Source organism: Lentzea sp. NPDC020367, assembly GCF_044387305.1.
Taxonomy (GTDB): Bacteria; Actinomycetota; Actinomycetes; order Mycobacteriales; family Pseudonocardiaceae; genus Lentzea.
This window is the reverse complement of sequence record NZ_JBIRVV010000001.1, coordinates 1,231,282-1,431,113: the sequence shown is the minus strand read 5'-3', so window position 1 is coordinate 1,431,113 and position 199,832 is coordinate 1,231,282. Positions and strand designations below refer to the sequence as shown.

At 68.5% G+C, this 199,832-nt stretch carries 210 protein-coding genes, 1 tRNA gene and 1 pseudogene (1 of these 212 running past the window's edge); 106 read left to right on the top strand and 106 right to left on the bottom strand.

Annotated features, from left to right (window positions below):
- On the top strand, nt 1–365 hold a 365-nt coding region (locus ACH413_RS06690), incomplete at its 5' end, for a tetratricopeptide repeat protein (RefSeq protein WP_396424898.1).
- Nucleotides 366–647: 282 nt separating this feature from the next.
- The gene (locus ACH413_RS06685) at nt 648–1,070 is read left to right on the top strand and encodes an integrase core domain-containing protein (protein ID WP_360037029.1); all 423 of its coding nucleotides are present in this window, start codon (nt 648–650) and stop codon (nt 1,068–1,070) included.
- A 22-nt stretch (nt 1,071–1,092) separates the two neighbouring features.
- Here the strand turns inward: ACH413_RS06685 and ACH413_RS06680 are convergent, their stop codons facing one another.
- Both ACH413_RS06680 and ACH413_RS06675 read right to left on the bottom strand, forming a co-directional pair.
- The gene (locus ACH413_RS06680) at nt 1,093–4,776 is read right to left on the bottom strand and encodes a hypothetical protein (RefSeq protein WP_360037027.1); all 3,684 of its coding nucleotides are present in this window, start codon (nt 4,774–4,776) and stop codon (nt 1,093–1,095) included.
- A gap of 74 nt (nt 4,777–4,850) precedes the next feature.
- On the bottom strand, nt 4,851–5,177 hold the full coding sequence (locus ACH413_RS06675) for a hypothetical protein (protein WP_360037025.1): 327 nt from the start codon (nt 5,175–5,177) through the stop codon (nt 4,851–4,853).
- A gap of 450 nt (nt 5,178–5,627) precedes the next feature.
- On the opposite strand from ACH413_RS06675, the gene ACH413_RS06670 reads away from it, so the two are divergent.
- The 3 genes from ACH413_RS06670 to ACH413_RS06660 all read left to right on the top strand — a co-directional run bounded on the left by ACH413_RS06670 (nt 5,628) and on the right by ACH413_RS06660 (nt 7,492).
- Nucleotides 5,628–5,816 carry a hypothetical protein gene (locus tag ACH413_RS06670; RefSeq protein ID WP_360037022.1) on the top strand — a complete coding sequence of 63 codons (189 nt, stop codon included), beginning with the start codon at nt 5,628–5,630 and terminating at the stop codon, nt 5,814–5,816.
- A gap of 87 nt (nt 5,817–5,903) precedes the next feature.
- Nucleotides 5,904–6,080, top strand: coding sequence for a hypothetical protein (locus ACH413_RS06665; protein WP_360037019.1), 177 nt, complete (start codon nt 5,904–5,906; stop codon nt 6,078–6,080).
- 1,148 nt (nt 6,081–7,228) lie between these two features.
- Nucleotides 7,229–7,492: an integrase core domain-containing protein gene (locus ACH413_RS06660; RefSeq protein ID WP_360037278.1), complete on the top strand. Its 264-nt coding sequence runs from the start codon at nt 7,229–7,231 to the stop codon at nt 7,490–7,492.
- Between the two features lie 252 nt (nt 7,493–7,744).
- On the opposite strand, the gene ACH413_RS06655 is transcribed toward ACH413_RS06660, so the two are convergent.
- From ACH413_RS06655 to ACH413_RS06645, 3 genes are all read right to left on the bottom strand, one after another.
- The gene (locus tag ACH413_RS06655) at nt 7,745–9,388 is read right to left on the bottom strand and encodes a hypothetical protein (protein WP_360037016.1); all 1,644 of its coding nucleotides are present in this window, start codon (nt 9,386–9,388) and stop codon (nt 7,745–7,747) included.
- The gene (locus ACH413_RS06650; RefSeq protein WP_360037013.1) at nt 9,388–11,181 is read right to left on the bottom strand and encodes a toll/interleukin-1 receptor domain-containing protein; all 1,794 of its coding nucleotides are present in this window, start codon (nt 11,179–11,181) and stop codon (nt 9,388–9,390) included. Before ACH413_RS06650 ends, ACH413_RS06655 begins: the two co-directional genes overlap by 1 nt.
- Before the next feature lie 307 nt (nt 11,182–11,488).
- Nucleotides 11,489–11,989: an integrase core domain-containing protein gene (locus ACH413_RS06645; RefSeq protein ID WP_360037010.1), complete on the bottom strand. Its 501-nt coding sequence runs from the start codon at nt 11,987–11,989 to the stop codon at nt 11,489–11,491.
- Between the two features lie 192 nt (nt 11,990–12,181).
- Between ACH413_RS06645 and ACH413_RS06640 the strand changes: the two genes are divergently transcribed.
- Together ACH413_RS06640 and ACH413_RS06635 are read left to right on the top strand one after the other, a co-directional pair.
- A complete protein-coding gene (locus ACH413_RS06640) occupies nt 12,182–12,415 on the top strand; it encodes a hypothetical protein (protein ID WP_360037007.1) in 234 nt (77 codons plus the stop codon).
- Between the two features lie 33 nt (nt 12,416–12,448).
- Nucleotides 12,449–12,745 carry a hypothetical protein gene (locus tag ACH413_RS06635; RefSeq protein WP_360037004.1) on the top strand — a complete coding sequence of 99 codons (297 nt, stop codon included), beginning with the start codon at nt 12,449–12,451 and terminating at the stop codon, nt 12,743–12,745.
- Here the strand turns inward: ACH413_RS06635 and ACH413_RS06630 are convergent.
- From ACH413_RS06630 to ACH413_RS06615, 4 genes are all read right to left on the bottom strand, one after another.
- Complete coding sequence (locus ACH413_RS06630; RefSeq protein ID WP_360037002.1) at nt 12,661–12,942, bottom strand: hypothetical protein; 282 nt, start codon at nt 12,940–12,942, stop codon at nt 12,661–12,663. The genes ACH413_RS06635 and ACH413_RS06630 overlap by 85 nt on opposite strands.
- Entirely contained in the window at nt 12,939–13,673 is a 735-nt protein-coding gene (locus ACH413_RS06625) for a hypothetical protein (RefSeq protein WP_360036999.1), read from the bottom strand. The genes ACH413_RS06630 and ACH413_RS06625 overlap by 4 nt, the downstream gene beginning before the upstream one ends.
- Nucleotides 13,674–13,776: 103 nt before the next feature.
- Entirely contained in the window at nt 13,777–14,322 is a 546-nt protein-coding gene (locus ACH413_RS06620) for a DUF6801 domain-containing protein (protein WP_360036996.1), read from the bottom strand.
- A gap of 56 nt (nt 14,323–14,378) precedes the next feature.
- Nucleotides 14,379–14,639 carry a hypothetical protein gene (locus ACH413_RS06615; protein ID WP_360036993.1) on the bottom strand — a complete coding sequence of 87 codons (261 nt, stop codon included), beginning with the start codon at nt 14,637–14,639 and terminating at the stop codon, nt 14,379–14,381.
- A 523-nt stretch (nt 14,640–15,162) separates the two neighbouring features.
- Between ACH413_RS06615 and ACH413_RS06610 the strand changes: the two genes are divergently transcribed.
- Together ACH413_RS06610 and ACH413_RS06605 are read left to right on the top strand one after the other, a co-directional pair.
- On the top strand, nt 15,163–15,543 hold the full coding sequence (locus ACH413_RS06610; RefSeq protein ID WP_360036990.1) for a transposase: 381 nt from the start codon (nt 15,163–15,165) through the stop codon (nt 15,541–15,543).
- Nucleotides 15,543–16,322, top strand: a complete 780-nt coding sequence (locus tag ACH413_RS06605) for a transposase (protein ID WP_396424895.1) — start codon at nt 15,543–15,545, stop codon at nt 16,320–16,322. Before ACH413_RS06610 ends, ACH413_RS06605 begins: the two co-directional genes overlap by 1 nt.
- An 811-nt stretch (nt 16,323–17,133) precedes the next feature.
- On the opposite strand, the gene ACH413_RS06600 is transcribed toward ACH413_RS06605, so the two are convergent.
- The 8 genes from ACH413_RS06600 to ACH413_RS06565 all read right to left on the bottom strand — a co-directional run bounded on the left by ACH413_RS06600 (nt 17,134) and on the right by ACH413_RS06565 (nt 32,753).
- Complete coding sequence (locus tag ACH413_RS06600) at nt 17,134–18,417, bottom strand: Wadjet anti-phage system protein JetD domain-containing protein (protein WP_360036984.1); 1,284 nt, start codon at nt 18,415–18,417, stop codon at nt 17,134–17,136.
- Nucleotides 18,414–22,547 carry a TIGR02680 family protein gene (locus ACH413_RS06595; RefSeq protein WP_360036982.1) on the bottom strand — a complete coding sequence of 1,378 codons (4,134 nt, stop codon included), beginning with the start codon at nt 22,545–22,547 and terminating at the stop codon, nt 18,414–18,416. Before ACH413_RS06595 ends, ACH413_RS06600 begins: the two co-directional genes overlap by 4 nt.
- A complete protein-coding gene (locus ACH413_RS06590; protein ID WP_360036979.1) occupies nt 22,534–23,745 on the bottom strand; it encodes a TIGR02678 family protein in 1,212 nt (403 codons plus the stop codon). The genes ACH413_RS06595 and ACH413_RS06590 overlap by 14 nt, the downstream gene beginning before the upstream one ends.
- Nucleotides 23,742–25,367, bottom strand: a complete 1,626-nt coding sequence (locus ACH413_RS06585; protein ID WP_360036976.1) for a TIGR02677 family protein — start codon at nt 25,365–25,367, stop codon at nt 23,742–23,744. The genes ACH413_RS06590 and ACH413_RS06585 overlap by 4 nt, the downstream gene beginning before the upstream one ends.
- Before the next feature lie 665 nt (nt 25,368–26,032).
- The gene (locus ACH413_RS06580) at nt 26,033–27,367 is read right to left on the bottom strand and encodes a hypothetical protein (protein WP_360036973.1); all 1,335 of its coding nucleotides are present in this window, start codon (nt 27,365–27,367) and stop codon (nt 26,033–26,035) included.
- A 262-nt stretch (nt 27,368–27,629) separates the two neighbouring features.
- Entirely contained in the window at nt 27,630–30,809 is a 3,180-nt protein-coding gene (locus tag ACH413_RS06575) for a DEAD/DEAH box helicase family protein (RefSeq protein ID WP_360036971.1), read from the bottom strand.
- 301 nt (nt 30,810–31,110) lie between these two features.
- Entirely contained in the window at nt 31,111–31,866 is a 756-nt protein-coding gene (locus ACH413_RS06570; RefSeq protein ID WP_360036968.1) for an NAD(P)-binding domain-containing protein, read from the bottom strand.
- 143 nt (nt 31,867–32,009) lie between these two features.
- On the bottom strand, nt 32,010–32,753 hold the full coding sequence (locus ACH413_RS06565) for a DUF5677 domain-containing protein (protein ID WP_360036965.1): 744 nt from the start codon (nt 32,751–32,753) through the stop codon (nt 32,010–32,012).
- Nucleotides 32,754–32,810: 57 nt separating this feature from the next.
- Here ACH413_RS06565 and ACH413_RS06560 point away from each other — a divergent pair, with 57 nt between their 5' ends.
- Together ACH413_RS06560 and ACH413_RS06555 are read left to right on the top strand one after the other, a co-directional pair.
- The gene (locus tag ACH413_RS06560; RefSeq protein ID WP_360036962.1) at nt 32,811–33,146 is read left to right on the top strand and encodes a hypothetical protein; all 336 of its coding nucleotides are present in this window, start codon (nt 32,811–32,813) and stop codon (nt 33,144–33,146) included.
- Nucleotides 33,143–33,610, top strand: coding sequence for a methyltransferase domain-containing protein (locus tag ACH413_RS06555; RefSeq protein ID WP_360036959.1), 468 nt, complete (start codon nt 33,143–33,145; stop codon nt 33,608–33,610). The genes ACH413_RS06560 and ACH413_RS06555 overlap by 4 nt, the downstream gene beginning before the upstream one ends.
- Before the next feature lie 21 nt (nt 33,611–33,631).
- Here ACH413_RS06555 and ACH413_RS06550 read toward each other — a convergent pair whose 3' ends face one another.
- From ACH413_RS06550 to ACH413_RS06540, 3 genes are all read right to left on the bottom strand, one after another.
- On the bottom strand, nt 33,632–33,817 hold the full coding sequence (locus ACH413_RS06550; protein ID WP_360036956.1) for a hypothetical protein: 186 nt from the start codon (nt 33,815–33,817) through the stop codon (nt 33,632–33,634).
- A 122-nt stretch (nt 33,818–33,939) separates the two neighbouring features.
- Entirely contained in the window at nt 33,940–34,263 is a 324-nt protein-coding gene (locus ACH413_RS06545; RefSeq protein ID WP_360036953.1) for a hypothetical protein, read from the bottom strand.
- A gap of 76 nt (nt 34,264–34,339) precedes the next feature.
- Complete coding sequence (locus tag ACH413_RS06540) at nt 34,340–35,239, bottom strand: site-specific integrase (protein ID WP_360036950.1); 900 nt, start codon at nt 35,237–35,239, stop codon at nt 34,340–34,342.
- Nucleotides 35,240–35,369: 130 nt separating this feature from the next.
- On the opposite strand from ACH413_RS06540, the gene ACH413_RS06535 reads away from it, so the two are divergent.
- Together ACH413_RS06535 and ACH413_RS06530 are read left to right on the top strand one after the other, a co-directional pair.
- Nucleotides 35,370–35,999 carry a nucleoside deaminase gene (locus ACH413_RS06535; protein WP_360036948.1) on the top strand — a complete coding sequence of 210 codons (630 nt, stop codon included), beginning with the start codon at nt 35,370–35,372 and terminating at the stop codon, nt 35,997–35,999.
- 228 nt (nt 36,000–36,227) lie between these two features.
- Nucleotides 36,228–37,037 (top strand): AAA family ATPase, encoded by an 810-nt coding sequence (locus tag ACH413_RS06530; protein ID WP_360036945.1) that lies wholly within the window; start codon nt 36,228–36,230, stop codon nt 37,035–37,037.
- Nucleotides 37,038–37,318: 281 nt separating this feature from the next.
- On the opposite strand, the gene ACH413_RS06525 is transcribed toward ACH413_RS06530, so the two are convergent.
- Genes ACH413_RS06525 through ACH413_RS06515 form a run of 3 tightly spaced genes read right to left on the bottom strand, consistent with a single transcriptional unit; the run spans nt 37,319 to nt 39,242 of the window.
- Complete coding sequence (locus ACH413_RS06525) at nt 37,319–38,161, bottom strand: DUF5753 domain-containing protein (protein ID WP_360036942.1); 843 nt, start codon at nt 38,159–38,161, stop codon at nt 37,319–37,321.
- A gap of 36 nt (nt 38,162–38,197) precedes the next feature.
- Nucleotides 38,198–39,091 carry a helix-turn-helix transcriptional regulator gene (locus ACH413_RS06520; RefSeq protein WP_360036940.1) on the bottom strand — a complete coding sequence of 298 codons (894 nt, stop codon included), beginning with the start codon at nt 39,089–39,091 and terminating at the stop codon, nt 38,198–38,200.
- Nucleotides 39,057–39,242 carry a hypothetical protein gene (locus ACH413_RS06515; RefSeq protein WP_360036937.1) on the bottom strand — a complete coding sequence of 62 codons (186 nt, stop codon included), beginning with the start codon at nt 39,240–39,242 and terminating at the stop codon, nt 39,057–39,059. Before ACH413_RS06515 ends, ACH413_RS06520 begins: the two co-directional genes overlap by 35 nt.
- 331 nt (nt 39,243–39,573) lie before the next feature.
- Here ACH413_RS06515 and ACH413_RS06510 point away from each other — a divergent pair, with 331 nt between their 5' ends.
- Nucleotides 39,574–41,124, top strand: coding sequence for a transcriptional regulator (locus tag ACH413_RS06510; RefSeq protein ID WP_360036934.1), 1,551 nt, complete (start codon nt 39,574–39,576; stop codon nt 41,122–41,124).
- On the opposite strand, the gene ACH413_RS06505 is transcribed toward ACH413_RS06510, so the two are convergent.
- The 3 genes from ACH413_RS06505 to ACH413_RS06495 form a co-directional block, all read right to left on the bottom strand.
- On the bottom strand, nt 41,113–41,463 hold the full coding sequence (locus ACH413_RS06505) for a signal peptidase I (protein ID WP_360036931.1): 351 nt from the start codon (nt 41,461–41,463) through the stop codon (nt 41,113–41,115). The genes ACH413_RS06510 and ACH413_RS06505 overlap by 12 nt on opposite strands.
- The gene (locus tag ACH413_RS06500) at nt 41,460–43,031 is read right to left on the bottom strand and encodes a transcriptional regulator (RefSeq protein WP_396424916.1); all 1,572 of its coding nucleotides are present in this window, start codon (nt 43,029–43,031) and stop codon (nt 41,460–41,462) included. Before ACH413_RS06500 ends, ACH413_RS06505 begins: the two co-directional genes overlap by 4 nt.
- Before the next feature lie 126 nt (nt 43,032–43,157).
- Complete coding sequence (locus ACH413_RS06495) at nt 43,158–43,541, bottom strand: transcriptional regulator (protein WP_090062704.1); 384 nt, start codon at nt 43,539–43,541, stop codon at nt 43,158–43,160.
- Nucleotides 43,542–43,890: 349 nt separating this feature from the next.
- On the opposite strand from ACH413_RS06495, the gene ACH413_RS06490 reads away from it, so the two are divergent.
- The 4 genes from ACH413_RS06490 (at nt 43,891) to ACH413_RS06475 (ending at nt 47,181) form a co-directional block, all read left to right on the top strand.
- Nucleotides 43,891–44,229 carry a WhiB family transcriptional regulator gene (locus ACH413_RS06490; RefSeq protein ID WP_360036925.1) on the top strand — a complete coding sequence of 113 codons (339 nt, stop codon included), beginning with the start codon at nt 43,891–43,893 and terminating at the stop codon, nt 44,227–44,229.
- A 131-nt stretch (nt 44,230–44,360) separates the two neighbouring features.
- Nucleotides 44,361–44,558: a hypothetical protein gene (locus ACH413_RS06485; protein WP_360036922.1), complete on the top strand. Its 198-nt coding sequence runs from the start codon at nt 44,361–44,363 to the stop codon at nt 44,556–44,558.
- A complete protein-coding gene (locus ACH413_RS06480) occupies nt 44,555–45,133 on the top strand; it encodes a hypothetical protein (RefSeq protein ID WP_360036920.1) in 579 nt (192 codons plus the stop codon). The genes ACH413_RS06485 and ACH413_RS06480 overlap by 4 nt, the downstream gene beginning before the upstream one ends.
- Nucleotides 45,130–47,181, top strand: a complete 2,052-nt coding sequence (locus ACH413_RS06475; RefSeq protein ID WP_360036917.1) for an FtsK/SpoIIIE domain-containing protein — start codon at nt 45,130–45,132, stop codon at nt 47,179–47,181. The genes ACH413_RS06480 and ACH413_RS06475 overlap by 4 nt, the downstream gene beginning before the upstream one ends.
- 337 nt (nt 47,182–47,518) lie before the next feature.
- Here the strand turns inward: ACH413_RS06475 and ACH413_RS06470 are convergent.
- A tRNA-Leu gene (locus ACH413_RS06470) sits at nt 47,519–47,601 on the bottom strand.
- 157 nt (nt 47,602–47,758) lie between these two features.
- Here ACH413_RS06470 and ACH413_RS06465 point away from each other — a divergent pair.
- Entirely contained in the window at nt 47,759–48,679 is a 921-nt protein-coding gene (locus tag ACH413_RS06465) for a squalene cyclase (RefSeq protein ID WP_360037275.1), read from the top strand.
- Here the strand turns inward: ACH413_RS06465 and ACH413_RS06460 are convergent.
- The 6 genes from ACH413_RS06460 to ACH413_RS06435 form a co-directional block, all read right to left on the bottom strand.
- Nucleotides 48,676–49,281, bottom strand: coding sequence for a response regulator transcription factor (locus ACH413_RS06460; RefSeq protein ID WP_360036914.1), 606 nt, complete (start codon nt 49,279–49,281; stop codon nt 48,676–48,678). The two genes, ACH413_RS06465 and ACH413_RS06460, sit on opposite strands and share 4 nt — an antisense overlap.
- Nucleotides 49,278–50,444, bottom strand: a complete 1,167-nt coding sequence (locus tag ACH413_RS06455; RefSeq protein ID WP_360036911.1) for a histidine kinase — start codon at nt 50,442–50,444, stop codon at nt 49,278–49,280. The genes ACH413_RS06460 and ACH413_RS06455 overlap by 4 nt, the downstream gene beginning before the upstream one ends.
- Nucleotides 50,417–51,124, bottom strand: a complete 708-nt coding sequence (locus ACH413_RS06450) for an ABC transporter permease (RefSeq protein WP_360036905.1) — start codon at nt 51,122–51,124, stop codon at nt 50,417–50,419. Before ACH413_RS06450 ends, ACH413_RS06455 begins: the two co-directional genes overlap by 28 nt.
- On the bottom strand, nt 51,121–52,005 hold the full coding sequence (locus ACH413_RS06445; protein WP_360036902.1) for an ABC transporter ATP-binding protein: 885 nt from the start codon (nt 52,003–52,005) through the stop codon (nt 51,121–51,123). The genes ACH413_RS06450 and ACH413_RS06445 overlap by 4 nt, the downstream gene beginning before the upstream one ends.
- 68 nt (nt 52,006–52,073) lie before the next feature.
- The gene (locus ACH413_RS06440) at nt 52,074–52,949 is read right to left on the bottom strand and encodes a LysR family transcriptional regulator (protein WP_360036899.1); all 876 of its coding nucleotides are present in this window, start codon (nt 52,947–52,949) and stop codon (nt 52,074–52,076) included.
- Between the two features lie 18 nt (nt 52,950–52,967).
- Nucleotides 52,968–53,372: a hypothetical protein gene (locus ACH413_RS06435; protein ID WP_360036896.1), complete on the bottom strand. Its 405-nt coding sequence runs from the start codon at nt 53,370–53,372 to the stop codon at nt 52,968–52,970.
- Between the two features lie 80 nt (nt 53,373–53,452).
- On the opposite strand from ACH413_RS06435, the gene ACH413_RS06430 reads away from it, so the two are divergent.
- From ACH413_RS06430 to ACH413_RS06390, 9 genes are all read left to right on the top strand, one after another.
- A complete protein-coding gene (locus ACH413_RS06430) occupies nt 53,453–54,019 on the top strand; it encodes a TetR family transcriptional regulator C-terminal domain-containing protein (protein ID WP_360036893.1) in 567 nt (188 codons plus the stop codon).
- Complete coding sequence (locus ACH413_RS06425; protein WP_360036890.1) at nt 54,016–54,684, top strand: GAP family protein; 669 nt, start codon at nt 54,016–54,018, stop codon at nt 54,682–54,684. Before ACH413_RS06430 ends, ACH413_RS06425 begins: the two co-directional genes overlap by 4 nt.
- Nucleotides 54,685–54,742: 58 nt before the next feature.
- Nucleotides 54,743–55,900: a helix-turn-helix domain-containing protein gene (locus ACH413_RS06420; protein WP_360036887.1), complete on the top strand. Its 1,158-nt coding sequence runs from the start codon at nt 54,743–54,745 to the stop codon at nt 55,898–55,900.
- A gap of 143 nt (nt 55,901–56,043) precedes the next feature.
- Nucleotides 56,044–56,637 (top strand): DUF6801 domain-containing protein, encoded by a 594-nt coding sequence (locus ACH413_RS06415; RefSeq protein ID WP_360036884.1) that lies wholly within the window; start codon nt 56,044–56,046, stop codon nt 56,635–56,637.
- 26 nt (nt 56,638–56,663) lie between these two features.
- Nucleotides 56,664–57,554 carry a glutaminase gene (locus tag ACH413_RS06410; protein ID WP_360036881.1) on the top strand — a complete coding sequence of 297 codons (891 nt, stop codon included), beginning with the start codon at nt 56,664–56,666 and terminating at the stop codon, nt 57,552–57,554.
- Nucleotides 57,555–57,573: 19 nt separating this feature from the next.
- Nucleotides 57,574–58,899, top strand: a complete 1,326-nt coding sequence (locus ACH413_RS06405; RefSeq protein WP_360036879.1) for a M20/M25/M40 family metallo-hydrolase — start codon at nt 57,574–57,576, stop codon at nt 58,897–58,899.
- 11 nt (nt 58,900–58,910) lie between these two features.
- Nucleotides 58,911–59,699 (top strand): SDR family oxidoreductase, encoded by a 789-nt coding sequence (locus tag ACH413_RS06400; protein WP_360036876.1) that lies wholly within the window; start codon nt 58,911–58,913, stop codon nt 59,697–59,699.
- A gap of 63 nt (nt 59,700–59,762) precedes the next feature.
- Nucleotides 59,763–60,596 (top strand): alpha/beta hydrolase, encoded by an 834-nt coding sequence (locus tag ACH413_RS06395; protein WP_360036873.1) that lies wholly within the window; start codon nt 59,763–59,765, stop codon nt 60,594–60,596.
- 14 nt (nt 60,597–60,610) lie between these two features.
- The gene (locus tag ACH413_RS06390; protein ID WP_360036870.1) at nt 60,611–61,708 is read left to right on the top strand and encodes a hypothetical protein; all 1,098 of its coding nucleotides are present in this window, start codon (nt 60,611–60,613) and stop codon (nt 61,706–61,708) included.
- Here ACH413_RS06390 and ACH413_RS06385 read toward each other — a convergent pair.
- From ACH413_RS06385 to ACH413_RS06375, 3 genes are all read right to left on the bottom strand, one after another.
- Nucleotides 61,689–62,132, bottom strand: a complete 444-nt coding sequence (locus ACH413_RS06385; RefSeq protein ID WP_360036868.1) for a hypothetical protein — start codon at nt 62,130–62,132, stop codon at nt 61,689–61,691. The genes ACH413_RS06390 and ACH413_RS06385 overlap by 20 nt on opposite strands.
- Nucleotides 62,133–62,320: 188 nt before the next feature.
- A complete protein-coding gene (locus ACH413_RS06380; RefSeq protein ID WP_360036865.1) occupies nt 62,321–65,962 on the bottom strand; it encodes a helix-turn-helix domain-containing protein in 3,642 nt (1,213 codons plus the stop codon).
- 46 nt (nt 65,963–66,008) lie between these two features.
- Complete coding sequence (locus ACH413_RS06375; RefSeq protein WP_360036862.1) at nt 66,009–66,731, bottom strand: helix-turn-helix domain-containing protein; 723 nt, start codon at nt 66,729–66,731, stop codon at nt 66,009–66,011.
- Nucleotides 66,732–66,800: 69 nt separating this feature from the next.
- Between ACH413_RS06375 and ACH413_RS06370 the strand changes: the two genes are divergently transcribed.
- A complete protein-coding gene (locus tag ACH413_RS06370; RefSeq protein WP_360036859.1) occupies nt 66,801–67,733 on the top strand; it encodes an aldo/keto reductase in 933 nt (310 codons plus the stop codon).
- Here ACH413_RS06370 and ACH413_RS06365 read toward each other — a convergent pair.
- The 3 genes from ACH413_RS06365 to ACH413_RS06355 all read right to left on the bottom strand — a co-directional run bounded on the left by ACH413_RS06365 (nt 67,726) and on the right by ACH413_RS06355 (nt 69,760).
- Nucleotides 67,726–67,938, bottom strand: a complete 213-nt coding sequence (locus ACH413_RS06365) for a DUF5703 family protein (protein ID WP_360036856.1) — start codon at nt 67,936–67,938, stop codon at nt 67,726–67,728. The two genes, ACH413_RS06370 and ACH413_RS06365, sit on opposite strands and share 8 nt — an antisense overlap.
- Complete coding sequence (locus tag ACH413_RS06360) at nt 67,935–68,591, bottom strand: hypothetical protein (RefSeq protein WP_360036853.1); 657 nt, start codon at nt 68,589–68,591, stop codon at nt 67,935–67,937. The genes ACH413_RS06365 and ACH413_RS06360 overlap by 4 nt, the downstream gene beginning before the upstream one ends.
- Before the next feature lie 203 nt (nt 68,592–68,794).
- Nucleotides 68,795–69,760, bottom strand: coding sequence for an aldo/keto reductase (locus ACH413_RS06355; protein ID WP_360036850.1), 966 nt, complete (start codon nt 69,758–69,760; stop codon nt 68,795–68,797).
- Between the two features lie 72 nt (nt 69,761–69,832).
- Here ACH413_RS06355 and ACH413_RS06350 point away from each other — a divergent pair, with 72 nt between their 5' ends.
- The 3 genes from ACH413_RS06350 to ACH413_RS06340 are packed head-to-tail and all read left to right on the top strand — an operon-like array spanning nt 69,833 to nt 72,409.
- Nucleotides 69,833–70,882 (top strand): LLM class F420-dependent oxidoreductase, encoded by a 1,050-nt coding sequence (locus ACH413_RS06350; RefSeq protein ID WP_360036847.1) that lies wholly within the window; start codon nt 69,833–69,835, stop codon nt 70,880–70,882.
- A complete protein-coding gene (locus ACH413_RS06345) occupies nt 70,879–71,706 on the top strand; it encodes an undecaprenyl-diphosphate phosphatase (RefSeq protein WP_360036844.1) in 828 nt (275 codons plus the stop codon). Before ACH413_RS06350 ends, ACH413_RS06345 begins: the two co-directional genes overlap by 4 nt.
- A 10-nt stretch (nt 71,707–71,716) precedes the next feature.
- Nucleotides 71,717–72,409, top strand: a complete 693-nt coding sequence (locus tag ACH413_RS06340) for a histidine phosphatase family protein (RefSeq protein WP_360036841.1) — start codon at nt 71,717–71,719, stop codon at nt 72,407–72,409.
- On the opposite strand, the gene ACH413_RS06335 is transcribed toward ACH413_RS06340, so the two are convergent.
- Both ACH413_RS06335 and ACH413_RS06330 read right to left on the bottom strand, forming a co-directional pair.
- The gene (locus ACH413_RS06335) at nt 72,381–73,559 is read right to left on the bottom strand and encodes a sigma-70 family RNA polymerase sigma factor (protein ID WP_360036838.1); all 1,179 of its coding nucleotides are present in this window, start codon (nt 73,557–73,559) and stop codon (nt 72,381–72,383) included. The two genes, ACH413_RS06340 and ACH413_RS06335, sit on opposite strands and share 29 nt — an antisense overlap.
- Entirely contained in the window at nt 73,556–73,984 is a 429-nt protein-coding gene (locus tag ACH413_RS06330) for a YciI family protein (RefSeq protein ID WP_396424889.1), read from the bottom strand. The genes ACH413_RS06335 and ACH413_RS06330 overlap by 4 nt, the downstream gene beginning before the upstream one ends.
- A 63-nt stretch (nt 73,985–74,047) precedes the next feature.
- Here ACH413_RS06330 and ACH413_RS06325 point away from each other — a divergent pair, with 63 nt between their 5' ends.
- Nucleotides 74,048–74,497 (top strand): nuclear transport factor 2 family protein, encoded by a 450-nt coding sequence (locus ACH413_RS06325; protein WP_360036832.1) that lies wholly within the window; start codon nt 74,048–74,050, stop codon nt 74,495–74,497.
- A gap of 71 nt (nt 74,498–74,568) precedes the next feature.
- Here the strand turns inward: ACH413_RS06325 and ACH413_RS06320 are convergent, their stop codons facing one another.
- The 4 genes from ACH413_RS06320 to ACH413_RS06305 all read right to left on the bottom strand — a co-directional run bounded on the left by ACH413_RS06320 (nt 74,569) and on the right by ACH413_RS06305 (nt 79,064).
- Complete coding sequence (locus ACH413_RS06320; protein WP_360036830.1) at nt 74,569–76,086, bottom strand: M4 family metallopeptidase; 1,518 nt, start codon at nt 76,084–76,086, stop codon at nt 74,569–74,571.
- A gap of 365 nt (nt 76,087–76,451) precedes the next feature.
- Entirely contained in the window at nt 76,452–77,570 is a 1,119-nt protein-coding gene (locus tag ACH413_RS06315) for a site-specific integrase (protein WP_360036826.1), read from the bottom strand.
- On the bottom strand, nt 77,567–78,613 hold the full coding sequence (locus ACH413_RS06310; RefSeq protein ID WP_360036823.1) for a beta-eliminating lyase-related protein: 1,047 nt from the start codon (nt 78,611–78,613) through the stop codon (nt 77,567–77,569). The genes ACH413_RS06315 and ACH413_RS06310 overlap by 4 nt, the downstream gene beginning before the upstream one ends.
- A gap of 79 nt (nt 78,614–78,692) precedes the next feature.
- Nucleotides 78,693–79,064 carry a DUF4180 domain-containing protein gene (locus ACH413_RS06305; protein ID WP_360036820.1) on the bottom strand — a complete coding sequence of 124 codons (372 nt, stop codon included), beginning with the start codon at nt 79,062–79,064 and terminating at the stop codon, nt 78,693–78,695.
- Between the two features lie 220 nt (nt 79,065–79,284).
- On the opposite strand from ACH413_RS06305, the gene ACH413_RS06300 reads away from it, so the two are divergent.
- Both ACH413_RS06300 and add read left to right on the top strand, forming a co-directional pair.
- A complete protein-coding gene (locus tag ACH413_RS06300) occupies nt 79,285–80,010 on the top strand; it encodes an alpha/beta hydrolase (protein WP_360036817.1) in 726 nt (241 codons plus the stop codon).
- 53 nt (nt 80,011–80,063) lie between these two features.
- Nucleotides 80,064–81,092 (top strand): adenosine deaminase, encoded by a 1,029-nt coding sequence (gene add / locus ACH413_RS06295; RefSeq protein WP_360036814.1) that lies wholly within the window; start codon nt 80,064–80,066, stop codon nt 81,090–81,092.
- On the opposite strand, the gene ACH413_RS06290 is transcribed toward add, so the two are convergent.
- From ACH413_RS06290 to ACH413_RS06280, 3 genes are all read right to left on the bottom strand, one after another.
- Nucleotides 81,008–81,346: a hypothetical protein gene (locus tag ACH413_RS06290; RefSeq protein WP_360036811.1), complete on the bottom strand. Its 339-nt coding sequence runs from the start codon at nt 81,344–81,346 to the stop codon at nt 81,008–81,010. The genes add and ACH413_RS06290 overlap by 85 nt on opposite strands.
- Nucleotides 81,346–81,900 (bottom strand): DUF4240 domain-containing protein, encoded by a 555-nt coding sequence (locus ACH413_RS06285; protein ID WP_319980478.1) that lies wholly within the window; start codon nt 81,898–81,900, stop codon nt 81,346–81,348. The genes ACH413_RS06290 and ACH413_RS06285 overlap by 1 nt, the downstream gene beginning before the upstream one ends.
- Before the next feature lie 106 nt (nt 81,901–82,006).
- On the bottom strand, nt 82,007–82,582 hold the full coding sequence (locus ACH413_RS06280; RefSeq protein ID WP_360036808.1) for a DUF4240 domain-containing protein: 576 nt from the start codon (nt 82,580–82,582) through the stop codon (nt 82,007–82,009).
- Nucleotides 82,583–82,658: 76 nt separating this feature from the next.
- Between ACH413_RS06280 and hrpA the strand changes: the two genes are divergently transcribed.
- Nucleotides 82,659–86,525: an ATP-dependent RNA helicase HrpA gene (gene hrpA / locus ACH413_RS06275; RefSeq protein ID WP_360036805.1), complete on the top strand. Its 3,867-nt coding sequence runs from the start codon at nt 82,659–82,661 to the stop codon at nt 86,523–86,525.
- Nucleotides 86,526–86,543: 18 nt separating this feature from the next.
- On the top strand, nt 86,544–87,083 hold the full coding sequence (locus tag ACH413_RS06270; protein ID WP_360036802.1) for a hypothetical protein: 540 nt from the start codon (nt 86,544–86,546) through the stop codon (nt 87,081–87,083).
- 474 nt (nt 87,084–87,557) lie between these two features.
- Here the strand turns inward: ACH413_RS06270 and ACH413_RS06265 are convergent, their stop codons facing one another.
- The 3 genes from ACH413_RS06265 to ACH413_RS06255 are packed head-to-tail and all read right to left on the bottom strand — an operon-like array spanning nt 87,558 to nt 90,337.
- Entirely contained in the window at nt 87,558–88,322 is a 765-nt protein-coding gene (locus tag ACH413_RS06265) for an ATP-binding cassette domain-containing protein (RefSeq protein WP_360036799.1), read from the bottom strand.
- On the bottom strand, nt 88,319–89,320 hold the full coding sequence (locus ACH413_RS06260) for an ABC transporter permease (RefSeq protein ID WP_360036796.1): 1,002 nt from the start codon (nt 89,318–89,320) through the stop codon (nt 88,319–88,321). Before ACH413_RS06260 ends, ACH413_RS06265 begins: the two co-directional genes overlap by 4 nt.
- A 3-nt stretch (nt 89,321–89,323) precedes the next feature.
- The gene (locus ACH413_RS06255) at nt 89,324–90,337 is read right to left on the bottom strand and encodes a sugar ABC transporter substrate-binding protein (RefSeq protein WP_360036793.1); all 1,014 of its coding nucleotides are present in this window, start codon (nt 90,335–90,337) and stop codon (nt 89,324–89,326) included.
- Between the two features lie 136 nt (nt 90,338–90,473).
- Here ACH413_RS06255 and ACH413_RS06250 point away from each other — a divergent pair, with 136 nt between their 5' ends.
- The gene (locus ACH413_RS06250) at nt 90,474–91,505 is read left to right on the top strand and encodes a LacI family DNA-binding transcriptional regulator (RefSeq protein ID WP_360036790.1); all 1,032 of its coding nucleotides are present in this window, start codon (nt 90,474–90,476) and stop codon (nt 91,503–91,505) included.
- Here ACH413_RS06250 and ACH413_RS06245 read toward each other — a convergent pair.
- Genes ACH413_RS06245 through ACH413_RS06235 form a run of 3 tightly spaced genes read right to left on the bottom strand, consistent with a single transcriptional unit; the run spans nt 91,498 to nt 93,617 of the window.
- On the bottom strand, nt 91,498–92,265 hold the full coding sequence (locus tag ACH413_RS06245; protein ID WP_360036787.1) for an alpha/beta fold hydrolase: 768 nt from the start codon (nt 92,263–92,265) through the stop codon (nt 91,498–91,500). The genes ACH413_RS06250 and ACH413_RS06245 overlap by 8 nt on opposite strands.
- Before the next feature lie 9 nt (nt 92,266–92,274).
- Nucleotides 92,275–92,691, bottom strand: a complete 417-nt coding sequence (locus tag ACH413_RS06240) for a hypothetical protein (protein ID WP_360036784.1) — start codon at nt 92,689–92,691, stop codon at nt 92,275–92,277.
- 38 nt (nt 92,692–92,729) lie between these two features.
- Complete coding sequence (locus ACH413_RS06235; protein ID WP_360036781.1) at nt 92,730–93,617, bottom strand: SDR family oxidoreductase; 888 nt, start codon at nt 93,615–93,617, stop codon at nt 92,730–92,732.
- Between the two features lie 75 nt (nt 93,618–93,692).
- On the opposite strand from ACH413_RS06235, the gene ACH413_RS06230 reads away from it, so the two are divergent.
- Nucleotides 93,693–94,265: a helix-turn-helix domain-containing protein gene (locus ACH413_RS06230; RefSeq protein WP_360036778.1), complete on the top strand. Its 573-nt coding sequence runs from the start codon at nt 93,693–93,695 to the stop codon at nt 94,263–94,265.
- On the opposite strand, the gene ACH413_RS06225 is transcribed toward ACH413_RS06230, so the two are convergent.
- From ACH413_RS06225 to ACH413_RS06215, 3 genes are read right to left on the bottom strand one after another with little or no spacing between them, the layout of a single operon-like run.
- Nucleotides 94,228–95,196: a protein phosphatase 2C domain-containing protein gene (locus ACH413_RS06225; protein WP_360036775.1), complete on the bottom strand. Its 969-nt coding sequence runs from the start codon at nt 95,194–95,196 to the stop codon at nt 94,228–94,230. The two genes, ACH413_RS06230 and ACH413_RS06225, sit on opposite strands and share 38 nt — an antisense overlap.
- Nucleotides 95,196–97,328 (bottom strand): tetratricopeptide repeat protein, encoded by a 2,133-nt coding sequence (locus ACH413_RS06220; protein WP_360036773.1) that lies wholly within the window; start codon nt 97,326–97,328, stop codon nt 95,196–95,198. Before ACH413_RS06220 ends, ACH413_RS06225 begins: the two co-directional genes overlap by 1 nt.
- A gap of 9 nt (nt 97,329–97,337) precedes the next feature.
- Entirely contained in the window at nt 97,338–98,006 is a 669-nt protein-coding gene (locus tag ACH413_RS06215; protein ID WP_360036770.1) for a glutamate ABC transporter substrate-binding protein, read from the bottom strand.
- Between ACH413_RS06215 and ACH413_RS06210 the strand changes: the two genes are divergently transcribed.
- Complete coding sequence (locus ACH413_RS06210; RefSeq protein ID WP_360036767.1) at nt 97,984–98,307, top strand: hypothetical protein; 324 nt, start codon at nt 97,984–97,986, stop codon at nt 98,305–98,307. The genes ACH413_RS06215 and ACH413_RS06210 overlap by 23 nt on opposite strands.
- Here ACH413_RS06210 and ACH413_RS06205 read toward each other — a convergent pair.
- Together ACH413_RS06205 and ACH413_RS06200 are read right to left on the bottom strand one after the other, a co-directional pair.
- Nucleotides 98,291–99,532 (bottom strand): hypothetical protein, encoded by a 1,242-nt coding sequence (locus ACH413_RS06205; protein WP_360036764.1) that lies wholly within the window; start codon nt 99,530–99,532, stop codon nt 98,291–98,293. The genes ACH413_RS06210 and ACH413_RS06205 overlap by 17 nt on opposite strands.
- Before the next feature lie 106 nt (nt 99,533–99,638).
- On the bottom strand, nt 99,639–100,394 hold the full coding sequence (locus tag ACH413_RS06200; RefSeq protein ID WP_360036761.1) for a TetR/AcrR family transcriptional regulator C-terminal domain-containing protein: 756 nt from the start codon (nt 100,392–100,394) through the stop codon (nt 99,639–99,641).
- Nucleotides 100,395–100,435: 41 nt separating this feature from the next.
- Between ACH413_RS06200 and ACH413_RS06195 the strand changes: the two genes are divergently transcribed.
- Genes ACH413_RS06195 through ACH413_RS06175 form a run of 5 tightly spaced genes read left to right on the top strand, consistent with a single transcriptional unit; the run spans nt 100,436 to nt 105,409 of the window.
- Nucleotides 100,436–102,757, top strand: coding sequence for a DEAD/DEAH box helicase (locus ACH413_RS06195; RefSeq protein ID WP_360036758.1), 2,322 nt, complete (start codon nt 100,436–100,438; stop codon nt 102,755–102,757).
- On the top strand, nt 102,754–103,512 hold the full coding sequence (locus ACH413_RS06190; protein WP_360036755.1) for a hypothetical protein: 759 nt from the start codon (nt 102,754–102,756) through the stop codon (nt 103,510–103,512). Before ACH413_RS06195 ends, ACH413_RS06190 begins: the two co-directional genes overlap by 4 nt.
- Nucleotides 103,509–104,048 carry a sugar O-acetyltransferase gene (locus ACH413_RS06185; RefSeq protein WP_360036752.1) on the top strand — a complete coding sequence of 180 codons (540 nt, stop codon included), beginning with the start codon at nt 103,509–103,511 and terminating at the stop codon, nt 104,046–104,048. Before ACH413_RS06190 ends, ACH413_RS06185 begins: the two co-directional genes overlap by 4 nt.
- Nucleotides 104,038–104,652, top strand: coding sequence for a DUF2238 domain-containing protein (locus ACH413_RS06180; RefSeq protein ID WP_360036749.1), 615 nt, complete (start codon nt 104,038–104,040; stop codon nt 104,650–104,652). Before ACH413_RS06185 ends, ACH413_RS06180 begins: the two co-directional genes overlap by 11 nt.
- Nucleotides 104,653–104,695: 43 nt before the next feature.
- Entirely contained in the window at nt 104,696–105,409 is a 714-nt protein-coding gene (locus tag ACH413_RS06175) for a DUF3626 domain-containing protein (RefSeq protein ID WP_396424915.1), read from the top strand.
- On the opposite strand, the gene ACH413_RS06170 is transcribed toward ACH413_RS06175, so the two are convergent.
- Nucleotides 105,397–106,365 (bottom strand): WYL domain-containing protein, encoded by a 969-nt coding sequence (locus ACH413_RS06170; protein ID WP_360036746.1) that lies wholly within the window; start codon nt 106,363–106,365, stop codon nt 105,397–105,399. The two genes, ACH413_RS06175 and ACH413_RS06170, sit on opposite strands and share 13 nt — an antisense overlap.
- A gap of 48 nt (nt 106,366–106,413) precedes the next feature.
- On the opposite strand from ACH413_RS06170, the gene ACH413_RS06165 reads away from it, so the two are divergent.
- Together ACH413_RS06165 and ACH413_RS06160 are read left to right on the top strand one after the other, a co-directional pair.
- Nucleotides 106,414–106,890, top strand: a complete 477-nt coding sequence (locus ACH413_RS06165; protein ID WP_360036743.1) for a hypothetical protein — start codon at nt 106,414–106,416, stop codon at nt 106,888–106,890.
- 65 nt (nt 106,891–106,955) lie between these two features.
- The gene (locus tag ACH413_RS06160; RefSeq protein WP_360036740.1) at nt 106,956–107,459 is read left to right on the top strand and encodes a DUF2087 domain-containing protein; all 504 of its coding nucleotides are present in this window, start codon (nt 106,956–106,958) and stop codon (nt 107,457–107,459) included.
- Here the strand turns inward: ACH413_RS06160 and ACH413_RS06155 are convergent.
- Both ACH413_RS06155 and ACH413_RS06150 read right to left on the bottom strand, forming a co-directional pair.
- Nucleotides 107,441–108,172, bottom strand: a complete 732-nt coding sequence (locus tag ACH413_RS06155) for an SDR family oxidoreductase (protein WP_360036737.1) — start codon at nt 108,170–108,172, stop codon at nt 107,441–107,443. The genes ACH413_RS06160 and ACH413_RS06155 overlap by 19 nt on opposite strands.
- Nucleotides 108,173–108,666: 494 nt before the next feature.
- Nucleotides 108,667–108,957, bottom strand: a complete 291-nt coding sequence (locus tag ACH413_RS06150; RefSeq protein ID WP_360036735.1) for a hypothetical protein — start codon at nt 108,955–108,957, stop codon at nt 108,667–108,669.
- 84 nt (nt 108,958–109,041) lie between these two features.
- Between ACH413_RS06150 and ACH413_RS06145 the strand changes: the two genes are divergently transcribed.
- The 7 genes from ACH413_RS06145 (at nt 109,042) to ACH413_RS06115 (ending at nt 115,126) form a co-directional block, all read left to right on the top strand.
- Nucleotides 109,042–109,620, top strand: a complete 579-nt coding sequence (locus ACH413_RS06145; RefSeq protein ID WP_360036732.1) for a sigma-70 family RNA polymerase sigma factor — start codon at nt 109,042–109,044, stop codon at nt 109,618–109,620.
- A complete protein-coding gene (locus tag ACH413_RS06140; RefSeq protein ID WP_360036729.1) occupies nt 109,617–110,873 on the top strand; it encodes a hypothetical protein in 1,257 nt (418 codons plus the stop codon). Before ACH413_RS06145 ends, ACH413_RS06140 begins: the two co-directional genes overlap by 4 nt.
- Nucleotides 110,874–110,958: 85 nt before the next feature.
- A complete protein-coding gene (locus tag ACH413_RS06135) occupies nt 110,959–112,569 on the top strand; it encodes an MFS transporter (RefSeq protein WP_360037267.1) in 1,611 nt (536 codons plus the stop codon).
- Nucleotides 112,551–113,060 carry a GNAT family N-acetyltransferase gene (locus ACH413_RS06130; protein ID WP_360036726.1) on the top strand — a complete coding sequence of 170 codons (510 nt, stop codon included), beginning with the start codon at nt 112,551–112,553 and terminating at the stop codon, nt 113,058–113,060. Before ACH413_RS06135 ends, ACH413_RS06130 begins: the two co-directional genes overlap by 19 nt.
- The gene (locus ACH413_RS06125) at nt 113,038–113,814 is read left to right on the top strand and encodes an arylamine N-acetyltransferase (protein WP_360036723.1); all 777 of its coding nucleotides are present in this window, start codon (nt 113,038–113,040) and stop codon (nt 113,812–113,814) included. Before ACH413_RS06130 ends, ACH413_RS06125 begins: the two co-directional genes overlap by 23 nt.
- Before the next feature lie 37 nt (nt 113,815–113,851).
- Nucleotides 113,852–114,361: a general stress protein gene (locus tag ACH413_RS06120; RefSeq protein ID WP_093602956.1), complete on the top strand. Its 510-nt coding sequence runs from the start codon at nt 113,852–113,854 to the stop codon at nt 114,359–114,361.
- Nucleotides 114,362–114,448: 87 nt separating this feature from the next.
- Nucleotides 114,449–115,126: a hypothetical protein gene (locus tag ACH413_RS06115; RefSeq protein ID WP_360036720.1), complete on the top strand. Its 678-nt coding sequence runs from the start codon at nt 114,449–114,451 to the stop codon at nt 115,124–115,126.
- Here ACH413_RS06115 and ACH413_RS06110 read toward each other — a convergent pair.
- Entirely contained in the window at nt 115,119–115,688 is a 570-nt protein-coding gene (locus tag ACH413_RS06110) for a TetR/AcrR family transcriptional regulator (RefSeq protein ID WP_360036717.1), read from the bottom strand. The two genes, ACH413_RS06115 and ACH413_RS06110, sit on opposite strands and share 8 nt — an antisense overlap.
- An 84-nt stretch (nt 115,689–115,772) precedes the next feature.
- Between ACH413_RS06110 and ACH413_RS06105 the strand changes: the two genes are divergently transcribed.
- From ACH413_RS06105 to ACH413_RS06075, 7 genes are all read left to right on the top strand, one after another.
- A complete protein-coding gene (locus ACH413_RS06105; RefSeq protein ID WP_360036714.1) occupies nt 115,773–116,672 on the top strand; it encodes an alpha/beta hydrolase in 900 nt (299 codons plus the stop codon).
- Nucleotides 116,673–116,751: 79 nt separating this feature from the next.
- The gene (locus ACH413_RS06100; RefSeq protein ID WP_360036712.1) at nt 116,752–117,402 is read left to right on the top strand and encodes an SGNH/GDSL hydrolase family protein; all 651 of its coding nucleotides are present in this window, start codon (nt 116,752–116,754) and stop codon (nt 117,400–117,402) included.
- Between the two features lie 65 nt (nt 117,403–117,467).
- Nucleotides 117,468–118,223, top strand: coding sequence for a TetR/AcrR family transcriptional regulator C-terminal domain-containing protein (locus ACH413_RS06095; protein ID WP_360036709.1), 756 nt, complete (start codon nt 117,468–117,470; stop codon nt 118,221–118,223).
- Nucleotides 118,220–119,056, top strand: coding sequence for an NAD(P)H-binding protein (locus ACH413_RS06090; protein WP_360036707.1), 837 nt, complete (start codon nt 118,220–118,222; stop codon nt 119,054–119,056). Before ACH413_RS06095 ends, ACH413_RS06090 begins: the two co-directional genes overlap by 4 nt.
- 63 nt (nt 119,057–119,119) lie before the next feature.
- Nucleotides 119,120–119,350 (top strand): hypothetical protein, encoded by a 231-nt coding sequence (locus ACH413_RS06085; RefSeq protein ID WP_360036704.1) that lies wholly within the window; start codon nt 119,120–119,122, stop codon nt 119,348–119,350.
- Nucleotides 119,351–119,357: 7 nt separating this feature from the next.
- Entirely contained in the window at nt 119,358–120,602 is a 1,245-nt protein-coding gene (locus tag ACH413_RS06080; protein WP_360036702.1) for an RNA polymerase sigma factor, read from the top strand.
- Nucleotides 120,603–120,641: 39 nt separating this feature from the next.
- Nucleotides 120,642–121,382, top strand: coding sequence for a hypothetical protein (locus tag ACH413_RS06075; RefSeq protein ID WP_360036699.1), 741 nt, complete (start codon nt 120,642–120,644; stop codon nt 121,380–121,382).
- Here the strand turns inward: ACH413_RS06075 and ACH413_RS06070 are convergent.
- On the bottom strand, nt 121,368–121,958 hold the full coding sequence (locus ACH413_RS06070) for a LysE family translocator (protein ID WP_360036696.1): 591 nt from the start codon (nt 121,956–121,958) through the stop codon (nt 121,368–121,370). The two genes, ACH413_RS06075 and ACH413_RS06070, sit on opposite strands and share 15 nt — an antisense overlap.
- A 123-nt stretch (nt 121,959–122,081) precedes the next feature.
- Between ACH413_RS06070 and ACH413_RS06065 the strand changes: the two genes are divergently transcribed.
- The gene (locus tag ACH413_RS06065) at nt 122,082–122,504 is read left to right on the top strand and encodes a VOC family protein (protein ID WP_360036693.1); all 423 of its coding nucleotides are present in this window, start codon (nt 122,082–122,084) and stop codon (nt 122,502–122,504) included.
- On the opposite strand, the gene ACH413_RS06060 is transcribed toward ACH413_RS06065, so the two are convergent.
- On the bottom strand, nt 122,497–123,267 hold the full coding sequence (locus ACH413_RS06060; protein ID WP_360036690.1) for an AraC family transcriptional regulator: 771 nt from the start codon (nt 123,265–123,267) through the stop codon (nt 122,497–122,499). The two genes, ACH413_RS06065 and ACH413_RS06060, sit on opposite strands and share 8 nt — an antisense overlap.
- Before the next feature lie 66 nt (nt 123,268–123,333).
- Here ACH413_RS06060 and ACH413_RS06055 point away from each other — a divergent pair, with 66 nt between their 5' ends.
- The 3 genes from ACH413_RS06055 (at nt 123,334) to ACH413_RS06045 (ending at nt 127,837) form a co-directional block, all read left to right on the top strand.
- On the top strand, nt 123,334–123,888 hold the full coding sequence (locus ACH413_RS06055) for a TIGR03086 family metal-binding protein (RefSeq protein ID WP_360036687.1): 555 nt from the start codon (nt 123,334–123,336) through the stop codon (nt 123,886–123,888).
- An 8-nt stretch (nt 123,889–123,896) separates the two neighbouring features.
- Complete coding sequence (locus tag ACH413_RS06050) at nt 123,897–124,589, top strand: aspartate/glutamate racemase family protein (RefSeq protein ID WP_360036684.1); 693 nt, start codon at nt 123,897–123,899, stop codon at nt 124,587–124,589.
- A 188-nt stretch (nt 124,590–124,777) separates the two neighbouring features.
- Nucleotides 124,778–127,837 (top strand): S8 family serine peptidase, encoded by a 3,060-nt coding sequence (locus tag ACH413_RS06045; protein ID WP_360036681.1) that lies wholly within the window; start codon nt 124,778–124,780, stop codon nt 127,835–127,837.
- Nucleotides 127,838–127,873: 36 nt separating this feature from the next.
- On the opposite strand, the gene ACH413_RS06040 is transcribed toward ACH413_RS06045, so the two are convergent.
- Genes ACH413_RS06040 through ACH413_RS06020 form a run of 5 tightly spaced genes read right to left on the bottom strand, consistent with a single transcriptional unit; the run spans nt 127,874 to nt 131,148 of the window.
- Nucleotides 127,874–128,284 (bottom strand): YciI family protein, encoded by a 411-nt coding sequence (locus tag ACH413_RS06040; RefSeq protein ID WP_245822381.1) that lies wholly within the window; start codon nt 128,282–128,284, stop codon nt 127,874–127,876.
- 5 nt (nt 128,285–128,289) lie between these two features.
- The gene (locus ACH413_RS06035; RefSeq protein ID WP_360036678.1) at nt 128,290–128,688 is read right to left on the bottom strand and encodes a VOC family protein; all 399 of its coding nucleotides are present in this window, start codon (nt 128,686–128,688) and stop codon (nt 128,290–128,292) included.
- Nucleotides 128,689–128,734: 46 nt separating this feature from the next.
- Complete coding sequence (locus ACH413_RS06030) at nt 128,735–129,301, bottom strand: TIGR03086 family metal-binding protein (RefSeq protein WP_360036675.1); 567 nt, start codon at nt 129,299–129,301, stop codon at nt 128,735–128,737.
- Nucleotides 129,302–129,305: 4 nt separating this feature from the next.
- Nucleotides 129,306–129,977: an RraA family protein gene (locus ACH413_RS06025; protein WP_360036672.1), complete on the bottom strand. Its 672-nt coding sequence runs from the start codon at nt 129,975–129,977 to the stop codon at nt 129,306–129,308.
- Between the two features lie 10 nt (nt 129,978–129,987).
- Entirely contained in the window at nt 129,988–131,148 is a 1,161-nt protein-coding gene (locus ACH413_RS06020; RefSeq protein ID WP_360036669.1) for an MFS transporter, read from the bottom strand.
- A gap of 75 nt (nt 131,149–131,223) precedes the next feature.
- On the opposite strand from ACH413_RS06020, the gene ACH413_RS06015 reads away from it, so the two are divergent.
- The 3 genes from ACH413_RS06015 to ACH413_RS06005 are packed head-to-tail and all read left to right on the top strand — an operon-like array spanning nt 131,224 to nt 134,465.
- The gene (locus tag ACH413_RS06015) at nt 131,224–131,961 is read left to right on the top strand and encodes a DeoR/GlpR family DNA-binding transcription regulator (protein ID WP_360036666.1); all 738 of its coding nucleotides are present in this window, start codon (nt 131,224–131,226) and stop codon (nt 131,959–131,961) included.
- A complete protein-coding gene (locus ACH413_RS06010; RefSeq protein ID WP_360036663.1) occupies nt 131,958–132,503 on the top strand; it encodes an HAD-IA family hydrolase in 546 nt (181 codons plus the stop codon). The genes ACH413_RS06015 and ACH413_RS06010 overlap by 4 nt, the downstream gene beginning before the upstream one ends.
- Nucleotides 132,504–132,557: 54 nt before the next feature.
- On the top strand, nt 132,558–134,465 hold the full coding sequence (locus ACH413_RS06005) for a PIG-L family deacetylase (RefSeq protein WP_360036660.1): 1,908 nt from the start codon (nt 132,558–132,560) through the stop codon (nt 134,463–134,465).
- Here ACH413_RS06005 and ACH413_RS06000 read toward each other — a convergent pair.
- From ACH413_RS06000 to ACH413_RS05990, 3 genes are read right to left on the bottom strand one after another with little or no spacing between them, the layout of a single operon-like run.
- Nucleotides 134,462–134,998 carry a vitamin K epoxide reductase family protein gene (locus ACH413_RS06000; protein WP_360036657.1) on the bottom strand — a complete coding sequence of 179 codons (537 nt, stop codon included), beginning with the start codon at nt 134,996–134,998 and terminating at the stop codon, nt 134,462–134,464. The two genes, ACH413_RS06005 and ACH413_RS06000, sit on opposite strands and share 4 nt — an antisense overlap.
- Entirely contained in the window at nt 134,995–135,591 is a 597-nt protein-coding gene (locus ACH413_RS05995; protein WP_360036654.1) for a thioredoxin domain-containing protein, read from the bottom strand. Before ACH413_RS05995 ends, ACH413_RS06000 begins: the two co-directional genes overlap by 4 nt.
- A 54-nt stretch (nt 135,592–135,645) precedes the next feature.
- Nucleotides 135,646–136,023 (bottom strand): hypothetical protein, encoded by a 378-nt coding sequence (locus tag ACH413_RS05990; protein ID WP_360036651.1) that lies wholly within the window; start codon nt 136,021–136,023, stop codon nt 135,646–135,648.
- Between the two features lie 39 nt (nt 136,024–136,062).
- On the opposite strand from ACH413_RS05990, the gene ACH413_RS05985 reads away from it, so the two are divergent.
- Nucleotides 136,063–136,614, top strand: a complete 552-nt coding sequence (locus tag ACH413_RS05985) for a hypothetical protein (protein ID WP_360036648.1) — start codon at nt 136,063–136,065, stop codon at nt 136,612–136,614.
- Here the strand turns inward: ACH413_RS05985 and ACH413_RS05980 are convergent.
- From ACH413_RS05980 to ACH413_RS05970, 3 genes are read right to left on the bottom strand one after another with little or no spacing between them, the layout of a single operon-like run.
- Nucleotides 136,611–138,095, bottom strand: coding sequence for a carboxylesterase family protein (locus ACH413_RS05980; protein WP_360036646.1), 1,485 nt, complete (start codon nt 138,093–138,095; stop codon nt 136,611–136,613). The two genes, ACH413_RS05985 and ACH413_RS05980, sit on opposite strands and share 4 nt — an antisense overlap.
- A gap of 2 nt (nt 138,096–138,097) precedes the next feature.
- Nucleotides 138,098–138,664 carry a TetR/AcrR family transcriptional regulator gene (locus ACH413_RS05975; protein WP_360036643.1) on the bottom strand — a complete coding sequence of 189 codons (567 nt, stop codon included), beginning with the start codon at nt 138,662–138,664 and terminating at the stop codon, nt 138,098–138,100.
- 38 nt (nt 138,665–138,702) lie between these two features.
- A complete protein-coding gene (locus tag ACH413_RS05970) occupies nt 138,703–139,254 on the bottom strand; it encodes a TetR family transcriptional regulator (protein ID WP_360036640.1) in 552 nt (183 codons plus the stop codon).
- A 91-nt stretch (nt 139,255–139,345) separates the two neighbouring features.
- Between ACH413_RS05970 and ACH413_RS05965 the strand changes: the two genes are divergently transcribed.
- A complete protein-coding gene (locus ACH413_RS05965) occupies nt 139,346–140,194 on the top strand; it encodes an SDR family oxidoreductase (RefSeq protein ID WP_360036637.1) in 849 nt (282 codons plus the stop codon).
- Between the two features lie 12 nt (nt 140,195–140,206).
- A complete protein-coding gene (locus ACH413_RS05960) occupies nt 140,207–140,944 on the top strand; it encodes an SDR family oxidoreductase (protein ID WP_360036634.1) in 738 nt (245 codons plus the stop codon).
- A 7-nt stretch (nt 140,945–140,951) separates the two neighbouring features.
- Here ACH413_RS05960 and ACH413_RS05955 read toward each other — a convergent pair whose 3' ends face one another.
- Nucleotides 140,952–141,992 carry an NAD(P)-dependent alcohol dehydrogenase gene (locus ACH413_RS05955; RefSeq protein ID WP_360036631.1) on the bottom strand — a complete coding sequence of 347 codons (1,041 nt, stop codon included), beginning with the start codon at nt 141,990–141,992 and terminating at the stop codon, nt 140,952–140,954.
- 91 nt (nt 141,993–142,083) lie between these two features.
- On the opposite strand from ACH413_RS05955, the gene ACH413_RS05950 reads away from it, so the two are divergent.
- Together ACH413_RS05950 and ACH413_RS05945 are read left to right on the top strand one after the other, a co-directional pair.
- On the top strand, nt 142,084–142,671 hold the full coding sequence (locus tag ACH413_RS05950; protein ID WP_360036629.1) for a TetR family transcriptional regulator: 588 nt from the start codon (nt 142,084–142,086) through the stop codon (nt 142,669–142,671).
- A gap of 56 nt (nt 142,672–142,727) precedes the next feature.
- Nucleotides 142,728–143,603 (top strand): pentapeptide repeat-containing protein, encoded by an 876-nt coding sequence (locus ACH413_RS05945; RefSeq protein ID WP_360036627.1) that lies wholly within the window; start codon nt 142,728–142,730, stop codon nt 143,601–143,603.
- Here ACH413_RS05945 and ACH413_RS05940 read toward each other — a convergent pair.
- The gene (locus ACH413_RS05940) at nt 143,578–144,243 is read right to left on the bottom strand and encodes an HAD family hydrolase (RefSeq protein ID WP_360036624.1); all 666 of its coding nucleotides are present in this window, start codon (nt 144,241–144,243) and stop codon (nt 143,578–143,580) included. The two genes, ACH413_RS05945 and ACH413_RS05940, sit on opposite strands and share 26 nt — an antisense overlap.
- A 112-nt stretch (nt 144,244–144,355) precedes the next feature.
- Between ACH413_RS05940 and ACH413_RS05935 the strand changes: the two genes are divergently transcribed.
- Both ACH413_RS05935 and ACH413_RS05930 read left to right on the top strand, forming a co-directional pair.
- Nucleotides 144,356–145,219, top strand: coding sequence for a helix-turn-helix transcriptional regulator (locus ACH413_RS05935; protein WP_360036622.1), 864 nt, complete (start codon nt 144,356–144,358; stop codon nt 145,217–145,219).
- Nucleotides 145,197–145,367: a DUF397 domain-containing protein gene (locus tag ACH413_RS05930; protein WP_360036619.1), complete on the top strand. Its 171-nt coding sequence runs from the start codon at nt 145,197–145,199 to the stop codon at nt 145,365–145,367. Before ACH413_RS05935 ends, ACH413_RS05930 begins: the two co-directional genes overlap by 23 nt.
- A gap of 199 nt (nt 145,368–145,566) precedes the next feature.
- On the opposite strand, the gene ACH413_RS05925 is transcribed toward ACH413_RS05930, so the two are convergent.
- The 4 genes from ACH413_RS05925 to ACH413_RS05910 form a co-directional block, all read right to left on the bottom strand.
- Complete coding sequence (locus ACH413_RS05925; protein ID WP_360036616.1) at nt 145,567–145,863, bottom strand: hypothetical protein; 297 nt, start codon at nt 145,861–145,863, stop codon at nt 145,567–145,569.
- Between the two features lie 430 nt (nt 145,864–146,293).
- Complete coding sequence (locus ACH413_RS05920; RefSeq protein ID WP_360036614.1) at nt 146,294–147,340, bottom strand: M4 family metallopeptidase; 1,047 nt, start codon at nt 147,338–147,340, stop codon at nt 146,294–146,296.
- A gap of 60 nt (nt 147,341–147,400) precedes the next feature.
- The gene (locus tag ACH413_RS05915; protein WP_360036611.1) at nt 147,401–147,808 is read right to left on the bottom strand and encodes a hypothetical protein; all 408 of its coding nucleotides are present in this window, start codon (nt 147,806–147,808) and stop codon (nt 147,401–147,403) included.
- Nucleotides 147,805–148,359 carry a sigma-70 family RNA polymerase sigma factor gene (locus ACH413_RS05910; RefSeq protein ID WP_360036608.1) on the bottom strand — a complete coding sequence of 185 codons (555 nt, stop codon included), beginning with the start codon at nt 148,357–148,359 and terminating at the stop codon, nt 147,805–147,807. Before ACH413_RS05910 ends, ACH413_RS05915 begins: the two co-directional genes overlap by 4 nt.
- A gap of 134 nt (nt 148,360–148,493) precedes the next feature.
- Between ACH413_RS05910 and ACH413_RS05905 the strand changes: the two genes are divergently transcribed.
- Entirely contained in the window at nt 148,494–148,670 is a 177-nt protein-coding gene (locus tag ACH413_RS05905; protein ID WP_177320742.1) for a hypothetical protein, read from the top strand.
- 3 nt (nt 148,671–148,673) lie between these two features.
- Here the strand turns inward: ACH413_RS05905 and ACH413_RS05900 are convergent, their stop codons facing one another.
- A complete protein-coding gene (locus ACH413_RS05900; protein WP_360036605.1) occupies nt 148,674–149,165 on the bottom strand; it encodes an FBP domain-containing protein in 492 nt (163 codons plus the stop codon).
- 66 nt (nt 149,166–149,231) lie between these two features.
- Between ACH413_RS05900 and ACH413_RS05895 the strand changes: the two genes are divergently transcribed.
- Genes ACH413_RS05895 through ACH413_RS05885 form a run of 3 tightly spaced genes read left to right on the top strand, consistent with a single transcriptional unit; the run spans nt 149,232 to nt 151,513 of the window.
- A complete protein-coding gene (locus tag ACH413_RS05895; RefSeq protein WP_360036602.1) occupies nt 149,232–149,801 on the top strand; it encodes a WHG domain-containing protein in 570 nt (189 codons plus the stop codon).
- A gap of 42 nt (nt 149,802–149,843) precedes the next feature.
- Nucleotides 149,844–150,773 (top strand): hypothetical protein, encoded by a 930-nt coding sequence (locus tag ACH413_RS05890; protein WP_360036600.1) that lies wholly within the window; start codon nt 149,844–149,846, stop codon nt 150,771–150,773.
- 5 nt (nt 150,774–150,778) lie between these two features.
- Nucleotides 150,779–151,513, top strand: a complete 735-nt coding sequence (locus tag ACH413_RS05885; protein ID WP_360036597.1) for a M15 family metallopeptidase — start codon at nt 150,779–150,781, stop codon at nt 151,511–151,513.
- On the opposite strand, the gene ACH413_RS05880 is transcribed toward ACH413_RS05885, so the two are convergent.
- Both ACH413_RS05880 and ACH413_RS05875 read right to left on the bottom strand, forming a co-directional pair.
- The gene (locus ACH413_RS05880) at nt 151,491–152,681 is read right to left on the bottom strand and encodes an epoxide hydrolase (RefSeq protein ID WP_360036594.1); all 1,191 of its coding nucleotides are present in this window, start codon (nt 152,679–152,681) and stop codon (nt 151,491–151,493) included. The genes ACH413_RS05885 and ACH413_RS05880 overlap by 23 nt on opposite strands.
- A gap of 37 nt (nt 152,682–152,718) precedes the next feature.
- Entirely contained in the window at nt 152,719–153,912 is a 1,194-nt protein-coding gene (locus ACH413_RS05875; protein ID WP_360036591.1) for an FAD-dependent monooxygenase, read from the bottom strand.
- A 58-nt stretch (nt 153,913–153,970) separates the two neighbouring features.
- Here ACH413_RS05875 and ACH413_RS05870 point away from each other — a divergent pair, with 58 nt between their 5' ends.
- Complete coding sequence (locus ACH413_RS05870) at nt 153,971–154,462, top strand: MarR family transcriptional regulator (RefSeq protein WP_360036588.1); 492 nt, start codon at nt 153,971–153,973, stop codon at nt 154,460–154,462.
- Between the two features lie 3 nt (nt 154,463–154,465).
- On the opposite strand, the gene ACH413_RS05865 is transcribed toward ACH413_RS05870, so the two are convergent.
- Complete coding sequence (locus ACH413_RS05865; protein WP_360036585.1) at nt 154,466–154,903, bottom strand: Lrp/AsnC family transcriptional regulator; 438 nt, start codon at nt 154,901–154,903, stop codon at nt 154,466–154,468.
- 103 nt (nt 154,904–155,006) lie between these two features.
- Here ACH413_RS05865 and ACH413_RS05860 point away from each other — a divergent pair, with 103 nt between their 5' ends.
- Entirely contained in the window at nt 155,007–156,257 is a 1,251-nt protein-coding gene (locus ACH413_RS05860) for an ArgE/DapE family deacylase (RefSeq protein WP_360036582.1), read from the top strand.
- A gap of 124 nt (nt 156,258–156,381) precedes the next feature.
- Entirely contained in the window at nt 156,382–157,557 is a 1,176-nt protein-coding gene (locus ACH413_RS05855; protein WP_360036579.1) for a hypothetical protein, read from the top strand.
- Here the strand turns inward: ACH413_RS05855 and def are convergent.
- A complete protein-coding gene (def, locus tag ACH413_RS05850) occupies nt 157,497–158,081 on the bottom strand; it encodes a peptide deformylase (protein ID WP_360036576.1) in 585 nt (194 codons plus the stop codon). The genes ACH413_RS05855 and def overlap by 61 nt on opposite strands.
- 47 nt (nt 158,082–158,128) lie before the next feature.
- On the opposite strand from def, the gene ACH413_RS05845 reads away from it, so the two are divergent.
- The 5 genes from ACH413_RS05845 (at nt 158,129) to ACH413_RS05825 (ending at nt 161,479) form a co-directional block, all read left to right on the top strand.
- A complete protein-coding gene (locus tag ACH413_RS05845) occupies nt 158,129–158,533 on the top strand; it encodes a winged helix-turn-helix domain-containing protein (RefSeq protein WP_360036573.1) in 405 nt (134 codons plus the stop codon).
- A 7-nt stretch (nt 158,534–158,540) separates the two neighbouring features.
- Entirely contained in the window at nt 158,541–159,329 is a 789-nt protein-coding gene (locus tag ACH413_RS05840; protein ID WP_360036570.1) for a pentapeptide repeat-containing protein, read from the top strand.
- Between the two features lie 42 nt (nt 159,330–159,371).
- Nucleotides 159,372–159,782 (top strand): hypothetical protein, encoded by a 411-nt coding sequence (locus tag ACH413_RS05835; protein ID WP_360036567.1) that lies wholly within the window; start codon nt 159,372–159,374, stop codon nt 159,780–159,782.
- A 66-nt stretch (nt 159,783–159,848) separates the two neighbouring features.
- Nucleotides 159,849–160,925 (top strand): agmatine deiminase family protein, encoded by a 1,077-nt coding sequence (locus tag ACH413_RS05830; protein ID WP_360036564.1) that lies wholly within the window; start codon nt 159,849–159,851, stop codon nt 160,923–160,925.
- An 8-nt stretch (nt 160,926–160,933) separates the two neighbouring features.
- Nucleotides 160,934–161,479: a TetR/AcrR family transcriptional regulator gene (locus ACH413_RS05825; protein ID WP_360036561.1), complete on the top strand. Its 546-nt coding sequence runs from the start codon at nt 160,934–160,936 to the stop codon at nt 161,477–161,479.
- Here ACH413_RS05825 and ACH413_RS05820 read toward each other — a convergent pair.
- Both ACH413_RS05820 and ACH413_RS05815 read right to left on the bottom strand, forming a co-directional pair.
- Nucleotides 161,476–162,240, bottom strand: a complete 765-nt coding sequence (locus tag ACH413_RS05820) for an alpha/beta hydrolase (protein ID WP_319980564.1) — start codon at nt 162,238–162,240, stop codon at nt 161,476–161,478. The two genes, ACH413_RS05825 and ACH413_RS05820, sit on opposite strands and share 4 nt — an antisense overlap.
- 43 nt (nt 162,241–162,283) lie before the next feature.
- Nucleotides 162,284–162,433, bottom strand: a complete 150-nt coding sequence (locus ACH413_RS05815) for a hypothetical protein (RefSeq protein ID WP_360036558.1) — start codon at nt 162,431–162,433, stop codon at nt 162,284–162,286.
- A gap of 174 nt (nt 162,434–162,607) precedes the next feature.
- On the opposite strand from ACH413_RS05815, the gene ACH413_RS05810 reads away from it, so the two are divergent.
- Nucleotides 162,608–163,501 carry a sulfite exporter TauE/SafE family protein gene (locus tag ACH413_RS05810; protein WP_360036555.1) on the top strand — a complete coding sequence of 298 codons (894 nt, stop codon included), beginning with the start codon at nt 162,608–162,610 and terminating at the stop codon, nt 163,499–163,501.
- Here the strand turns inward: ACH413_RS05810 and ACH413_RS05805 are convergent.
- Nucleotides 163,498–164,028, bottom strand: a complete 531-nt coding sequence (locus tag ACH413_RS05805; protein ID WP_360036552.1) for a helix-turn-helix domain-containing protein — start codon at nt 164,026–164,028, stop codon at nt 163,498–163,500. The genes ACH413_RS05810 and ACH413_RS05805 overlap by 4 nt on opposite strands.
- Before the next feature lie 86 nt (nt 164,029–164,114).
- On the opposite strand from ACH413_RS05805, the gene ACH413_RS05800 reads away from it, so the two are divergent.
- Entirely contained in the window at nt 164,115–165,317 is a 1,203-nt protein-coding gene (locus ACH413_RS05800; protein WP_360036549.1) for an FAD-dependent monooxygenase, read from the top strand.
- 9 nt (nt 165,318–165,326) lie between these two features.
- On the opposite strand, the gene ACH413_RS05795 is transcribed toward ACH413_RS05800, so the two are convergent.
- Both ACH413_RS05795 and ACH413_RS05790 read right to left on the bottom strand, forming a co-directional pair.
- The gene (locus tag ACH413_RS05795; protein ID WP_396424914.1) at nt 165,327–165,590 is read right to left on the bottom strand and encodes a proprotein convertase P-domain-containing protein; all 264 of its coding nucleotides are present in this window, start codon (nt 165,588–165,590) and stop codon (nt 165,327–165,329) included.
- 141 nt (nt 165,591–165,731) lie between these two features.
- Nucleotides 165,732–166,958: pseudogene (locus ACH413_RS05790) on the bottom strand (M14 family metallopeptidase); the annotation flags it as partial.
- 131 nt (nt 166,959–167,089) lie between these two features.
- On the opposite strand from ACH413_RS05790, the gene ACH413_RS05785 reads away from it, so the two are divergent.
- Nucleotides 167,090–167,689 (top strand): DinB family protein, encoded by a 600-nt coding sequence (locus ACH413_RS05785; protein WP_360036543.1) that lies wholly within the window; start codon nt 167,090–167,092, stop codon nt 167,687–167,689.
- Nucleotides 167,690–167,694: 5 nt separating this feature from the next.
- Nucleotides 167,695–168,273: a DinB family protein gene (locus ACH413_RS05780; RefSeq protein WP_360036540.1), complete on the top strand. Its 579-nt coding sequence runs from the start codon at nt 167,695–167,697 to the stop codon at nt 168,271–168,273.
- Nucleotides 168,274–168,277: 4 nt separating this feature from the next.
- On the opposite strand, the gene ACH413_RS05775 is transcribed toward ACH413_RS05780, so the two are convergent.
- Complete coding sequence (locus ACH413_RS05775; RefSeq protein ID WP_360036537.1) at nt 168,278–168,400, bottom strand: hypothetical protein; 123 nt, start codon at nt 168,398–168,400, stop codon at nt 168,278–168,280.
- On the opposite strand from ACH413_RS05775, the gene ACH413_RS05770 reads away from it, so the two are divergent.
- Together ACH413_RS05770 and ACH413_RS05765 are read left to right on the top strand one after the other, a co-directional pair.
- The gene (locus ACH413_RS05770) at nt 168,399–168,974 is read left to right on the top strand and encodes a pyridoxamine 5'-phosphate oxidase family protein (RefSeq protein ID WP_360036534.1); all 576 of its coding nucleotides are present in this window, start codon (nt 168,399–168,401) and stop codon (nt 168,972–168,974) included. The genes ACH413_RS05775 and ACH413_RS05770 overlap by 2 nt on opposite strands.
- A gap of 63 nt (nt 168,975–169,037) precedes the next feature.
- Nucleotides 169,038–169,538, top strand: coding sequence for a pyridoxamine 5'-phosphate oxidase family protein (locus ACH413_RS05765; protein ID WP_360037264.1), 501 nt, complete (start codon nt 169,038–169,040; stop codon nt 169,536–169,538).
- Here the strand turns inward: ACH413_RS05765 and ACH413_RS05760 are convergent.
- Entirely contained in the window at nt 169,515–170,801 is a 1,287-nt protein-coding gene (locus tag ACH413_RS05760; RefSeq protein WP_360036531.1) for a M20/M25/M40 family metallo-hydrolase, read from the bottom strand. The genes ACH413_RS05765 and ACH413_RS05760 overlap by 24 nt on opposite strands.
- A 71-nt stretch (nt 170,802–170,872) precedes the next feature.
- Between ACH413_RS05760 and ACH413_RS05755 the strand changes: the two genes are divergently transcribed.
- A complete protein-coding gene (locus ACH413_RS05755) occupies nt 170,873–172,291 on the top strand; it encodes a hypothetical protein (protein WP_360036528.1) in 1,419 nt (472 codons plus the stop codon).
- Nucleotide 172,292: 1 nt separating this feature from the next.
- Here ACH413_RS05755 and ACH413_RS05750 read toward each other — a convergent pair whose 3' ends face one another.
- Nucleotides 172,293–173,120 carry a M55 family metallopeptidase gene (locus ACH413_RS05750; protein ID WP_360036525.1) on the bottom strand — a complete coding sequence of 276 codons (828 nt, stop codon included), beginning with the start codon at nt 173,118–173,120 and terminating at the stop codon, nt 172,293–172,295.
- A gap of 125 nt (nt 173,121–173,245) precedes the next feature.
- On the opposite strand from ACH413_RS05750, the gene ACH413_RS05745 reads away from it, so the two are divergent.
- From ACH413_RS05745 to ACH413_RS05730, 4 genes are read left to right on the top strand one after another with little or no spacing between them, the layout of a single operon-like run.
- Nucleotides 173,246–174,922 (top strand): ABC transporter substrate-binding protein, encoded by a 1,677-nt coding sequence (locus ACH413_RS05745; protein WP_360036522.1) that lies wholly within the window; start codon nt 173,246–173,248, stop codon nt 174,920–174,922.
- Nucleotides 174,923–174,967: 45 nt separating this feature from the next.
- The gene (locus tag ACH413_RS05740) at nt 174,968–175,873 is read left to right on the top strand and encodes an ABC transporter permease (protein WP_396424913.1); all 906 of its coding nucleotides are present in this window, start codon (nt 174,968–174,970) and stop codon (nt 175,871–175,873) included.
- Nucleotides 175,870–176,703, top strand: coding sequence for an ABC transporter permease (locus ACH413_RS05735; protein WP_360036516.1), 834 nt, complete (start codon nt 175,870–175,872; stop codon nt 176,701–176,703). Before ACH413_RS05740 ends, ACH413_RS05735 begins: the two co-directional genes overlap by 4 nt.
- The gene (locus ACH413_RS05730) at nt 176,700–178,232 is read left to right on the top strand and encodes an ABC transporter ATP-binding protein (RefSeq protein ID WP_360036514.1); all 1,533 of its coding nucleotides are present in this window, start codon (nt 176,700–176,702) and stop codon (nt 178,230–178,232) included. The genes ACH413_RS05735 and ACH413_RS05730 overlap by 4 nt, the downstream gene beginning before the upstream one ends.
- A gap of 684 nt (nt 178,233–178,916) precedes the next feature.
- Here ACH413_RS05730 and ACH413_RS05725 read toward each other — a convergent pair.
- Nucleotides 178,917–181,640 (bottom strand): BTAD domain-containing putative transcriptional regulator, encoded by a 2,724-nt coding sequence (locus tag ACH413_RS05725; protein WP_360036511.1) that lies wholly within the window; start codon nt 181,638–181,640, stop codon nt 178,917–178,919.
- Between the two features lie 157 nt (nt 181,641–181,797).
- Between ACH413_RS05725 and ACH413_RS05720 the strand changes: the two genes are divergently transcribed.
- Complete coding sequence (locus ACH413_RS05720) at nt 181,798–183,921, top strand: choice-of-anchor P family protein (protein WP_360036508.1); 2,124 nt, start codon at nt 181,798–181,800, stop codon at nt 183,919–183,921.
- A gap of 42 nt (nt 183,922–183,963) precedes the next feature.
- Here ACH413_RS05720 and ACH413_RS05715 read toward each other — a convergent pair whose 3' ends face one another.
- The gene (locus ACH413_RS05715; RefSeq protein ID WP_360036505.1) at nt 183,964–184,353 is read right to left on the bottom strand and encodes a cupin domain-containing protein; all 390 of its coding nucleotides are present in this window, start codon (nt 184,351–184,353) and stop codon (nt 183,964–183,966) included.
- 53 nt (nt 184,354–184,406) lie between these two features.
- Between ACH413_RS05715 and ACH413_RS05710 the strand changes: the two genes are divergently transcribed.
- The gene (locus ACH413_RS05710) at nt 184,407–185,378 is read left to right on the top strand and encodes a helix-turn-helix domain-containing protein (protein WP_360036502.1); all 972 of its coding nucleotides are present in this window, start codon (nt 184,407–184,409) and stop codon (nt 185,376–185,378) included.
- Here ACH413_RS05710 and ACH413_RS05705 read toward each other — a convergent pair.
- From ACH413_RS05705 to ACH413_RS05685, 5 genes are all read right to left on the bottom strand, one after another.
- Nucleotides 185,356–186,393 carry a GrpB family protein gene (locus ACH413_RS05705; RefSeq protein ID WP_360036499.1) on the bottom strand — a complete coding sequence of 346 codons (1,038 nt, stop codon included), beginning with the start codon at nt 186,391–186,393 and terminating at the stop codon, nt 185,356–185,358. The genes ACH413_RS05710 and ACH413_RS05705 overlap by 23 nt on opposite strands.
- A gap of 33 nt (nt 186,394–186,426) precedes the next feature.
- Entirely contained in the window at nt 186,427–187,302 is an 876-nt protein-coding gene (gene ligD, locus ACH413_RS05700; RefSeq protein WP_360036496.1) for a non-homologous end-joining DNA ligase, read from the bottom strand.
- On the bottom strand, nt 187,289–188,734 hold the full coding sequence (gene ligD / locus ACH413_RS05695) for a non-homologous end-joining DNA ligase (protein WP_360036494.1): 1,446 nt from the start codon (nt 188,732–188,734) through the stop codon (nt 187,289–187,291). Before ligD (ACH413_RS05695) ends, ligD (ACH413_RS05700) begins: the two co-directional genes overlap by 14 nt.
- Nucleotides 188,735–189,556 (bottom strand): Ku protein, encoded by an 822-nt coding sequence (locus ACH413_RS05690; protein ID WP_360036491.1) that lies wholly within the window; start codon nt 189,554–189,556, stop codon nt 188,735–188,737.
- 129 nt (nt 189,557–189,685) lie between these two features.
- On the bottom strand, nt 189,686–190,663 hold the full coding sequence (locus tag ACH413_RS05685) for a tyrosine-type recombinase/integrase (protein ID WP_360037261.1): 978 nt from the start codon (nt 190,661–190,663) through the stop codon (nt 189,686–189,688).
- A gap of 619 nt (nt 190,664–191,282) precedes the next feature.
- Here ACH413_RS05685 and ACH413_RS05680 point away from each other — a divergent pair.
- Genes ACH413_RS05680 through ACH413_RS05670 form a run of 3 tightly spaced genes read left to right on the top strand, consistent with a single transcriptional unit; the run spans nt 191,283 to nt 193,454 of the window.
- Complete coding sequence (locus ACH413_RS05680; protein WP_360036488.1) at nt 191,283–191,780, top strand: DinB family protein; 498 nt, start codon at nt 191,283–191,285, stop codon at nt 191,778–191,780.
- Nucleotides 191,777–192,619, top strand: coding sequence for an LLM class flavin-dependent oxidoreductase (locus ACH413_RS05675; protein ID WP_360036485.1), 843 nt, complete (start codon nt 191,777–191,779; stop codon nt 192,617–192,619). The genes ACH413_RS05680 and ACH413_RS05675 overlap by 4 nt, the downstream gene beginning before the upstream one ends.
- Nucleotides 192,620–192,656: 37 nt before the next feature.
- Nucleotides 192,657–193,454, top strand: a complete 798-nt coding sequence (locus ACH413_RS05670; RefSeq protein WP_360036482.1) for an LLM class flavin-dependent oxidoreductase — start codon at nt 192,657–192,659, stop codon at nt 193,452–193,454.
- On the opposite strand, the gene ACH413_RS05665 is transcribed toward ACH413_RS05670, so the two are convergent.
- On the bottom strand, nt 193,443–194,003 hold the full coding sequence (locus ACH413_RS05665) for a TetR/AcrR family transcriptional regulator (RefSeq protein WP_360036479.1): 561 nt from the start codon (nt 194,001–194,003) through the stop codon (nt 193,443–193,445). The two genes, ACH413_RS05670 and ACH413_RS05665, sit on opposite strands and share 12 nt — an antisense overlap.
- A 9-nt stretch (nt 194,004–194,012) precedes the next feature.
- Nucleotides 194,013–194,879, bottom strand: a complete 867-nt coding sequence (locus ACH413_RS05660; RefSeq protein ID WP_360036477.1) for an SDR family NAD(P)-dependent oxidoreductase — start codon at nt 194,877–194,879, stop codon at nt 194,013–194,015.
- A gap of 77 nt (nt 194,880–194,956) precedes the next feature.
- On the opposite strand from ACH413_RS05660, the gene ACH413_RS05655 reads away from it, so the two are divergent.
- Nucleotides 194,957–195,526 (top strand): cadmium resistance transporter, encoded by a 570-nt coding sequence (locus tag ACH413_RS05655; RefSeq protein WP_396424876.1) that lies wholly within the window; start codon nt 194,957–194,959, stop codon nt 195,524–195,526.
- Nucleotides 195,527–195,555: 29 nt separating this feature from the next.
- Nucleotides 195,556–198,465 carry a hypothetical protein gene (locus ACH413_RS05650; protein ID WP_360036474.1) on the top strand — a complete coding sequence of 970 codons (2,910 nt, stop codon included), beginning with the start codon at nt 195,556–195,558 and terminating at the stop codon, nt 198,463–198,465.
- Here ACH413_RS05650 and ACH413_RS05645 read toward each other — a convergent pair.
- Together ACH413_RS05645 and ACH413_RS05640 are read right to left on the bottom strand one after the other, a co-directional pair.
- Nucleotides 198,413–198,679, bottom strand: a complete 267-nt coding sequence (locus tag ACH413_RS05645) for a hypothetical protein (protein ID WP_360036471.1) — start codon at nt 198,677–198,679, stop codon at nt 198,413–198,415. The genes ACH413_RS05650 and ACH413_RS05645 overlap by 53 nt on opposite strands.
- Before the next feature lie 2 nt (nt 198,680–198,681).
- Nucleotides 198,682–199,626, bottom strand: a complete 945-nt coding sequence (locus tag ACH413_RS05640; RefSeq protein WP_360036469.1) for a YafY family protein — start codon at nt 199,624–199,626, stop codon at nt 198,682–198,684.
- A gap of 52 nt (nt 199,627–199,678) precedes the next feature.
- Here ACH413_RS05640 and ACH413_RS05635 point away from each other — a divergent pair, with 52 nt between their 5' ends.
- A protein-coding gene (locus ACH413_RS05635) for an epoxide hydrolase (protein ID WP_360036467.1) crosses the window boundary here: on the top strand, nt 199,679–199,832 show its start. It continues 932 nt past the right edge of the window; only the first 154 of its 1,086 coding nucleotides appear in the window; it begins with the start codon at nt 199,679–199,681; its stop codon lies off the right edge, out of view.

The window sequence follows — 199,832 nt, the reverse complement described above, 5'->3', positions numbered from 1 at the left end:
AGGTGTTCGCTGACCGGCTGCGGGTGCTGGGTCCGGACCACCCCGACACCCTGAACACCCGAGCCAACCTCGCCTACCGGCGTGGGGAAGCTGGTTATCCGGCCGCTGCGGTCGCCGCGTTCGAGGAGGTGTTCGCTGACCGGCTGCGGGTGCTGGGTCCGGACCACCCCGACACCCTGAACACCCGAGCCAACCTCGCCTACCGGCGTGGGGAAGCTGGTTGTCCGGCCGCTGCGGTCGCCGCGTTCGAGGAGGTGTTCGCTGACCGGCTGCGGGTGCTGGGTCCGGACCACGCCGACACCCTGACCGCCCGAGCCAATCTCGCCTACTGGCAGATGCAGTTGTCGAATGGCACGTCCGCCTGATGTGCGGCTTCCTGAGGCATCGGTTGTCGGCGCGGTCGGAGCTGATTCCATGTCGATTGTCAAAGGGGTGCAATGGATCGCAAACTGGTCGATCCACAGGTGCTTGCTTTCACGTCCTTTAAGAATCGTTGGTGGACAGCAAGTTCCGAGTGCCCAGACACGTGATGTTGGAGCAGGAATACCCGTTCAAGCGCGAATAGCGTCTTACACGCGAGCGGGGTCAGTACCTGCTTCATTGGTAGCACCTGTCGGCTGGACGTGGCATGCTTGTCGAGCACGTCAGTGGTCCTAGTGGATCGCCAATCCCGTGTCGCCGGCGGCGGAGGGCTGGATGACCTGGCCGGCGAGTTTCGTTTCCTGGTTCGTGACAGGGCCGGCCAGTTCACGGCGTCGTTCGATTCCGTTCTCGCGGACGCCGGCATCGACGTCGTGAAGATCCCACCGCGATGTCCACGGGCCAACTGCTACGCGGAACGGTTCGTCGGCACCGTCAGGCGAGAGCTCACCGACCGGCTGCTCATCATCAACGAGCGGTACCTGATGTCAGTGCTGAACCGCTTTGTGACTCACTACAACCACCGACGGCCCACACAGAGCGCGGGAGCACGACCCGATTACCCGCTCACAGAGCCAGGCTGTAGGGCCGTTCGTCGTCGGCGAGTACTCGGCGGCTTGATCAACGAGTACGAACACGCAGCGGCCTGAGTCGCAGGTCCGACCGCCAGGCCTAGTTTTGGCCCCCCACAAGCCATCGCCGCGGCCGTGACCGCGCTCGCGGCTCGTACGGAGCGTGCACGAACTCCTCCAGCTCTAGCCTGCTGTCGCTCATCTCGTCCAACTGCCGCGCCAGTGCGCGCATCGCGTCGCCGGGGTCGCCCGCCACCCACTGCACGAAGAGGAGGTACACGTGCACGACGAACCGAAAGTGGTCCGAAACGCCGTCGCGCTGCTTGACGCCTGAGGCCGCCTGCCAGAAGGCAGCCAGGCCCGCATGTGTCAGCTCGCGATCACCGAGCCTGATCGCCGCCTGCATCGCGCGCACCGCCGCCGCCGCGGTGTTCGGACGCAGATCCTCGTCGACGAGGTCGCACAGCGCGATGCACCGCACGGCGAGCTCCCACAGGTCGTCGATCGCACCGGCGGCCTCGGCGATCTGCACGTGCGTGCCGACCACCACCCTGGCGAGGGAGCTCCAGTCTTGCTGCGTGCGCAGTTGCCTGGTGGCGTCCTTGAACTGCCGCGCCGCAGCGCGGCTTTCTCCGCGCAGGTGGAGCAGCGAGCCGAGTTGGCAACGCAGCAACGCTTCCTCTCTGGGGAGGCCGAGGTTCTTCGCCTGATCCAACAGGGTGGTGAGCACTTCTTCGGTGAGTTCGGACTCCCCGTTGAGATGGCGGTGGTACAGCTGCTGCGTGAACGCGATTAGTTCGCCCTCGTCGTTGATCCGCACCCGGTGTGCTGTCAGCGCTTCGCCGGCGGTAGCGGCCGCGGTGGCGAAGTCGCCTGCCGCTCCGCGCATGATCGATGTCAGCAGCTTGAAGTCCGCCTGCCGGTCTTCATCGTCCAGCAGCACCGCGATGGCGTGGCCTTCCGCGGCGTAGCGGTGTGCCTCCGAGGTCGAGACGAGTGCTTCGGGCTGCAGGCAGAGGAATCGGCAGATGTCTGTGAGTCGGGGCAGGTCGTCGTGCTCCCGCGCCAGGTGCTCCGCCGCCCGTGCCAGTTCGACCGCTTCGCTTTGATGACCAAGGCGGTAGAGGATCTGCGCCATCCGGAATCGCAGGTCGGCCGATTTAGGGAACTCGTCGCGGAGCGACAGGCTGGTCGAGTACCGCGCGAGTGCGTCGTGTGCCTTGCCCGCCGCCCAGTGCGCGTCCCCGGCCCGCTGGTGCAGGAGTGCTTGCCTGGTTCGCACCTCCGGGGTGGCCGGCGTCCAGCGGTTGAGCACATCCTCCACGTGCTCGGCGATGCGTGCGGCGCGTTCCTCCAGGCTCGCGGAGAGCGAACCCGAGCCTAGGAGGGCCAGTTCGTCGAGAGCGAGGTCGACCGAGGCGAGGGACGGCTCGGCGGCGGAATCGGCAGCCGCGCGCAGGTTCGCGACTTCTCGCAGTATCAGTTCCCGCACGACGGTGTCCGGGTTCGTCATCCCGACCAGCCGGCGCGCTGTGGCGAGAGTCCTTGACACGCCGCTGGCCTCGTCGTCGCGGGAGGTGAGCCGTCCGTTGGCGGTGCCGACGTAGAGGTAGGACCGGGTGATCACATCCGGAAGACCGGTCCGGGTGATCGCCGCGGCCACTGTGGTCGCGCCTGCGCCGAGGTCGGCCATGACCGCTCTGGCGAAGTCCGCGGCGAGATCGCTGCGCACGCTCCAGAGGGTGCCGACGTAACCGCGGGCGCCCACGCGGACGAAGTCTCGGCCCACGCCCGTCCAGGACTGGCAGGAGTTGTTGAAGACGACGGGGCGTTGCGGGAGCGACACGAGCTCGACGATGCATGAGCTGGGTACGGGCACGTCGAGCACGATGCCGCCGTCGTAGCCGTGGGTGTTGAAGAAGACGAGTTCCAGGGGCAGCTGGTGGGTCAACCGCGCCAACGACGAGAGGTTGGCCTCCTCGCCGTTCAGGACGAGCGGGTAGACGGCGCTGGCTTCCATCGCCCGCACGACGTCCTTGGTCTCCGTCGTGCGGAAGTAACCGGTGTCGAGGATCAGGCCGAACATGACGTCCGCGCGTTCGAAGGCCGCGCTGAAGATCTCGTTGAGCACGATCAGGACGGGGTCCTCGGCCACGTGGCCGATCGGCTTGCGCGACCAGTCCGCGTGGTCCGTCCGCACGAACGAGTATGGCAGTCCCGTGGTGAACGCGGTGAGCCTGCGGTCGCCCACCGCCGCGACGACCTCTGCGGGCACCTGCGCGGTGACGACCTCCTCGATCTCGGCGAAGCCCTGCCGGCCCGCGCCCAGAATCCTTCGCAGCACCTCCGCCAGGCCCCGGTCGCCCTCGTCGTGCGCGCGTGCCGCGGCGATGATCCGGTGCTGCTGGGCGGCGATGGCCGCCCGCACGGCTGCGAGCGAGGGTTCGGGCGTCACCACGAGCTGTGCGTCACGGTGGTGCGCGTAGAGCACCGCCAGAAGCGTGGCGGCGTCCCCGGTGTCCTCGACCAGGACGGCCTCGTCGCTCTCGGGTATGGGGTCTTCGGCCGGTGTCCGCGGGTCCGCCACCGGCAGGATCGGCGCACCCGCGCGCAACGCCCGGTACAGCCCGTGCAGGTACTCCCGTGAGCTGCCATCGATGGCGACCTCCACCACGCCGGTCGGCGGTCCGTCGTCGCCGCGCAGCAGGCGCCACGTCAGGCCTGCGAGTTCGGTCAGGTCGCGGTAGTGGTGGTGGCCGGGTATGTCCGACGGTTCCGCGAGCAGGTGCAGCTTCCCGTGCTGCCCTTCGAACATCGTGTTGTCACTCGGCGGTCCGGGATCGCTGCCCGCACGTTCGTGGTGCCGGGTCCAGATCGCCGAGGCCTTAGACGCCAGCACGGGATCGACTCTGCGCAGCTCGCTCGGCTCGGGTTCGAACAGGAAGACAGCCCTCGTGAACCCGGCCGCGGCAAGCAAGTCCGACACCATCTGGTTGTGCTTGAGCCACGACCTGTAGGGCGCCAGACGTTCGGTGCCGTCCAGGCGGGCGTCGATCTCGGCCCCCAACGCCGCCCGTTCGGCCGGGCCTGCGGCAAGGGCCTCCGCCCGGCCCAGTTGCCCTCCGACCTTGGCTCTCAACCTGACGTCTGCGGCCTGCACCTCCTCGTGGAGCCGGAGGTACTCGGCTTCGCTGACAGGCGGCGGCTCGATCGGGATCACCGGCACAAAACCGTTGCCCTGCAAGCACGACACCACCACGGCGGCCTCGCGAAGCTGGTCGGGCCGGCACACGACGAAGGTCTCGGCGAAGTCGAAGTCGGGTGCGCAGGCCACCGTGAGCTCGATGGTCGACGACCCAGCCGGCAGCACGGCCCGCAGCCGCACCTGCCCACGGACGTCCCGGCTCCGTTCGAAGTCGATCGGCCGGTCACCCCGCACCCGGACGACGGTGCGCGCCGGAGTGGAGAGATCTACGACGACACTGCGGCCGTCCTCGTGCACGGCGGCGGCGCCGTCCACCACCAGGTGCCACTCGATCGCGGTCGAGACCTCGACCACCTGCTTCAACGACGCGATGGCCGTGGTGGTCAAGCCACCGGCATAGGCCTTCCTGGACTGGACGATCTCCACACTCCGCCGCCCGACCCCCAAGTCGTGCTCTACGCGGGTGGTCGCGATGGCCCACGCCGCACCGCGCTCCGCGACCGGACCGCGCAGCACCTCGATCCGCGGCACCTCGGGCCCGAACGCCTCGGCGAGACGGACCTCCAGCTTGCCCTGCACCGAGACGTCCGCAACACGTAGTCGTCCCGCGTGGAATCGGAACCGGACACCACGCTCGGCGCCGACCCACATCGTCAGAGCCCATACACGTAAGCGGGCCACCCGGACCGGGGAGGCGGTGCGGCTCCGCGAAGTTCAGGCCTCGCCACCTCATGCCCCTTGCGTGCGATCGTGGTGATCAAGACTGGCGTCGACACGCCGACGTACAGGGCACCCCAGTACGTCGTCGCGGGCAGAGCCAGGGCCAGCACACCGCCGAGCCCGGCGAACAGCAAGGACACCGCGACGTAGAACCACGACCAGCGAAAATTCTTGGGGTTCTGGCGGATCGAGTAGAGGCGGATCACTTCGGGAGCCAACGCACCCGCCATGCCCAGCGCGAAAGCAACGATCGGATTCACCTGGACGATATCGCGCGCCGGAGGGTGCCGTTACGGTTACCTGGGGCAGTAGGCCAGGCCTTGTGCGTGCCCGACAAATATGTCCGTGCAGGTCAGCAGATGCCGTTGGGTAGCGGTCATCATCCGACATGATCGCGGTCGTGTTGCTCCGCTTCGCCTACCTCGCCGTCTCCCATACCTTCGCCGCGCTGTGGCTCCCTGCGCATGACCGAGCGTGAGAAGTACTTCGAGATTCGCGCGCTAGACCACCAAGTTGTGGTCCTGCAGTGACAGCTCGGCGGTCAGCGCCAGCGATTGCGGCCGAGTTGATCGACAAGCTCCTCTGCGCCATGGGGTGCCGGGCTTGAGCTCGACGACGAAGAGCCGCCGACCGGGCCGGACCGGCTGTTGCACACCGACAGCCCAGAGACCAGGTTCAGCACGTTCGATGCAAGACCATTGAGCGGCTACGTGGAAGTGCTCGAACAGGTGTTGCGACACCTGGCGGCGATCACTCAGACCCCGCCTCACATGCTGCTCGCGTCGCTGACCAACCTGGCGGCCGATGCGCTCGACGCCGCTGAGGACGTACTACAGCGCCGAGTCGGTGAACGGCGCACCTCCTACGGGAAGTCCTGGGAACAGGTATTGCGGCTGTGATGCCTGCTTGCCGGAGACTTAGCCGGATGGCACGACACCGGCGCACAAGTCCGCTGGCGCAACACCCAGTCCCGTTCGCTCGCCGCCGTGGTCGACGCCTGGGGTAAGGCCGTCACGATGCTGGGCGTCCCGCCGCAAGCGACGTGGGACCGGCTGCCTGGTGTCACCGACACCGACGTGCAGCGCTGGGCCACGATGCCCGCTCCCGTCGACGGACAGGAGTTGCTCGCGGACATGCTCGGCCGAACCGCGTTCGACAGCTAACCAGCGTCGGTCCGCCCGGTAGTCAGGCCGCCTCTTGTGCCGCGTCTCGGTGCTCTGCGAGCGACCGCACCCGAGGCGGTTCCTTCGTTGAGTGCTCGGATGATCTCGGGCCGCTCACTGGGTTCGGACTTCCGCAACGCGATGGCGAGTTGGGCCACGCGGCAAACCGCCGTGACCGCGGCAATCGCCAACCCGATGAGCCCCGCGTCCGACCACACAGCTACCTCCTCGCGCCCTTCGCCACACAACGATGGATGTGTTGGGAGATAGGCAAAACCGGTCGTCATAAAGCCACCCATCAACAGTAAAGGCTATTTGCTGATGATGAAGGCAGTAGCGATCATCCGTTCCCCAACGGCTCCCAACCATTCCCATCGGTCCAATTTCGATGTTCCGTGTCCAACTTGGATACCGCCGAGGGGTGCAATCAAGATCACAGTGCCTGAGATGGTGAACGATGGCTGTCACCGCTGAGGGGACTCGGCTCACCGCCGAGCACCGCCGCGCCGAGGGACGCAACAGCGCCCGCCTGGTTCGTGACGTGCTCGGTCTGTGGCGGTTGCTCGACCCGGTCCGGCTCGGGCCGACGTTGCCGAACTGGGCTGGCCGGGTGCTCGACCTGATTGCCGTCACCATTCGAAGTCCGAGCGCCTGGCGCTGGACTACCTCACCACGTTCCGCCGCGCCGAGACCGGCACGCAGCTCGATCTACCTCCGCTGCAAAACCTCGAGGCGGGGTGGCGCCAGGCCGCCGAAGTCTCGTTGTTCGTGACCGGACCGAGCACCATCAAGCGACTGAGCGCCGCTGGACTTGACCCTCAACGGGCAGCGGGCCGCGCTGCTGCGGTGATGCGACACGCTGCAGGTGCGGCCGGGAGGCGATCGACGCGGCAATCCTCGCCGACCGGATCGCGCTTGACTACCAGCACATCACCAACGACAAGGCGTGCGCGTTCTGTGCCCTTCTCGCCAGCCGCGGCCCGGTCTACAGGACACCGTTGTCAGGCTCGCGCACCTTGCGTGTCGGCACCACCACCAATCCTGACGGGCAGTGGACCACGCAGCAAGCCCGCAATCTCCTTCTGAGCCTTGAGGATCGGGCCAGCGTCTTTCGATTCCTGGTCCGTGACCGGGCAGGTCAGTTCACGGTGTCGTTCGATTCTGTTCTCGCTGACGCGGGGATCGATGTCGTGAAGATCCCGCCACGGTGTCCGCGGGCGAACTGCTACGCCGAACGTTTCGTCGGCTCTCTCAGACGAGAGCTCACAGACCGGCTGCTCATCATCAACGAGCATCACCTCACGTCAGTGCTGAACCGCTACGTGTCCCACTACAACCACCGACAACCACACCCGAGTGCGACACCACACCCCTCCGCGACCCGATCACCCGATCGCAGGGCCACGCTGTAGGTCCGTACGTCGTCGGCGAGTACTAGGTGGGCTGATCAACGAGTACGAACCTGCAGTTGCTTGATGCGTAGGTCAGCCCTATCGGAGCGTGTTTTGGCACCCCACACCCCATTTCAGAGCCCGGCTGCAGGTCCGTACATCGGCGGCAGGTACTCGGCGGCTTGATCAATGAGTACGAACCTGCAGCGGCCTGATACGCAGGTCAGGCCCACCGGACCGCGTTTTGGCACCCCGCAGCCCAGCTTGACAACCTCAGTTCGGCACGGCGATGTCCACCGGTCCGTCCAATATCTTCACGCGGGTGCCGTTAACCTCGGAGAACAGCTCGTTGGATTGAGGGTTGGGAGGGCCCAGGACAGCGCGGAAGCCGGGGGCGATCTGGCGGGCATAGCCAGGCTCTCGCTGGGTCCACCCGGCGTTGCCGAGCTGCCAATGGCTTTCGGGGATGGTCACCGACGTCCGCGGGCCACCGCTCGCTGCGCAGAGCCACGACGAGTAGATCATGTTCAGGGTCCCGTCCTTGTCGTACCAGACAGCGTCGATACCGGATCCGTCGTCGTTCGGATCGCCCGCCACGGGCGTCTCGCTCTGGGTGCCCGAGGCGAGGTCGATCAGGACGACGAACGCCCGCTCCTCACAGCCTCCCGCATGAACTGCGGTGATGTAGGCCAGGGACCGCCCGTCCAGGGAGAAAGCCGCCCCGTGAACGACGACGTTGCCCGGGGTGGCGCCGAGCGGGACCACCTGGCCGCCCGGACGCACGAGGTACAGGTTTTCCGGACCACCGTAGGCGGACACGCCGTCGGGAGCGGCGACGAGGCTGGTCCCGTCCTTGCCGGCCACGATCCACAGCGGCTGGATCCTGATGCTCTGCCCGACCCCGACCTTGCGGTCGGGCAGGACGGTGGTCCCTGAAACCGGCTGGGCGTTCTTGTCTGCGAGGTCGAGCGTGGTCACGACGTTGCCGGCCAGCCACCTGATCAAGCTGCCGCCAGGGCTCACCGCGTTTCGGCAGCTTCCGCACGGCACCGACCTCGAAGCCCCGGACCGGAGGTCGATGGTGGTGATGCCCGTCGAGGTCACGGCGAACACGAAGTGCCCGTCGCCGGTGTACCCGAAGCCGAGGCTGCCAGGGGCCATGTGATCGGCGGTCGTCTCCGCGACCACCTTGGTCCCGCGGACGATCCCCAGGCGGCCGTTGGTCAGGAACGCGTAGCTCGGTTCCGGCTCCGCCGCTGCGGCGTTGATGCTGCGTGTGGCCGCGTCGGGCGAGTTCGGGACGACGAGCCGGTCGAGGACGACTTCCAGCTCGTCGGCGTTGTCGGCGAACGAGGTGTTGGACGCGAACTTCGCCAGCGCTTCCTTCCGGTCCGGTGGGACCTGGAAACCGACGACCCTGATGTCCAGGTCCAGCCCCGCTTCGGCCAGACGGTCCTCAACGGACTTCCGCGCGCTGTCCAGGTCGTTCGTGCAGGCGTCGACGCCCGTCGAGGAGATGACGATGATCCGGTTGCGGACGCTGCCACGGCGGGTCAAGAGCCCGCGGAAGTCGTCGATCGCCGCTAGGACGCCGTCGACCATGGTGGCCTTGCCGGACGGGGACAGCGCGCCCACGGCCTGGGCGACCCGGTCCGGGCCGTCGGCGATCTCGGCGGTGGCGTCGGGGCTGCCGCACTCGCCGCCGAAGCGGCGCACGCTGAGCGCGTCGGAGTCGCCGCTGTTGCCGGCGACCGACCGCACCGCGCCTCCGAGCTGGGAGAGCCCGGTGCCGGGCGCCGAGGTGTCGACCAGCACCACGGTGCGGTGGGCGGGTCCCGAAAGGACGAAGTACACCGCTGTGCACGCCACGACGACGAGCATTACGACCAGCGGAACGAGCACCGCACGCCGCTTCATCACTGTCCTCCAGGCCCGCTGGCCCGCATCCGGGCCAGGAGTTCGTTCAGGGTGTCGACCTCGCTGTTGTAGAGATCGGCGTCGCGGCGGAACGCCGTCAGCTCGGCCCCCAGCGGCTTGCCCGCCCGCGCGAGGTCGAGCAGTGCTTTCACCGCGGGCACCGCTTTGCGCTGCCGGTCTCGCAACTCGGCCGCCCGGCGGTGGACCTCGACTGCGTCCGGCGTCTTCGCGCGGCTCTCGAGGTTGGCGAACTCGGTGTCCGCCGCGGGAGGCTTGATCGCGGACAGCGTGCGGTCGGCGACGTCGAGCCTGCCGTCGACGACGGCCTGGGCCGCGGTGTCGATCTGTTTGACCACCGGGTTGAGCGTGTCCACGACGTCGCGCGCCGACCGCAGGACCGGCTCGACGTTGGCGATCCAGTCGAGGGCCGCCTGCAGCTGCGCGGGGTCCTGGGCGAGCACGGGTGGTGGTGCGGACGCGCCGGCCGCCAGCCGGTCGAAGACCGACTTGTCCTTGTCAGCGAGGCGATAGCCGACGAAACGGAACTCGACGTCGAGGCCGGCGGAGGCCAGCCGCTGGCGGAGCTCCCGCTCGACGAAGTCGACGTCGTCGTCGCAGGCGTCGATCCCGTTGCGCGTGACGACCACGATCCGGTTGACCTGCTTGGCGTTCTGCGAGAACGGCGAGCTGAAGTCCTCGGCGGCCCCGATCAGGCCCCGCACCAGCGTCGCCGCCCCGCTGACCGCGGCACCGTCGATCGCGGCACTGATGTCGGTGCCGTTACCCGTCCCGAACCCGACCACCCGGGACGTGTTGCCGGCGGACCCGCACTGGCCACCGAAGGTCCGCAACGCGACGGCGTCGTCGTCACCGGCGTTCCCGATCACCTTCCGCAGCGAGTCGCGGCTCTCCGCCACGGCGGCCGGGTCGGCCCCGGTCGCGGACAGGTCGACCAGGAACATGGTCTTGTACGTCGGCGCGAGCTGCGGCAGGACCCAGGTCACCACGGCGGTGACCGCACCGGCGGCCAGCACGGCCACCAGCACCGTGATGACCAGGTTGCGCACCGCACGCGGCATCGGGACGCTCAGGAAGGTTCCCGTCCTGACCTTCTTGATGTCCCGGCCTGCCTGGAACGTCGTGCCGTGGCCCGTGTGGGAGCTCATGCCCGCTGCTCCCGGCGGTCCGTCCATTCCCCCGGCTGCCGGGTGTGCGGGCGCGACCTCCTGCACGACGGTCGCGTCGCGGATGTCTCTGCCCGCCTGGATGGTCGTCCCCGAGCCGCGGTGGGACACCATCGTCGGAACCACGGGATCCGGCTTGGCCGCGAGTGCGGGTTCAGCCTCGCGGAGCCGCTGGATCAGGACGTCGACGTCCTGACGGGTGTGCTTGCGACGCACCCGCATGCCCTGACAGTTCGCCAGTGCGCACAGGCCGACGGGCAGCTCTCCCGCGACCGGAGGTGGGGTGTCGTCGACCAGGACCGGCACGACCCGGACGCCGGCGTCGAACGCCGCGGCGATCTCGCGGTGGATCCAGTCGGCGGGATCGTCGATCCTCCGCAGCCCGGCCGGGTCCGTCAGGGTCAGCCATTCGCAGTCGATGACGACCAGCAGCACCTGGCAGCCCCGCACCCGCGAGAGCAGCTCCCGGTCCCAGGCCGCGCCGAGCGGGATCGAGTAGCAGTCCAGGAAGACCTGCTCCCGACCGAACGCCGCGGTGAGATCCCGGTCGAGCAACTCGCCCATGACGCGGCTGTCGTTGCTGCGGTAGTTGATGAACACTCCACCCACCGCGACTCCTGTTCACATTCCTCCGCACCGATGTGAATGCGGGTGGACAGGATGACTCACCGGGACTGCGAACAAGCGACGCATCGCCTCTATCAACAAAAACTGTCCACTATTTGACCAGTGGCGCGTTATTCCGGGGCATCAGGAAATGCTGCGAAACGCACTCGAAATCATTACGTGAGCGCCGTCAACGCCGAGACGGTCTGCTCGACGATCTCGTCATGAGCTGGTTCGAGATGCTGGGGCCGGCCACTCGGGGCGCCGCGCCTGTGGGTGCCAAACACGGCACAGCAGCCTGACCTGCGCATCACGCTGCTGCAGGTTCGTACTCGTTGATCAAGCCGCCAAGTACTCGCCGACGACGTACCGATTTACAGCCTGGGTCTCCGGTCGGGTGATCGGGTCGTGGCGCAGTGTGGTGTAGCGCTCGGTGTGGTCGCCGGTGGTTGTAGTGGGAGACGTAGCGGTTCAGCGCTGACTTCAGGTGCCGCTCGTTGATGATGAGCAGCCGGTCGGTGAGCTCGCGTCTGACAGTGCCGACAAACCGTTCCGCGTAGCAGTTGGCCTGCGGACATCGCGGTGGGATCTTCACAACGTCGATGCCGGCGTCAGCGAGAACGGAATCGAACGATGCCGTGAACTGGCCTGCCCTGTCACGAGCCAGGAAACGAAACTTGCTGACCCGGTCACCCAACTCCATGAGGAGGTTGCGAGGCTGCTGCGTGGTCCACGGACCGTCCGGGTTGGTGGTAGTGCCGAGGATATGGACGTAGCGGGTGCCGACCTCCATCACAAAGAACACGTACACCCGCTTCAACCTCCACGTCTTTGGCCGCCGAGGACCGCCCGAGCAGAACCAGCCAACCGACAAGCCGAACGAAGACGAAGTACAACAGCCGAAGCGCCACGTTCGGGATCATGCCGTCAAGGCGACAGCACACGATCACCGCAGCTCAACTGGCGAGTGCAGAGTTCTGGCACCCCACAGGCCCGGTGCGGCGTGAGCACGGTCCAGGACAAGCTCACCGAGGACGAGTTGGTGTTGCTGACCACCTACAACGTGCTCGGCGTCGACGCCATGGCCGGTGTGGTGGCCGAGCACCACCACGCCGGCGCGAGCGTGGTGGCGGAGACGATTCTTCACGCCGCACTCGAGCTCGGCGAGATCGGCCGCCGCGGCAACAGTTCCGTCGTGGCCATCACCCTGGCTCGCGATCTCGCACAGCAGGCGTGAACGTGCCACCTGGCGGCGTGCGAGCGGTCGCCGATGCGGGCGGCGCACCTGCACTTCATGGTCGCATCACCCAGGTTTCGGACGCTGGTGACGCACATCTTCGTGCGCGGCGACTCCCACGTGGAGTCGGACACCGTGTTCGGGGTGCGGGACTCCCTGGTGAAGGACTTCGAACGGCAGGGCGCGCCCAGCCCGACGGGCGGGACGGGGAGTGGACGCGGGTGCGGTTCGACATCGTGCTGGCGTCAGCTCAGGAGCAGCAGTAGCCGGGTGTGGTTGACGGTGGCTGGTTGGTGGGGCGGCGCCGGCTCATACGTGGGTGATTCGTAGTAGTAGTTCTCGGTCAGCGCGCGCAGGCGTGGGTCGTACGCGGGGTGGAAGCGGTAGGCCATGCCGTCGTGGAACTCGAGCGGGCCGTGGTAGTCCTGCACCTGGCCGAGCGGGAGGCCGGTCCACGCGTCCAGGTAGGCCTCTGCGCCTGGCGGCAGCGGTCCGTCACCGGAGTAGTAGTTCTCCACCGCGCTCACTCCTCGCTCGGTCTGCGGAGCCAGAACGTGCGCTGGATCCAGTCACTGCTGTCCGGGGTGCCCGCCTCCGGGCCGAAGATGCCGTTGCGGACCTCCTCGGTGACGAGCTCCCAGCCCGCGGCGCCCAGCCGATTCAGCTCGCGGTGGGCGGTGTCGGCGGCCTGCTCGGCGATGGTGGGGCCGGTTCTGGCGAGCACGAGCCGGTCGCCGAACCGGGTCCTCGTCCCGGGGTCGGCGGCCGGTTCGTCGCCGCGCAGGTGCTCGAGTTCGGTGCGGGTGCCGTTCGGTTCCACCAGCGCGGTCGCGACGGTCCACATCTCGGCGGCCACGTCCTCGAAGGTGACGACGCGGGTCGTGACCTCGCGGCTGCGCACCTCACCGCGCCATCGGAAGTCTGTGGGCGGTGTCGTGTCCATCGGCGGGCGTGAACAGCAGTTCTCGTGGTTGGCCGACTGTTTGGCGGGGATGAGGGGATGCGGTGACGTTCGGTACGGGTGCCTGCGGCAGCTCGTGCAGCAGAGTTCGTGCAACTCGGTGATCACGACCATCTTGAAAACGTCGAACTCGCGGTAGGTCAGGTTCTTGCCGTGGCACGGCTCGGCGTCGAGGTTGGTGGGCCGCCGCCCTTCGGTGGTGCCTTTCAGCCGCCACTGCGCCGGGTCGGCCGGGGTCTCGTAGACCGTGCGCTTCTCGCGCACCTGGACCAGGCGCGCGTACTGCCATCTGACCACGGCACCTCGGTCGGTTGCGGCTTCTCCTCTCATCGACGGGCGGCGCGTTCGTGTTTCGCGGCAACGGCCCCGCGTGGAGGGCGGGGCCCGTTGCCGGGGGTGCTCACTCCGTCGCGGTCACCTCGAACTGGTGGAGCTGCGTGTTCTGGCCGGGCTTGACCACGCACGGGGCCTTGAGGGTGCCGAGGAACGTCTCCGAGCCGTCGGATAGGCGCGGGGTCAGGGTCAGCTCGGCGTCGCCGAGGCCGGTCCTGGCGGTGCCCGCGTTGGCGAAGGTCATCGGGGCGAGCGTGCCGGTGGCGGTGACGTCGAAGATGCCGGTGCCCACCGGGCTCTTCGGGATGGTCAGCGTCGAGGTCAGGTTCTGGGCGGTGCCCGCGTTGTCGACGGGGATGGTGGTGGTCAGGCTTCCTTCGACGGTGGTGGCGCCGAGCCAGTTCAGCACGTCGGAGGCCTGCTGGGAGACCGTGGTGACGACCTTGGTGGAGGCTTCGGCGGTGGGCTGGCCGACCACGGCCGCGTCGGGGAGGCCCTCCGCGGTGACCTTCGACGGCATGTCCTGCGCGCCGATAAGCATGAACGTGCAGGAGTAGGTGAGGGTCAGCTCGGCGTTCGCCGCCTGGCTGGTGCCCGCCGTCGCCAGGCCCAACGCCGCCGCACGAGCCGTGCGGCGTTGCGAAGATCTACTGCTTATCGAGCGATCGGTCAGTGCGACGGGCGCAGCGGGTTGCCGGTGCGAGACCGGCTGCGGCGGCTACCAGGGCGTTCGCCGGGCAGCGCTGGTCGGCCGCCGATCGGTGGGCGTGGTCCGTCGCGCTGAGACCAGGGAGCGGGTTCGACGGCGCTGTCGAGGTAGGGCGAGGCCGCGGGGGCGGGCCGGACGAACTCCCTTTGGTGTGCCGGGGTGTCCAGGCCGCGTCGGCTCGTCCAGCGGGTGTCGGCGCTGATGACCAGCGCGCCGATCATTTGACCGGAGACTCAGGTTGTAAATCCGTACGTCGCCAGCGAGTGCTCGGCGGCTTGATCAACGAGTACGAGCCTGCAGCCGCTTGATCCGCAGATCAGACCGTTGAGCCACGTTTTGGCACCCCACACGCCGTGCAGTACTCCGACGGGACCGTCTCGGCGGAGTCCCTCCACGAGTATTGGCATGCCGCTTGACCTGTGCGGACGTAATTTTCGGCACGCACAGGTTGCGCTGCTGGCGACCGGTCGAGACCCCGACGCCAGCTGATCGTCATGAATACTCAAGCAACACGCTCCGCGGCTACTTAAGACTGGGCGGCAGGACCGGGTCCGGCCAGACTCTGGTCCAGGTGCTCGGCGAGTCGCTCGCTCACAGCGGCTGCCCGCCGGTGTCATTGGCGTGGCTCTCTCATGGCATGCGTCTCGCCGGGCACCGCGCGAGGAGTGGCTGAAAAGGGGTCTGTCCTGCTCGAAGTAGCGGTGCCCTCCTTGCCGATATCCGTGTCGAGGCAAGGAGAACCGGATGCCCGTGATCATCGGAATGGATCCGCATAAACGGTCGGCCACGATCGAGGTGATCAACGAACTCGGCAACATGATCACGGCCGGAGAATTCGGGACAGACCAGATCGGATATGCCGAGATGCTGGCAACCGGGCGCCGGTTCAGTGACCGGGTGTGGGCGGTCGAGGGCTGCAACGGCGTCGGCCGTCATATCGCCTACCGGCTGATCCACGACGGCGAGAGCGTCCTGGACGTGCCGGCGAAGTTGTCGGCGCAGGTGCGGGTGTTCGCGACCGGCAACGGCCGCAAGACCGACCCGATCGACGCGCACTCAGTAGCTCTGGTCGCGCTGCGGACCCCGAATCTGGTGCGTCTCCAGGCCGACCGGAACTGGTCGTGATGGGCATGCTGGTCGACCGTCGTGACGAGCTCGGTCGCGCGCGAATGCAGACCGTCAACCGTCTCCACCGCCTGCTGCTGGAGCTGTTTTCCGGTGGAGCAAAGAAGTTCCTGTCCGCGATGCAAGCACGCGCGCTGGTCGCGACGATCAAGCCACGGGACGTAGTGGGCAAGACTCGACGCCGACTGGCGGTCGAGCTGATCGCAGAACTCGAGACCATCGACAAGAAGATCAAAGCCGCGGACAGAGATCTCCGCGAGCTGGTGATCGCCCGCGGCTCCACTCTGCTCGACCTGCACGGCATCGGCCCGTCTGGTGCCGCACGGCTGCTGGCCGATGTCGGCGACATCCACCGGTTCGCCGGCCGGGACCGATTCGCGTCCTGGAACGGCACCGCGCCGTTGGACGCATCCTCGGGCGATCAACAACGGCATCGCTTGTCCCGCGCCGGTAACCGCAGAATCAACCGGACGCTGCACATCATGGGAGTGGTTCAGCTCCGCAATCCCACCGCTGGTCGTGTCTATTTCGATGGGAAGAAGGCGGCTGGCAAGACCTCGATGGAAGCGATGCGCGCTCTCAAACGACGGTTATCGAACGTCGTCTACGCCCGCATGCTCGTCGACCAGAAACGACGTGAGGCGGCAGGCCCGGGAGGGCACTCGGGGACGACTCTGCAATCCAGCGTGACCGGCCTGACCCCGGACACCGGCCCTTCGGACAAGCCACAACCCGAACCTGCCACCCGCAAGCCTAGCCTCGCCAGGGCCACCCCTTGACATAAAGGGGAGCCATGAGAGTGCGTTGCGGCGTGGTCGCTTCACGTGGAATTTTGTTGCCACGCAACTCGACGCACGCGACGACTTCGACGACGAGCTGCCAGAGCTCGCCGCCCGGCTCCGGTAGCTGCGGGCCGAGCTCGCCGTGCCGGGGGACGGGCAACAAACTGCGGAAGTCGTGGGCCGAAAGGACGCCCTGGTCACAAGTGTCCGGCAACATACCCGCTCGCCCGCTTCAGCCTGCCACCACGCCTCGCGGAACTGCGGGAGGCCGGATAGCGCCCCAGCGCGGCCGGACCCGCTCCTGCGGCGCCTCGGGCGGACGCGGACGGACTCGAACGGCTCCGAGCCGACCGCGATGACCGTCTTTGCCTCGCGTTCGAGATCGTCGAGAGTGCTCGCCCCCCGCAGACCACGTCCTCGATGAAGCACAGGTCGTTCAGGTACCGCAACAAGGACTGACTCGGGCGCCCGCCCAGCTGTTCTCACAGCGCCGTGATCATCTGCTCCTGGTCCTGCATCGAGCGAAACTACCCCAAAGTGGTGCATCACTCTGGGCACATGAACGAACCGGAGCGGCTTCCACGTCTGACCTCGGTACTGCGCTGCGACAAGGCGCGTTGCCGTCGAAATCACGGCGCTGGTGATTGCCCTGGCGGCCTTAGTTGCTGCGGTGGGTGAACGTGTGGCCTTGGTAGGGCTTCGGCCAGGTTCTTTGGTCAGCGCGATGTTGGCCCGTTCGAGGGCCCAATCGACGTAGTCGCCGAGATGATTGTGCCGCCGTAAGCGACGACGAGGCTGTGTTGTCCGATCAGCTGTTTGGATCCTTTGTTCCTCTGACGAGTTCGCACAACCTCAGAAGCACCTGTGGCGTGACTTCGCTGATTAGACCTTCCTGTTCGCAGCGTTGGCCGGTTGTGGCGATCCGTGCCGCCAGCGCTCGAAGCAGAGGTGGCCCATTGGCGGCGAGCTGTACGGCCTGGTGCTGCCACCTCTGCAGTTCGTCGGGATCTTCCTCGAGCTTCGCGCCACGCTGCCACATCTCCGGTTCCATACCGACCGGGATGATCGTGCGGTCCAGGCCGCGTTCGACGGAGGCGATGATCTCGATGCCAGGGGGATCGAGATCGCACCAGGCAGCAAATCGCATGACGTTCAGCCGTTGCAGGAAGGGCACGAGGCCGGTGCTCGGATTTCCCTCCGTCCAGACGACGAGCCAGTCACGCACGACTTCGGGACGTTTGGCGAGGTCCTGAAAGTTCGTGATGTTCTCGACGAGAAGGACACCTTCGGCCTCGCAGGCCAGGTCTCCGTGGGCGAGCACACCTCGCGCGGGAACGTCGATCCACGGCCGCGCGGCTGAGGCGTTCGCGACGATGTCTTCCTCGTGGGTCCAGCGCAACTTGCCGGCGACCCGGATCGGCGCATCCGGCCAGCTCAGCGCGTCTTTGTAGTCCTTGTCTATCAAGAGCGCGAATGCTTCCAGCTGCCGGACCGTCCACTTCTTCGAGCCTCCCAAGGCGTTGGCGGCCACTTGGCGTTCCCACGGCGGCTCCTTGGGATTCCACAGAGGCCACCAGTACGCACTCGCGCGGATGGCTGCCACGTAGGTCCGCCACGAGCGCGTTTCGGTGGCGGACTCCGCTGGGACCTGCCTGGTGGCCGAGGACTTCAGCTGTTCGAGCAGGCGTCGTTCGCGGTCGAGGTGAGACACCGGTGTCATCACAGCCACGAGGTCCGCTCGCTCGCCTCGCACCCTGGCCGTGTTGACGATCCGCCGGTAGCGCGCCCTGCCGCGGTCGGTGATGATCGGGCCGTCCAGTCCGATGGTCAGCTGTCGTAGACCGATCCGGAAACGTGTCCGTCGCAACGCCGCGTCCGCACGCGCCAGGTGGACTTTGCCCTCGTCCACGACGTTGCCGTCGCCGAAGAGGTCCTTGATCTCGTCGGCGATGTCATTGCGGCAGCCGGGAACCGGCATCCAGCCGCTGATCTTGCCGCGGTTGCCAAACCACTTTCGCAAGGTGGTGCAGAAGGCATCTCCACCGGTGGTTTCGGCCCATCGCCTGAGCCCCGGGTCTAGATGGATCGTCATTTCTGCCCCCACTCCAGTGTCGGTGTTACCACGGGCGACGCCACAGCGGGATCTTCCCGCTCGTGCTGCTGAATGCCGTCCCAGAAGATCGGGGTCGTCAGCACTCCTTCAATCGCCGGATCCCGGTACAGCTGGTAGGTGGCTACGCCCGGAACAGTTTTGTGGAAACCCCACTCGTCGTGACTGGCCATCACGAAGTCGAGGTCCAACTCGGTGAGCAGACCCATGCAGCTGGCCCTCATCTCCGTGTCAACACCGGCGAAGGCCTCGTCCAAGTACACCGGCCGCGGTGCTTTGGGGTCAGCGCCGGTGTAGTGCGCTGCGGCAGCAGCGAAGAGCGGAAGTTGCAGCATGACCGCCTTCTCACCACCGGATCCCTTGCGGTGTAGCTCGTCGGTGAGCTTCGTGTACCGCTGCCTGCCCTCCGTCTTCACCTGCAACTCGAACCGACACCAGCTTCGGTAATCCAGGGCCTTGGCGAGCTCCTTCCGCCAGTCCGCCCGCTGGTCCGAGCGCACGTCCTCGATCCGGGCGGACAGGAAGCGCACCAGCGCCTCGCGGCCCTTGTCGTCCAAGAACGTGGTTGCTCCAGCATCCAGCAGCTTCAGTGCTTCTTCCATGTCCGGCCCGCCTTCGTCGACCGGTTTCCACTCCAGCTGCAGAGTGACCTTGGAGGCGGTGGCGTGCTCCTCCAGCTGTTTGTTGATCCGGTCCTTAAGGCGCTTCGCATCCCTGCGACGCAGCCGGAGGTGCTCACCTACCGAGCCGAGCAGCACCTCGCTGAACAGCTTCCGCTCTTCTTCATGGATGTAGGTCTTCCTTGTGCTGATCTCGTTAGCGAGCAGGTCCAGTAGTTGCGGAACCTCGTGGTCGCTTTCCCTGAACGTGATCTGGACGAGGAAGATCTCTCCGTCGTAGCTTCCCCACGGTTTCCACATCGGGTCGGCGAGCTCGAGCTGCAGGTGCCGGAACTGGTTATCGACCTCGTTCCGGACGTTGTTCCGTTCGGCGTCAGTAATGTTGAGATCCCTGAAACGGCGTTCAACCTTGCGTGTCAGGGCAACAGTTTGTCCGATGTCCGTGGGCGACGTGTTCGAGGAGAGCTCGGCGTCCGCGGTGAGGCGCAGCACCCCTCCGTCGCAAGCGCGCCGGAAGGCGGTCGCCACGATGCCCAACTCTTTCTCAGTTCGGGTGACCTCATCCGCCAGAGACTCAAGCCGCCCTTCGGCTTTTCCTCGCTCGCTGAACACCTGGTCTCGACGTTTGGCGAGCGAGGTCAAGCTCTCCATGATCACACGCAGGTCCCCGCTGGTGCGCTCGAGTTCTGCGAGGACGTCCTGAGCAGACGCTCCGAGGAACGACGAGCGTGTCTCATGCTCGGTCTCAAGCTCCAGCAGGCGATCTGCCGCCGCGCGCGCGGCCTCGGCCGGAGGTACTGCTTCCTCCCTGAGTTCTTTCACCCGGCGGGTCGCGGTGTCGACTTCTATGCGGCATCTCCGGTGTCCGTCAGCGCGGTTCGCGAGCTGTGCCAGGGCTACACCGAATTCGTTGAGGCTGTCGTTCAGTGCGTCAAGTCCGGCCGCTCGGATGGGAACCGTGTGCTCGGTCCCGTACCTCTCGAGGGTGGATCTCTCCTCGTTGAACGCCTCCGCTGCAGCGTCGAGCTCGGCTCGCTTCTTCTGAACATCCACCTCGCGTTTGCGAAGTTGCGCCGCTGCGGCCTCCAGGTGCGTGAGCGCCGTGCGCAAAGGCTCGTCGGTTGGCTGGGCCTTCTGTTCTTGCTGTAACCTGTGGCGCCGTTCTGTCACGTCCCGCTGAGCTTCAACGACTGCTGCGAGCGCGCTGTCCAGCGACGTGGTCTCGTCGTCGATCTCAGCGAGCCGGCGATGCCTAGCTTGCGTCCTGGCTCGTTCACCGATATAGCTTGCGCGGTGTTCACCGGTCTGGCCGTGCAACGGACCGAGCTGCCATGCTCCGGTGGACGTGAGCCAGGGTTGCGCTGTCAGCGTCGCGTTGTCCTGCAAGTAGCCGATGCTGTTCAGCACCGCCGAGATGGCGGTGCCGGATACCCCGAAGCCCTCGGAAACGGTTACGGCGTTAGCAAGGGACAGCGACCTGTCGCGAGTGTCCGGAAGGACGACGGTTTCCCAGGTGTCGGCGTCAAGCAGTTCCCCGTCCGGCGTCACCCAGGCGTCCAGGAGCCCAGCACCGAGCAGGGCCGCCTCCAGCCCGTCCCGTTCGCCGTCGGTCAGGTGGTCGGCGAAGTCGACCAGCTTCCAGAGCGGAGCGCCGCCTGCGTCTCGATCTTCGTCTGCTCGCCGCGGGACGAGAGGACGTGGACGTTCCGGGAACTTCTGTGCTGCAACGCGTTCATGTTCTCGTAGCGCGGCTTCCCTCGCCAGCGTGAGCTGTTCACCTTGTAGTTCGATCCGGGTGCGTTGTTCGGTCAGCCTGGCTTCTGCGCGTGCGACGTGGGTGTTCACTAGCTGGGCCAGAGGGGAGCGGGACTCGTCTCCCAGGTTCTCGACCGCATCGAGCATTATGTCGACGGCGTCGTCATCGACGATGCACTCTTCGCAGTGCTCGGCCCACGCCAGGACCGCATCGCATACGAGCTGGACCTGTTCGCTGACCGAAGTCTCTTGTTCCTTGACCTGTTGGCGCGCCTCGTCCCGCACGCGGGCGCAAGCATCGTGCTGATCCTGCACGCGGTCGTGCGCCCGCACCAGCTCTTCGTACGCGTTGATGAGTTGTCGCGCCTTGACAACTTCGTTTCTGCGAAGCGCGGCTGCGGCCTCAAGGGCGCGCTGTGGTCCATCTACATCGGATTCCCAGCGAGGCCACCACTCGGCCCGTTCGACGGACAACCCGCATTGATCGGCCTGTAAGCCCGTCCGCTGCATGAGGTCGGCCAGGTTGGCGAGACTTCGCTTCTCGGCCTTGGTCTTCTCCTCGAACTGATCTGCTGCATCTGTGGCGCGTTTCGCGGCTTGCCCTGCCTGACGTTCAGCGTCTTTAGCCGTGGACTTCTGGTCCAGGATCGTTGTCCACAGCTGTTCGAGGTCACGGATCTCGCCCACCTCTGGACTGTCGTGGAGCACCCTCCAACGTTCGTCAAGCTTGAGTTTTTGCGTGCGCTTCTTTTCTGCTTTGTCCTCGATCTGCTGAAGCTCCGTATCGGCGGCCTCTACTGCCGACGTGGCATCGCGCCGGTTGCCGAGCGCTGCGTTGTGCTCCTTGTTCGCCGCAACGACTTTGTCCGCCAGAAACCGCGACGTCGTCGTTGCGTATGCGCGGTACGCATCGAGGAAGTGGCTGACAGCAGAGTAGGCGGTTTCCAGCTGAAGCAGTTCCTCCTGGTCGTTCGATAAGTCGTCGAAACCTTGCGCCATCTTGTCGACGATGTCCTCGTCAACCGGAGGGAGGCCTTCGGACAGGATGGTCGCCAGCTTCTCGACATCCAGGTTCTCGCTTAGCTTGGGCCTGCGCAGCACCAGGAGGAGTTCCACCAAGCTCCGCAACCGCTCCGCACTCAGGCCGAACAGTCTATCCGCGACTTGCCGTCGGTACTGACCCGCCTGGGTGAACACGGAATCAGGTCCAAGAACCTGCGTGAGTGTGGCTTCTGTGTGCTGGTGGCGCTGGGAGTCGTAGAGCCGGAAATCGGCACCGACGCGTTGATCCGTGACGAAGTACCACGACTCAGGCGCACCCTTCTGGGACTCCCAAGCCTTCATTCCCGCGCCGATCGTCACGAACTCTACGGACCCGTCCTTGGCCAGTCGGCCGTACTCGCACCACACATAGCCGATCTGGCTGGTTCGGCCGCCGTGCAACAGGTTCTCGCGCATTGGGCGAGCCTTGCTGCCGAAGGGATCGAGTCGTTGCGTGGTCAGGTTCGCGTCGAAGAGGAAGGGGCTGGTCACCTCCAGCACCTTGGTCTTGCCGCTTCCGTTGCGGCCGTGCAGGATCAGTCGGCCGTCATGGAACCGGAACTCCTGCTCGGAGTACTGCCACATACCGAGCAGGCCTGTGCGCATCGGCTGGAATCGCGTTCTGCTCGGTTGCGGCAATCCGGTGAACGGGTCGCCGTCGCGGCTTCCGGACTCGCTCGCTTCATCGATGGTCATCGCCAGGCTCCGTGATGTCGTCCAGGTCGGGCAGCGCCAGGTCGAATGGCAGCGGGTCAGGTTGCGGAGCCTCGGGTGGGAGCACGTTGCGGTAGCGGCCGAGCGCCGGCAGTAGCCGGAGTTGTCCGGGACCAGCCTCCTCGACGAGCCGCAGTTTTGTCAGCAGCCTGGTCGACTTGGACAGCACGTCCGCTCGGCCGGCAATCGACTTGACGCCGCGAGCACGAAGTTCTTCCGCGACCATCTCTGCGGCAGCGTTGAGCCCGTCGTCTCCTACGATGGCACCCGACCCGGCTCCAGGTAAGCCTGCCAGCGCCGATGCGAAGAGCAGAGCGGCATACGGTTCAGCGGGATCAGCAGGGAACTTGATGTCGGAGAGCTCATCGTCGACGAGAGCGATCCCTTCGGCGCGAACCTCTAGGCGAGCGTCTAGCACTTCGGTCACCTGACGGACGAACATCGGCCGCTGGGCCCTGAAGTACTCCGTCTCGTCCTCGGACAGGTCGGCGAAGTACACCACCGGTTCGTCGACGAGCCGTCTCATCAACGTGTGCCGTCGCCGACGGCTGGCACCTTCCGCAGTCTCCGGATGGAGCTGGCGGGTGAGCTCCCGCGGGATCCCGGCACGCGATGGCGGCGTAGGTGAGCACGGCAGCAGCGCGGCGGTTCGCCGGTCCACGTCGTAAATGGCGTTGCCGTTGCCGTGCACGTAGTCCTTCTCCTGGGCTCGTGTGGTGGCGTCGTCTTGAACCGTGATCAGCGCACCGTGCTCGACGAGCAAGCGGATCGCATTGACGAGGTGCTGTTTCTCTGTAGGCGAAGCCGGGTCGAAGGTCCGCACGTCTGCGGAGGCCGAAAGCGTCACCACCCGGTGGCTGAGGTCGGTGATTACCGTCTGCTCGCCGATGTCCTCTAGAGAGGCGAGCAGCAGGCAGTAGAGGACGCAACAGCGTGCTTCCGGAGCATCTGACTCATAGCCGTTCGGCGGCTGAGGCACCTTGGCTAGCCGGACGACGTCCCGATCGAGCACGACGTGCCACCCGAGGTAATGATCGAACCACTCGCGGAGCACCTCGTAGTGTTCGTGCACCAGATCGACGACTCGGCCGTGCCTGCGGCCGGCTTTCAGCACCGGGAAACGCAGCAGCGCTCTCGCAGCTTCGCTGACTTCAGCTCGTCTGGCCTCCTCGAAGATCACCGTGCGACTCCGACGACCTCGAGCGATAGGGTGAAGTCCTGGAGCCGGATGCGCCCATGGCACGATTCGACCACCGCCCATGCATCGGGTTCAGGCGGGTCCGCGAGCACCACCTTCAGCTGCCCGTCACTCGACACCGCTCGTCGTGAACCGTCCTGCCGCCGGCGTGCAGCCAGTGCGATGTCTAGACAACGGATCAGTACCGCGAACTCCGCTTCGGACAGCGGACCTAGGCCGGACAACGCACTGGGACAGCGTTGCGCTAGCGTGGCTGCTGCCTGACCGGCGGCGGCCCCCTCGGCCTGACGCTTGGCTTGCAGGAACTTCTTCGCCGCGGAGGGGTCAGTGACGCGAGCGGGGCGACCGGTCCGAGATCGGGGGCCGTGTTTGCGTAGCCGAGCGGAAATCTCCACGGCGTCGCCTTCCCACCAGCTCGTGGCCGGCCGGAGGTCTTGATCGTCCTCTAACGGGTGGGGATGGCCGAAGTGCCGGGCAGAATACGTTCCGAAGGCTGCCCGCCAGAGCGCTACCACGTCGGCGCGTGAATCAGCGGCTTCGAACCACCTGGCTAGGATGCGCAGGTCCGTTTGCCGGTCGAACCGGCGGAAGCGCTGGTCGTTCATCCTGCGGATCAGGGCCACGATCCGGTTGACCGCCTCGACGGCACGTTCCTGCAGGGTGCTGACCATCGGAGGGCGGTCGTGCTCGGAGAAGAACCAGCTGCGCAAGCCCGACCAGCGGGCTCGTAACACCTGGATGTTCTCCTCGATCATGTCTTCGAGCGCAACGCCGAGCACCGGCGCGGCGTCCACACGCGCGATCACGGGGAGCGCGTCGGCGATTCCGGCATCCTCAGCGTCGCTGATCGCGTGAGCGATGTCGGCGGCGAGCGCGGAAAGCCCGACTGAAAACGTCCGAAGGTACTCGACCACGACTGCCTTGTACGCGAGGAAGGCATCTGTCTCGACGTCCCGGCCGGGTTCCAGCGACCGGCTCAGCCCTTGCACGAACAACTTGGCGTTCTCGGTCAATTGCGTGAAGCCGTTGAAGACGCGTGCCAGAGCACCAGCGGCCAACGCCGGTCGCTTTTCCTCATCGTCCGATTTCAGGGAAGTCGCAAGCTGTTCCAGCGCGTGCAGCACTTCAGGCAGCATCGCTGCCTGAAGGGCGCCGGCGTTCCCGATCTCCTCGTCCAGCCGCGTCAACTCGCGGTGTACGCGGGTCCCGTCGGAAGTCATTTGGTAGAGGAAGTCCTGCTTGAGGAACTCCTGCACGCTGCCCTTGCGCTGAGTGTTCGGGATGCGCTCGACGTTGCGCCAGTTGTAGAGCCTCGTCAGCAGGGGCTCGACCGGCGGGAACTCGGTCGGTGCGCCGACGGCTTCTGACAGGAGTTCAGTCGCTCGTCGGGCGATCTCGGTGGTCGGCAAGTGCAGTCCAAGCCGTGATTCCTCAGCCACGAGTACGTCGAGCAGCATCCGGTAGTAGGGAGAGAGACGTGCGCTGCTGAGATAGGTGACGATGGACATGCGTCCACGTAGGGCGCCGGACGCGGCTGCCAGCGCGACCAGTCGTTCGTCCCAGTCCTTCCACTCGGGGAAGGGGATGTTGTCGTCCAGCGCCAAGTTCCCTCTTCTGCTGGTTCCTGCTTGTGCTGCATCGTCAGCGGGGACGAGAACCGTTACAACACAGGCAATGAAGCGGCATCGATTCCATCTCAAGGGGAAAATCCCCTGCGTTTGATCGACTCGATTCACCGTAGCGCGCCCGCCAAGAGTGAGGGCAATCAATCCCGAGGGGTCTCGTGACTGGGTGGCTTCAGGTTCGAGACCTACGCCGTGCGGCGCATCTGGAGTGCGATCCCTCGACGATCCGTTCCCAGAACTGGAGTGTCTGTTTGTACGCAGCCGGGCACGCGAGGTCGAACGAGCATTCGAACGCCTCAGCGCAAGCTTCAGTGCACGCCCACCGACCGTGAGCTGGTCGTAAAGTTCAAGATCGGCCCGGTCGAACTCCGTGAGCAGTAAGGCCAGCCGCAGGTCACCAGCGTCGTCGGCGACGAGCTGATCGTCCAGAACAGAGCGGCTCGTCGCTGGTGGCCGGGATCTGGCGCGCCATGGCGGGCTCCTTGGCGCTGCTGGATGTTGCCGTCGAGCTCAGCACATTCAGCGCTGGTCAGGCGCGAGGCTTACACTCGGTGAGTGGGAACGCCGGTCGGCGTCAAAGGACCGGGGATGTTGCCTGACCAGTCATAATGGCAGGGGATGCTGTTGCGCCGGCCTCTGTGGAGTCAAGACGACCTTAGCAATGATTGGAACTTCGCCAGCGGGTCGAGGATCTTCTCCTGGAGGATATGTCGGGAGAGAAGAGCTTCGTCACACACCGTCGCGAGCATCGGATCATTGAGCACGATGGCCGCGATGAGTGCCCGCCGGATGATGGGCCGCATCGTGGTTGCCGACTTGGCCAGCTTGTCCTGGTTCGGCTCATCTCCGTGCGCGATCTTGCTGCGAACTTTGTAGGCGTCCTCGACGTGGTGAAGGATGGCGAGACGATCTTCGTCGTCCTTGCCGATCAGCACTGCGGCACGTTGTGCCGCTTTGCGCGTGAGGTCGCCATGCGACTCACTTTCGCCGGACAAGAGGTTCTCCAGCGCTGTCACGTAGTTGAGCACGACCTGCGGTTCGTCATCAGGGAACGTGACGTCGGAGTCGTACCCGACCTTGTCGCCGGTGGACAGGTAACGGATCGCGCATCGCTGAATCCGCTTGCGGAACTTTGGATCCAGCTTCGGCTGGTGCAGGCGTGAGGTGATTTCTGTCAAGAAGCGGATGAGCTGCTCACTGCGCTTGTCGTCGATCCGGAGGGGGCCGAGCAATGGAACTTCATACTCTGCATCTGGTCCGATGTAGTTTGACGGGACTGAAGAATGTCGCTTGTCGACCCGCCGGCCCGGCTCGACGACGTGCTCGGCGACCACTTCGACAGGATCGTTCGACCAGAGGTTGAACGCCAGTAGCGGTTCCCAGGCCAAGTCTCTCGAAGGGCCGCGCGAGAACCACAGGACCCAGTGGCCGCGTAGGAGCGGAGGTTCTGTGTCGGGGACCGCGACCACGACATGCTCGCCGAACTCCAGCAACGGATCCCATGTCGGTGTCGGTGCGAAGTCTGCGGCCAGCGAAACCGGCCGGAGCCGCTTCCAGGTGTCGGCATCAGGCCTGGAGAGTTGCCAATTATCGAGATCGACTGGCCTCGGCAGGTCCCAGTCGAGGTTCAGAACGAAGTAGCGCCACACTTGCTCAGGTGGTCCGGCCAGGTAAGCCGCGAGCTGTTCCGCCAGGGCCTGGGCGTCGATCTCCTGACTTGACCGGAGAAGAGCTGCAACACCGAGCTGGTACAGCGCGCTTCCATCGAACATGCGTCCCGCGTGTTGATCCTCGTCGAGGTAGTCGTTGGCACGGGCCGCAGCGTTGGCGGCCTCGCGAACGGCGATGCTCGCGGGAAGTTCCGCCAGATGGTTGGCGGTAGCCCTGTCGGCAAGTTCAGGGTGGTCAACCGCGGATCGCTTCGCGTCGGCGATGAAACCGACCAGGGCTGAAATCAGGCTCTGGTGCTCGGGAGTCACGGTTACACGTTAGTGCCAGGAGGACGCGGGACCGCTCCGAGTGCAGAGCTGGTCATCTCGATCCGCGTCGGAGCGCCGGAGCGTCTGAACGTGGTGCCTCACAAGGATCGGTAACACGCGCGCACGATCGCCATCAACCTGGACGGGCGAACGAGGGAAGCGCACGAAGAGCTGATCTTCGTATGCGGTCAGTCACTCCTCGAGCATGTCTAGGTCGAACACCGTCGTCGACTCAGATGGGGCGGTGACTCCAACTGCTGCGTCATCGGCTGCAGTACACCTCGAAAGTCCCCTTCGTTACCGCGTGTACATACGATTCGGCGCCGGCGAGGACTCGCAGGTGCTCATTTGTTGCCGCGGCACCGGAGAGGCCTGGTTGTGCAAGCACGTTGTGGAAGCGGGGGCGTAGTTGCGGCGCGATCGACATGAGCTGGTAGAGATCCGTGAGCGCGCCGACCATAAAGGGTGAAGCGTCGGTGCGCTGGTAGTAGCGTTGTGCGCGCTTGTCGAGGTGGCGGAGCAGTGGCATCGCGCCGTGTTGGCGCCACTTCGCGCCGCGGACAGCTTGACCACACAGTTCATAGAGGTCATCGAGTCGTGCCCCGGCCTTTTTCTTGCTGGAGTACTTGCAGTGGACGAGCGTGATGTGCAGCTCCTGCTCGTCGACTCGAAGGCCGACGAGGTCGGCAGCTTCGCCAGCACCGTCGTCGTCGATGAGCAGGTTAAACTGCTGCGTGTTGAGCAGGTGCCGGACCATGTATGCCTGAATGGAGTCCGGTCGTCGCTCTGGTCCTTGGGATTCGACAGACATGTCGACACCCGCCCAGTCGAGAGCCGTCAAGCGTTCACGAGGGAACGGGCGCAGGTCGTAGCGGGGCTCGAGGAGCTTGTCCTGGGAAGTGATCATGCGGTCGTTCTCGAGCAGCAGCATGGGCTTGTTCTCGTTGATCCACTGCTGCAGCTTGGTCGAGGTCCTGGTGGTCTCGATCTGAGCGTCATTCCCAAGTGGACTGTAAATGAGGCCGCTGTCGGTGAAGTCTGCGTGATAGGGGACTTCCCAGGCCGGGGTGACGAGAGACAGAACGAACGGCCCCGAGGTGCTGAAGTCGTCAACCCGGATGTCGACGTCGGTCAGGTGGTACCTGCTGTCATCAACTCGGATCATCAGTTCGGGACCTGTGCCGAGGTAGAAGCGCCAGTCCCACTCCGCTGCAAGCAGGACGAGTTCAGGGCGCTCGGTGAGGTCTTGGGGGACGATGAAGCCGCCAAGGACCTTGGCGAGGTCGATGCTTGAGTCGAGCAGCTTCGTGCCCTGTGCGTCACACCAGTGCCGCCAGGCGCTCAGGCTCGGAGCCGTTCTGGTGGACCAGAAGCGTCCGGACAGGGCAGCGCTGATGGTGATGCGGTCGCCATCGCTGAATCCGGATGTGCTGATGTGCGTCTGGGTTTTCCCTTGCTGATCCAAGGCGTCCAGGGCGTGAAGCACGTCGCTCCCGACGTGCATGGAGAACCGATTGAAATGGTCCCTGGCATCGAGGAGCCCGATGTTCGTGGGGATCAGCCGATCGAGATGGGCCAGCACGCGGAACGTGGTCGAGCCCTTGATTGGTTTGGCGCCGGCGCCGAGTACGGCCTCGGCTAGATCCGCGTAGTCGCCGTTCTTCATGGAGCTGTGCACGTAGAGGATGCGGTGTTCTCGGTCGAAGTACATGACGATGAGCTCGTGCATGACCTGCTCGAGAGTCTTCACATCGCCCCAAGCCACCTCGTCCCGGTGCTCGACGACGAACCAGGCGATCGACGACTCCGCGCCGAGCGCGATGCTGCTGTCGAGCACGTTGTCTGGCCCGTAGAAGACCAGCGCGGCTTCCGGAGCCCAGTTCTGGGTTGGCGCGGTGTGGGCGATGGCGCTCATCTTGGGCTCGAGCAGGGCCGTTGCCACGTCCTCGGGTCCGCCGCTGAATGAGTTGTCGAACGTCGAGACGGCTTCGGCCGCTTGAGTGACTCGTTCTGTCATGTCACGCAGAAGCAGGTTCCAGTCGGCGTCTTCCCGTAGCAGGTCGCGCAGCGGGGACGCCACAATGGACGGATCACGGGCAACGAACACCGATGCGGTACCGAGATCCGTAGCGTCCGCTCGCGCGCGGGTGAACCGCCCGATGAACTGGATCATCGGGCTCAGGCTTTTCTTAACGTCGTGGAGCGCAGCGACTTTGAGCGCTGGCAAGTCGAAACCTTCGCCCAGCATGTCGACGCAGACAACAATCCGGCAGTCACGTGTCTTCAACTGCTCGTGGATCGCTCGACGGTCGGCCGCGGCTACCTTCTCATGGAGCACTGCCGGATGAAGGTCGCCGGCCTTCGCTTCGTACAACTTCAAGAGCGACTCTGCGCGAGCGACGCTTTTTGCTCGGGCCATGAGGATGTGGTTGTAGCCAGCAGCGAGGTCCTCGCGCAGCCGTGTGACCGCCAAGTCGGCCAGGACCTCGTCGGTGCCCTCGATTGCGACGACCGCTTGGTAGTCGATCGTGGTGAAGTACTCGTCGCGCTGTGCCTCGCGGAGCGGAAACCGGTAGATCGTGCGGCCAGGAACGCTCTTACCGTCTTCGCGAAACGGGGTTGCGGTGAAGAGCAGAACCCTGCGATCGGAGAACGCTTCAACGACTCGCTTCCAGCTCGGAGCTGGAGCGTGGTGGGCTTCGTCCACCATCAGGTGGGAGCACCCCTGCAAGATCACCTTGAGCGCTTCGTCAGAACACGCGTTGAGCGCATGCGGTGTCGCGACGATGACGTTGGATGTCGAAAGCAGGTGAGCTGCATCCTCGACATCTTTGATTCCGTGCTTGAAGCGCGCAACACAAGGCCGGAGTGCGTGCCGAGCGGCAATCTCCTTCTCCTGAAGGATGCCCAAGCTTTCGAACTTGCCTGCGACCTGATCCCGCAGAGCCAACGTCGGTACCAAGACGAGCAGCCGCTCTGGACGTTCCGCAAGCATCACAGCCAGCATCGTCTCGGTCTTGCCGGTTCCTGTGGGCATGACGACAACGCCGGGCTCCGTCACTCCGGTCGACCAGTATCCGATCACCGAGTGCAGAGCGCCTAGCTGAGGACGACGCAAACTGCCTGGTACACCGGGTTTCCGGAACTCGATGGCCCCTTCGAAGGAACTGGACACCGCTTCCGGAGGATGAAGTTCCCGGCTACCGCACCATGTCAGGAGCGGGCTCGCCGGATCGGTGACGTCGAGATGAGCTGTCAGCGGTCCGTCAGTCGGCGCGCTACCACCCACGACCGCTGGCCAGACACCGAACTGGTTGGACACAACCGAACCGGTATCCGTCTGATGTACCTCAAGCGTGGACTCAGGGACGAGCAGTTGTCGTACTTGATTGCGCGCGACCTTGATAGTTCGGCCCCATACTTCGTCGGTGGCAACCAGCATGCGCGCTCCGATCCCTCGCTAATGCGGTAGGTATCGGCCCTGCGGTCCAGTCGTTACGGACATTTGCGAACAACAGTCGATCGTGTGATGCAACCTGAATGATGACGGCCGCACGTCACCTGAGTAGGCGACTGACAACGTAGAAGGAGTCGCGTCCCACGCCGTGCAAGGTTGCGGAGGACAGGCTGCGTTGCCATTTCGAGGCCTACGAAACCGAGGCCGTGATGATGCCGGAAGATGCCGCGGTTGTGGGTAGTGCCCAGGGCCCTCAGGTATGGCAGGTCGGGTCGGTAACCGGTAGCTAAGATGATCGTGTCGACATGTTCTCGCTGTTCGTCGGGCCAGATGACCTTCGAGCTCTCCAGAGCGGTGAACATCTGTCGGCGGTCAGGCGTCGCTGTTTCAGGGCGTCGCGGTAGACGCCGGTGTCCAGCACCGGAGTGGTGAAGCCGTCGGGCAGCCAAGGGCCGATCGGGATGTAGTCGAGGCCGGTGCGATCGAGCCAGAAGTGCAGGTCGCGGCCGAACGGGCGTTGGTCGGAGAACTTCACGGGCTTTCGGGTAGCGAGGGTGACGTGGGTGTGTTCAGCGAGCTCCGTTGCGATCTGGACCGCGGAGTTGCCCGCGCCGACCATGATGACGCGCTGGTCGTGGAACCGCTCGGGGGAGCGGTACTGCGCGGCGTGCAGGACGGTGTTGGGGAACTCGTCGAGACCGGGCAGGGCTGGTCGGTATGGGTTGCCGAATCCGCCGGTGGCGGCGATGACGATCGGCGCGGTGAAGGTGGAGCCGTGAGCGGTGGTCACGCGGTACCCGTTGTTGAGGACGACTCCTGTTACGCGTCGGTGGGTGCGGGTGTCTGCGTTGAGGCGCCCGGCGTAGGTGGGGTCGGCGACATCGTCGCCGTGCCGCCGGTTCGAGAGGCTCGGGGCAACGGCCTGCTCGTGGCCACGGCGATGGACTCCAACGTGCTCGCCGCGGCCGACGCAGTGACCTGGTCCACCGGGTTCCAGCCTGCGCTCGGTCACCTCGGCCCGTTGCAACTGCGCGACGAGCACGGACGTGTTGCGGTGGAGGGGACGACTGCGGTGCGTAGCCGCGCCTGCATCTTCTCGGGTACGGCGGCTGGACCGGAGCCGCATCCGCGACCCCGATCGGCGTCGGGCCCACCGCGAAGGCCAGCGTCGGGAAGATCGCTGCGTCACTCGGCTGATGCTTCGTCTTTCGGGTTGGCGGACTGCTTCCATGTGGGACGTGGGACTGTGCCGCCAAGGTGCTCCTGGGCGGCTTCGATTGCGCGGGTGAGGTCCTGATTCCGCAGGAACGTGTTGATCGTGCGTGCTGCTTGGATCAGGCAGATCGCGGTCTGGAACAGGTAGGTGTCGGACTCGTTGACTGGGTAGGCCGTGAGGTCCCAGTCGGCGCGTACGAAGGCCTCGGCGCCCTTCGCTGTCGGGTGCACATAGGTTGAAAGAAGTCGATAGGCGACGTAGATCTGGCCTGCGCCCTCGTAGTCGCGACACAGTTCAGCAAAGTTCTCGATCTTCCGACGAAGTCGGTGTTTGGTGGCCTCGGCCTCCGGTCGGGTGAGGCCCTCTGGCAGTGGCCACGACGCGAGTACGGCATCGTCGAACAGTTTGCGACGACGGTCGTCGTCGAGTGCGGTGAGTGTTTCCAGTGCGTCGTAGCCCGCGTCGGCGACCCACTGCATCACCAGGGTGTGCTCCAAGATCGAGCGGACGTTCGGGGCGCTCTCGTGTCCGAGCTCGGCGTCGTGGGCGATCAGGACGAGCTTGCCGCTCCGGTTGATCCAGGCCCACCAGCCGAACACCGCCTGGAACGCAGACTCGTGCTCTGCGGTCACCGCGATCCCGCCCATCTGCGCGAGCCCGTCGAACGCTTCCAGCAGCACGTTTGTGGCCCGCACGGCGTCCTCACTGTTCATGTTCTCAGTGTCGGCTGAGACTTGACGTCTCTAAAGTGCTCAACGTGCATTGACTCAATGGACGTTGAGTGGTTTTCCTCGGTGGTGGAGCGGACGCGGCTGCACGCGGTGCTTGGTGAACCCGCGCGGTTGGCGATCGTCGACCGGCTGCTGCTCGGCGACGCCTCGCCCAGCGAGGTTGGCCGCGAACTCGGCCTGCCCAGCGACCTGCTGGCCCACCACCTGAAGCTGCTCGAACGCATCCGCTCCGACCAGCGCCGCAACTGTCTGCGCCTGCGCGCCGAGCTCCGTGAAGGCGAGCGCGTGCTCGACCTCGGCTCCGGCGGTGGCATCGACGTCCTGCTCTCCGCACGCCGCGTCGACCCCACCGGCAAGCCTACGACCTCGACATGACCGACAAGAGGCTCGCGCTGGTGCTCTCCAACACGGCCAAGGCCGGCGCCACCAACGTCGAGTTCCTCAAGGGCAACATCGAAGCCATCCCGTTGCCCGGCAAGACCATCGACGTCTTCATCTCCAACTGCGTCATCAACCTCTCTGTCGACAAGACCGCCGTCTTCGCCGAGACCTTCCGCGTCCTGCGTCCCGGCGGCCGCCTCGGCATCTCCGATGTCGTCGCCGACGACCACCTCACCCCGGCCGAACAAGCCGAACACGGCTCCTACGTCAGCTGCATCGCCGGAGCCCTCACCTTTGCCGAGTACCGCCATGGCCTCGAAGCCGCTGGCTTCGCCAACATTGAGATCACGTGGACCTTCCTGGCTGCAGGCTTGTTCGGTGGTGAGCTCGAACGAGCCAAACAAGCGATAGCCGACTACTCCGAGACATTCGGCAAGATCGCCGGCCGCATCTGGTAGGACACCGTCGGTGCGGGTGAGCTACTCGCGCAATCGCAGGACGTGAAACGGGACCAGTTGGTCGACCAGGTGCACCTTGTGAGGTCGGCCATCGGCGTAGCCGATCTCGTAGTTGACGACGCCGAACCAGTCGCCGTCGATGCTCGGGAATCGGCCGTGAAGCCTGCCGTGGACCTCGCCGGTCATGTCTAGGCCGGTCTCGATCACGTGTCGCGGTGCACCTGGGACGCGGGCGAACAACCGATCCAGCTGGACTCCGACGCTGGTTAGTACGGCCCTCCTGCCGTGAACGGTGTCGCCCTCCCATGCGGTGTATGGACTGTGGAGCGTCATGTCCACCTGCTCGTGGTCAACGCTCGGTTCGCGCGGCGGAGAACGAGTTCGAAGTAGCGCTCCTCGGACAGTTCGGCGCTGTCGGGAGGAGGCGCCGTGGCCGCCAGCCGCCAGACGCCGTCGGCGCCGCTGGACGCACAGGCGTTGCAGCTGATGTGAGCCTCACCGTTTCGCACGACCGCTTGGAACTGGGAGTGGCCGAGCGTGTGCCGCCCGAGCTTGCACCTCGCCGGCAACAGGGCCACCGGTCGTCCGGTCGAGTCGTACCTGAAGGTGAGCGTGCCGTCCATTTGGGACGGTTCGAGGAGCTGCCGATCCATGACGCGAGAACCTATCACCGCGTTCGTACATATGTTCGATTGGATGCGTGTGGCGTTCTAAGTCCGTCCTATCGGGTCATGACCTGGCGAAGAGAGTTGCGGAGGGGCTGGTGACTGCCAGGGGGTGTTCTTCGTTCGTGAGCGCGGCGAGTGCGGTGGCGACTTCGTCGATGGTGGCTCGGACGTAGGTGGTCGTTGTGCCGGCGTCGCCCTTGCCGAAGTGTCCGGCGAACGCCCTCGCGACGGCGTAGCCGAAGTGGCGTTCGACCCACGTCAGCGTGGTGTACCGGATCCAGTGAATGCTCACTTGCTGCGTTGCGACCCACGGCAGGTGCTTGCCTAGCCGCTGCCACAGGTAGTCGTATCGGCGTCTCGTGATCGGGTCGCCGTTGCGGTAGCGGAGAAGCTGCTCGTTGCCGACGGCGCCACGTTGTTCGCCGAGAACGAGGAGATGCGTCATCAGGGTTGGCGAGACCGGCTGCCAGCGCACGGTGCCGCCCTTCTCCAGGAGCCTGACGAGACATTGCTCCGGGTCGAGGTCGCAGCGCCGGAGCGTGAGTGCGCCGCCTCGGCGCGCGGCGGTCTCGGTGTGGAAGCGGAGCAGGACGAGGTCGAGCTCTGGATCGTTGCCGGTCGTGCCGGCGACTTCATTGATCTCGCGGAGTCGGTTGTCGGGAAGCGCATGGCGGGTGTTGGCGAGTCGGCGCGGTTTGGAGACGCGTCGCGCCGGGTTGTCGCTTTCGGACATGAGACGGTCCGCGATCGCGTGCTGGTAGAGGCAGCGGGCCGCAGCGATGAGGTGCTCGGCTGCGCTCCGCCCGCCACGGGAGTTCCTGCGGACGAGATCGAGGAGCTCGCTGCCTTGGTGGGAATCTCGCCTGGCGTTGTAGTTGGCAGGCTTCAACACAACGGTGCTTTGGCATGGTCCGAAGGAGACGGCCTCAGGCAGGGTTTCGAGCTGATTCTCGATGAACATTTCTAGCCTGGTCCGTGGCGCTGAGAAGTCGGCGGCGGTCAACGGCCTGGCCTGCGCTGATATTGCGGAGCTGCGAGACCGGCGACGACGTCGATCTGGGCGGATGTCGGGCGTGTCATGATGTTGCGCTGTGACTGCGGAGTCGATCGCCGCGTGGCATGACGCTGGTCTGGGTATCACTCGGAGCCTGGAGCTTGCTCATCAGTCCTTGCTTGGCGGCGGCCTGCCCGTCGGCGCCGTGGTTTTGGACTCTGATGGTGACGTGGTCGCAGAAGGCCGTAATCGGGCGTATGACCCGCCAGGTGGCGATGACCGGTTGCAGGGCAGCCCGATCGCTCATGCGGAGATGAACGCATTGGCCCGCATCGCCACCAACGCGGATCTGGCTACGGCCACACTGTGGAGCTCCCATCGCCTGTGCGCGATGTGTGCGGCAGCGTGCGAATTCACCGGCGTCGGGCGGGTTCGGTTCGTCGCTCCTGACCCCTCGGACGAACGGCCCGACCTCGATCCGATCGGCGTGGACGGTCCGTGGGTGATCGTCGCCAACCTGCTCTTCCTGGCCGGCATCCGCGCATATTCCGGTGGGAGTGCCCCGATGCTCCTGCGAGCCCGCGATCGTGAGCCGGAGACGACCAGTCTGCTCGACATGGTCGCGCTGCAACAGTTGCGGACCGCGACCTTGCCGGCGGCACTGGGACCCGTCTGGTCGCACGTCGTCAACGCCGCGCAGGTGCGGCAGCACCGCATCGGCGGTTGATATCTGTGTGCAATGCAGACTCAGCGGGATCGAGGACGCCGATGTTTTGCTGCTGCGCCGTATGTCCAGCGTGAGCGCTGCGTTCGGTCGCAGCGCTAAATGACCATCGAACCGGCCTTCGCGGATCAATCGGCGAGGCCGGGCAACTGAGTAGCCGGTGTGGTTGTCCTGCTTGGCGCAGACGCATCCTTCGCCGCAGTTCGAGTTGCCAGTCCGGCGTGTCGCCGAATGACCACCTTGTTCCTGCGCGAGTCTCTGTCCTGGGATCAAACTGACCAAAGGAAGTTTCTGCTCATGCTCGCCCGCCATGCGTACATCCCCGCTGAGTCGCTTACTCGTGGCTCGCGGAGACAGTGGCCGCTTGACGTGCCGTGTGTTGCCCAGCTGGCGGACGAAGGGATGACGTTCGAGCGGCCGGTGACCTTCCTGGTCGGCGAAAACGGCTCAGGCAAGTCCACCCTGGTCGAGGCCTTCGCTGAGGCGTGGGGGCTGGATGCGCAGGGCGGTCGCGCTGGGCGGAAGTACGTCAACGACAGGCCGAAGTCAGAGCTCGGCGAGATGGTCCAGTTCGAGACCACCGCGCTCGGTGCCCGGCATCGCATCGGCCCGCGGACGAAGCGCAAGGGCTACTTCCTGCGCGCGGAGACCGCGTTCGGGTTCATGAACGCGGTCCGCGGCATGAACGGATATTGGGACGACGACACGAGCGAGATGAGCCACGGCGAAGGCTTCCTCACCGTGTTCGCCGCGATGTTCCGCGAACCTGGCTTCTACCTGATGGACGAGCCCGAGGCCGCACTGTCGTTTCAGTCCTGCCTGCGCCTGATGCACCTCATGTACGAGCTGGGCAAGTCGGGAGCGCAGATCATCTGCGCGACCCACTCGCCGATTCTCGCGTCGACACCGGATGCCGACATCATTGAAGTGGGGGAACAGGGCTTTCAGCGATCGAGGTGGGAGGACCTGGCGCTGGTCGACCACTGGCGTCGGTACATGGCGACGCCGGAGGCCTATCTGCGCTACGTCACCGAGGAATAGCGGTGCCTGAGGACACGTTGGGGCCCCGACGCTCAGGTTTGCGGATGGATGCGAGAAGCTCCCGCGAGCGGCGGTATTTCGGACTCGTACTCGCTGACGAGCGTCCCGGCCTGCTGGACCGCTCGTCAGCCGTGGCGAGGAGCGGTCTCACAACCAAGCAGCGGATCGATGGAGCCTCCTGACTGGTAGCTCCGACACCGATGCGCACACCAGCTTGGCGCACTCCCAGGAGGGAAGACTGTCGACGCCAGTGTTACCAAGTGGGAACGGTGCATTGCTGTCTAAAGGTGTGCGGCTGCTTCAGCGATGAACTCCAGTGACTCGCCTTCGTTGAGCGCCAGCGTTCGCAACGTGGAGAACCGTTCCGACACCTGCTCGACCTCGCCGCGAGATTCGAGGTATTCGGAGCGCAAGAAGGTCTCGGTGTAGACCACGTCGTTGTGCTGTCTGTGCGGGAAGCTCACCCATGCGAAGGACAAGTTCATGGCGGGGCAGGTTGCGGCCGAGTGCGGTACCACCTGGATGCTTACCTCGGGACGCACGCTCACCTCCATGAGATGAAGCAGCTGCGCTTTCAGCACACGCCTGCCGCCGACGAGCTGTCGTAGTGCAGCTTCTGGCAACACCGCCTCGACTGCGAGACAGTCGGCCCCGCTGGCCCGGGTTGTCCACGCCTCCCTCATGCGTGCGAGTTGCGCGGCTTTGGTCGGATCGGACTGCTGGCTCATTGCCGTCGCGTAGTCGGTCAGTTGGAGGACGGCTGGCACGGCGTGTGCGGCGAAGGTCCTCAGTCGAGTCGCGTCAGCGAGTAGAGAGGGAAAGTCCTCTGCTGGGTCGAGGTCCGCCGCTTGCGGCTGGCGGAATGTTCGAAGGTCTGCGGCCCGTTGTGTCTGCGACATCACGGCTTGAGACTCAGCTGCGGGTACTTTGTAGACGAAGCCCAGCGCCATGACGTCGAAGACTGCGGACGGCTGTATCGCGTTCTCCATCATGGACAGCTTGGCGCTGCTGAAGCCGACACGCCTGCCAGCTTCGAACAGACTCAGGTCGCGTTCGTCTCGCCATCTGGCGAGCTTGCGGCCGACAGCGCGTTCAAGCGCAGTGGCCCGGAAGTCTTTCGGCATTGGGCTCGCTCTCATCTCGATGGCCTTTCCGCCGCTCTACAGCGGTGGAAAGGGCTCGTCGCCGCGGGTCAGGTCCTCGGTGTCGTCGAGCTCCTGAAGACGCACGCACCGGCTGGACATCCACTTCAACGACTGGTCGTCATCGAGGCTGATCTCGTCCAGCGCGCGGACAACGGCCTGATATCCCTTGACCGCGTGCTCCTCCTCGACGAAGAGGCTGGAGTTCTCGGTTGTGAGCCAGATCAGTGGTGGATACTTCGGGAACGTGAGCTGTGTGAACGGCCCGGCGATGCCGGCATGGGCGCCGGCCTTTGCGGGCACGATCAAGATCCTGATCTTCGTCCAGCTGGCCATGCGCATCAGGTGGTGGAGCTGGGTGATGTGCTCTTCGCGTCCGCCGATCTGATGCTCGAGCGCGAACTCGTGAAGATAGAAGGTGCAGTCGAATGCGGCGTGGAGTAGCTCCTGCATCTCGTGCAGTGCTTGCAACCTTTCGCCCAGTTCGGTTGCGGGAACAGTGGCCGAAGCGGCCAACAGCCGGCATGCGTAGCCGTCTGTCTGGAGAAGCGCCGGTATGGCGAGCGGGTTCCAGCTGACCAAACTCTCGGCCGCGGCAAGGTGAGTCAAGGCGGTGCGTGATCGGACTGGTGCACACCTGCCGTGCGGCTGCCACCAGCCGCTCGCATCCGTCACAGGGAAGAGGCTGAGAAGGTGCTCGCGCTCGGTCTCAGACACACGGCAAACGCCCAGGACCACCGCGATCTCGACGACGGTGACACCGCCTTTGCCGTTCACCATGTCGGAGACTTTGGCCTCCTGCCAGCCCAGCACATCGGCGAGCTGCCGGAAAGTCATCCCTGCCCGCGCGATTGCAGTGCGCACCCCTTCACCGAACTCACGGCCGCGAACCGTGGAGTATCTCTTGGGCATGTCGTAGTTCCTCGCTCTGATCGGTCGGCGCTGCGTCAACTGCCTTCTCGGTGAGCTGGTGCTGGCGTCGCCGTGACAGCAGTTCGGAACGCTGCTCGTTGGTGAGCAACAACCACATGTCGCCAATCGCTTCAGCTGTGAAGTCGTTCATCCCGATCCGCCTAGCGGCCGTGATGTCGTCGGCGGGCTACTGCTCGCTTCCACCAGTCGAAGTGGTCGCCGATGATCCAGGTCCACGTTGCGGCTGCTACGAGGCCGAGAACTGTCGTGATCACGCTCATCGCACCCTTCCCGGAGGTTGTGGTCGGAGGTGTCCGGTGACGTGCTTGAGGCGGACGCGGAGTCCTTACGTCACCGGACGGTCTGACGAACGCGGAGAAGACATGTCAGACTGAAATCAACATTTCATCAGCGCTTGATCAGCGGAACGTCCCGTGAGTGACTTGGGGCGACCTGCTGCGACCTAACGGCCAGGAGGGACGATGCGGGCGTTCCGCACGGTGCTTGAGCAGCGGATATGGGATCGTCGGCTGACGCTGGAAGAGTTCGTCCACGAAGCTGAGTCGTATGCGCGTGAGCACCGCGAACCTGGAACTCTGGGGCTTCGGCACCTTCAGAGGCTTGTGGCAGGACGCCGGTCTTCAGGTGAGGCACTTGGGCAGGTGAAGGCGAGTACCGCCCGCTTGCTCGAGTGCATGTTCGGCACGTCGGTCGAGGAGCTGTTGGCTCCGCCGCCAGAGCGTGGTCCAGCGGGAAGCGCGTCTGAAGTGCCGATTCATCTGGGCCTGGCCGGTGCGTTCGAGTGGCTCGACGCCGCGGCTGGGTGGGTCTCGGGGGCAGCTGCGGCCAAAGTCGGCGCAGAGCTGAAACTCACTGACACAGGGATGTTGCAGGCGCAGCGGGCGCGGCGAAGCAGAGTCGGCCGACGTCAGGTCGCCGAGACGGTAGGGGAGTACTACCGAACCTCGGACACTTTCACGACCCGCAGTTCTGGCCTCGATGTGCGGACCAGTGTTCTCACGCGGGCCGAATGGAACGACCTCCGGCTTCCGCTTGACGTCGCGAACGAGCGACTAATCCTCGTGCCGAATGACCGGGCGGCATCCACAGTGGACGCGGAAGGCGCTGAGGCGGCGGTTCGGAGGCTTGTGATGGCCGCGGCTCTCGATGTTCGGTTCGCGAACCTGCCGCTGTACCGGTTGGTGCAGGTTGATGTCGGCACACGGAGCATTCGCGGAGCCGTCGACGTGGGGAGTTTCGTCGAGTACGCGTTGACGATGGATCTCCTCGAGGCAGAGCTGGCCGATTCCGTGTCGAGTGGTTCTCAGAAGCGGCATCCGTTGAGAGACAGGTACTTGCCGGACTTGGATGCGGTGCTCGACGTTGCTGGACGAGTGTGCGCCGGCGGGGTCCTGTCGGTCGTGGCGATCGCTCGGCCGACGGATCCGTTCCGCGGTGCCGCGGACTACGCGTTGATCGTGCAGACGCGGTCGGAGCGGGTCGTGAACGCCGCCGGGAAGCTGGCGGTCATTCCGAAGGGCTTTCACCAGCCGCTCACCGAACCCAGGGCTGATGTCCACATCGGCGCCACGCTCCGGCGGGAGCTCGAGGAAGAGTTGTTCGGGCGCGGCGACGTGGACGCGACCGCAGGCGCGGCGCGGGTGATGTCGCCAATGCATCCTGGTCGCTGGTCGGTGCCTATGAAGTGGCTGGAGGACGAGCCGGGCCGAATGCGGATGGAGTGCACCGGATTCGGTTTGAACCTGGTGAGCGGTAACTACGAGTTCGCGACGCTTGTAGTGATCGAGGACGAAGAGTTCTGGCCTCGGTTCGGCGGGCAGCTCGAAGCTAACTGGGAGGCGTCTGGGCTGACGTTGTACTCAAGCTTGGACAGCGAGCTCATCACCTGCCTTGTGCAGCAGGATGCTTGGAGCAACGAGGGATTGTTCGCGTTACTCCAAGGACTCCGGCGGTTGCGCGAGATCGGTGGCCCGCGGGTAAGACTGCCTGACTTCGAGCTGTCAGGTCTGTGACGGCCAGCGAACGGTCATGACAACGGAGTCCGCGAGAGCCTCCCAGGAGTGGTCGACTCCAGGTCCCCACATGATGTAGTCGCCCTGACGACTCATGGTCTTGCTGCCGTCAGTGGTGTCCACGCGGAAGTTGCCCTCCACCAACAGGACCAGGGTGGTGCGCCGGTCGTCTGCGGTCCACTCAGGACGTTTGTCGCCAGCAGGGTGTGTGCCCCACTTCACTTCGACTTCCTTTTGCGAGCGGACTCCGATCGATGGGTCGATGAAGTGTCCGACCAGCCAGCCGCGGGTCTCCGTGCTGTCGTCCGCGGCGTTGCCGGCCTGCCAGTTGGCGGTCACCTGATCTCCCATTCGATCTCGGGCAGGTCTACGCGGGTGCCGCCGATTTCGCGGAGGCGCCGTAGGCCCTGCAGAAGGGCGAAGAGCCCTTCGTTGCTCCAAGCTACATCGTTGACGAGTTCGTCCAGGAGCTCTGCGTCGCGGCTGGAGTACTGGTGCAAACGGGACGCTTCCCAGTTGGCTTGGACGTCTCCGCCGTGGTTCGTCCAGAACTCTTCGTCCTCGATGACGATGAGGCTGGCGAACTCGAAGTTGCCGCTCACGAGGTTCAGGCCGAAGCCTGTGCACTCCATGCGCAGACGGCCAGGTTCGGCCAGTAGCCAGCGCATTGGCTCGGAGAGTCGGCTTGGGTGCATGGGGTCTGCGTGGCGCTGTTCGCCGACGGTGTTGTCCACGTCGTCACGGCCGAACAGTTCCTCTTCCATCTCGCGGCGGAGAGTCGCGCCAACTTGTGTGTCGGCGCGGAAGTCCGTTAGCGGCTGGTGGAAGCCCTTGGGGATCACCGCCAGGCGGCGGGCTGCGTTGATCACGTGACCTGAGCGTTCCTGGACGAGCAGGAGGTAGTCCGGTTCGCTGCGGAATGCGTCTGCGGGACGGGCGATAGCTGTGAGCGCGAGGGCTCCGCCTGCGCACATTCGGTCGCCGACTTTCAGCGCGGCCGTCAGGTTCGGCATGTAGGTGTCGCGGAGGGGGAGCGCGCCGGGGTTCGTCGGCTGGTTGGTGGTGAGTGCGTCGACCAACTCGCCTTCGAGCAGGTCCATCGTCACCACGTACCCCACGAAGTCCGTCACGCCCACGGTGCCCGCGAGCTGGTGCTTTCGCATGTCCACGTCGAGCAGCCGGAACAGCGGCATGTTCACCATGCGGTGTCCCAAGGCCAGCGTTTCGGCCAGCCGTTGCGCCGCGCGGTCTGCGCTCGCCTCGTCCATCGTGATGTTGTCCGCCGGGGTTACGCCGGCGAGCTTGAGCTTGTCGTGCTTGGGAAACAGCGGGCAGTCGAGGTCCAGCCAGTCCGGGTGAGTCAGGACCGTGGTTGAGGCGGACGTGTTCGCACCGAACGTGGCTGTGTATCGGCCGTGGCCGGTCGTCGAGCTCCCGTAGTAGGCGGCGAGTGCGTGCGCCGTGTCGCGTTGGTTCACGCGGCCGCGGCGCACGCCACGGTCCTGGAGGGCGTGGAGGTCCAGGGCTGCGAGGCGCGCGGCTACCTCGCGGCGTGCTGTGCCGGGGTCCCAGCCTGCTCGCTCGTCGAGCCAGTTGAGGGCGGCGACGATCGTGGCGTCTTCACTCAGGCGGAGTTCGGCGTCTTCGGAGGCGCCGTCTGGGAGGTTCAGCGGACCGCCGCTGACCAGTTCGAGGTAGCGGTCGACGACGTCGGTGGATGCGTTGGCCAGGGCGGTGTTCAGCTCGCGTTGGAGGCCCGAGCGCGGTTTGGTGTCCGGCTTCTGGTGCCACGAGGCCACTGTGCGCACACCGATGCCGAGGTGTTCCGCGAAGGCTTCGTGAGTCATGCGGAGCGCGGCTTGGAGACAGCGCGCTGATTGGCCGGTCCACTCAGTGTTCTCGCTCATGCTCGCGCTACCCCCGGCGCGCTGAAGCTGCATTGAACTTGCATTGGACATGCATGGGCTTGAGCGGCGATTCACGCTGGAATTGGTGCATGGAAATCAAAGCGCTCAACCAGCAGAAACGCCGCGCTACCGGTTCTCGCGGACTTGCTTCGCTACCGACGCGAGATCCGACTTCAGGTCGTCGAGGCGTTCGGTTATGTCGATCAGGCGCTGTTCGACACTGTCCAAACGCGACCAAAGCGAGTCGCCGGGGTCGGTGATCGGCTCGTCTCGTTCCGGTGGGCGGCGGCCGTGGAGCACCGCGTCGAGGTGCATCGGGTGCCAGCCCATGGCTGTGGACAAGGACTCCAGCGTCCGCGGCCCCCGCCGGCGCTCCACTGTGTTGTGTTGGATCTCGCGGACGATCGCCTGGGAGACGTTCGAGCGTTCTGCTAGCTCGCGTTGACGCCAGCCGAGCTCGTTCACGCGCTCGTTGATGGCTCTGGCGACTGCCGCCCAATCCTCCGACACGTAATTCCTCCACGTTCTGCCTCGGCGCTGATATTAGCCGCCTTGCGCTGTTTGGAGACGTGACACGGCGCATTTCGCACTGTGCGCGATCAAGCGCGCCTTCGTGTGCGCTGAAATCAATCAATTAGAGCTGAAATCGTCAGCTCGCTCTTTGAAGGGCCTATTCCTATGCGTACTTCTGTGTCTTCTGCTCACTCGATCCGCGAGACCGCTTGGGTGCTCGGTATCAGCCAGTCCGCTGTGTTCCGGGCCATCCGGCTCGGAGTGCTCACGGCAGAGCGCCAGTACGGCCGTCTCGTCGTCCCTGGTAGCTCGCTGCGGCGAGTGCTTTCGGAGCCGGGGGTGCTTCGTGACTGATCTGCGGCTGGTCGGGATCGCCTGGTCGCTGGACCACTTGCGATGGGTGCCGACCGATGAGTTGACCAACGTCGTTCAGAGCGACGGGCTGTGCATGTGGGCGTTCACGGGGGAGCCACCGTGGGCGGACGAAGAACTCACCGATCGGGAGCTGGCTGAGCGGCAGTGCTCGGGGTGTCCCGTGCGGGACGAGTGCTTGGAGTTGGAGTTGCGCACAGCCGGCGCTGAGACGGTCGGTGTGTGGGGTGCGCTGCCGGAGGACGAGCGGCGCGAGGTGCATCGGCACTGGCGTCAGCGCGGTGAACGGGCCGAGAGGGGGCCGCGTTCATGAACACCATCAGCGTGACGCCCACTCAGGTGCTGGCCGTAGTCGGCGTGCTCTTGGTTCTGGCGTTGGTCTGGCGGACTGGTTGTCGTCGGGCGAATGCGGCAGCGAACGCGGCGCGGACGAGTGTGCGGCTGATGTCTCTGGGTGGGCGGGTTGTCGTGAACGCCGTGCTGATCGTGATCGTTCAGTGGGTGATCATCACGAACCGCGGCGAGGGTTGCTTGCTGTTCGTGGCGCTCGGGGTGCCGGCGTTGCTGGCGTCTTACACGTTGACCAAGGCGCTCACGGTGACCGCCTATGTGCCTCGTCGTCGTGGTGGTGATCGGAAGTGAGTGAACCGATCGAGCGGGTTGCCGTGCAGGTGGACCGGTTGTGCTGGACCGGCATTCTGCTGGGGCTGGCGTTCACCATGACCAACGTGCAGCAGTTCGCCGCGGCCGGAGCACCGGTGTGGTCGTTGACGTGGTTTGCCGCCTGGTTGCTGGACCCGATGGTGTCGCTGGTCCTGCTGGCGATCCTGCGAGCGGAACAGGTGACCGCTCGCAGGGGTGTGCGGCTCGGTGGATGGGTGCGGGCGGCGAAGTGGTTCACGCTCGGTGCCACCTATGTCATGAACACCTGGAGTGCGTTCGTGGCCGGGTCTGCGGCGCTCGTGGTTCTGCACTCCGTGCCGCCGCTGGTCGTGTTCGTCGCTGCCGAAGCGGTGACGGAGTTGCGGGACAAACTGGGTGCGGTGGAGGACGGGGCACGGGTTCCTCGGACTTCGTTCGCGGAGTACCTCGCGGTCGCCCGCAAGACCAAGAAGGCAGGGGAGAAGGTCTCACCCGCATGGGTTCGCGAGGCCACCGGGTGTTCGCGCGGGCTGTCGTCCAAGCTGGCCGCGGCGTTGAACGAGGACCGGCGATGAGCGGCGAGTTGGTCCATTCCGAGCAGGTGCTCGAGGGCGAGGTGGTGGACGAGCGCGCGGCGCTGGTGCGGCGCCTGGAGAGCACCTGGCGTGGTTCACGTGCGGTGCCGCCGGCGTTGAGGTCGCGGCAGGCTCTGAGGGACGCGGTTAAGGGTGTATCCGCTTGGGCTGTCCGAGTGCCGTTCCGGTGTGCGAGGGCCGTGGGCCGGGGCCTGGTGATCTCGGCGCGAGGCTGGCGGAACTGGGTCCGGGTTCGTGACTACCGCGAGGCCGCAGAGCAGTCGGAGAAACTGGCGGACAAGTTCGTCGAGATCCGGGCGCTGACATTGTTCCGGTGGAAGGTGACCGCCACCGTGCTGCTGGTCAGTGGTGTGGTTCTCGCGATCGCGAGACTGGTTTACGGCGATCTGGTGCTGTGGATCTTGGGAGGCGTCGGCGCGGTCGTACTGGCGGTCGCCGGCAGGGCGAAGGACGGTGCATCGGGCCGCAAGACCGTTCTCGCGGGGCCGTGGATCCTCATGTGGACGATGGACGCCCAGGTGCTGATCGACGTGTTCCGGAACGCCAAGCTGATCGGAAAAGACGAGACCCTGCGGCTGGTCGAACGGCCGTCCCGGCAAGGTGACGGGTGGGCGGTGACGGTGGACCTGCCTGCCACGCGCAAGGCTGCCGATGTCGTGAAGAACCGGGAGGAGCTGGCGTCCGCACTGGCGGTGGACGAGATCCAGCTCAGTGTGGAACGGGTGCGCGGAGAGGGTGGCCACGCCGGTCGCGTGGCGATCTGGGTGGCCGACAAAGACCCATACGCCTCAGCACCTGTTCGGACACCGTTGCTCGAGGTGCGGCGTTGGGACGCGTGGAAGCCGGTGCCTTTCGGGACAGACGCGCGTGGACGTCGGATCGACCTGCCGCTGGTGTGGACGTCGTTGCTCATCGGCGCGATTCCGCGGCAAGGCAAGACGATGGCTGAACGGCTAGCCGTTGCCGGACTAGTCCTCGATCCGCACGCACGGCTCTACGTCGCGGACTTCAAGAACGGGAAGGACTGGCGGGCAGCGGAGCAGGTCGCGCATCGATTCATGGCAGGTGACGACGGTGAACACGTGTTGATGTTCATGGACTGGCTGGAGGAGCTGGTTGACGACGTGCAGCAGCGCTATCGCCGGATGCAGCACCTGGACGACGTGACATGTCCCGAATCGAAGGTGACGCCCGCGATGTCCAGGGACCAGTCGCTGGACATGCCGCTCACCGCGTTGATCGTCGACGAAGTCCACATCGCACTGGAGGACCGCACGTCCGTGCTGGTGCAGGGCAAGCGGCTCACGGCGGGCGAGAGGATCGGTGAACTGCTGACGTGGCTCGCGAAGAAGGCACCGGCTGCGGGTCTGGTGATGGTGCTCGCTACCCAGAGACCGGACAGCACCACGATCCCGTCGAAGCTGCGAGCAGTCCTCGGATCACGGTTCGCGTTGCGGGTCATGGACTGGCGCGACAGCAACATCGTGCTGGGTGATCAGATGAACACCCGCGGGTATGACAGCAGCAGACTCCTCCCATCGCACAAGGGTGTGGGAATCCTGCGCCCTGACGGCGAAACGCAGCTCGGCGCCGACGTCCTGGCGCTGACGGTACGAACGTTCTACATGCCGAACGACGACTGGAGGGTGATCTGCGAACGAGGCCGTGCGCTGCGTGAAGCGGAAGGAAAGTTGACGGGCCACGCCGCTGGGCAGGATGCGCTGCCGGTCCGTGATCGCGAGGCGGTCGTGATCACGAGCGGGAAGTCGGACCACAATGGAGACAGGCTGCCGGAGCCGTTGGCTTCGGTCGCGCATTACCTGGGCGAAGACCTGAGTGAACGCGAGTTCATACCCACTGCGGAGTTGGTGAAGGCATTGGATGTCGAGCCCACGACATTCGGGAAAGAGATGGGTGATCTCGGATGTCCTCCCGCGCGCCAGTACGTCCACGACGGAGAAAACACACGGCGCGTTCGCGGCTACTTGACGGCGGACATCCGAGCTGCGATTGCGGAGTCGGTATGAGGGACACGGCGCCCTGGTGACCTGTCCCAGCTGTCCCGCAAGGATCGCTCGCGGACAGGTCGGCGGGACGGGTTCAAGTAGGCACTTGAGCTGCGCTGATTGCTCGGTCCGGAGCATGGGACGGGTGCCCGGGTTGGGTCTGCTCTGGTGCGATTTCAGGCACTGAGTCGGCGGTGCGGGTCGCGGCGAACCCGTCCCGGGACGGGTGGTGTGAACTGCAGAAACAAGCTTGTTCGACGGTGTTCTCGTAGTGGCCGAGAAAGTGAGCCCGGCGAAGTTGACATAAGGCAGAAGGGTGGTTGACCAGTTGGTCAACCACCCTTCTGCCTTACCTTTGTGTCCGAGGGGGGACTTGAACCCCCACCCCCTTTCGGGGACTAGCACCTCAAGCTAGCGCGTCTGCCATTCCGCCACCCGGACGTATTTAGTTCTGCCTCGGCTCGCGCCGTGGTGTGTGCCTAGATTACATGATCGTCGGTGTGCGCCAAAATCGGGGCCTGGTGGTGCTGTTTGTGCTGGTTGGGGCTGTGGTGGCGGGGGGTGTCGGTGGGCGGGGTTAAGGTCGGGCGTGGCTGAGTTGACTGGGTGGTTGCTTGAGTCCGATCCGGCGTTGCGGTGGCAGGTTGAGCGGGATCTGGTTGGGGCGCCTGAGGCGGTGTGGCGGGAGACTCGGGGGCTTGTCGCGGCTGAGGGGTTTGGGGCTCGGCTGTTGGCTGCGCAGGGGGACGATGGGATGTGGGCCGGTGGGGCCTTCTTTCCCGCTGGGTTTGACGGGGCAGCTGAGGTTGGGCAGCCGTGGACGGCTACCACCTGGTCGTTGACCTCGTTGCGGGAGTGGGGGGTCGACGATTCCGCGCTTGAGGGGACCGTTGGGCTTCTTGAGGCCGGGTGTCGGTGGGAGTACCAGGATCTGCCCTACTGGAGTGGGGAGGTTGACTGCTGCATCAACTCCTGGACGTTGGCCAACGGGGTGTGGCTTGGGGCTGATGTCGAGGGGATTGCTGAGTGGTTTGTGGAGCATCAGCTTGAGGACGGTGGGTGGAACTGCGAGTGGGTTGAGGGGTCCACGCGGTCTTCGTTTCACTCGACGCTCAACTCGTTGAAGGGGTTGTTGGCTCACGAGTTGGCCACCGGGGGGACGGTGGAGAGTCGGCGTGCGCGGGCTGTGGGGGAGGAGTACCTGCTTGTTCGGGACCTCTACAAGCGGTTGTCCACTCAGGAGGTTGTGGGGGCTTGGGTTAGTGAGTTCCGGTCGCCGTTTCGGTGGGGGTACAGCGTGTTGAACGCGATGGACTACTTCCGGGAGGCGGGGCGGAAGGATCCTCGGATGGCTGAGGCCGTTGAGATGATCAGGGCTGCTCGGCAGGCGGATGGGACCTGGTTGCAGGCTGGTCGGCATCCTGGGCGGGTGTGGTTCGAGGTTGATGTGCCTGCTGGGGAGCCGTCCAAGTGGCTCACGTTTTATGCCCTGCGGGTGTTGGAGTGGTGGGATCGTTAGATCCAGCCCTTTGCCCTGGCGAAGCGGGCCGCTTCGTGGCGGTTCGCGGCTGCGGTTTTGCCCACGGCTGAGGAGAGGTAGTTGCGGACTGTGCCTGGGGAGAGGGAGGCTCGGCGGGCTATTTCCTCGATCGGGGCGCCCTCTAGGGCCAGTTCCAGGACGTCTGCTTCTCGTGGTGTTAGTGGGCTGTCGCCGGCGCTGATCGCTTCGGCTGCTAGGGCTGGGTCCACGTAGCGGCCTCCTGTGTGGACGGTTCTGACCACTGTGGCCAGGACGTCTGACGAGACGGTTTTCGGGAGGAAACCCCTTACGCCTGCGGCCAGGGCTCGTTTGAGGTGGCCTGGGCGGCCGTGGCTGGTGACGATCATCGTGGAGCAGGTGGGGAGTTCCACGGCGAGGGACTGGGCTACCGCCACGCCGTCCAGGTCCGGCATCTGCAGGTCGATCACGGCCACGTCCGGGCGGACCACCCTGGCTGTGGCCAAGGCTTCTTTGCCGGTGGCGGCTTGGGCCACCACCTCCAGGTCGTCTTCCAGGGACAGCAGGGCCGCCATGGCGCCCCGGATGAGGTGTTCGTCGTCGGCCAGCAGGATGCGGATCACGGGAGCTCCACGGTCAGGACGAAGCGATGGGGAGCTTCTGGGGCCGCTGTCACGGAGCCGCCCAGGATCGCCACGCGTTCGCGCAGGCCGGTCAGGCCGCTGCCGAAGCGGAACGGTGCGGAGGAGGCGCCGTCGTTGGTCATGGTGAGTTTCCTGCCTCGCAGTGTGATCGTGCACGTGCTGGCCTCGCTGTGGCGCAGGACGTTCGTCACGCCCTCCCGGACGGCCCAGCCCAGGGCGCCCGCCGGCTCGCCGTCGAACGTCACGTCGCCGATCACCCTGCAGTCGATGCCGGCGGAGGCGAGCAGCGAGCGGGCGCCGGCGAGTTCCGCGGAGAGGTCTGCCGTGCGGTAGCCGCTGACGACGGCACGGAGTTCGTCCAGGGAGTCCTGGGCGATCTGGCGGACTTCCAGCATCTCGTCGATGGCGTCGGCGGAACGGTCGCGGCGGGCCAGCTGGGCCGCCAGATCTGCTTTGAGGGCTACGGCGGAGAGGTTGCGGCCCACCACGTCGTGGAGGTCTCGGGCGAAGCGCAGGCGTTCTTCTGCCACGGCGAGGTTCGCGCGCACGTCGCGGCTGCGGTCCAGTTCCCACACGATCCGCAGCATCCACAGGGTCGAACGGAACGCGCCCACCAGGAACTGCAGCATCAGGCTGATGAACAGGGCGTGGCCCGGCGGTGCGGTGAGGAGCATCCAGAGGCCGCCCGCGAGGGCGAGCAGGACGAGGGTGCGCGGGCGCAGCACGGCCGACAGGGTGGTGATCGCCAGGACCAGGAAGATCACCGAGATGCCGTCGCCAGGGCTGTCGGGCTTGCCGGGCAACGGGTCGGGGTAGAAGACCTGCCCGAAGGCCAGCACGACGGCGGTGGCGACGAGGTAGACCGTCAGCAGGCGGCGGGGGAACGGGGTGCGGTCGAGGTGGTACTCGATGCCCAGGTGGACCAGGCGGATGCTCGCGACCACGTAGGCCAGCACCGTCGTGATCAGGACGATCAGCCCGACGGTGCCGACCTCGTTGGCGAAACCGGTGATCAGCAACGGCGGCAGGAACACGTAGCTCAGGTAGAACGTGTAGCGCACGAACAGGTCGAACCGCGCCGCGCTGCCACGGGACCGCCACCAGCCGAGCAAGTTCACCTCCGGGGATCCCACCTGAACCACCGCTGCACAGCGTAGGTGCCCACGACGATCCACACCGCCAGGACGATCAACGGCTTGAGCACGGGGCCGTCCGCCCAGCCTGCGCGGAGCACCTCGAGCACCGGCGTCAGCGGCAGGTACTTGAGCACTGCGGCCAGTCCCTCGGGCAGCGCCGAGAGCGGGAACATCAGGCCGGAGCCGAACAGGCACGCCATCAGGACCGGCAACGACGTCACCTGCGCCATCTCGACGGTTCGGGTGAACGCCGAGGACACCGCGGCGAGCACCGTGAAGACCGCGACGCCACCGAGCACGCCGAGCAGCAGGAACCACGGCCGCGACGGGAGTTCGACGCCGGTGATCACTCCGACGACGACGCAGTACAGCACCATCTGACCCACTGCCACCACTACGGACGGCAGTGACGCGCCGAGCAGGATCTCCGGGTCGGTGAGCTCGCCGACGCGCAGGCGCTTGAGCACGAGCTCCTCGCGCCGGGCGACGAACGTGGTGACGAGGTTGTAGTACACCGCCATCAGCAGCGCGAACCCGATCAGCCCGACGACCAGCGGCACGCCCTCCGCGTCCACCGAGATCAGCACCGGCACCAGCAACAACGGCAGCAGCAGCGAGTTGAACAGCGCGGTCCGGTTGCGCCAGAACAACTTCAGCTCGGCCTGCCCGATGGCCACGGCCCTCATGCCGCCTCCTCCGCGATCGCCAGGAACGCCTCTTCGAGAGACGCCGACCGGGCGTCCAAACCGGACAGTTCCACGTTGTTCTGATGAGCCCACGCAAGGAGCTCGTGCAGCGTCGACTGCAGTTCGTTCGTCCGCACGGTCACGCGGCCCGACGACTCCACCTCGGCCACGACCGGCAGCGGGACACCAGCAGGCGGCACGAACGAGATCCGTGACGGGTACGCGTCCACGACCTCGGACACGGTTCCCTGCGCCACGATCCGGCCGCGGTGCATGATCGCCAACCGGTCGGCCAACGCCTGCGCCTCCTCCAGATAATGCGTGGTCAGCAGCACGGTCACGCCCTCGCGCAACAGAGAACGAATCAGCTCCCACGTGTTGCGCCGGCTCTCCGGGTCGAGTCCGGTGGTCGGCTCGTCGAGGAACAGCACCTCGGGCTTGCCCAGCAACGCGAGCGCCAGGTCCAGCCGCCGCCGCTCCCCGCCGGACAGCTGCTTCACCCGCACCGACGCCCGATGCGCCAGGTCGACGAGCGACAACGCCTCGTCCACCGGCCGCGGCGACGTCAGGGTCCCCGCCCACATCTTCGCGGCCTCGCTCACCGTCAGGTCCGGCGGGAAACCGCCTTCCTGCAACATCACGCCCATCCGCGGCCGCACGGCGGCGCGCTCGCTGAACGGGTCGTGGCCGAGCACACGTACGGACCCCTCAGCCGGACGTGAGAGCCCTTCCACGACCTCCACCGTCGAGGTTTTCCCTGCACCGTTCGTGCCGAGCAGCGCGAACATCTCGCCCCGCTCCACGTCAAAGGACACGCCCCGCACAGCTTCGAACCCTCCGCTGTACCGGCGAGTCAGCCCCCGCACCTCGATCGCTGTCATGACCCAACGATCTCGGGGAAACAGGGTCACCGGCAGTGCGGTCCCACATCAGTTCCCCATGACAGATGTCATGCGCGGAGCACGAGCGCGTCCAGCACCACGGACGCCGGTTCGGACAGGTTCAGCCACGCGACGACGATGCGCTGCCGTTCCTTCGAACGCACCCGGATGACCTGAACGCCTTGCGGGACCAAGGTGGCCAACGGCTCGGGCAACGTCGTGATGCCCGCACCGGACGCCACGAGTTGGAGTTTCGCCAGCCAGTCCCGCGCGATGTGCGCGACGGTCACCCGTTCGTCCAGCCCCGGCCAGACGCCGAAACCGGGCGGTCCCGCGATCCACGCCCAGCCGCGCAGGTCGGCCACGTCGATGAAGTCCTTGTGCGCCAACGGGTGCGTCGACGGCACGGCCAGCAGCAGCTCGCGTTCGTCCAGCACCTTCGTCCGCAACGCCGGCGTCTCGTCGTCCAGCGGAGGGAACGGCGGCTCGCACGCGAGCACCGCGATGTCGACCGTGCGCGCCCGCAAAGCACGAACGAGCGAAGCTGTCGTGCCGTCGCGCGTGGTCACCGTCAACGCCGGATGGCTGCGCCGCAACGACGCCAGCGCCGACGGGACCAGCGTGCCGCCCGCACTGGTGAACCAGCCGAGCCGAACGGTGCCCGCGGTCGCCGGCAGCCCGGACAGCTCACGGCTGGCCGCGTCGAGCTGCGCGAGCACCAGCCCCGCGTGCCGCAGCAGCACGTGCCCGGTGTCGGTCAGCTGCACGCCGTCACGTTGCCGGTCGAGCAACGGCGCGCGCACGACCCGTTCCAGCGCGGCGATCTGCCGGGACACCGCCGACTGCGTGTAGCCCAGCGCGGCGGCCGCGGCGCTCAGCGAGCCCCGCTCGGCCACCTCCTGGAACACCCGCAACGCCACCAGCGGAACCGCAGTCAGGTCCATGGACCAGATGTATACGGGCTACGGGTGGTATCGCCCCTGAATCTCGGTGATCTCCCCGTCGCCGTTGAACGTCAGCCGCGGTGCGTAGGGCGGGTCGGCCTTCGCCAGGAACTCCGAGCGCGTGCACTCGATCGCGCCCATCCCGGTCCATGTCAGCGTGAGGCCTTGCGGCTCACCGCACCCGAACGGCAGGAAGATGACCACGTCGTCGGCGAGCCGCGACACCCGCGTCTCACCGGGCAGTTCGTGAACCATGGTGTTGTTCTCCTCGGCACGCCGGATCTCGCCGTCGACCCACTGCACCGTGCCGTCGGGGTTGATCGCGGTGATCACCGCGACGTCCGTGGTGTCGGGCAACGCCCACCAGATCGCGCCCGCCCCGACCGGAACCGCGGCCAACGCCGCCCAGATCCAACGCTTCACGACGTGTTCGACGCCTCGTGCCGTCCCGAGGTTGCGCAAGGGAGTTGCCGTGATCAGATTAAGGTCGTAATCTAACGGTCGTGCCAAAACACGCGGATCCCGTCGAACGGCGCCGGCAGGTGGTCAATGCCCTCTACCGGGTGGTCGACGCCGAGGGGCTGGACGCGGCGAGCCTGCCCAGGATCGCCAGGGAGCTGAACGCCACCACGGGACTGCTGCAGAAGTACTTCCGCAGCAAGGACGAGCTGCTGCTGTTCGCGCAGGACCAGCTCGTGGAGGAGCTCACCGCACGTGTGCAGGCGGTCCTGGAGCAGGAGGGGAGTCTCCAGGACCGCCTGCACGGCGCCTTGTGCGCCATCGGGCTCGTGGAGGACGCGGCACGCGCACGGGTGTGGCTGGCGTTCGCGGCTCGTGCGGCGGCGAATCCCGTGTTGCTGCAACGGCACGTGGAAGGCGCGCAGCAGATCAGGGATCTGTGCCGGCAAGTGCTGGAAGGCGCGGGCCTGGACGGCGGGGAGGCCGTCGGGCTCGCGGCACTGGTCGACGGGGTGACGGCGCAACGTGCGCTGGAGCCCGAGGTGATGACGGAGGAGACGGCGCGGCGGGTGATCGCGCGCCACCTCGAACGACTGTGGGGGAGCACGTGACACTGGGATTGGTGGCGGCGCTGGCAGGCCTGGCGCTGCTCGACTCGACGAGCATCGGGACGTTGTTCATCCCGATCTGGCTGATGCTCACGCCGGGGCGGCTGAAACTGAGCAGGTTCGCCGTCTACCTCGGCACGATCACCGTCTTCTACTTCGCCGTCGGCATCGTGATCGTGCTCGGCGCCACGCAACTTGCCGGCCACCTCGACAACCAGGTGGCCTACTGGATCCAGCTGGTGATCGGCGTGGCCCTGTTCGCGATCAGCTTCCGCTTCGACAGCAAGAAGAAGACCAACACGGGGAAGTGGCAGAACCGCATCAACGCCAACGGGTCCGCGACGGCGCTCGCCGGTGTCGCGGTGCTGGCGGGTGTGGTCGAGCTCGCGACGATGCTGCCGTACCTGGGCGCGATCGGGATGATGAGCGCCGCCGAGCTGAACGCGGGCCAGATCGGGCTGCTGCTCGCCGGATACTGCCTGGTCATGATCGTGCCGGCGCTGCTGCTGCTCGGCGGGCGGCTCGCGTTGCGGGCGAGGATCGAGCCGTTCCTCACGAGGATCAGCACCTGGTTCGCGGAGAAGGGGGCGAGCGCGACGGGCTGGATTCTCGGCATCGCCGGGTTCCTGGTCGCACGCGATGCCGTCGCCCGGCTGTTCCTCCTGTGAACCATTTGGTCCAGTTGGCTGAACGACCCGGTTTCGTTTTCCTCCTACACTCGCCAGGATGACTGGGCTGGACGATCCGAGAAGATCGGTCCCGCGCGAACTGGCGCCGTTGCTCCGAATGGAAGTGGCGCCCGTTTCGGTGAGCATTTTCGAGGCGATCGAGAAATCTATTCCGGAATACAGCACGTTCCGGGACAACGTGGTGGACGGAATCCGGCAGGCGTTGGTGAAGTTCGTCGACCGCATCGCCGCGCCGGATTCCGAGCCCGATCCGCACGACGACATCCACCGCAAGCTCGGCGCGTGGGAGTTCAAGTCCGGCCGCAGCCTCGACAGCCTCCAGGCCGCCTACCGGATCGGCGCGCGGGTGGCGTGGCGGCACGTCTGCGGGTTCGCCGAGCGGCGCGAGCTGTCGCTGCGCCTCATGTCGGTGCTGGGTGAGGCGATGATCGCCCACGTCGACGAACTGGTCAGCCTGTCGGTCGAGGGATACGCCGCCGCCCAGGCGAGCGCGGCGGGCACGCTGGAACGCAAGCGGCGCAAGCTGATGGAGCTGCTCGTCGGCGATCCCGCGAACAACTGGCAGGCCGTGCTCGACGCGGCGAGGGCGGCGTCCTGGCCGATGCCCGACCGGCTCGTGGCCGTCGCGCTGGAGCCGTCCGCCGCGCCCGCGGACGACCTGCCGGCCGACGTGCTGGTCAACTTCGAGGACGCCACCCCGTACCTGTTGGTGCCGAACCCGGCCGCGGTGCCGCGCTGGTTGCGCGGAGCCCTGCCGGGGTGGCGCGCGGCGGTCGGCCTGCCGGTGCCGCCGCAGGACGCGCCCAGGTCACTGGCCTGCGCACGCCGCGTGCTCGCCCTCTCCCACGAAAAGGTGCTGCCCGACAAACCCGTGCTGGACTGCGCCGACCACCTCGTCGAACTGACCGTGCTCGCGGACGAGTTCCTGGCCAGGCAGCTCGCCGAACGGGCGCTGGCGCCGCTGGCCCCGCTCACCGACCTGCAACGCACCAAGCTCGCCGAGACGCTGCTGGTGTGGCTGTCGGCACGGGGTGGGGCGCCCGAGGTCGCCGCCCGGCTGAAGGTCCACCCGCAGACCGTGCGGTACCGCGTGAACCAATTGGACGAACTGTTCGGAGACCGAATGCACGACGCCGAGGAACGGTTCACCCTCGAACTGGCCCTGCGCGCGCACTATTTGTTGCTGCGCGACTGACAAACGGCCGGAAGTCATTTCGTACGCGGGTGACAAAAGACGGTTTTTGCTTGCTTTGCCGAATCAAAGCTGGCTACTTTACTGGCGAGTAAAGCAACACCGCCTTCTTGCAGTTCAATGACGTACTCAGGAGGTCCCTGCAGATGAAGACCGGACTTTTCGCGCGCGCCGCCGCCGTCGTTCTGGTTGCCGGAGCGCTGAGCGTGACGACGGCCGGCACCAGTTCCGCCGCGACCGCCTCGCTGAACATCACCTACGTGTGCGAGTTCTCGATCACCGGCACGCACGACATGCCGACCGTGGTCACCTCGCCGGACGCGCCGGACTCCGCCACCGTCGGGGTGCCGACCGCGGCGGCCTCGACCACGGTGACCACCACCGTGTCGGACGACATCCGCAACACGCTGTGGTGGATCGGCGGCCGCTCCGTCGACGGCACGCTGAGCACCAGCATCACGGTGACCAACGGGAGCAGCGTCCAGAACCTGACGGCGACGTCGACCATCCCGAACACCGCGGTTCCCGGTTCGGGCACGTTCCAGGTCGTCGCCACCGGCACGCTGCCGGCGCTCACGCTCGCCAACGCGGGCACGGCGTCGATCTCGCTGGGCAACGCGACGCTCGCGCTGACGCCCCGCTACGCCAACGGCGACCCGACGTGGATCGGTACCGTCAACTCGCCTTGCACGGTCAAGGCCGGTCAGGCCACCAAGTTCCACGAGTTCCCGGTGGCGTAAGGCTCATCCCGTGATGGGATGACGGCATGGAGCTCCAGCAACTGGTGGACCGCATCACCTCAGAGGTCACGCCAGGTGGCGCCTCAGCCGACTACATCCCCGCACTGGCCAGGATCGACCCGCACGCCTTCGGCCTCGCCGTCGCCACCCTGGACGGCGAGGTCTTCGGCGCGGGGGACTACGACAGGCCGTTCTCGATCCAGAGCATCTCCAAGGCGTTCATGCTCGCTCTGGCCCTCGCCGAGAACGACGACGTGTGGACCCGCGTCGGCCGTGAGCCGTCCGGGTCACCGTTCAACTCGCTGGTCCAGCTGGAGACCGAGCAGGGCATCCCGCGCAACCCGTTCATCAACGCGGGCGCCGTCGTCGTCACCGACCACCTCGGCCTCGGCGCCGCCGACCGGCTGCTCGCGTTCCTGCGCCAGGAGAGCGGCAACCCGCGGATCGATGTCGACCCCGAGGTCGCCAAGTCGGAGATGGACCACAGCGACCGCAACCGTGCGCTCGCGCACTTCATGGCCTCCTACGGCAACATGCGCAACCCCGTCGACGTCGTGCTGCACGAGTACGTGCGGCAGTGCTCGATCGCGATGAGCTGCGCTGATCTTGCCCGCGCCACCCTCTTCCTCGCCCGCCACGGCGTCCGCAACGACGGCACCCGGCTGCTCGGCGTCAGCGGCGCGAAACGCGTCAACGCCGTGATGCTCACGTGCGGCACCTACGACGCCGCCGGCCAGTTCGCCTACCGCGTCGGCCTGCCCGGCAAGAGCGGTGTCGGCGGCGGGATCATCGCCGTCGTCCCCGGGAAGTGCGCGATCTGCGTCTGGAGCCCAGGATTGGACGCGCGGGGCAACTCTCTCGCGGGCGTGGACGCCTTGGACCGATTCACCACGTCCACGGGCTGGTCAGTGTTCTGACTGATGGTAGGAAGACGGGGTGAGCACAACGGGGAACGCACTGGCACTGGCGGAAGACGAGGTCGTGACCCTCGTCAGTGAGCTGATCAGGATCGACACGACGAACACGGGTGATCCCGCGACGGTCGTGGGGGAGCGCAAAGCCGCCGAGTGGGTGGCGGAGAAGCTCTCCGAGGTCGGCTACGAGACGACCTATGTGGAGTCCGGGGCCAAGGGCCGCGGCAACGTCGTCGCGCGCCTGCAAGGGGCCGACCCCAGCCGTGGCGCCCTGCTCGTGCACGGTCACCTCGACGTCGTGCCCGCCGACGCCTCCGAGTGGTCGGTGCACCCGTTCTCCGGGGCCGTGCAGGACGGGTACGTGTGGGGCCGCGGCGCCGTCGACATGAAGGACATGGTCGGCATGACGCTGGCCTTGGCCCGGCACTTCAAGCGCAACAACGTCGTGCCGCCGCGCGACATCGTGTTCGCGTTCCTCGCCGACGAGGAGGCGGGCGGCCTCTACGGCGCGAAGTGGCTGGTGGAGAACCGGCCGGAGCTGTTCGAGGGCGTCACCGAGGCGATCAGCGAGGTCGGCGGCTTCTCGATCACGCTCAAGGACGACGTCCGCGCGTACCTCGTTGAGACGGCCGAGAAGGGCATCCGCTGGCTCAAGCTGCGGGTGAAGGGCACCGCCGGCCACGGCAGCATGATCCACCGCGACAACGCGGTCGCGAAGCTCGCCGCCGCCGTCACCAAGCTCGACCAGCACCAGTGGCCGCTGATCATCCGCCCGTCCGTGCGCGAGTTCCTCGACGGCGTCACCGAGATCACCGGCCTCGAGTTCCCCGACGACGACATCGAGGGCTCGATCGGCAAGCTCGGCGCGCTGTCGCGGATGATCGGCGCGACGCTGCGCGACACCGCGAACCCGACCATGCTCTCCGCCGGGTACAAGGCGAACGTCATCCCGTCGACCGCCGAGGCCACTGTGGACTGCCGGATCCTGCCGGGCCGCGAGGAGGCGTTCGACCGCGAGCTCGCCGAGCTCCTCGGACCCGACGTGGAACGGGAGTGGGTCGGCCTGCCGCCGGTCGAGACGACGTTCGACGGCGCACTGGTGGACGCGATGACGGCGTCGCTGCTCGCCGAGGACCCTGGCGCCCGCGTGCTGCCGTATATGCTCTCCGGCGGCACGGACGCCAAGTCGTTCCAGACCCTCGGCATCCGCAACTTCGGCTTCTCGCCGCTGAAGCTGCCCGCCGACCTCGACTTCTCCGGGCTCTTCCACGGCGTGGACGAGCGCGTGCCGGTGGACGCCCTGAAGTTCGGCGTCCGGGTTCTCGACCGATTCCTGCGCAACAGCTGAGGAGTGGTGTCGTGTCCACTGTGGATTTGACCGGTCAGGTCGCGCTGGTCACCGGCGGAGCGCGGGGCATCGGCTCCGCCGTCGTGCACCGGCTCGCGAAGCTCGGCGCGCAGGTGGCGGTGCTCGATCTCGACGCCGCCGGCGCGCACCGGGTCGCGTCCGCGGTGGGCGGCATCGCCATCGCCGGTGACGTCGCCGATCCCGAGACCATGCCCGCGGTCGTGGAGCAGGTCGAGAAGGAGTTCGGACGCCTCGACGTCGTGCTCCTCAACGCCGGGATCGGTGGCGGGCAGACCGGAGTGGACGACGCCCTGGACGTCGCCCGCTACCGCAAGCTGGTCGGCGTCAACGTCGACCACGTCGTCTACGGGCTCTGCGCCGCCGTCCCCGCGCTGCGGCGGCAGGGCGGCGGGAAGATCGTGATCACGGCGTCGCTCGCCGGGCTGACGGCCATGCCCGCCGATCCGCTGTACACGCTGACCAAGCACGCGGTCGTCGGGTACGCACGGGCGGCGGGCAAGGCACTGGCCGGGGACAACATCACGGTCTCCGCGCTGTGTCCCGGGTTCGTCGACACGTTGCTGCTGGGCGCGGCGAAGGAGGAGTTCAACTCCGTCGCCTTCCCGCTGCTGACGCCGTCCGACGTCGCCGAGGCGCTGCAGACCGTGCTGGCACAGGGCGAACCGGGGGAGGCCTGGATCATCCAGCCCGGCGGGAGGGCGACGGCGTACGACTTCCGCGGCGTGCCGGGCGTCGGTGGCGGGAAGATGCCGCCCGAAGTGGTGCTCGGCCGCATTTAGGGCGTGTCCTGGAACCGGGTTGTCTCGTTAGGACGAACAGACGACACGGCGAAAGGACAGCGCATGGTGCGGCTGGAGGACGGGACCGAGCTCAACGTGATGCGCGCGGGGGATCCCGAGGCACCCGTGACGGTCGTGCTCGCGCACGGCTACGCGCTCGACCACCGCAGCTGGCACAAGGTTGTCGAGCAGCTGAGTCAGGACTTCCAGGTCATCGCCTACGACCACCGCGGTCACGGCAAGTCGGGCGGCGCGTCCAAGGAGACCGCCACGATCGACCAGCTCGGGGAGGACCTGGGCGAACTGATCGAACGCGCGGTGCCGCAGGGGCAGATCGTCATCGCCGGGCACTCGATGGGCGGCATGGCGGCGCTCGCGATGGCCGAACGCCGGCCGCGGCTGTTCCGGCAGAGGGTGCTGGGCAACGTGTTCGTGTCCACGGCGGCGAGCGGCATGTCCGAGACGACGCTCGCGTGGCCCAAGGCGGTCGGCAAGCTCGTGCGGGAGCTGGAACGGGCGTTCGGCCCGATCGTGCGCGCGGTGCGGGAGAAGATCGAGCCGACCAAGACCGCCGGGCTGCGGTGGTGGCTGTTCGGCGACCAGCCGGCCGCCGAGGACGTGGAACTGACCGCGGACATGGTGTGGGGGCACTGGCCGGAGACCATCGCGTTGTTCCGGCCCGCCGTCGACCGCTACGACCGCGAGGCCGGGCTCACCGTGGCCAAGGAGAAGGCCGTGGTCGCCGTCGTGGGCGACGAGGACCGGCTTGTGCCCGAGTCCGACGCCGTGAAGTTCGGCGGAACGTCGGTCGTGCTGGCCGACGCCGGACATATGCTTCCGCTCGAACGACCGGCGGAGCTCGCGAACCTGATCCGCGAGGTGGCCGCGAAGGCATAGCTGGGGGCTGGTGCGTGCAGTACCTCGAACCGCGCACGGACGTGCCCGCGAAGGACGACTGGTCCACCGGCCTGATCCTGCAGGACCTGCGCTGGGGCGCGACGACGCTGGGCGGCATCGCCGTCGTGACGGGCGCCTTCGGCGTGGCCTGCCTGTTCCTTGCCACCACACCCGGCAACGTCGGCGCGATGGTCGTGCTGTTCCTGGTCACGTTCCTGTTCGGGCTCGGCCCGCTGATGTACCGGTCGGAGACCAGGGCCCTGCGGCGCGGCCTGCTCGAGCAGCCGTGGCGACGAGTCCCGGCCACGGTCGTGGAGAAGCAGGACGACGACCTGCATGACCGTCTGCTGCTCGGCGACGGCACGGTGCTGAAGGGCTGGTTCCAGGACCTGCCGGACATGGTGCTGGAACGGCAGGAGGTCTTCGTCTGCGGTCCTGACGCGTCCGGCAAGGCCGTTGTCAGGGCGGCCGGGTTCGCGAAGCTGGAGAACGCCAAGGTCGGTAAGGCTGAGGACCATCCGGCACGGGAGCGCGTCGAACGTCCGCTGGGCAGGCCGCTCGACGACGCGGCCACCATGAAGGCCTACAAGGGCATGTGGTGGGGCGTTCGGTCGTGGTTGTGGGCGGCCGTGCCCGCGGGACTCGGGGGAGTGCTGGTCCTGCTCAGCCTGTTCCCGCTCGCCCCGGCCGGGCTGGCCGTGGGCGGGCTCATGACGGCGCTAGGGCTGCTGGGCGTCCCGACGGCGATCGAGATCAGCCGCTGGTACCGCGACGCCGTGAAGGCCGTCGAGAACTCGGCGCAGTGGACGCCGGTGGCGATCACGCTGTTCCCGTGGAAGTCCAACCAGAACGTCGCCGGGCTGGCGCAGATGCCCGGCGGGCTCGCGCTCGTTCAGTTCGTGATCCCGGACCTGAACGTGGTGGCGAACATCGCCGACACCGGCGTCATGTGGATCGCCGGGACGCACGGTGATGTGATCGCGGTGGGCGTGCCGAGGGTGCCGGTGCTGACGTTCGCCGCGGTCCAGCCGGATCGGGACACCCCGAAGGAGGACCCGATCCCCTGGATCCAGCGGTTCCACCAACCGGACTTCAGCGGCCTGCCGCGCTAGACCTGCGCCTTCCCGGCGGCCGGCCGAAGAGCCGGACGTGCTCGTCGACCAGCCAGTCCTTCAGCGGCGCCCACTCCGGGTGGTGGTTGAGCACCAGGAGGCGGTGCATCCACCAGTTCGGGTCGTCGTGGCGGGGGAACGCGGCGAGCCACCCGGCCCGCTGCTCCGCCGTGAGACCCCAGAGGTGGGCCAGCTGGCCCTCGGCGTCCGTGTCGAGCTGGGCGGTGACCCGGCCGTCCTCGGTGTGCCATTCCGCGCGGAGTTCGCGCAGGACGGCTATGGCGCGTTCGTCACCTTCCTCGGCGGTGACGACCACTGTGTGCAGGCCCTGCGCCGCGGCTTCGGCGAGCAGGGCACGGGCGGACGTTTCGTCGTGCGGCAGTGCGCTGTGAGCGACCCCGACTTCGTGCGGCACGAGCTCCATGACCCAGAATCTGATCACATCTACAACCAGTTCGGTGGATTTTATTGCTTCAGTGTTGACTGAAGACTCACCTTCCCGCCGTTGGTCGCCGTAGTTGCTCAAACGTTGTTGTAAGGCTCGGACGCATCGACACCACACAACGTTTTCGCACTACAAATACGGTCGAGAGGAAAGGTGAGTGGTGGTGTTCAGCAGAGAGGCCTCGGCTCCACGCCGGGGAAGTAGTGCTCCCAGTGCCGACTGGACAGGTGCGCCGTCGTAGTGGTGCACACGCGGGTCGCGGTCGCCTCGACGTCGAGGTCCCAGACGCGGACGGTGCGGTCCGCGCCTCCCGTCGCGAGCGTCCGGTTGTCCGGCGCGAAGGCCACGCCCCACACCCGTTCGGTGTGACCGTGCAGCACTGCCCGGACCTGGGGGTTCCGGGGATCGCTCACGTCCCACACGCGGACGACGTCATCGGTCGTGCCGGCCGCGACGAGGGTGCCGTCAGGGGAGACGGCCAGGCGCTGCAACGGGCCGCCGTCGTTGGGCAGGGACGCGAGCTTGCGCGGCTGTGCGGGATCGCTGATGTCGTACAGCGCGCCGCTCGCGCCCTGGTTCGCGAACACCATGACGTCGCCGTGGATCACGACGGTGAACACCTCGTCGCGGCCCGCCTGCCCGCCGCGGCGGATGGGGTCGGGGTTGTCGTCGGTCTTGAGCGCCGGGTACGCCCGCGGCTTCGCGGGATCGCTGACGTCCCAGAGCTGGAGCTCCCGGCTGCCGCTCGCGATCACCAGCGTGCGGTCGTCCTCGGAGAGCTCGACCTGCCAGACGGTGTCGGTCTTGGGAACGCTGAATCCGCCCATCTTGACCGGCGCTGCCGGGTCGGAGACGTTCCAGAGCCCGATCACGCCGTCGTCCTCGGCGGCGACGAGCATCTTGCCGTCGTGGCTGAACGTGGCGCCGACGATCGGGACGTTCGAGGTGATCGCCTTGGTCAGCAGGCGCGGCTTGGCCGGGTCGCCGACGTCCCACAGGGCCGCGGTGGTCGTGGACGACGAGAACAGGACGTTGCCGGTGGGACTGATGTCGAGCGTCATCGTCTCGTCGTCGGGGGCGAACACGGGCAGCGTGGAGATCTCCTCGGCGTGCCGGTCGTCCGGCCGCCACAGCTTGATGGCGCCGTCCTCGGCGACGGTCGCGAAGTACCGTCCCTGCTTGTCGTAGTCGAGCTTCCACACGGTGTGCTTGTGCCGCGGGTAGGTCAGGTTGGCCAGGTCGAGCACCCTGACCTCGGCGTCCGTGGTGGCGGTGACCATCCTGCGCGAGTCGGAGCTGAAGGTCACCGACCCCAGGGCGTCCGTGTGCCCGCCCAGGACCGAGGCGATCCGGACGTCGCGGGGGTCGGTGACGTTCCACAGCCGCATCGTCTTGTCGCCGCCGCCGCTGGCGAGGAACCTGCCGTCGGGGGAGAACGCGACCGCGTGGACCGAGAAGGAGTGGCCGCTCGCGATGCTGAGCAACGCGGGAGCGCGCTGGTCGGTGACGTCCCACAGGCGCACGTCGCCGTTGTCGGTACCGGTGGCGATCGTCCGGCCGTCGGGGGAGAAGGAGACGCCGTCGACCGCGTACTCGCCGGGGGTGGCGTCGATGACGGACAGCGGGGTGCCGGTCGACAGCTCCCAGAGCTTGACCGTGCCGTCCCACGACGCCGAGGCGATGGTGGTCCCATCACGGTTCAGTGAGATCCCGTGCACGTTCCCGTTGTGGGCCTGGATGGTGCGCACGAGCGTGGCGGGGCCGGAGATGTCCCAGATCCTGATGGTCTTGTCCTGGCCGCCGCTGACGAGCGAGCGGCCGTCCGGGGTGAACTGGACTGCCTGCACCTGGCCCTCGTGTCCGGAGACACGGGCCTTCTCGACGGGTCTGCGCGGGTCGGTGACGTCGAACAGGCGGATCAGGCCGTCCCAGCCCGCGGCGGCGATCGTCCTGCTGTCCGGGCTGAACGCCATGCCGTGGGTGGCGTTGCCGCCGGCGTGCACGCGCCCGAGCTCGCTGGGGTGGAAGGGGTCGGTGAAGTCCCAGACGATCATCGTCCGGTCGTCGGCCGCGGTGGCGAGGAGCTTGCCGTCCGGGCTGAACACGGCGAACGACGCCGTCTCCTGGTGCCCTCGCACGACGGTGACCTGGGGTGCGGCGAAGGTGCTGAGCAGGGCGTCGCGGGCCGCGGGCAGCCCGGTGAGGCGGTAGGCGGCCAGGCGCAACTGGCTCGCGAGGCTGGGGTCGCGGTCCTGCAGGCTGTTCGCCTCGGCGATGGCCTTCTGGGCGAGCGCGATGGTGCGTTGTTCCGTGGTCTGGCGCTGGGCTCGTACGGCGAACACGGACGCGGTGGTGGCTACGAGCAGCAGCACGGCGAGCAGTGCGACGACTCGGCGGAGGTTGGTGGTGCGGCGCTTCTCGGTGGCGAGGCCGTGTTCGACCGCGGCTTTGCTGGCGTCGAGGAACGCCTGCTCGTCGGCGTTGAGAGCGCCGGGTTCGCGCTGCACCCACTCCGTGGCCTGGGTGAGCGGCGCGCCCCGGTAGAGGGAGCCGGGGTCGCGGCCGTGAGCCTCCCAGTCGGCGGCCGCGGCGGTGAGCCGGCGGTGCACGCGCAGGTCGTCGCGTGCTTCGGCGATCCAGTCGCGCAGGCGGGGCCAGCTGCGGATGACGGCTTCGTGGCTGATCTCGGCGCTGTCGTCGTGGACGGTGAGGATGCGCGCTTTCGCGAGGTGCTCGACGACGTCGTCCGCGCCGAGCTCGGACCGTTTGACGTGGCGTTTGGTGTCCTCGGTGCCTTCGCCGGGGGTGATCAGGCGCAGGAACACCTGGCGCGCCTGGGCTTGCTGCCGTTCGTCGAGTCCGGTGTAGGCGTTCTCGGCGGTGTTGGCGATCGCGCGGGCGATGCCGCCGCTCTCGTGGTAGCTGGTGAGCGTGAGGGTGTTGCCGCGCTTGCGTTGCCACGTCTCGAGCAGCGCGTGGCTGACGTGGGGCAGGACTCCCGGTTCGCCGGTGGCGTCGGCGATGAGGCGGGCGACGAGTCCGGTCTCGAGCGCGCAGCCGACCTCGACGGCGGGCTGGGTGATGGCCTTGCGCAGCTCGTCGGTGCTCATCGGACCCACCAGGACCTGGGCCTCCTCGACGGCGTCGAGGAGGGCGGGGTGCCGGGCGCAGTGGCCGTAGAAGTCGGCGCGCAGGCCGATGACGGTCTGGCCGTCGCGTGCGGTGAGCGCCGCGATGAACTCGTCGCGGTGGGGGAGCGCGAAGATCTCCTCGAACTGGTCGACGACCAGCAGGCCCGCTGTCTCCGGGATCGTCTCCGAGGTGCTCGGCGTGATCAGCTCGCCGGGTTTGCTGGCCAGCAGACCGGCCCTGAGCAGCGACGACTTGCCGGAGCCTGACGCGCCGATGACCAGCACGGTGGCGTGCTGGTCGAGTTTGGTGAGCAGCTTGCCGACGAGCCGCTCCCGCCCGAAGAAGCGGTCGGCGTCGTGCTCGGTGAACGCCTTGAGGCCGACGTAGGGGGAGTCGGCCGCGGGGGAGGGCTGCTCGGTCTCGCCGATCTCGCGCCAGCGCCGTTCCCAGGTCTCCTCGTCACCACCGCAGGCCCGGACGAACGCGAGCGCCACGGCGAGGCTCGGCAGCCGCTGGCCGCGGGCGGCGTCGGCGAGGGTGCTGGCGGAGTAGTGGCTGAGCTTGCCGAGTTCGCGGTAGCCGGGGGAGCCGGCCTTCTCGCGGAGCCTGCGCAGGTCGAAGGCGAACTGTTCGACGGGCCCGGCGAACGGGTCGAGCGGTTTCTCCGGGCGGGGCATGACGGTGATTGTTTCATCTGCGTACTTCTTGTTTTACTCTATTGCTTCAGTGTTGACTGAAGTAGATCATCAACCGGTGTTCGCCTTCGCCCGCCAGGTACAGCGTCTCGAACACCAGGAGGTGAGGGCCCCAGCGTTCGGTGCCGGTGGTGGGCGGTAGGGACGACGCGGCGTCGTAGCGGTCGGTGAAGGCGGCGCCGGAGGTGATGGAGAGCTCGAACGCGAGTGCGGCCGCTTGGTGGTCGCCCAGGTCTGCGGCGGCGCGCAGGGCGGCTGCCCGGTCGTTCGCTACCTGGTCCCAGTCGGGGTAGTGGGCCTTGGCTTCGGTGCTGAAGGCGAAGCGGACGAGGTTCTGCTCGTCGCCCAGGCCGGAGATCTCACCGAACCGTGCGGTGCTCGCGAGGACGTCGCCGGCGGGGGAGAGGACGGCGGCCGCGGTGGGTCCGAGGGCATCCAGGGTGGCTTTCACGGTGGGGCGCAGCTGCGGTGGCGGGGGAGGGCAGCAGGTCGTGTCCGCCTTGATCAGGCGGTACAGGTGGACGCGCTCGTCGGCGGTCATGGCCAGTGCGTCGGCGAGGGCGGCCAGGACCTGGCCGGAGGGGGAGCGGTCGGTGCCGCGTTCGAGGCGGGTGAGGTACTCGACGCTGATGCGGGCGCGGTCGGCGAGTTCGCCGCGGCGCAGTCCCGGGGTGCGGCGGCGGTCGGTGTTCGGGGGTGTGGTGGCTTCGCGGCGGGCGCGCAGGAAGCGGCCCAGTGCGTTGTCGGCCATGACGGCTGAGCTTAGAGGGGCCCTGAGCCGGTCTCCCTGCGTTCGTCGTCCGCGGTGATGCTGTGGATCATGCGATATCGACTGTTCGGCCGGACCGGTCTGCGCGTCTCGGAGTTGTTGCTGGGCACGATGACGTTGCGGCCCGAGGACGTGGCGCGGCGGGTGATCGACGTCTACGCCGACGCCGGCGGCAACTTCCTCGACACCGCTTCGGCGTACGGGGAGAGCGAGGAGGTCCTGGGCGCGGTGCTGGGGCGGCGCGACCGGTTCGTGGTGGCGACGAAGTACACGTTGTCGCGTGACGCGGGGGATCCGAACGCGGGCGGCAACCACCGCAAGAACCTGGTGCTGTCGCTGGAGCAGTCGTTGCGGCGGTTGCGGACGGACTACGTGGACGTGCTGTGGGTGCATCTGTGGGATCGGCACACGCCGGTCGAGGAGACGATGCGGGCGCTGGACGACGTGGTGCGGGCGGGGAAGGTGCTCTACGTCGGGGTGTCGGACGCGCCGGCGTGGTTCGTGGCGCGGGCGAACACGCTGGCGGAGTGGCGGGACTGGACGGCGTTCTCGGGGTTGCAGGTGCCGTACAACCTGCTGAAGCGCGATGTGGAGCGTGAGTTGCTGCCCATGGCCTCGGAGCTGGGGCTGAGCGTGGCGGCGTGGGCGCCGTTGGCGGCGGGGAAGCTGTCCGGGGGCACGCGGCGCTCCGCCGTGTTGACCGGGCCGGAGGAGCGGGCGGCGCAGGCGGTGCGGTCCGTGGCGGAGGAGTTGGGTGCGACGCCTGCTCAGGTGGCGCTGGCGTGGGTGCGTGCGTCCGGGGCGCTGCCGCTGGTGGGCGCGCGGACTCCGGAGCAGGTGCTGGACTGCCTGGGCGAGGTGGTGCTGCCGCCGGAAGCGGTCGCGCGCCTGGAGGCGTCGGCCCCGTTCGAGCGGGGCTTTCCGGCGGACTTCATCGCGGAGTGCGAGGCGGGTGCGTTCGGCTCCGCCGTTGTCGTCAGGTGATGAGGTCTGGCAGCAACGCGGGCTGGCGCTTGCGGCGCAGCCACATCTTGCGGGAGCCGTCGCTGTAGAGCAGCGTGCGGGACAGTTCCCAGCCGGCGAACTCGGCCTGGATGGCCAGCTGCGTGGTCGCGGTTCGGCGGGAGATGCCGGGCGGCAGACGCAGCGGCCGGTATTCCCAGTCTCCGTCGATCACCCCTTCGTTCATGGTGCGATCACCTGTATCCCTCCGTTGTCGCCGGACGTCACGGTGACGCGTCCGGATTCCTGGTCGACGCTGACGGTGTTGGGTTGACGCACGGTGGGGAACCGGTACTTCTCGGCTGGTTCTCCCGCGGCGACGTTGAGCCCGACGACCTCGTTGCGGTCGGTGAGCGTGATCCACGCGATGTCGCGCTTGCCGTCGTAGGCGATGCCGTACGGGGTGCCGGGCATGGGGTAGCGCTGGCGCATGATCAGCGGGTTGATCGAGAACGCGATGAACTCCCCGCCGCGGGTGTCGACCACGAGCAGCCGGCCGAAGCGGTCGGGGACGCCGTTGGTGGCGCCGTCGCCCGCTCGCAGGCCCGCGCCCCTGGTCTCGGCGCCCTTGTCGTCCTTGGTCATCTCGAAGACGGCGCTGCGCAGCCGGTCGAGTTCGACGTCACGGCCGTTGACCTGGAACTTCAGCGTGGTGCCGGTCTCGGTGAACGTGCCACCGGGCGTGATCTCGCCGGGTGGGGTGGCGTTCTGGGCGGGGGAGTGGGCCGGCTTGGCGGCTTCAAGGGTCTCCGCGACCTGCAGGGGATCCTGTGACCCTTCGCTCTGGCCGCACGCTGCCAGCGTCGCGGTGGTCAGGAGCAGAGCAGCGAGCCGGCGCAAGATCGGGTTCCCTTCGCGGAAGTCGTCCTCTCCAGCATCCCTGACGGGCGGTCATAGGTCACGCAAGGGGTGGGGTGAAACCCCGTTCGGCCGCTTCGCCTGGTAGTTATCTCTATTACTTCAGTGTAGACCGAAATTAAACACTCCGAGTTGTCCAGCTCCAGATTCACTCGGAACCACAAACACGCAACGAAAGAGGGGCGTCAGGGCATGGGGCGTTCGGGGTAGCCGAGTTCGATGGCGCTGACGTCGTCCAGAGCGGCCCTGATCGCGGGCGGCAGGGTGAGCTCCTCGGCTTCGAGCGAGGCGATGAGCTGGTTCGTGTCACGGGCGCCGACCACCGGGGCGATCACGCCGGGCCGGTCGCGGACCCAGGCCAGGGCGACGCACAGCGCGGAGGTGCCGAGGCCTTCCGCGGCGGTGGAGACGGCCTGCACGATCCGGGCGGCGCGTTCGTTGCGGTGCTGCTCGACGTAGCCGGCGAAGTGCGCGGACGCGCCGCGGGAGTCGGGTGGGGTGCCGTTGCGGTACTTGCCGGTGAGCACGCCACGTCCGAGGGGTGCCCAGGGCAGGAGGCCGAGTCCGTGGTGGCGGGCGGCGGGGGCGACTTCGCGTTCGATGCCGCGTTCGAGCAGGGAGTACTCGACCTGGGTGGAGATCAGCGGGTACGTGGTGGGGGTGAGGGCGGCGGTGGCGAGTTGCCAGCCGCTGTAGTTGGAGATGCCGGCGTAGCGGACTTTGCCGGAGGTGATGGCGTGGTCGAGGGCGGAGAGTGATTCCTCGATGGGGACGCCGGCGTCCCAGGCGTGGAGTTGCCAGAGGTCGATGTGGTCGACGCCGATGCGGCGCAGGGAGCCGTCGAGGGCGGACAGGAGTGCGCCGCGGGAGGCGCCTCCGCCGAAGGGGCCTTCGGTGCGGCGGGCGACGGCTTTGGTGGCGAGGACGAGTTCGTCGCGGGGGACGACTTCGTCGAGGAGGGTGCCGAGGAGGCGTTCTGCTTCGCCTTCCGAGTAGACGTCGGCGGTGTCGATGAGGGTGCCGCCGGCGTCGGCGAAGGCCATGAGCTGGGTGGCGGCCTCGTCCGCGTCGGTGTCGCGTCCCCACGTCATCGTGCCCAGTGCCGTCCTGGACACGCGGAGGCCGCTGCGGCCGAGGTATCGCTGTTCCACGTGCGCGATGCTAAGGGGTGATCATCGGCTGAGCCTGGCAATCGGTGTTACTGACCGGTAGGGTCTCGCCGTGTGAAGCTCGGACTGAACCTCGGATACTGGGGCGCCGGCAACGACGCCGCGAACCTTGAGCTGGCCAAAGAGGCCGACCGACTCGGTTTTTCGGTGGTGTGGGCCGCGGAGGCCTACGGCTCCGACGCGCCGACGGTGCTCGCGTGGGTGGCCGCGCAGACCGAACGCATCGACGTCGGTAGCGCGATCTTCCAGATTCCGGCGCGGACGCCGGCGATGGCCGCGATGACCGGGGCCACTTTGGACACGTTGTCCGGTGGGCGGTTCCGGATGGGTCTTGGTGTGTCGGGTCCGCAGGTGTCGGAGGGTTGGCACGGTGTGCGGTTCGACAAGCCGTTGGCGCGCACGCGTGAGTACGTGGAGATCGTGAAGAAGGCGCTGTCTCGCGAGAAGCTGCGCTACGAGGGTGAGCACTACACGCTGCCGCTTCCTGATGGTCCTGGTAAGGCGTTGCAGCTCACCGTCCACCCGGTACGGGAGCAGATCCCCATCTACCTCGCCGCTGTGGGCCCGAAGAACCTGGAACTGACGGGGGAGATCGCGGACGGCTGGTTGGCGATCTTCTTCTCGCCGGAGTACTCGGCGGAGTCGCTGGCCAGCGTGAAGGCGGGCCGGGAGAAGGCCGGTCTGACGATGGAGGGCTTCGACGTCGTTCCGACCGTCCCCCTGATCGTCGGTGAGGACTGGAAGGCGTGTGCTGACCCGGTTCGCGCGTACACGGCGCTGTACGTGGGCGGCATGGGTTCGCGCAAGCAGAACTTCTACAACAACTTGATGGTGCGCATGGGTTTCCCGGCTCAGGCCGAGGAGATCCAGGAGAAGTACCTGGCTCGTGACTACGCGGGTGCGATGGCGGCGATTCCGCTGGAGTTCCTGGACGCGACGTCGTTGCTGGGCCCGAAGGAGCGCATAGCAGACAAGATGAAGGCGCTCGCTGCCGCGGGGGTCACCACGCTGTCCGTTTCGCCGATGCTGCAAGATCTGGAGCAGGGGATCGCGGGTCTTCGGACCGCGGCCGAGGCTTTGGATCTGGCAGGAGTGGGTAGTTGAGCTGGTTGCAGGCTCTGGTCCTCGGACTGGTCCAAGGACTGACGGAATTCCTGCCGATTTCCAGCAGTGCGCACCTGCGCATCACGTCGACGCTGTTCTTCGGCAACGACGCGGGCGCTTCGTTCACCGCGGTGATCCAGTTGGGTACCGAGGTGGCGGTGCTGATCTACTTCGCCAAGGACATCGGGCGCTTCATCAGCGCCTGGTTCCGCGGCCTCTTCAGCGCGGAGGCGCGCAAGGAGAAGGACTACCGGCTCGCCTGGTACGTGATCATCGGTTCCGTGCCGATCTCTGTTCTCGGTTACCTGCTCAAGGACGAGATCCGGACGTCGGCGCGGAACCTGTGGATCACGGCGACGATGCTGGTGGTGTTCGGTCTGCTGCTGGGTCTGGCGGACCACATGGCCAAGCAGCAGCGGGACGAGCTGCGGATGAAGGACGCGATCGGGATGGGTCTGGCGCAGGCGCTGGCGCTCATCCCGGGCGTTTCTCGTTCGGGCGGCACGTTGACGGCCGGGTTGTTCCTGGGGCTGACTCGGGAGGCGGCGGCGCGGTACTCGTTCCTGCTGGCGATTCCGGCGGTGTTCGGGGCGGGGTTGTTCTCCATTCCGGACGTTCTGGAGCGTTCGGGTGAGGGTGCGCAGGCGTCGGTGCCGCAGATGATCGTGGCGACGCTGATCGCGTTCGTGGTGGGGTACGCGACGATCGCGTGGTTGTTGAAGTACGTGTCGAAGCATTCGTACTCGGCTTTCGTCTGGTACCGGTTGATGCTGGGGCTCGTGCTGATGGGGCTGCTGTCGATGGGGTTGCTGCAGCCGATCTAAGGTGGGTGCCGTGGCCACGGTGATCCTGCTTCGACATGCTCGTTCGACCGCCAACGGTTCCGGTGTGCTCGCCGGGCGTTCCCTGGGCGTGGGTTTGGACGAGCGCGGGCAGGCTCAGGCCGCGGCGTTGGTCGGCCGGTTGAAGGACGTTCCGGTGAGCGCGGTGGTGTCGTCTCCTCTGCAGCGGTGTGAGGAGACGCTGGCCCCGTTGCTGGCGGACCGTGCTCTGGAGGCAGTCGCGGAGCCGGATCTGTCCGAAGTGGATTACGGGGCGTGGACCGGTAAGGCGTTGAAGGATCTGCTGAACGAGCCGTTGTGGGCGGTGGTGCAGCAGCATCCGTCTGCCGCGGTGTTCCCCGAGGGTGAGGGGCTCGCGCACGTTCAGGCTCGCGCTGTCGCGGCTGTGCGTGCGCATGATGCGCGGATCACCGAGGAGCACGGTCCTGGCGCTGTGTGGGTGTTGTGCTCGCACGGTGATGTGATCAAGTCGATTCTCGCGGACGCGTTGGGTGTGCACCTGGACGGGTTCCAGCGGATCGTGGTGGATCCGTGTTCGATCTCGGTGGTGCAGTACACGACGACGCGGCCGTTCGTGTTGCGGACCAACGACAACGGTGGCGATCTGAAGGGTGTGGTGCCCGTGGCGCCGCCGCAGGAGGAGCCGTCGTCGGACGCTACCGTGGGCGGCGCGACCGGGACCTGAGGTAGCGCTGTTCTGGTGCGCTCAGGGTGAGTTTGGCGGCCTTCTCGTACTCCTGCCGGGCCTCGTCGTGTTCTCCCCGCAGGTCGAGGAGATGTGCTCGGACGGCGTGGACGCGGTAGTGGTCGAGGTCCAGTGTGGACAGTTCGTCGAGTGCCTGCTGGGGGCCGTGGACCATGGCGACGGCGACGACGCGGTTGAGTGAGACCATCGGGCCGGGTGCGGTGACGGTGAGCAGGTCGTACAACCCGAGGATCTCGTGCCAGTCGGTGTCGTCGGCGGTCTTGGCGTCGGCGTGGACGGCGGCGATGGCCGCCTGCAGCTGATAGGGGCCGATCTGCGCGGTCCTGAGCGCCGTGCTGATCAGGTCGGCGCCTTCCGCGATGGCTGCGGTGTCCCACTGGGAGCGGTCCTGTTCCGCGAGTGGGATCAGCGTGCCGTGGGCGTTGGTGCGGGCGGGGCGGCGTGCGTCGGTGAGCAGCATCAGCGCGAGCAGGCCGGTGAGCTCGCCGTCGTCGGGCCTTCTGCGGTGCAGTTGCCTGGTCAGCCGGATGGCTTCGGCGGTGAGGTCGACGCGGACGAGGCTGTCGCCGGAGCTGGCCGTGGAGCCTTCGGTGAAGATCAGGTACAGCACGTGCAGGACGGCCGTGAGGTCCTGCGGCGGCCGGAACTTCGCTCCCGACTGCTTGATCTTCTGCTTGGCGCGGCTGATGCGTTGCGCGACCGTCGCCTCCGGCACGAGGAACGCGCGCGCGATCTCCGCCGTCGTGAGACCACCGACCGCCCGCAGTGTCAGGGCGATCTGCGATGCCGTGGTGAGTGACTCGTGGCAGCACAGCGCGAGGATCGTGAGCGTGTCGTCCTGGGCGGGCACCGGATCGGGCGGTGCGGGCGTGAGGGCGACGACCTTGTCCTCGCGCTGACGGCGTGCGGTGTCGGAGCGGTACTGCTCGATCCACCGCCTGGAGGCGGCGGTGATGAGCCAGCCCTTGGGGTTGTCGGGGATGCCGTCGGCCGGCCACTGCTGGGCGGCGCCGAGCAGGGCTTCCTGCACGGCGTCCTCGCAGACGTCGAACTGGCCGTGGCGGCGGACGAGGACGCCGAGGACCTGCGGCGCGAGTTCCCGCAGCAGGCCCTCCACCTCACGGTTCACATGCCGTCCAGCATCGAGACGTCCCAGACGGGCCGGACCTCGATGCCGTCGTTGTGGGCGTCGGGCAGGGTGGCGGCGTGGGCGATGACCTGGTCGATGTCGTCCGCTTCGACGAGGTAGAAGCCGGCGAGGTACTCCTTGGCCTCGGCGAAGGGTCCGTCGGTGACGACGACCTCGCCGTTTCGGATGCTGACGCCCTTGCCGGTCTCCGGTCCGGGGAGGCCTTCGCTGACGATGAGCTCGCCGGAGGCGCGGAGTTTGTCGGACAGGTCGTAGTGGTCCTGGCCGAACTTCATCTGCTGCTCTTCGGTGAGCTTGTCCCACGCGGCCCGGGACTTGGGGTTGCTGTAGATCAGGATCAGGTACTTCACGTGCGCGGCCTCCCGGCTCGTGGCTGGCTGGCGGAAAAATCTTCTCACCGCCATGTCGAGACCGTGGGCTGTGTCTCGACACCGGTGTGTCAGCCACTTTCGACGGAGGAGTTCGGGATGACTCACACGCTGGTGCAGGACGAGGTCGCGATTCTCGCGGTGTTCACCGAGCAGGAGGAGGGGATGCGGCTGCGGGATCCCGCGCGGATCGTGGCGCGGTATGCGCAGGACGCGGTGACGTGCACGTTGGCGCCGCCGTTGCGCAACACGGGGTTGGACGCTCGTGATCCGGAGGCGTTGGCGGGGTGGATGGCCGGGTTCAGCGGGCCGATCACGATCGAGCACCGGGATCTTCAGGTCGCGGTGGCCGGTGACGTGGCGTTCGTGCACGGGCTGGCGCGGATGGCGGCGGTGCCGGTCGGGTATCCGGAGGGGTTCTCGATGTGGATGCGCACGACCGTGGGGTTGCGACGCCGCGATGGGCGGTGGCTGGTGACGCACGAGCACCAGTCGGTGCCGTTCCACATGGACGGGTCGTTCCTGGCTGCGACCGATCTGCAGCCCTGAGACGGGCCTTGCCGAGGCCCGGACCGTGCAGGGGTCGGTCCGGACCTCGGCGCTTCTTGCGGGGTGGTCTGCTACTTGACGTTGACCGCTGCCCAGGCCCGGTTGACCGCCGCGTACTCGGGCGACGAGGCGCCGTAGAGGTCGGCGGTGGCCGCGAGCGTGCCCGTGCGGGCGGCGGCGTACTTGGTGCTGGAGGTGAACTTGGTGGTCAGTGCGCGGTACCAGATCTTCTCGGCCTTGTCGCGGCCGATGCCGGTGACGGACTGGCCGTCGGTGGTGGGGGAGTCGTAGGCGACGCCGTTGATGGTCTTCTGGCCGCTGCCCTCGGACAGCAGGTAGAAGAAGTGGTTGGCGATGCCCGAGGAGTAGTGCACGTCGACGTTGCCGGCGGTGGAGGACCAGTAGTCGAGGCTCTTGCCGTCCTTGGAGGGCTTGTCCATGTAGCGCAACGGCTTGCCGTCGCCCCGGATGTTGATCTTCTCGCCGATCAGGTAGTCGCCGACGTCGGTGGTGTTGGCGGCGTAGAACTCCGTGGTGGAGCCGAAGATGTCGCTGGTGGCCTCGTTGAGGCCGCCGGACTCACCGGAGTACACCAGGCCCGCGGTCGAGGCGGTGACGCCGTGCGACATCTCGTGGGCCGCGACGTCGATCGAGGTCAGCGGGTTGCGGTTCTGGGCGCCGTCGCCGTAGGTCATGCAGAAGCACGAGTCCGACCAGAACGCGTTGCTGTAGTTGTTGCCGTAGTGGACCTTGCTCAGCGCGCCCTGGCCGTTGTTCTTGATGCCGCTGCGCCCGTGGACGTTCTTGTAGTAGTCCCAGGTCTTCGCGGCGCCGAACGCGGCGTCGACGCCCGCGGTGGCCTTGTCGGTGTAGGTGCCGTTGCCCCACTTGTTGTCGGCGTCGGTGAACAGGGTGCCGGTGCCCGTGCCGTTGTTGAGGTTGTTGACGGCCTGGTTGCCTCGCGCCGGGTCCTTGAGCTGGAACGTGGAGCCGGACTGGGCGGTGTTGAGGGCGACCGTGCCGTTGTAGGTGGACTGGCCGGTGCCCTCGGCGTGGTGCACGCCGTCGTAGGTCAGCAGCGTCTGGCCGGTCTTGGCGTCGGTGAAGGTGTGCAGTTCGCTGGGCGTCTGGTCTTCCTTGACGCTGTGCGTGACCGTCTCCCACGCGAGCACGGGGGCGTGGTCCAGGGCGAACACGACCAGCGTGCCGGCGGCGTTCGTGGTGGGCGCGGAGGTGTCGAGGCCTGCGAGGGCGGCCTCCGACGCCTTGGTCACGCCCGTGACCTGGCCGGACTTCTGGGCGACGACGAGGTCGCCGCCGATGACCTTCAGACCGTTGAGAGTGCGGTCGAAGCGGAGGTGGTGCGTGCCGTCGGCATCGCGCACGACGTCACGGGGGACGAGCTGCTCGCCGCCGGACAGGCCGAGGGCGGAGGAGATCGTCCCCGCCTGCTCGGCCGCGGCGTGCAGAGCTTCCTGTTGCGTGAGGCTCCTCGGCTGCGGTGCAGCGTTGGCTCCCAGCGTGCCCGTGGCGGCCAGGGCCGCTCCGGCCACCAGGGCGGTGGTGATGCCCAGGGTTTTGCGCTTCATGAACGCTCCTTGTTCCGGTGCAGGGAGTGATCGCTCCGGCGTTACAGGGGTGCCGGGTCGATCACCGTGGAACATCCCGACCATCGTCGATGACCGGGCGTGGTGATCGTATTGCTCTCAGTGCATGCGACCAGCCACTCCCAAAGTGCGAGATTGCTTCACGATTTGAGCTGAGGTGCTGGTCAGGACACCGGGATTTGTCCGAATGGCGGGACAAAAGAGCAGCTCAAACGGCGTGGAAACACGACGGAAACTTCCGGGCACGCCGGTGCCGATGGAGTAGCGCGCTGCTCTGTTCGGTGCAGCCCTACCGGAGGGGATCTTGTTTACAGTTAACTACGCACAGTGAGAGCTGGGTCACAGAATCAGAGGCCCAGGCGGGTCACGGCGTTGTCCTCGAGGGGGTTCGCGGTCCGGATGTAGCGGTGCACCGTGCGCGGATTCGTCCACCGGCCCTGCCGCATGATCTCGCGGTCGCTCGCCCCGCCCAGCGCCGCCTGCGTCGCGAACCCCGCCCGCAGCGAATGCCCGCCGAACAACGCCGGATCCAGCCCCGCCCGCACCGCGTACCGCTTCACCAGCTCCGCCACCGCACGCCCCGACATCGCCTTCGCGCCGATGCCGCCGTGCCGGTTGATGATCGGGAACACCGCGCCCTGCAGACGGGTGGCCTGGTAGCCATGACAGCGGTGCAGCCCGGTCTCGGAGATCTCGCGGCCGTCCAGGACGTCGGCCCAGTCCGCGAACGCGCACACCGGGCACGTCGGCCGGCGGCTGCCGCGCGGCAGCACCACCGACTGCTGGTGCTTGCCCGTCTGGTCGGTCTTCGTCGTCCCCAGCCGGATCAGCAGCAACGGCTCGTGCGTGCGCGGATCCACGTCCACCGTGACGTCCTCGAACTCGATCTGCGCCAGCTCACTGCGCCGCAACGCCCCCGCGAACCCGACCAACAGCAGCAACGCGTCCCTCGCGCGCGCCGGGCCGTCCTGCGGACGTTCGCCTAGCAGCGCTTCGAGCGTGTCGAGCAGCACCGGCCGCTTGCGCCGCGGCTGGGTCTTGCGGGTGCGCCGGATACCGCGCAACGTCAGCCGCACGACATCACTGCGCGTCGGACTGGGCAGTCCGTTCGCCGCGTGCACGGCCGCGATCGCCGCCGACTTGCGTTCCAGCGTCGACGCGCCGAACGCCGGTGACCCGTCCGGTTTCACCGTGTCCGCCGCGACCGCCAGGTACACCGCCACGTCCAGCGGGTCCGCGGGCAACGCCTGACGGCCCTCCGCCTGACACCAGCCGGCCCAGGCGATCCAGTCCGACCGGTAGGCGCGCACCGTGTTCGGGGATTGAGCGCTGCGCAGATAGCCGCTGAGCGAGGCCGCCTGCTCGTCGTCGAACCGTTCGCGCACCCTCACGAGCGCGTCGGCGTCGATCAGCACCGAGTGCGAGACCCTGACCAGCGCGTGCTGGACGGGTTCGGGCAGGCTCACACCCGCGATGGTAGTCCTCTGATCAACTCCGCGACCTCGCGCGGCGTGAAGTCCAGCCCGCTGATCCCCACGCTCACCTCGAAGCTGCACCGGCGTGGATCCGGATTGGACCGCGCGTACAGGAACAGCTTGATCCCCGTCTCCTCTGCCAGGTTCTGCGCCGCCCGCTGCGCGTCGTGGCGCGACATCGGCAGGTGGACGTGGAACAGGGGAGTGGCGGGCACGTCCGGGGTGGTGTGCGCGAACCCGTCGGCGTTGATCGCCTCGGCCAGCGCCCGCGCGTGGTCGCGGAACTCCGCCATCCTCGGCAGGTTGGTGTCCATGCCCATCAACGCGATCGCCGCCAGCGGCCACGCGTCCGCGATCGCCCCGCCCATCCGGCGCCGCCACACCGCCGCCTGCCCGACCGTCTCGGTGTCCCCGGCCAGGACGGCACCCCGCACGCCTTCGAGTCCTTTGTAGAGCGACACGTACACCGTGTCGAACAACGCGCAGATCTCCGCGAACGTGGCGTCGTAGCCGGTCTGCGCCTCCCACAGCCGAGCCCCGTCGCAGTGCGCGGCCGCACCGCTCTGCCTCGCCCACTTGGTCTGCGCCGCCAGATCCCCGAACGCGGGCAGTACACCGCCGATGTCGCGTTGCGGCAGCTCGAACACCACGGCCGCGAGCGGTTCGTGCACCGCCGCCAGATCATCGAGACCGAACAGCTCGTTGCGGTCACCCACCGGGTGGAACCGCAGGCCGTGCAGCGCGTTGTAGCCCTGGTTCTCCCACACGTGCAGGTGGGTCTGCGGATGACCCGCGAACGCCTGCCGGCCCGTACGTTCCGCGTGCACCCGCAACGCCACCTGCTGCGCCATCGTCCCCGACGGGAAGAACAACGCCTGGGGCTTGCCCAGCAGCGCCGCGACCCGGTGCTCCAGTTCCCGCACCGGATCCTCCGGCCGCGTGTCCGCCGTGACGTGCCCGGCCAGGCGACGCACCAGCTCGAACGGCGACTTGCGCGGACCGCTGTGCTGCGACAGCGAACGACGGATCTCCATGACCGGACGATACCTATTGCAACTTACTGGCAACAGGCCCGTTTGCCGTGATCAGACCGCGGTGATCACGGCGCTGTGATCAGGCAGCCGCGCTCAGGCGTGCGTCCAGCTCGGCCTCGTCCGCCACGAACCACAGCTGACGGCCCCGGTTCGACTCGTAGACGAAGTCCCGCAACGCCGTGCTCGCCGCCACCTGCTCGGCGATGTCCCCGACCACCACGACCTTGAACCCGTACTGCTGGAACTTCTGCACCACCGCACCCGCCACCCGTGTGCGCAACACGAGGAAATCGTCGGACAACCGCGCCACCGGCAACACCAGCCACTGCACGTCCTGCCCCCACAACGTGCCGATCAAGTCCACAGCGGACTGCTCGTCGGTGATCGTGGGACCGTCCGGCGCGCACATCAGCACCGTCGCGCCGTGGCGCGTCTGCACAACATCAGGCATGGCACCGGAACCTAGTCGCGGCCCTCATCCGATGTCGCGCCGAATTCCCGCGCGGCCGCTGATCACCCCTTGCTAAGGTCACCGCACGCGATCGACCCCGAGGAGGTGAGTCCCATCAACGCGGTCACCCCAGATGGGCGTTCCCTCCCAGCCTCGGCCTGACGCCGTCCGCGCGTCGCCACGGGAGCGCTCCAGCAGCCGTCCCGAAAGGCGAACAGCCATGCGCTTCACCACCGAATCGACCTCCTCCGACGGAACCACTGAACGCGACTTCGTCCTCGACGGCGTCCCCGGCGTGCTCTGGACCCCTCCCGGCACGCCGGCCGGACTCGTGCTCGGCGCCCACGGCGGCGGCCAGCACAAGCGAGCCCCCGGCGCCATCGCCCGCGCACACCTGTGCGCCGCCGCAGGACTCGCCGTCGTCACACTCGACTCGCCCGGCCACGGCGAGAGGCCCCGCACCGCCGAGGACGACCGGTTCATCACCGAGATCCGCTCCCGCATCACCGCGGGACGCGACGCCGGCGCGCTCCTCGCCGAGTACAACGCCCTGCTGGCCGCCCGCGCGATCCCGGAATGGCGATCCGTCCTCGACACCCTGCCCGACACCGGCGTTCTTCCCGGCACCGGCGCCACCACCGGGTTCTGGGGCACGTCGATGGGCAGCGCCATCGGCATCCCGCTCGTCGCCGCCGAACCCCGCATCCGCGCAGCCGTGTTCGGACTGGTCGGCGCGACCGAAGCCCTGACACGCACGGCCGCGGCGATCACCGTGCCCGTGCGGTTCCTGCTGCAGTGGGACGACCAGCTCATCGCCCGCGACGCCGGACTCGCGATGTTCGACGCCTTCGCCACCCGCCAGAAGTCGTTGCACGCCAACCCCGGAGGCCACGGCGAGGTCCCCGAGCACGAACTGGCCGCCGCGGTGACGTTCCTCGCCGGCTGACGCACCCGAAAATCCCGGGCGCTCCCAGGCGGGCCTGGGTAGCGTCGCGCCACATGCGTGATCTCGCGACATTGCCCAAGGCCCACCTGCACGTGCACCTGGAAAGCACCGTGCGCCCGGACACCCTCGCCGAACTCGCCGAGCACCACGGCGTCGACGTGCCCGCCGTGCAGGCCGGATCGTTCGACGGCTTCGCGCAGTTCGCCGCCCACAACGGGGCGGTACGGGACTGCCTGCGGCGAGCCGGGGACTTCCACCGGATCGCGTACGAGTTCTGCGCCGAGGAAGCAGCGCAGGGGACCCGGTACGCCGAGGTCACGTTCACCGCGGCAGCGCACGGAGAACGACTCGGTGATCCGGACATGCCGCTCGAAGCGGTGTTGTCCGGGCTCGCCGCAGGACAGGCCGCCCACGGCATCGAGTGCCGTGTGATCGTGGACCACCCCAGAAAACGGTCGGTAGCGCGGTTTCAGGACTCGCTTCGTCTCGCGGTCACGCACCCGCGGGTCGTCGCGATCGGGATGGCCGGAGCGGAGGACCACCCGCTCACCCCGTTCGCCGCCGTGTTCCGCGCCGCGCGAGAAGCAGGGATCGGGCTCGTGCACCACGCCGGGGAGTGCTGCGGGGCACCGAGCGTCGCCGAAGCCGTCACCGTCGGGCTCGCCGACCGGATCGGCCACGGGTTCCGCGCACTCGACGATCCGGAAGTCGTCGCGCTGCTACGGGACCGCGCCATCCCACTCGAAGCCTGCCCGTCGTCCAACGTCGCACTGGGACTGGTCGACTCGCTCTCCTCTCATCCGCTGCCACACCTCATCGACGCCGGCCTGACCGTCACGCTCAGCACCGACATCCCCGCCTCCGCCGGCACCACGCTCACCGACGAGTACCGGCTGCTGCGCGACCACCTCGGCTTCGACGACGACCTGCTCGCGCGCATCGCCACCAACGCCGTCGACGCCTCCTTCGCCCCCGAAGGGACGAAGACCGCGTTGCGTCAGGACATCGCCACCTGGCGGGCAGGCTCGAAACACACCAGCCCGTGCCTCGACGCCAGCAACGCCACCAGGTCCAGCACCTGACGCTGCCCCGGCCACACCACGTGCACGATCACCGCGTCCACCCCCACCGTCAGCGCCTCGTCCCACGACACCGCCGAAGCGGGATCCGGCGAGGTCTGCCGTAACTCCCGCACGAACGCCGCCACCGCGGGCTCGAACGCGCCCAGCGGCGAGGACCGCAACTCCGCATAGCGGGCCGCGGCCTCCGGGAAGGACGCCGGACCAGGAGCCCGCCACACCGCCACATCGACCTGGACATCGACCGGCTCGTCCATCACGCCACCTTCCCGAACAACGCGCCCAACCGCGGAATCCGCGCGGAGATCTCCGCCGGATCAGCGAAATCCCACTGCTCACCAGCCGGATCCGGCGACACCAGCAGCCCACGCGAGGCCACCACCGCCTCCAGATCACCGTCGAACGCCTCGGCCGCCACGTAGTCGAGACCCTCCCAGTCCGGCCAGTCCTCATCCGCCCACGCGTGCACGCCGCCCCGCGACGCCAGCAACCGCACGTGCGGCAGATCGGCCAGCGCGTCCGGTGACGAGGCCACCGCCTCGAACACCGCCCGTCCCTGACCCACCAGCCACGCCTGGAAGTAGAAGAACCCGTCGTCCGAACACAGCCCGCCGCAGATCACGTCCGCCGCGTGCCAATGCGCCCACGTGTCGACCCGGCGACGCACCTCGTCCAGGCGCACCGCGAACTCCACCACCTCGCCGGCAGGCAGCGCGGCCAGCGCGGCCGTGAGCCGCTCCAGCCGATCGTCCTGGTCAGACGCCCCCGCAGCGGAGGACTCCACCAGGCCCCAGAACGCGTTGAGGTCCATGCCCGAAACGCTAGCGAGGGGGTCTGACAATTTTTGAAGCCCCGACATCCGCCCAGCTCAGAAGCCATGAGCAGCGGCGGCGGGGCGCCGCCGAGGTTCGCACGCGTTATCGCGGCACCTTCCCGAACAACGCCCACAACCGCGGAATCCGCCGCGCGATGTCGGCCGGATCCTCCATCTCCACATCCTCACCGCCCGGCGACACGTCGAACGCCCGCGCCTGCCCCCGCGCGGCCAGCAGCTCGTCCAGGTCTCCGGCGTGCACCGCCTCGTACGCCGCGTCCGGCACCCGGTACAGCGCCTCCCACTCGGGCCAGTCCTCATCGGACCACTCGTCCACCGGTCCCAACGCCGCCAGCCGCCGCACCGCGGGCATGTCCGCCAGCGCGTCCGGAGACGCCGCCACCGACGAGAAGACCTCGCGGCCCTGGCCGATCAGCCACGCCTGGAAGTAGAAGAACGAGTCCATCCCGCACAGCCCGGAAGAGATCAGGGTGGCCGCCTGCCAGTGCGCCCACGTGTCCACCCGGCCGCGCTGCTCGTCCAGGCGCACCGCGAAGTCGGCGATCTCACCCGCCGGCAGCAACGCGAGCCGCCCGGACAGCCACTCCCGCCGTTGTTCCAGGTCAGCGGTGGCGGCGACGGCGTGATCGACGAGCTTCCAGAAGCCCTCGGAGTCCATGCGGCGAGGCTAGCGGCGGGGTCTGACGGTTATTGACGCGAGCGAACCCGATGCTCCTGACTATCCTTGACGCCAAATGGACACCCCGCACGCTGAACTGCACAAACGCCTGCCCGAGCTCATGCCGCGTGATCAACGCCGGCTCGCCAGGCGCCTCGACGGCGCACGCAAGGTCAAAGACCCGCTGGCGCGCCGCAAGATCACCGAGGAGATCGCCGCCCAGATCGACGAGGCCGCGCTCAAGGTCGCGCTGCGCCGGGAGTCCGTTCCCAAGATCACCTATCCCGCCGAACTGCCGGTCAGCCAGCACAAGGACGAGATCAAAGAGCTGATCGCGAACCATCAGGTCGTGATCGTCGCCGGCGAGACCGGATCCGGTAAGACCACCCAGCTGCCCAAGATCTGCCTGGAGCTGGGCCGCGGGATCACCGGCCAGATCGGCCACACCCAGCCCCGCCGCATCGCCGCCCGCACCGTCGCCGAACGCGTCGCCGAGGAGCTCGGCACCAAGCTCGGCGACACCATCGGCTACAAGGTCCGCTTCACCGACCAGTCCGGTGACGAGACCCTGGTCAAGCTCATGACCGACGGCATCCTGCTCGCCGAGATCCAGACCGACAGGTCGCTGAGCCGCTACGACACGATCATCATCGACGAGGCCCACGAACGCAGCCTCAACGTCGACTTCCTGCTCGGCTACCTCAAACAGCTCCTGCCGCGGCGCCCCGACCTCAAGGTCGTCATCACCTCCGCGACCATCGACCCGCAGCGCTTCAGCGCGCACTTCGAGAACGCCCCGGTCATCGAGGTCTCCGGCCGCACCTACCCCGTCGAGACCCGCTACCGGCCGCTGGAGGAGGACGACGACCAGACCCAGGGCATCATCAACGCCGTCCGCGAACTGCAGGCCGAAGGCCCCGGCGACGTCCTGGTGTTCCTGTCCGGCGAACGCGAGATCCGCGACACCGCCGAAGCCCTCAAAGCCGAGGACCTCCGCAACACCGAGATCCTCCCGCTCTACGCGCGCCTGAGCGTGGGCGAGCAGCACCTCGTGTTCCAACGCCACACCGGCCGCCGCGTCGTGCTCGCCACCAACGTCGCCGAGACCAGCCTCACCGTGCCCGGCATCAAGTACGTCGTCGACCCCGGCAACGCCCGCATCTCCCGCTACAGCCACCGCCTCAAGGTCCAGCGCCTGCCGATCGAACCCATCAGCCAAGCCAGCGCGAACCAGCGCAAGGGCCGCTGCGGCCGCGTCAGCGAAGGCATCTGCATCCGCCTGTACTCCGAGGAGGACTTCGAGGCCCGCCCCGAGTTCACCGACGCGGAGATCCTGCGCACCAACCTCGCCAGCGTCATCCTGCAGATGACCAACATCGGCCTCGGCGACGTCGCCGCGTTCCCGTTCATCGACCCGCCCGACTCCCGCAACATCAACGACGGCATCGGACTGCTGCAAGAGCTCGGCGCCATCAACGCCGCCGAGAAGAAGCTCACCCCCACCGGCCGCAAGCTCGCCGCCCTGCCCGTCGACCCGCGCCTGGGCCGCATGGTGCTGGAGGCCGACACCACCGGCTGCCTCAAAGAGGTCATGATCATCGCCGCGGCACTGTCCATCCAGGACCCGCGCGAACGTCCCGCCGACCAGCAGGAAGCCGCCACCCAGCAGCACGCGAGGTTCGTCGACAAGGAATCCGACTTCACCACGTTCCTCAACCTGTGGGAGTACCTCAAGCAGCAGCAGAAGGAACTGAGCGGCAACCAGTTCCGCAAGCGCTGCAAGGCCGAGTTCCTCAACTACCTGCGCGTGCGCGAGTGGCAGGACATCTACCTGCAGCTGCGCCAGGTCGCCAAGCAGATCGGCATGCACGTCAACGACCAGCCCGGCGACCCGCGCAACATCCACATCGCGCTGCTGTCCGGACTGCTCAGCCACATCGGCGTCAAGGACATCCTCAAAAAGCAGGCACCCGGCGAGAAACGGCGTCCGCTCACGGAGTTCCTCGGCGCCCGCAACGCCAAGTTCGCGATCTTCCCCGGCTCCGCGCTGGCCAAGAAACCACCGCAGTGGGTGATGGCCGCCGAACTCGTCGAGACCAGCCGCCTGTGGGGCCGCATCGTCGCGAAGATCGAACCCGAATGGGCCGAACGCCTCGGCGAACACGTGATCAAACGCCAGTACTCCGAACCGCACTGGGAGACCAAACGCGGCAGCGTCGTCGCGATGGAGAAGGTCACGCTGTACGGGGTGCCGATCGTCGTCGGCCGCAAGGTCAGCTACGGCCGCATCGACCCCGAACTGTCCCGTGAGCTGTTCATCCGCCACGCGCTGGTGCAGGGGGAGTGGACCACGCACCACCGGTTCTTCCACACCAACCGCGCCATGCTCGAAGAGGTCGGCGAGCTGGAGAACCGCGCGCGTCGCCGCGACATCGTCGTGGACGAGGAGACGCTCTACGAGTTCTACGACAAGCGCGTCGCCCCCGAGGTCGTGTCCGCGCGGCACTTCGACTCGTGGTGGAAGAAGCAGAAGGACAAGAACCAGCTGACCTTCACCAAGGACATGCTGGTCAACGACCGCGCCGACGTCACCCCCGACGCCTACCCCGACCAGTGGCGCCAGGGCGAGCTCACGCTGCCGCTGAGCTACCACTTCGAGCCGGGCACCAAGAACGACGGCGTCACCGTCCAGCTCCCGCTGCCGGCGCTCACGACGCTGGACGACGACGCGTTCTCCTGGCAGATCCCCGGCCTGCGCCACGACCTCGTCGTCGCGCTCATCCGGTCGCTGCCCAAGCAGATCCGCCGCAACTTCGTGCCCGTCCCCGACGTCGCCACCGCCGTCCTCGCCCGCATCAAGCCCGAGGAGACGTCACTGCTCTACGGCGTGGAACGGGAACTGCGGGCGCTCACGGGCGTGACGGTGCACCGCGAGGACTGGCAGTTCGACTCGGTCCCCGACCACCTCAAGCTCACCTTCCAGGTCGTCGACGAGCACAACCGCACCCTCGCCGAAGGCAAGGACATCGCGGCACTGAAGGAGAAACTGCGCGACGAGGTCCGCGAGTCGCTCAGCCAGGCCGCCGGCCACCTCGAACGCACCGGCCTGACGACCTGGGACTTCGACGCCCTGCCCCAGACCATCGAGCAACGGCAGTCCGGCATCACCGTCACCGCCTACCCGTCGCTGCTCGACCAGGGCGAGACCGTCGCGATCAAGGTCCTCGACACGCCGGGCCGCCAGGCCTACGCCCACCGCCGCGGCGTGCGCAGACTCCTGCTGCTCGGCGTCAACTCGCCGGTCAAGCACCTGCAGCGCCACCTCGACAACGCCGCCAAGCTCGCCCTGACCCGCAACCCGCACGGCAGCGTCGCCGCGTTGCTGTCGGACTGCATCATGGCGGCGGTCGACCGGTTGATGGGCGACCCGGCCTGGAACGCCAAGTCCTTTGCGGCGCAACAGAAGAAGGTCCAGGCCGCGCTCAACGACACCACCTGGGTCGTCGTGCAGGAGGTCCGCAAGGTCCTCGAAGCCGCCCACCAGGCCGAACTCGCGCTCAGCGGCCTCAAGGGCGCCCCCGATTCGGCCGCCGACATCCGCGCACACCTCAACTCGTTGGTGTACAAGGGATTCGTCACCCACACCGGCTACGACCGGCTGCCCGACCTCGTCCGTTATCTGAAGGGCATCGCGCGGCGCATCGAGAAGCTGCCCGAGAACCCGCGCCGCGACCTCGACTGGACCGACAAGATCCACCAGGTCCACGCCGAGTACCGGGAACTGCGCGCGCAGACCCCGGCCGACGAACCCGCGCCCGAACTCGACGAGATCCGCTGGATGATCGAGGAACTGCGCCTGTCCTACTTCGCCCAGACCATCCCGACCCGCTACAGCGTCAGCGACAAGCGCATCTACAAAGCGCTCGACGCCGTGCCCTTGTAGATCTCGCTACCGTGGAACATGCAGTTTCCCGGGGATTCCACCTGGCAGGTGTCCAGCGGCGGCGGCGAGATCTTCGCCCTGTACGTGCGTGACGCACTCGGCATCAGCACACCCACCGCCGACGCGATCCCACGCCTGACCCCACCGGTACCGCGCGACCACGACGCGTACGTGCCGGAGACCTTCGGGTCGGCGTGGGACCGGTGGTGGACCCAGTCGCTCACCACCCTCGGCCCAGGGCACCCGCCGGTCGGGGTGCCCGAGCAGATGCGCGCCGACTACACCCGGTGGGGGCCTGACTGGTCCTCGCCCGAGCAGCGCGCGCTGCGCCACCACGCCAGGACCGTCTCCTACACGCTGCCCAGGGAGATCGTCGACCAGCTCACCGTCGAACTCGGCCGCCAGCCCGTCTTCAACCTCCGCATGATCGAGATCCCCGTCGAGGGCCAGTTCTGGCGGCGCGTCGACAAGCACACGGTGCTCGTGTCCGACGAGCTCAAGATCTCCCGCAACGTCCTCGCGCCGCTGGAGTCAGTCCTGCGTGAGCTCGCCCGCTAGCGCCTCACCCGTGCGGTACAGCTCGACCAGCAACGGCTTGAGCAACACCCGGCCGCTGATCGCCGCCAACGCGACCTCCACCCGGCCGGTCCCAGGTCACCGTTTGGTGACCCACAGAAGCGAACGCGACGCTGTCGGCATGTCCATCCACCCCCGCCAGTGTCGCCCACGACTTCGCCGCCGCGTTCAACTCCCGCGACGCGGCCGCCGTCGACGCCGTCTACGAACCTGGCGGCCTGTTCGTCCCCGAACCCGGCCACACCGTCACCGGCGCCGCCCGGCGCGCGGCCAACCAGCGGTTCCTCGACCTCGGCCTGCCCATCGGCGTCGAGCCGCGGCACGTCTACGAACACGACGGCATCGCGCTGCTCATCGTCGACTGGACCATCGGCGACGTGCACGGCACCGCCACCGACGTCGCTCGCCGGGGCGAGGACGGCCGGTGGCGGTACGTGATCGACAACCCCTTCGGAATCAGCCAGGCGGTTCCATGGCGCCGGTCATGATCGCCACCGCGTCCGACATCGAGATGGACTTCGGATCCACGACCGCCTTGCGCCGGCCCAGGCGCTGGATGTGGATGCGGTCGGCCACCTCGAACACGTGCGGCATGTTGTGGCTGATCAGGATCACCGGCAGACCGCGGTCGCGGACCTGCAGGATCAGGTCCAGCACAGCGCGGGACTCCCGCACGCCCAGCGCCGCGGTCGGCTCGTCCATGATCACGACACGGCTGCCGAACGCCGCCGCACGTGCCACCGCCACGGCCTGGCGCTGACCACCGGACAACGTCTCGACCGCCTGGCCCGGGTTCTGGATCGTCATGATCCCCAGCGCGTCGAGCTGGCGGCGGGCCTCGTCGCGCATGCCCGTGCGGTCGAGCATCCGGAACACCGAGCCGAGCACGCCCTTGCGGCGCAGTTCCCGGCCCAGGAACAGGTTCGCGGCGATGTCGAGCGACGGCGAGACGGCCAGGGACTGGTGCACCGTCTCGATGCCGGCGTTGCGCGCGTCCAGCGGCGTGGAGAACGACACGGGGGAGCCGTCGAGCAACACCTCGCCCTCGTCCGGCACCACCGCGCCGGACAGGGCCTTGATCAGCGATGACTTGCCCGCGCCGTTGTCGCCGATCACCGCGAGGATCTCGCCCGGCAGCAGCTCCAGGTCAGAACCCGCCAGCGCCGTCACCCTGCCGTAGCGCTTGACCAGGCCCGTTGCCTGCAGGATCGGGGTGGTCATGCCTTCACCTTCCTGATCCACTGGTCCAGCGACACCGCCACGATGATCAGCACACCAACCGCCATCGTCTGCCACAACACGTCCACCCCGGCCAGCGCCAGGCCGTTGCGGAACACGCCGACGATCAACGCGCCGATCAGCGACCCCACCACCGCGCCGCGGCCACCGAACAGCGACGTCCCGCCGATCACCACCGCCGTGATCGAGTCCAGGTTGTCGGTCTGCCCCGCCTGCGGTGAGGCCGAGGCGATCCGGCCGATCAACGTCCACGCCGCCACCGCGTAGATCAGCCCCGCCGTCGCGTACACGGACAGCAGCACCCGCGCCGTGCGGATGCCCGACAGACGTGAGGCCTCCAGGTCGTCACCGGTCGAGTAGACGTGCCGGCCCCACGCGGTGTTCTTCAGAACAAAAGCCATGGCCGCCACCAGCAGCACCAGCATGATCGAGCCGTAGGTGATGCGCGTGCCGCCGACGGTGAACGTCTGCCCGGTGAACAGCAGCAACGACGGCATGTCCGTGCCACGGATCGTGGCACTGCCCGAATACCAGAGGTTCAACGCGAAGAACACGTTCAACGTGCCCAGCGTGACGATGAACGGCGGCAGCTTCAGCCGCGTCACCAGCAACCCGTTGAGCAATCCGCACACCGTGCCCACCAGGAAACCCAGCAGCAGCGCCGGCAACCCGGGCAGGCCGGTCTCCGAGGCGACCTTCGCCATCACGATCGAGGTCAGCACCATGATCGCCCCGCACGACAGGTCGATCCCGGCGGTCAGGATCACGATCGTCTGCCCCACCGCGAGCGTGCCCACCACCGCGACCTGCTGCAGGATCAGCGAGATGTTGCCCGGCGTCAGGAACCGATCCGAGAGCAACGCGAACACGATCACCGACGCCAGCAGCACCACCGCCGGTCCGATCGTGGCCTGCGCGTGCAACAGGTGCTGCACGCGCGTCAGCACGGAACGATCCCGTTCCTCCACCACCGCGGTCACGGCTCAGCCCCAGCAGTTCTGCAGGCCGAACGCCGAGTCCTTCGACTCCACGCCGTCCGCGGGCTGATCGGTGATCAACGTGACGCCGGTGTCGGTGTTCTGCGGCTTCGAGCCGTCCTTCGCGAACTTCGACACCGCCTCCACCCCGAGCTGCGCCATCTTCAACGGGTACTGCTGCGACGTCGCCCCGATCACCCCGGCCTTGACGTTGTTCACGCCGGGACAGCCGCCGTCGACCGACACGATCACGACGTCCTTGTCCTTGCCCGCCGCCTTCAACGCCTCATAGGCACCGGCCGCCGCGGGCTCGTTGATCGTGTACACCAGGTTGACGCCCGGATCCTTCTGCAGCAGGTTCTCCATCGCCGTGCGGCCACCGGACGGATCGCCGTTGGTCACGTCGTGGCCCACGATCCGCGGATCGGACTCGTCACCGATGCGGGCCTTGTCCTTCACGTCGACGCCGAAGCCCTCCAGGAACCCCTGGTCGCGCTGCACGTCCACCGACACCTGGTTCGGGTTGAGGTCCAGCAGCGCGATCTTGGCCTGCTTGCCCTCCTTCGCGAACTTCGACTTCGCCCACTGCCCGATCAGCAACCCGGCCTTGTAGTTGTCGGTCGCGAACGTCGCGTCCGCGGCACTGGCCGGCTCCAGCGGTGTGTCCAGCGCGATCACCAGCAGACCCGCCGCCCGCGCCTTGTCCACCGACGGCACGATCGCCTTCGAGTCGCTCGGCGTGATCAGAATGCCCTTCGCACCCGACGCGATCAGGTTCTCGATCGCGTCGACCTGCGTCTGGTTGTCACCGTCCTGCTTGCCCGCGAACGACTGCACCGTCGCGCCCGCCGACGAGGCCGCCTGCTGCGCGCCCTCCTTCATCTTCACGAAGAACGGGTTCGTGTCCGTCTTCGTCACCAGGCCCACCAGCGTCGCGCTGCTGGAGGACCCACCACCACCTCCGCACGCGGTGAGCAAGGTGAGCAATGCCGCCGCGGTGACCCCGACAGTTCTACGCATGGCAACTCCTACGTCAACGTTGACGTAACCGCCCGTCCGAAGTCTCTGGGTTCGTGAACGGGAGAGCGGCTACGCGAGCTGTGCAAACGGGTATACCGTTGCGTCATCGTTGACGCAAGAGTCGTAGGACGTGGACATGGACCGAGCAGCCGACAGACGTGAACCCACGATGCGCGACGTCGCCGCGTTGGCGAAGGTCAGCACCAAGACCGTCTCCCGCGTCATCAACGGCCTGCCCGGCGCCGGAGCCGAGGTCGCCGACCGCGTCCGCGCCGCCGCCCGCACCCTGGGCTACCGGCCCAACCTCACCGCCAGCAGCCTGCGCCGCTCCGACCGTCGCAGCGCCACCATCGGCGTGCTGTTCGAGGACCTCTCCAACCCCTTCGACGCCGCCCTGCTGCGCGCCGTCGAGGACCGCGCCCGCCACGCCGGCGTCCTCGTGCTCGCCGGCAGCAGCGAGGACGACCACACGCTGCAACGCGAACTGCTCGTATCGCTGTCCACGCGCCGGGTCGACGGCGTCGTCGTCATGGCCGTCGGCGGACACCAGGACGCCCTGCAGCAGGAACGCGACCGAGGCACCCCGATGGTGCTCGTCGACCGGCCCCCCACCTTCGGCGGCACGGACTGCGTCACCACCACCAACCGCGACAGCTCCCGCGACGCCGTCCTGCACCTGGCCGCGCTGGGGCACCGCGACATCGCGTTCCTCGGCGACCGCCGCACCCTGTGGACCAGCCAGGAGCGCTACACCGGCTACCTCGAAGGCCTCGCCCAGGCCGGCCTCACCCTGCGCGACGAGCTCGTGCGCACCGACCTGCACGGCGCCGACCTCGCCGAGACCGCCACCGGCGCGCTGTTCGACCTCGACCGGCCGCCCACCGCGGTGTTCACCGCCCAGAACCTCGTCACCGTCGGCGCCATGCGGCTGCTGCGCGCCCGCGACCTGCACCGCCGCGTCGCCGTCATCGGGTTCGACGACTTCCCGCTCGCCGACATGCTCGACCCCGGCATCACCGTCGTGCGCCAGGACGTCCCCGGCATCGGCCGCAGGGCCGCCGAGCTCATCCTCGCCCGCATCGACGGCGACACCTCACCGCCCGTGCACGCCGTCGTCCCCGCCGCCCTCGTGCGCCGCGGGTCCGGCGAGATCGCGCCGGTCAGCTGACCGACAGCACCGCGTCGATCACCTGCGGACCCGACACCAGCACCTCGTCGTTGTGGTCCGCGCCCGCGATCTCGACCAGCTTCGCGCGTGCCGCCGTCGCCACCTCACGGCTCTGCGCGGGCGGCACCACCGAGTCCTTCGTGCCCAGCAGCACCACGGCCGGAACGTCCACAGCGGACACCCGCTCCGTCACGGGGAACTTGTCCTGCAACAACATCTTCACCGGCAACCACGGGTAGTGGTGCGAGCCGACCGCCGCCAGCGACGTGAACGGCGAGCGCAGCACCATGCCCTTGGGGGCGCGGAACGTCGCGAGCTCCGCGGCCACCGCCGCGCCCAGCGACTCGCCGAAGTAGACGACCGGCCCGTCGATCAGGTCCAGCGCCGCCCGCGCATCGAACGTCAGGCCCTCCTCCGACGGCTTGCCCGGGTTGTCGCCGTAGCCGCGGTAGTCGAACAACAACACCGACAGCCCCCGCGCGGTCAGCTCGCGGGCCAGCGACACCCGACCGGCCCGGTTGCCGCCGTTGCCGGGGAACACGATCACCGTGGCGGTCGCGTCCGGCAGTTCGAAGTGCCAGCCGTCGAGCAGCAGACCGTCCGCCGTCACCAGACGGACGTCGCGCCCACCGGGCAGCACCTCCTCGGCTGAGGGCACCGGGCCGGGGGAGGGGAAGTAGACGAGCTTGCGCTGGAAGGTGAAGACCACGGCGACGATGGTGACAACCACCGCCACCGCGATCAACACCGGCCTCCGCATCAGCTCATCTCAGCACCGTTTGGAGGTCGTGGCGAAGTGCGCGTACTCCGGGTTGTCGTAGAGGTGCCCCTGCGCCTGCGTGCACACGTCCAGCGTGTCCGTGCCCGAGGACCACACCTCCCGCTGCCGGTTGCCGCCCTTCTTGTAACCCTTCGTGCCACCGGGGGTCAGCACCCCGGCCGAGACGCGGTAGTCGTGGCCCAGGTTGTGGTAGCTGTCCCACACGTACACGTAGGCCCAGTTCTTGCCGCACCCCTTGAACTGCTTCACCGACGCCCACTGCGCGCCGGCCTCCCAGCCGATGTAGGCGGTGCTGCCGATCTGCGTCACCGGACCACACCCCGGCGCCGACTCCGCGTGCGCCACCCCCGAGGACAACCCGGCCAGCGCGAAAGCGGCCACTGCCGCGACAGAAACGAATCTCACGACCCGACCGTGCGCCTCGGCGGTTAGCCGGCGGTAAATCACTCGAAGGTGTGAACTTCGCCCGCCCACACCTGACGCACCGCGTCCGCCTCGGCCGCCAGGAACTCGTCGAACGTCCGCGCCGGCCGCCCGATCAACCCGGCCAGATCCGGCGTCGTCGCCTCCAGCCGGCCACCCGCGACATCGGCGAACAACGTCGCCACATCGCCCGCGAACTCCTCCGGCACACCCAGCGCGACCAGGCGCTTCGCGAACTCGACCGCCAGCAGGTCGACGTAGCGGATCTCGCGGCCGGCCACCACCGACAACCGCGCCGCGATCTCGGCCTGCGTCAGCGACTCCGGCCCGGTCAGCACGAACGTCGACCCCGGCCGCGGGTCCCCGGTCAGCAGCACCGCCGCGGCCGCCGCGATGTCCGCGCAGTCGACGTAGGACACCCGCGCGTCCCCGTAGGCGCCCAGCAGGTGCCCGTTCTCGGTGAACGTGCCACCGCCGGTCACGAAGTTCTGCATGAACCCGCTGGGCCGCAGCACGCTCCACGCCAGCCCGGAGGACCGCAGGTGCTCCTCGACCTCCCAGTGCGCCCCCTCGGCGAGCAGACCGTCCGCGGCCGCGTGCCACACCGACAGCTTCACCACGTGCCCGACCCCGGCCGTCACCGCCGCGTCGATCACCGCCCGCTGCTGCCGCACCATCGGCTGCTCGCCGGGCGCCGGCACCGCGCCTCCCGCGTTGAGGAACACCCTCTCCACGCCGACCAGCGCCGATGCGACCGAGACCGGATCGTCCAGGTCCCCGACGACGTACCGGCAGCCCAGCGCGGCGCCCTTCGCCGGATCCCGCACGAACGCCACCACCTCGTCCGCGGGCAGCAGCCCCACCAGGCGCCGGCCGATGCTGCCCGACGCGCCGAACACCAGGATCATCAGTTCCCCCATAGACTGAGGCGGCCTCGACTTACTTATTTCGAGGCTACCTCGACTTAAGCGGGAGCAGCAACGGTGCCCACCAGGAAGCCGCGCGCGGACGCACGCCGCAACTACGAACGCCTGCTCGCCGAGGCGGACGCGGTGTTCGCCGAGCAGGGCACCGACGCGTCACTGGAAGCCGTCGCACGGCGGGCGGGCGTCGCGATCGGCACGCTCTACGGGCACTTCCCGAACCGCCGCGCACTCGTCGGCGCGCTGCTGCGGGAACGCAACGAGGAACTCTTCGACACCGGCGAGGACCTGCTCGCCGCACCGCAGGCGGCCCAGGCGTTGCGGCGCTGGATCGACCTGGTCGTCACGCACGCCGCGAGCTACCAGGGACTCGCCGCCCTGCTCGCGGACGGCGCCGAGGACGAGCTGCACGAGTCGTGCGTGCGGATGACCGGCATCGGCGACCGGCTCGTCCGGCGCGCCATCGAGGCCGGCGAGGTCCGCGCGGACCTGACCGGCGAGGACGTGTTCACCCTGATGAACGCGGCGGCGTGGACCAGGGAACACGGCACCGCGGGTCAGGCCGAACGGCTCGTCGACCTGACCGTGCGGGGCTTCACTCCGCCGGAGCGAACGGCACCAGCACCACGGTGATGTTGTCGTGGCCGCCCGCGTCCAGGGCGACCTTCACGAACTCCTCAGGCCCGCACGGCAGCAGCGGCTGCAGGTCCTCGGGCTGCGGACGGTAGTTGTGCAGGCCGTCCGAACACAGCAGGAACACGCCCGGCGAGGTCGGCTTGAGCGTCACGACCTGCGGTTCCACCCGGCCCGCGTCCGCGCCGATCCACCGCGACAGCACGTGCGCGCGACGGTCCGTGCGCGCCTGTTCCTCGGTCAGCACGCCTTCGGCGACCAGCTGCGCCGCCCACGTGTCGTCCGTGGTGAGCTGCTTGGAGCCCTCGTCGGACAGCCAGTAGGCGCGGCTGTCGCCGACCCAGCCGATCGTCACCGCGTTCTCCGTGACCAGCGCGGAGACGAACGTGCACGACGGCGCGACACCCCGCCCACCCGCCTCCATCGGCTCCAGCTCGATCAGCTGCTCCACCGCGGAGCACGACGCGGCGACCGCGTCGACCATGGCCTGCTCGGCGTCCGCGGTGTCGATCAGGGCGTTGAGCAGCACCTCCACCGCGGCGTCCGCGGCGGCCTGCGAGGCCTGCTCGGCGCGTTCGGACGAGGCCACACCGTCGCAGACGACAGCGGCGACACCCTTGCCCGCGACGTGGCCGAACGCCATCGAGTCCTCGTTGCGCGCCCGCCGCTTGCCGCGGTCCGACACACCGGACACCGCGCCCAGCGCGTACTCGACCCGGTCACGCGCCGAGGGCTGGTGACGGCCGCACTGGGTGCAGTAGTCCTCGTCGTCGATGTCGGGCGACCCGCACAGGATGCACGAGGCCTGCGCGGGACCGGTCGGTCCGCCCACCGGCGTGCGGCGGACCAGCAGGTTGCGTCCGCACGCCTCGCAGAACCGGTCCTCCGCCGCGACGGGCGCGAAGCACTCCGGGCACTTCAGGGTGTCCATCAAACCAACGTCCTAGGCCTTACCGCGTTCGCGCGGTCCACCAATGCGATCCGTTCCTCCGGCGTGGCCGCGAACCGGGCCAGCGTGCGGTAGCGCCGCTCGAGACCCAGCCGAAGCTCGTGTTCGGAGAGTGCACAGTCCAGCACCTTGCCCTCGGCGGCCTGATTGCGGGTCACGTAGTCGTACGCCGCCTCCAGCACCTCGGCCGACAGCTGCGTGTGCGAATGGACGTCGATGTCCAAGGCGTGCAACCGTTCCCCGGCCGCGACGAGGTCCTCCGCGCCGCAGTCGCCGAGCTGCGCGCGCACCGCCGCGATCTGCGCGGCCAGGTGTTGCGACGACGTGTCCGGCACCGACAACAGCACCTCGACCGCCCGTGCGCGGTCCCCGCACGCCAGCAGCACCCGCGCCAGCCCGAACGCCGCCGACACGTACGAGTGATCCGTGCGCCACACCAGCTCGTACCAGCCCGCCGCCGCCTTGAGCTCCCCGGTGGACTCCGCGCACACGCCCAGCGCCAGCTTCGGGGCAGCCTCACCCGGCACCGCCGAGCACACCGCGTCGAAGAACCCCAGCGCGTCGGAGGCCCGGCCATCGGTCAACGCCGCCAGGCCGCGGTACCAGTCCGGGCGCCAGTCCTCGGCCGGGTCGAGCTCCGGCTCGTCGAACATCGACGGCGCCGTCAGCGACTCCAGCTCCTTCAACGCCGCCTCGGTGTCGCGCGACTCGATGAGCACCCGCACGATCCGCAGCCGCACCTCCACCGTGAACTCCGGTGCCTTGCGCAGCCCCGCCGGATCCGACGTCGTCGCCGTCGCCAGCCACGAGGCGGCCGCGTCGGAGGTGCTCACGCTCGGCGCCGGCAACGCCAGCGCCACCTCGGCGAGGTCGAGCGAGCCCTCCACGCCGAAGCGGCGGCGTTCCGGCGTGAACTGCCGCGACAGGCCCGGCCGCACCATGCCGTCCTCGATCGCCAGGACCTCGCGCAGCACGCCCGTGAGCTGCTCGGCCATGTCCTCGGCGGAGGAGAACCGCAGCTCGGGGTTCGGGTTCGTGGCGCGCAGCAGCAACCGGTGGAACGACTCGAAGCGGCCCAGCAACGGCTCCTCGTCCACCGTGGGCAGCCGGTCCTTGCAGCGGCCGCGGAAGTCGAACGGGAAGCTCATCACCGCCAACGCGCGCCCGACCGTGTAGATGTCGGAGAACACCGACGGGCCGATCGTGCCGATCTCGGGCGCCTGGTAGCCGATCGTGCCGTAGATGGGGGAGTGGTGGTCGTCGATGCGCCGCACCGCGCCCAGGTCGATCAGCTTGAGCTGCTCCTCGGTGTGGATCATGTTGTCCGGCTTGAAGTCGCAGTACAACAACCCCACGCCGTGCAGGTAGCCGACCGCGGGCAGGATCTCCAGCACGTAGGCGATGGCCTGCGCCAGCGGCAGCGCCTCGTCGCCGCGGCCCTCCCGGCGCCGGCGCGTGATCATGTCCTTGATCGACTCGCCGCCGACGTACTCCATCACGATGTACTCGACGCGTTTGTCGCTGTCGCGGCTCTCGTGCCGGATGAAGTTGTGGATCTTCACGATGTTCGGGTGCTCGACCTCGGCCAGGAACCGGCGTTCGGCGAGCGCCGCCGCCATCGCGTCCGCGTCGCCCGAGTCGAGCAGGCCCTTGAGCACCACCCACCGGTCGCTCACCGCGTGGTCGAGCGCCAGGTACAGCCAGCCCAGACCGCCGTGCGCGAGGCACCCCAGCACCTCGTACTGGTCGTGCAGCACCTCACCGGGCGCGAGCTTCGGGGTGAACGAGTAGGCGTGCCCGCACTGCGGGCAGAAGCCCTCCACCCGGCCCTGCTTGCCGTCCTTGCGCCGGCCGACCTTCTTGCCGCACTTCGAGCAGAACCGCTTCGCCTCCGGCACCTCCGGCTGCTCCAGCACGGCGGTCTTCGGATCCCGGTACGGCACCCGCGGCACCTCGACCAGCCCCGCGCCCAGCCGGCCACGGCTCATCGACCGCGCGCTGCCCCGCCGCGTGCGGCCCGAGTTCGACCGCGACAACTCCTGCGACGACGACCAGGGCGCGGTCCCCGGCGCCGTCGACGGCCCGGTCTCGGGCAGATCAACCTCTTCACTCATCGCTGCCCCCTAGTCCCGATAACGCGCGACGGGCGGCGTTGGTGCCGGACCCAGCGGGGTCAGCCACCGCCGGTAGATCCCACTCCACGTGCCGTCGGTGCGCATTCGTTCCAGCACGCCGTTGACGAACCGCACCAGGTCCTCCTGGCCCTTCGGCACGCCCACGCCGTACGACTCGTCGGTGAACCGCGACCCCACGACCTCGGTGTACGGGTCCTGCGCGGCCAGTCCCGCGAGGATCGTGTCGTCGGTGGAGATCGCGTCGGTCTGCCCCTGCTGCAGCATCACCAGGCAGTCCGTCCAGTTCGGCACGCTCACCGTCGTCTTCACCCGGTTCACCACGTTGCCCAGCGACGTCGACCCCGACGCCACGCACACCCGCTTGTCCGCGAGGCTCTCCACGCCGGTGATGCCGGAGTTGCGGCGCACCAGCACCCGCTGTCCCGCCTGGTAGTAGACCTGGGAGAAGTCCACGTCCTTGAGCCGGTCGCAGGTGATCGTCATGGTGCGGACCACCACGTCCACGGCGCCGCTCTGCAGCATCGGGATCCGCTCGGCCGCCGTGACGACCTTGAACTGCACCTTCTTCTCGTCACCGAACACGGCCTTCGCGATCTGCCGTGCCACGTCGACGTCGAAGCCCTCGATCTCGCCGGTGAACGAGTTGCGGAACCCCATCAGGTACGAGTTCTGGTCCACCCCGGCGATCAACCGGCCCCGCTGCGCGATCTTCGCCATCGTCGACCCTGACGGCATCTGCCCGGCCGCGGGCAACGGGCCGGGCCGCAGGCTCGCCGTCGCGTCACACGACGGCGGTGGGTTCGCCGCACTGCTCGGCGCCGCGGCGACCGTGCTCGCGTTCGCCGGTTGCGGTGCCGCGGCGCTGCGCGGCACGACCTCGCTGGGCGCCGGACCCGCCGAACACGCTCCGAGCAGCATCACCGCCGCCAACGCCAGTCGCCTCACCGGTACTCCTTGAGCCGCTGCCACAACCCCATCGCCGACCCCGCGGCGCCGATCACCGCGAGCACCAGCACCCCGACCACCGTGCCCGCCAGCGACGCCCGCGCCACCGCCACCTCGTCGCTGAAGTCCTGCCGCGCCTCGCCGATCGCGCGCACCAGGGACTCGTCGAGCGAGTCGAAGTACGGGTTGTCGATCAGCGCCACCGCGTCGTTGTACTGCCCGGCGTCGTCGGCCTCGCGGATGCGCTGATGGACCTGCTGCCACTGCCGGAACTGCCGCATCGCCTGGTCCACGGCCTCGGTGTTGCCCAGCCGCAGCGCCTGGTCGAGCAGACCCTCCAGCCGTTCGGAGACCTCGACGAAGTTCTTCTCGTAGCTCTGGCCCGCACCGCGCGCGACCAGCGTCAGCGTCTCCTCGCCCCGCGCGGTCAGGGTCGCGATGCGCGCCTGCGCCAGCACGTCGACCTTCTGCGAGGCCGCCCGCGAGTCCGACACGTCGTTCATGACCAGCACCGACACCGTCGTCACCCACAGCAGCGACACCACCGCCGCACCCGTGGCCACCAGCAGGCCGACGTTGAGCAGCCGGTTCGTCCGGCGGGTCAGATACCGCTGCGTCAGCACCAGCGCGATCACGAACGCCAGCGCCACCCCGACCGAGCCCCAGGGGAAGTTCGCCTCGTCCTGCGCGCGCGACACCCGGTCCGTCTCCGCCCGGTACAGCTCCTGCGCCGCCGGCAGCAGCTGCGTGCGCATCAACCCCGACGCCTCACGCAGATACGCGGCACCCACCGGGAAACCCTGCCGGTTGTTCGTGCGCGCCGTCTCGATGAGTCCGGTGTAGACCGGCAGCTGCGCCGCCAGCGTCGCCGTCAGGTCGGGGGAGGAGGCCGTCGCCACCGACAGCGCCGCCTGCGCCTGCGCGATGTCCTTCTCGTAGCGTTCCCGCAGCTGGGAGGGCTCCAGCCCACCAGACAGGAACGCGCTCGCCGCCGTCGCGTCGGCGTCCTGCAACGCCCGGTAGACCTCCTGCGCCGCATGCGCCAGCGGCTCGGACCGCGTGGCCAGGTCCTCCAGCGCCCGCTCCTGGCGGTTCACGCTCCACGTCGACAACCAGCCGCTGGCCAGGCTCGCCACCACCAGCACCACGACGATCAGGCTCAGCCGTCCCGGGGTCGACCGCGCCAGGCCGGTGACGCGGCGCACCAGCGCCTGCCGGGGCTGCGAGTCGATCACCACGAGCGGGCCTCCCAGCGGTGAAGTTGATCGGCGTGGCGTAACTGTAGGCACCCAAGTGACACCGTGTGGGAATTAACGACGCATCCCGCAAGGTGTCACTCAGCAGTTACAGCCGACGCGACTCGATCAGCCGATTGACGCCGTCGAGGAGCATCTCCAGCCCGAACTCGAACGAGTGCTCCGGGCTGAACGCGCTCTGGTGCGCCTCCCCGACCGCGCCGCCCACCCGTGCCGCCACCGGGAAGCGGGCCGGGTCGAACACGGTCATCAGCACCGGCGCCGCCGCGTCCCACCACTGCTGATCGGTCAATCCGGTTTCCTTCTCGGTCACCGCCGCCGCGGTCATGCCGCGCGCCGAGTGCTGCACGTGCCCGAGCACCAGGTTGAGCACCGAGTCCATCTCCACGTCCGACAGACCGACACCCTCCAGCCCGCGCAGCTCGAAGTCGTACTTGGCCGCGACCTGCGGGCCCAGCACCGTGCGGGACGGCGCGACCTGCAACAACCACGGGTGCCGCCGGTACAGCGCCAGGTTCTCCCGCGCCACGTACGTCAGGTGCGCCCGCCAGCCCTCGGCCTCCTCGCGCCCGGTCGCGGCCTGCACGGTGTCGACCATGACGTCGATCAACTCGCCCTTGCCCGGCACGTAGGTGTAGAGCGACATCGTCCCCACGCCCAGCGACTCGGCCACGCGCCGCATCGACAGCGCCTTGAGCCCGTCCGCGTCGGCCAGCGCGATGCCCGCCTGCACGATCCGGTCCACGCTCAGGTCCGGCTTGCCCTTGCGCGACACGCGTTCCTGGGTGCGCCACAGCAACGCCAGCGTCCGTGCCGGGTCACCGCTGCCCGTGTGTTCGATCACGAGCGCGACCCTACCGTACCGTATGGTGTACGGTACAGGGCATGTTCGTGCCTGCCGACCCGCCCAGATTCGGCCAGCTCCACGGAAAACCCCTGCTCGAAGCCTTACCGGACGTGCTCAACGACGACGGTTACTGGTCAGTGGCCGCCGCGACCGCCCTCGCGCTCGTCGCCCGCGGCCGGATCGTGCCCGGCGTGACGGCCGGAGGCCACGACACCTGGCGCGTCGGACCGCTCGACCACGCCGACGAACTGCACCTGCGCCAGCTCGCCGCGCACGGCGACTACGACGAACTCCGCCGGTTCCTCGACGCCGTCGCCGACACGCTGCCCCGCACCGGCGAAGGACCGTTCGCGGGCACCGAGGCGCACGACGTTCCCGAACTCAAGGCGTGGGCCGACGAGCAGATCAAGATCTCCCTGCGCATCGAGACCACCGACGACCAGCGGTTCCGCGCGATCGTGCAGGTCCGCGCCATCACCGACCCCTACCCGCGCGACGTGCGGGGTTCAGGCCGCGAGCTCGACGCCATCAGGGCGATGGCCCGCGTCGACTGGCCGCCGCTGCAACGCCTGCTCGACCAGGCCGACCTCACCGACGGCGAGGTCGCCGAGCTGCTCGGCACCGACATCGAGGTCCACTGGCCCCGCGACCTCAACACCACGCTGTCCGCGAAGGCCGTCATCGGCGAGGCCGGCGGCCGGTTCCAGGCGGGCGACCTGCTCACGTTCGACTGGCGGCTCGCGCTCGGCGGCGAGGACCTGACCGACGCCGAGATGGACGTCATCGCCGAGGCGTCCCGGCCGATCGTGAAGCTGCGCGACCAGTGGGTGCTCGTCGACCCGTTGCTCAAGAAGAAGGCCCGGCAGCAGCTCAAGCCGATCACCGCCGCACAAGCCGTCACCGCCGCCCTCACCGGCGTGGCGATCATCGACGGAGAGCACGTCGAGGTCGCCCCGCACAGCCTCACCACGGCCATCGCGACCGTCCCGTCGTTCCCGCAGCCCGCGGCCTTGCGGGCACAGCTGCGCGACTACCAGCTGCACGGCCTGCGCTGGCTCGCCCACATGACCGGCCTCGGACTGGGCGCGTGCCTCGCCGACGACATGGGTCTCGGCAAGACCATCACCCTCATCGCGCTGCACCTGCACCGCGACCACGAACACCCGACGCTGGTCGTCTGCCCGGCGTCGCTGCTCGGCAACTGGGAACGCGAGATCCACCGGTTCGCGCCAGGCGTTCCCGTCAGCCGCTACCACGGTCCACAGCGGACGCTCGCCACCAGCGGCGTCGTCCTCACCACCTACGGCACCATGCGCCTGGACGCCGAGGCGCTGCGCGAGCACGAGTGGGGCATGGTCGTCGCCGACGAGGCCCAGCACGTGAAGAACCCGCACTCCGGTACCGCCAAGGCACTGCGCTCGATCCCGGCCGCCGCGCGCGTGGCGTTGTCCGGCACGCCCGTGGAGAACTCGCTGTCCGAACTCTGGGCCGTCCTGGACTGGACGACGCCGGGCCTGCTCGGCACGCACCGCGCGTTTCGCACCCGCTGGCCGGAACCCGACGACACGCTCGCCAAGGTCGTGCGGCCGTTCCTGCTGCGCCGCCGCAAGTCCGACCCCGGCGTCGCCCCCGAACTGCCCGCCAAGACCGAGACCGACCGGTACGTCTCGCTGGGCGTGGAGCAGGCGGCGCTGTACGAGGCGCTGACCCGCGAGACCCTCGACCAGATCGCGTCGAGCGACGGCATGGCCCGCAGAGGTCTCGTGCTGAAGCTCCTGACAGGACTCAAGCAGATCTGCAACCACCCGTCGCACTACCTCGGCCACCCCACGCTGCAGGGCACCTCCGGCAAGCTCGACCTGCTCGACGAACTGCTCGACACGATCGTCGCCGAGGACGGCTCCGCGCTGATCTTCACCCAGTACGTCGCCATGGCCCGGCTGCTGGAACAGCACATCAAGCAGCCCACCCGGTTCCTGCACGGCGGCACCCCCGTGCCCCAGCGCGAGCAGATGGTCGACGACTTCCAGAACGGCCGCGCACCCGTGTTCCTGCTGTCGTTGAAGGCCGCCGGCACCGGCCTCAACCTCACCCGCGCCGACCACGTCATCCACTTCGACCGCTGGTGGAACCCCGCCGTCGAGGACCAGGCCACCGACCGCGCCTACCGCATCGGCCAGACCAGACCCGTCCAGGTGCACAAGCTCGTCACCGAAGGCACAGTGGAGGAACGCATCGCCGCCCTCCTGCAGGACAAACGCGACCTCGCCGACGCCGTCCTGCACGGGGGAGAAGCCGGGTTCACCGAACTCACCGACGCCGAACTCGCCGAACTCGTCCAACTCAGGAGCACCCAGTGACCGCCCGCGGATTCGCCGCGTTCCCCAAGGTGAAACGCCGCGTCGCCACCACCTGGTGGGGCAAGGCCTGGGTCAAGGCCCTCGAGGACACCGCGCTCAACACCACCCTGATCCGCCTCGCCCGCCGCTACGCCCACGCCGGCGTCGTCGGCCCGATCACCGTCAGCCCCGGCCGCCTGCACGCCCAGGTCCACGACGACGACACCGTCCACAGCACCACCGTCAGCGTCCCGGCGTTGTCGGAAGTCCAATGGGGACGGTTCCTCGATCGCGTCGCCGAACACTCCGGCCACATCGCCGCCCTGCTGGACAACGACATGCCCCGCGACCTCGTGCTGGCCGCGGAAGAGTCCGGTGTGGACCTGCTGCCCGGTATCGGCGACCTCGAACCCGAGTGCGACTGCGACGACTGGGAACTCACCTGCCGCCACGCCGCCGCGCTCGCGTTCCAGGTCGGCTGGCTGCTCGACGCAGACCCGTTCGTGCTCCTGCTGCTCAAGGGAAAACCGGAACAGGAACTCCTCGACGCACTCCGCGAGCGCGTCGCCGGCCCAGTCGGAACCAGAACACCTGTGGTGGTTTCCGCCGAATCGGCAGGTCAGCTGCCCGCTCGTCCGTCGGTTCCCGCCACCACACCTGTGGTACTCGCGGTCGAACCGCCACCTGGATTCGAGGCCGCGGATCTCGTTGCACTGATGGAGATCGCCGCGTCTCGTGCCCGCGCGCTGCTGCGTTCGGGCACTCTCGAAGGGTGATCACCGAGAAGCAGAAGATGACGACCGGCCAGTTGTACAAGGACTCCGACCCCGAACTGGTCGCGGAACGACTGGCCGCGCAGCAGTTGGTGGACGAGTTCAACGCCACCCGCTCCGGTGCGGTCATCTCCCGGCTCTTCGGCTCCATCGGCGAGGGCTCGTGGGTCATGCCGCGGTTCCAGTGCGACTACGGCTACCAGATCCACATGGGCTCCAACAGCTTCCTCAACTACGACGCCATCCTCATGGACTGCGCCACCATCACCATCGGCGACGACGTCTCCATCGGCCCCCGCGCCCAGTTGCTGACCGCCCTGCACCCCCTCGAAGACCACGAGGCCCGCCGCCGGCGCTTCGAGTCCGCCGCCCCGATCACCATCGGCGACAACGTCTGGCTCGGCGGCGGCGTCATCGTCTGCGCGGGCGTCACGATCGGCTCGAACGCCGTCATCGGAGCCGGTAGCGTCGTCACGCGCGACATCCCGCCGCGCGTCCTCGCCGTCGGCAATCCCTGCAAGGTGATCCGTGAGCTATGACAAGCGCGTTGAACCGCTGATCCTGCTCGGCCTGACTCTTGTCGCCCTGATCGCGTCCGGCATCGGCCCGTACGACCGCGCGACCTGGTACCTCGAAGTGGCGCCCGTCGTGATCGGCGGGGGCGTGTTGATCGCGACGTACCGGCGGTTCCCGCTGACACCGCTGCTGTACCGGCTGATCGTCCTGCACGCGCTGGTGCTGATCCTGGGCGGCCACTACACCTACGCGCGGGTGCCGGCGGGGTTCTGGGCGCAGGACCTGCTCGACCTGACGCGCAACCACTACGACCGGTTCGCCCACTTCGTGCAGGGGTTCGTGCCGGCCGTGCTCGCGCGCGAGATCCTGCTGCGGCGGACTCCGCTTCGGCCTGGTGGATGGTTGTTCTTCCTCGTCGTGTGCGTGTGCCTGGCGTTCAGCGCCACCTACGAGTTGGGGGAATGGCTGGCGGCGGTCGTGGGCGGGTCGGCGGCGGACGAGTTCCTCGGGACCCAGGGCGACGTGTGGGACACCCAGTGGGACATGTTCATGGCTCTGCTGGGGGTGTTGACCGCGCAGCTGGCGTTGTCGCGGGTGCACGACCGGGCCCTTGCTCGTGTCGGTTGAACGGGCTCTGAAGCACGTCGACGCCCTGTCCGCCGGCGGGCCGATGCCGCGCGACCTGCGCGTGACGCTCAACTTCCACCCCGGTCGCGGCGTACTGGCGAAACTCGCGGCGGACGGCGTCTACCGCTCCCAGTTCGAGACCGGCACCAGCAACGGCGGCCTCACCGCCCACCCCGGTGGTGCTCGCTGGGACTGGGAGAGTCGCCTCTTCGGCGGTGCGTACGACTACTCGAACCCCGCCGACCGCCCCAAGTACGGCGCGCTCAACCATCGCGGTCTGGAGCACGGCGGTGCGCCGAGGTTCGGCTCCGCCCACCTGCGCCTCAAAGAGGACGTGCTCGACCGCACGACGTTCTGTTACCCGGACAGCGTCTTCGACCCGGTCCACTTCGGCACCGCACACCACTTCGCCCTGATCGAACTGGCCGACGCCGACGACCGCGACGCCCTCGACAACTACATCGAGGCCCACGTCCACGGCCCTGTGACACTCGGCGACGTCGAAGCCCTCGTGCTGGACCCGACCTTCGCCGAAGTCGACCTGCCCTGCCCGGTCGAGCGCCACCGGGGCTTCCGGCTGTCCACGCAGGACCTGCTGCGACACGCGGACTACCGCACACCCGAGTCCGTCGCGTTAGGACTGGAGATCGCACGGGACGGGGTCATCACCCCGGACCTCCTCGACGACGCCGAGGCACCACCGCAGGTCGTGAAGCACCTGTGGCACCACCTAGCGAGGTTCGGTCACCCCAGGTAGATCGACGCCAACGCGCGCACAGCCGCCGTCACTTGCTCGCGCAGCTCCTCCGGTTCCAGCACCTCGACCTCGCCGCCCATCCGCAGCAACATCCCGGTCGCGTGCCCGAGAGACTCGATCGGGATCGTCACCCGGACGCCCTCACCGTCGTCCACAGCGGACTCCTCGGCCGCGCGCGCCACCACCGGCAGCACCTGCGACGAGAACGACTCACAGCCGCGCGCCGACAGCCTGATCACCGCCGAGCCCGTGTACTGCCGCGCCTGGAAGTCCTCCAGCGACGCCGTCCAGTGCGCCACCAGGTCGAACCCGTCCGGCCGTTCGAACGTCTCGTCCAGCACGGTGGCCGCCTGGATCTGCGAGACCCGGTACGTGGAGATCCGCGTGCTGCCCCGCGCGACCAGGTACCAGCGGCCGGCCTTCAGCACGAGACCCAACGGCCGCAGCACGCGCGTGACGTCCTCAGGCGCACGCCACCGCCGATAGCTGACCTCCAGCAGCCGCTCACGCCACACCGCGTCCGCGACCACGCCGAGGAACGGCGAACGCTCCGGGTCGTAGTACCAGGCAGGCGCGTCGAGGTGGAACCGCGTCGCCATGTGGGAGGCCCGGTCGCGCATCGACGACGGCAACGCCGCCATCAGCTTGAGCTGCGCCGCCGACACCGCGTCCCCGAGCCCCAGGTCCGCCGCCGCACCCGGCAGCCCGGCCAGGAACAGCGACTCCGCCTCCTGCTCGGTCAGCCCGGTCAGCCGCGTGCGGTAGCCGTCGAGCAGCTGATAGCCGCCGGACGGGCCCGCGTCGCCGTACAGCGGCACCCCGGCCGCGTGCAGCGACTCCACGTCGCGGTAGATCGTGCGGACCGAGACCTCCAGCTCGTCGGCCAGCGCCTGCGCCGTCATCCGGCCCTTGGCCTGCAGAAGGAGCAGCACGGACACCAATCGGCTCGCACGCACGCGGATACACTGACACACCCTGTCAGGGTTAGCTCATACGTTCGACCCATGGCTTTCTACGAGAAGGAGCTGGCGGTCAGGGAACCGCTGGTCGTCGCGGGCAGGCACGTCAAGCGCTACGAGGTGGTCACGCCGGGACTGGAGATCACCGACAACATCCGCGCGGCCGCCTACGCGTTCCTGCCGAAGATCTACCCGGACTTCGACGACCCGACCCCGCCCGCCACCGTGACGGTCCTGCACCGCAGCTCCGCGGGGATGTACCTCAACGCCTACAACTGGGTCTGGGACAACGTCCTGCACTGCCGCACCGCCGTGTCCGGAGACCAGCCGTTCCTCGGCTCGACCGACCCGGACCTCACGCACTTCACGGTCATCCCGAAGGACCTCATCGGCTGCGTCTGGGAGCTTCCGCCGCTGGCCCACGAGCGCACCGCGTGGGTGCGGCACGTGCTGGAACCGGACACCCCCGACTTCGAGGGCTACCTCGCCGACGTGATGGCCGAGGGCCTGGTGGGCCGATGAGGCAGGACTGGCAGGGAGCGCCTTCCCGCTGAAAACGGGTGGACGGCGGCGTTAGGTTCGCAGGCATGACCACTCCGGAATCCGTCGTGCGCGCGTTGGCCGAACCCACGAGGCTGCGGGCGTTCGCCGCCGTCGTCCTCGGCGCGGGAACGCTGGCCGACGTCGCCGCCGCCTCCGGGCTCAGGGTCAAGGACGCCGGCACCGCGCTCATCAAGCTCCGCGAGGCCGGGCTGGTCGAAGGGGAACCTGCCCGGCCCGCCGATCTCAAGCCGCTCGCGGCGACGCTCACCGAGGCGATGCCGGCGGACGGGCTCGCGCCGTTCATCAGGGGCGAGAAGCTCGTCTCGTTGCCCGTGGCGCACGAACGCCGCCGCAAGATCCTCGAGCACGTCGCCTCGCACGCCTTCACCCCGCAGACCTACTACGAGGAGAAGGAGATCAACGAGCGGCTCCAGGCGTGGTGCGACGGGGGAGAGGTCGACCACGTCACCATCCGCCGCTACCTCGTCGACTTCGGTCTGCTGGAACGCGGCGGCGGCCTCTACCAGGCTCAGCCCCTCCCGATGTAGGGCATCGCAGTCGCCATCACGGTCATGAACTGCACGTTGGCGTTCAAAGGCAACTGAGCCTGGTACAGGACAGCGTAGGCCACGTGCTGCACGTCGAACGTCGGCTCCGGCTTGACCTCGAAGTTCGCCTGCAGCACGCCGGCGCCCATCCGTTCGGTCATCTCCGTGGCGGCGTTGCCGATGTCGATCTGCCCGCACGCGATGCCGAAAGCACGGCCCTCCAGCGACAACGACTTGGTCAGCCCGGTCATCGCGTGCTTGGTCGCGTTGTACGCCACCGCGTGCGGGCGCGGCACCGACGCCGAGATCGAGCCGTTGTTGATGATCCGCCCGCCGCCGTGGGTCTTCATCACCTTGAACGCCTCGCGGGCGCACAGGAAAGCGCCCGTCAGGTTCACCCCGACGACCTTCTCCCACGCGCTCAGGCTGAAGTCCTCCAGAGGTGTCGCCCGCACGTTCATCCCGGCGTTGTTGAACAACACGTCCACCCGGCCGAAGCGCGCGACCACCGCCTCGAACAACGCGACCACCGAGTCCTCACTCGACACATCGGTGGGCACCACGAGAACGCTCTCGGGAAAGCCCTCTCCGGTCTCGATCAACGCGTCCTCGCGCCTGCCTGCCAAAGCGACCTGGAATCCCGCCGCCAGCAGGGTTCGCGCCGCCGCGCGCCCCACCCCGGAACCCGCTCCCGTCACGACCGCGACTGCCATCGGTGATCTCCCCTCGATCCAGCGATTGCCCGAAGTGTCCCCTGTGGAGTACTTACAGGTGTGGAGTGTGAAGAGGACACCTGCCTGCTGTGCGCAGGGTCCGGAACGATGTCGTGGCAACAACCCGTTCCCGGTCCGGAAGGCCTTGTGCTGCACGAGATGTCGCACCCGTGCCCGCGCGGGTGCTCCGGCTGGTGGAAGCTTCCGCACGGGGAAAGCAGAGGCATCGTCGCAGGCAATGTCGCACGGGCCAACGAGATTCCGGCCGGACCGTCCACCCAGGCTTGATCACCGAGCGTGAACGGTGGGGGTCACCCATTATTGCCGGAGGGGTCCCTGCTTGGCGGCTGCCCCCACTCGGAGTAGAAGCGGACACTGTTCTTCTGTGAAGGAGTGCAGCCGTTGCCTTGGTTCTGGACTCAACGAGGACCGGACCGCCTGCCGGGTCTGCGGGGGCTTGGGACAGGTCCCCGACAGATAGGTGTCGCTGAGCCCTATTTCTTCGTCATCAAGGTCGGGCCGAGGATCCGGCGGGCCAACCGCCGGGTCAGCGACTTGGACTGACGCTCCTGCGCCGCGGTGGTCGCCGCCGGTGCGGGCGCCGGCGCGGGAGCCGGTGGAGTGGCCGCCGCGGGGGCGGGCGTCACCGGGGGAACACCGGGAATCGTCGCCGCGTCGTACTCGGGGATCGTGATCTTCGCGAACACCTGGGTCTCCGCCTCGACATTGCCGGGCTGCTGCTGCTCGATCGGCACGGCGAAGATCTTGCCATCGGTGTCATTCACGCCTCGAATGAGGGGCGGCTCCCCGCCGTGAGGTGACGCGGGTCACGCAGCACACTGGGTCGTGACGGCCCCAGGCGGAGTGTGATGACTGAGACGACCGAGCGTGCGAACGTCGGGCCGCCCGACACGCGCCTCTGGGAGCAGATCGCGAAAGGCGACCACGCCGCGTTCACCGAGCTCTTCGAACGCCACGCCGAAGCGGTCTGGAACTACGCCTACCGGCTGACGGCCTCCTGGTCGCAGGCCGAGGACCTGCTCTCCGCGACGTTCCTGACGGCATGGCGCAAACGCGGCGACGCCCAACTCGTGCGCGACTCTGCCCTGCCGTGGCTCTACACGGTGACCGCGAACCGCGCCCGCACCGAGTGGCGGGCCTCGCGCAGAGCCCTGCGGCTGGTCACGAAGCTGACGCCGCAGGACGAACGCGACCACGCCGACGAGGTCGCCGCCCGCACCGACGCGCAACGCCGCCTCGCCGCCGTGGTCGCCGCCATCGCGAAGCTCCCGGCCTCCGAACGCGAGATCGCCCAGCTCTGCCTGCTCGGCGACATGTCCACCGCGGACGCCGCCGCGCTCCTCGGCATCACCGAGTCGAGCGTCCGCGCCCGCGTCTCCCGCACCCGCGCCCGGCTGCGCGACCTGACCTCCGAGGACACCCCGTGATCGACCAGCTGCCCGAACACCGCGCGCTGCCCGACGACGTCCGCATGCGTGCCCGCCAGCGTCTCTCCGAAGGCATGCGCCCCGCCGCCCGCAACGGCAGGCCCGTCCTGATCGCCGCCGGCGTGAGCATGCTCGCCGCGGGCGCGGTCTTCACCAGTCAGGCGCTGATCGGCGGCTCCGCCGACGTCGCCGGACCGCCCGTGCAGCACAACGGCGAGTTCGTCGGCAAGGACCGCGGGATCGTCAACCACGTCGAACGCGACAAGGTCGCCCCGGACGTGCTGGCCCGCTGCGCCGCGGCGGCCACGGCCCACACGCCCGCCTCGGAATGGACGCCGATGGCGACCAGCCACAAGAACGGCACGGTGCTCACGGCCTTCCGCACCGCGGCCGGCGTCTTCTTCTGCGCGAACACCGCCACCACGACGACGATCTCCGCACCGAACCCCGCCGTGCCCGAGGGCCGGCGCCAGGTGGAGATCCTCTTCACCACGCCGACCGGCGCCATGGCGGGCATCGTCTCGTCCGACGTGAAGTTCCTGAGCCTGTCCCGGATCGCCGCCTCGGGCGAGAACAACACGATGCCCGCCCTCGTGGACGGCCTGTTCCTCGCGCCCAGCGGCTTCCAGAAGGCGGAGAACGGCACGAAAGCACTGGTCAACGGCGAGGAGTTCGCCGTACGGGGTGTTCCGAAGCCCACCTCGTCCGTCGTGGACCGCCCGCTGCCGCCGGCGGCACGAGACACGGCGGAGGCCAAGCGGTTCGGCGCCTGTCTGAGGGACAGGGCGGTCCCGGACCCCGGCCAGTTCGCGCACGGTCTCACGGCCGAGGTGAGCGCCACCGACACGATGATCACCGGCCGGTTCGGCGACCTGCTGTTCTACTGCCGTGACGCCGACTACGACCCGACGCCCGGCATGACGTTCGACCTGGACGACCTGACCGAGTACCGCGGCCAGACCATCGCGGCGATGAAGGCGTTCTACGACTTCAAGCCGTACAAGGTGAACGAGCAGGGGGAGTACTACGACGGCGGCAGCACCAGCGCCGCGGCCGTCGGCCTGGTCCTCGATCCTCGGGTGGCCTCGATCACCTACACCAGCCCCGGCGCGGCCGACGTGCCCGCGATGCTGGGCGACGGCACGTTCGTGCTGGCCGCGAAGCTGCTCGACCGCCACCCCGACGCCCGCGTGGTCGTGCGCGACGCCGCCGGGAACGTGCTGGAGACGATCACGCCGCAGAACCCGTCGTAGACAGGTTGGTTAGCATGGCGAAGTGACTGTGCAGGCGGCTCCGGCCGGGTACAAGTGGATCGCGCTGTCCAACACCACGCTGGGCATGCTCATCGCCACGATCAACTCCTCCATCGTGCTGATCGCGTTGCCCGACATCTTCAAGGGCATCGCGATCAACCCGCTCGACCCGGCCAACACCGGCTACCTGCTGTGGATGATCATGGGCTTCCTGGTCGTCACGGCGGTGCTCGTGGTCAGCTTCGGGCGGCTGGGGGACATGTACGGCCGGGCCCGCATGTACAACCTGGGCTTCGCGATCTTCACGTTCTCCTCGGTGATGCTCGCGATCACCTGGTTCGACGGTGACGCCGCCGCGCTGTGGCTGATCGGCTGGCGGATCGTGCAGGGCGTCGGCGGGGCGTTCCTGATGGCGAACTCCTCGGCGATCCTCGCGGACGCCTTCCCGGTCACCCAGCGCGGCATGGCCCTGGGCATCAACGGCGTCGCCGCGATCGCCGGGTCGTTCCTCGGCCTGGTGGTCGGCGGTCTGCTGGCACCGGTCAACTGGAACCTGATCTTCATCGTCTCCGTGCCGTTCGGCCTGTTCGGCACGGTCTGGGCCTACCTGAAGCTGCACGACACCGGCGAACGCCGCCACGCCGAGATGGACTGGTGGGGCAACATCACCTTCGGCGTCGGCCTGATCGTCCTGCTGGTCGGGATCACCTACGGCATCCAGCCGCACGGCACCTCCCAGACCGGCTGGACCAGCCCGTTCGTGCTGACCTGCCTGATCGGCGGGCTCGCGGTGCTGGCGGCGTTCGTCGTGATCGAGCACCGCGTGCCCAACCCGCTGTTCGACCTGCACCTGTTCCGGCTGCCGTCCTTCACCTGGGGCAACATCGCGAACTTCGCCTCGGCGCTCGGCCGCGGCGGGCTGCAGTTCATCCTGATCATCTGGCTGCAGGGCATCTGGCTGCCGCTGCACGGCTACTCCTACGAGGAGACGCCGCTGTGGGCGGGCATCTACATGCTGCCGATGACCGTCGGGTTCCTGCTCGCCGCGCCCACCGCCGGCATCCTGTCCGACCGGCTGGGCAGCAGGGCGCTCGCGTTCGCGGGCAACGTGCTGACCGCGGTGACGTTCGCGCTGCTCATCGCCCTGCCCGTCGACTTCCCGTACTGGCAGTTCGCGCTGATCCTGGTGTTCACCGGCATCGGCATGGGCATGTTCTCCTCGCCCAACCGCGCCGAGGTCATGAACTCGTTGCCCGCCAACGCCCGCGGCTCGGGCAGCGGCATGATGACCACCTTCCAGAACACCGCGATGGTGCTGTCCATCGGGTTCTTCTTCAGCCTGATCATCGTCGGGTTCTCCCAGTCCCTGCCCGGCGCGATGCGCACCGGACTGGTCGAGCACGGCGTCGCTCCCGCGGCCGCGGCCCAGGTCGCGGCGCTGCCCGCGGTGGCCGTGCTGTTCGCGGCGTTCCTCGGCTACAACCCGATCCAGCAACTGCTGGGCGACCAGCTCGCGACGCTGCCACCGGACCAGGCCGCGTTCCTCACCGGGCGCGGGTTCTTCCCGAGTCTGATCTCCGGGCCGTTCGCCCAGGGACTCGCGATCGCGTTCGGCTTCGCCATCGTCCTGTGCCTGCTGGCCGCCTTCGCCTCGCTCAAGTGCGGCAAGATCTCTTCGTGGAAACGGAACGACTGACGCTGCGCCCGCTCGCGCGGTCCGACGTGGACTCGTTGCGCGCCCTGCACGCCGACCCCGAGGTCATGCGGTACCTCGACCCGGCCCCGGTCGAGAACTACCTCGGCGACGGCTTCCTCGCGGCCGTCGAGAAGGACAGCGGCCGGTTCATCGGCTGGTTCGAGTTCAAGGGGACCGGCGAGGTCGAGCTCGGCTACCGGCTGCACCGCGAGTTCTGGGGCCTCGGCTACGCCACCGAGGGCGGGAAGGCCCTGATCGAACGCGGGTTCACCACCGGCGACGTGCGGCGCGTGGTCGCCACCACGATGTTCGTCAACGCCGGATCGCGGCGCGTGATGGAGAAGTGCGGGCTTCGGCACGTCCGCACCTTCCACCTCGACTTCCCCGACCCGCTGCCCGGCTCGGAACACGGAGAGGTCGAGTACGCGCTGACAAAAGAAGAGTGGCTACGAGTTCAGGGGGAAAGTCATGTGGCAGACGGAATTAGTTGACCTGGACGCGTACTTCGCGCGCACGGGAGCATCTGCGTCGAGTTCGCTGACGGAGTTGCACGAGGCGCATGTGCGCGCTATTCCGTTCGAGAACATCGACGTGATGCTCGGCCATGTGCCGTCACTCGACCTCGGCGACATCCAGGACAAGATGCTCGGACGACGCCGTGGCGGCTATTGCTACGAGCACCAGCTGCTGTTCACGGCCGTGCTGGAACGGCTCGGACACTCCGTCCGGAGGCGGATGAGCCGCGTGATGACCGCGCCGCGCACGCACTTCATCTCACTGGTCGACGACCAGCTCGTCGACGTCGGGTTCGGCGCCGGGATGCTGCACCCGATGCCGCTCGTCGACGGCGCGATCGTGGACCAGGCCGGATGGCCGCACCGCCTGCGCCACGAGGACGGTCGCTGGGTGCTGGAGAAGCAGTCGGCGGACGGCTGGGACCTGCAGCACGCGTTCGAGCCCGACGTCGAACAGCGCCCCGTCGACTACCTGGCCGCCAACTTCTACGTCGCCAAGCACGAACGGTCGGCGTTCAGCAGGCAGCTCGTCGTCATGCGCCTCGAACCAGGGCTGAGCCGCCGACTGGTCGGAACGACGCTCACCATCGAGCACGCCGGCGAGAAACCTGAGAATTCTCAGGTCGACGACCTCGGAAAAACACTGGAATCGCTGGACATCACGCTTACCGACAGGGAGCTGAGTCACATCAGCTCAACTTTGGGAACAACCGAGGGGCCGCGTTCGTAATACCGGGTGTAGGGATCGCAATTCGGAGGTGTTGGAAATGACCACCGCGACTCCGTTCGCCACGGGAGCAAATTCCACGGGCGTCAACGCACTGCCCACTCCGCCCACCGGCTGGCCCATCGGTTCCTACGGAACCTACGAAGAGGCCCAGCGGGCCGTGGACCACCTGGCGGACAACGACTTCCCGGTCGCGGACGTCACCATCGTCGGCGTCGAGCCGATGATCGTCGAACGCGTGACCGGCCGCCTGACCTGGGGCCGCGTCCTCGGCGCGGGTGCCGCGTCGGGTGCCTGGTTCGGTCTGTTCGTCGGCCTGCTGCTCGGTTTCTTCTCGACCGGCGGCGCCCTCGCGCCGATCATCGCGGGTCTCGTCTTCGGTACGGTCTTCGGCCTCGCGAGCGCGGCCGTGCGCTACAAGGCGACCGGCGGGCGTCGTGACTTCGCCTCGGTCACCCAGCTCGTGGGCGGCCGGTACGACGTGCTCAGCGCCCCGCGCAGCGCCGAACGCGGCAAGGAGATGCTGACGACGCTGGCCTGGCGGTCATGACCACCCGGCTGGCAGCCTGACACTCGCTCCCACCACAGAGGAACGCCGTCCCGATCTTCGGGGCGGCGTTTCCGCTTTACTGGCGGCATGTCCAACCTGGTGGAGACGGCGCGGCTGCACTGGTGGAAGGCCGCGCTGCTCGTCGCCGCCGTGATCGTGGGGTCGTTCCCGTGGAACGCGCCGTCCAGTCTGTTCGGCGTGGTGCCGATCCTGATCTGGTGCTTCCTGGCCCCGTCGCGCACAGCCGGGGTGACCGTCGGGCTGGTCCTGCTGGCTGTGCTGGTGTGGTTCGCGGTGCCGCGCGGACTCGGGTGGTCCGGATCGCTGGTGCCCTCGGAGGTCGAGGTGTACTGGCTCTACCCGGTGATCGCGGCGGTCGTGTGCCTGCCGGCCCTGCGGCGGGTGTCGACCGGTGTCCTCGGACTGGTGACGATGGTCCTGGTGGGATTCCTGGCCGCGGCGGTCGTCCTGCTCGGTCAGCTGGAGGCCAAGCCCGGTGACGAGGGCGTGCTGCCCGCGCCGTCCGGGCTGCGCGTCGCCGAAGGCAGTGGCTACTGCGGGTCCGGTAACTGCTCGCGCGAGGTGACCGCGACCGGAGATCGCGCTGCTGAGGTGATGCGCGAGCATCTGGAGTCGCGCGGGTTCACGGTTCGGACGCCGGAACGGATGTGCCGGGCCACGGGGCTCGTGTTCACGCACGAGGTGTGCGCGGAGTCGAAGAAGATCGCCTCCGACGCGGTCGAGGTCACCTGGTACGTCAACTAGAGGTACGGGCAGCGGCTGCGGCGACGGTTGCCAGGTCTTCGCTCGAGAAGCCGGCCCGGCTCAGCACCGCCAGGGACTTGTTCGCCGCCAGCGTGCACAACGCCAGCTCCGCCGCCTCCCGCTCATCGGCCCCCGCCTCCAGCAACGCCTGCTCCAGCATCGCCCGCACACCGTCGATCATGGCGCGGACCATCGCCTGGCCCTCCGCGTCGAGGGCCGGGATCTGCGTTGCCGACACCGTGAGTAGACAGCCGTCCGGGACCTCCGGGTCGGCGATGCGGTTCAGGGTGACCTGAAGGTAAGCGGCCACGACGGCGCTCGGGCTCGGGTGCGGGCCGGACAGTGCCTGGTCGTAGAGCGGGTGGTAGGTCTGCGCGTACCGCTCGAGGCTTTTCCGGAAGAGGGCGCTCTTGTCGCCGAAAGTGCTGTAGAGCGAGCTCCTGCCCAGGCCGGTGCCCTCGGTGAGGCGATCGATCGAGGCCTCCGAATAGCCCCAGCGCCAGAAGACGTGCATCGCGCGTCGGAGCGCCTCGTCCACGTCGAACTGCTTGCGGCCCACCATGGTTCATCAGCCTACACATCTTGCATCGATCGTTCCAACATGCGTAGGGTCGCCGCCATGACAAGTTGTACTGATCGTTCCATGATGAGTTCGCTGCGGCTGCCCGACGGGTTCACCGACGTGTTCGTCAGCCAGTTCGTCCAGCTGGACGGACTGCGGCTGCACGCCGTCACAGGCGGGGAGGGCCCGCCGCTGCTGCTGGTCGGCGGGTGGCCGCAGACCTGGTACGCCTGGCGGGAAGTGATGCCGGCGCTCGCCCGCGAGCACACCGTCGTCGCCGTCGACTCGCGCGGGGCCGGGCTCTCCGACAAGCCCGACGACGGGTACGACGCCGGCACGCTGGCCGCCGATCTGGTCGCGTTGATGGCCGCGCTCGGGCACGACCGGTTCGACGTGGCCGGCCACGACATCGGCATGTGGACCGGATACGCCCTCGCCGCCGATCACCCCGAACGGGTGGGCAGGCTCGCCGTCGTCGACGCCGTGATCCCCGGCCTCACGCCGATTCCGTCGGTCTTCAGCCCGGCCGCGGTCAGCCAGCGGCTCTGGCACTTCGGCTTCAACCGGCTCACCGACCTCAACGAGGAACTGGTCCGGGGGCGGGAACATCTCTTCTTCGGCCACCAGTTCGCCACCAAGGCGGCCACCCCGGACGCGATCCCCGCGTACGCGGTCGACGTCTACGTCGACGCGATCGTCGCGGATCCTCGCGGACTGCGGGCGAGCTTCGGGTACTACCGGGCGCTGGACGAGACGATCGCGCAGAACGAGCATCGCCGGAAGACCCGGCTGACGCTGCCGGTTCTCGCCGTCGGCGGCGCGCGGTACAGCGGCGCGCTGGTCGCCGCGACGATGCGGCCGGTGGCCGACGACGTCACCGAGGTGGTCCTCGACGATTGCGGCCATTACGTGGCCGAGGAGCAGCCGGCGCGGTTCGCCGAGATCCTGCGGGACTTCCTCAGGGGCGAACCGGTAGCAGGCTGACCCGTTCGCGGAAGGAGCGCCAGCGGGCTGCCAGCGCGGTGAGCGTCGGCTGTCAGCGGCCCCGGCCAGGGTCTGCGGTGTGACGATCACCCTCAACCCCGCGAGCACCGTGATGTTCACCGGCGACTCGATCACCGGCCTCTGGCGACAGGACGGCGACGACCGGGCCGCCTACCCGCTGCAGGTAGCGGGCCGGTGGAGCTTCGAGCACCCCGACCGGCCCCTGACCTGGCTGAACACCGGCTACCGCGGCAACACCACGGCCGACCTCGAAGCCCGCTGGCAGACCGACGTGCTCGACGCACGACCCGACGTCCTCTCGATCCTCGTCGGCATCAACGACGCCGGCGGCCACACGCTCGACCCGGACACGCCGCCGGTCTCCGCCGAGGAGTTCGCCGCGACCTACCGCCGTCTGCTCACGCCCCTGGCCGACACCCGGCTGATCCTCGTCGAGCCGTTCCTCCTGCCGGTCGACGGTGTCGTCGAGGCCGGCGGGATGCTGATCGGCGAGCAGGAGCGCAAGCAGTGGCGCGAGGACCTGGAACCGAAGATCGGGGTCGTGCGCGCGCTCGCCCGCGAGTTCGGCGCCGAGCTGCTGGAGGCCGACCGCCTGTTCACCGAGTTGTCCGCGCGCAGGCCGCCGGAGCACTGGGCCGAGGACGGTGTGCACCCCACAGCCGCAGGTCACAGCGCTCTCGCGGAGGCGTGGCTGGAGCTCGTCGCCTGAGCCCATCCATTTCCGTAGGGCGTACGGTATTGTTTCCGTATGGCCTACGGAAATGAGGTGGACGGATGGCCGCCGAACGCAGCGGCGGGGGAGACCCGGCCAGGACGCTCGCGCTGCTCTGGCGCACGCCGCAGGAGCCGAAGCCGGTCGGCAGGAAGCCCAAGGTGAGCGTCGACCAGATCGTCACCGCGGCGATCGCGGTGGCCGACCGCGAAGGGCTCGGCGCGATGTCGATGGCCCGCGTCGCGCAGGAACTCGCCGTCGGCACGATGTCGCTCTACACGCACGTGCCCGGCAAGGGCGAGCTGATCGACCTCATGGCCGACACCGTGTTGCAGGAGCGCGACCTCACGGCCGAGGGCACCTGGCGTGAGCGCGTCAAGCACTACGCCGACCGCACGCGTGCGGTCTACCAGGCGCATCCGTGGATGCGGGACGTGTCGATGGTGCGGCCGCCACTGGGGCCGGGGCTGATGGACGGCCAGGAGTTCGTGCTGGCCGCGCTCGCCGACTCCGGACTGGAACCGAGGCAGGTCACCGTCGCGCACGTCGCGGTCGAGGGGTTCGTGCACGGCGCGGCGGCGTCCGAAGTGGACGATCAGCAGCTCGCGGCGGTGACCGGTGAGTCCGGTGACTCGTGGTGGGGCGCCCGGCAGGTGTTCTGGGACGACTACTTCGACGTCGAGCGCTACCCGGCCATGACGGCGCTGTGGAACGCCGGCGCCTACGACACCGAGGGCACGCTCGCGGACAACATGCGCAGCTCGTTCGACTACGGGCTCGACAAACTGCTGGACGGCATCGAAGGGGGCATGCGATGACGACGCTGGTGACCGGTGCGACGGGCAACGTCGGCCGATTGGTGGTGAGAGGGCTCACGGGCCCGGTGCGGGCGATCACCCGCGACCCGGCCAAGGCGGACTTCCCCGCCCACGTCGAGGTGGTGAAGGCCGACCTCGACGACCCGGCCGGCATTCCGTTCGACGGCGTCGAGAAGCTCTACCTGTTCGTGCATCCGCCGACCGCCCAGGAGGTGGTCGAACGCGCGGTGCGGGCGGGCGTGCGCAGGATCGTGACGCTGTCCTCGGGCGCGGTGACCTACGGCTACGACACCAGTCACCACCTGCCCGTCGAGCAGGCCGTCGAGGCGTCCGGCGCCGAGTGGACGCACCTGCGGCCCGGCGAGTTCGCGGCCAACAAGATCGACCTGTGGGGTCCGTCGATCCGCGAGGACGGCACGATCGTGCACCCCGAACCGGACGGGTTCGGCCAGCCCATCCACGAGGCCGACATCGCCGACGCCGCGATCAGGGTGCTGCAGGAGGACGGTCACGCGGGCAGGGCCTACGACCTGTCCGGGCCGCCGCGGCTCACCCAGCGGGACATGGCCCGTGACATCGGCGCCGCGATCGGCCGTGACCTGACGTTCCGCGATGTCACCACCGAGGAGGCCCTCGCCTACTACGTGAGCGTCGGCTGGCCGGAGGAGATCGCCCGCTACATCCTCGGCCTCGGCGGCTATGAGGGCGGGGAGGCCGACGACTTCTCCGACTACGAGTTCGTCGTGTCGCCGGACTACGAGAAGCTCACCGGCAGGCCGTACCGGACGTTCGCGCGGTGGGCGCGCGATCACGCGGCCGACTTCCGCGGCTGATCATCGCGTCGATTCCGGGCCTCCTCGTTCGACGTACCGGTAGACGGCGAGCGAGGAGGCCCGGTGCGGTTCATGGTGTTCGTCAGGAGCCCGATCCCGTTGGCGGCACGGCACGGGGAGTTGCTCGTGCGCGCGGGTGTCCTGCTCGACGCCGGGGACCTCGATCCCGGCGCGTACGGGGTGTCGGGGTACTGGCTGATCGACGTGCGGGACCGCGAGGAAGCGGTCGAACGGATCAGGCGCATCTGCCTTCCGGCGTGCGTCGTGGAAATACGTCAGGTGGCTGTGGTCTGATTCCCCCATGGGGGCTACCTCGGTGCATCGCACCATCGACGCGGTCTGGCGGATGGAGTCGGCGAAGGTCATCGCCGCCCTGGCCCGGTACACCCGCGACGTCGGACTCGCCGAGGAGATGGCCCAGGACGCGCTGGTCGCGGCACTGGAACAGTGGCCGGCCGAAGGCGTGCCGAAGAACCCCGGCGCGTGGCTGACGACGACGGCGAAGCGGCGCGCGATCGACCAGATCCGCAGGCGTGAGAACTTCAACCGCAAGGTCGAGGAGATCGGCCGCGACGTCCAGGAGGCCACGCCCGATGCCAGCGACGGCATCGAGGACGAGATCGGCGACGACCTCCTGAGCCTCATGTTCACCGCCTGCCACCCGGTCCTGGGCACCGAGGCACGGGTCGCTTTGACGCTCAAGATGCTCGGCGGCCTCAAGACCGAGGAGATCGCCCGCGCGTTCCTGGTCAGCGACGCGACGGTGGCGCAACGCATCGTGCGCGCCAAGAAGGCCCTGGCCGACGCCGGCGTGCCGTTCGAGGTCCCCGAAGGCCCCGAACTCGCCACCAGGCTCGCGTCCGTCCTCGAAGTCATCTACCTGATCTTCAACGAGGGCTACTCCGCCACCCAGGGCGACGACTGGCTGCGCCCCGAACTCTGCGCGGAAGCCCTGCGGCTCGGCCGTGTGCTCGCCGAACTCGCGCCCAAGGAGGCCGAGGTCCACGGCCTGGTCGCGTTGATGGAGATCCAGGCCTCCCGCACCAAGGCCCGCACCGGCCCCGGCGGCGAACCCGTGCTGCTGCTGGAGCAGGACCGAGGTCGTTGGGACTGGCTGCTCATCGGCCGTGGCCTCAAGGCCCTCGAACGCGCCGAAGCCCTCAACCAACCACCCGGCCCCTACTACGTACAGGCCGCTCTCGCCGCGTGCCACGGCCGTGCGCGCAAGGCCGAGGACACGGACTGGCAGCGCATCGCCACCCTCTACCAGGTGCTGGCGGGCATCTCGCCGTCCCCGATCGTCGAGCTCAACCGCGCGGTGGCGTTGTCGATGGCCTTCGGGCCCGCCGCCGGCCTCGCACTCGTCGACGAGATCGCGGGCGAGAAGGCGTTGCAGGGCTACCACCTGCTGCCCAGCGTGCGCGGCGACTTCCTGGTGAAGCTCGGCCGCAACGCGGAGGCGAAGGCCGAGTTCGAGAAGGCCGCGGGGCTCACCCGCAACGAACGTGAGCGGACGTTGCTGCTCGAACGCGCCGCGAGCTGCTGACCGGGACCCCTCCCGGACCGGCCTGGCTACGGTGCCGCCGTGGACAGGCACAAGGTCGACGGCTACGTGTACGGCGGCGCGCTGACCCTGGTCTCGCTGAGCGTGGTGCCGGTCGTGATCGCGGTGGCCGCCGGATCCCGGCTGTGGCCGTTCTACCTGTTCGTCACCTTCATCTTGATCAGCCTGATGCTCCTGTACCGGTTGCTGCGGGGGAGCTCCTGGAGCAGGGCGGGCGCGACGTTCGCCGCCGCAGCCGGGATGACGACGGTGGTGTTGGGCGCGCTGCTCGTCTCCTACGCGATCCGCGGCCTGCCCGTGAACGAGGCAGACCTGGCCCGGGCGTGCACCGAACGCACTTCTCACCCCGGATCGGCGCCACTGTCCGCCGACCGGCGCGTGACCCGCGTCCTCATGAAGACCCGGGACGGGTTCTCGCACAGACCTGACTTCGACCTGCAGCCCGTCGAGAGGGAGTGGGACCTGTCCACGGTGCAGCAGGTGGCCTGCCTGACCAGGATCGGGTCGAACGGGTTGCTGACCCCCTGCCCCTACGGCTACGTCCCTGAGGCGGTGGCCGTCACGACGACGCTCTACCAGGGCCGATGGGAACTGGAAGTGCGTGAGGCTCGCACCGGCCAGACGATCGCAATCCGTGGGGTGGACGGAAGTACTGACGCCACGTGTCCCTCACGCACGGACGTCGGCGCGGGCGTGACAGGGGCGATCGACTACACCGAACCCTCTGCCGCCGACGTCCAGGCGGCACTAGCTCAGCGCTAGCTTCAGGCCCAGCGCCGCGAACGACGCCGCGAAGAACCGGCGCAGCCACACCACCACCCGAGGCCGGGCCAGCACCCGGTCGCGCATCGACGCCGCGAACACCCCGTAGACGGCGAACACCACGAACGTCAGCGCCATGAACACCGCGCTCAGCGTCACCATCTGCCCGAACCCGGTCGCGAACTGCGGCAGGAACGCCACGAAGAAGATCGTCAGCTTCGGGTTGAGCAGGTTGATCAGCACCGCCGACACCACGACCCTGCGCGCCGACGCCGGTGCGGCCGCGGTGTCCACGACCAGGTCGCTCTTGTCCCGCAACGTCGCCCACGCCAGGTAGACCAGGTACGCGACACCGAGGTACTTCACGATCTCGAACGCCAACGCGCTCGCGTGCAGCAGCGCCGCCAACCCCGTCACCGTGGCCAGCACGTGCGGCACGATTCCCAGCGTGCAGCCGAACGCGGCGACCACGCTCGCCTTGCGGCCGTGCGCGAGACCGGCGGACAGCGTGTACAGCACACCGGTGCCGGGCGTGGCGACCGCGATCAACGTCGTGATCAGGAATGCGAGGCTCATGCCGACGACTCTGCCGCCAAAGCGGTCCAGGCAGGAGAGCCACAAACTGCCCGTGAAGTTGGACCACTTTCCATGTCGAGGATCGGTGAACGGCTCCGTCCCAGGGGCATGAGCATCAAGAGCATGCACCACGTGGGAATGACCGTCACCGACCTCGCGGCCGCCGTCGCGTTCTTCGAGGCGCTCGGCATGGAGCTCGAAGGCAAGGCGCACATGGAGGGCGACTTCGTCGACGGCGTCATCGGGCTCGACGGCTCCAGCAGCGACATCGCCATGCTGAAGACGCCGGACGACCAGTACCGGATCGAGGTCAGCCAGTTCCAGACCCCGCAGAGCATCGACGGCAGCTCGCACGCGCCCATCAACGCCCTGGGGCTGCGGCACATCGCGTTCGTCATCGACGACCTGGACGCCACCCTCGCCCGCCTCAAGCCGCACGGCGCGGAGCTGGTCAGGAACGTCGAGACCTACGAGAACATGCTCCGGACCTGCTACGTCCGCGGTCCCGAGGGGATCCTCGTCGAGCTGTGCGAGTACTTCAGTTAAGGGCCCGCGCGTACGCCGTGGGGGAGACGCCCACGGTCTGCGTGAAGTCCCGGACGAGGTGGGCCTGGTCGCTGTACCCGAGGTCAGCGGCCAGATGCGCCCACTCCACGTCCGACTCGGCGCGTTCCAGCGCCTCGTGGATGCGGTACCGCAGGATGACCCACTTCGGGCTCACTCCGACGTAGTCCGCGAACAGCCGTTGCATCGTGCGGACCGCGACACCGCAGTCCCGCGCGAAGTCCGCGACCCGCCGGATCTCCCGGTCGTCCCGGATCCGTTGGACCAGGTCCATCGCCAGCGTCGCCTGCGGATCGGGCACGGGTCCCATCGACAGCAGGAACGCGTCGAGCGCGGCCACCCGGTCGTCCTCGTCCTCCACGTCCAGCACCAGCGACGACGGAGCGTCGAGCCGCACGTGCCGCCCGGTCCACTCCGACACCGGCTCGGCGCGGAACGGCCGGAACCCTCCCGGCCGGAACTGCACGCCCGCCACCCGGATCCGCCCGTCCAGCACGCGGCTGAACAGCCCCAGTCCCACCCCGGCGATCTCCGGCTGGGCGAAACCGCGCTCGAAGACGACGTTCACGGACGGATGCGGCACGACGTGCGAGGTGTACGGCGCGTCCAGCTCACCGTCGATCAGCCAGTAGTGCTCCAGGTACGGCCGCAACTCCACGCACGGCATACGGCGGCGAAACCGCACGCGGGCGAAAAGCTCCCGTGCGTCGATGATCCCCCGCGTGTCCCGACGTGGCCCCTGCACAGCAGGAATCCTAGGTTGGCGCGTTTCTTCAAGAGCGGCGAGACGCACGAAAATAGGCTCACCACCATGAAGCTCAGCGTTCTGCTCGACCGAGCCCGCGACCACGCACTGCCCGTCATCGCGAACATCACCGACGACGACCTGTCCAAGCCCACCCCGTGCGCCGACTACGACGTCCGCGCCCTGCTCGACCACCTGCTGCACGTCGTCGTGGAGTTCCAGAAACTCGCCGCGAAGCAGGACGCCGACTTCAGCCACACGCCGTCCTACCCGGACTGGCGTGCGCAGTACCCCGCCGAGTCCGCGAAGCTCGTCGAGGCCTGGGGTCAGCCCGGCGCGACCGAGGGCATCGCCGGCAACATGCAGATGCCCGCCACCGTCGTCGGCGGCCTGGTGCTGCTCGACCTCACCATCCACGTCTCCGACCTCGCCCAGGCCACCGGCCAGCGCTTCGAGCCGGACCCCGAGGTGTTCACCGAGGTCGAGGGCCTGGTGAACCAGATGGGCCCGATGGCCATCGAGATGAACGTGTTCAAGGCACCGGTCGAGGCACCCGCGGACGCGTCGCCGTTCGAGCGGCTGCTGGCCACCACCGGCCGTGACCCGCGCTGGAGTGCTTGACTGGTCGCATGCTGACGATCGGGATGCTGGGCGGAATGAGCTGGGAAAGCAGCGCGGAGTACTACCGGCTGGCGAACGTGCTCGTACGTGAACGGCTCGGCGGCCTGCACTCCGCGAAGGTCGTGCTGCACTCCGTCGACTTCGCCGAGATCGAACGCATGCAGGTCGAGGGCCGCTGGGACGACGCGGGCAAGGCGCTCGCCGAGGCCGCCGCACAGGTGCAGGCCGGCGGCGCCGACTTCCTGCTGATCTGCACCAACACCATGCACAAGGTGTTCGACCAGGTCCAGGCGGCCGTCGACATCCCGGTGATCCACCTCGGCGACACGACCGCACAGGCCATCAGGCAGGCCGGCTTCACCACGGTCGGCCTGCTCGGCACCGGCTTCACCATGGACCAGCAGTTCTACCGCGAACGCCTGGAGTCGCACGGCCTGAAGGTCCTGGTGCCGTCCGCCGAGGACCGCGCGACCGTGCACCGGATCATCTACGACGAGCTGTGCCTCGGCATCGTCCGCGAGCAGTCCCGCCGCGCCTATCAAGACGTGATCGCACGGATGGAAGGGGCGGAGGGAGTCATCCTCGGCTGCACCGAGATCGAACTGCTGATCTCCCAGGCTGACGTGGAGATTCCGGTGTTCCCGACCACCCGCCTGCACGTCGAGGCGGCCGTCGAACGGGCAATCCAGGCAAATCTGTGAACATGTGATGCGGACCACCCAGCAACGCCGCAACCGTGCGGAGTGTCTTAGTCACTGAGGGCTATTCCCTCCTCGGTGAACTAAGGGGAGTTCGCTTGAAACGATCACACATCGCTGCCGGGCTGACGGCTGTCGTGGTTGCCGCCACGGCAGCCGTTCCTGTTTCGGCGGCGCCACAGGAGCAAGAGGTGCGTGCCGACGGGCTGACCACGAAGGTCACGCTCATCACCGGTGACGAGGTCACCGTCACCAACGGCAAGGTCCACGCCAGGGCGGCGCAGGGCAGGGAGACCGTCGGGTTCCGCAGCTTCAAGGACCCGCGCGGCGACCTGCACGTCGTCCCGCTCGACGCCCAGCACCGGCTCAACACCGGCGAGCTGGACGCGCGGTTGTTCGACGTCTCGCTGCTGGCCAGATCCGGCTACGACGACGCGTCGAGCAGGACGCTTCCGCTGATCGTGCAGGGGCAGGGGATCAGCGCGGCGAACGCCGAGTCGTTGCCGAGCATCGACGCTCGGGCGATCAAGGTCGACAAGAACGGCTCGTTCTGGGCCGACGCTCGGGCGGCGGGCACCGGCAGGATCTGGCTGGACGGCAAGGTCACCGCGTCACTGGACCGCAGCGCCGCGCAGGTCGGTGCGCCCCAGGCGTGGGAGAAGGGCTTCACCGGCAAGGACGTCACCGTCGCGATCCTCGACACCGGCGTCGACGAGACCCACCCGGACCTCGCGGGGGCCGTCGTGGAGTCCAAGAACTTCAGCGACAGCGACACCACCGACGACCGCGTCGGCCACGGCACGCACGTCGCGTCGACCGTCACCGGTGACGGCAAGTACAAGGGCATCGCACCGGACGCGAAGCTCGTCAACGGCAAGGTGCTCGGCGACTACGGCGGCGGCTCCGAGAGCGACATCATCGCCGGCATGGAGTGGGCCGCGGCCAAGGCCAAGGTCATCAACATGAGCCTCGGCAGCTCCTGGCCGGACGAGGGCACCGACCCGATGTCGCTGGCGCTCAACCGCATCACCGAGCAGACCGGCGCGTTGTTCGTCGTGGCCGCCGGCAACTCCGGTGGCCCCATCGGCTCACCTGGCTCCGCCGACGCGGCCCTCACCGTCGGCGCCGTCAACCGGGACGACACGCTCGCCGAGTTCTCCTCGCGCGGCCCGCGCTGGGTGAACAACGCGGTCAAGCCCGACATCACCGCGCCGGGCGTCGACATCGTGGCCGCCAAGGCCAAGAACGGCCAGATCGGCACGCCCGTCGACGAGGGACACGTCGCGTTGTCCGGCACGTCGATGGCGACCCCGCACGTGGCGGGCGCCGCGGCGATCCTCGCCTCGAAGAACCCGGCGTGGAAGGCGGAGGACATCAAGGCCGCGCTGATGAACAGCGCCAAGCCCAACCCGTCGCTGACCATCTACGAGCAGGGCGCCGGACGTCTCGACGTCGGCCGCGCCGTGTCCGCGTCGGTCTCCACGAACCACGGCAGCTTCTCGCTGGGCACCGCGGTGTGGCCGCACGACGACGACAAGCCCATCACCCAGAAGCTGACCTACCGCAACAACGGCACGTCCGCCGTGACGCTCGACCTCAGCGTCACCGACGTGAAGCCCGCGGGTGCCGGCCTGTTCAGCGTCTCGCCGGCGAAGCTGACGATCCCCGCCGGTGGCACGGCGGACGCCACGGTCACTGCGGACACCAAGGCGAACGTGCCGGACGGTGTCTACGGCGCCGTGGTCCTGTCGTCCGACGGCGTGCGGGTCCCGATCGGCGTGGTGAAGGAGGTCGAGAGCTACGACGTGAAGATGACGTTCCTCGACCACAACGGCGCGCCGACGCAGTACTACGACTACCGGTTCGTGAACCTCGACGTGGCGCAGGCGTACTTCCGCTACGACCCGTCCGGCACGCTCGTGCAGCGACTGCCCAAGGGCAAGTTCTTCTTCGACGGCAGGATCAACACCAGCGATCCCGACCCGACGAAGAACGGCCTGACCTCGATCCTGACCGAGCCCGCGTTCGAGGTCACCGGCAACACCGAGGTCGTGTTCGACGCACGGCAGGCCACCCAGCCGGTCATCGCGATCGAGCAGAAGGACGCCAAGGCCGTGAGCGCGGGCCTCGGGTTCCTCATGCAGGCTAACTGGGGTGAGACCGGCGGGACCTGGTACCTCAACAGCTTCGACTCGATCCGCGTGGCACCGTCGAAGACGTCGTGGCCGAAGTTCGAGTTCTACGCCGAGTCGGTGCTGGCCAAGCCGGACGCCAACGGCAAGTTCGACGGCAGCCCGTACCAGTACCACGTGCGGATCAGCGAGAAGACCCGCGTGCCGGCGAACCTCCAGCGTTCCGTCAAGGACCGTGAACTGGCTCGCGTCAACTCGGTGACGCACGCTCGTGTGCCGGGTTCGGTCGGCCAGCGCGACAATGGCGCCTCTGGTCCGTTGCCGTTGCGGCTCAAGGAGTTCTACACGCCCGGTGTCGACTGGTCCGGTTCGCTGACGGAGTTCACGAAGGTCGGCGAGTACCCGAGCCTCGGGTACCAGTTCTCGGCCCAGCCGCGCGTCTTCCAGCTCGGCAGGCCCGTCACCGAGCACTGGAACAGCGCCGTCTACGGCCCCGGCGTGCCGAACGACCCGCGGTACGTGCGCTTCGCGGGACGTGTGGGCAACCTGCTGCGCGTCGACCTGCCCGTGCACAGCGCCCAGGGCATGACCGGTGCCAGCCCGAGCACCGGCCGCACCACCGTGACGATGGACGGCAAGGTCATCTCCGACCAGCCGGAAGCCGGGTACGCCTACCTCCCGAACGTGCCCGCGGAGAAGAAGCGCTACCAGGTGCACACCGAGGCGACCCGCGACTCGTTCTCGTCGAAGATCACCGCCGACTGGTCGTTCTACTCCGAGTTCGTCGCCGGCGATCTGTACAAGCCGGTGCCGCTGCTCGCCGTGCGGTTCACGCCGCAGCTCGACGACCACAACCGCGCCGGACGCGTCGTCACCGTGCCGATCACGGTGGAGCGCAACGGAACGGGCACCGTCACGAACATCAAGGACCCGGCGGTGCAGGTGTCCTACGACGAGGGCAAGACGTGGAAGCCGGTGCCGCTGCGCAAGACGCGCGCCGGCTGGCAGGTCACGCTGATCCACCCGCACGGAGCCAAGAACGTGTCGTTCAAGGCTCGGGCGGCGGACGCGGGCGGTGACGTCCAGCAGACGATCATCCGCGCGTACGACCTGAAGTGACCGCGTGAGGGGCCGGGTCCGCCCGGCCCCTCACCGCTACTTCTGGTACGGCGCCAGCGTCTCCGGGTCCACGTCGGGCGCGCTCATGATCGGGTGCACCTCGATCGGCTGGTTCAGGAGCTTTCCGCCCGGCCCCGGGCACGCCGAGGCCTTGCGGGCGATCTCGAGCAGCCGTTCCTGGCTGTCGACGTCGACCACCCAGTACCCGGCGATGACCTCCTTGGACTCGGCGAACGGCCCGTCGACCACGACCGGGCCGTCGTCGCTGCCCCGCACCACGAACGCCCGCGCCGGGCCGCTCAGTCCCTCGGACTGCAGCAGCTCACCGGACGCGCGCAGCTCGGCGTCCAGGTCGCGCATGTAGGCGATCATGCGGTGCATGTCCTCGTCGGACCAGGCGGCCAGGCCTTCCCAGTCCTCCTGGCTGCCGCCGTAGCTGACCAGCATGTACTTCACTTCCACTCCCCACCGGTAGCGCGGGCCTTGATCTCCTGCACGGCCCAGCTGTTGCCGTCCGGGTCGTCGAAGAAGATGAACGACCCTCCGTCTGCCTCGTTCATGCGCACGATCTCGCCGACCTCGACGCCGCGTTCGACGAGCTGCGCGCGGGCCTTCTCGAGGTCCGACACGACGAGTTGCACGCCCTTCAACGACCCCGGCTCGCCCTTGACGATGCCCTTGCCCATCACGATCGAGCAGCCGGAGCCGGGCGGGGTGAGCTGCAGGACCCGCGTGTCCTCGTTGAACGTCGTGTCGTGATCGACCTTGAATCCGAGCTGCTCGGAGTAGAACTGCTTCGACCGGTCGAGATCCGACACCGGCACGACGATGACTTCCAGGGTCCAGTCCATGATTCGTTCCTCTCAGCGGCTGCCCTACACGGATCCGTCGAAGTGCTCAGAGACTTTTCGACATGGGGTCTCGACCCACATACCCGAGCAGCCTGTCCTGCAGCGGAGCGTCCTGCGGCACCTTCACCTCGGCGCCGTAGACCTCGATGCCGGGACCGAACGCGCCGGGTGTGCGGAAGCGTTCCATCAGGTCGGCGGGCACGGCCGTTGCGGTGGCCCAGAGGCGTTCCACGTCGGTCGCGGGGATGGTCTCGTCCTGGTCGGTGGCGCGGGCGAGGTCCCAGCCGTGCAGCACCAGGTCGTCGCTCACGACCTGGTCGACGTGCTCTTCCAGCGTCATCGGGCCGGCGGGCGTGGAGACCTCGCTGCGCGAACGGTCCGACTCCAGCGCCTCCTGGACCTGGCGGCGGGCCTCACGGAAGTCCGTGAGCGGGTCCTCGGTGCGTGGGATCTGATGGCCGAGCATCACGCCGTGCATGTCGATGACGTGGTCCACGACCTCAAGCGCCGTCCACTGTGCACACGGCGACTGGTTGACCCACTGGTCCGAGCGCACGTTCGCGACCTTCGCCTCGAACGCCTCCGCACGAGCCCTGTACCTCTCCGCGATCATGGCCTCACTCCTCGACTGCGCCGCCGATCTCGCGCAGGTGTTCGCGGAACGTGCGTCCGCTCGCCAGGTACTCGCTGAATCGCAGCTGGCTGCGCAGGGACTCACCCTGCCGCACGCGGTCCGCCTGCGCTCGTTCGACGTCCCGGATGCCGCGCGCCTTCACGATGAGCGCCTCCGCGTTCGAGGCCGGCACGAACAGCACGCCGTCGTCGTCACCGAACACGATGTCGTCGGACGTGACGGTCCACTGGTCGATCTCGGCCGTCGAGAGAGCCTCGGGCGCACGGTCGCGCAGGCTCAACGGTCCCGTGGGGTTCGCGCCGAGGCTGAACACCGGCAGCCCGATCGCGCGAATGTCCTGCGTGTCGCGGTGCAGTCCCCAGATGACCACGCCCGCGAGCCCGGCCTGCTGCGCCTCGAGGACGATCAGGTCGCCCACGCAGGCCTCGTCGGCGCGGCCGTCGTTGTCGACGACCAGCACGTCGCCGGGCTCGCTGCGTTCGATGGCCTCGAGGAAGATGTCGACGCTGCCCGCGTGCCGGGCGGGCAGCACGCGGCCGCAGGTCCTCAAGCCGGGGATGACCGGCGTCAGCGTGGCGGTGCGGACCGGGATGTTCGCCCGGATGCACGCGTCGGCCAGATGTGCGGTGGTGAGATCCAGTTCGGCAAGATCCATGCGGGCATTCTTACGCCGAGACCTTCTCCTCGGCGGAATCGGTCCGCAGAACGTTCGCCGACGCGGCCGCGACCAGGCACAACGCCACCGGGAGCAGGAACGCGATGTTGAGCGGCACGACGTGGGTCAGCCAGCCGATCACCGCCGGTCCGGCCAGCACGCCGAGGTAGCCGAGCCCGGCCACGCGCGAGACGTTGGCGCCCGCCGCGCCGGGTTCCGCGTGCCCGGCGGCGCTGAAGAGCTGCGGCACGGTGCCCGACAGGCCGATGCCGGCGATCGCCCAGCCCACCAGCGCGAGCCAGATCCACGGCGAGAGCGCCGCGGTCGCGATGCCCGCCGCGCCGACCACCGAACCCCAGCGCAGCACCGCCACCGGGCCGACCTTCGCGGTGATCCGGTCCGCGAGCAGCCGTCCGACGGTCATCGTCGTGGCGAACGCGCCGTAGGCCAGTGCCGCGATCTGCGGCGGGGCGTCGAGGACGTCCTGCAGGTGCAGCACGCTCCAGTCGTTGGCCGCGCCCTCGCTCAGCATCACCAGCAGGGCGAGCACGGCCATGATCCAGATCCGGCGCGGCACCTTGCGCTTGCCGGTCTGCGCGGCGGCGTGCTGCTCCTCCTTCTCGTCGAGCAGCAGCCTCGCGGTCACCAGGCTGACGACGACGCCGAGCACGGCGGCGGCACCGAGGGTGATGGCGGGGGAGAGTTCCCAGCTCAGCGTGCGTGCGCCGGTCAACGCGGCAGCGACACCGCCGAGGGACCACGTCGCGTGGAACGCCGACATGACGGGACGCTTGTAGTGCCGTTCCACGACCACGGCGTGCGCGTTCATGCTGACGTCGATCAGCCCGTTGCCGATGCCGAAGATCAGCAGCGCCGCACCGAGCGTCCACTGGTTGACGGCCACACCGGGCAGGAAGGCCGTGACGCTGCAGAACACGCCCGCGGCGGGCACGACCAGCTTCACGCCCACGCGGTCGGTGAACTTGCCACCGAGCCGCATGCCGATGAACGCGCCCAGGCCGAGCAGGAGCAGCAACCGGCCGAGTTCGGCGTGGTTGATGCCCGTGCGGTCCTCGACCGTCGGGATGTGCACGAGCCACAGACCGAGCAGGAACCCGTTGAGCCCGAAGTACGTGAAGGTGGCCACCCGCGCGGCCTTGAGAGCGTTCACACGGTGCACGCTAAACGAACGGACCGCATGTTCGAAAGATTGAGTTTCGAACATCACTCGTGTTCAATCACGACCGTGTCCCGACTGAAGCAGATCACCGAGGCGGTCCGCGACGCCGGCTCCCTCGGGGTGGCGGACCTGGCGACGATGACCGGCGCCTCCGAGATGACCATCCGCCGCGACCTGGAGGTCCTCGCAGCTCAGGGCGTTCTCGAACGCTATCGGGGCGGTGCCAGGAGTCTGCTGCTGCGCGGCGAGGAACCGCCGTTCGCGCTGCGTTCGGACGAGAACATGGACGCCAAGCGCCGGATCGCCGCCGCCGTGGCCGGTCTGATCGCGGACGGCGAGTCCGTCGTCCTGGACAGCGGCACCACCTGCCTCGAAGTGGCCCGCCTGCTGCACGACAGACGCGTGACCGTCATGCCGTTGTCGCTGCACGCCGTGAACGCGCTGTCGTCGTCGACGACGCTCACGCTTCTCGTACCCGGCGGCCGTCCACGTCCGGGTGAACTTGCCCTCACCGGCCCACTGACCTTGGCCTCGCTCCAAGCCCTGCGCTTCGACACCGCCGTGATCGGCTGCTGCGGCCTGTCCGCGGCACACGGCCTGACCGCCTTCGACCTGGAGGACGCCTCGGTGAAACGAGCCGCCATCACCTCGGCCCGGCGCGTGATCGCCGCCGTCGACGCCTCGAAACTGACCCGCACCGCCCTCGCCCACGTCGCCCCGGTCTCCGCGCTGCACGCCGTGGTCACCGACGCGGACGGCGACGACGGCCTGACCGCCGCGGGTGTCACGGTGGTGACGGCATGATCATCCTGTTCGACATGTTCGGCGTGATCGCCCGCGACCAGTCACCCGAGGTCATGGCCACGATGAGCACCGACCCGGACTTCTGGGACGCCTACTGGGCGCATCGGCCCGCCTACGACCGCGGCGACGTGACGGCGGAGCAGTACTGGGCGCTCGTGGGCCACCCACCGCTCGTGGAGAAGGACGTCGAGAGCTGGAGCCGCGTCGACTACGAGATGGTCGCGCTGCTGCACGAACTGCACAACGCGGGCGCACGCATCGCGTTGCTGTCCAACATCCCCGAGGACCACGCGCAGAACTTCGAACGCACCTACGCGTGGCTCGACCTGTTCGAGGTGCGCGCGTTCTCGTGCCGCATCGGCCACGCCAAGCCCGAACGCGCGGCCTTCGAGTGGTGCCGTGACGCGCTGGGCGACGACGACATCCTGTTCGTGGACGACCGGCTGGAGAACGTGCGGGCCGCCGAACTGACCGGGATGCGCGGACACCACTTCACCGGCATCGATGGACTGCGCGAATTGCTCCGCACGACGCACGTGTAACAAAGATTCATTGCCGACCGAAGTCCGGGCATCGGAACAGCGGGAGGCAGACCAATGCCGAAGATCAGCAGACGCACAGTCCTCAAGGCCAGCGGCGCCGCGGCCGCGCTGACCGCGGTCGGGATCAACACCGGCACCGCACATGCCGCAGCGCCAACGGGTGCGAGCTTCGTGAACATCATCGCGCACTCAGACGACGACCTGCTGTTCATCAACCCGGACATCCAGCCCGCGATCCTGTCGGGCTGTCCGGTGAGGACGGTCATCCTCACGGCCGACGAGTTCAACGGCACCGACGACATGACCCGCGAGCAGTTGTCCGCGGAGCTGCACAAGGGCCAGCGCAACGCCTACGCGTCGCTGGCCGGGGTGGCGAGCCAGTGGACCCGCACGGCGATGGTCGTCGCGGGCAAGACAGTCGAGGTCAACACCCTCGACGGCAAGCCGACCGTGCAGCTGATCTACCTGAACCTGCCCGACGGCGGTGACGACCTGCACGAGGACGCGACCAAGAACCTCTGGACCAACACCTCGTACAGCACCAGCACGATCGTCCCCACCGGCAGCCCGGCCAACCGCGTGCAGACCTACAAGCACGCCGACGTGGTGAACGTCCTGGTTGGACTGTTGCAGCAGTTCCAGGCGACGGTCGTGCGCTGCCAGGACCCGTTCCCCGACGACGTGCGCTACGCCAACGGCATGCCGGACCACCTCGACCACATCCACACGGCGAAGTTCGCGCAGAAGGCCGTGAAGTCGTACATGGGCCCGACCGGGCGCCCGTACGCGCTGCTGGTCCGCTACCGCTGCTACAACACCCGCCAGGCGCCGGCGAACGTGCCGTCAGCGCTGCGCACTCCGAAGACAGCCGCGTACAACAAGTACAAGGCGCAGGACCCGTTGAGCGGCGACGTGTTCGACGTGAACCTGTCCCGTTCCTACGAGCGTTGGCCGGTCGCGCCGCAGTGGTCCACGATGGACAGTTCCGGCACCGTCCACGCGTTCGTCGTCGCGGGCGACTCGCTGATGTGGTGGCGTCAGCCCAACGGCGGCGCGTGGGTCGGCCCCACCACGCTGCTGAACGGCTCGTTCGCACCGGGCGTCGCGGTGGCCATGCGCGGCGACAACCGCCTGCAGCTCGCCGTCCTCGACCTGGACACGGCCGCGATCCGCACGTGCACCCAGACCGCGGCCGGCGCGCAGAGCTTCGGCACCTGGACCTCGCTCGGCAACCCCAACAACGCCTCGGCCGCCTACCAGACACCGGTGCTGGCCGTGTCGAACGGCCTGCTGGAACTGTTCGTCGTCAACAGGTCCGGCACGCTCGGCAACAAGTGGCAGGAGGGCACCGGCTTCAACAGCACCTGGGCCACCGCGACCGGCGGCAACGGCAAGGCGATGTCCCAGCTCTCCGCCATCACCGCGCCGGGCGGTCGCATGCACGTGTTCGGCGACGGCAACGGCCGGGCGTTCCACTGGTACCAGAACGTCGGCGGCTCCACGATCTACCAGGCCCTGACGACCGGCGCGGAAAGCTCGGCCTCCGTCGGCGTGGCACTGGACGCGAGCCGCGTGCGGGTCTTCAGCCGCCGCACCAACGACGGTTCCGTCGGCACGCTGCGCGAACAGACGCCGAACGGCACCTGGGAGACGACGCAGAAGAACATCGGCGGCATGGGCGGCCTCGGCCCGATCGCCGCCGTGACCTCCGGCGGCCGCACGCTGGCGTTCGCCCGCAACAACGACTACGGCCTGAGCGTCGTGCGTCAGGACGCGGCCGGGAACTTCACGCCGTGGACCGACCTCGGCGGTTACGTCGAAGTCGGTCCATCAGCCGTGGTCGACGCACAGGGACTCGTGCGTGTGTTCATCCTCGGAGCCGACATGCGCCTGCGGTACCGCGTGCAGACGGCGGTCGGCCCCGACGCGCCGTTCGGCGACTGGGTCGTGGCCGGGAACTAGACCAGCGACGACCAGTAGAACCAGAACGCCTGCAACACTCCGGCCGCGATCACCAGGTACCACAGGATCAGCACGACGCTGTGGAACTGGAACGCCGGCCGGATGTTGCGCAGCGTCGTGTACCAGAAGATCGGGATCATCACCGCCCACACGACCATGCAGTACGGGCACAGCGCGCCGATCTCGTACAGCGACTGGAACATCAGCCAGTGCACGAACAGCACGCCGAACGTGACCCCGACCTGCAACCCGATCCACACCCACGACGGCAACGACACCCCGGCGACCAGCAGCACGCCGAGCGTCGTCACCACCGCGAAGCCCGCGACGCCGATCAGCGGGTTCGGGAACCCGAACACCTCGGCCTGCGCGGTCTTCATGATCGAGCCGCAGCTCAGCACCGGGTTGATGCTGCACGTCGGCACGTAGAAGGGGTCCTTGAGCAGCGCGATCTTCTCGATCGTGAGGACGAACGACGCGACGAGTCCGACGAACCCGCCGACCGCCAGCACCCAGGCGACGATCCGGTTCACGACCGCACCTTCTCGATCGCTGCCTTGAGGCCGTCGTAGGTGGGGGCGCCGGTGAACTTGGTGCCGTTGATGAAGAACGTCGGCGTGCCCGTCACCCCGGCCTTGCCACCCTCCGTGCGCTGGGCCAGAACCTTTTCCTTGAGCGCCGGGTCGTCCAGCGCCTTCTCGAACGCGGCCGCGTCGAGCCCGAGCTGCTGGGCGAACCCGCTGAACACCGCGCGCTGCGACGTCTGCTGCCCGCCCCACTCCTGCTGCGAGTCGAACATCAGCCGGAACATGTCGTCGCGCTTGCCCTGCGCCCCGGCTGCCTCGACCGCGACGGCCGCGAGCTCGGCGTTGCGGTGGCTGGGAATCGGGAAGTGCCGCACGTCGAACGTCACGCGGTCGCCGTACTCGGTCTTCAGCCTCTCCACGCCGGGGTAGGCGGCGCGGCACGACGGGCACTCGAGGTCGAGGTACTCGACGACGGTCACCCTGCCGTCGGCGGACTGCGGCGCCGCGGTGGTGTCGTTGCGGCTGAACAGGAAGAAGCCGGACACCACGACCGCCACGACGGCGACGATGATCAGGGACAGACGAGCGTTCTTGGACATGACGAAGAAACCTCCACGAAGGCGGGATGGACCGAACCGAAGAACGGGTTCGGTCTAGGCGCGCAGCACGCAGAGCTGCGCCAGCCGCACTTCCAGCCGACGTGAAGGGGGAGACAGCACAGAGGGCAGACGCACCGCCAGCAGTGCGAACGAACCGGACCGCCGCGCCACGGCGAACCCGATCAGCACGGCCAGCGCCACCACCAGGCAGCACCCGGCGACGAGGATCCCGTCCAGCAACGACGAGCCCGCGTCCACGTCGTCGACCACGTAGGTCAGCGCGGACGTGGCGGACGTCGGGCACTGCGCGGTCCAGGCGAACTCCGTCTCGCACGGGGTGCCCTGCATCATCGCGACCCCGGCGACCAGCGCCAGCACGGCGAAAACCCGCGCGAGATACGCGCGGGTTCGCGAGCTGCGGGTGCCAGGCACGTGATCCAGAGTAGCGATTCGCCCCCTAGGCTCGTGCACATGGGGGAGAAGTTGCACGAATCGGACAGACTCGTGATCGCCGGACAACCGGTGCCCGCCGACCTGGCACCGCTCGACGTCCACGCGGGTGGCAGCATCCCCGGCCTCTTGCGTGCCTACCTGCCGTTGAACCCTGAGAGGCGTGCCGAGGTGCGCGCTCTCGTGCGCTCGCTGCCGCAGCGGGAGCGCACTGATCTCGTCGGCATCCCGCAGGTCTACGACTACGACGGTCCCGGCCCGCTCGTCATGCGCCTGCTGCGCAACAGGAACATGAACCCGGTCAGCGTCGCCAAATCTGTGTTCATGGTGACCTCGGGCCACCGCTACCTGGCGGCCTCCACCTACGCGAGGATCGCGCACGGCGCCAAAGAGCTCACGCCTGATCTGCTCGGTGACTTCTCCGCGCTGCTCGACGTTCCCGCCGCCGAACTGGCCGCGCTGACCGGCATCACCCCGGCCCCGGCGGACGCCGGCGACCTCGTCTGGGACGTCCGGCGCCTGACCAGGGACCAGATCGAGCACGTCGCCAAGGCCGCCGAAGCCCTTGCCTAGTTCCAGAACCCCAGTTTGTGCTCGGCCGCGTAGTCGACGGGCCCGATCGCACCCGGTGCCAGTGACTGCACGTACTGCCCGTCGGAGAACCGCGGCCACCCCGGCGTTCCGGTGCGGGCGAAGTCCGTCCACGCCTTGATCATGTGGTCGGACAGCCCGCGGTGCTTGGCGAAGGCCGCGCTCGGGAACAGGTAGTCGATGTCGGACGAGTGGTTCGCGCCGTGCAGTTCGGGCGGCATCGAGGGATCCGTGGCCGCGTTGCGGTCGGCGAACTCGAACGCGTAGACGGGTGCCTTCTTCGCGTAGAGCGTGTTCTGGCGGAACGTCGAACGCGCCCACATGCGGTCCGTCAGCAGCGTTGCCCACGCCTGCTTCGGTGACGCGAACGCGCTGACCGGGTACTCACGCTCGATCTCGGCCGCACGGTCGGGGAACGCCTCCCGCACGAGCCGTGCGTAGTCCTCGGCGGACATCGGGTCCGGCCGGAACAGGCCGACGAAGCTGTTGTGCTCGTCGCGCGTCGCCCCGGCCAGGATCGGCACGGCGGCGAACTCGCCCGCCTCCAGCGACTCGCCCGGCAAGCGGGGGAGCAGCGCGCCGCCGTACCCGACGGGCTGGAAGATGTTCATGATCTGCGGGTAGTCCAGCAGCTTCTCGACGGGAAGTCGCCGTAGGCACTCGACGTCCGCGCAGCCCAGTTCGGCGCTGATCATCGTGCCGATCTCCTGGATCTCCGGCACCGGCCGCCACGCTAGCGACGGCAACGCCTCCAGGTCCGGGAACCAGGCGCCGCGAGGCACGTCCACCAGTGTGAACGAGCTGTGCATGATCGCCTTGTGGAACAGCGGCCTCTGCCCGATCAGGTGCGCGCCCACGGCCGTCGCGCCGAACGAGACCCCGAACAACGTCACGTTGCCCGGATCGCCGCCGAAACCGGAGATGTTGCGTTGGACCCACTCCAACGCCGCCCGCTGGTCGAGCAGCCCGAACTCGCCGGAGTGCTCCAGGCCCGGCAGCCCGAACCCGCCGAACACGCCCATCCGGTAGTTGAACGTCACCACGACGACATCCCCTTGCCGGGCAAGGCGTTCCGCGTCGAAGAAGTGCCCGGCCCCGATCGCGCCGTCGCCGTGCACCCACACCAGCACCGGCTTGCGGCCCACCACTGAAGGCGTCGTGACGTTGGCGAACAGGCAGTCCTCGTCCGTGCTCTTCGTCTCCGAGTAGCTGGATCCGACCTGCGGGCACGGGCTGCCGGGCTTCACAGCGTCCCGAACGCCGCTCCACTCCGCAGCGCGCACCGGCGGCTCCCATCGTGCCGCGCGGGCGTAGGGAACCCCCTGGAACCGCAGGTGCCCCTCCCGCACCTCACCTCGCACCTGCCCGGTGTCGGTCGTGACGACGTCCGACGGCATGGCTTCCCCCTTCCCGCATGCGCTGACCAGCAACAACGCGGCTGCTACCAACGTCCCCCGACGCATGATCAACTCCTGGTGGCCAGGTCGACGGCCGCGACCAACTCCCGTTCGCAGGCGTCGAGATCGAGTGACCCGGACCGCAGCACGACGCCGTTGCGCATCGCGAGGACGAACACCGCCATCACGTCCGGGTCGAACACGCGGAACTCGCCGGCCTCCTGCCCCTGTCGCAGCAGGTCGGCGAGCGCCACGTGATCGGAGTCGGCGATGCCCCCGTCCGTCACCGCCGCGTGGGCCCTGATCCGCAGGAACGCCACCATGTCCGCGCGGTGTTCGCGCAGGAACGCGATGTTGGCGACCAGGAACGCCCGCAGCTCCTCACGAGCGCTCGCCTGGTTCATCCGCGCGCTCACGAACCCTTGGAAGCGCTCCAAGATGTCCGCGAACACGACGTCGACGAGCTCCTGCTTGTTCCTGAAGTGGTACGAGATCAGTCCCGTGCTGCTCAGTCCCGCCCGTGCCGCGATCGCCTTGAACGACGTCTCCGCGTAGTCCAGCTCCGAGATCGTGGCGATCGCCGCCGCCACGATCTGCGCCCGCCGGGCCTGCTCGGTCACGGACTTTGCTCGCATGAGCAAAAGTTAGCACGCCTGAGCAAAAGGCGACGATCTCACGGCCGGACGAGCCCCTCCACGGCCGCCGTCACGGCCTTCCTGCCACCGGAATCATCGGCACGAAGAGATTTCAGCGACCAGGACGCGGTGTCCCGGCTGATCACCAGTGCGACCACCATGGCCAGCAGGTCGATCGCGGGGATGTCGGCGCGCACCCGGCCCTCGGCCTGGGCGGCGCTGATCGCGGCGACGTTGCGCCGGTACTCCTCGACCTCGGCGGCGATGGGCTGCGGACGTTCGAGGCCGGCCCACAGGTACAGCCGCCGCACGTGGGGGCGCTGTTCCAGGGCGTCGAAGAGCCTGCCCGCGTACCCGGGAAGGTCGCCGGCGTTGACCGAGACCGCCTCCGCTAGCTCCACCATGCTGTCGGCGACGACCTTGTCGAACAGGTCCTCCTTGGCGCCGAAGTGCATGTAGATCGACCGCTTGTTCGCCGAGGCCTGCTCCGCGATGCGGTCGACGCGCGCACCCGCCAGGCCGTAGGTGGCGAACTCGTCGATGGCGGCCTTCAGCAGTCGCCGCTTGGTCTCCGTGGCATCGGGTGGCATGCGGCGATCGTACATAACCATCCAGGTATTTACATCGGAGGAGCGAGCGCGTATGAATGTATCTAGTTAGTTACCTACCGAGGAGCACCCGATGCGCACCTGGTTCATCACCGGCACGTCCTCCGGCTTCGGCCGTCACCTCACCGAGCAGCTGCTCGACCGGGGAGACAGGGTCGCCGCCACCGCCCGCCGCCTGGACACCCTCGACGACCTCGCCGCCCGCCACGGCGACCGGCTCTGGCGTGCGCGCCTCGACGTCACCGACACGGCCGCACTGCGTGAGGTGGTCGGCCGTGCGTTCGCCGAGCTCGGCCGTATCGACGTCGTCGTGTCCAACGCCGGCTACGGCCTGTTCGGTGCGGCGGAGGAACTGAGCGACGAGCAGATCGACCGCCAGCTCGCCACCAATCTCACGGCCTCGATCCACCTCGCCCGCGCCGCCACCCCGCACCTGCGCGACCAGGGCGGGGGCAGGTTCGTGCAGGTCGCGAGCATCGGCGGCCAGGTCGCGTTCCCCGCCATGAGCCTCTACCACGCCACGAAGTGGGGCATCGAGGGCTTCTGGGAGTCGGCCGCCGCCGAGCTCGCGCCGTTCGGTATCGGCGTGACGCTCGTCGAACCCGGCGTCGCCCGCACCAACTTCGGCACGGGCGCCTTCGCCATCGGCGACGCGCTGCCCGCCTACGCCGACGGCCCGTCCGGACAGCTGCGCCGCATGATCTCCGGCGAACTGCCCCCGCTGCCCGCGCCCGGCGACCCCGCGAAGATCGCCGCGGCCATCATCGCCTCCGCCGACCAGCCGGACGCACCGCTGCGCCTGACGCTCGGTTCCGACGCCCACGCACTGGCCACCGCCGCTCTCCGCGCCCGCCTCGACGCCCTCGAAGCCGGCCGCGACCTCGCCCACTCGACCGACGCCGACGACGTCCTCGCCAGCTGAAGGAGCCCCGCCATGTTCGACTTCACCAGCAAGACCGTTCTGATCACTGGAGCCTCGGGCGCCCTCGGCACGGCACTCGCCACCCGGTTCGCCCAAGCAGGCGCCAACACCGTCGTAGCCGCCAGGACCGGCGCCGAGCAGCTCGCCGCCGCGCTCGACGGCCCGGCGCTCGGTGTGCGGCTCGACGTCACCAGCGAGTCCGACTGGACCGACGCCGTCACCCGCACCGAGGAACGCTTCGGCCCGGTCGACGTCCTGATCAACAACGCCGCCTACCTCAGCGTCGGCACGACCGAGAGCATCCCGCTCGACGAGTTCCGGCGCGTGCTCGACACCAACCTCACCGGCGCGCTGCTCGGCATCCGCGGCACGGCACCGTCCATGCGCAAGGCCGGCGGCGGCGTGGTCGTCAACGTCAACTCCATCGCCGGCCTCACCGCCGCACCAGGACTCGTCGCCTACAGCAGCAGCAAATGGGCGCTGCGCGGCCTGATGCGCGCCGCCGCCAAGGAACTGGCCCGCGACAACATCCGCGTCAACTCCGTGCACCCCGGCATCATCGGCACACCCCTGGCCTACGCCCCGGACGGCAGTGAACTCGTGCCCGTCGCCGACTTCGCCATCCCGCGCCAGGCCACTCCGGACGAGATCGCGGGCTTCATCCTGTTCGCCGCCTCCGACGAGGCGCGGTTCGCGACGGGCGCGGAGATCCTCGCCGACGGCGGGTTCATGCTCGGCCCCGTCGCCTGAGCCGTGGTCACGCCCGGTCGAGGTCGGACAGGTCCAGGACGAAGCGGTAGCGAACGTCCCCGCGTTCGAGCCGGTCGAGGGCCTCGGTCACCCGCGCGGACGGCAGGGTCTCGACGTCGGCGACGATGCCGTGGGCGGCGCAGAACTCCAGCATGGCGGTGGTGGCGGGAAGCCCGCCACTGCCACCGGAGCTCAGCTTCTTGCGGCCGACGAGCAGGTCCATCGTCTCGACGGTGACGGCGCCGAGGTAGCCGACCTGGCTCAGCGTCCCGTCCACGGCTACCAGCCTGAGGTAGGGGGCGAGGTCGTGAGCCACGGGGATGGTGTCGATCAGCACGTCGAACCGGTCGCGGGACGCTTCCACGCTGTCCGGGTCGGTGGAGACGACGACGTCACGGGCGCCCAGCCGGATCGCGTCGCTCGCGCGGTCCGCGGACCGGCTCACGACCGACACCTCGGCGCCCAGGGCCGCGGCGAACTTGACCGCGAGGTGCCCCAGCCCGCCCAGACCGGCCACCGCGACGCGCGTTCCCGGACCGACGCCCAGCGCGCGCAGCGGTTCCCACACGGTGATCCCGGCGCACAGCAGCGGCGCCGCGGCCGCCGGGTCCAAACCGGACGGCAGGGGATGGGCGAACCGGTCGCGGACGACGTACTCGCGGGAGAAACCGCCCAACGTCGTCGTCCCGTCGTGGCGATCGGTGCCGTTGTAGGTGAGCGTGGGGAACTCACGGCAGAAGTTCTCCTGTCCGGCCGTGCACATCGTGCACACGCCACAGGAGTCGACGATGTTGCCGACGGCGACGGAATCGCCGGCCCGGAACGCGGTGACGTCCGGGCCGGTCTCGATCACCACACCGGTGAACTCGTGACCTGGCACAAGCACGCCGTCGCCGTTGTGCCCGCGCACGGCGTGCAGGTCCGTGTGGCAGACGCCGCAGAAGTCCACGCGTACCGCGATGTCGTCGTGCCGCAGGTCACGCCGGGAGATCGGCACCTCGTGCAGCTTGGTGGGTCCGTCGGCCTGCCAGCCGGTGGTGCTGCGCATGACGCTCCTTAAACAGACTGTTCGGTCTATTTCACGCTACCCCCGGAGAGGAGGCAAAGTAAACCGACTGGTCTGTCGGTACAGTTCGACCATGTCCGACCAGCAGCTGACCGCCCGTGGCGCGGCCACGCGGCAACGCATCATCGACGTGGCCACCCGCGAGTTCGCCGAGCACGGCATCGCCGGAGCCCGCATCGAACGCGTCGTCGCCGCGGCGCGCACCAACAAGGCCCAGCTCTACGCCTACTTCGGCAACAAGGAAGGTCTGTTCGACGCGATCTTCTTCGGCTCGCTGGAGCGGATCGTCAACGTCGTGCCGATCGACGCCGCCGACCTGGCGGACTGGGCCGTGCGCCTCTACGACGAGTACCTCGAGCGCCCCGACCTCATCCGGCTCGCGACCTGGGCTCGCCTGGAACGACGCCCTGCCGGCTACCTGGTCGCCGACGCCGATCGCATGGACCACAACAAGCTCCGGGCGATCACCGAGGCGCAGCAGGCGGGGCTGGTCCGGGACGGCGACCCGTTCGACCTGATGGCCATGGTCATCGCGATGTCGATGGCGTGGTCGCCGGTCAGCAACGTCTACGCGGCCACGATCGACGAACCCGCCGAGACCCACGACCGCCGCCGCGACTTCCTGCGGGACAGCGTCCGCCGCGCCGTCGCGCCGGACTAGGCCAGGGGTGTGGAAGCCGGCCGCGATCCGCTTCCGGCAGGCCAAAATCAACTTCCGTGACCACCAGGCAGCAGCAGGCCCTGCGACCGCTTCGCCGATGGGTGATCGTGGTGTGCGGCGTGCTCGCCGCCGTCCTGACCGCCGCGGTGCTCGTCTGGCTGCTCGCCGAGGCCGGCAGCGATCCCGGCCGCCGCATCGAGGCGATCAAGGCCGGCTTCACCGTCGGCCTGGCCGGTGGCGGCAGCATCGTGCTGTTCCTGGCGGTGCGCCGGCAGTGGCATCAGGAGGTCGTCGCCGTCATCACCGCGCGGGACGCCGACGAACGGCGCCTCACCGACCTCTACGTCAAAGCCACCGAACACCTCGGCTCACCGCTGGCCCAGGTCCGCATCGCCGGCCTCTACGCGCTGGAACGCCTCGCCCAGGAGAACCCGCACCAGCGCCAGGTCGTCACGGACGTCATCAGCGCCTACCTGCGCATGCCGTTCGCGGACGGCGACCAGGACCTGGAGACCCAGCAGGAACTGCACGTCCGCCGGTCCGCGGGCACGATCCTCACCACCCACCTGCGCGAACCGGAGTTCTGGGGCGTCAAGGTCGACCTCAGCCACGCGGTGCTGGTCGACTTCAACGCCCGCGGCTGCGTGTTCACCGGCGGCCTGAACTGCGAGAAGGTCGTCTTCATCGGCGTCGCCCGCTTCACCGACGCCCGTTTCGCCGGCGTCGCCAGGTTCGTCGACGCCGACTTCCGCGACACCAGCCGCTTCACCGGCGTGACCTTCGAGGACGACGTCCTGTTCAGCGGAGTCCGCTCCCGCGACTCGCGCTGGTTCCTCGGCGCCAAGCTCACCAATCACAAGGCGGTGCTGGAGATCCCCGGATTCCACGTCGAACCCGACGGCACCATCAAGCCCGACGCACCAGCCCGATGAGGTGATCGACGGCCGCACCCAGGTCAGCGGGCCCGTCGACGGCGATGCCGGAACCGCCGAGCCGCCGCAACGGGGCGATGTCGATGTCCACCCGGTCCCCGACGCTCCACGTCCCCTCCGCCGGCACCCCGAGACGGTCGAGCACCACCTGGAACGCGCCGGGATCGGGCTTCGGCGTGTCGCGCGAGTCCTCGGAGCTGAACACCTCCGTGAACCCCTCGGTCCCGATGCCGACCTTGTCCAGGATGGCCTCCATGGAACCTCGGGTGTTGTTGGTGAGCAACACGATCGGCACCACCTCGCGCAGCCTGCCGAGCTCCCGGACGACACCGTCGTCGCGGCGCAGTCCGTCCGCTATGGACAGATGCGTCTCGCGGTACTCCAGCCACTGCGCGACGTCGAACCCGTTGGCCCGCACGAACGATGTCGTCGACGTGCCGGACCAGTTCGTCCGCATCGCCTCCCGCAGTTCGGCCACCTTCGCTTCCGCGTGCGCCTCGGAAGCGCCCTGCAGTTCCACGAACATCCGGCCGATCACGGCGAGCACCTGTTCCGCGTACGCCTCCTTCGGATACAGCGTTCCGTCGAGGTCGAACACGACGAGCCGAGGTGCGGATCCGTTGCCGAGAACGTCGATCATGCGCCTACCCAACCACGCCCATGACTTTGGAAGATGTCCAAACAGCATGCTTTCAGGTTGACCTGCGGCGAATGGGTGGAGCCAAACGGAACGCCGCCTCTACCGTCCCTGCATGCCTTTGCGGAGATCAACGGTGCGCGGCCGCGAGTTCGGCGATGCCATACGCGCACTCCTGCGGGCGGCCGACCTCACCAACCGGGCCGCCGCCGAATTGCTGGGCTGGCAGGAAGCCAAAGTCTCGGAACTGGTCAACGGCAAGGAAGGCGTGAGCGACGTCGACCTGGCCAAGTTGCTGGGCCTGTTGCGCACGCCGCCCGACGAGTTCGACCACCTGATGGCGCTGCACCATGACGCACACATCAGGGATTGGCTGCAGCCAGCCGGTTCCAAAATGCCGGACCGAGTGCGCACGTTGCGAGAGCACGAAAGAATCGCATCGGAGATCACCGGCTGGTCGATGAACGTCGTGCACGGCCTGCTCCAGGTGCCCGACTACACCTGGCATCTCGCGCTCGCCAAGCCTCTCGCCGAGCTGGACGCCCGCGTGGTGGTCGAGAACCGGGTCGTGCGTCAGACAGCCGTGCTCGACGGGAACCGGCCAGTTGCGATCTTCATGCACGAGCAGGCTCTGCGACTGCCGGTCGGCAACGCGGACGTCATGGCGGAGCAGTTGCACCATCTGTTGCGCTTGTCCGTGCGGCCGTATCTCACGATTCGCCTGATCCCCACGGCGTTCGGGCCGCACGGCGGGCTCGCGGGTGACTTCGACCGGTTGAAGTTCAAGAAGATCCCCGCACTCGTCTACGTCGAAAGCGAAGGAGCTAACGTCTTCCTTGAGGATCAAGCTTCTGTCGCCCTCTACGACACCGTCCTGGAGTCACTCGATCGGACGGCGTTGGACGAGGTCGAGACGAGGAAGCTGATCACCGACATCATCGGTGAGGAGGCTCGTGATGACCAGGTGGCGCAAGAGTAGTTACAGCGCCAGTGACGGCAACTGTGTCGAAGTGGGCCGTGGCGTCGGCATTCGGGACAGCAAGTTCCCGTCCGTCGAACTCCCGCTCACGGCCCACCAGTGGGCACCGCTCCTCCGCCTGGTCAGGACTCGTCCCACGGCGAGGTGACGGAGGCGTCCCACTCCTCGTCCTCGAAGGACCTGCGCGGTCGCACCGGCTCCGGCAGCACCGGCGGGTCCAGCAGCCTCGCCCATGGTCATGCGGCCGGACAGCACCTCCTGCGCCATCTCGGCCATCGGCTGTCCCGGCGCCGACCTGACCAGGTTGCGCAGCACGGCTTCCCGCAGCCGTGGCTCGTCGACGCTGGTCACAGCGGCGATCCGGGGGAGAGCAGCATCCTGGGCGGTTTGACGTCGCGCAGGCGGCCGAACTCGACGGCCCTGACCAGGCCTACGACGCCTGCCGCGCGGTCCTTCGCCTTGCCCCACAGCGACATCGCCTCGGAGACCAGTTCGATGATCTGGGAGGCGTAGTAGAGGATGGCCGCGATGACCGCGCCGCGCCGGAAACCCCTGCTGAGCGGCAGCGACACCATGGAGGCGAGCCACAGGCCGGCCATCTCGGTCAGGGTGGCGGCCACTGCGGCGAGTGCCTCGTTGAACATCTGGGCTGCCTGGACGCCGGACTCGTAGTGCTCGGCGAGATTCGCGCAGATCGGGGCGAAGTCGCTGACGGCGCGGCCGATGTTCGCCCCGATCTGTTCGCTGGCGGCCCGCCACCTCTACGCACACGCCGCGCACCGCCGCGACCGGGCTGAAGAGGTCGGACGACGGGTCGTACTTGAAGAGCGGGCCGTTGTCTGCGGGGCGGTCGGGTTGCTTGAACTGGTCGGACGGTTCGGCGGAGTCGAGGCCGCGGAACAGCTTGTTCAGCCGTACGCGTGTTCGTGGGAGGCCATGGTGTCGAGCAGGACACCTACTTCGGGAAGGGTCAGGTCCGCGTACTTCTCGACGTGGCGTTGTGCTGCCGCAAAGAACTCGGCCACCCACCCAGTGGATCGGTGGCGCGGCGATCACGCAGGCGGCGTAACCGGTTCAGCGTACGCCGACGTCGTTCCACGCCCCCTGGACGACGTTCGCCACCTCGCTGCCGAACAACGCCTGCGCGCTCGCGGTGGTGGCCGCGGCGGCGTCGGCGAAGTTGGAGTTCACGCGGAGTTTCGTGGCGAGCGCGTCGTACCAGACCTTGCCCGCGCGGTCCCAGGCGTTGCCGCCGAGCCGAGTCGCGGCGAGGTGGAACGCCTTGTTGGGGATGCCGGAGTTGATGTGCACGCCGCCGTTGTCGTTGCGCGGGTTGCCGTCGTCGGGCAGGTCTACGTAGGAGCGCATGTGCGCGGGCTGGCGGTCGAGCTGGTGCGCGCGGCCGGGATCTTTCATGGACCGCAGTGCGACGCCCTGCAGTTGCGTGCCGAGGATGCCCGCGCCGATGAGCCAGTCGGCCTGGTCGGCGGAGTGTCCGAGCGCGTGCTGCTTGACCAGGGAACCGAAGACGTCGGCCATCGACTCGTTGAGGGCGCCGGACTGCTTCCGGTAGCGCAGGCCGGCCGTGTACTGGACGACGCCGTGTGTGATCTCGTGCCCCACGACGGTGATGTCTCGGGCGAGGGCGCCGGGCTGGAAGACCTTGCCGCTGCCGTCGCCGTAGACCATCTGCGTGCCGTCCCAGAAGGCGTTGTCGAAGTCGCGTCCGAAGTGGACGGACGAGACGAGCTTGAGGCCGTTGCCGTCGACGCTGTGGCGGCCCAGGACGTCGCGGTAGAAGTCGTAGGTGCGGTCGGCGTTGTCGAACGCGTCGTTGACGGCGCCGTCGTCGATGAGGCCGTCGCCCTCCTTGCGGCGCAGGACGCCGGGCAGGGTGCGTTCGTCGCCACCTTGGACGTCGTGCACGGCCTTGAACTCGCCGGCCGGGCCGCGCAACTGGGCGGCGTTGAGGTCGAGGAACTGCACGGCCTCGGTGAGCGTGGCGCGCTGGGCGCGCAGCGTGGCGGAGGCGAGCAGGGTTCTGATGGCGTCGCGGAGGTCGACGTTGCCGGCCTCCGCGAGTTCGATCTGCAGGTGTGCGGGCAGGATGAAGCAGGTCATGGGCTTGGTCCCCTCTTTTCCGTACCTGGGAAGAGGGAGCGCGCCGTGCGGAAATACAGGTCAGCCGCGGGCCCACTGGGTGACGACCGCCGTGCCGTCGAGCGCCGTCACGCGGATGCGGACCAGGCCCGGTGGCACCTCGGTCACCATGAACCAGCCGTCGGTGATCGGCACCGCACGGCGTGACCGCGGCGTCTCCACCACCACCTCGCCCTCGGCGCCGGTGACGAACCCGCGCACCACGTCGTCGATGATCTCCAGGCTGACCGTGACCCGGTCGGACTCGAACGCGAGCGACAACGGCCCGTCGCCGCGCACCAGGGCCTCGGACTCGACCAGTTCGGCGAGTTCGGCGTCCAGCGTCCGCAGTGCCAGGGCGGCGCTCGCGTCGCGCAGCACGCCGGCCGGGACGGGATCGAACGCGTCGGCGGTGGCACGCAGGACGTCGAGGAAGTCGTCGTCGTTCATGACCGGTCCTCCAGCAGCTCGTTGCCCCTGACCAGCACTTTCAAGCGTCCCAGGCAGCGCTGGCGGATCGGCCCGATGCTGCCGACCGGCATGTCCAGCGCCAGCGCGACCTCGGCGTAGGCGGGCGGCGGCGAGGCCATCAACACCCGCAGCAGGCGCCGGCAGCGGTCGGGCAGCTGCTCGAAGACCTGCCAGAGCGCGGCGTTGCGTTCGCCGGCGAGCAGGTCGTGGTCGACCTCCGGCGCGGGGTCCGGGGAGTCGGCGATCTCCTCGGTGGGCTCGGGCAAGCGCCCGGCGCGGCGCAGCAGCTGCAGGCACTCGTGCCGCGCGGTCGTGGAGAGCCACCCGGCGAGTCGTTCGGGCTCGGTGATGCGGTCGAGGTGTTCGACCAGCTTGATCCACGTGCACTGCACCACGTCCGCCGAGTCGGCGTCGCCCAGCCGGTAGGCGCGGGCGATCGACCACAGCAGGCCGCTGAACTGCCTGACCAGGGCGTCCCACGCCGTCTGGTCACCACGCCCGGCCGCGGCCAGCGACGCCGATATGTCCATGAAGACATGATGCCCCTCACACCCGCTCAGATTCGTCGTTCGAATCCGTTCGTCGTGTTTGGCGAAATTGCCGCCCGTGAGCGCCGTCACAGGTGCATGCTGTGTGCACCAGCTCAACCCGAGGACTGATGACCATGACGAGTGCGACCGCGGGCTCCCGCCACAACTGGGACTCCGACCTGGAGCGCTACCGAACGAGGGCGGTCCAGGTGCTCGACACGCACCTGCCCGCCACGACCGGCTGCACCGAATGCGGCGACCCGTGGCCCTGTGCCCGCGCCTGCAGTGCGGAGCTCGTCCTCGAACTCTGACACCTACGAGTTCACCCGATCGAGGAACGCACGGACCCCGGACAGCATCCGCTCGACCTGCTCGTCGACCGTGATCGACTCCTTGAACCGCGAGCCGGGTCCCGCGCTCTTCTTCCCGCGCAGGTACAGCGAACACCGCAGGTCGGCGCACACGTAGACGCCGACCGTGTTGCCCATTTGCCCGGACTTGCCGGCCTTGCGCGCGGACATCAGCGACACGCCGTCACCGGAATGCGTGGTCAGGCACCACGAGCACATCGTCTTGCGCGCCCGCCCGGCCTGCTGCGCCCTTCGCAGCGCGATGCCCGTGAGCGTGCCGTCCAGCTCGATCACCAGATACGAGCGGTCGGGCGCGGCCGGGTCGGTCCACCCCAGAAAGTCCAGGTCGTCCCACGGCCGTTCGCCCAGATCCTTGGGTACGTGCATGCGCTTCGCCTCGCCCTTGGTGGAATTGACGAAGGACGCGCGTATGTCGTGTTCGGTCAACGGCTTCATGCCAGGGACGCTAGGCTTACCTAGAGGTCCTAGGCAAATCATTAAGGACCCTAGGAAGGGTGACGGATGGCACGTGCGGGGCTCACGGCCGACCGCCTCACGCAGGCGGCGGCGGACCTGGCGGACGAGGTCGGCTTCGAGAACGTGACGGTGTCCGCCCTGGCCCGTCACTTCGGCGTGAAGGACGCCTCGCTCTACTCGCACATCCGCAACGCCCAGGACCTGCGCGTCCGCCTGGCCGTTCTGGCACTGGCCGAACTCGCCGACCGGGTGTCCGAGGCGATCGCGGGCCGTTCGGGCAAGGACGCCCTGGTGGCGTTCGCCAACGCCTACCGCACCTATGCCCGCGAGCATCCCGGTCGCTACTCGGCGACGCAGATGGCGCTGGACCCGGACATCGCCGCGGACAGCGCGGCCGGCAAGCACTCCGAGATGACGCGGGCGCTCCTGCGGGGCTATGACCTGTGGGAACCCGATCAGACCGACGCCGTCCGGCTGCTGCACAGCACGTTCCACGGGTACGTGTCGCTGGAACGCTCCGGGGCCTTTCACAGCCATCCGCGCGGGGTCGAGGCGTCGTGGCTGCGCGCGCTGGACGCGCTTGATTCGTTGCTCAGGGCGTGGCCGCCGGGCTAACCTCACGCCCATGATCGACAGAATCGAGTCCCGCGTCCGCGCATGAGCGGATCCCTGTACGAGCACGCACTCGCACTGCACCGCGAGTTCCCCGGCGAACCGCTGCCCAGAGACGGGTACCCGTTCCCGGACGAGGACCGCCACCGCGCCACCTCCCGCCGCCTTCGCAAGCGTGGCCACAGCCCGCGCAAGATCGGTGCGGACGTCGCATCAGCGCTGGACGAGCACTTCTCGGCGAAGAAGGCCTCGCCCGCCGGGCTCGCCAGGACGCTGGCAGACCTGGACGTCCCGATTCACCACAACGACCACATCGCCGCCGCGGCACTGCGCGCCAAACGATCCGAGGTACGGCGAACCGGCCGGTGGCTCGTGCGGCACAGCGACAACCGGCGGGCCGCCGTGGTCGGGCTTGCCCTGCTCGCGGCCGGCTACGACGAACGAGACATCCCGCTGATCCAGACGATCGGGCTGCTCTCGAACCACTTCGGCCCGCTGGCCGCTGACGCGCTGGCTCGCCGCCGAGGCGGCACCGAGGCGTTGACCTGGCTGGGCGACCGGGTCTCCGGTTGGGGCCGCGTCTACGTCGTCGAGGCGCTGTGCAAGAGCAGCCTCGCTCGTGACTGGCTGCTCCGCCACGCGTGCGACGGCGATTTCCTCAACGCCTATTTCGCGGCCCAGGCCGCTACCGCCTCGCACCTGCTCCTGGCCATCGGCGCGGACGACGCCGACGAGGCGATCGTCGACCACACCGGGCGACTGCTGAACGTCCTGACCTGGTCCAAGGGAATGAGCGAGGACCTGTGGAACTACCCGCCCGCCGCAGCACTGGTCGAGGCCTACACCCGGCACGTCACCCGACTGCCTCTCACCGACGTCCGCCAGCGCCACCGCACTCAGCTCGCCGAGGCCCTGCGGAAGGTTCCGTTGATCGGTCTCGACACTTCAGCGGTGACCACCGCACTGCTTGGATGAACTCCATGCGAGCCCTGCTGCTCTCCCTGCTGCTGACCATCTCCGTCGCCACGCCCGCCCACGCCACCAGCGGGTTCGTCGTGCTGCGCGACGTCGACCCGACGATCCAGCACGACATCCGCTACTACACCGCGCACAACTTCGTCGGCACCCGCATCGACGGCTACCGCGCGCCCCTGTGCATCCTCACGAAGCAGGCCGCGAAGGCGTTGCGGACCGTGCAGCGCGAGATGCTCAAACAGGGCTACACGCTCAAGGTCTACGACTGCTACCGGCCGCAACGCGCCGTCGACCACTTCGTGCGGTGGGCCCGCGACCTCGCTGACCAGCGCATGAAGCCCGAGTTCTACCCGCGCGTCGACAAGACTCGGCTGTTCGAGGACGGCTACATCGCCGAGAAGTCCGGCCACAGCCGCGGGTCGACGCTCGACCTGACCATCGTGAAACTGCCCTCACGGCACCAACGCCCGTACGTGCCCGGCGAGCGGCTGGTGGACTGCGCGGCGCCGAACCGGTTCCCCGACAACACCGTCGACATGGCCACCGGCTACGACTGCTTCGACACGCTCTCGCACACCGACGACCCGCGCGTGACCGGGCAGGCGCGCGAGAACCGTCAGCTGCTGAAGTCGGCGATGGTGGCGGCCGGGTTCCGCAACCTGGCCGAGGAGTGGTGGCACTTCACGCTCAACGACGAGCCGTTCCCCGACACGTACTTCAACTTCCCCGTAGCGCGCTGAAAGTGCGGCGCAGGTCGCTGACCCACGCGTCCGGGTTCTCCCACGGGATGAAGTGGCCGCCGTGCTCGTGGGCGTTCACGTTGACGTGGTTGAAGTAGCCGGCCAACGGTCCGGACTTGAACGCCTGGACGCGTTCGTCGGCGGTGTGGATGCCGGGCGGGTTCTCGTAGGTGACGAAGGTGAGGCCGGTCGGGGCCTGCACGACCGGCCTGTGGTCGTGCGACGGCGTCCACGGGTAGCGGTTGGCGTTGGCGTAGTAGCGCATCGACGTGGCGATGGAGTTGTTCGCCCAGAAGATCGTGGCGTGGGTGAGCAGGTCGTCCCTGGTGAAGACCGATTCGACGTCGCCGCCGTTGTCGCTCCACGAGTTCCAGCGTTCGAGCAGCCAGGCGAGCAGGCCCGCCGGTGAGTCGCTCAGGCCGTGGGCGAGGGTGGCGCCGTCGAGCATGTGCGCGGTGAGGTGCGGTGCCCAGCGGTGGTCCAGTTCGATGGTGCGGGCGCGGGCCTCCGGGTCGTCGGGCAGCGGGCGGTTGCGGGCGAAGTCCCAGGCGCGCTCGCCGGTGAAGAAGTCGAGCGGCAGCCCTGAGCCGATGTGGATGCCGTACAACGAGTCCGCGTACTTGTGGCCGAGCTGGCTGGAGATGATGCCGCCGATGTCGCAGCCGCCGGCCGCGTACTTCTCGTGGCCGAGGGTCTCGGTCATCAGGGTGTGCCAGAGGTCGGCGACCTTCCAGAAGTTGACGTCCAGGAAGCCGGTGAGCGGGCCGGGGAAACCGAAGCCCGGCAACGACGGCACGATGACCTCGAAGTCGTCGGCGAGCGGGTCGATCACCTTCGACCAGTGCCAGAACGTCCACGGCCAGCCGTGGGTGAGGATCAACGGGATCGGGCGCGCGCTACGGCTGGGCTGGCGCATGAAGTGGATCGGGACGCCGGCGACCGTCACCTCGTAGTGCTCGTAGGCGTTGATGGCGGCCTCGGCCCGACGCCAGTCGAAACCGTCACGCCAGTGGTCGACCAGTTCGCGCAGGTAGCTCGCCGGGACGCCGTAGGACCAGTCCTCGTTGCCCTCGTCCAGCGGTGAACGGGTGAGCGCGAGGCGGGCGCGCAGGTCGTCGAGGACCTCGTCGGACACGTGGATCGGCGTGGGCTCCAGTGGGAAGGTCACGCCTCGACGATAGTGATCACACGTGTCCGACCGAGTCCTAGGAGTGCGCCGCCCCGATGGGCGGAAGTTCCCTGGTCGTGTCGGCGACCTGGGTGAACTTCGCCGTCAGGGGAGACAGCAGCGACGAGGTCATGGCCTTGTCCGCCAGGCGGCGCAGGGCCAGCCCGAGCCGGGTGCGGGGGTAGGCGATCGGCACGATCCAGCGCGGGAGGGTCTGGACGTCGTCGACGAGCGGCCGCATCCACTCGTCGTAGGCCGCGAGCCCTTCCTCGAGCCGGTCTCCCGACGTGGACAGGCACGCTGCCAGCACGTATCCGCTCACGAGCGCGAGCGAGGCGCCACCTCCGCCCATCGGGGTCACGCACCACGCCGCGTCGCCGGCCAGGACCACCCGCCCGCGGTGCCACACGGGCATGCGGATCTGGGTGAGGTGGTCGACGTAGACGTCGGCGGAGGTGTCGAACCCGTCGAGCACGCGACGGGCCTCCCAGCCCGCGTCGGCGAAGTGGCTCCGGAACGCGGCCAGGGCATCCGCGCGATCCAGCCGGGTGACGTCCGCGGCCCGGGCGTGGGCGAGCATGGCGCGGGTGGTGCCGTGGTTGTCGGGGCGCAGGTGGACCTGACGTCCTTCCGTGGTGGTGTACCAGCGCCACCGGCTGTCGTCGGAGGCCGTGCGCGGGATCGTGCCGAAGACCATGGAGATGCCGAGGTCGCGGCGGTCGACCAGGTCGCCGAAGAGCTTGTCGCGGGTGGCCGAGCGGACTCCCTCGGCGAGAACCAGCAGGTCAGCGCTCAGAACGCGGCCCGAGGCGGTGGTGATGGTGACCGCGTCGGCGTCGTCGGCCACCTCGGTGATGGTGTCGCCGTAGGTGATCTCGACCCCCTCCGGCAGGTGCTCCAGGATCGTGCGGGCGAAGTCGCCGCGCAGGACCTCGAACTCGGCGGTGGCGCTGTCCGGTCCGTTCGACGGCAGCTCGGCGAGCACGCGGCCGTTCGTGTCGACGAAGACCGTGCCCGTCTCGGTGGTGTTCTGCGCCTTCACGGCCTCGGCCAGTTCCATCCTGGCGAGCACCTCGCGTCCGACGCCGCGGACGTCGACGTTCTGCCCGCCGTCGCGGAACTCCGCGGCCCGTTCCAGCACGGTCACCTGCCATCCCGTGCGCCGCAGCCAGAACGCGGCCGAGAGGCCCGCGATGCTCGCACCGGAGATCACCGCGTGTCGTGCAGCCATCTGAAACTCCCCTGTCAGTAGCTTTGCTGCAAAGCTACTTCGGAGCTAAGGCGCGTGCATGACAGAGAGCGATCCGCTGACCGCGGACTGGACGCCGGCGCAGATCGAGGTGATGCACCGGCTGCGCGACTGGGTGATCGACTTCGGTGAGCTCAACCAGCACCTCGCCACCTGGATGCGACTGCCGGGCGCCGACGCCAACGCGCTGGGCCAGATCATCTGGGCGGCCGAGACGAACGCCCCGCTCTCCCCGGCGCGACTGTCCCGGCAGATCGGCATGACGACGGGCGCGACCACCATCCTGCTCAACCGGCTCGAAGCCGCAGGTCATGTCCACCGCACGCGGGAGAGCACCGACCGCCGTCGCGTCACCCTGCGCCCCACACCGGCTGCCCGGGATCGTGCCCGCGAGTTCCTCGGCCTCGCGGGCGCCGAGATCGCGAACGTCCTGCACACGACACCGCCGGCCGAACTCCGCACCGTCGCGACGTTCCTGGCGCGGATGACCGCGGCCGCGGACGAGGCGAACCTGCGCCTTGGCCGGAGTTGACCGCTACAGACGTGGCCGGGTGAGCAGTCGCGACAACACGATCGCGCTCTCGGTGCGGTCCACGGGCGCGGTCGCGCGCACGCGCTGGATGGCCTGTTCCAGGTGCGGGATGTCCCTGGCGAGCATGTAGAGCATCGCGTCGGCGGCACCCGAGACCGTGCACGCCTCGATGACCTCGGGAATGTCGTGCAGCGCCTTGGTCAACTCGGCCGGCGTCGGGTTGCCCTTGCAGTAGACCTCCACGAACGCCTCGGTGTGCCAGGCCATCGCCTGCGGATCCACCAACGCGCTGAAGCCGCGGATCGCGCCGGTGGCGACCAGGCGGTCGAGACGTCTCTTCGCGGCCGACGGTGACAGCCCTGCCGCCTTGCCGATCTCGGCGTACGTGGCGCGGGCGTCGCGCAGCACGCACCGGATGATCGCTTCGTCGATGTCGTCCATGCGCAAAGAATTGTCACAGAGCCCTGTTCTTTGCAAAGGATGCACCGTCGAACGCCGCTTCTGGCGATTGTTTGCGCAGGTCAGCGACCCTAACCTCCGGCCTGTGACCATCAACGATGTCGAGGCGGCCGCACTGGCTGCGGTGGACGAGGCGGCGATCGGCCGGCTCCTGCTGGACCTTCTCGCGGTGCCGAGCGTGACGGGCAGCGCCGCCGAGTCCGAGTTGCAGCACGTGCTGGCCGGGCACCTGGAACGGCTGGACCTGGACGTCGACCTGTGGTCGATGAACCTGCCCGAACTGCGTGCCAACGCGGACTTCCCCGGCGGCGAGGCGCCGCGCACGGAGGCATGGGGCCTGGTCGGCGCCACCGGGAAGAACGACGGCCCGACGCTGATCCTGCAGGGGCACGTCGACGTCGTCCCGCCCGGCGACCTGGCCCAGTGGGACGGGGATCCGTTCCGCCCGCGGGTGGTGGGCGACGTCGTGCACGGGCGCGGCGCGTGCGACATGAAAGCGGGCGTGGTCGCGATCCTCGCCGCGGTGTCCGCGATCCGGGCGACTGCGCTGCGTGGCCAGGTCGCCGTGCACTTCGTGGTCAGCGAGGAGGACGGCGGTCTCGGTGCGTTCGGCACGCTCCAGCGTGGCCACACCGGCGACGCGTGCATCATCACCGAACCGACCGGCGGCGCTTTGATGGTCGCCAACGGTGGTGCGCTCACGTTCCGCATCGAGGTACCCGGCCAGGCCACGCACGGCAGCACCCGGTACGCCGGGGTCAGCGCCCTCGACGCCTACCTGCCGATCCACGCCGCGCTCGCCCGGCTGGAGACGCGCCGCAACGTCGACGCCGACCCGCTCATGTCGGCGTATCCGATCCCGTACCCGCTGTCGGTCGGCACGGTGCAGGCAGGGGACTGGGCGAGCAGCGTGCCGGACCTGCTGGTGGCCGAAGGGCGGCTGGGCGTGGCGCTGGGGGAGGACCCCGCACGTGCTCGCGCGGATCTTGAGGCGTGCGTGGCCGAGGCCTGTGCCGACGACCCGTGGTTGCGGGCGCACCCCGCCGTCGTGACGTGGCCTGGTGGACAGTTCGCCAGCGGCCGGCTGCCGGTGGGACATCCCCTCGCCGGGCTGGTCGGTGCCGCGCACGCCGACCTCACCAATTCACGTGCTGTTGAAAAGGGCGCTCCGTACGGCAGTGATCTGCGGTTGTACGCGGGGGCGGGGGTGCCCACTTTGCAGTACGGCCCCGGTGACGTCCGGCTGGCCCACGGTCCCAGGGAGCAGGTTCCGCTGAGCGAGGTCGTCACCGTCACCCGCGCCCTGGTTCTCGCGACCCTGCGTGCCGTCGGCTGATCCACTCATCCAGATCCTGGCCGCCGATAATGTTCACTTATCGGCGGCCAGACTTTTCATGCCCAATTGAGTAGCGTTGCGTTGGTTAACGTTTGTGCACACGTTATTCTGCTACGATATTGCCGTGGAGACGAGCTGTAACTTTCCCGGCTGTGAGCGCCCCGTTTTTCGAGGTGGCGGGCCTGGCAGGCCTTCGGAGTACTGCGACCTGCCCGAGCACACGCGCTGGAGGGCGTGGCGGGAGCGGCAGCGGCTGGCGGAAACCCCCGAGCAAAACCTGGAGGTCGTCACCGTGACGAATCTCCCGAGGGTCTCCGGTACCGCCAAGATCAGAGCTGAAGAGCTTCTCGACCGGTTCCGGGTGCTGTCGGAGCAGATGACGCAGACCCTCGGGCGGGCCGTCGGCGAGCTGAACGCCATGGCGGACCCCAGCGTCGCCGAGAGTCAGATCCAGGCCGCCGAGGCCGAGGCCGCGCGGCGGGTCGCGGAGGCGCAGTCCGAACTGGCCTCCGCCGAACGTCGCCGGCACGACGCGGAGCGGGCGCGCAAGACTGCCGAGGAGACCACCGAACAGGCGGTGCGGGCGGCGGAGGAAGCCGACGACGCCGTGGACACGGCCGTGACGGAACGGGATGAGGCCCGGGAGGCCGCGCGGGCTGCCGGTGAGCGGGCCGAGGCGGAGATCGCCGAGGTTCGGGTGCAGGCGGCGGCGCTGATCGAGGAGATCCGGAGCGAGGCGGAGCATGCCAAGGCCGACGCGGTGAAGCACGCGGAGCAGGCTCGACGGCAGGCGGCCAAGGAGATCGAACAGGCACGCGCCGAAGCCCAGGCCGAGGTCGAGCGGGTTCGTGCCGAGGCGCAGGGCGAGGTGGACCGGGCCTGCTCGGAGGCACAGGCGCTGGCGCAGCAGGCCAAGGCCGACGTGCTCGCCGCCGGTCAGGCTGCTGACCAGGTGCGCGGTGACGCGGCGGCGCAGGTGGAGAAGGCGCGCACCGAGGCCGCGGAGACCGTCAGCCGGGCTGCCAAGGCTCGTGACCAGGCGCTGGTGCGCGCGGAACGGGCCGAGCAGGCCGCCGCGGACGCCCGCACGGAGCTGGAGCGGTCACGAGCGGAGTTCGAGACGCGGTTCGTGCAGGTCCGGCAGGAAAGCGCGGAACAGGTGGCGGCGGTGCGGCAGACGCTCGCCGTCGTGGAGGACGCGCGCTCTCAGACGTTGACGCGGGCTGAACGCGCGGAACGTCAGCTGGACGAGGCGGCGGAGGAGCTCCGGGCGGCGCGGCGGGCGAAGACCTCGTCCTGAGAGGCGGCCATCTCGCGCAGTGCGGACTTGCGTTCGCGCTGGGTGAGGCGGTCGAGGTAGAGCCTGCCGTAGAGGTGGTCGGTCTCGTGTTGCAGGCAGCGGGCGAAGTAGCCCCTGCCTTCGACGACGATCGGGGTGCCGTCCTGGTCCTGGCCGCGCACGACGGCGCAGTCGGGACGGGCGACCACGCGGTATGGACCCGGCACGGACAGGCAGCCTTCTGGTTCCTCGAGCAACGTGCGCCGGCCTGCGGGGAGGTCGTCCAGCACCGGGTTGAGGATGTGGCCGGTGTGGCGGGTGCCCCGTTCGTCGCGCATGTCCCACACGAACAGCTGCAGGTCGACGCCGACCTGGTTCGCGGCGATGGCGGCGCCCTCGGCGACGTGGTTGGTGGCGAACATGTCCTCGATCAGCCGGGCGAGCTCCGGTGTGCCGAACTCGGTGGCCTCGCGGCAGCGGCGGGTCAGGATCTCTTCGCCGACGACGGTGATGCGGCGCGGTGCGCCTCGGTGGATCTCGGACATGCTTTGCAAAGTAGCAGTCTTTGCAAAGCATTCGGTAGGGTGCGTTCATGTCTCGACGGCCGCTTCCGGACCATCCCGTGCGCATCGCCTTGCTGGACCTGCTGGCCGAGCACGGCACGCTGACCTCCACCCAGGCCGCCGCGCGGCTTGGGCAGAGCTCCGGGTTGTGCTCGTTCCACCTGCGCCGGCTCGCCGAGCTGGGGTTGATCGAGGAGGCGCCGCACCAGGGCGGCAAGGCGCGGCCGTGGCAGCTGCGGTGGGAGACCGAGGACGAACCGGCGCCGGAGGAGTCGTTCAGCGCGCTCATCCACGTGACGCCGCAGGAGATGGCGGAGATCGGCGCGTCGATCCGGCGGCTGTTGTTCCGCTACCGCGACCGGGGCACGCGCCCGGCCGACGCGGTGGCCGTGACCGCGGAGGTCCGGTTGCTCACCGGTGACCCAGTAGGCTGACCCGGCGATGGAAGAACTGAAAGGCGACTGCGCCAACTGCTTCGGGTTGTGCTGCGTCGCGCTGCCGTTCGCGAAGTCGGCGGACTTCGCGGCCACCAAGGACGCGGGCACGCCGTGCCGCAACCTGCTGGCCGATCACCGGTGCGGCATCCACGACCAGTTGCGGCCCAAGGGTTATGCCGGCTGCACGGTCTACGACTGCTTCGGCGCGGGTCAGCGGGTGTCGCAGACGGTGTTCGCCGGCGTCGACTGGCGTGTCGCCGAACGCGAGAAGATGTTCGCGGTGTTCCCCGTGGTCCGGCAGTTGCACGAACTGCTCTGGTACCTCGCCGAGGCCGCCCGTCTCGACCCTCACGACGACCTGGCCGCCGCGTTCGCCGAGGTCGAACGGCACACCGTCGCCGCACCGGACGCCGTCCTGGCGCTCGACGTCGCGGAGATCCGGGCGAAGGTCAACATCCTGCTGCTGCGCACCAGCGAACGGCTGCGTTCCAGCGCCAAGTCCTACCGGGGCGCGGACCTGATCGGCGCGCGGCTGCGGAACAAGAACCTGAGCAGCGCGGACTTCCGCGGCGCGTACCTGATCGGCGCGGATCTCACGAACTCCGACCTGTCGCGGGCGGACATGATCGGTGCCGACCTGCGGGGCGCTGACCTGTCCGGTGCGGATCTGAGCACGTGCCTGTTCCTGACCCAGCCGCAGGTCAACGCCGCGCGCGGCAACGCGAAGACGAAGCTGCCGGACGCGCTGACGAGGCCTTCGCACTGGACGGCGGAGCCCGCCCGGCGCCGCTGACCTGTCAGGGCGGTGTCAGCGCCCGCTGCGACCGTGCGCGTCATGAAGAAGGCATTGCTGATCATCGCAGCCGCCACGGCGGGCCTGCTCACGCCCGGAGTCGCGCACGCCGAGACGCCGCCGGGGTGTGCGTCGGCCCAGCAGATCGGGTCGACCGCGTACGTGCAGATGGGCGGGCAGACCGCCGCGTCGGTCAAGCAGTTCGCGGGCTGCGGCAAGAACTGGGGCTACGTCTTCGTGTGGGCCGACTGGGCCGCGAAGTACGACCTCTTCCACGTCACGGCCGCGGTCGCGACCGACGACGGCGCGAACCACGGCAAGGTGATCGGCCGGGTCGACCAGCGCGAGGTGTGGTCCAAGGCCACCGCCACGATCGCCAGCTGCACCCGTGCGCTCGGCGTCGTCTCACTCGGCGAGGACGGCTGGAGCGCCTACTCGAGCCGTCGCTGCTGATCTCGACACGGACCTGACCAGGCCGAACGGTTTGACTGAAATTTCAGTCAGGGTTATCGTGGGGGTATGAACAGGCGCAACTTCGTGCAGTCGGCGGCAGCGGCCATCAGCGGTCTGCTCGCCGGCTGTGCGAGCGAGACCGGCGGTGCGGGCACGGGCGAGAAGTCGTGGGTGATGCCCGAGGAGGGGCAGCCCCATCGGCGGACGTGGATGGCGTTCGCGGCCAGTGAGCGGATCTGGGGCAGGGACCTGCTGCCCCAGGTGCGTCGTGACCAGGCCACGATCGCGACGACGATCGCCCGGTTCGAGCCGGTGTCGATACTGGTGCGTGCCGAGGACCTCGATCTCGCCCAGCCGCTGCTGCCGGGGGTCGAGCTGGTGACCGCGGAGCTGGACGACCTGTGGATGCGCGACACCGGACCGGTGTTCGTGCGCGGCGGTGGCGCGGTCGACTTCAACTTCAACGGCTGGGGCGGCAAGCAGGAGCACCGCCGCGACGCCAAGGTCGCCGGGTTCGTCGCAGGTCAGGCCGGCGCCCAGCGGATCGGCACGGATCTGGTGCTGGAGGGCGGCGCGCTGGAGGTCGACGGCGAGGGCACGGCGATCATCACCGAGAGCTGCGTGCTCAACGGCAACCGCAACCGGGGCTGGACGAAGTCCGACGTGGAGCAGGAGCTCGCGCACCTGCTCGGGATCAGGAAGGTGATCTGGCTGCCGGGCATCGCCGGGCGGGACATCACCGACGGCCACACGGACTTCTACGCCCGCTTCGCCGGTCCTGGCGTGGTGGTGGCGGGGCTCGACAACGACCCCGAGTCGTTCGACCACGACGTGACGCGCCGCCACCTGGAGATCCTGCGCGCCGCGACCGACGCCGCGGGCAGGCCGTTGCGGGTCGAGGTGCTGGAGGGTCCGGAGACGGTGCGGGTGCGCGACGAGGACTTCGCGGCCGGGTACGTCAACTTCTACGTGTGCAACGGCGCGGTCATCGGGCCGGAGTTCGGCGACCGGCGTGCGGACGCGGCGGCGAAGGCGACGCTGGAGCGGCTGTTCCCCGGACGTACGGTGGTGCAGATCAACATCGACGGCATCGCGTCGGGCGGTGGCGGCATCCACTGCACCACGCAGCAAGAACCGAAGTGAGGGCGCCAGTGTCGGAGCGCAGGACCGGGATGCTCGAGGCCGCGGTGCGCGTGATCGCGCAGGACGGCGTGCGCGGGTTGCGCGTCGAGAAGCTCGCGGCCGAGGCCGGGGTGTCCACGGCGTTGATCTACTACCACTTCAAGGACCGCGCCGGGATCCTGCGGGCCGCGCTGGAGCACGTGAACGAGCGGGCGCGGTCCTACACCGGCGGCGCGGAGTCCGGTGATCCGCGCACCCAGGTCGAGCGGATGCTCCTGGACGAGCTGCAGGACGACGCGCACGTACGGGAGACGAGCGTCGCGTGGGGTGAGCTGCGGGCCAGCGCGGCGTTCCACGAGGAGCTGCGCGCGACGTTGCGCACGGCCACCGAGGCGTGGAACTCCGACGTCGAAACCCTGCTGCGCCAGGTGAATCCCGATCTCGACGCGGCGGCGGCAGCCGAACGGCTGACCGCGCTCGTCGAGGGCCTGAGCGAGCGCTGGCACAGCGGCTCGCTGACCCTGGACCGCGCACGGGAGCTGCTGGCCGGTGCGATCGCCCGTGAGCTGGGCTAGACCGACAGCCGCTGCTGGGCGACGGCGCGCGCGAAGCCCTCGACGTTGTCGATCATGATGTTGTGGCCGGTGTTCGGCACGGAGACGAGCTGGACACCGGACGCGGCGAGCTCGCGGCCGCCGCTGGGCGGTGCGTCCTCGGGGTGCAGGAAGACGCGCGGGATCTCCAGTTCCAGCAACAACTTGCGCATCGTGGGCGAGGTGCCGCGGACGAGGTCGACGGCGCTGCGGTAGAGGGCCTCGCGGCCGGCCATGCGCATGGTGGCGGCCCAGTGCGGGCCGACGTCGCGCAGCACGCGGTCGAAGCCGTGGCTCAGGAAGTCGGCTTCCCCGTAGGCGGCGATGCCCCGGCTGCCGGGTGCGCCGAGCGAGGGGGTGTGCGGGTCGATGTGGGGGTCGACGAGCACGAGGGAGCGCACCATCTCGGGGTGGCGCGCGGCGAGCACGATGGCGACGGCGCCGCCCATGCTGTGGCCGATGATCTCGCTGCGGCGCAGCCCGATCTTGGCCAGTGCCACGGCGAGGGCGTCGGCGTGGCCTTCCAGTGAGTAGGCGAAGCCGCTGGGCCGGTCGCTGATGCCGAACCCGAGCAGGTCCATCATCAGGCTGCGGCGCCCGGCCAGCAGCGGGTGCGCGACGGCTTCTGCGTAGTAGGGAGCCGACGAGGCGCCCAGTCCGTGCAGGTAGACGCGTGCGGGCGAGGCGCCCGGCACTTCGACCCAGCGGATCCGGACCCCAGGTCTGATCTCGACGGCGCGCATGTCTCTCCCGGCGGTGTATCGGTGTCCGGACCCTACCCCGCGTTCAGCCGAGCCGAACGCGGTTTCGAGAGTCCGTTCTCATCTGGTCAGCGAGCCGCGCGGACGCCACTGCGGACAGCGGCGTGAGCACGAAGGTGTAGCCGAATCCTATGGCGGCGCGCAGGTGGGTGATCGCGCTCCCTGGCAAGGCCATCGCGTGATGTTCGTCCACATGAACGCCGGACGACAGCGACCGAACGGCGGCTTTTGGCCGCGTCGGGGCGAATCGGCAACCCCTTGGCCACCAAGGGTTCCGGCATGTGGGCGCCGTTGGCCGATCTTGCCGACGTCCGGATCATGGCTTTCATCCGACGATTGGACGGCCGGCATGCGACAACTGATCCTCCTCGCACTGGTGGGCCTCGGCGCGCAGCTCGTCGACGGCAGCCTCGGCATGGCGTACGGCGTGACCTCGACGACCCTGTTGCTCGCGATCGGCACCAACCCCGCCGCGGCGTCGGCGACGGTGCACCTGGCCGAGATCGGCACGACGCTGGCGTCCGGGTTCTCGCACTGGCGGTTCGGCAACGTGGACTGGAAGGTCGTCGCGAAGATCGGCATCCCGGGCGCCGTGGGCGCGTTCGCCGGGGCGACGTTCCTGTCGAGCCTGTCCACCGAGGTGGCCGCACCGGTGATGTCGCTGGTGCTGCTGGTGCTGGGTCTGTACGTGCTGATCCGGTTCACGACGTTCGGGCTGCCGCGCACGAACCTGGGCAAGCCGCTGCGCAAGAGGTTCCTGGCCCCGCTGGGCCTGGTCGCCGGGTTCGTGGACTCGACCGGCGGCGGTGGCTGGGGCCCGGTCGGCACGCCCGCGATCCTCGCCAGCGGCCGGTTGGAGCCGCGCAAGACGATCGGGTCGATCGACACCAGCGAGTTCCTCGTCGCGGTGGCCGCGAGCGTGGGCTTCTTCGTGGGCATCGGCAACGAGGGCGTCAACTTCACGTGGGTGGTCGCGCTGCTGGCCGGTGGCCTGATCGCCGCGCCGGTCGCGGCCTGGCTGGTGCGGCACATCCCGCCGCGCGTGCTCGGCTCGGCGGTCGGTGGCGTGATCATCCTGACCAACGTCCGCACGTTGCTGCGCAGCGACTGGATCGACGCGAGCGACGCGGTGAAGTGGCCGATCTACGGCCTGATCTACGTGGTGTGGGCGGCGGCGCTGGCCTACTCGATCCAGCAGCACCGGGCGAACCGCGACGTGGAGCCCGCGACGGAGAAGGTCTAGACGCCCAGGGCCGCGCGTGCGGCCGTGACGGTCGCGGTGCGCAGCTCGTCGACGGGGATGTCGGGGAACTGCATGGTGCAGTCCTGCATGCCGCCGAACGCCAGCACCGCCCTGGTCTGCTGTTCCAGCGTCGCCTCCGGCCCGAACACGAGGTGGGTGAGCCGGGCGCGCCAGGACAGCACGACGTCGATCAGGCCCAGCTCCGCGAGCGTGGTCAGCTCGGACAGCAGCAGCAACATGTCCTTGCGGTGGCGGTGGTGGAAGTCGAAGAAGCCCTCGATCAGCTCGACCGCCGCCACGTCCTGGCGTTGTTCCATGCGTGCGAGGAAGCCTTCGCCGTCGTCGAGCAGCGGGGTGACGATGCTGCGGATGAGCTCTTCGCGTGAGGCGAAGTGGTAGTAGAGCGCGGGTTTGGTGATGCCGAGGCGGTCGGCGATCTCCTGCAGGCTGGTCTGCTGCACGCCCTGGGAGGCGAACAGCTCGCGCGCGGTCTGCAGGATCCGCTGCTTGGTGTCGGACTTGGCCACGTGCCGAATCTTACTTAACGATCGGTAAGTCGCGGGTGTAGGCTCGCGCCAGTTCACTTACCGACCGTTAAGTAAGGAGCGTTGACGTGCGAGTTCTCGTTTCCGGCGCGAGTGTCGCCGGTCCGGTGCTGGCGTACTGGCTCACGCGGTACGGGCACGAGGTGACGGTGGTCGAGCGGTCGCCGGTGCTGCGCAAGACCGGCGGGCACGCGGTGGACCTGTTCAAGCCGGCGATGGACATCTCCGAACGCATGGGGGTGCTGCCGCGCATCGAGGCGCTGGCGACCGGGACCACCCGGCTGACGTACCTGCGCGAGGGCACGCGCAAACCGATCAGCGCCGACGTGACGAAGCTGTTCGCGGCCGCGTCCGACCGGCACGTCGAGGTCATGCGCGACGACCTGAGCGAGATCTACTACGACGCCACGCGCGCCGACGTCGAGTACGTGTTCGGCGACTCGATCACGTCCATCGGTGACGAGGTGAGCTTCGAGACCGGTGCACCGCGGCGGTTCGACCTGGTCATCGGCGCGGACGGGCTGCATTCGAACGTGCGGCGGCTCGTGTTCGGCGAAGTCGAGAAGACGTTCGTGGGCGCGTACCTGGCCGTGTTGTCCGTGCCGAAGGAGCTGGGTCTGCCGGGTGAGATGACCGGGCACATCGGCCCTGGACGTACGACGGCGGTGTACGGCGCACGGCACCTGGACGACGCACGCGCCGTGTTCCTGTTCCGCTCGCCCGAACTCTCCTACCACCACCGGGACGTGGCGCGGCAGAAGCAGCTGCTGCGGGAGGCGTTCGCCGGGATGCACCCCGAGGTCGACTCGTGGCTGGGGCGCCTGGACGGCGGGGCGTTCTACTTCGACTCGATCACCCAGCTGCGCGAGGACACGTGGTCGCGCAGGCGGGTGGCGCTGGTCGGCGACGCGGCCTACTGCCCCGGTCCGGCGGTGGGTGGCAGCACGAGTCTCGCGGTGCTGGGCGCGTACGTGCTGGCGGGCGAGCTCTCCGCCGGTTCGGACCACGAGGCGGCGTTCGCGCGGTACGAGGACGAGATGCGCGACATCGTGCACCGCAGCAGGGCGTTCGCGCTCGGTGTGGCGAAGACGCTGATCCCGTCCACGCGGCTGCGGGTGACGGCGCTCGTGCGAGGCGCGCAGTTGCTGACGTCGTTGCCGTCGTGGGCGGTGCGGCCGCTGGCGAAGCTGAACTCGAAGGGCGTGCGGATGCACGACTCGATGCACGTGAAGGACTACGGGCGTCAGGGCGCCGGCGTACCGGCGCCCTGACTCACCGCACTAGAACTGCAGGCTCCACTTGTCGAGGAACCCGGTGTCCTGGTTGGCGTTGTCGTTGACCCTCAGCTGCCAGGTGCCGTTGGCGACCTCGCTGGAGGCGTTGACGGTGTAGGTGGTGTTGATGTTGTCCGTGCCGCCGCCCGCGCGGTTGTGCAGGACGTAGACGGTGCCGTCCGGTGCCACCAGGTCCACCTTCAGGTCGCCCTGGTAGGTGTGCTTGATGTCCACCGCGACCTTGAGGGTCGACGGCGCGTTGCCGGTCACCTCGGACACCGCGATCGGGGAGTTGATGGTGGTGTTGTCCCCGATCTGGAAGTCCGCGGCGTTCTCGAAGAACTTGCCGGGGCCGGGCGGGGTGACGCCGCAGTACTGCGCTTCCTTGCCGATGGCCTCGTACGGGCAGTCGGCGCGTTCCAGCAGCTGCAGCACGGCCTCCTTGTTGCGGGAGGTCTGCGCCGGGATGACCTCGTCGGGCGGGTAGAAACCGCCGCCGCCGGCGCTGCCGGGGTACATCTCGAAGGTGTAGGCGAAGATGCCCTGCGTTCCCCACAGCCAGTCGGGGATCGAACCGTCGGTGATGTACAGGTCGCTGGACTGCTCGGGCGTGTAGCCGTTGCTCTGCGCCATGGACTGGCCGATGGTGGCGAACGTGTCGCGCTGGTCCTGGGTCAGGCCGGGCGCGACGTCGTCGTAGGTCCAGCCCCACGGCCACAGGATGAGCTCGCTGTAGGTGTGGAAGTCGATGGACGCGCCGATCTGCTGCTTGCCACCGACGTTGCGGCCGCGCACGAAGTCGGACACGACCTTGACCTCGGGCGCGGACGCCGCGCTCGGGCCGCGGTAGGTCTCGGAACCGGTGCTGCCGCTGGAACCGCCGCAGCAGCCCCACTTGTAGTCCCAGTTGCGGTTGAGGTCGGTGCCGACGTTGGACGAACCGGCGTTGGGCTGCCGGTTCTTGCGCCAGGACCGGTAGCTGCCGGTCGCGATGTCGTACTCGCCGCCGTCGGGGTTGACGTCCGGGATGATCCAGATCTCGCGGGTGTCCACGAGGCCCTTGATGCGCGCGTCGGACGCGTACTGGGTCGTGAACTGGTTGACCAGGTACAGCGCCATCTCGACGGTGAGGTGCTCACGGGCGTGCTGGTGGTGCGTGAACAGCACCTCCGGCTCGTTCTCGTCGACGCCGACGTTGTCGCTGATCTTGAGGGCGACGATGTCGCGGTTCTCGTAGGACTTGCCGATGACCTGCTTGCTGATCAGGTTCGGGTACGCGGCGACGGCGTTGTTGATCTCCGTCGTCATCTCGGCGTAGTTGTGGTAGTTCGAGTCCGCCGCGGGGAAGTCGAACGGCCCGACCGCCGCGTTCGCCTCCATCCGCTTGGGCAGCTCGGTGACCTCGAACCCCTGTGCCTTCAGGTTCTTCGCCTCGCGCGCGGTCGCGGTGATCACGACGATGCCGTGTTCCTCGACCGAGTCGATCGCGGCACCGGACTTGGCGAGCTTGCTGCGCTGCTCAGCGCTGCGAACGTTGCTGACCTGGTAGTTCGTCGACGTTTCCTCGGCACCGGGGGCCGCGCCGGTGGGCACGCCTCCCATGGCGAACACGACGCTCGCGGCGACGGTGACCCCGATCAGGGGTCTGAGATGGCTCTTTCGCATGCAGGGCAACCCTTTCGTACCACGGCAGGGACATGGCTCCGCAATGTGTAGTGCGTGTGAAGGCACGCTGTCATCCCGCCATCCGTATGGGGTTACCTGGTGAGATGGGCCGTGTGGATGAAAAGGCGTTGTTGCACCGGTATCTGACCGCGGCGCGTGAGGCGTTGCTGTGGAAGCTCGACGGCCTGTCGGAGTACGACGCGCGGCGGCCGTTGACGCCGACGGGCACCAATCTGCTGGGGCTGGTGAAGCACGCGGCCGGGGTGGAGCTCAACTACTTCGGGCGCGTGTTCGACCGGCCGTTCCCCGACCCGCCGCTCTGGTCGACGGCGGACGCCCTGCCCGCGTCGGACATGTTCGCCGACGCCAGCGAGTCGCGGGACTCGGTCGTCGCCTTCTACGGGCGGGTGCGGGAGTTCGCCGACGCGACGATCGCCGCGCTGCCGCTGGACGCGCCGGGCCGGGTGTCGTGGTGGTCGGAGGGGCGGCGGGAGGTGACGTTGCGGCAGGTCCTGGTGCAGGTGTCGATCGAGCTGCACCGGCACGCCGGGCACGCGGACGTGGTGCGGGAGCTGATCGACGGCGCGACGGGCATGCAGGACGGCAACACGAACATGCCGTCGGTGCCCGCCGGGTGGTGGGACGGGCACCGCGCCCGGCTGGAGGAAATCGCCGCCACCGCCGACGCGACTCTGCGAGGGTGAGGGGCATGGCCTCTGATCCGAAAGCCGACCTGCACCGCTATCTGAAGGTCGCCCGCGAGGCGTTGCTGTGGAAGCTCGACGGCCTGTCGGAGTACGACGTGCGCCGCCCGTTGACGCCGACGGGCACGAACCTGCTGGGCCTGGTCAAGCACCTGGCCGGCGTCGAGGCGGGCTACTTCGGCGACTGCCTGGGCCGGCCGTTCCCCGAGAAGCTGCCGTTCGACGTCGAGGCGGACCCGAACTCGGACATGTTCGCCACGGCCGAGGAGTCGCGGGAGGACGTGCTGGCGTTGTTCGCGCGGGCGACGGCCTTCGCCGACACCAGCATCGAGGAACTGCCGCTGGATGCGCCCGGTGTGGTGCCGTGGTGGCCGGAGGAGCGCAAGTACGTGACGCTGCACCTGCTGCTCGTCCACGAGATCGCCGAGGTCAACCGGCACGCCGGGCACGCGGACATCCTGCGTGAGGGACTCGACGGGGTCGCGGGCCTGCGCGCGAACAACTCGAACCTGCCCGAGCAGGACTGGCAGGCCCACTGGGACCGCGTCGAGCTGGAGGCGCGCAAGGCCTCCGGCCAGGCGTGACCGGTCAGCGCGACTCGGCCTGGTAGGCGGAGAAGTACTCGCGGACGTCGACGGGCCGCCGGAGCTCGTTCACCACCTGGGAAAGGTGGCTGACAGGTTCCGCGAGGCGATCGATACTGCTTCGCATGGGTAAGGAATACGAGCGGATCGAGCCGCGGCTGCAGGAGTTCATCGAGAACCAGAAGGTGTTCTTCGTGGCGAGTGCTCCGCTGGCGGGTGACGGGCACGTCAACCTCTCGCCCAAGGGCCGGCAGGGCACGCTGCGGATCCTGGACGACCGCACGGTGGCCTACCTCGACTTCGGCGGCAGTCACGCCGAGACGATCGCGCATCTGCGGGAGAACGGGCGCATCACGTTGATGTGGTGTGCGTTCGAGGGGCCGCCGAACATCGTGCGCGTGCACGGCCGCGGTGAGCCGGTGTTCCGCGACGACCCGCGCTTCGCCGAGCTGGTAGCGGGGTTCGGGGAGGCGGACGGGCCGGCGTTGCGGGCGGTGATCGTGGTGGCTGCCGAGCTGGTCAGCGACACCTGCGGGTTCGCTGTGCCGTTCATGGACTACCGCTCGGAGCGCGACCTGCACGCGGACTACTTCGCCCGCAAGAGCGACGACGAGTTCCGCGAGTACACGAACAAGAAGCCCTACAACATCGCGAGCATCGACGGTCTGCCCGCGGTGGAGCTGCCGCTGCCGCCCCGGTAGAAAAAATCTTGGGCGGGGATGTCGAGAACGTCGTCACGGCTCCGTCCCCTGGGCATGACGACGATGACGCAGAGCGAGATCACCGAGGTTCTGAACCGGCCGTACAGCAAGGAGCTGCTGCACCGCGACATGCTGCGGATGGCGTACGTGGCCAAGGACGGCACGCCGCGCGTGGTTCCGATCGCGCACACCTGGAACGGCGAGCACATCGTGCTGTGCACCTCGACGAACGCGCCGAAGCTGCACGCGCTGCGGGCGAACCCGGCCGTGGCGCTGACGATCGACACCGAGGTGCACCCGCCGAAGATCCTGCTGATCCGCGGCACGGTGGAGCTGGACGAGGTCGAGGGCATCCCGCAGGAGTACCTGCAGATGAACGGCAGCTACGACATGTCGCCGGAGCAGCGGGTGGAGTGGGAGCGCGAGGTGCGCTCGCTCTACGACGGCATGGTGCGGATCGTGGTGACGCCGACGTGGGCGAAGCTGATCGACTTCGAGACGACGCTGCCCAGCGCGGTGCAGGAGCTCGTGGAGCGGCGGTCAGCTCGACAGGAACCGGTCTAGGACGCGCACGCCGAACTCCAGGCCGGCGACGGGCACGCGTTCGTCGACGCCGTGCGCCATCGCGCGGTAGTCGAAGCCCACGGGCAGTTGCAGCGGCGAGAAGCCGTAGCAGTGGATGCCCAGCCGGCTGAACGCCTTGGCGTCGGTGCCGCCGCCCAGGCAGTACGGCACGACGGCCGCGGCGGGGTCCTCGGCGCGCAGGGCGTCGGCCATGGCGGCGAACCACGCCGTGTCGACGGGTGCCTCGACGGGCGGCTGGTCCTCGAGGACCACGCGGGTCACGCCGGGCGAGAGCAGCGAGTCGATGGTGGCGGCGAGTTCGTCGACGGTGCCGGGCAGGGTGCGGACGTCGAGCTGCGCGGTGGCGGTGCCGGGGATGACGTTGACCTTGTACCCGGCCTGCAGCATCGTCGGGGTGGCCGAGCAGCGCACGGTGTTCTCGGCCAGTTTCGCGGCGGGCCCGAGGCGGGTCAGCGTGCCGTCGACGTCGTCCAGGTCGACCTCCACCCCCAGCGCCTTGCCCGCGCCCACGAGGAACGCCTCGACGGTCGGCGTGAGCCGCACGGGGTGTTCGAACGCCGCGATCCGCGCCAGTGACGTGACCAGCGCGGTCACCGCGTTCTGGTCGTTGCGCCGCGACCCGTGCCCGGCGCGGCCGGTGGCGGTGAGCTTCATGTGCGACGTGCCGCGCTCGGCGGTGCCGATCGGGTACAGCCGCACGCCGTCGACGTCGTAGGAGAACGCGCCGGACTCGCTGATCGCCGCCTGCACCCCCGCGAAATGGGCGGCGTGGTGCTCCACGAGCCAATGCGCCCCGTAGGCGCCCTGGTCCTCCTCGTCGGCCACGAACGCCAGCACCACGTCACGGCGTGGACGGCGGCCCTCTTCGTGCCAGCGGTTGAGCACGGCCAGCGTCATGGCGGCCATGTCCTTCATGTCCACCGCGCCCCGGCCGTGCACGAACCCGTCGCGGACATCTCCGGCGAACGGGTCGAAACTCCACTCGGCGGGATCGGCGGGCACGACGTCGAGGTGCGACTGGACCAGCACGGCGGGCAGCGTCGGGTCGGTGCCGGGCACGCGCGCGAGGACGTTGGTGCGCCGCGGTGCCGGTTCGAGCAGCGTCGGCTGCACGCCGTTGTCCTGCAGGATCGCCGCGACGTGCTCGGCGGCCTCCCGCTCACCGGCACTGTCACCGCCACCGCGGTTGGTGGTGTCGAACCGGATCAGCTGTGCGCACAGTTGCGCCACGTCCAGCGTCATGGGCGCCACCGTATCCGCACGTGCACTGTGGAATTGTGACGGGCCTGTGCCGATCACGTTGGGGGACACCGGTGCACCTGCAGACGGCCCTGGAGGGGCTCGCGCTCAACCCGGCGCTGCCGGAGGGCATGATCCGCCGCCTGATCGCCCACCGCCAGGGGCCGGGTGAGGTCGGTGAGCGGCCGGACCTCACCGTGGAGCTGATCGACGAGATGATCGCCACGAACTGGCCACGGCTGTTGTGGTCGCTGGCGTTCAACGACGGCCTGCCCGACGCGTTCCGGCTGCGGCTGGCACGCCATCCCGACGACTCCGTGCGGGCCGCGCTGGCGTCAAGCCGTGCCTCGGGCGAGGTGTTCGAGTTGCTGCTGGCCGCTCCTGAGCCCCATGTCCGCGAGTACCTGGCCAGGAATGCGGCCGTGCCTGACGACCTGAGGGCACGCCTCGCGGCGGACCCGAGCGCCAAGGTCAGGGCGACGCTGGGTGAACACTGGTCCGGCGCACCCGAGCACGTGCGGCGCACGTTGCTGATCGACCCGGACGACCAGGTCCGCGAGTCGTCGTGCTCGGTCCACCACCCCCACCTGGCGCCGCCACCCGACCTGGTGCCCGCGCTGCTGGCTGATCCGGTCACCAGGGCCGGGGTGGTCCGGCACCTGACCCTCGACGAGCAGACGGCGCGCCGGCTCTCCGAGGATCCCGACGTGGACGTGCGGGTCGAGCTGGCCAAGCACCCGCAACTGTCGCCCGACCTGCGCGACACCCTCGGCGTGGATCCGAACGCACGGGTCAGGCTCGGCGTCTTCGGGAGGCAGGACACCCCCGAACCGCTGCGATCGGCCATCCACGCGCACGTCCTCGCCGCGCCCCGGTCGCTGGACCTGCTGAGCGTCGACGAGTCGCGGTTCGACTGGACGCTGGCGCTGGGCGAACTGCGGATGCTGCGGCTGGACTGGGTGCGCGCCGATCCGTTGCCGCACGTCGACTCCCCATACCCGTGTTTCCGCGCCTCGGCGGCCTCCAGCCCGCGGCCTCTGCCCGCCGAGGTGGTCGCCCGGCTGCTGGCCGACGACGAGTACGACGTCCGTCTGGCGATGGCCGAACGCGCCCCGCAACTGGTGGACGCGCGAACGGCGGAGCACCTCGACCGCGAGTTCCGTCCAGGGAAGACGAAGTACTCGCCGTGGCGGCCCGCGGACGTGCTGACGTTCCCCGCGGAAGTGGTGCGCCGGTTCGCCACCGATCCCGACCCGCGCATGCGGTGCCTGGCGCCCCGCGACCCCGATCTGCCCGCAGAGACCACCGTCCGGCTGGCCACCGATCCCGACGCGGACGTGCGGCACGCGGTCGCCGACCACCGCAACCTGCCCGAGGAGGCGTTGATCGCGTTGCTCGACGACTCCGCTGAACGGGTCGTCCGCGCCGCGGCGGGGTCGCCACGGCTGCCGCGGGCGCAGATGGAACGCGTGCTGGCGCGAGCCGGCCTGTGACTCAGCCGTAGACGTCCTCGATCGCCGCCCCGGCGATGTGGGTGACGACCTTGAACGCCTTCATCGCCTCGGTCATGGAGTCCGCGTCGAACCCGACCCGCCGCACCCCGATCAGGTCCACGGTCGGCACGACGGCGGCGGCTTCGGCCAGGTGCGAGGCGTCGAACTCGACCTCGATGCGGTGGGGCTCGACGACCGCGTCCGAACGCCCGGCCGAGGCCATCGCGGCGGTGGCGGCTTCTGTGATCTGTGAAGAAGTCACCGCCGGTGGCAGGCACACGGCCGCGTAGCGCGACACGCACTCCTTGACCGCGACCGTCCACGCCGGGGCCGCGTAGGACGCGGCGTCCTCACAGGTCAGGTCGTCACCGGTCACGAGCAGCACGGGAACGCCGTACTCGGCGGCCAGCGCGGCGTTGAGGCGTCCTTCGGAGGCGAGGACGCCGTCGAGCCACACGCCGGTGATGGAGTTCTCCATGTAGGTGTGGGCGAGCACGCCGCGGGAGCCCGCACCCGTGTGGTAGCCGAGAAAGACCACTCCGTCCACATCGGAGTCGATACCTTGCATCATCGACAGCGGCTTGTGCCGGCCGGTGAGCATTCGCGCCGAGTCGTGGAGGTCTTCGAGCAGGAGGTTGCGTTGCGAGGAATGGGCCTCGTTGACGACGACCTGCTCCGCTCCGCCCGCGACCAGGCCGCTGACGCAGGCGTTGACGTCTGCCGTGAACAGGCGCCGGAACCGTTGCCACTGCTCGGTGCCGGGGAGGACGTCCCCGGTCCAGGTGACTCCGGTGGCGCCTTCCATGTCCGCCGAGATCATGATCCGCACATCTCGGTAAGTTAGCGGTGGGCTGCTGGGGAAGAGGGGTTTTCGTGCGGGTGAAGTTGTGCGCGTTGCTTGCCATAGCAACGACTGTGGGGCTCTCGGCACCTCCTGCGACGGCGCAGGCACCAGTGATCTTGAAGGTCGCGATCGTGCAGCAGATCGACTCGATGAACCCGTTCCTCGCGGTGTTCCAGTCGAGCACGGAGATCGGCCGGTTGATGTACGACTACCTGACCGCGTACACGGCGGCCGACCAGACGGTGACCGAGGGCCTGGCGAACAGATGGGAGCCCTCGCCCGACAAGCTCACCTGGACCTTCACGGTGCCCGAGGGCAAGAAGTGGTCCGACGGCGAGCCGATCACCGCGCGCGACGTCGCGTTCACCTACAACCTGATGCTGACCGACTCGGTCGCCAGGACCGCGAACGGCAGCTTCGTCGCGAACTTCCAGGACGTCACCGCGACCGACGACCGCACGGTCGTCGTCCGGACCAAGACGCCGCAGGTGACGATGCTGGCGCTGGACGTCCCGATCGTGCCCAAGCACGTGTGGGAGAAGGTCGGCGGCATCAAGGACTACGCCAACGACCAGATGCCGGTCGTGGGCTCGGGCCCGTTCGTGCTGACCGAGCACGTGGCGGGGCAGTTCATCAAGCTCAAGGCCAACAAGAACTACTGGCGGGGCGCGGCGAAGTTCGACGAGCTGCACTTCGTGTACTTCCAGAACTCCGACGCCGCGGTGCAGGCGCTGGGCAAGGGCGAGGTCGACCTGGTCAACCGGATGGCGCCGGCGCAGTTCGACTCGCTCGACGGCAAGGCCGGGGTGACCCGCAACAAGGCGCAGGGCCGCCGCTTCACCGAGTTGATGATCAATCCCGGCGCGCAGACCCGCACCGGTGAGCCGATCGGGGACGGCAACCCGGCGCTCAAGGACGTGCGGGTGCGCAGGGCGATCGCGCAGGCGGTGGACCTCGACGCGCTCGTGTCGCGGGTGAACCTGGGGTACGCGGAGAAGGGCTCGGGCCTGGTGCCGCCGGTGTTCGGCAAGTGGCACTGGCAGCCGAGTGCACAGGAGCAGCGCAAGTTCGACCCGGCCGCGGCGAACGCGGCACTCGACGCCGCCGGTTTCCCGCGCGGGGCCGACGGCACCCGTTTCCCGCTGCGGCTCGTCGGACGGGCCGGGCGTGCCTATGACGAGCAGGCGTCGGAGTACCTCAAGCGGTCGATGAGCGACATCGGCATCCCGCTGGACGTGCGGCTGGTGTCGGACAACCAGCTCAACGAGGCCACCACGGCCGCGACCTACGACCTGGCGTTCTCCGGCTGGGCGACGAACATCGACCCGGACTTCATCCTGAGCCTGCACACCTGCGCGCAGCGGCCGGGCGCGGACGGCAAGGGCGGCACGACCGACGCGTACTTCTGCGACGAGACCTACGACAAGCTCTACGCCCAGCAGCTCTCGGAGTTCGACGAGGGCAAGCGCGTGGAGATCGTGAAGCAGATGCAGGCCCGTTTCTACGACCAGGTGCCCGCCGTGGTGCTGTCGTACGAGAACGCGCTGGAGGGCTACCGCTCCGATCACTTCGCGAAGTTCCTGACGCAGCCCGCGCAGGGCGGCGTGATCATGGCGCAGAACGGCATGTGGGGCTACTACGGCGCCGAACCGGCCGGCCGGGCCGTGCAGGCTCAGGGCAGCCGGTGGGCGGGGCTGGCGCTGGGGGGTGCGGTGATCGCCGCGCTGGTGCTGGCGGTGGTCGTGATGGCCCGGCGGCGCAACGCCACGGCAGGGGAGCGCGAGTAGGTGCGTCTGGCCGGTCGGTTCGGTGGTGCGGCGCTCAGCCTGGTGATGGTGGCGGTGCTGGGGTTCTTCCTGTTCCGGGTGGTGCCCGGCGACCCCGTGGTCTCGATGACGCGCGGCCGTCCGACCACGGCGGCGATGCAGGCCGAGCTGCGTGCGCAGTTCGGCCTGGACCGTCCGTTGCACGAGCAGTTCTGGAACTACCTCACCTCGCTGCTGCACGGTGACCTGGGCACGTCGTTCACGTTCCGCCGGCCGGTCTCCGACGTGATCCTCGAACGTCTGGGGCCGACGTTGCTGCTGGTCGGCACGGCGACGCTGATCGCGGTCGGGCTGGGGCTGTGGCTCGGGGTGCGGGCGGCGTGGCGTCGTGACTCGGGCTTCGACCGGGTCACGACGGGGGTGTCGCTGACGTTGTGGGCGGTGCCGACGTTCTGGCTCGGCATGCTGCTGATGATGGTGACCGGGGACCTGTTCCCGTCGCGGGGCATGCGCGACACCGACACGGCGCCGGACTTCGTGTCGCAGGCCCTCGACGTCGGCCACCACCTGGTGCTGCCGTCGATCACGCTGGTCGCGGTGGTGTGCGCGGAGTACATGCTGGTCATGCGGTCGTCGTTGCTGGAGGAGATGCACGCCCCCTATCTGACGACGGCGCGTGCGAAGGGTCTGCGCGACGACCTGGTGCGGCGCCGCCATGCCGTGCCGAACGCGGTGCTGCCGGCGATCACGCTGGTGTTCCTGCGGTTCGGGCTGGTGGTGGCCGGGGCGATCACGACGGAGACGGTGTTCTCCTGGCCCGGCCTGGGGTTGTTGTTCTACGACGCGCTGACCGGGCCGGACTACCTGCTGCTGCAGGGGTTGCTGGTGGTGACGGCGAGCGCGGTCGTGGTGATGAACCTGCTCGCGGACCTGCTGCACGGGGTCCTGGATCCACGGGTGAAGGTCGTATGAGCAGGATGGACGGGTTCCTGGCGCAGCGCGCCGGGGTGGCCGGTGCGGCGGTGCTTTCTGTGGCCGCGCTGGTCGCCCTGCTCGCGCCGCTGCTGATCCCCGCCGACGCCCTCGACGTCACCCGCGTGACCGACGGCGCCTGGCAGCCGCCGGGCTCGGGGCACTGGCTGGGCACCGACCACACGGGACGGTCGGTGGCGTTGCTGATGGCGCAGGGCACGGGGACGTCGTTGTTCGTCGGGCTGACGGCGGCGGTGCTCGCCGTGGGCATCGGCACGCTCGCCGGCATCCTGAGCGGTCACTTCGGCGGGCTGCTGGCAGGGGCGTTGCTGCGGGTGACGGACTTCTTCCTGGTGCTGCCGGCGCTGGTGCTGGCGATCGCGTTGTCGACGGTGCTGCCACGCGGCATCGGCACGATCATCCTGGCGATCGGCCTGACGAGCTGGCCCGCGACGGCACGGATGGTGCGGGCGCAGACACTGACGATCGAGGCCCGTCCGTTCGTGGAACGCGCACGGGCGCTCGGTGGCGGCCACACGCACGTGATCGGACGGCACGTGCTGCCGTCGGTGGTGCCGTTGGTGCTGGTCAACGCGACGCTGGCGGTGGCGTCGGCGATCGTGGCGGAGTCGACGCTGGCGTTTCTGGGCCTGGGTGACCCGACGCGGATCTCGTGGGGCGCGATGCTGCACCAGGCGCAACTGCACGGCGCGGTGCCGCAGCGGGCGTGGTGGTTCCTGCTGCCGCCCGGTCTCGCGATCGTGGCGGTGGTGCTGGCGTTCACGCTCGTCGGACGCGCCCTCGAAGCCGTCGTGACGCCGAAGAGGTGAACCCGTTGCTGGAGTTGAAGAACCTCACCGTCCACTACGGACCGAAATGCGTCGTCAACGACGTGAACCTCGCCCTGGCGCCCGGTCAGACGCTGGGTTTGGCGGGTGAGTCGGGGTCGGGCAAGTCGACGGTGGCGATGTCGGTGCTGCGGCTGCTGCCCAAGTCCGCGACCGTGACCGGCGAGGTCCTGCTCGACGGCGACGACGTGGCGACGATGTCGTGGGGCCGGTTGCGGGCGGTGCGGTGGGCGGCGGCGTCGATCGTGTTCCAGGGCGCGATGCACTCGCTCAACCCCGTGCAGCGCGTCGGGGACCAGATCGCCGAACCCATGCGGCTGCACGGCGTGGACGGCAGCGCGCTCGATCTGCTGGAGCAGGTCGAACTGCCCCGGGACAAAGCGCGGGCGTATCCGCACGAGCTCTCGGGCGGGCAGAAGCAGCGGGTCATGATCGCGATGGCGCTGGCGTGCGGGCCGCGGCTGGTCGTCGCGGACGAGCCGACCACGGCGCTCGACGTCGTGGTGCAGGCCCAGGTGCTGGCGTTGATGACGCGGCTGGTCCGCGAGCAGGACCTCGGGTTGCTGATGATCAGTCACGACCTGTCGGTGCTGGCCGAGACGTGTGACGACCTCGCGGTGATGCATCGCGGCGAGCTGGTCGAACGCGGCCGCACCCGTGAGGTGATCGCGAACCCGCGCCACCCGCACACGGCGGCGCTGACGGCGGCGTTCCCGGTGATCGGCGACCCGGCGCACCGCTGGGCCGAGCCCGCGCCGACACCGGAGCCGTTGCTCGAAGTGCGGGATCTGGTCGTGGACTACGGCCGGACGCGCGCGGTCGACGGGGTGGACCTGACGATCGGGCGGGGCGAGATCGTGGCGCTGGTCGGGCAGTCCGGATCAGGCAAAACGACACTGGCTCGTACCATAATGGGGCTGCGAAAGCCGTCCTCCGGTCGGGTGATCTTCGACGGCGCCGAGGTGGGTCGCGGCGGCAAGGCGCTCAAGGCCTTCCGGCGCCAGGTGCAGCTCGTGCTTCAAGATCCTTCCAGCGCCCTCAACCCGCGTCACAAGGTCGTCGACGCGGTGGCGGAGGGACTGCGGGTGCACGGGGTCGCAGGTGACGTGGAAGCCCTGGTCACGGCCGCTGTGGAACGGGCTGAACTGCGTCCGGCGAGCCTGTACCTGGAGTCGCTTCCGCACGAGCTGTCCGGGGGTCAGCAGCAGCGGGTGGTGATCGCCGGCGCGCTGGTGCTGGAGCCCCGGCTGCTGGTGGCCGACGAGCCCGTCGCGTCGCTGGACGCCTCGGTGCGCGGGGAGATCGTGGCGCTGTTGCTCCGGTTGCGCCGTGAACTGGGCCTTGCTTCATTGATCATCACGCACGACCTAGGGCTGGCGTGGCAGATCGCCGACCGGGTCGCGGTGATGCATCAGGGGAAAATCGTGGAACAAGGCTCGGTCGAAGAAGTCCTCCTCACCCCGTCTCACGACTACACGCGTGCGTTGCTGCGCGCGGTGCCGCAGGTCTGAGAGTGATCCCGATCGAACACGCCCGGTATCGGGCCTCGCTGACGCCTGCCGAGATCGGGCGGGGCGGGGCCGACGGCTGGGTGGACGTCGACGAGGTGCCGACGCTGGCGAGGCTGGCGTGGCACGACCTGGGCTGCCCTCCCGGTGTGCTGGGTGAGCTCGCGCAGGCCAGCGAACCCGGTCACGTGCGGGAACTGTGCCGGATCCTGGCCTCGACCTCCCGTGCCGACACCGCCGCGGTATGGCGCTACCTGGCCGCGGACTGGGAACGCACCGGCGAACGCTCCGACGGCCGGCAGCGGTTCCTGCTGGACCGGGCGATGCGCGGCGACGGCGTGAACTGGCACGACTACACCGCCCTGATGGGCATCGGCCGCCCGGAAGAGGTCGACGCGGCGTTCGACCGCGGCGAGGACATGGTCGGTGTCGCGGTGATCGGCCTGGCGATGTCGCATCCGGACCCGCTGGTCGCCTTACGCCGCGTCGCTCGCGCGTTGGACCACAACCGCATCGAGGTCCGCCGGCAGGGCGCGACGGCGCTGGCGCACGTGGCCCGGATCCACGGGGTGGTGTCGCGGGAGTGCCTGGAGGTGCTGCGCCGGCACCCCGACGACGTGGCCGAGGACGACCTGTGGACGTTCATCGAGCACCGCAGGCTGCCGGCGTGGTTGTGGTGGCGGCGGCTCAGGGCACGGCCAGGGCGGCGAGTTCCGCGCGCACGGCGGTCTCGGTTACGAGGTTGCGCTGCCCGACGGCCCGGCGCAGCGCCTCCTCGAAGTGCCGGCGGGCTTTCGCGGGATCGCCTTCGGCCTTCGCGACGCGGCCGCGTTGCACGGCGATGTGGCAGCGCATCTCATCCGGCCCGTACCAGCCGCCGGGACACCGTTCCCACGCCTGGTCGCACTCCCGGTAGGCGGTCGCGTAGTCCCCGGTGACGCGGGCGAGTTCGGCCAGCCCCAGATGGGCGCCCGCCTGCACCACCAACGCTCCGGCACGCCGCGACAGGGTCAGTGCGAGCAGGAAGTCGGTCCGCGCGCCCTCGAGGTCGCCGGTCATCAGGGTGGCCTGGGCGCGGGCGATGACGGCCTCGGCGGTGTCCTCGGTGGCGCCGAGCTCGTCGAGCAGGCCCCGGCCGCGTTCGATGTGGATCAGGGCGTTCACGGCGTCGCCCTGGTCCAGCGCGATCTCACCGAGCTGGTTGAACGCGAGCGCCGCGCCCCACCGGTCACCGACCTCGGTGAACGCCGCCGCGGCCTGGTGCAGCAGCTCTGCGCCCGTGGCCGGGTCGCCGCCCATGCGCGCGACGAGACCGTCGCCGACCAACGCGAGAGCGGCGCTCCACGGGTCGTGGCCGAGCAGCCGGTGGCGGCGGTACCACACCTGCGAATCGTCCTCGGGCGCGCCGAGCGCCATGCCCCACATCATGGTCATGATCGGGTAGCGCGGCGGGTCGACGAGCTTGTCCATCAACGTGTCGGCCTGGCGGATGCGGGCGCTCTGGTCCCCGGTCGCGACCGGCCACGCGATCAGCAGGCACAGCGCGTACTCCTGCTCACGGCCGTGTGGCGGGGTTTCGCCGCACGCGTGCAGCACGGCGTCGGCCTGCTGGGCGGCTTCGGTGCGCAGGCCGCGGAACCAGTAGTAGGTGGCGAGCGCGGCGACGAGTTCCAGGGCGAGTTCGTGGTCGTGGGCGGTGGCCCAGGTGACGGCGGCGACGAGGTTGTCGTGGTCGGCGGCGAGCCGGGCGAGCCACTGGATCTGGTCGTGGGCACGCAGGTGCGGTTCGGCCTGCTGGGCGCGTTCGAGGAACCACCGCGCGTGTGCGTGCCCGAGGTCGGGTGCGTGGGTGGCGCAGAACGCGCGGATGGTGTCGAGCATGCGGTAGCGGTCGTCGGCGACCTCGACGAGTGACTTGTCCACCAACGACGACAGAGTGTCCACATCGGACTGGCAGACGGCGGTGGCGGTGTCGAGGCCCGCGCCGCCGCTGAACACGGTGAAGCGGGCGGCGAGGTCGCGTTCGGCGTCGGTGAGCAGGTCCCAGCTCCACTCGACGACGGCGTGCAGCGTGCGGTGGCGGGGTGCGGCGGTGCGGCTGCCCTTGGACAGCAACCGGAACCGGTCGTCGAGCCGTGCCGCGATCTCGTCCAGGGGCAGGGACCGGACGCGGGCGGCGGCGAGTTCGATGGCGAGCGCGATCCCGTCCAGTCGCCGGCACACCTCGGCGATGACGGCCGGATCGGCGTGGAAGCCCGGTTTGACGGCCTGGGCTCGGTCGAGGAACAGGCGGGTGGCGGCCTCGGCGTCCAGCGCGGTGACGGGGCTGAGGGTCTCGCCGGTGATGCCGAGCGGTTCGCGGCTGGTCGCCAGCACGCGTACGTCGGGGCAGGCGGTGAGGATGCCGCCGAGCACGCGGGCGGCGTCGTCGATGACGTGTTCGCAGTTGTCCACGACCAGGACGACCTCCCGTGTCGCCAGCGCGGCCCGCAGCCGGTCCTCGACGCTGAGCGGACCGGCCGACAGCAGTCCGGCCTCGCGGATCCCGAGGCCGTCGAGCAGGGCGCGGGCGACGTCGGCGGTGGCGCTGAGGTCGACGAACGCCACCTCGCCCGGTTCGCGGTGCGCGACCTCGACGGCCAGCCGCGTCTTGCCGGTCCCGCCGGGGCCGATCAGCGTGACCAGCCGGTTGTCGCGCAGCCACTTCGACACGCGCCGCAGGTCCTCGTCGCGGCCGACGAAGCTGGTGAGCTGCGCGGGCACGCCCCGGTGCGGCGCCTGGGCCCGCAGCACCTCCAGATGCGCGGCCGCGAGCGCGGGGGAGGGATCGACACCGAGCTCGTCGGCCAGCAGCTCACGTCCCTGCGCGAACACGTCCAGGGCCTCGGTCTGGCGGCCTTCGCGGTGCAGTGACCGCATCAACGCCGCCCGCACGTCCTCCCGCAACGGATGCTCCGCCACCAGGTCACGCAACTGCTCGCTGCTCCCGCCGGAGACGACGCAGCGGATGAGCACCTCGGTCAGCCGTTGCCTCGCCCCCGGCACGAACGGCGCGTCGACGTCGGCCAGGGCCGGTCCGCGCCACAGCGCCAGCGCGTCGGCCGCCCGGCCGGCCTCGAGCAGCTCGACGCAGCGCAGGTGATCCACGTCCGACGGCTCGGCGACGAGCCGGTAGCCGGCCGGGTGGTGCTCGACCACCAGCCCCGGCACGGCCCGGCGCAGACGCGAGACCTGCGACTGCAGCGCGTTGGCCGCACCGGCGGGCGGCTCGGCGTACAAGCCGCCGATCAGCTGGTCGTGCCCCACGATCCGCCCAGCGTCGAGCACGAGCATCGCCAGCAGGGCGCGCTGCCGTGGCGCCGCGACCTCCACGCCGTCGACCAGCACCGGACCGAGCACCCCGAACGTCACCGGGCTGATTCTTCCCGAGTCCCAAGATCCACGAGACCGGAACCGGCCTTGGGCCGAATAGGTCGACTATCGATGCATTTCGGTGACCGGGCGTATCAGCTCCACCACGTGCGGTCTCCTTCCGTTCGGTCGGGGACGAACCAACGAGCGGAGAACCATGAGACCCAGCATCACGGTCGGCGCCGCGCTAGCGGCCACCGTGGCACTCGCCATCCCTGCGCACGCCGCCACCGGCAACCTGCCCGGCGGCACCTCCATCGGGGTGACCATCACCGGCCCGGCGAACAACGCCGTGGTCGTACCCGGCCCGGTCACCGTGACCGGCAAGGCCTCGATCGGCACCGGCGCCGCGGTCGTCGACACCGCCCTGACCTACGTGCTCGACGTGTCCGGTTCCACCGGCGGCACCGTGACCGCGGGCTGCGGCGGCGACCAGAACGGCGACGGCAACCCCGCGACGATCCTGGACTGCGAGATCGCCGCCGCCAGGTCCCTCAACGCGAAGGCCGCGGTCCCCAACACGGTCGTCGGCAGCGTCGGCGCCGCCGTGTTCGGCTCGGACAGCGCGACCGTCGACGTCGGCCCGGCGGCAGGTGACCAGAAGGTCACCGGGCCCGCCACCGACGCCAACGGCAACGGCACCCCCGACATCTCCGAAGCGCTGGGCAGCGCCCACATCGGCAACGTGCAGCTGTTCACCCCGCACAGCTTCGCCTCCGGCACCAACTACACCGCGGGCCTGACCGCCGGCCTCTCCTCGGCCACCGCCGCCCCGCAGCAGCGCAAGCTGATGATCTTCCTCTCGGACGGCGCCGGCTCCGGTTCCGTCGACGCCCAGCTGCAGCAGGCGGTGAACGCCGGCATCAAGATCTTCACCTTCGCCGTGTCCAACGGCGTCGCCTGCGGTGCGGCGAACGCCGCGAACTCGTTGCGCAAGATCGCCGAGACCACCGGCGGCACCTGCACCGAGGTCCCCAACGTCTCCCAGCTGCCCGACGTCGTTCCCGGCGTCATCGCCTCCAAGCTCACCGAGCTGACGCTGAAGGTCGACGGCGGCTCGGACCTCCCGATCACCTCGATCACGCCGGGTCTGCCGCAGGACGGGCCCGCGACGGTCGACTACACGGTCAACACCCCGGCGCTCGCCGCGGGCACGCACGAGCTGTGCGTCACCGCCCGCGGCACCGATGGCGGCGGAGCCGGTGGCGTGACCGAGTGCGTCACCGTCAAGGTCAACGCCCCGCCCGTGGTCAAGCCCGGCGGCCCGTACGCCGGGCAGGAAGGCACGAACGTCGACCTCGCGGGCGTGGTGACCGACCCGGACGGCCCGTCGCTGACCACGGCGTGGACCGCCGCCCCGCAGTCCGGCGTCGACGCGGGCGCGACCTGCTCGTTCGGCAACGCCGCCGCCCAGACCACCACGGTCAAGTGCACCGATGACGGCGTGTGGCAGCTGACGCTGACCGGCAACGACGGCGTCAACCCGCCCGTCGCGGTGTCCACGACGCTGACGCTGTCCAACGTCGCCCCGCAGGCCGCCCTGAACGCCGACAAGACGCTCGTCACCCGTGGCACCGCCGTGAACTTCTCCGCGCCGTTCACCGACATCGCCACCAACGACAAGCACACCTGCACCCTGGACTTCGACGACGGCAGCCCGGTCGTCAACGGCACCGTCGCCCAGGGAGCCGGTAGCGGCACCTGCACCGCCTCACGTACGTTCACCGCACTCGGCGCGCACAACGTCCTGGTGAAGGTGACCGACGACGACGGCGCCTCGGCCACCGCCGTCGTGAAGGTCGTCGTCTACCTGCGCGGCGAGGCGTGGGCGCTCAACGCGACCGGCCTGATCACCGTCGCCAAGACACCGCACGCCCAGTGCCCGCCCAACGAGGACAAGACCGTCGCCTCGGTCAACGTCCTGGGCCTGGCCTCGGTGAACGCCCTGCACGCCGACTGCACCCTCGACGCGAACACCGGCCGCACCGTCGCGTCGGCACGGGTGGAGGGAGCCTCACTGCTGGGTGGGGCGATCACGCTCAACGCCATCGAGGCCAAGTGCGTGAGTGACGCCAACGGTGTCGTGGGCTCGTCGAAGGTCGGCACGCTCAACGGCCAGCCCATCGGCACCGGCCCCGCCACCATCGGCATCCCCGGTGTCGCGACCGTGCACCTCAACGAGACCGCGACCGGACCGAACGGCCAGCTGATCCAGAACGCCGTCCGGGTCCGCACGCTGCTCGGCCAGGAGATCATCGTGTCGGCCTGCCGCCTGGGCTGACCTTCTGAGTGAGGCTGGGAGGGACCGCGCTCCCTCCCAGCCTCACCCCAGCTCGTGCCCGGTCGTCACGTCCACGTGCGCCGGGACCTCCTCGTGCCGATCGCCCACGGTCAGCGTTCCGGAGGGCTCGAACAGCAGGATCCGCGCACCGTGCGGGGCCACCGGCTTGTGGAACGTCCCGCGCGGCACGGTGAACACCTCGCCCTTGCCGAGCACGACCGTGCGCTCGCCATCGGACTCACGCAGCCCGATGTGCAGTTCGCCGTCCAGCACGAGGAAGAACTCGTCGGTGTCGTCGTGGACGTGCCACACGTGCTCACCCTCGACCTTCGCGACGCGCACGTCGTAGTCGTTGACGCGGGTGACGATCCGGGGGCTCCACAGGGCGTCGAAGGAGGCCAGAGCCTTGTCCAGGGCGATGGGTTCGTTCATGCCGTCGAGCCTGGCCGGTGGCGCGACCTGGGCGTGAGTGCTAGGAATCGCACATGCCGCAAGAATCCTCGCACCGCGTCGTCGTCATCGTGGACGAGAACTCCAACCCGTTCGAACTCGGCTGCGCCACCGAGGTCTTCGGCCTGCACCGCCCCGAGATCGGCGGCCACCTCTACGACTTCCGCCTCTGCTCACCGCAGCCGCACACGGTGATGCGCGACGGCTTCTTCACCCTCGCCGGCGTTGCCGGGCTGCAGGCCGCCGAGCACGCCGACACCCTCATCGTCCCCAACCGACCCAACGTCGAGGCCCCCAGGCGCCCCGAGGTCCTCAACGCCATCCGCCGAGCCCACACCCGCGGCGCCCGCCTCGTCGGCTTCTGCAGCGGCGCCTTCACCCTCGCCGAAGCCGGAGTCCTCGACGGCCGCCGCGCCACCGCCCACTGGCAGTGGGCCGACGACTTCCGCACCCGTTTCCCGGCCGTGCACCTCGAACCCGACGTCCTGTTCGTCGACGACGGCGACATCCTCACCTCCGCCGGCAGCGCCGCCGCCCTCGACCTCGGCCTGCACCTCGTCCGCCGCGACCACGGCGCCGAGATCGCCAACTCCGTCAGCCGCCGCCTCGTCTTCGCCGCCCACCGCGACGGCGGCCAGCGCCAGTTCGTCGAACGCCCGGTACCCGACCTGCCCGACGAGTCACTCGCCCCCGTCCTCGCCTGGGCCCAGCAACACCTCGACACCCCGCTGACCGTCCTCACGCTGGCCGCCCGCGCCGCCATCAGCCCCGCCACACTGCACCGCCGCTTCCAGGCACAACTCGGCACCACACCGCTGGCATGGCTGACCGGCGAACGCGTCACCCTGGCGTGCAGGCTGATCGAACTGGGGGAGCGGCGCTTCGACGTCGTCGCCCGCCGCACCGGCCTGGGCAGCGCCGCCAACCTCCGCGCCCTGATGCGCCGCGAGACCGGCCTCACCCCGTCGGACTACCGGCGCCGCTTCAGCCCAGCGCCCGCAGGATGATCCGCTCCACCACCCGCGTCTTCGCGTCGGCGTAGTCCTGCACCCGCTTCCACGTCCGGCCCGCCAGCTCCCGCTTCGTGCGCTCGTACTCCTCCCGATCCTCCGGGTGGTCGCGCAGCCGGTCGCGGAAGGCCAGCATCCGATCGAGCTCCTCGCACCTGGGGGAGTAGACGTGCAGGTTCACGTTCGGCTCCACGCCCTTGAGCAACCGGTGCTCGTGCCACACGGGCTCGCGCAGCCGCAGGTAGTAGCCCGCCTCCACCAACGCCGGAACGTAGGCGTCCTCATCGGCCGAGTCCGGCACGATCAGCATGATGTCGATCAACGGCTTCGCCGCCAGCCCCGGCACCGACGTCGACCCCACGTGCTCCACCCGGACAACCTTCCCGCCCAGCGCCGCCCGGATCTTCGCCTCCTCGACGGCGTACCACCGCGGCCAGTCCAGGTTGTAGTCCTCCAGCACCACCGGGGCGTTGTGCGGCGGCGTCTCCGTCACGAACTCCACCTCACCCGGCTCCACCGGCCGCGCCACATACGCCCGTTCGAGGATGTCCAGCACTACCTCGTTCTTCGCGTCCGCGTAGTCCTGCACCCGATCCCAGGCCCGCGACGCCAGCGCACGCTTGGTCGACGCGTACAACTCGCGGTCCTCGGCGGTGTCACGCAGCCAGTCGCGGAACAGCAGATGCCGCCGCACCTGAGCGCACCCACGCGGGAACACGTGCAGGTTGATGTTCGTGTCCGGGCCCTTGAGGATCCGGTGGTCGTGCCAGTCGTCCTCCCGCACCGTCACCCGGTACCCGGCGGCCTCCAACGCCGGCACGTACGACTCCTCGTCCACCGGGTCGTCCACCACCAGCATCAGGTCGATCACCGGCTTCGCACACAACCCCGGCACCGACGTCGACCCGACGTGCTCCAGCTCGGCATCAGGCAGGGCGGACAGGACCCGCGCCCGTTCCCGTTCGTACAGACCAGGCCAGGCGGAGTCGTACTCGGCAAGTTCGATGTTCACGGCAAACCCCCACATAGGCAGTCGGCCAGAATATCAACTCCCGAACAGATCACCCGCCGACTCGACCCGCGCCAGCACCTCGTCCGCCGTGAACACCAGGTCCTCCACAACCTCGCAGTCCTCGACCTCGTCCCACGTCACCGGCGCCGACACCGCCGGCCGCTCCCGAGCCCGCAACGAATACGGCGCGATCGTGGTCTTCGCCGTGTTGTTCTGCGACCAGTCGATGAACACCTTCCCCGGCCGCTGCGCCTTCGCCATCGTCGACACGACCAGCTCCGGATGCTCCTGCGCCAACCGCTGCGCCACCGCCTTCGCGTACTCCGAGGTGTCCTTCGCCGGCGCGTACGCGTACACCTGCATGCCCTTGTTGCCCGACGTCTTCGCCCACGAGTCCACGCCGTCGTCGTCCAGCACCACCCGCACCTGCTCCGCGACCCGGCAACACTCCACCACCGTCGCCGGCGCACCCGGATCCAGATCGAACACCAGCAGGTCAGGATCCCGCTTGCCCCCGCGCGGCCCCACCGTCCACTGCGGCACGTGCAACTCCAGCGCCGCCAGATTCGCCAGCCACACCAACGTCGCCAGCTCGTCCACCATCACGTAGTTGACGGTCTCGTTGCCCTTCGAACTGCCCGGCGACTCCAGCCGCATCGTCCGCACCCAGTCAGGCCGGTGCTCCGGCGCGTTCTTCTCGAAGAACCACTTCCCGTCCACCCCGTTCGGATAGCGCTTCAACGTCACCGGACGGTCCTTCAGATGCGGCAACAACACCGGCGCGATCCGGGTGTAGTAGTCGATCACCTCACCCTTGGTGAACCCGAACTCCGGATACAACAGCTTGTCCAGGTTCGTCAGCTTCAACACCCGGTCCTCGACCCTCACGGTCGCGTCACTGCTGGTCAACCCGACGCACCTCCTCCGGCGTCTTGTCCGGCCGCAACCCCCGCCACGCCGGAAACCGCATCCGCCCGTCCGGCGTCCACTGCCGGAACACCACCTCCGCCACCAACTCCGGCTCCACCCACAACGCACCCTTCGCCCGTTCCCGCGGCACCTCCGTCACGAACGGCGAACCCTTGCGCCCCAACGCCTTCAACCGCGGCGTCAACACCGCCAGCTCCGCGTCGTTGAACCCGGTGCCCACCGACCCGGCGAACGCCAGCCCGCCGTCCTGGGGGATACCCAGCAACAGCGCCCCCACCACACCCGCGCGCTTGCCCTCACCCATCCGCCAGCCGCCGATGACCACCTCCTGCGCGAGCAGGTCCGTGATCTTGCGCCACACCGGGCTGCGCGTCCCCGGCTGATACGCCGAATCCAGCCGCTTCGCCACCACCCCTTCCAGGCCCTGCTCACGGCTCGCCGCCAGCACCGCGGCACCGTCCTCGTCGTAGGACGGGGGAGTGAGCCAGTTGGGGCCCTTCAACTCGAGGCTTCGGAGCAGCTCACGGCGTTGCCGGAAGGGGAGAGGCATCGTGGAGCTGCCGTCGAGGTGCAGCAGGTCGAACAACAGCAACGTGGCCGGAAACTGCCTCGCCGCCCGCCGCGCGGCCTCCGACTTCGTCACGTGCATCCGGTTCTGCAACGCGCTGAAACTCGGCCGGCCGTTCTGCAACGCCACGATCTCCCCGTCGAGCAGCGCCTCCGTCGACCCCAGCTGCTCACCCACGCCCTGCAGCTCCGGATAAGCGACCGTGATGTCGTTGCCCAGCCGCGACCACGCCTGCACACGGCCACCCTCGACCCTCAGGATCGCCCGGACACCGTCCCACTTGAACTCATAAGCCCAAAGATCATCATCATCCTGGGGGAGGGGACCGGGAACAGCGAGCATCGGCTTCAGCTGCTCCGGCAAGGACTTCCAGTCCGGACGCGCCGCAGCGTGCCGGCGCTTCATCATCCAGTTCTTCTCGTCCTTGCCCGACCGGAAGAACACGAACTGCCCCTGCACCCGATGACCGTGCAGAACAACGTCCACCTCACGGTCCGACCACTTCACCGTCTCATAGCGGCCCCGGTCCCAGATGACCATCTCACCGCCGCCGTACTCACCCTTCGGAATCTCCCCGGAGAACTGCGCGTACTCCAACGGATGGTCCTCGGTGTGCACGGCCAGACGCACCACATCAGTCGTGGACGGCAAACCCTTCGGCACCGCCCACGACACCAGAACACCATCACGCTCCAACCGCACATCCCAATGCAGGCTGCTCGCGTGATGCTCCTGAATCACGAACGTGTCGTTGTCACCCTTCGGCAACTCGTCCGCGCTCGGAACGGGCTCCGGCGTCCTGGCCGGATCCCTCTTGCGCCGGTACTCGTCGAGCCCGGCCATCTACGCCGACGAGGCCTTCTTCTTCGGCGGCGCCTTCTTCTCGCTCTTCCGCCCGGCCTTCGCCTTCTCCACACTGCGCTCCAGCGCCGTCATCAGATCGATGACATCGCCCTTCTCCTCGGCCTCCGGCTGATCGGGCAACTCCGCACCCTCCGCCTTCGCCGCGATCACCTTCTCCAGCGCGTCCCGGTAGTCGTCGGTGAACGTGTCCGGATCGAAGTCACCCGCCATCGACTCCACCAGCGACGTCGCCATCTTCAACTCCTGCGGCCGCACCTCCACGTCCTGGTCCAGGAAGTCGAACTCCGCCTTGCGGATCTCGTCCGGCCACAACATCGTGTGCATCACCAGCACGTCATCACGCGCCCGGATCGTCGCCAGCGTCTCCTTCTGCCGGATCGTGATCTTCACGACCGCCAGCTGACCGGTTTTGACGAGAGCGTCCCGCAGCAGCACGTACGGGCGCGCCGCCGCCTTGTCCGGCTCCAGGTAGTACGTCTTCTGGAAGTAGATCGGATCGATCTCCTCCGCCGGCACGAACTCCAGAACGTCGATCGACTTGTCGGTCTTCACCGGCAACTTGTCGAAGTCCTCGTTCTCCATGATCACCATCCGGCCGTCGTCCAACTCATAGCCCTTGGTGATGTCGCCGTACTCGACCTCTTCGCCGCACACCGAACAGACGCGCTTGTACTTGATGCGCCCGCCGTCCTCCCGGTGCACCTGGTTGAAACGGAAGTCGTGCTCCTCGACAGCCGTGTAGAGGCGCACGGCGATCGTCACCAACCCGAAGGAGATGGCCCCACGCCACACGGATCTCATTCTCATTGGGTACCCCTGAAATGCGGTTTTCGCACTATCAGGTCACCCACTTGGCCTAACGATCCGGCAACCGGGCGACCCCCGGCACAAGCGTCATAGCCGAGCGTGCCGCATCCCGGTGGAGCACCGCTAGATGTCCTTGAGCGCCCGATACGTCCTGTTGCTCGCCACCGCGGCCCGTCTCTCCCGCGCCGTCGCCTCGATGTAGTTCTGACTCGTCGCCAAGCTCGCATGCCCCAGCAACGCCATGATTTCGCTCGCGTTCGCCCCGTCCTCGGCCAGCCGCGTCGCGAACGTGTGCCTCAACGCGTGCAGACTCGCCCCCGTCGGCACCCGGTCGTTCAACCCCGCCCACCGGAAACACGACTTGACCAGGTACTCCAGCCCACCCCGCCCGATCGGCTCACCCTGCCGATCCCGCAGCAACGCCGACTCACGATCGAACCGCCCCTGAGGAAAACGCTGCCTGCAGCTCTTGAGATAGGCGTCCACGATCCGCTCCATCGGCGGCTCGATGGGAACACTGCGGTCCCGGTTGCCCTTGCCCTTCACGTGCAACCGCTGATCACCCTCCCGTCCGACCACACTCGCCAACGTCAGCGTCCGCATCTCCGCACTCCGCAGCCCCGCGACCAGCCCCAGCGCGATGACCAGCACGTCCCGCTCGGGCCACGGATCACGCCCCTTGCTCGCACCCTCCGCCGCGGCCGTGAGCAACTGCTCGGGCGTGTCCTCACCACGCAGCGGCTTGGGCACGAGCGGAGGCGTCTTCGGCCGGGCGATAGCGCCCATCGGGTTGCCGGCGATGAGGTCCTCGGCCACGCAGAACGTCAGGAACTGATTCCACGTGGACCAGGCCCGCAGCACGGAGCTCTTGGCGTGGGTGTCCGCGAACAACCCGAAAGCCTGACGGAGGTTCGCCCCGGTGAGCTGGCCCATGACGAGTTCCTCGACGGGGGAGAGGAGGGCCTCGGCCAGGAGTGTGTTCACACCGGAGAGATCCCGCTGGTAGGCCGCTGTGGTGTGCGGGGAGTCCTTGCGGGTCCGGCGGGCGAGGAAGAAGGCGTCCTGGGCGGCGAGCACGTGCATATGGATCTTGTACCGCACACCACCGACAATTCCGCGCACTGTGCTGGATAATGGCGATTATGCATGAAATGTCCGTTTCGCCGGGATTCGACGCGGCGGAGGAAGACGCTGGACCAGGTGGCGTCACTTGGTGGGGATCGCGAACGTAATGGCGCCCCGCCACGTACGTCTCACTGACGACACGTCGGTGTCGACCGCGCTCCGACATCGCCGTGGATCTGATGTTGTGGCGTCTGCAAGCGCAGCCGGCCTGCCCGTTGGCTGTGACTTGCAGACGCGCCAACACGGGCGTTTCAGCCCCTTCTGAGGCGATCTTCGCAGGTCGCCGTTTCGCCGATAATCTACATTATGTCAAGTAATGGAGATCTGGGCCGCCCTGAGGGCTCTCCCGCGTCCTGCCCATCGGATCTGCGGTGGCTTGGATCCGTTCTTCTCTTCACGACCGGCGCACGCGCGTCCGTTGCGCCTCGGCTCGGCGACGCTGCTGTCGGTGGCGCGCTCGCGGTGAGCCCGTGGGCACATCAGCCGGAGCATCCTGAAGGTCCGCTCTGCTGCGGCCCCCGCGTTCGGTCTTACGTCACCGTGGCGATAAAGGTCCGCGGGAACCGGACCGCGCTCGGCTGGCATCCTCGATGTCATGATCGATGAGTTCGCCAAGGAGTACCTGCACAGCGATCTGCGTGAGTTGCGCGAGGCGCTGGTGTGGAAGCTGGACGGGTTGGCCGAGTCGGAGATACGGCGTCCGCTCGTGGCGTCCGGGACGAACCTGCTGGGGTTGGTGAAGCATCTGACGTTGTCGGAGTCGCGGTATTTCGGTGAGGTGTTCGGGCGGCCGTTTCCTGAGCCGATGCCGCGTTGGGACGACTTGGCGGCGCGTGGGTTGGACATGCGGGCCGACGAGTCTGAGTCGCGTGAGGAGATCGTGGAGCGTTATCGGCGCGTGTGGGTGCATTCGGACGCGACGATCTCTGCGCTTGCGGTGGACTCCCCTGGGCATGTGCCGTGGTGGCCGCGTCCGGACGTGATGTTGTTCAACGTCCTTGTGCACGTGCTGACGGAGACGGCTCGTCATGCGGGGCACGCGGACATCCTGCGGGAGCAGATCGACGGCGCGACCGGTGAGGGGCGCTGGTGAGGGTGCTGGGGCAGACTCCCCCGCATGCGTTTGCGATCTACGTGCCTTGTTATGGCGAGACCTATGGCGATCCGTCTGTTCTGGTGTCGCTGGCCGTTGAGGCGGAGGCGGCCGGCTGGGACGGGTTCTTCATGTGGGATCACCTGGTGGCGGAGCCGTTGGTGGCGGAGCCGTTGGTGGCTGATCCGTGGGTGACGTTGGGGGCGGTGGCGGCGCGGACGTCGCGGATCACGTTGGGGCCGATGATCACGCCTGTCCCCCGGCGTCGTCCGTGGAAGCTGGCTGTGGAGGCGTCGACCTTGCAGCGGTTGTCGGGTGGGCGGTTGGTGCTCGGGGTGGGGATGGGTGTGCCTCGGGATTACACGTCGTTCGGTGAGGCGTCGGATGCGCGGTCGCGTGCGGCGCGGTTGACCGAGGGTGTGGAGTTGGTGCAGGAGTTGCTCTCGGGTGAGCCGGTGGAGCATCGGGGTGGTGTGTTCGAGGCGTCCGGGGTGCGGTTGGCGCCGGTGGAGGTGCCGGTGTGGACGTCGGGGATCTGGCCGCGGAAGGTGCCGTTCCTGGCAGCGGCGCGGGCGTCGGGGTTGTTCCCGATCATTCAGGACGGGTCGGGTGGGTTCGCGGTGGCGTCTGCTGAACAGGCGGCGTCGATGAAGGCGGAGTTCGTGGCTGCGGGTGGGCCGGTGGACGGGGATTTGGCGATCTGGGGTGGTGGGGCGCGGCCGTCGGTGGCGCAGGTGTCGGAGTTCGCGGACGCTGGTGCGACGTGGTTGTTGCTGGACGGGTGGAAGGCGTCGCTTTCGGAGCTGCGTTCGTACGTTTCTGCTGGTCCGCCGCGTTAGAACGATCTTGTCGGGGGTGCTTGCCACACTGAGGGGCATGGATTGCGCGATCTATGTTCCTTCGTTCGGTTCGTCTCTCGGTGATCCGTCGGTGCTGGTGTCGCTTGCTGTGGAGGCTGAGGCGGCGGGGTGGGACGGGTTCTTCCTGTGGGATCACGTGGTGGTGCCGGAGGAGCCTGTTGTCGCTGATGTCTGGGTGACGTTGGGGGCGGTGGCGGCGCGGACGTCGAGGCTTCGGCTGGGGCCGTTGGTGACGTCGCTGGGGCGTCGGCGGCCGTGGAAGGTGGCGTTGGAGGCGTCGACTCTGCAGCGGTTGTCGGGTGGGCGGCTGGTGCTCGGGGTGGGTGCGGGTGTGCCGCAGGACTACTCCCCCTTCGGCGAGCGTGTGTCGCGTGCCGGTGCGATGTCGGAGGGCGTCGAGTTGCTGCGGGCGTTGTTATCGGGTGCCGAGGTTGAGCATCGGGGTGCGTTGTTCGAGGTGTCGGGTGTGCGGTTCGCGCCGGTGGAGGTGCCGATCTGGGTCGGCGGGAACTGGCCGCGTTCGACGCCGTTTCGTGCGGCGGAGCATGCGGCGGGCGTGGTGCCGGCGACGTTCGGCCCTGACGGTTTGGTGGTGCTGTTCCCCGACGACGCCGCTCGGTTGAAGGCGGACTTCGTGGCGTCGGGCGGCCCTGACGACGGTGATGTCGTGCTGTGGGGTGGCGGCGTGTTGCCGGAGGAGGTGAAGGAGTACGAGGACGCGGGTGTGACGTGGATGCTGACCGACGGCGGCGCGCGGGGGCTTGATGAGTTGCGGGCGTTCGTGGCTGCTGGTCCGCCGCGGTCAGGCGTGTAGGCCTCGGAGCAGGGTTTCGAGGTAGCGGCGTGCGGTGGCGAGCCGGTCGGCTGGGCCGGCGCTGTGCACGTAGGTGGCGTAGGAGATGCCGCACATGAGCGGGACGAGGTCGTCGTCGTGCACGTCGGGGCGGACGGTTCCGGCGTCGCGGGCGCGGGCGAGCAGTTTGGCGCCGGTGGCCAGGATCTGTGCTTTGAGTTCGGTGGTGCGTGGCAGCACGTCTTGTGCGGTGGCGGCGACCTTGACGAGTGCGGGGTCGGTGACCTGGCCTTCGACGAGCCTGGTGAGGAAGTCGGCGAAGGCTTTCCACGGGTCGTCGTGGGTGAGGGCTTGTTCGCCGTGGCCGGCGAGTGCTTCGAGGCAGGGCGTGGCGACGGTTTCGAGGAGCGCTTCGGTGGTCGGGAAGTGCCGGTAGATCGTGCCGACGCCCAGTCCTGCGCGGCGGGCGACGTCGTTGAGCTGCAGCGGGGTGCCTTCGTCGACGAGTTCTCTGGCGACGGTGAGGATGTGCTCCCAGTTGCGGGCGGCGTCCTTTCGCTGCGGCGTCATGTCTCCAGCCTAATTGGATACGCCATCCGGAACGTGGACGAGTGGCGCGTGCCTCTCGCTGAGCCTGCGCACGGCCTGTTGGACGCGTGGGTCCATGGCCGCGCGGTGTGGCGTCACGGGGGTGGCGCGTCGTCCGATCACGGTGCCTGAAGCCAGCGTCGTGTCGGTGGCGGCGAGGATCGAGGGCCGGGCGGCGACGGAGGCGGGGCCGGAGGTGGCCCGTTCGAACGTGCGGCGGACCAGCGGCCACAGCAGCCGCAGTCCGGGCGACACGATCTTGGGCGTGCGCAACGTCCCGTCGGTCATGTCGGTGGCCGCGCCGCCGGGGTCGGCGGCGAGCACGGCGACCTTGTCCTGCCGCTGGGCGAGGTCGAGGGTGTAGGCGAGGTTCGCGAGCTTGGCGCGTCCGTACCAGTGGAACCCGTAGTAGCCGCCGGGCGGCTCGACCTCGTCGAACACCTTCTTGGCGGTCGCGATCGACCCGGAGGTCACGTTGACGACTCGCCCGGTCAGCGTTGGCAGCAGCAGCTCGGTGAGCAGGTAGGGCGAGAGGTGGTTGACCACGAACGACGCTTCGAGGCCGTCGATCTCGGTGTGGTCGGCGAACATGGCGCCGACGTTGTTGACCAGCACCTCCACCTCCCCTTCCGCGGCGATCCGCGTGGCGAGCGCACGCACCTCGTCGAGCGAGGCGAGGTCGGCCTGCAGGAACCGCGCGGGCTCCCCTCCCCCGGCGTTGATCCTCTCGACGGCCCGCGCGCCACGTTCGGCGTTGCGTCCGACGACGGTGACGGCGAACCCCGCCCGAGCAAGTCCCAGCGCCGTCTCCAGTCCAATACCGCCGGTCCCCGCGGTGACCACTGCTCTGCGTGCCACGACAATCCCCAATCCGGATAGCTGATCCGCTTGAGATCGACGCTAGCACACATACGGATGAGCTATCCGTTTCCAGGATGAGCGAGAATGCGGCCGTGGATCTTGGGGTGATCGGCCAGGCGGCAGGCATGTTCGCGGTGACGAACGTCGACGACCTGGTGCTCCTGGCACTGTTCTTCGCGCAGGCGAAGTCGGCCTGGCAGGTCGTGACGGCCCAGTACCTGGGCTTCACCGCCATCCTCGCGATAGCCGTTGTCGGCGCCCTGGGCGCGTCCCTGCTCCCGACCCAGTTCCGCCCGTGGCTGGGCCTGATCCCCCTGGCGCTGGGCCTCAAAGCCGCCTGGTCCCTGTGGCGAGGCTCCGACGACGAGGACGAACCGGCCGCCGCTCCCGGCATCCTCGCGATGGCCGGCGTGACCCTCGCGAACGGCGGCGACAACATCGGCGTCTACGTCCCGGTCTTCGCCGTGGCGGACTCGCTGTGGGTCTACCTCGTGGTGTTCCTGCTCCTGGTCGGCGTGTGGTGCCTGGCGGGCTGGTTCCTGGCCTCCCGTCAGGTGGTCGCCCGAGCCCTGGCCAAATGGGGCCACATCGCTCTTCCGGTCGTCCTGATCGCGATTGGTCTTTTGGTGTTGTTCTCCGGTTGAGCACGTCGCTTGTCAGGTAGACATTTCGGGTGCGAAAGACCTACAGCTACAACGAGGCCGTCAAGATCCTCGGCGGCCGCGACCACCCGGTCATCGCCGCCATGGACAAGGTCCTGGGCGGCGCGCTGCTCGCGGGCTCGTTGGGGCTGTGGCAGGTACTCGATCTCTTCGACGCCAAGCCGGACTTCATCCGGCTGAGCAACGAGCTGATCTCCAAGATCTCCTCCAAACGCCGCGGTGTCACCCGCTACACCCGCACACAGCAACTGCACGCCGCGCACGCGGTTCTGGTGATGACGGCGTTCTTCGAGGCGTTCGAGGAGCAGCAGGTCAGTGTGAAGCTCGCCGAGCGGGACCGGGTGCTGGTGGCGGGCGAGCTCAACCCGTGGGAGCTCGAACTCCCCCTTCCCTCTGTGGGCCGCCCGTACGAGGAGAACCTCGCCCTCCTGGAACGTCTCTACGACAAGCTCGTCCACGCATTGCTCGAAACGCTGGCGAGTCTGGCGCCTTGGGACCGCCTCAACGAGACCGAGCGCGACCGGACCCGGGAGGCCGTGAGGCGCACCTCGACACGGGCGGTCGAGCGGTACGAGGAGCTGCTCGGGCAACTCGCCGCCGAGTACCCCGAGGTCAGGTTCTGGTGTGCGATCGAGGACAGCCGGTCGGTGCGCAAAGCACTGGCGCGGCTGGAAGAAGTCCTGCGTGAGACCACGACCGACTTGACGCCCGAGGTGCGGCTGAGGGAACTGGCGGGCGTCTACCGTGGCGCGTTGCGGCGGCCGCTGGTGAAGTCGACGGAGGCCCCCGAGGGCGTGCGGATCCCCAGCCTCGCCGACGCCTACGTCGATCCCCGGTTCCAGGTGGTGATCGGGACTGAACGGGCCGCGGCGCCGTCGTTGCTCTCATGGTGGGACGACGTTCCTGTCCGTGATGATCTCTACGCGTACCTGGCGGGCTACCTGACCTCGCCGGAGGCGCTGGAGGCTCCCCTGCTGGTGTTGGGTGATCCGGGATCGGGCAAGTCGATGCTGACTGAGATGCTCGCGGCGCGGCTGCCGGCGTCGGACTTCGCCGTGGTGCGGGTGGAGTTGCGTGGCGCTCCTGCCGAGGCCGGTCTGGAGCAGCAGATCGAACACGGCCTGCGCGCGTTGCTGCAGGAACCGGTGAGCTGGGCCGACTTCTCCCGCAAGACCGGCGGAGCGCTGCCGTTGGTGGTGCTGGACGGCTTCGACGAGCTGTTGCAGGCAACCGGGGTGAGCCAGACGCGGTACCTGACGGTCATCGCCGAGTTCCAGCAGCGGCTGGAGGACATGGGCAGGCCGGCGGTGTTCGTGGTGACGAGCCGGTTGAGCGTGTGCGCGGGCCTGGAGCTGCCGCAGGGCACGCAGGTGGTGCGGTTGATGCCGTTCGACGACGACCAGGTGCGGTCCTGGCTGGAGGTGTGGAACGCGGTCAACCGTCCGCTGCCCGCCGAGACGGCGCTGCGGTATCCGGATCTCGCGTCGCAGCCGTTGTTGTTGCTGATGCTCGCGCTGTACGACGCGGTCGACGACTCGTTCCAGCGGGACCACCTCAGCCTGAGCCGCGGGCAGCTGTACAAGCGCCTGCTCGAACTGTTCGCCCGCCGCGAGGTGACCAAGGACGACGCGGACCGGTCTCCTGCGGATCTGGATCGCGACGTCGAGTACGAACTCGACCGGCTTTCGGTGGTCGCGCTCGCGATGTTCAACCGCGGCGCGCAGTGGATCGCCGAGCACGAGGTGACGGCCGATCTGGCCCAGTTGCTGGAGGTGGACTCCCCTGACCGGCTGGTGGGCAGGCGCACTCCCCTCTCGGCAGGCGAGACGGTGCTGGGGCGGTTCTTCTTCGTGCAGAAGACGGAGGCCATGCGCGAGGACAAGACCGCTCTGCGGACCTACGAGTTCCTGCACGCCACCTTCGGTGAGTACCTCGTGGCGCGGTTCGTGTGGAACAGGCTCGCCGAGCTGCGGGAGGAGGATCGGGCCCGGCCCAGGCGCAAGGCCGTCGCGGACGACGCCGAGTTCTACCCCCTGCTGTCCTACACCGCGCTCGTGACGAGCAAACCGGTGCTGGACTTCCTGCGGGAGTTCGCGGCGCGGTCTGACCGGGACGGGCTGTTCGACCTGGTCTCGCGATTGTTCGCGACGCGTGACGACACCCGCAAGGAGCGCGGCGACTACTCGCCGGTGGAGTTGACTGACTCAGCGCGGGACGCGAAGTACTCGCTCAACCTGGTGGTGCTGGCACTGGCGCTGCGGGAGAAGCTCTTCGCCGACGAGTTGGGCGTGAGCGTGGACGACTGGCAGCGGCTGGCCCTGTTCTGGAAGTCGCGGCTGTCGTCGGGCGAGTGGGCGAGCGTGGTGCTGTGGTTCTGGGTCGAGCGCGACGCCGACCGGCACTTCGCGTTGAGTCTGAGCAACCGCGAACGCGAGGTCCACAACGAGTGGCTGCTGATGTCGGAGCCGTACGTGACCTTGGACGAGGTCAGCATGACGTTGCGGGACGCGGTGACCCCGCTGGTGTCCCAGCACGGGATCGGCGTGACAGCAGCCCTGATCAACTTGATGGCGACCCCGATCGAGAGGTGTCTGCCCGCGCTGGAGCGGCTGTACGAGGCCGACGATGGCGGCGTCAACTTCTCGTCTGAGTTCTTCGCGCGGCTGGGAACCGGTGGCAACGACATCGAGCTGATGCAGCGGTTTGCGGACAGGTCCCTTCTCATGCGCACCGAAGACGAGCTGGAAGGCCTGCTGAGACTGCACAGTCTTGGGTTGAGGGCATCGGACGTTCCCCTCATGTTCGACCTCAGGATCGTGCTGGAACAACTCACCCCGCGTGAGGCCTACGGCATCCGGCCTGACCTGGTCAAGCAGGCCAGACGGGCGGCGGAGGAGCTGGGTGTTGAGTTGAAGTGGTGAACTCGGCCGCCAGTGCCGCCAACTCCTGCTCGCTCAGATCGCGCTCCCCCACCCGCCGCAACAACTCGGACCGCGAACACACCACCACCGCCCCCACGCGGGAGCCGAGGTCGGCGGCGGACACGATCTCCGCCTCCCCGTTGTGCACGACCAGGATCGGGTCGGGCGTCTCGGTGTAGAGCAGGTGCTCAATGTCCCGTCCGGTGATGGCCATGGTCAGTCTTGTACGGCGCGGGCGTAGCGGGCCGCAAGAGAGCGAACGTGTGCCACCAGCTCTGGTGGTGAGGTGACCTCGAAGTCGAAGCCGAGCATGCCGATCCACACGGCGAGCGTTTCGACCGAGTCGGAGCCGGTCACGAGTACGCAGGACGCGTCGTCCACGGCTTCGACGGTGCCGATGTAGGAGTTGATGCGCGCGGCCACGGTGTCGGCTGGGGCGCGGACCAGGACGCGGGCCTGGAAGCGCCAGGCGGCCTGGTTCACGCGGGAGGCGACGTAGGTGGTGGCGTCGAAGTCTCGTGGGGCGAAGCGCGGGCCGAAAGGTGGTTGGGGTGGGGTGATGCGGTCCACGCGGAAGCTGCGCCAGTCCTGTTTGTCGGCGTCCCAGGCGACCAGGTACCAGCGGCGGCCCCAGTTGACGAGTCGGTGGGGTTCCACTCGGCGGCGGGTCGGGGTGCCGTCGTGGGCCTGGTAGTCGAAGCGGAGGGTGTCGCTGTCGCGGCAGGCCGCGGCCAGGACCGTCAGCAGCTCCGGGTCGAGAGCCGGGGCCGGGGAGTCGCGAGGGACGGATTCGATCTGTTCCAACGCCGAGACGCGGTGGCGCAGGCGCGACGGGAGGACCTGTTCGAGCTTGAGCAGCGCGCGCAGGGAGACCTCTTCCAGGCCTGTGACGGCGTTGGTGCGCAGGGCGGCCGCTACGGCTACGGCCTCGTTGTCGTCGAGCAGCAGGGGTGGGAGTTCGGCGCCGGCGCCGAGGCGGTAGCCGCCGAACGAACCTGTGGTGGCGTTGACCGGGTAGCCGAGTTCGCGCAGGCGGTCTACGTCGCGGCGGACTGTGCGGGGGCTGATGCGCAGTTCGTCGGCCAGTTCGCTGCCCTGCCAGTCGCGGCGTGACTGCAGCAGGGCGAGCAGGCGCAGCAGGCGCGCCGATGTTTCCAACATGGACGGACACTTTAGGACAGAGTCTGGCCGCAAGTGTCGTTAGCCTCGGGTTATGACGGAGATCAGGGAATTCCACATCGCGGTCGACGACGCCGACATCGACGAGTTGCGGCTTCGTCTGACGCGGACGCGGTGGACCGACCAGGTGCCGGGGGCCGGGTCGCTCTACGGCGACGACGTCGCGGACGTCAAGGAGATGGCGCGGT

Bases quoted from the DNA above. Each gene is read 5' to 3' on its own strand.
- ACH413_RS06520 (WP_360036940.1), bottom strand. From the start codon at position 39,091: ATGCCCAAGAGATACTCCACGGTTCGCGGCCGTGAGTTCGGTGAAGGG.
- ACH413_RS06445 (WP_360036902.1), bottom strand. From the start codon at position 52,005: ATGACAGCGATCGAGGTGCGGGGGCTGACTCGCCGGTACAGCGGAGGG.
- ACH413_RS06110 (WP_360036717.1), bottom strand. From the start codon at position 115,688: ATGGTGGGCCGCAAGCAGTTCGACGTGGACGAGGCGCTCCGACGCGCG.
- ACH413_RS06160 (WP_360036740.1), top strand. From the start codon at position 106,956: ATGACCACTCCGGAATCCGTCGTGCGCGCGTTGGCCGAACCCACGAGG.
- hrpA (WP_360036805.1), top strand. From the start codon at position 82,659: ATGGACACCCCGCACGCTGAACTGCACAAACGCCTGCCCGAGCTCATG.
- ACH413_RS05985 (WP_360036648.1), top strand. From the start codon at position 136,063: ATGGGGGAGAAGTTGCACGAATCGGACAGACTCGTGATCGCCGGACAA.
- ACH413_RS05875 (WP_360036591.1), bottom strand. From the start codon at position 153,912: ATGGCTGCACGACACGCGGTGATCTCCGGTGCGAGCATCGCGGGCCTC.
- ACH413_RS05735 (WP_360036516.1), top strand. From the start codon at position 175,870: ATGAGCAGGATGGACGGGTTCCTGGCGCAGCGCGCCGGGGTGGCCGGT.
- def (WP_360036576.1), bottom strand. From the start codon at position 158,081: ATGTCCGAGATCCACCGAGGCGCACCGCGCCGCATCACCGTCGTCGGC.
- ACH413_RS05845 (WP_360036573.1), top strand. From the start codon at position 158,129: ATGTCTCGACGGCCGCTTCCGGACCATCCCGTGCGCATCGCCTTGCTG.
- ACH413_RS06005 (WP_360036660.1), top strand. From the start codon at position 132,558: ATGCCGAAGATCAGCAGACGCACAGTCCTCAAGGCCAGCGGCGCCGCG.
- ACH413_RS05890 (WP_360036600.1), top strand. From the start codon at position 149,844: ATGAGCGGATCCCTGTACGAGCACGCACTCGCACTGCACCGCGAGTTC.
- ACH413_RS06070 (WP_360036696.1), bottom strand. From the start codon at position 121,958: ATGAGCCTCGCATTCCTGATCACGACGTTGATCGCGGTCGCCACGCCC.
- ACH413_RS05865 (WP_360036585.1), bottom strand. From the start codon at position 154,903: ATGGACGACATCGACGAAGCGATCATCCGGTGCGTGCTGCGCGACGCC.
- ACH413_RS06475 (WP_360036917.1), top strand. From the start codon at position 45,130: ATGAGCGGCGAGTTGGTCCATTCCGAGCAGGTGCTCGAGGGCGAGGTG.
- ACH413_RS05645 (WP_360036471.1), bottom strand. From the start codon at position 198,679: ATGGCCATCACCGGACGGGACATTGAGCACCTGCTCTACACCGAGACG.
- ACH413_RS06195 (WP_360036758.1), top strand. From the start codon at position 100,436: ATGTTCGTGCCTGCCGACCCGCCCAGATTCGGCCAGCTCCACGGAAAA.
- ACH413_RS06370 (WP_360036859.1), top strand. From the start codon at position 66,801: ATGCGATATCGACTGTTCGGCCGGACCGGTCTGCGCGTCTCGGAGTTG.
- ACH413_RS05920 (WP_360036614.1), bottom strand. From the start codon at position 147,340: ATGACCTGCTTCATCCTGCCCGCACACCTGCAGATCGAACTCGCGGAG.
- ACH413_RS06325 (WP_360036832.1), top strand. From the start codon at position 74,048: ATGACTCACACGCTGGTGCAGGACGAGGTCGCGATTCTCGCGGTGTTC.
- ACH413_RS06065 (WP_360036693.1), top strand. From the start codon at position 122,082: ATGCACCACGTGGGAATGACCGTCACCGACCTCGCGGCCGCCGTCGCG.
- ACH413_RS05840 (WP_360036570.1), top strand. From the start codon at position 158,541: ATGGAAGAACTGAAAGGCGACTGCGCCAACTGCTTCGGGTTGTGCTGC.
- ACH413_RS06500 (WP_396424916.1), bottom strand. From the start codon at position 43,031: ATGAGCGAGAACACTGAGTGGACCGGCCAATCAGCGCGCTGTCTCCAA.
- ACH413_RS05910 (WP_360036608.1), bottom strand. From the start codon at position 148,359: ATGGACATATCGGCGTCGCTGGCCGCGGCCGGGCGTGGTGACCAGACG.
- ACH413_RS05915 (WP_360036611.1), bottom strand. From the start codon at position 147,808: ATGAACGACGACGACTTCCTCGACGTCCTGCGTGCCACCGCCGACGCG.
- ACH413_RS06440 (WP_360036899.1), bottom strand. From the start codon at position 52,949: ATGGACCTGACTGCGGTTCCGCTGGTGGCGTTGCGGGTGTTCCAGGAG.
- ACH413_RS06450 (WP_360036905.1), bottom strand. From the start codon at position 51,124: ATGAGGGCCGTGGCCATCGGGCAGGCCGAGCTGAAGTTGTTCTGGCGC.
- ACH413_RS06265 (WP_360036799.1), bottom strand. From the start codon at position 88,322: ATGACCACCCCGATCCTGCAGGCAACGGGCCTGGTCAAGCGCTACGGC.
- ACH413_RS05905 (WP_177320742.1), top strand. From the start codon at position 148,494: ATGACGAGTGCGACCGCGGGCTCCCGCCACAACTGGGACTCCGACCTG.
- ACH413_RS06220 (WP_360036773.1), bottom strand. From the start codon at position 97,328: ATGAGTGAAGAGGTTGATCTGCCCGAGACCGGGCCGTCGACGGCGCCG.
- ACH413_RS06165 (WP_360036743.1), top strand. From the start codon at position 106,414: ATGGCTTTCTACGAGAAGGAGCTGGCGGTCAGGGAACCGCTGGTCGTC.
- add (WP_360036814.1), top strand. From the start codon at position 80,064: ATGCGTGATCTCGCGACATTGCCCAAGGCCCACCTGCACGTGCACCTG.
- ACH413_RS05810 (WP_360036555.1), top strand. From the start codon at position 162,608: ATGCGACAACTGATCCTCCTCGCACTGGTGGGCCTCGGCGCGCAGCTC.
- ACH413_RS06485 (WP_360036922.1), top strand. From the start codon at position 44,361: ATGTCTCTGGGTGGGCGGGTTGTCGTGAACGCCGTGCTGATCGTGATC.
- ACH413_RS05950 (WP_360036629.1), top strand. From the start codon at position 142,084: ATGTCCGACCAGCAGCTGACCGCCCGTGGCGCGGCCACGCGGCAACGC.
- ACH413_RS06395 (WP_360036873.1), top strand. From the start codon at position 59,763: ATGGTGCGGCTGGAGGACGGGACCGAGCTCAACGTGATGCGCGCGGGG.
- ACH413_RS05935 (WP_360036622.1), top strand. From the start codon at position 144,356: ATGCCTTTGCGGAGATCAACGGTGCGCGGCCGCGAGTTCGGCGATGCC.
- ACH413_RS06410 (WP_360036881.1), top strand. From the start codon at position 56,664: ATGGAGCTCCAGCAACTGGTGGACCGCATCACCTCAGAGGTCACGCCA.
- ACH413_RS06145 (WP_360036732.1), top strand. From the start codon at position 109,042: ATGACTGAGACGACCGAGCGTGCGAACGTCGGGCCGCCCGACACGCGC.
- ACH413_RS06285 (WP_319980478.1), bottom strand. From the start codon at position 81,900: ATGGACCTCAACGCGTTCTGGGGCCTGGTGGAGTCCTCCGCTGCGGGG.
- ACH413_RS06415 (WP_360036884.1), top strand. From the start codon at position 56,044: ATGAAGACCGGACTTTTCGCGCGCGCCGCCGCCGTCGTTCTGGTTGCC.
- ACH413_RS06555 (WP_360036959.1), top strand. From the start codon at position 33,143: ATGACCGACAAGAGGCTCGCGCTGGTGCTCTCCAACACGGCCAAGGCC.
- ACH413_RS06525 (WP_360036942.1), bottom strand. From the start codon at position 38,161: ATGCCGAAAGACTTCCGGGCCACTGCGCTTGAACGCGCTGTCGGCCGC.
- ACH413_RS05930 (WP_360036619.1), top strand. From the start codon at position 145,197: ATGACCAGGTGGCGCAAGAGTAGTTACAGCGCCAGTGACGGCAACTGT.
- ACH413_RS05775 (WP_360036537.1), bottom strand. From the start codon at position 168,400: ATGCGAAGCAGTATCGATCGCCTCGCGGAACCTGTCAGCCACCTTTCC.
- ACH413_RS06300 (WP_360036817.1), top strand. From the start codon at position 79,285: ATGCGCTTCACCACCGAATCGACCTCCTCCGACGGAACCACTGAACGC.
- ACH413_RS05780 (WP_360036540.1), top strand. From the start codon at position 167,695: ATGGCCTCTGATCCGAAAGCCGACCTGCACCGCTATCTGAAGGTCGCC.
- ACH413_RS05995 (WP_360036654.1), bottom strand. From the start codon at position 135,591: ATGTCCAAGAACGCTCGTCTGTCCCTGATCATCGTCGCCGTCGTGGCG.
- ACH413_RS06055 (WP_360036687.1), top strand. From the start codon at position 123,334: ATGAAGCTCAGCGTTCTGCTCGACCGAGCCCGCGACCACGCACTGCCC.
- ACH413_RS06040 (WP_245822381.1), bottom strand. From the start codon at position 128,284: ATGCTGGTCAGCTACGGCGGCAGCCAGGAGGACTGGGAAGGCCTGGCC.
- ACH413_RS06375 (WP_360036862.1), bottom strand. From the start codon at position 66,731: ATGGCCGACAACGCACTGGGCCGCTTCCTGCGCGCCCGCCGCGAAGCC.
- ACH413_RS06380 (WP_360036865.1), bottom strand. From the start codon at position 65,962: ATGCCCCGCCCGGAGAAACCGCTCGACCCGTTCGCCGGGCCCGTCGAA.
- ACH413_RS06635 (WP_360037004.1), top strand. From the start codon at position 12,449: ATGCGGGCGGCGCACCTGCACTTCATGGTCGCATCACCCAGGTTTCGG.
- ACH413_RS06530 (WP_360036945.1), top strand. From the start codon at position 36,228: ATGACCACCTTGTTCCTGCGCGAGTCTCTGTCCTGGGATCAAACTGAC.
- ACH413_RS05655 (WP_396424876.1), top strand. From the start codon at position 194,957: ATGAGCGAGAATGCGGCCGTGGATCTTGGGGTGATCGGCCAGGCGGCA.
- ACH413_RS06125 (WP_360036723.1), top strand. From the start codon at position 113,038: ATGTGGCAGACGGAATTAGTTGACCTGGACGCGTACTTCGCGCGCACG.
- ACH413_RS05970 (WP_360036640.1), bottom strand. From the start codon at position 139,254: ATGCCACCCGATGCCACGGAGACCAAGCGGCGACTGCTGAAGGCCGCC.
- ACH413_RS05820 (WP_319980564.1), bottom strand. From the start codon at position 162,240: ATGCGCGCCGTCGAGATCAGACCTGGGGTCCGGATCCGCTGGGTCGAA.
- ACH413_RS05670 (WP_360036482.1), top strand. From the start codon at position 192,657: ATGGATTGCGCGATCTATGTTCCTTCGTTCGGTTCGTCTCTCGGTGAT.
- ACH413_RS06565 (WP_360036965.1), bottom strand. From the start codon at position 32,753: ATGAACAGTGAGGACGCCGTGCGGGCCACAAACGTGCTGCTGGAAGCG.
- ACH413_RS05690 (WP_360036491.1), bottom strand. From the start codon at position 189,556: ATGAGATCCGTGTGGCGTGGGGCCATCTCCTTCGGGTTGGTGACGATC.
- ACH413_RS05940 (WP_360036624.1), bottom strand. From the start codon at position 144,243: ATGATCGACGTTCTCGGCAACGGATCCGCACCTCGGCTCGTCGTGTTC.
- ACH413_RS05885 (WP_360036597.1), top strand. From the start codon at position 150,779: ATGCGAGCCCTGCTGCTCTCCCTGCTGCTGACCATCTCCGTCGCCACG.
- ACH413_RS05900 (WP_360036605.1), bottom strand. From the start codon at position 149,165: ATGAAGCCGTTGACCGAACACGACATACGCGCGTCCTTCGTCAATTCC.
- ACH413_RS06025 (WP_360036672.1), bottom strand. From the start codon at position 129,977: ATGGATCTTGCCGAACTGGATCTCACCACCGCACATCTGGCCGACGCG.
- ACH413_RS06615 (WP_360036993.1), bottom strand. From the start codon at position 14,639: ATGATCGGCGCGCTGGTCATCAGCGCCGACACCCGCTGGACGAGCCGA.
- ACH413_RS06095 (WP_360036709.1), top strand. From the start codon at position 117,468: ATGGCCGCCGAACGCAGCGGCGGGGGAGACCCGGCCAGGACGCTCGCG.
- ACH413_RS06235 (WP_360036781.1), bottom strand. From the start codon at position 93,617: ATGATCCTGGTGTTCGGCGCGTCGGGCAGCATCGGCCGGCGCCTGGTG.
- ACH413_RS06120 (WP_093602956.1), top strand. From the start codon at position 113,852: ATGACCACCGCGACTCCGTTCGCCACGGGAGCAAATTCCACGGGCGTC.
- ACH413_RS05955 (WP_360036631.1), bottom strand. From the start codon at position 141,992: ATGCGCAGCACCACCGGCTGGCAGGCCGACGGACCCACCAAGCTGCAC.
- ACH413_RS05830 (WP_360036564.1), top strand. From the start codon at position 159,849: ATGAACAGGCGCAACTTCGTGCAGTCGGCGGCAGCGGCCATCAGCGGT.
- ACH413_RS05770 (WP_360036534.1), top strand. From the start codon at position 168,399: ATGGGTAAGGAATACGAGCGGATCGAGCCGCGGCTGCAGGAGTTCATC.
- ACH413_RS06510 (WP_360036934.1), top strand. From the start codon at position 39,574: ATGCGGGCGTTCCGCACGGTGCTTGAGCAGCGGATATGGGATCGTCGG.
- ACH413_RS05815 (WP_360036558.1), bottom strand. From the start codon at position 162,433: ATGGCCTTGCCAGGGAGCGCGATCACCCACCTGCGCGCCGCCATAGGA.
- ACH413_RS06155 (WP_360036737.1), bottom strand. From the start codon at position 108,172: ATGGCAGTCGCGGTCGTGACGGGAGCGGGTTCCGGGGTGGGGCGCGCG.
- ACH413_RS05720 (WP_360036508.1), top strand. From the start codon at position 181,798: ATGAGACCCAGCATCACGGTCGGCGCCGCGCTAGCGGCCACCGTGGCA.
- ACH413_RS05895 (WP_360036602.1), top strand. From the start codon at position 149,232: ATGGCACGTGCGGGGCTCACGGCCGACCGCCTCACGCAGGCGGCGGCG.
- ACH413_RS06545 (WP_360036953.1), bottom strand. From the start codon at position 34,263: ATGGATCGGCAGCTCCTCGAACCGTCCCAAATGGACGGCACGCTCACC.
- ACH413_RS06030 (WP_360036675.1), bottom strand. From the start codon at position 129,301: ATGATCGCGGAGAGGTACAGGGCTCGTGCGGAGGCGTTCGAGGCGAAG.
- ACH413_RS05765 (WP_360037264.1), top strand. From the start codon at position 169,038: ATGACGCAGAGCGAGATCACCGAGGTTCTGAACCGGCCGTACAGCAAG.
- ACH413_RS05925 (WP_360036616.1), bottom strand. From the start codon at position 145,863: ATGTTCAACGAGGCACTCGCCGCAGTGGCCGCCACCCTGACCGAGATG.
- ACH413_RS06655 (WP_360037016.1), bottom strand. From the start codon at position 9,388: ATGAAGCGGCGTGCGGTGCTCGTTCCGCTGGTCGTAATGCTCGTCGTC.
- ACH413_RS06090 (WP_360036707.1), top strand. From the start codon at position 118,220: ATGACGACGCTGGTGACCGGTGCGACGGGCAACGTCGGCCGATTGGTG.
- ligD (WP_360036494.1), bottom strand. From the start codon at position 188,734: ATGGCCGGGCTCGACGAGTACCGGCGCAAGAGGGATCCGGCCAGGACG.
- ACH413_RS05870 (WP_360036588.1), top strand. From the start codon at position 153,971: ATGACAGAGAGCGATCCGCTGACCGCGGACTGGACGCCGGCGCAGATC.
- ACH413_RS06515 (WP_360036937.1), bottom strand. From the start codon at position 39,242: ATGAACGACTTCACAGCTGAAGCGATTGGCGACATGTGGTTGTTGCTC.
- ACH413_RS05965 (WP_360036637.1), top strand. From the start codon at position 139,346: ATGCGCACCTGGTTCATCACCGGCACGTCCTCCGGCTTCGGCCGTCAC.
- ACH413_RS05640 (WP_360036469.1), bottom strand. From the start codon at position 199,626: ATGTTGGAAACATCGGCGCGCCTGCTGCGCCTGCTCGCCCTGCTGCAG.
- ACH413_RS06605 (WP_396424895.1), top strand. From the start codon at position 15,543: ATGGGCATGCTGGTCGACCGTCGTGACGAGCTCGGTCGCGCGCGAATG.
- ACH413_RS06305 (WP_360036820.1), bottom strand. From the start codon at position 79,064: ATGCCTGATGTTGTGCAGACGCGCCACGGCGCGACGGTGCTGATGTGC.
- ACH413_RS06310 (WP_360036823.1), bottom strand. From the start codon at position 78,613: ATGGAGATCCGTCGTTCGCTGTCGCAGCACAGCGGTCCGCGCAAGTCG.
- ACH413_RS05760 (WP_360036531.1), bottom strand. From the start codon at position 170,801: ATGACGCTGGACGTGGCGCAACTGTGCGCACAGCTGATCCGGTTCGAC.
- ACH413_RS06540 (WP_360036950.1), bottom strand. From the start codon at position 35,239: ATGTTCATCGAGAATCAGCTCGAAACCCTGCCTGAGGCCGTCTCCTTC.
- ACH413_RS06270 (WP_360036802.1), top strand. From the start codon at position 86,544: ATGCAGTTTCCCGGGGATTCCACCTGGCAGGTGTCCAGCGGCGGCGGC.
- ACH413_RS06560 (WP_360036962.1), top strand. From the start codon at position 32,811: ATGGACGTTGAGTGGTTTTCCTCGGTGGTGGAGCGGACGCGGCTGCAC.
- ACH413_RS05710 (WP_360036502.1), top strand. From the start codon at position 184,407: ATGCCGCAAGAATCCTCGCACCGCGTCGTCGTCATCGTGGACGAGAAC.
- ACH413_RS06385 (WP_360036868.1), bottom strand. From the start codon at position 62,132: ATGGAGCTCGTGCCGCACGAAGTCGGGGTCGCTCACAGCGCACTGCCG.
- ACH413_RS05835 (WP_360036567.1), top strand. From the start codon at position 159,372: ATGAAGAAGGCATTGCTGATCATCGCAGCCGCCACGGCGGGCCTGCTC.
- ACH413_RS06215 (WP_360036770.1), bottom strand. From the start codon at position 98,006: ATGGGGTTCCGCAACTCGTTCACCGGCGAGATCGAGGGCTTCGACGTC.
- ACH413_RS05785 (WP_360036543.1), top strand. From the start codon at position 167,090: ATGGGCCGTGTGGATGAAAAGGCGTTGTTGCACCGGTATCTGACCGCG.
- ACH413_RS06080 (WP_360036702.1), top strand. From the start codon at position 119,358: ATGGGGGCTACCTCGGTGCATCGCACCATCGACGCGGTCTGGCGGATG.
- ACH413_RS06575 (WP_360036971.1), bottom strand. From the start codon at position 30,809: ATGCTGGTTGCCACCGACGAAGTATGGGGCCGAACTATCAAGGTCGCG.
- ACH413_RS06250 (WP_360036790.1), top strand. From the start codon at position 90,474: ATGGACCGAGCAGCCGACAGACGTGAACCCACGATGCGCGACGTCGCC.
- ACH413_RS06320 (WP_360036830.1), bottom strand. From the start codon at position 76,086: ATGAAGCGCAAAACCCTGGGCATCACCACCGCCCTGGTGGCCGGAGCG.
- ACH413_RS05740 (WP_396424913.1), top strand. From the start codon at position 174,968: ATGGTGGCGGTGCTGGGGTTCTTCCTGTTCCGGGTGGTGCCCGGCGAC.
- ACH413_RS05960 (WP_360036634.1), top strand. From the start codon at position 140,207: ATGTTCGACTTCACCAGCAAGACCGTTCTGATCACTGGAGCCTCGGGC.
- ACH413_RS06255 (WP_360036793.1), bottom strand. From the start codon at position 90,337: ATGCGTAGAACTGTCGGGGTCACCGCGGCGGCATTGCTCACCTTGCTC.
- ACH413_RS06115 (WP_360036720.1), top strand. From the start codon at position 114,449: ATGTCCAACCTGGTGGAGACGGCGCGGCTGCACTGGTGGAAGGCCGCG.
- ACH413_RS06290 (WP_360036811.1), bottom strand. From the start codon at position 81,346: ATGGACGAGCCGGTCGATGTCCAGGTCGATGTGGCGGTGTGGCGGGCT.
- ACH413_RS05680 (WP_360036488.1), top strand. From the start codon at position 191,283: ATGATCGATGAGTTCGCCAAGGAGTACCTGCACAGCGATCTGCGTGAG.
- ACH413_RS05665 (WP_360036479.1), bottom strand. From the start codon at position 194,003: ATGACGCCGCAGCGAAAGGACGCCGCCCGCAACTGGGAGCACATCCTC.
- ACH413_RS06245 (WP_360036787.1), bottom strand. From the start codon at position 92,265: ATGCGGAGGCCGGTGTTGATCGCGGTGGCGGTGGTTGTCACCATCGTC.
- ACH413_RS06610 (WP_360036990.1), top strand. From the start codon at position 15,163: ATGCCCGTGATCATCGGAATGGATCCGCATAAACGGTCGGCCACGATC.
- ACH413_RS05980 (WP_360036646.1), bottom strand. From the start codon at position 138,095: ATGCGTCGGGGGACGTTGGTAGCAGCCGCGTTGTTGCTGGTCAGCGCA.
- ACH413_RS06105 (WP_360036714.1), top strand. From the start codon at position 115,773: ATGAGTTCGCTGCGGCTGCCCGACGGGTTCACCGACGTGTTCGTCAGC.
- ACH413_RS05715 (WP_360036505.1), bottom strand. From the start codon at position 184,353: ATGAACGAACCCATCGCCCTGGACAAGGCTCTGGCCTCCTTCGACGCC.
- ACH413_RS06050 (WP_360036684.1), top strand. From the start codon at position 123,897: ATGCTGACGATCGGGATGCTGGGCGGAATGAGCTGGGAAAGCAGCGCG.
- ACH413_RS06035 (WP_360036678.1), bottom strand. From the start codon at position 128,688: ATGGACTGGACCCTGGAAGTCATCGTCGTGCCGGTGTCGGATCTCGAC.
- ACH413_RS06135 (WP_360037267.1), top strand. From the start codon at position 110,959: ATGCTCATCGCCACGATCAACTCCTCCATCGTGCTGATCGCGTTGCCC.
- ACH413_RS06365 (WP_360036856.1), bottom strand. From the start codon at position 67,938: ATGAACGAAGGGGTGATCGACGGAGACTGGGAATACCGGCCGCTGCGT.
- ACH413_RS05975 (WP_360036643.1), bottom strand. From the start codon at position 138,664: ATGCGAGCAAAGTCCGTGACCGAGCAGGCCCGGCGGGCGCAGATCGTG.
- ACH413_RS06175 (WP_396424915.1), top strand. From the start codon at position 104,696: ATGCCGCGCGACCTGCGCGTGACGCTCAACTTCCACCCCGGTCGCGGC.
- ACH413_RS06330 (WP_396424889.1), bottom strand. From the start codon at position 73,984: ATGGCGGTGAGAAGATTTTTCCGCCAGCCAGCCACGAGCCGGGAGGCC.
- ACH413_RS06595 (WP_360036982.1), bottom strand. From the start codon at position 22,547: ATGACCATCGATGAAGCGAGCGAGTCCGGAAGCCGCGACGGCGACCCG.
- ACH413_RS06420 (WP_360036887.1), top strand. From the start codon at position 54,743: ATGACTGGGCTGGACGATCCGAGAAGATCGGTCCCGCGCGAACTGGCG.
- ACH413_RS06280 (WP_360036808.1), bottom strand. From the start codon at position 82,582: ATGGACTCCGAGGGCTTCTGGAAGCTCGTCGATCACGCCGTCGCCGCC.
- ACH413_RS06600 (WP_360036984.1), bottom strand. From the start codon at position 18,417: ATGACGATCCATCTAGACCCGGGGCTCAGGCGATGGGCCGAAACCACC.
- ACH413_RS06010 (WP_360036663.1), top strand. From the start codon at position 131,958: ATGATCATCCTGTTCGACATGTTCGGCGTGATCGCCCGCGACCAGTCA.
- ACH413_RS06225 (WP_360036775.1), bottom strand. From the start codon at position 95,196: ATGGACACCCTGAAGTGCCCGGAGTGCTTCGCGCCCGTCGCGGCGGAG.